Origin of the sequence: Candidatus Nitronereus thalassa (genome assembly GCF_032191465.1) — a bacterium.
GTDB lineage: Bacteria > Nitrospirota > Nitrospiria > Nitrospirales > UBA8639 > Nitronereus > Nitronereus thalassa.
Map to the genome: position 1 here is coordinate 1,722,090 of NZ_JAQOUE010000001.1, position 230,686 is coordinate 1,952,775.

At 49.2% G+C, this 230,686-nt stretch carries 198 protein-coding genes, 2 tRNA genes and 1 pseudogene (1 of these 201 running past the window's edge); 54 read left to right on the top strand and 147 right to left on the bottom strand.

The window, feature by feature from the left end; translation table 11 throughout:
- Positions 1-140 precede the first annotated feature (140 nt).
- The 4 genes from folE to nuoF are packed head-to-tail and all read right to left on the bottom strand — an operon-like array spanning position 141 to position 2,940.
- Positions 141-806 carry a GTP cyclohydrolase I FolE gene (folE, locus tag PPG34_RS07705; protein ID WP_313832607.1) on the bottom strand — a complete coding sequence of 222 codons (666 nt, stop codon included), beginning with the start codon at positions 804-806 and terminating at the stop codon, positions 141-143.
- A 54-nt stretch (positions 807-860) separates the two neighbouring features.
- Positions 861-1,274: a 6-carboxytetrahydropterin synthase gene (locus PPG34_RS07710; protein WP_313832608.1), complete on the bottom strand. Its 414-nt coding sequence runs from the start codon at positions 1,272-1,274 to the stop codon at positions 861-863.
- 4 nt (positions 1,275-1,278) lie between these two features.
- The gene (locus PPG34_RS07715) at positions 1,279-1,623 is read right to left on the bottom strand and encodes a 2Fe-2S iron-sulfur cluster-binding protein (RefSeq protein ID WP_313832609.1); all 345 of its coding nucleotides are present in this window, start codon (positions 1,621-1,623) and stop codon (positions 1,279-1,281) included.
- A 30-nt stretch (positions 1,624-1,653) separates the two neighbouring features.
- A complete protein-coding gene (nuoF, locus tag PPG34_RS07720; protein WP_313832610.1) occupies positions 1,654-2,940 on the bottom strand; it encodes an NADH-quinone oxidoreductase subunit NuoF in 1,287 nt (428 codons plus the stop codon).
- A gap of 411 nt (positions 2,941-3,351) precedes the next feature.
- Here nuoF and purE point away from each other — a divergent pair, with 411 nt between their 5' ends.
- A complete protein-coding gene (gene purE / locus PPG34_RS07725; RefSeq protein ID WP_420888089.1) occupies positions 3,352-3,816 on the top strand; it encodes a 5-(carboxyamino)imidazole ribonucleotide mutase in 465 nt (154 codons plus the stop codon).
- Positions 3,817-4,012: 196 nt separating this feature from the next.
- On the opposite strand, the gene PPG34_RS07730 is transcribed toward purE, so the two are convergent.
- The 5 genes from PPG34_RS07730 to PPG34_RS07750 all read right to left on the bottom strand — a co-directional run bounded on the left by PPG34_RS07730 (position 4,013) and on the right by PPG34_RS07750 (position 11,081).
- The gene (locus PPG34_RS07730) at positions 4,013-5,638 is read right to left on the bottom strand and encodes a di-heme oxidoredictase family protein (protein WP_313832613.1); all 1,626 of its coding nucleotides are present in this window, start codon (positions 5,636-5,638) and stop codon (positions 4,013-4,015) included.
- A 491-nt stretch (positions 5,639-6,129) separates the two neighbouring features.
- Complete coding sequence (gene mdh, locus PPG34_RS07735) at positions 6,130-7,074, bottom strand: malate dehydrogenase (protein ID WP_313832614.1); 945 nt, start codon at positions 7,072-7,074, stop codon at positions 6,130-6,132.
- Between the two features lie 33 nt (positions 7,075-7,107).
- The gene (locus PPG34_RS07740; protein WP_313832615.1) at positions 7,108-7,521 is read right to left on the bottom strand and encodes a hypothetical protein; all 414 of its coding nucleotides are present in this window, start codon (positions 7,519-7,521) and stop codon (positions 7,108-7,110) included.
- Between the two features lie 134 nt (positions 7,522-7,655).
- A complete protein-coding gene (locus tag PPG34_RS07745; RefSeq protein ID WP_313832617.1) occupies positions 7,656-10,712 on the bottom strand; it encodes a nitric oxide reductase activation protein NorD in 3,057 nt (1,018 codons plus the stop codon).
- A 78-nt stretch (positions 10,713-10,790) separates the two neighbouring features.
- A complete protein-coding gene (locus PPG34_RS07750; RefSeq protein ID WP_313832618.1) occupies positions 10,791-11,081 on the bottom strand; it encodes a DUF167 domain-containing protein in 291 nt (96 codons plus the stop codon).
- Between the two features lie 155 nt (positions 11,082-11,236).
- On the opposite strand from PPG34_RS07750, the gene PPG34_RS07755 reads away from it, so the two are divergent.
- Together PPG34_RS07755 and PPG34_RS07760 are read left to right on the top strand one after the other, a co-directional pair.
- Complete coding sequence (locus tag PPG34_RS07755) at positions 11,237-11,443, top strand: hypothetical protein (RefSeq protein ID WP_313832619.1); 207 nt, start codon at positions 11,237-11,239, stop codon at positions 11,441-11,443.
- A 98-nt stretch (positions 11,444-11,541) separates the two neighbouring features.
- Positions 11,542-13,479, top strand: coding sequence for a S9 family peptidase (locus PPG34_RS07760; RefSeq protein ID WP_313832620.1), 1,938 nt, complete (start codon positions 11,542-11,544; stop codon positions 13,477-13,479).
- Positions 13,480-13,487: 8 nt separating this feature from the next.
- On the opposite strand, the gene PPG34_RS07765 is transcribed toward PPG34_RS07760, so the two are convergent.
- From PPG34_RS07765 to PPG34_RS07790, 6 genes are all read right to left on the bottom strand, one after another.
- Entirely contained in the window at positions 13,488-14,249 is a 762-nt protein-coding gene (locus tag PPG34_RS07765) for a response regulator (protein ID WP_313832621.1), read from the bottom strand.
- A gap of 15 nt (positions 14,250-14,264) precedes the next feature.
- Positions 14,265-17,006, bottom strand: coding sequence for a PAS domain S-box protein (locus tag PPG34_RS07770; RefSeq protein ID WP_313832622.1), 2,742 nt, complete (start codon positions 17,004-17,006; stop codon positions 14,265-14,267).
- A 518-nt stretch (positions 17,007-17,524) separates the two neighbouring features.
- Positions 17,525-18,472: a hypothetical protein gene (locus PPG34_RS07775; RefSeq protein ID WP_313832624.1), complete on the bottom strand. Its 948-nt coding sequence runs from the start codon at positions 18,470-18,472 to the stop codon at positions 17,525-17,527.
- A gap of 75 nt (positions 18,473-18,547) precedes the next feature.
- Positions 18,548-19,327: an energy-coupling factor transporter transmembrane component T family protein gene (locus PPG34_RS07780; RefSeq protein ID WP_313832625.1), complete on the bottom strand. Its 780-nt coding sequence runs from the start codon at positions 19,325-19,327 to the stop codon at positions 18,548-18,550.
- On the bottom strand, positions 19,324-21,720 hold the full coding sequence (locus tag PPG34_RS07785; RefSeq protein ID WP_313832626.1) for an energy-coupling factor transporter ATPase: 2,397 nt from the start codon (positions 21,718-21,720) through the stop codon (positions 19,324-19,326). The genes PPG34_RS07780 and PPG34_RS07785 overlap by 4 nt, the downstream gene beginning before the upstream one ends.
- A gap of 39 nt (positions 21,721-21,759) precedes the next feature.
- Positions 21,760-22,968, bottom strand: a complete 1,209-nt coding sequence (locus tag PPG34_RS07790) for an SUMF1/EgtB/PvdO family nonheme iron enzyme (protein WP_313832627.1) — start codon at positions 22,966-22,968, stop codon at positions 21,760-21,762.
- Between the two features lie 149 nt (positions 22,969-23,117).
- Here PPG34_RS07790 and PPG34_RS07795 point away from each other — a divergent pair, with 149 nt between their 5' ends.
- The 4 genes from PPG34_RS07795 to PPG34_RS07810 all read left to right on the top strand — a co-directional run bounded on the left by PPG34_RS07795 (position 23,118) and on the right by PPG34_RS07810 (position 27,839).
- Positions 23,118-23,870, top strand: a complete 753-nt coding sequence (locus PPG34_RS07795) for an ABC transporter ATP-binding protein (protein ID WP_313832628.1) — start codon at positions 23,118-23,120, stop codon at positions 23,868-23,870.
- Entirely contained in the window at positions 23,867-25,450 is a 1,584-nt protein-coding gene (locus tag PPG34_RS07800; RefSeq protein ID WP_313832629.1) for a glycine betaine ABC transporter substrate-binding protein, read from the top strand. The genes PPG34_RS07795 and PPG34_RS07800 overlap by 4 nt, the downstream gene beginning before the upstream one ends.
- Positions 25,451-25,660: 210 nt before the next feature.
- Positions 25,661-26,635, top strand: coding sequence for an L-histidine N(alpha)-methyltransferase (egtD, locus tag PPG34_RS07805; protein ID WP_313832630.1), 975 nt, complete (start codon positions 25,661-25,663; stop codon positions 26,633-26,635).
- Positions 26,636-26,702: 67 nt separating this feature from the next.
- Positions 26,703-27,839, top strand: a complete 1,137-nt coding sequence (locus PPG34_RS07810) for an aminotransferase class V-fold PLP-dependent enzyme (protein ID WP_313832631.1) — start codon at positions 26,703-26,705, stop codon at positions 27,837-27,839.
- An 8-nt stretch (positions 27,840-27,847) separates the two neighbouring features.
- Here PPG34_RS07810 and PPG34_RS07815 read toward each other — a convergent pair whose 3' ends face one another.
- Positions 27,848-28,267 (bottom strand): CBS domain-containing protein, encoded by a 420-nt coding sequence (locus PPG34_RS07815; RefSeq protein WP_313832632.1) that lies wholly within the window; start codon positions 28,265-28,267, stop codon positions 27,848-27,850.
- 171 nt (positions 28,268-28,438) lie between these two features.
- Positions 28,439-29,350: a glutamate formimidoyltransferase gene (gene ftcD / locus PPG34_RS07820; protein WP_313832633.1), complete on the bottom strand. Its 912-nt coding sequence runs from the start codon at positions 29,348-29,350 to the stop codon at positions 28,439-28,441.
- A 223-nt stretch (positions 29,351-29,573) separates the two neighbouring features.
- On the opposite strand from ftcD, the gene PPG34_RS07825 reads away from it, so the two are divergent.
- Together PPG34_RS07825 and PPG34_RS07830 are read left to right on the top strand one after the other, a co-directional pair.
- Complete coding sequence (locus tag PPG34_RS07825; protein ID WP_313832634.1) at positions 29,574-30,104, top strand: DsrE/DsrF/DrsH-like family protein; 531 nt, start codon at positions 29,574-29,576, stop codon at positions 30,102-30,104.
- A gap of 53 nt (positions 30,105-30,157) precedes the next feature.
- Positions 30,158-30,403: a sulfurtransferase TusA family protein gene (locus PPG34_RS07830; protein ID WP_313832635.1), complete on the top strand. Its 246-nt coding sequence runs from the start codon at positions 30,158-30,160 to the stop codon at positions 30,401-30,403.
- A gap of 204 nt (positions 30,404-30,607) precedes the next feature.
- Here the strand turns inward: PPG34_RS07830 and PPG34_RS07835 are convergent, their stop codons facing one another.
- The 16 genes from PPG34_RS07835 to mutM form a co-directional block, all read right to left on the bottom strand.
- Positions 30,608-31,027: a hypothetical protein gene (locus PPG34_RS07835; RefSeq protein WP_313832636.1), complete on the bottom strand. Its 420-nt coding sequence runs from the start codon at positions 31,025-31,027 to the stop codon at positions 30,608-30,610.
- 25 nt (positions 31,028-31,052) lie between these two features.
- Positions 31,053-31,445 carry a hypothetical protein gene (locus PPG34_RS07840; RefSeq protein WP_313832637.1) on the bottom strand — a complete coding sequence of 131 codons (393 nt, stop codon included), beginning with the start codon at positions 31,443-31,445 and terminating at the stop codon, positions 31,053-31,055.
- 1,328 nt (positions 31,446-32,773) lie between these two features.
- Positions 32,774-34,273 carry an NADH-quinone oxidoreductase subunit N gene (locus PPG34_RS07845; protein ID WP_313832638.1) on the bottom strand — a complete coding sequence of 500 codons (1,500 nt, stop codon included), beginning with the start codon at positions 34,271-34,273 and terminating at the stop codon, positions 32,774-32,776.
- A 3-nt stretch (positions 34,274-34,276) separates the two neighbouring features.
- Positions 34,277-35,872, bottom strand: a complete 1,596-nt coding sequence (locus PPG34_RS07850) for a complex I subunit 4 family protein (protein WP_313832639.1) — start codon at positions 35,870-35,872, stop codon at positions 34,277-34,279.
- A gap of 5 nt (positions 35,873-35,877) precedes the next feature.
- Positions 35,878-37,449 carry a complex I subunit 4 family protein gene (locus PPG34_RS07855; RefSeq protein WP_313832640.1) on the bottom strand — a complete coding sequence of 524 codons (1,572 nt, stop codon included), beginning with the start codon at positions 37,447-37,449 and terminating at the stop codon, positions 35,878-35,880.
- A gap of 20 nt (positions 37,450-37,469) precedes the next feature.
- The gene (gene nuoL / locus PPG34_RS07860) at positions 37,470-39,452 is read right to left on the bottom strand and encodes an NADH-quinone oxidoreductase subunit L (protein ID WP_313832641.1); all 1,983 of its coding nucleotides are present in this window, start codon (positions 39,450-39,452) and stop codon (positions 37,470-37,472) included.
- A gap of 1 nt (position 39,453) precedes the next feature.
- Complete coding sequence (nuoK, locus tag PPG34_RS07865) at positions 39,454-39,756, bottom strand: NADH-quinone oxidoreductase subunit NuoK (RefSeq protein WP_313832642.1); 303 nt, start codon at positions 39,754-39,756, stop codon at positions 39,454-39,456.
- A 146-nt stretch (positions 39,757-39,902) separates the two neighbouring features.
- Positions 39,903-40,433: an NADH-quinone oxidoreductase subunit J family protein gene (locus PPG34_RS07870; protein WP_313832643.1), complete on the bottom strand. Its 531-nt coding sequence runs from the start codon at positions 40,431-40,433 to the stop codon at positions 39,903-39,905.
- Positions 40,434-40,442: 9 nt separating this feature from the next.
- A complete protein-coding gene (gene nuoI / locus PPG34_RS07875; protein WP_313832644.1) occupies positions 40,443-41,012 on the bottom strand; it encodes an NADH-quinone oxidoreductase subunit NuoI in 570 nt (189 codons plus the stop codon).
- A 20-nt stretch (positions 41,013-41,032) separates the two neighbouring features.
- A complete protein-coding gene (locus tag PPG34_RS07880) occupies positions 41,033-43,726 on the bottom strand; it encodes a molybdopterin-dependent oxidoreductase (RefSeq protein WP_313832645.1) in 2,694 nt (897 codons plus the stop codon).
- 117 nt (positions 43,727-43,843) lie between these two features.
- On the bottom strand, positions 43,844-44,989 hold the full coding sequence (gene nuoD, locus PPG34_RS07885) for an NADH dehydrogenase (quinone) subunit D (RefSeq protein WP_420888090.1): 1,146 nt from the start codon (positions 44,987-44,989) through the stop codon (positions 43,844-43,846).
- Positions 44,990-45,126: 137 nt separating this feature from the next.
- Positions 45,127-45,624: an NADH-quinone oxidoreductase subunit C gene (locus PPG34_RS07890; protein ID WP_313832647.1), complete on the bottom strand. Its 498-nt coding sequence runs from the start codon at positions 45,622-45,624 to the stop codon at positions 45,127-45,129.
- Positions 45,624-46,163: an NADH-quinone oxidoreductase subunit B gene (locus PPG34_RS07895; RefSeq protein ID WP_313832648.1), complete on the bottom strand. Its 540-nt coding sequence runs from the start codon at positions 46,161-46,163 to the stop codon at positions 45,624-45,626. Before PPG34_RS07895 ends, PPG34_RS07890 begins: the two co-directional genes overlap by 1 nt.
- A gap of 46 nt (positions 46,164-46,209) precedes the next feature.
- Entirely contained in the window at positions 46,210-46,593 is a 384-nt protein-coding gene (locus PPG34_RS07900) for an NADH-quinone oxidoreductase subunit A (RefSeq protein ID WP_313832649.1), read from the bottom strand.
- A gap of 237 nt (positions 46,594-46,830) precedes the next feature.
- A complete protein-coding gene (locus PPG34_RS07905) occupies positions 46,831-47,139 on the bottom strand; it encodes a hypothetical protein (protein WP_313832650.1) in 309 nt (102 codons plus the stop codon).
- A 4-nt stretch (positions 47,140-47,143) separates the two neighbouring features.
- The gene (gene mutM / locus PPG34_RS07910; RefSeq protein ID WP_313832651.1) at positions 47,144-47,968 is read right to left on the bottom strand and encodes a bifunctional DNA-formamidopyrimidine glycosylase/DNA-(apurinic or apyrimidinic site) lyase; all 825 of its coding nucleotides are present in this window, start codon (positions 47,966-47,968) and stop codon (positions 47,144-47,146) included.
- Between the two features lie 148 nt (positions 47,969-48,116).
- On the opposite strand from mutM, the gene PPG34_RS07915 reads away from it, so the two are divergent.
- Both PPG34_RS07915 and PPG34_RS07920 read left to right on the top strand, forming a co-directional pair.
- A complete protein-coding gene (locus tag PPG34_RS07915; RefSeq protein WP_313832652.1) occupies positions 48,117-48,476 on the top strand; it encodes a hypothetical protein in 360 nt (119 codons plus the stop codon).
- Between the two features lie 27 nt (positions 48,477-48,503).
- Entirely contained in the window at positions 48,504-48,701 is a 198-nt protein-coding gene (locus PPG34_RS07920; RefSeq protein ID WP_313832653.1) for a hypothetical protein, read from the top strand.
- Between the two features lie 34 nt (positions 48,702-48,735).
- Here the strand turns inward: PPG34_RS07920 and PPG34_RS07925 are convergent, their stop codons facing one another.
- Together PPG34_RS07925 and PPG34_RS07930 are read right to left on the bottom strand one after the other, a co-directional pair.
- Positions 48,736-49,341, bottom strand: coding sequence for a hypothetical protein (locus PPG34_RS07925; RefSeq protein ID WP_313832654.1), 606 nt, complete (start codon positions 49,339-49,341; stop codon positions 48,736-48,738).
- 15 nt (positions 49,342-49,356) lie between these two features.
- Complete coding sequence (locus tag PPG34_RS07930; protein WP_313832655.1) at positions 49,357-50,085, bottom strand: DUF4197 domain-containing protein; 729 nt, start codon at positions 50,083-50,085, stop codon at positions 49,357-49,359.
- 217 nt (positions 50,086-50,302) lie between these two features.
- Between PPG34_RS07930 and PPG34_RS07935 the strand changes: the two genes are divergently transcribed.
- The 5 genes from PPG34_RS07935 (at position 50,303) to PPG34_RS07955 (ending at position 58,420) form a co-directional block, all read left to right on the top strand.
- Positions 50,303-51,361 (top strand): DUF481 domain-containing protein, encoded by a 1,059-nt coding sequence (locus tag PPG34_RS07935; RefSeq protein ID WP_313832656.1) that lies wholly within the window; start codon positions 50,303-50,305, stop codon positions 51,359-51,361.
- Between the two features lie 154 nt (positions 51,362-51,515).
- Entirely contained in the window at positions 51,516-53,732 is a 2,217-nt protein-coding gene (locus tag PPG34_RS07940) for a hypothetical protein (protein WP_313832657.1), read from the top strand.
- 171 nt (positions 53,733-53,903) lie between these two features.
- Complete coding sequence (locus tag PPG34_RS07945; protein WP_313832658.1) at positions 53,904-56,207, top strand: LTA synthase family protein; 2,304 nt, start codon at positions 53,904-53,906, stop codon at positions 56,205-56,207.
- 30 nt (positions 56,208-56,237) lie between these two features.
- On the top strand, positions 56,238-57,065 hold the full coding sequence (locus PPG34_RS07950; RefSeq protein ID WP_313832659.1) for a mechanosensitive ion channel family protein: 828 nt from the start codon (positions 56,238-56,240) through the stop codon (positions 57,063-57,065).
- A gap of 770 nt (positions 57,066-57,835) precedes the next feature.
- Positions 57,836-58,420, top strand: coding sequence for a hypothetical protein (locus PPG34_RS07955; protein ID WP_313832660.1), 585 nt, complete (start codon positions 57,836-57,838; stop codon positions 58,418-58,420).
- Between the two features lie 346 nt (positions 58,421-58,766).
- Here the strand turns inward: PPG34_RS07955 and PPG34_RS07960 are convergent, their stop codons facing one another.
- From PPG34_RS07960 to PPG34_RS07995, 8 genes are all read right to left on the bottom strand, one after another.
- Positions 58,767-59,711: a M48 family metalloprotease gene (locus PPG34_RS07960; protein ID WP_313832661.1), complete on the bottom strand. Its 945-nt coding sequence runs from the start codon at positions 59,709-59,711 to the stop codon at positions 58,767-58,769.
- Positions 59,708-60,223 (bottom strand): SH3 domain-containing protein, encoded by a 516-nt coding sequence (locus PPG34_RS07965; RefSeq protein WP_313832662.1) that lies wholly within the window; start codon positions 60,221-60,223, stop codon positions 59,708-59,710. The genes PPG34_RS07960 and PPG34_RS07965 overlap by 4 nt, the downstream gene beginning before the upstream one ends.
- A gap of 120 nt (positions 60,224-60,343) precedes the next feature.
- Positions 60,344-68,131, bottom strand: a complete 7,788-nt coding sequence (locus PPG34_RS07970; protein WP_313832663.1) for a CHAT domain-containing protein — start codon at positions 68,129-68,131, stop codon at positions 60,344-60,346.
- An 8-nt stretch (positions 68,132-68,139) separates the two neighbouring features.
- Positions 68,140-68,736 (bottom strand): DUF1318 domain-containing protein, encoded by a 597-nt coding sequence (locus PPG34_RS07975; RefSeq protein WP_313832664.1) that lies wholly within the window; start codon positions 68,734-68,736, stop codon positions 68,140-68,142.
- A 47-nt stretch (positions 68,737-68,783) separates the two neighbouring features.
- Entirely contained in the window at positions 68,784-72,371 is a 3,588-nt protein-coding gene (locus PPG34_RS07980) for an AsmA family protein (RefSeq protein ID WP_313832665.1), read from the bottom strand.
- Between the two features lie 520 nt (positions 72,372-72,891).
- Entirely contained in the window at positions 72,892-73,281 is a 390-nt protein-coding gene (locus PPG34_RS07985) for a carboxymuconolactone decarboxylase family protein (RefSeq protein WP_313832666.1), read from the bottom strand.
- A gap of 219 nt (positions 73,282-73,500) precedes the next feature.
- Positions 73,501-74,145, bottom strand: a complete 645-nt coding sequence (locus tag PPG34_RS07990) for a hypothetical protein (protein WP_313832667.1) — start codon at positions 74,143-74,145, stop codon at positions 73,501-73,503.
- Complete coding sequence (locus PPG34_RS07995; protein WP_313832668.1) at positions 74,142-74,936, bottom strand: DUF1295 domain-containing protein; 795 nt, start codon at positions 74,934-74,936, stop codon at positions 74,142-74,144. The genes PPG34_RS07990 and PPG34_RS07995 overlap by 4 nt, the downstream gene beginning before the upstream one ends.
- A 181-nt stretch (positions 74,937-75,117) precedes the next feature.
- On the opposite strand from PPG34_RS07995, the gene PPG34_RS08000 reads away from it, so the two are divergent.
- Positions 75,118-75,372: a hypothetical protein gene (locus tag PPG34_RS08000; RefSeq protein ID WP_313832669.1), complete on the top strand. Its 255-nt coding sequence runs from the start codon at positions 75,118-75,120 to the stop codon at positions 75,370-75,372.
- A gap of 205 nt (positions 75,373-75,577) precedes the next feature.
- On the opposite strand, the gene PPG34_RS08005 is transcribed toward PPG34_RS08000, so the two are convergent.
- The 9 genes from PPG34_RS08005 to PPG34_RS08045 form a co-directional block, all read right to left on the bottom strand.
- Positions 75,578-75,654: transfer RNA gene (locus PPG34_RS08005), tRNA-Pro, on the bottom strand.
- A gap of 48 nt (positions 75,655-75,702) precedes the next feature.
- Positions 75,703-76,074, bottom strand: a complete 372-nt coding sequence (locus PPG34_RS08010) for a MerR family transcriptional regulator (RefSeq protein WP_313832670.1) — start codon at positions 76,072-76,074, stop codon at positions 75,703-75,705.
- Positions 76,075-76,120: 46 nt separating this feature from the next.
- Positions 76,121-76,396 carry an integration host factor subunit alpha gene (locus tag PPG34_RS08015; protein WP_313832671.1) on the bottom strand — a complete coding sequence of 92 codons (276 nt, stop codon included), beginning with the start codon at positions 76,394-76,396 and terminating at the stop codon, positions 76,121-76,123.
- A gap of 119 nt (positions 76,397-76,515) precedes the next feature.
- Positions 76,516-78,105, bottom strand: a complete 1,590-nt coding sequence (cimA, locus tag PPG34_RS08020) for a citramalate synthase (protein WP_420888091.1) — start codon at positions 78,103-78,105, stop codon at positions 76,516-76,518.
- Positions 78,106-78,357: 252 nt separating this feature from the next.
- Positions 78,358-79,584 (bottom strand): aspartate kinase, encoded by a 1,227-nt coding sequence (locus PPG34_RS08025; protein WP_313832673.1) that lies wholly within the window; start codon positions 79,582-79,584, stop codon positions 78,358-78,360.
- Positions 79,584-80,819, bottom strand: coding sequence for a hypothetical protein (locus PPG34_RS08030; RefSeq protein WP_313832674.1), 1,236 nt, complete (start codon positions 80,817-80,819; stop codon positions 79,584-79,586). The genes PPG34_RS08025 and PPG34_RS08030 overlap by 1 nt, the downstream gene beginning before the upstream one ends.
- 72 nt (positions 80,820-80,891) lie before the next feature.
- Positions 80,892-81,950, bottom strand: coding sequence for a threonine synthase (gene thrC / locus PPG34_RS08035; protein WP_313832676.1), 1,059 nt, complete (start codon positions 81,948-81,950; stop codon positions 80,892-80,894).
- Positions 81,951-82,034: 84 nt separating this feature from the next.
- Positions 82,035-83,351: a homoserine dehydrogenase gene (locus PPG34_RS08040; RefSeq protein ID WP_313832677.1), complete on the bottom strand. Its 1,317-nt coding sequence runs from the start codon at positions 83,349-83,351 to the stop codon at positions 82,035-82,037.
- A complete protein-coding gene (locus PPG34_RS08045) occupies positions 83,348-84,532 on the bottom strand; it encodes an aminotransferase class I/II-fold pyridoxal phosphate-dependent enzyme (RefSeq protein ID WP_313832678.1) in 1,185 nt (394 codons plus the stop codon). The genes PPG34_RS08040 and PPG34_RS08045 overlap by 4 nt, the downstream gene beginning before the upstream one ends.
- A 265-nt stretch (positions 84,533-84,797) precedes the next feature.
- Between PPG34_RS08045 and PPG34_RS08050 the strand changes: the two genes are divergently transcribed.
- The 4 genes from PPG34_RS08050 (at position 84,798) to mutS (ending at position 90,538) form a co-directional block, all read left to right on the top strand.
- Positions 84,798-85,529: a pyridoxine 5'-phosphate synthase gene (locus PPG34_RS08050; protein ID WP_313832680.1), complete on the top strand. Its 732-nt coding sequence runs from the start codon at positions 84,798-84,800 to the stop codon at positions 85,527-85,529.
- 144 nt (positions 85,530-85,673) lie between these two features.
- Positions 85,674-87,230, top strand: coding sequence for an NAD(P)H-hydrate dehydratase (locus tag PPG34_RS08055; protein WP_313832682.1), 1,557 nt, complete (start codon positions 85,674-85,676; stop codon positions 87,228-87,230).
- Between the two features lie 76 nt (positions 87,231-87,306).
- Entirely contained in the window at positions 87,307-87,849 is a 543-nt protein-coding gene (gene tsaE / locus PPG34_RS08060) for a tRNA (adenosine(37)-N6)-threonylcarbamoyltransferase complex ATPase subunit type 1 TsaE (RefSeq protein ID WP_313832683.1), read from the top strand.
- A gap of 55 nt (positions 87,850-87,904) precedes the next feature.
- The gene (gene mutS / locus PPG34_RS08065; protein ID WP_313832684.1) at positions 87,905-90,538 is read left to right on the top strand and encodes a DNA mismatch repair protein MutS; all 2,634 of its coding nucleotides are present in this window, start codon (positions 87,905-87,907) and stop codon (positions 90,536-90,538) included.
- A gap of 71 nt (positions 90,539-90,609) precedes the next feature.
- Here the strand turns inward: mutS and PPG34_RS08070 are convergent, their stop codons facing one another.
- The 11 genes from PPG34_RS08070 to PPG34_RS08120 form a co-directional block, all read right to left on the bottom strand.
- Entirely contained in the window at positions 90,610-91,263 is a 654-nt protein-coding gene (locus PPG34_RS08070; protein WP_313832685.1) for a hypothetical protein, read from the bottom strand.
- A 68-nt stretch (positions 91,264-91,331) separates the two neighbouring features.
- Positions 91,332-91,880, bottom strand: a complete 549-nt coding sequence (locus tag PPG34_RS08075) for a hypothetical protein (RefSeq protein WP_313832686.1) — start codon at positions 91,878-91,880, stop codon at positions 91,332-91,334.
- 293 nt (positions 91,881-92,173) lie between these two features.
- On the bottom strand, positions 92,174-93,424 hold the full coding sequence (locus PPG34_RS08080; RefSeq protein WP_313832687.1) for a M16 family metallopeptidase: 1,251 nt from the start codon (positions 93,422-93,424) through the stop codon (positions 92,174-92,176).
- A gap of 247 nt (positions 93,425-93,671) precedes the next feature.
- On the bottom strand, positions 93,672-95,774 hold the full coding sequence (pnp, locus tag PPG34_RS08085) for a polyribonucleotide nucleotidyltransferase (protein ID WP_313832689.1): 2,103 nt from the start codon (positions 95,772-95,774) through the stop codon (positions 93,672-93,674).
- A 45-nt stretch (positions 95,775-95,819) separates the two neighbouring features.
- Complete coding sequence (gene rpsO / locus PPG34_RS08090) at positions 95,820-96,089, bottom strand: 30S ribosomal protein S15 (protein ID WP_313832690.1); 270 nt, start codon at positions 96,087-96,089, stop codon at positions 95,820-95,822.
- A 64-nt stretch (positions 96,090-96,153) separates the two neighbouring features.
- Entirely contained in the window at positions 96,154-97,125 is a 972-nt protein-coding gene (gene truB / locus PPG34_RS08095) for a tRNA pseudouridine(55) synthase TruB (protein WP_313832691.1), read from the bottom strand.
- Between the two features lie 3 nt (positions 97,126-97,128).
- The gene (gene rbfA, locus PPG34_RS08100; RefSeq protein ID WP_313832693.1) at positions 97,129-97,563 is read right to left on the bottom strand and encodes a 30S ribosome-binding factor RbfA; all 435 of its coding nucleotides are present in this window, start codon (positions 97,561-97,563) and stop codon (positions 97,129-97,131) included.
- A gap of 10 nt (positions 97,564-97,573) precedes the next feature.
- Positions 97,574-97,855: a DUF503 domain-containing protein gene (locus PPG34_RS08105; protein ID WP_313832694.1), complete on the bottom strand. Its 282-nt coding sequence runs from the start codon at positions 97,853-97,855 to the stop codon at positions 97,574-97,576.
- Between the two features lie 39 nt (positions 97,856-97,894).
- Complete coding sequence (gene infB / locus PPG34_RS08110) at positions 97,895-100,402, bottom strand: translation initiation factor IF-2 (protein ID WP_313832695.1); 2,508 nt, start codon at positions 100,400-100,402, stop codon at positions 97,895-97,897.
- A gap of 15 nt (positions 100,403-100,417) precedes the next feature.
- Positions 100,418-101,650, bottom strand: a complete 1,233-nt coding sequence (gene nusA / locus PPG34_RS08115; RefSeq protein ID WP_313832696.1) for a transcription termination factor NusA — start codon at positions 101,648-101,650, stop codon at positions 100,418-100,420.
- Between the two features lie 66 nt (positions 101,651-101,716).
- Positions 101,717-102,328, bottom strand: coding sequence for a ribosome maturation factor RimP (locus tag PPG34_RS08120; protein ID WP_313832698.1), 612 nt, complete (start codon positions 102,326-102,328; stop codon positions 101,717-101,719).
- Positions 102,329-102,620: 292 nt separating this feature from the next.
- On the opposite strand from PPG34_RS08120, the gene PPG34_RS08125 reads away from it, so the two are divergent.
- Positions 102,621-103,526, top strand: coding sequence for a nucleotide-binding protein (locus tag PPG34_RS08125; protein WP_313832699.1), 906 nt, complete (start codon positions 102,621-102,623; stop codon positions 103,524-103,526).
- 116 nt (positions 103,527-103,642) lie between these two features.
- On the opposite strand, the gene PPG34_RS08130 is transcribed toward PPG34_RS08125, so the two are convergent.
- Positions 103,643-104,533, bottom strand: coding sequence for an SWIM zinc finger family protein (locus tag PPG34_RS08130; protein ID WP_313832700.1), 891 nt, complete (start codon positions 104,531-104,533; stop codon positions 103,643-103,645).
- A 303-nt stretch (positions 104,534-104,836) separates the two neighbouring features.
- Between PPG34_RS08130 and PPG34_RS08135 the strand changes: the two genes are divergently transcribed.
- A complete protein-coding gene (locus PPG34_RS08135) occupies positions 104,837-105,274 on the top strand; it encodes a thermonuclease family protein (RefSeq protein WP_313832701.1) in 438 nt (145 codons plus the stop codon).
- 109 nt (positions 105,275-105,383) lie between these two features.
- Here the strand turns inward: PPG34_RS08135 and PPG34_RS08140 are convergent.
- The 5 genes from PPG34_RS08140 to folD form a co-directional block, all read right to left on the bottom strand.
- A tRNA-Lys gene (locus PPG34_RS08140) sits at positions 105,384-105,459 on the bottom strand.
- Positions 105,460-105,515: 56 nt separating this feature from the next.
- Positions 105,516-106,844 (bottom strand): adenylosuccinate synthase, encoded by a 1,329-nt coding sequence (locus PPG34_RS08145; RefSeq protein ID WP_313832702.1) that lies wholly within the window; start codon positions 106,842-106,844, stop codon positions 105,516-105,518.
- 259 nt (positions 106,845-107,103) lie between these two features.
- Positions 107,104-107,892 carry a 3-methyl-2-oxobutanoate hydroxymethyltransferase gene (gene panB, locus PPG34_RS08150; RefSeq protein ID WP_313832703.1) on the bottom strand — a complete coding sequence of 263 codons (789 nt, stop codon included), beginning with the start codon at positions 107,890-107,892 and terminating at the stop codon, positions 107,104-107,106.
- The gene (locus PPG34_RS08155) at positions 107,892-108,782 is read right to left on the bottom strand and encodes a methylenetetrahydrofolate reductase (protein ID WP_313832704.1); all 891 of its coding nucleotides are present in this window, start codon (positions 108,780-108,782) and stop codon (positions 107,892-107,894) included. Before PPG34_RS08155 ends, panB begins: the two co-directional genes overlap by 1 nt.
- Positions 108,783-108,821: 39 nt before the next feature.
- Entirely contained in the window at positions 108,822-109,679 is an 858-nt protein-coding gene (folD, locus tag PPG34_RS08160) for a bifunctional methylenetetrahydrofolate dehydrogenase/methenyltetrahydrofolate cyclohydrolase FolD (RefSeq protein ID WP_313832705.1), read from the bottom strand.
- A 347-nt stretch (positions 109,680-110,026) separates the two neighbouring features.
- Between folD and PPG34_RS08165 the strand changes: the two genes are divergently transcribed.
- Positions 110,027-110,914, top strand: coding sequence for an NHL repeat-containing protein (locus tag PPG34_RS08165; RefSeq protein WP_313832707.1), 888 nt, complete (start codon positions 110,027-110,029; stop codon positions 110,912-110,914).
- On the top strand, positions 110,911-111,567 hold the full coding sequence (locus tag PPG34_RS08170; RefSeq protein ID WP_313832708.1) for a hypothetical protein: 657 nt from the start codon (positions 110,911-110,913) through the stop codon (positions 111,565-111,567). The genes PPG34_RS08165 and PPG34_RS08170 overlap by 4 nt, the downstream gene beginning before the upstream one ends.
- A gap of 71 nt (positions 111,568-111,638) precedes the next feature.
- On the opposite strand, the gene PPG34_RS08175 is transcribed toward PPG34_RS08170, so the two are convergent.
- The 25 genes from PPG34_RS08175 to PPG34_RS08295 all read right to left on the bottom strand — a co-directional run bounded on the left by PPG34_RS08175 (position 111,639) and on the right by PPG34_RS08295 (position 134,384).
- Positions 111,639-112,250 (bottom strand): peptidylprolyl isomerase, encoded by a 612-nt coding sequence (locus PPG34_RS08175; protein ID WP_313832709.1) that lies wholly within the window; start codon positions 112,248-112,250, stop codon positions 111,639-111,641.
- Between the two features lie 52 nt (positions 112,251-112,302).
- Positions 112,303-113,034, bottom strand: coding sequence for a ribonuclease III (rnc, locus tag PPG34_RS08180; protein WP_313832710.1), 732 nt, complete (start codon positions 113,032-113,034; stop codon positions 112,303-112,305).
- Between the two features lie 109 nt (positions 113,035-113,143).
- Positions 113,144-114,388: a beta-ketoacyl-ACP synthase II gene (gene fabF, locus PPG34_RS08185; protein ID WP_313832711.1), complete on the bottom strand. Its 1,245-nt coding sequence runs from the start codon at positions 114,386-114,388 to the stop codon at positions 113,144-113,146.
- Positions 114,389-114,404: 16 nt separating this feature from the next.
- Complete coding sequence (gene acpP, locus PPG34_RS08190) at positions 114,405-114,635, bottom strand: acyl carrier protein (RefSeq protein WP_313832712.1); 231 nt, start codon at positions 114,633-114,635, stop codon at positions 114,405-114,407.
- An 89-nt stretch (positions 114,636-114,724) separates the two neighbouring features.
- Positions 114,725-115,465 carry a 3-oxoacyl-[acyl-carrier-protein] reductase gene (gene fabG / locus PPG34_RS08195; protein ID WP_313832713.1) on the bottom strand — a complete coding sequence of 247 codons (741 nt, stop codon included), beginning with the start codon at positions 115,463-115,465 and terminating at the stop codon, positions 114,725-114,727.
- A 53-nt stretch (positions 115,466-115,518) separates the two neighbouring features.
- The gene (gene fabD / locus PPG34_RS08200; RefSeq protein WP_313832714.1) at positions 115,519-116,460 is read right to left on the bottom strand and encodes an ACP S-malonyltransferase; all 942 of its coding nucleotides are present in this window, start codon (positions 116,458-116,460) and stop codon (positions 115,519-115,521) included.
- A 201-nt stretch (positions 116,461-116,661) separates the two neighbouring features.
- A complete protein-coding gene (locus PPG34_RS08205; RefSeq protein WP_313832715.1) occupies positions 116,662-117,474 on the bottom strand; it encodes an enoyl-ACP reductase FabI in 813 nt (270 codons plus the stop codon).
- Between the two features lie 71 nt (positions 117,475-117,545).
- Positions 117,546-118,523, bottom strand: a complete 978-nt coding sequence (locus PPG34_RS08210) for a beta-ketoacyl-ACP synthase III (protein WP_313832716.1) — start codon at positions 118,521-118,523, stop codon at positions 117,546-117,548.
- Positions 118,524-118,525: 2 nt separating this feature from the next.
- Positions 118,526-119,545, bottom strand: coding sequence for a phosphate acyltransferase PlsX (gene plsX, locus PPG34_RS08215; RefSeq protein WP_313832717.1), 1,020 nt, complete (start codon positions 119,543-119,545; stop codon positions 118,526-118,528).
- 42 nt (positions 119,546-119,587) lie between these two features.
- A complete protein-coding gene (rpmF, locus tag PPG34_RS08220) occupies positions 119,588-119,770 on the bottom strand; it encodes a 50S ribosomal protein L32 (protein ID WP_313832718.1) in 183 nt (60 codons plus the stop codon).
- Positions 119,771-119,830: 60 nt separating this feature from the next.
- Positions 119,831-120,400 (bottom strand): YceD family protein, encoded by a 570-nt coding sequence (locus PPG34_RS08225; RefSeq protein WP_313832719.1) that lies wholly within the window; start codon positions 120,398-120,400, stop codon positions 119,831-119,833.
- Between the two features lie 116 nt (positions 120,401-120,516).
- Positions 120,517-120,765 (bottom strand): 30S ribosomal protein S18, encoded by a 249-nt coding sequence (gene rpsR / locus PPG34_RS08230; RefSeq protein ID WP_313832720.1) that lies wholly within the window; start codon positions 120,763-120,765, stop codon positions 120,517-120,519.
- Between the two features lie 26 nt (positions 120,766-120,791).
- Positions 120,792-121,199 (bottom strand): single-stranded DNA-binding protein, encoded by a 408-nt coding sequence (locus PPG34_RS08235; protein ID WP_313832721.1) that lies wholly within the window; start codon positions 121,197-121,199, stop codon positions 120,792-120,794.
- Positions 121,186-121,533 carry a 30S ribosomal protein S6 gene (rpsF, locus tag PPG34_RS08240; protein WP_313832722.1) on the bottom strand — a complete coding sequence of 116 codons (348 nt, stop codon included), beginning with the start codon at positions 121,531-121,533 and terminating at the stop codon, positions 121,186-121,188. The genes PPG34_RS08235 and rpsF overlap by 14 nt, the downstream gene beginning before the upstream one ends.
- A 222-nt stretch (positions 121,534-121,755) precedes the next feature.
- Entirely contained in the window at positions 121,756-122,319 is a 564-nt protein-coding gene (gene pth, locus PPG34_RS08245) for an aminoacyl-tRNA hydrolase (protein WP_313834277.1), read from the bottom strand.
- Between the two features lie 9 nt (positions 122,320-122,328).
- Complete coding sequence (locus tag PPG34_RS08250) at positions 122,329-123,033, bottom strand: 50S ribosomal protein L25 (RefSeq protein ID WP_313832723.1); 705 nt, start codon at positions 123,031-123,033, stop codon at positions 122,329-122,331.
- Between the two features lie 139 nt (positions 123,034-123,172).
- Entirely contained in the window at positions 123,173-124,114 is a 942-nt protein-coding gene (locus PPG34_RS08255; protein WP_313832725.1) for a ribose-phosphate diphosphokinase, read from the bottom strand.
- Between the two features lie 219 nt (positions 124,115-124,333).
- Positions 124,334-125,242, bottom strand: coding sequence for a 4-(cytidine 5'-diphospho)-2-C-methyl-D-erythritol kinase (gene ispE, locus PPG34_RS08260; RefSeq protein WP_313832726.1), 909 nt, complete (start codon positions 125,240-125,242; stop codon positions 124,334-124,336).
- Positions 125,243-125,298: 56 nt separating this feature from the next.
- Complete coding sequence (locus PPG34_RS08265) at positions 125,299-126,510, bottom strand: type II secretion system F family protein (RefSeq protein ID WP_313832727.1); 1,212 nt, start codon at positions 126,508-126,510, stop codon at positions 125,299-125,301.
- A 115-nt stretch (positions 126,511-126,625) separates the two neighbouring features.
- On the bottom strand, positions 126,626-127,717 hold the full coding sequence (locus tag PPG34_RS08270; RefSeq protein ID WP_313832729.1) for a type IV pilus twitching motility protein PilT: 1,092 nt from the start codon (positions 127,715-127,717) through the stop codon (positions 126,626-126,628).
- Positions 127,718-127,753: 36 nt separating this feature from the next.
- A complete protein-coding gene (locus PPG34_RS08275) occupies positions 127,754-129,568 on the bottom strand; it encodes a GspE/PulE family protein (protein ID WP_313832730.1) in 1,815 nt (604 codons plus the stop codon).
- A gap of 24 nt (positions 129,569-129,592) precedes the next feature.
- The gene (locus PPG34_RS08280; RefSeq protein WP_313832731.1) at positions 129,593-130,207 is read right to left on the bottom strand and encodes a CDP-alcohol phosphatidyltransferase family protein; all 615 of its coding nucleotides are present in this window, start codon (positions 130,205-130,207) and stop codon (positions 129,593-129,595) included.
- Positions 130,208-130,318: 111 nt separating this feature from the next.
- The gene (nhaD, locus tag PPG34_RS08285) at positions 130,319-131,713 is read right to left on the bottom strand and encodes a sodium:proton antiporter NhaD (RefSeq protein WP_420888092.1); all 1,395 of its coding nucleotides are present in this window, start codon (positions 131,711-131,713) and stop codon (positions 130,319-130,321) included.
- Positions 131,714-131,908: 195 nt separating this feature from the next.
- Complete coding sequence (locus PPG34_RS08290) at positions 131,909-132,484, bottom strand: Tll0287-like domain-containing protein (protein WP_313832733.1); 576 nt, start codon at positions 132,482-132,484, stop codon at positions 131,909-131,911.
- Positions 132,485-132,608: 124 nt separating this feature from the next.
- Positions 132,609-134,384, bottom strand: a complete 1,776-nt coding sequence (locus PPG34_RS08295) for a SulP family inorganic anion transporter (RefSeq protein ID WP_313832734.1) — start codon at positions 134,382-134,384, stop codon at positions 132,609-132,611.
- 565 nt (positions 134,385-134,949) lie between these two features.
- Here PPG34_RS08295 and PPG34_RS08300 point away from each other — a divergent pair.
- A complete protein-coding gene (locus PPG34_RS08300; RefSeq protein WP_313832736.1) occupies positions 134,950-136,878 on the top strand; it encodes an ATP-binding protein in 1,929 nt (642 codons plus the stop codon).
- A 1-nt stretch (position 136,879) separates the two neighbouring features.
- Positions 136,880-138,277, top strand: a complete 1,398-nt coding sequence (locus PPG34_RS08305; RefSeq protein WP_313832737.1) for a sigma-54-dependent transcriptional regulator — start codon at positions 136,880-136,882, stop codon at positions 138,275-138,277.
- Positions 138,278-138,298: 21 nt separating this feature from the next.
- Here the strand turns inward: PPG34_RS08305 and PPG34_RS08310 are convergent, their stop codons facing one another.
- On the bottom strand, positions 138,299-139,960 hold the full coding sequence (locus PPG34_RS08310) for a SulP family inorganic anion transporter (protein WP_313832738.1): 1,662 nt from the start codon (positions 139,958-139,960) through the stop codon (positions 138,299-138,301).
- A gap of 187 nt (positions 139,961-140,147) precedes the next feature.
- Here PPG34_RS08310 and PPG34_RS08315 point away from each other — a divergent pair, with 187 nt between their 5' ends.
- Positions 140,148-140,507: a hypothetical protein gene (locus PPG34_RS08315; RefSeq protein ID WP_313832740.1), complete on the top strand. Its 360-nt coding sequence runs from the start codon at positions 140,148-140,150 to the stop codon at positions 140,505-140,507.
- 6 nt (positions 140,508-140,513) lie between these two features.
- Here PPG34_RS08315 and PPG34_RS08320 read toward each other — a convergent pair whose 3' ends face one another.
- The 8 genes from PPG34_RS08320 to PPG34_RS08355 all read right to left on the bottom strand — a co-directional run bounded on the left by PPG34_RS08320 (position 140,514) and on the right by PPG34_RS08355 (position 155,560).
- Positions 140,514-143,933 carry a response regulator gene (locus PPG34_RS08320; RefSeq protein ID WP_313832741.1) on the bottom strand — a complete coding sequence of 1,140 codons (3,420 nt, stop codon included), beginning with the start codon at positions 143,931-143,933 and terminating at the stop codon, positions 140,514-140,516.
- 175 nt (positions 143,934-144,108) lie between these two features.
- The gene (locus PPG34_RS08325) at positions 144,109-148,866 is read right to left on the bottom strand and encodes a PAS domain S-box protein (protein WP_313832742.1); all 4,758 of its coding nucleotides are present in this window, start codon (positions 148,864-148,866) and stop codon (positions 144,109-144,111) included.
- Between the two features lie 243 nt (positions 148,867-149,109).
- Entirely contained in the window at positions 149,110-150,294 is a 1,185-nt protein-coding gene (locus PPG34_RS08330; RefSeq protein ID WP_313832743.1) for a tetratricopeptide repeat protein, read from the bottom strand.
- A 115-nt stretch (positions 150,295-150,409) separates the two neighbouring features.
- A complete protein-coding gene (locus PPG34_RS08335; RefSeq protein WP_313832745.1) occupies positions 150,410-151,237 on the bottom strand; it encodes an ExeA family protein in 828 nt (275 codons plus the stop codon).
- A gap of 2 nt (positions 151,238-151,239) precedes the next feature.
- Entirely contained in the window at positions 151,240-152,820 is a 1,581-nt protein-coding gene (locus PPG34_RS08340) for a hypothetical protein (RefSeq protein WP_313832746.1), read from the bottom strand.
- Between the two features lie 19 nt (positions 152,821-152,839).
- The gene (locus PPG34_RS08345) at positions 152,840-153,400 is read right to left on the bottom strand and encodes a hypothetical protein (protein ID WP_313832748.1); all 561 of its coding nucleotides are present in this window, start codon (positions 153,398-153,400) and stop codon (positions 152,840-152,842) included.
- Positions 153,397-154,152: a hypothetical protein gene (locus tag PPG34_RS08350; protein WP_313832750.1), complete on the bottom strand. Its 756-nt coding sequence runs from the start codon at positions 154,150-154,152 to the stop codon at positions 153,397-153,399. Before PPG34_RS08350 ends, PPG34_RS08345 begins: the two co-directional genes overlap by 4 nt.
- Entirely contained in the window at positions 154,145-155,560 is a 1,416-nt protein-coding gene (locus PPG34_RS08355; protein WP_313832751.1) for a type IV pilus biogenesis protein PilM, read from the bottom strand. The genes PPG34_RS08350 and PPG34_RS08355 overlap by 8 nt, the downstream gene beginning before the upstream one ends.
- Positions 155,561-155,810: 250 nt before the next feature.
- On the opposite strand from PPG34_RS08355, the gene PPG34_RS08360 reads away from it, so the two are divergent.
- The gene (locus tag PPG34_RS08360; protein ID WP_313832752.1) at positions 155,811-156,254 is read left to right on the top strand and encodes a PilZ domain-containing protein; all 444 of its coding nucleotides are present in this window, start codon (positions 155,811-155,813) and stop codon (positions 156,252-156,254) included.
- A gap of 292 nt (positions 156,255-156,546) precedes the next feature.
- On the opposite strand, the gene PPG34_RS08365 is transcribed toward PPG34_RS08360, so the two are convergent.
- The 9 genes from PPG34_RS08365 to PPG34_RS08405 all read right to left on the bottom strand — a co-directional run bounded on the left by PPG34_RS08365 (position 156,547) and on the right by PPG34_RS08405 (position 167,991).
- Positions 156,547-158,058 carry a sensor domain-containing diguanylate cyclase gene (locus PPG34_RS08365; RefSeq protein ID WP_313832753.1) on the bottom strand — a complete coding sequence of 504 codons (1,512 nt, stop codon included), beginning with the start codon at positions 158,056-158,058 and terminating at the stop codon, positions 156,547-156,549.
- A gap of 184 nt (positions 158,059-158,242) precedes the next feature.
- Entirely contained in the window at positions 158,243-160,162 is a 1,920-nt protein-coding gene (locus PPG34_RS08370; protein WP_313832754.1) for a type II secretion system protein, read from the bottom strand.
- A 103-nt stretch (positions 160,163-160,265) separates the two neighbouring features.
- Positions 160,266-162,182, bottom strand: coding sequence for a type II secretion system protein (locus PPG34_RS08375; protein WP_313832755.1), 1,917 nt, complete (start codon positions 162,180-162,182; stop codon positions 160,266-160,268).
- Positions 162,152-163,072, bottom strand: a complete 921-nt coding sequence (locus tag PPG34_RS08380) for a type II secretion system protein (RefSeq protein ID WP_313832756.1) — start codon at positions 163,070-163,072, stop codon at positions 162,152-162,154. Before PPG34_RS08380 ends, PPG34_RS08375 begins: the two co-directional genes overlap by 31 nt.
- Positions 163,073-163,095: 23 nt before the next feature.
- Positions 163,096-163,467, bottom strand: coding sequence for a four helix bundle protein (locus tag PPG34_RS08385; RefSeq protein WP_313832757.1), 372 nt, complete (start codon positions 163,465-163,467; stop codon positions 163,096-163,098).
- Between the two features lie 61 nt (positions 163,468-163,528).
- Positions 163,529-164,737 carry a type II secretion system F family protein gene (locus PPG34_RS08390; RefSeq protein WP_313832758.1) on the bottom strand — a complete coding sequence of 403 codons (1,209 nt, stop codon included), beginning with the start codon at positions 164,735-164,737 and terminating at the stop codon, positions 163,529-163,531.
- Positions 164,730-166,415: a GspE/PulE family protein gene (locus tag PPG34_RS08395; protein WP_313832759.1), complete on the bottom strand. Its 1,686-nt coding sequence runs from the start codon at positions 166,413-166,415 to the stop codon at positions 164,730-164,732. Before PPG34_RS08395 ends, PPG34_RS08390 begins: the two co-directional genes overlap by 8 nt.
- A 38-nt stretch (positions 166,416-166,453) precedes the next feature.
- Positions 166,454-167,155, bottom strand: a complete 702-nt coding sequence (locus PPG34_RS08400) for a prepilin-type N-terminal cleavage/methylation domain-containing protein (RefSeq protein WP_313832760.1) — start codon at positions 167,153-167,155, stop codon at positions 166,454-166,456.
- A gap of 152 nt (positions 167,156-167,307) precedes the next feature.
- The gene (locus tag PPG34_RS08405; RefSeq protein WP_313832761.1) at positions 167,308-167,991 is read right to left on the bottom strand and encodes a type II secretion system protein; all 684 of its coding nucleotides are present in this window, start codon (positions 167,989-167,991) and stop codon (positions 167,308-167,310) included.
- 420 nt (positions 167,992-168,411) lie between these two features.
- On the opposite strand from PPG34_RS08405, the gene PPG34_RS08410 reads away from it, so the two are divergent.
- Both PPG34_RS08410 and PPG34_RS08415 read left to right on the top strand, forming a co-directional pair.
- Complete coding sequence (locus PPG34_RS08410) at positions 168,412-171,603, top strand: sensor histidine kinase, YfiR-like protein-associated (RefSeq protein WP_313832763.1); 3,192 nt, start codon at positions 168,412-168,414, stop codon at positions 171,601-171,603.
- Positions 171,600-174,677, top strand: a complete 3,078-nt coding sequence (locus PPG34_RS08415; protein WP_313832765.1) for an EAL domain-containing protein — start codon at positions 171,600-171,602, stop codon at positions 174,675-174,677. The genes PPG34_RS08410 and PPG34_RS08415 overlap by 4 nt, the downstream gene beginning before the upstream one ends.
- A 173-nt stretch (positions 174,678-174,850) precedes the next feature.
- On the opposite strand, the gene PPG34_RS08420 is transcribed toward PPG34_RS08415, so the two are convergent.
- The 7 genes from PPG34_RS08420 to PPG34_RS08450 all read right to left on the bottom strand — a co-directional run bounded on the left by PPG34_RS08420 (position 174,851) and on the right by PPG34_RS08450 (position 183,165).
- A complete protein-coding gene (locus PPG34_RS08420; protein ID WP_313832766.1) occupies positions 174,851-175,525 on the bottom strand; it encodes a type II secretion system protein in 675 nt (224 codons plus the stop codon).
- 274 nt (positions 175,526-175,799) lie between these two features.
- Entirely contained in the window at positions 175,800-176,585 is a 786-nt protein-coding gene (locus tag PPG34_RS08425; protein ID WP_313832768.1) for a sulfite exporter TauE/SafE family protein, read from the bottom strand.
- Between the two features lie 49 nt (positions 176,586-176,634).
- Entirely contained in the window at positions 176,635-177,771 is a 1,137-nt protein-coding gene (locus PPG34_RS08430; protein ID WP_313832770.1) for a hypothetical protein, read from the bottom strand.
- 53 nt (positions 177,772-177,824) lie between these two features.
- Complete coding sequence (locus PPG34_RS08435) at positions 177,825-178,478, bottom strand: c-type cytochrome (protein WP_313832772.1); 654 nt, start codon at positions 178,476-178,478, stop codon at positions 177,825-177,827.
- A 19-nt stretch (positions 178,479-178,497) separates the two neighbouring features.
- On the bottom strand, positions 178,498-179,730 hold the full coding sequence (locus PPG34_RS08440) for a molybdopterin-dependent oxidoreductase (RefSeq protein ID WP_313832773.1): 1,233 nt from the start codon (positions 179,728-179,730) through the stop codon (positions 178,498-178,500).
- A gap of 27 nt (positions 179,731-179,757) precedes the next feature.
- Positions 179,758-181,188, bottom strand: a complete 1,431-nt coding sequence (locus PPG34_RS08445) for a c-type cytochrome (RefSeq protein ID WP_313832774.1) — start codon at positions 181,186-181,188, stop codon at positions 179,758-179,760.
- 315 nt (positions 181,189-181,503) lie between these two features.
- On the bottom strand, positions 181,504-183,165 hold the full coding sequence (locus PPG34_RS08450) for an FAD-dependent oxidoreductase (protein WP_313832775.1): 1,662 nt from the start codon (positions 183,163-183,165) through the stop codon (positions 181,504-181,506).
- A 916-nt stretch (positions 183,166-184,081) separates the two neighbouring features.
- On the opposite strand from PPG34_RS08450, the gene PPG34_RS08455 reads away from it, so the two are divergent.
- From PPG34_RS08455 to PPG34_RS08510, 13 genes are all read left to right on the top strand, one after another.
- On the top strand, positions 184,082-184,513 hold the full coding sequence (locus PPG34_RS08455) for a CBS domain-containing protein (protein WP_313832776.1): 432 nt from the start codon (positions 184,082-184,084) through the stop codon (positions 184,511-184,513).
- A gap of 87 nt (positions 184,514-184,600) precedes the next feature.
- Positions 184,601-185,038, top strand: coding sequence for a CBS domain-containing protein (locus tag PPG34_RS08460; RefSeq protein ID WP_313832777.1), 438 nt, complete (start codon positions 184,601-184,603; stop codon positions 185,036-185,038).
- A gap of 46 nt (positions 185,039-185,084) precedes the next feature.
- A complete protein-coding gene (locus tag PPG34_RS08465) occupies positions 185,085-185,540 on the top strand; it encodes a c-type cytochrome (protein WP_313832778.1) in 456 nt (151 codons plus the stop codon).
- 29 nt (positions 185,541-185,569) lie between these two features.
- The gene (locus PPG34_RS08470; RefSeq protein WP_313832779.1) at positions 185,570-186,175 is read left to right on the top strand and encodes a c-type cytochrome; all 606 of its coding nucleotides are present in this window, start codon (positions 185,570-185,572) and stop codon (positions 186,173-186,175) included.
- Positions 186,176-186,184: 9 nt separating this feature from the next.
- Positions 186,185-186,472 carry a hypothetical protein gene (locus PPG34_RS08475; RefSeq protein ID WP_313832780.1) on the top strand — a complete coding sequence of 96 codons (288 nt, stop codon included), beginning with the start codon at positions 186,185-186,187 and terminating at the stop codon, positions 186,470-186,472.
- A 66-nt stretch (positions 186,473-186,538) separates the two neighbouring features.
- Complete coding sequence (locus PPG34_RS08480; protein WP_313832781.1) at positions 186,539-187,012, top strand: PH domain-containing protein; 474 nt, start codon at positions 186,539-186,541, stop codon at positions 187,010-187,012.
- Between the two features lie 137 nt (positions 187,013-187,149).
- Positions 187,150-187,533 (top strand): c-type cytochrome, encoded by a 384-nt coding sequence (locus tag PPG34_RS18345; protein ID WP_420888066.1) that lies wholly within the window; start codon positions 187,150-187,152, stop codon positions 187,531-187,533.
- A gap of 170 nt (positions 187,534-187,703) precedes the next feature.
- Entirely contained in the window at positions 187,704-188,288 is a 585-nt protein-coding gene (locus tag PPG34_RS08485) for a hypothetical protein (protein ID WP_313832783.1), read from the top strand.
- 1 nt (position 188,289) lies between these two features.
- The gene (locus PPG34_RS08490) at positions 188,290-188,865 is read left to right on the top strand and encodes a cytochrome c3 family protein (protein ID WP_313832784.1); all 576 of its coding nucleotides are present in this window, start codon (positions 188,290-188,292) and stop codon (positions 188,863-188,865) included.
- A gap of 177 nt (positions 188,866-189,042) precedes the next feature.
- Positions 189,043-189,768 carry a ZIP family metal transporter gene (locus tag PPG34_RS08495; protein ID WP_313832786.1) on the top strand — a complete coding sequence of 242 codons (726 nt, stop codon included), beginning with the start codon at positions 189,043-189,045 and terminating at the stop codon, positions 189,766-189,768.
- Positions 189,769-189,898: 130 nt separating this feature from the next.
- A complete protein-coding gene (gene glgP / locus PPG34_RS08500; protein WP_313832787.1) occupies positions 189,899-192,436 on the top strand; it encodes an alpha-glucan family phosphorylase in 2,538 nt (845 codons plus the stop codon).
- A 104-nt stretch (positions 192,437-192,540) separates the two neighbouring features.
- Entirely contained in the window at positions 192,541-193,065 is a 525-nt protein-coding gene (locus PPG34_RS08505; protein WP_313832788.1) for a response regulator, read from the top strand.
- A 185-nt stretch (positions 193,066-193,250) separates the two neighbouring features.
- Entirely contained in the window at positions 193,251-194,756 is a 1,506-nt protein-coding gene (locus tag PPG34_RS08510) for an alpha-amylase family glycosyl hydrolase (RefSeq protein ID WP_313832789.1), read from the top strand.
- Between the two features lie 35 nt (positions 194,757-194,791).
- On the opposite strand, the gene PPG34_RS08515 is transcribed toward PPG34_RS08510, so the two are convergent.
- The 6 genes from PPG34_RS08515 to PPG34_RS08540 form a co-directional block, all read right to left on the bottom strand.
- The gene (locus tag PPG34_RS08515; RefSeq protein ID WP_313832791.1) at positions 194,792-195,238 is read right to left on the bottom strand and encodes a c-type cytochrome; all 447 of its coding nucleotides are present in this window, start codon (positions 195,236-195,238) and stop codon (positions 194,792-194,794) included.
- Positions 195,239-195,303: 65 nt separating this feature from the next.
- Complete coding sequence (locus tag PPG34_RS08520; RefSeq protein WP_313832792.1) at positions 195,304-195,900, bottom strand: DUF1264 domain-containing protein; 597 nt, start codon at positions 195,898-195,900, stop codon at positions 195,304-195,306.
- 122 nt (positions 195,901-196,022) lie between these two features.
- A complete protein-coding gene (locus tag PPG34_RS08525) occupies positions 196,023-196,568 on the bottom strand; it encodes a rhodanese-like domain-containing protein (protein ID WP_313832793.1) in 546 nt (181 codons plus the stop codon).
- 21 nt (positions 196,569-196,589) lie between these two features.
- On the bottom strand, positions 196,590-198,008 hold the full coding sequence (locus PPG34_RS08530) for an MBL fold metallo-hydrolase (protein WP_313832794.1): 1,419 nt from the start codon (positions 198,006-198,008) through the stop codon (positions 196,590-196,592).
- A 79-nt stretch (positions 198,009-198,087) separates the two neighbouring features.
- Positions 198,088-198,300 carry a YgaP family membrane protein gene (locus PPG34_RS08535; protein ID WP_313832795.1) on the bottom strand — a complete coding sequence of 71 codons (213 nt, stop codon included), beginning with the start codon at positions 198,298-198,300 and terminating at the stop codon, positions 198,088-198,090.
- A 214-nt stretch (positions 198,301-198,514) separates the two neighbouring features.
- Complete coding sequence (locus PPG34_RS08540) at positions 198,515-199,891, bottom strand: sigma-54 interaction domain-containing protein (protein WP_313832796.1); 1,377 nt, start codon at positions 199,889-199,891, stop codon at positions 198,515-198,517.
- A 175-nt stretch (positions 199,892-200,066) separates the two neighbouring features.
- On the opposite strand from PPG34_RS08540, the gene PPG34_RS08545 reads away from it, so the two are divergent.
- Positions 200,067-200,483, top strand: coding sequence for a PilZ domain-containing protein (locus tag PPG34_RS08545; RefSeq protein WP_313832797.1), 417 nt, complete (start codon positions 200,067-200,069; stop codon positions 200,481-200,483).
- Positions 200,484-200,778: 295 nt separating this feature from the next.
- Here the strand turns inward: PPG34_RS08545 and PPG34_RS08550 are convergent, their stop codons facing one another.
- On the bottom strand, positions 200,779-202,524 hold the full coding sequence (locus PPG34_RS08550; RefSeq protein ID WP_313832798.1) for a hypothetical protein: 1,746 nt from the start codon (positions 202,522-202,524) through the stop codon (positions 200,779-200,781).
- Positions 202,525-202,593: 69 nt separating this feature from the next.
- Positions 202,594-203,061 carry a cupredoxin domain-containing protein gene (locus PPG34_RS08555; protein WP_313832800.1) on the bottom strand — a complete coding sequence of 156 codons (468 nt, stop codon included), beginning with the start codon at positions 203,059-203,061 and terminating at the stop codon, positions 202,594-202,596.
- 182 nt (positions 203,062-203,243) lie between these two features.
- On the opposite strand from PPG34_RS08555, the gene PPG34_RS08560 reads away from it, so the two are divergent.
- Entirely contained in the window at positions 203,244-203,378 is a 135-nt protein-coding gene (locus PPG34_RS08560; RefSeq protein ID WP_313832802.1) for a hypothetical protein, read from the top strand.
- A gap of 179 nt (positions 203,379-203,557) precedes the next feature.
- The gene (locus tag PPG34_RS08565) at positions 203,558-204,268 is read left to right on the top strand and encodes a SurA N-terminal domain-containing protein (protein WP_313832804.1); all 711 of its coding nucleotides are present in this window, start codon (positions 203,558-203,560) and stop codon (positions 204,266-204,268) included.
- Between the two features lie 10 nt (positions 204,269-204,278).
- On the opposite strand, the gene PPG34_RS08570 is transcribed toward PPG34_RS08565, so the two are convergent.
- The 16 genes and pseudogenes from PPG34_RS08570 to ilvB form a co-directional block, all read right to left on the bottom strand.
- Entirely contained in the window at positions 204,279-205,664 is a 1,386-nt protein-coding gene (locus tag PPG34_RS08570) for a sulfatase family protein (RefSeq protein WP_313832806.1), read from the bottom strand.
- A 254-nt stretch (positions 205,665-205,918) separates the two neighbouring features.
- Positions 205,919-206,140 (bottom strand): annotated as a pseudogene (locus PPG34_RS18350) (type II toxin-antitoxin system HicA family toxin); the annotation flags it as partial.
- Positions 206,141-206,150: 10 nt separating this feature from the next.
- Positions 206,151-206,357: a type II toxin-antitoxin system HicB family antitoxin gene (locus PPG34_RS08575; protein WP_313832808.1), complete on the bottom strand. Its 207-nt coding sequence runs from the start codon at positions 206,355-206,357 to the stop codon at positions 206,151-206,153.
- A 342-nt stretch (positions 206,358-206,699) separates the two neighbouring features.
- Positions 206,700-207,476, bottom strand: a complete 777-nt coding sequence (locus PPG34_RS08580; RefSeq protein WP_313832810.1) for a hypothetical protein — start codon at positions 207,474-207,476, stop codon at positions 206,700-206,702.
- 94 nt (positions 207,477-207,570) lie between these two features.
- A complete protein-coding gene (gene queA / locus PPG34_RS08585; RefSeq protein ID WP_313832811.1) occupies positions 207,571-208,587 on the bottom strand; it encodes a tRNA preQ1(34) S-adenosylmethionine ribosyltransferase-isomerase QueA in 1,017 nt (338 codons plus the stop codon).
- A 42-nt stretch (positions 208,588-208,629) separates the two neighbouring features.
- Positions 208,630-209,634, bottom strand: coding sequence for a SpoIID/LytB domain-containing protein (locus PPG34_RS08590; RefSeq protein ID WP_313832812.1), 1,005 nt, complete (start codon positions 209,632-209,634; stop codon positions 208,630-208,632).
- A 189-nt stretch (positions 209,635-209,823) separates the two neighbouring features.
- Positions 209,824-210,069 carry a DUF2905 domain-containing protein gene (locus tag PPG34_RS08595; protein ID WP_313832813.1) on the bottom strand — a complete coding sequence of 82 codons (246 nt, stop codon included), beginning with the start codon at positions 210,067-210,069 and terminating at the stop codon, positions 209,824-209,826.
- 3 nt (positions 210,070-210,072) lie between these two features.
- The gene (locus tag PPG34_RS08600) at positions 210,073-211,083 is read right to left on the bottom strand and encodes an aspartate-semialdehyde dehydrogenase (protein WP_313832815.1); all 1,011 of its coding nucleotides are present in this window, start codon (positions 211,081-211,083) and stop codon (positions 210,073-210,075) included.
- A gap of 61 nt (positions 211,084-211,144) precedes the next feature.
- On the bottom strand, positions 211,145-212,353 hold the full coding sequence (locus PPG34_RS08605) for an NHL domain-containing protein (RefSeq protein WP_313832816.1): 1,209 nt from the start codon (positions 212,351-212,353) through the stop codon (positions 211,145-211,147).
- Between the two features lies 1 nt (position 212,354).
- Positions 212,355-213,431, bottom strand: a complete 1,077-nt coding sequence (gene leuB, locus PPG34_RS08610; protein WP_313832817.1) for a 3-isopropylmalate dehydrogenase — start codon at positions 213,429-213,431, stop codon at positions 212,355-212,357.
- A 34-nt stretch (positions 213,432-213,465) separates the two neighbouring features.
- On the bottom strand, positions 213,466-215,013 hold the full coding sequence (locus PPG34_RS08615) for a 2-isopropylmalate synthase (RefSeq protein WP_313832818.1): 1,548 nt from the start codon (positions 215,011-215,013) through the stop codon (positions 213,466-213,468).
- Between the two features lie 257 nt (positions 215,014-215,270).
- Positions 215,271-216,065 carry a CDP-diacylglycerol--serine O-phosphatidyltransferase gene (gene pssA / locus PPG34_RS08620; protein WP_313832820.1) on the bottom strand — a complete coding sequence of 265 codons (795 nt, stop codon included), beginning with the start codon at positions 216,063-216,065 and terminating at the stop codon, positions 215,271-215,273.
- On the bottom strand, positions 216,062-216,712 hold the full coding sequence (locus tag PPG34_RS08625; protein ID WP_313832821.1) for a phosphatidylserine decarboxylase family protein: 651 nt from the start codon (positions 216,710-216,712) through the stop codon (positions 216,062-216,064). Before PPG34_RS08625 ends, pssA begins: the two co-directional genes overlap by 4 nt.
- Before the next feature lie 35 nt (positions 216,713-216,747).
- The gene (gene ilvC / locus PPG34_RS08630) at positions 216,748-217,761 is read right to left on the bottom strand and encodes a ketol-acid reductoisomerase (protein ID WP_313832822.1); all 1,014 of its coding nucleotides are present in this window, start codon (positions 217,759-217,761) and stop codon (positions 216,748-216,750) included.
- Between the two features lie 199 nt (positions 217,762-217,960).
- Positions 217,961-218,482: an acetolactate synthase small subunit gene (gene ilvN, locus PPG34_RS08635; protein ID WP_313832823.1), complete on the bottom strand. Its 522-nt coding sequence runs from the start codon at positions 218,480-218,482 to the stop codon at positions 217,961-217,963.
- Positions 218,483-218,494: 12 nt separating this feature from the next.
- The gene (gene ilvB / locus PPG34_RS08640) at positions 218,495-220,273 is read right to left on the bottom strand and encodes a biosynthetic-type acetolactate synthase large subunit (protein WP_313832824.1); all 1,779 of its coding nucleotides are present in this window, start codon (positions 220,271-220,273) and stop codon (positions 218,495-218,497) included.
- 303 nt (positions 220,274-220,576) lie between these two features.
- Between ilvB and bioF the strand changes: the two genes are divergently transcribed.
- Both bioF and PPG34_RS08650 read left to right on the top strand, forming a co-directional pair.
- Positions 220,577-221,746: an 8-amino-7-oxononanoate synthase gene (gene bioF / locus PPG34_RS08645; RefSeq protein ID WP_313832825.1), complete on the top strand. Its 1,170-nt coding sequence runs from the start codon at positions 220,577-220,579 to the stop codon at positions 221,744-221,746.
- 175 nt (positions 221,747-221,921) lie between these two features.
- Positions 221,922-222,329, top strand: a complete 408-nt coding sequence (locus PPG34_RS08650) for a PilZ domain-containing protein (protein ID WP_313832826.1) — start codon at positions 221,922-221,924, stop codon at positions 222,327-222,329.
- Between the two features lie 44 nt (positions 222,330-222,373).
- Here the strand turns inward: PPG34_RS08650 and PPG34_RS08655 are convergent, their stop codons facing one another.
- Complete coding sequence (locus PPG34_RS08655; protein ID WP_313832827.1) at positions 222,374-222,901, bottom strand: c-type cytochrome; 528 nt, start codon at positions 222,899-222,901, stop codon at positions 222,374-222,376.
- Between the two features lie 142 nt (positions 222,902-223,043).
- Between PPG34_RS08655 and PPG34_RS08660 the strand changes: the two genes are divergently transcribed.
- On the top strand, positions 223,044-224,033 hold the full coding sequence (locus tag PPG34_RS08660) for a YheT family hydrolase (RefSeq protein WP_313832829.1): 990 nt from the start codon (positions 223,044-223,046) through the stop codon (positions 224,031-224,033).
- Positions 224,034-224,109: 76 nt separating this feature from the next.
- Here the strand turns inward: PPG34_RS08660 and PPG34_RS08665 are convergent, their stop codons facing one another.
- Positions 224,110-225,015 (bottom strand): phosphoribosylaminoimidazolesuccinocarboxamide synthase, encoded by a 906-nt coding sequence (locus tag PPG34_RS08665; RefSeq protein ID WP_313832830.1) that lies wholly within the window; start codon positions 225,013-225,015, stop codon positions 224,110-224,112.
- 180 nt (positions 225,016-225,195) lie between these two features.
- Between PPG34_RS08665 and PPG34_RS08670 the strand changes: the two genes are divergently transcribed.
- Both PPG34_RS08670 and PPG34_RS08675 read left to right on the top strand, forming a co-directional pair.
- Complete coding sequence (locus tag PPG34_RS08670) at positions 225,196-226,608, top strand: DUF3422 family protein (RefSeq protein WP_313832831.1); 1,413 nt, start codon at positions 225,196-225,198, stop codon at positions 226,606-226,608.
- Between the two features lie 199 nt (positions 226,609-226,807).
- Positions 226,808-227,785, top strand: coding sequence for an HDOD domain-containing protein (locus PPG34_RS08675; RefSeq protein WP_313832832.1), 978 nt, complete (start codon positions 226,808-226,810; stop codon positions 227,783-227,785).
- 71 nt (positions 227,786-227,856) lie between these two features.
- Here the strand turns inward: PPG34_RS08675 and PPG34_RS08680 are convergent, their stop codons facing one another.
- Positions 227,857-228,234: a pyrophosphohydrolase domain-containing protein gene (locus PPG34_RS08680; RefSeq protein WP_313832834.1), complete on the bottom strand. Its 378-nt coding sequence runs from the start codon at positions 228,232-228,234 to the stop codon at positions 227,857-227,859.
- Between the two features lie 74 nt (positions 228,235-228,308).
- Positions 228,309-229,652 (bottom strand): glycerate kinase type-2 family protein, encoded by a 1,344-nt coding sequence (locus PPG34_RS08685; protein ID WP_313832835.1) that lies wholly within the window; start codon positions 229,650-229,652, stop codon positions 228,309-228,311.
- A gap of 92 nt (positions 229,653-229,744) precedes the next feature.
- Here PPG34_RS08685 and PPG34_RS08690 point away from each other — a divergent pair, with 92 nt between their 5' ends.
- Together PPG34_RS08690 and PPG34_RS08695 are read left to right on the top strand one after the other, a co-directional pair.
- Complete coding sequence (locus tag PPG34_RS08690) at positions 229,745-230,428, top strand: uracil-DNA glycosylase (protein ID WP_313832836.1); 684 nt, start codon at positions 229,745-229,747, stop codon at positions 230,426-230,428.
- A gap of 109 nt (positions 230,429-230,537) precedes the next feature.
- A protein-coding gene (locus PPG34_RS08695) for a hypothetical protein (RefSeq protein ID WP_313832837.1) crosses the window boundary here: on the top strand, positions 230,538-230,686 show its 5' portion. The gene runs 163 nt beyond the window's last position; 149 of the gene's 312 nt are visible here — the first part of the coding sequence; the start codon lies at positions 230,538-230,540; its stop codon lies off the right edge, out of view.

Here is a 230,686-nt window from a genome sequence, read left to right on the forward strand (position 1 = left end):
GGAAAAGGAAGAGATTAGCTTGGGTAAATGAAAAGAAATCCACTATGCGGCAGGGTTTTAACTTAGGAAATGCTATGGGGAACTGATTTGTTGAGTTTATAGGTAGAGGGGGGACAAGACCGAGGAATAGCTCAATATTTCTAATTTGGACTAGGGCCAATGAGTTTAAGAAATTCCTCACGGGTTTGTTGCTGTTTACGAAAAGCTCCGAGCATATGGCTGGTCACCGCCAAGGTATTTTGTTTTTCGACACCTCGCATCATCATGCATAAATGACGCGCCTCAACGACCACTCCCACACCAACAGGTTTTAATTTTGCCTGCAAGGTTTCTGCAATTTGGACCGTGAGCCGTTCTTGAACTTGAAGGCGACGGCTAAAGACATCCACGATCCGAGGAATTTTACTTAACCCCACGACCTTTTTATCGGGAATATAACCGACATGGCATTTCCCAAAAAACGGTAAGAGATGATGTTCACACAAACTGAAAAAATCAATGTTACGCACGATCACCATTTCATCGTAATCAATCGGGAACAGCGCCCCATTGACCAGATCATCCACATTTTCCTGATAGCCCTTGGTAAAAAAGGAAAAGGCTTTGGCAACCCGTTTTGGGGTTTCTTCCAACCCACTACGCTTAGGATCTTCGCCTAGCACCGTGAGAAGTTGCGTGATAAGCCCTTCCAGGTTCGTGGATTGCCCCGTCTCGGAAACTCTGGCCACTCGACCAAGCTTTCCTTTGACCTGTTTCGATGCAGCATTGCGGGCAGAGGATTGATGAGTGGAGGATTTACGATTCATGGTTATTTAGTAGTGGAAAAAAGAAGTGTATCTGCGGAACAACATCTACGAAGGTTAATCGCTTTGATATTCAAAATAGTTATCCCGAGTTTCGATTAATCCAATTTTGGCTAATTGTCCCACCGGAATCTCTTCAACAAGTTCATCCCATATAAATTTCGCGAGATTTTCCCCAGTCGTGACCACATCTTGAAAGGCCCGGTCATGATTGAGATGCCGATGGTCAAACCGCTCAACAATTTTCGTGTTCACCAAGTCATCCAAACGAGTGATATCCGTCACTTCGCCGGTCTGAGGATCGATATCGCCCTTCACCGTTACCAGAACCGTGTAATTATGTCCATGCCCATGGAGATTATTGCATTTCCCAAACACCTTTCGATTGACATCATCGGACAGTTCTTGGGCGTGGAGCCGGTGGGCCGCGCAAAAACGATATCTACGAGTCACACGTGCTTGGACATTCATGAGTTTACGACTGAGACGTTTCGCTTTCTTCTTTGACGGATTCCGTCGTTCCCCATTTTTCTTCGGGAACTTGGACCATCACATCGCCATGAATTTTGGCCTGGCAACTTAATCGGTGATACGGCTCCGTGAGCGCTTCCCGATCCAATAAGTCTTGTTCTTCAAAGTCGATTTCTGATAAATGCTCGCCACCCACCATGACCTCTACCCGACAGGTGGAACACGAGGCATTACCCCCACAATCATGTTCCATGGGAAAGCCCAACATTTCGGCGGCTTCGAGAACGGTGAGGTTTTCCGGCACCTCTCCGCTTTTTCCCTGCGAGTGAATAAAGGTGATACGCGGCATGACGAATGAATTATTTTTTAAAAAACATAGTTATACGGGTGCTGGCGCAAAGGGACAAGCATGGTTGGCCACATGCGCATCGAATTCTGATCGAAAAAGGCGAAGACTATTCTGCACCAGAACTGAAGCCCCGGTCACTAATGTGCAAAACCCCGTGCCCTTAATATAGCCGGATATTTGCATGATACGATCAAGATCTTGCTGAGTCCCTTGTCCTTCTTCAATTTTTTTGACCAATTCTTCCAAATTTTCAGTTCCAATATAACATGGCGGACATTGTCCACAGCTTTCTTCACGAAAAAAACTCGAGAGCTTCAAGGTTTGTCTCACCATGCACGTCGCATCATCCACCACTATGACGCCCGCTGATCCGAGCCCGGTTCCGGCTTTCTTTAACGAATCAAAATCCATATGAAGATCCAATTGATCCGGTCCGATCATGGCAAACGATGGACCTCCAGGGAACACGGCTTTGACTTTTTTCCCATTGGGGACACCGCCGCCACATTCTTCAATGAGGTGACGAAGAGATGTTCCCAGAGGTAATTCATAAACACCAGGCCGATTCACGGCTCCGCTCAAGGAAAAGAGCATCGTACCCGGGCTTTGTTCTGGCCCAACTTGGGTAAACCATTCCGGTCCATTTCGAAGAATATGAGGAACATGCGACAGGGTTTCGACATTATTGACAAGTGTGGGTTTCCCATGAAGCCCAAAATCCGTAGGATAAAACGGTGGTTTTTGTTTAGGTTGCGCAGGCCGGCCCTGCATCGATTCCAGCATGGCGGTTTCCTCTCCTGCGACATAACTGCCATGCCCATCATAAATTTCAATCTCCAGGTTCACCCCGGAACCGAGAATATTTTTTCCCAGAAATCCTCGTTCCCTGGCCTCACCCATGGCTTTTTCTAGATTGGCCCGAGCCTCGGTAAATTCCGCATTCAAGTATATAAAGGATTCTTTGGCCCCCACAGTAAATGAAGCGATTAGGCATCCCTCGATCAACTGATGAGGGCTGTGGGTAATCAGATGCCGATCTTTAAAAGTTCCCGGCTCGTGCTCTCCAGCATTACAGACAAAGTACCGTTCAGCACTTCGATGATGAAACACCTTTTCCCATTTCAAACCAGTGGGAAATCCGGCGCCACCCCGTCCTCGCAAAGATGCCCGCTTGAGTGTGGAAATAACACTATCCGGGTTATTTTCTCGCAGACATCGTTGCCAGGCCTCATAGCCACCCTTCTGGCAATAGGCCTCGATATTCCAAGGATTTCCTTCCAATGGCTGAAGCAGACGTAGGTGATTATTATTGGTCATTTAGTGATCCGTATTGGAAAAAACTTCTTTATTTATAATGCGAGTCTCAGAACCGCTGACTATACGGGTGAGTACATATTTTCGTCAAGCATTGGGGCTGGACAATTGGCCAAAAAACACAATACTCTCATATGGTTATGAAGCCACTACCGTAGGCCATACCACCAAAATCTAAAACTAAGTATAAACCCTTTTTCTTAAAAAATTCCCTCAGGGTTTTCTTGCTATCATGAACCAAATGGATTCAGTGGGATAGGTTTGTAAATAGATGAATGACTTTGTAAAATCTCGAACTTTTCGTGGATGCCCCGTGAGTAAAAGCCGACGGCATTTCAATCATGTTAACGAAAACCAATTAAAGGAGATTCACACGTGGGCACGGAGAACGCAACACCATTGGTCGGCATTCTTATGGGAAGTAAAAGTGACTGGGACGTCATGCGTCTCGCCAGCGAAACACTCACACAACTGGGCATTTCCAATGAATGCCGGGTCATTTCCGCGCATCGTGCACCTGATGCGCTGTTTGAATACGTCACCCAAGCAGAATCACGGGGTCTGAAAGTCATCATTGCGGGGGCCGGCGGTGCAGCCCATTTACCGGGAGTCATTGCCGCTAAAACGACGCTGCCAGTCCTGGGGTGCCCCTTGCAATCCAAAGCACTCCAGGGGATGGATTCCCTTTTGTCGATTGTCCAAATGCCCAAGGGCATTCCCGTCGCGACATTGGCAATTGGCGAAGCAGGCGCGGCCAATGCAGGACTGTTTGCCGCGGCCATTTTGGCGTTATCCGATTCTGCAATTAAACAACGGCTGGAAAACTATCGAAAGAAACAAACGGAGAAGGTGTTAGCGGATACCCACTTAAAATTGTAAGGCTGCTGAAGAGTAAATTTCCGTCTTGGGCCTGCCTTAGCCTTAGCGAAGGCTGACGGCTCATTAACACTGGCAAGCCGAGTTTGCACCTCCGGCTTAGCCGCGACCTCCGCAAAGCTATTAACAGAACCAAGGTCATGCAAGAGGTGGGAGTGAGACCCCACCTCTTGCCCTCACCAGATACATCTGGACTGCGTTATTCGGGGTCAGTCGGGTCGTTAAAAAGAACCGACAACTTAATGCTCCCGTGGCCCGACTGTGGGAACCCAGGGTCATCGGGATTTCCAGGATCTAGGTTGGATGCCGTATCCGGTGGCCCAAACAGTACGAGAGATTCCAAAAATTCCAGTACCGCACCTTGCTGTCCACTGTTCAATCGGGCAAATCGATCTCTCGATTTTTTGGCTTCTCCGCCATGACGAAGGATGACTTCGCGTAAATTGATGCTTCTGCCGTCATGTCCATAAGTTGGGGTCGAGCCCACGCCCCAGAGTGGTTCTGTAACAAATTCCTTCGTCACACTCCCGTCGAATTGTCTTTCATAAAAATTGGGGCCGAGGTCATGTCGCTTCAGGTCACTGTAAAAATTTTCCACGACAAATGGTTGCCCCCCCGGAGACTTCAGCGAGGGCAATCCTAAGCCATCCTGGTTTTCGGTGAACAGCGGAATGGCCGTCGCAAAGAGTTGATTAAACACCCCGCGACGATCATAGACCGTTTTCACATCCGCGACACGGCGATCCTTTTCAATGGTGAGATTCGGGATATGACAGGACGTGCATTTGATGTTCTCCAGGAGCCGCTGCCCTTTCCTGATCGAAGATGGTTCGAGTCTATCCGAACGCGTGCGCCTAGACGAAGCAGGTTGATAGGTGCCAGGTTTAAAATAATTCAACAGGTAGAATTCCAAATGATCGACCAGACTGACTGGGATCTCATTTGCAACGCCATCAAGATCCGCATCATCTGACTCACTGAAAACCGGCGGTGCTTCAATCGCATCAAGGCTCCCGTCAAGCACCATACCGGAAGGCGTCACAACCCGTTGCCCGGCAGCCGCATTGGCTAAATCCGGGTCGAACGCCTCTAGTCCCATCTCTGCATTCAAGGCGCCGACCACAAATTCGCGAATCGAGATTGTCCCGCCATGATGAAAAAATGGCCGAACCCGAAGATCCGGATTCACCCCTTCGACTTCCGACGTATCGACCGTTCCATCGGGATGCCCGATAATTTTTCCAAAACTTATGCCTTTACTCTTCAAACGCAGGGTCTTTGGCGCACCTTGCTCTTGCGCACGTTGAATGGCTAAGGAGCGAATGTTTCGGAGATCGGTCGTGATTTCATCACCAAGCATCTCGACGAGGCCCAAGCCAAACAAATGCGGGGCATCACGGCTGTCCGGCCTGGTAAAGACATTGCCGCCAAAGCCGGCCGACCCACGGGGACGCCCATGGCATCCTGCACAACTATCAACCAAACCAGCCCCGATCGATAATTCCGTCTCGATATCACCGACACCATCTCCGGTGCGTGGGCCAAAACCTTGGCTGACTGTAAACTTTCGCTGAAAGAGATTGCGCCCGCGCGCAATGGATCGAAAGGGATCGCGTTGGATAAGATAGAGGGAACTTCCCGGAATGCTGTTGTCTCCGCGTCCCTCTCCGATTTCGTCTTCCAAAGACTTCTTGATTCCCGCATTCGCGGCATTCGGGGTTTGAGTCACATCTGTTTCTTGCGCCAATATAGGATCGGCAACAAGCGTCACCAGCGCACAGACAAAAACAGCTGACTTCCACGGTGTGGAGGTTGCAGGTGCCATGAGTATCTCCTCTCCAATGAAGAATCGGACTTGTAATTGTTTTGGATAACTCTGTTTTCGGCAACTGACTGCATTCCTTGCCTAGCCATTATTTAAGCTCATCGAGCAATCATGACGGGGATGCCTCGTTTTGAATTCGATGACTGGAGGAAAATGCTAGCGACTGATCAAAGGGAGTAGATTTAATCCGACGAAAGTAAGGATAAAACATAAGGGAAAAGAATTGGAGTCACAGACGGGGCAAATTTCAGAAGGGGCCGTGGTCACCGAGGCAGTCGAAGGAAAGTGGGTATTTCATTTTCTATTGCAGAGCAAAACATAATTTCTGGAAACATGGGAATGCACCGAGAAGAAACAAACGGAAAAGGAGTTGGCGGATACAGTATTAAAACCGTGAAGCGTAATGCATTTCGTATGTTGCGGAGAAAAATTAAAGAAGCTTCGCCTGCCTTAGGCTTGGCGCATAGGGGGCCACCTATCTATGGTTTTCATCAACCCGCATCCAAAATTCCATCCACCTCGTCACATAGTTCTTGGACGCCTTTGGCCGATGTGTCAAAGGCGGACTTTTCTTCCGCCGTTAACTCATATTCTAAAATTTCTTCCACCCCATTTTTTCCAAGACGAACGGGGACTCCCATATAGGTACCCTTTAAGCCGTACTCACCTTCGCATCGTGCCGCACAAGGAAGGACCTTGTGCTCATCCTTAATGATTGCCTCGACCATTTCCACAGCAGCGGCCGCAGGCGCATAGAAAGCACTTCCGGTCTTCAGAAGGTTCACAATTTCGGCTCCGCCGCTACGCGTCCGTGTCACGATTTCCTCAAGCTTTTCTTTGGACATCCATTGGTCCACAGGCCGGCCACTGACGGTGGTGTAGCGAACCAAGGGCACCATGGCATCCCCATGACCGCCAAGTACCATCGCATGAACGTTCAGAACCGACACGTTTAATTCTTGAGCAATAAACGTACTAAAGCGAGCTGAATCCAGCACCCCGGCCATCCCAACCACGCGCTCTTTTGGAAAGCCACTCACTCGATGAGCCACATGGGTCATCGCATCCAGTGGGTTGGAAACAATGACTAATACGGCCGACGGAGAACGGGGCACGATTTCCTGCACTACCGAACGAACGATCTTCGTATTCTTTTCAAGCAACTCGGACCGGCTCATGCCTGGCTTTCGTGCCATGCCCGAAGTAATCACCACAACATCTGAATTGGCGGTCGCGTCATAATTGTTAGTTCCTACAATTTCAGAGTCATACCCACACACGGCCCCGGCTTGTGCCAAGTCGAGGGCCTTCCCTTGGGGCAACCCTTCCACGATATCGACCAAAGCGATGGCGTACCCTTCCCTTTCAGCCAGCCGTTGCGCGGCCGACCCACCCACATTTCCTGCTCCGACGATGGTGATTTTCTGTCGACTCATGACTCACCTTTTCTTTAGAATGCGAATACCCACCTAGTCGTCATCGTGACTTTCCCATCCACCTACTTTGAAATTTATTGTGCAGACGAAATTATCTCCATCATAAAAATTTACTTTGATCTTTTTTCGACCATATTCCCGAGCCAAAAAATCCTCGGGAGCATCCACCAGGCCTTGATAGCCGCCCGCTGGATAGGCTCCTAAATCATTGAATCCCACGATCATACCCTGCTTCACTTCCTGCAAAATCCTCGCGGTACACCGAGGATACACTTCCCAAAACTTCGTATCAATTTCATCGCGCGTGGGCTCAGAGCTTGCGTCACCGATTTTTCGATCTTTTTTATCAAACTTGGCTAACCGCCGAACATAGGGATATTGGTGACCGGTAAACAATTTATACAGCCATGGGGGCACATTAGGTCTTTGGGATTCCTCTACCATCATTTAACTCAAGGGGCGTGCAAAATTCGTGAGGGACCCGTAGGATCTCGTCGCTTGTCGCTCGTCGCTCGTAAAAAAATCACGCCGGTTGCATTTCCTTTTCTTTTTTTTTCGAGATACAAAATACGAACGACACTTCACGTTCTTCCAGTTAGTCGTTGATACACCCGCGGCAACCGTTCCGGCAAGTCCACGACATTATCCAGGACCAAATATTGCACATCTCCATACATCCGCTTGAGATACCCTGTCGTCTCCTGATCAATCGTCAGGCAAAATGGATTAATGCCACGTTGACGGGCCTCGTGCAAGGCCATCTTCGTATCCTCGAGGGCATATTCTTCGGCGTAACCTCCATCCAAGGGCTTCCCGTCACTCAGCAAAATAAGCAATCGATGGCGCGCGGGACAGTGAAGCAATTTTTTTGTTGCGTGACGAATCGCGGCCCCGTCCCGATTTTGTTGCAACGGAGTCATGGCTTCAATGCGCTGGCCAACTTGACAACGCGCTGTCTCCTCGAAATCTTTGAGCACTAAGAAATCCACCTGTTCCCGCCCTTGCCCGGAAAACCCATACAAGGCATATTGATCGCCGATAGCATCCAACGCTTCCGCTAGTAGAACCAACCCTTCTTTTTCAATATCAATCACTCGCCCCGCACCAGATTCAATTTGCCGACCGGTCGATCCACTCATGTCTACTAAAAAGGCGACGGCTACTTGCCGTTCGCGTTTATCTCGCCGAGAATAAATTCGGTCTGATGGTTCGGCACCTGCCCGTCTTGCCACGACTCGACTAATAGCAGCATCAAGGTCGAGTTCTTCTCCATGTTCATATCCATGGACTCGACGTAGAGCCGTTGGCCTGATCGTTTCAAAATATCGTCTCAATATCCGGATCGACGATCCATGTTTTTCAAGAATCTCTTGGGCAAAGTCTGTGCTGCCTTCCGTTCCAGCGCGTTCAATCACCCGACACCACTTAAGACGATAATCTTGAATCTTCCCATCCCACTCAGGATACAGAAAGGTCCGCTCCTCACTTTTTTGAATCGGCAACTCACCCTGGCCTGAGTCCTTGACGGCCCAATGGTCCTCTAGCACCCGATCCTGACCAGGGGAACCATCGCTGAGTTTTTGCGGCTGCTCGTCCAACAATTTCTTCTTGCCCGATCTATCGGCCCGTGAGGAAGATGACTCACTCGCGCCCCCAAACTCTTTGAGGTCTGGACCTTTCTCTCCGGATGGAGCGATCCCCTCTTCTGATTCCGTGTCACCCTGAACCAACTCCGGGCTCATGTCTCCTCGATAAGCGAAGTTCGTAATTGGGCGATACGCGCCAGCAGTCTCTTCAGCCGCCCGCGGGCCAGCACCGATATCGGTTTCATCCTCTTGAGATTCCGGTGGCGGTTCCGTCGTAGGCAACTCATAAGTCCCAATCATGTCTTCCATGACTTGATAAATCTGATCCGCGACTTTTAGGACGTCCCCCGTCTTCGCATCAGGGTGTAATACCGATTGCGCCAGGGTCCAACACGATTCGATCACCGGCTTGAGCTCATCTTGGAAATGCACGGCTTCCGCCCCATCAGTCAAATGTAGCAACAACGCATCCAGAACCATTTCGCGGGCCGTCATCCCATGAAGAAATGAACGCATGCTGACTGAAGCCTTCGCCAATGCCGCAAGATCTTCACGAAGCCCTGGATATTCTTGCTGCAGAAGAAATTCCACGCGCGCATCTTCGAGGATGGTCCATAGGTCCTTTATCACTCCCTTTTGAGGAAACAAGGAGAAAAGTTCATCCAAAGTATGGATGGAGGCTAAAGGTTTTTGTTCATCCAGATACCGAGCCGCAACTGTTTGGCCCATCTCTTGTAAAAGTTGAGAGCTTATTTGATAAGTCCCAAATTCCAGGTGGCCCACTTCATGAGCGACCATCACGGTGTAACATCGAAGATTCACTTCACGCGTCGGGTATTGATTCATTACCATAGGCAATCGCACTCGCAGACCTTGGGCCGTTGTTTCAGTGTGGACCTGATTGCCGCCTTCAGGTAATGATTCAATAAGTACCGACTCCCCACAAATCATCTGTGCAAAGAGCTTCAAGGAACGTGCCACCTGCCGAAGCGTCACGCCATTCATCGCCTGTTCAATTGAACGTAACGCCTTATCCGTTTCCAGCGCGAAATACGCACGAGCGCCATCGACGCTATAATCCAGGACCTCCATTCCTCCTCGAAACCATGTTTCAAACGCCTTATGTTTCTCATCCGACCCCACTGCTACATTCACTACTTCTGGACACCGACGGAGATAGTCCAAGGTGACGTTCGCATCACGTTCGGCCACCAGCAATCCATATTGCAGGACGAGAGTTTGCCATTCTGGTGAGGGCAAGGCTTTCATCAATACAGGGGCTTCGACCAAAAAAGTTAAGGCGGTTTCCGGGGACCGATCGGCGAGGGTCGAACCAAGAATCACCACTCGTGGTCGAAGTTCCTTCGAGTCTATTTCTTTGAGGAGGGAGGGACTGGTCCGAAAAAATTCCAAAATGCCTACATAGTCAGGTTTCCCAAGACTATTTTGCGTGATGAGCTTGGTACCAAAAGCCACCCAGGAGCGAACCTCATCGAGCGGGAGCACTTGGGCCACATTCACACATTCTCGAAAAAACTCAATGCCGAGGACCTGGTTCCACTCCGTCAGCTCCTGCCCGACCTCGGCCCAGCCGGCCAAGTCGATGGAAGGGTCCGCAAACAATAGTTCCGGGGTTTTTCGAAAAAACTCAAACGCGCAATTCGCGGCATACTCCGAATCGCTATCCACGATTTCCAACACCGTTGATAACACCTGGTGTCGTTGGACCGGAGACTCCAAGATTCCGAGAGTCGGTGGGCTTTCCCGAAAATATTTCAGCGTGACAGCACCAGAGTGAGATGCCAATCCAATAGTCAGGTCTAACCAAGGGATCACGGTTTGCGGGTCACATCGACGAAGCACTTCTGGTAAAGCCTCAATGGCACCACCCGCAAGTTTGGCGGAATTGTCCTGCAACTCAGTCAACAGTTCCAAAGCCTGAGGTGCCACATTGGCTTCGACTAATTGCCGGGAAACCTCGTCAGCCGACTCTTGAGTCAGCCTGTTTTCAAAAATGGCTAGGAGTTGTTCTTTGTAGGATGAATGTGTCATCGCCAGTGCGTAAACCTAAAGGTCGAGAATTATAGGAAGGCCCCCATGTGGTTGCAAACTTTTTTGGCATGCCGCCGACTAGACTTTTGGGAGATTGAATGTGGTTCGGAGGAAACCTTCAGTGACTCCAATAAGTTGGATCCGCTTGTTTCGACTAGCTGGCCCTGCATAAACTGACACCGCACCTTGAGGAAGCGCAAACAATTTAGCCAAATACTGGCATAACGCTAGATTCGCCTTCCCCTCCACTGGCGGTGCAGCGACTCGAAACTTAAGGGCGTCTCCGTGAACCCCGACAAACTCCGTTTTGGAAGCCCTGGGTTGCAGGTACACCGAAAGAATTACCCCGGTGGATGTCGCCTCAATCATAACTCTTTCAATGACTTACGAAATTTTTCCTATTTTTTACGAAATCCACACACCATAAATTTTTTTCAAAAATCGTATTGACAAGGAGGAGGGTTCGGGCATAGAATTAACTTAAATGATAACGGTAATCAATATCGTATTCGTTGGAGGCCATCATGTTTCTCTGTGTATGTAAAGGCATCAAAGAGTCAGACGTCCAAAAACTTGGACAAGCCGGGATGACCTGCCCCAAAGCCTTAGCTTGCACGCTAGGAATTGATGACGAAGACAATTGCTGCGGACGTTGCATCAATAACATCGATGATTTTGTGAATCTTGCCACGAGCGAACTCATTCAACTCCGTTCTTCTGTGGAAGTGTAATTTCAGCCCCCTCCCTTTCCTTTTCAGCGGTAAAAGCCTTATCCTCCAAGAACTACACTTTCCAACCCTAGTCACTGTCCCTTATTGAGGAATCGATAATGCCCTCTCGTGTTGCGCCGTACGGATCGTGGGAATCTCCCCTCACGTCAGATCGGATTGTCTCAGAATCCATCAAACTGGGACAAATGACCGTCGATCAAGATCAGGTCTATTGGATTGAGAGTCGGCCCTCCGAGGGCGGACGAAGCGCCATCGTTCGGCAGAATCGTGATGGCCGACAAGAGATCCTTACCCCTCCGCCATTTAATGTTCGAACACGAGTCCATGAATATGGTGGAGCCCCTTACCTTGTGTCCAACGGCATCATGTATTTCTCCAACTTTTCCGATCAACGGCTGTTTCGGCAATTGCCGGGACAGCCCCCTACCCCTTTGACCCCAGAAGCTTCTATTTTTTACGCCGATGGCATTTATGACCAAACACACAATCGGTTGATTTATATTCAAGAAGATCACACCGCCTCAGATCAAGAGCCCATCAATACCATTTCCAGCATTCCGCTTCACCCTGAGGATAAACCTCACCTTGGGACCACGCTTGTCAGCGGCAACGATTTTTATGCGTCACCACGCCTGAGCCCCAATGGGCGCCAACTGGCCTGGCTCACATGGAATCATCCCAACATGCCTTGGGATGGTACCGAATTGTGGATCGCGGATATTCAATCGGACGGCACTCTTACCCAGGCACGCCGTATTGCCGGAGGCCCCAACGAATCGATTTTCCAACCGGAATGGTCGCGGGAGGGATTTCTGTATTTTGTCTCGGACAAAAGTGGTTGGTGGAATCTGTATCGATGGCAAGACGAACAGGCCTCTTCGTTATGCCCCATGGAGGCTGAATTCGGGCTGCCCCAATGGGTCTTTGGCCAGAGACTCTATGGGTTTGAATCCCCCTCCCGCATTATTTGTGCCTATACACGGAAAGGCATCTGGTATTTAGCTCGTTTAGACCTAAGCACGGAACACCTGGAAACATTTGATCTTCCCTACACCGATTTTGACCAGATCCTTGTTCGAGGATCTCAAGTTTTCTGCACGGCAAGTTCCCCCGTTCATCCAAATTCAATTATTCGATTCGACCTGAATACCCAACAAATTACCACCCTTCGACAATCCACGGATTTCACGATTGATGAAACATTCGTATCAATCCCCACAGCCATTGAGTATCCAGCTCAGGATGGCTCCATTGCCCATGCGTTTTACTACCCTCCGCACAATGCCAACTTTCAGGCTCCGACGAGTGAACGTCCGCCCCTTCTGGTCAAAAGTCATGGCGGCCCTACAAGCGCAGCCTCAACCTCCTTCAACCTGATGATTCAATTCTGGACGAGCCGAGGATTTGCCGTACTTGACGTCAACTATGGTGGAAGCACGGGATATGGACGCGCCTACCGAGAACGTCTGAATGGACAATGGGGAATTGTGGATGTGGATGATTGTGTGGGGGCAGTGCAATACCTCATTAACCAGGAAAAAGTCGACCCCTCACGAGTCACGATTACCGGCGGTAGCGCAGGCGGATATACCACGCTCTGTGCGCTAACCTTTCGAGATTGTTTTACAGCGGGATCGAGCTACTATGGCGTGTCAGATCTTGAAGCCTTGGTTCGCGATACACACAAATTTGAATCACGTTACTTAGACGGGCTCATAGGACCGTTCCCGGAACGCAAAGATCTATACGATCAACGCTCACCGATTTATTTCACCGACCGTCTTTCGTGCCCACTCATTTTGTTCCAGGGGTTAGAGGATAGAGTCGTCCCGCCCAACCAAGCCGAAAAAATGTTCGAGGCAGTGAAAGCCAAAGGGCTCCCGGTAGCCTATATTGCGTTTGAAGGAGAACAGCATGGGTTTCGTAAATCAGAGAATATCAAACGAGTCCTAGACAATGAATTATTTTTTTATGCCAAGATTTTTGCCTTTGAACCTGCCGACACACTCGCACCCTTCGCAATTGAAAACTTGTAAGCAGGGCCTTACTTGTTTTTATCACCTGTCCACGTATCTTTCAGAAGATTTTGGATGAAATTCCGAAGCCGGGCCAATTCCTTGGAATGAAAAGACCCTTTGGTCTTTTGGAGGACTTGTATCGTTTCGTACAGACCATCGCGCAATCTGAGATAATCCACCAGTAAAGAAGACGTGTCACCCGTCGGCTGCAAAAGTTGATCCTGTTTTTCCAATGAATGCAAAATCTCTTCAATTTGCTCCTGCAATTTCTTAAGTTGAGGGTTGGCGCCCAGAGGCTCCTGAGAACTCCCCTCCAATTCCAAGCCCCGATATGCGACAAGGGTATCCTCTAATTCCGCCAACTGTTTTACCCGTAGAGCCGTTTCCTGTTTAGCTTTCTGCACGGACCGCCAAACCTTTTTATGGTGCACTCCGCGTTTGGTGGCATCCAATAATTTGGGAAAGTCCACGGGTTTAATCATATACTCCAAGACATTCAGACGAACCGACTCTACCGCGGTTGGAATCGATGGATAACCCGTCACCACAATCACAGGAAGCGCGAAGGCACTCCCATGAATCTCATCGACCAGTTCCAGAACACGATTCCCGGGCATATTCAAATCCGTGATCAATAAATCAAAGTCCGTCGACTTTAAAGCACAAGACATTTCTTCAGCGTTTTTCACAGTGCGGCAATCAAAGCCCTCTTCCTTTAGAAGATCTTCCGTTGCCTCCAAAAATGTATCTTCGTCGTCGGCTAATAAGATAGTGCCTAGTCCTAGCATACAAACCACTCCTTCTTACGATGCAGCCTTATGTAAAGGAATCGTGATACGAAAAGTTGTTCCGTATTCCAATTCTGTTGAAAAGTCAATGGATCCGCCACACGATTCCATGAGACGATGGGAGACCGCTAGCCCCAATCCCAATCCACCTTCTGTGGACGTCCCTTCTTTTGTGGTAAAAAATGGGTCAAAAATACGGGGAGCCACCTCTGGGGAAATGCCTGGTCCTTGATCAGAAACCAAGACAACCACGGAATCAGCATGCTCCTCGATGCCGATATGGATCACCCTATTTCGATGTGACACATCCAGGGCGTTTTGAATAATATTACACAGGACTTGAGTCATACTCGTTCGAGAAATTTTGGCGAAAGGCAAACTATTCGGGATGTTCTCAAGCAGACTGACGCCATGCCTCTTCGCGGAATCTTTCATGATCTCTATCGCCGACTGAAGAATTTCATGTATCGGGACGGGTTCAAGGGAAGGCGAGTCGGGACGATACAATTGATACAGCTGCCGAACAATATGGGCCATCCGGTCAACGGAATCGTGAATTTTCCCTATATACTTATATCGAGGGTGCGTCACAGGAAGCGCGCGTTTGAGCACTTCCAAGGATTGACCAATGCTGGCAAGGGGATTATTGATCTCATGGGCCACACCCGCTGCAATTTCCCCTAAAGCTGCGAGTTTTTCTACCTGCATTCGACGCTGCTCCAATTCTTTGATGCGCTCGGTTCGTCGTTTGACTTCCTCTTCTAGCTTTTGGTTATGACGCTGATTTGCCTCTTCCAAGATTTTTCGATCGGTAATGTCTTGAGCATATCCTCCAATTCTGTAGGGATTTCCCTGTTGGTCACGAATGGGAAACCCCCGATCCCGAATCCATCGAATAGATCCATCGGCACGAATTATGCGATATTCCTGATCAAAATGACCCGTAGCCAAAATATTCATAAAGCTATCGACAACCTTGGGTCGATCTTCCAGATGGATGAGATTCACCCATTCCATAGGATTCTGGTAGAGGGCTTGCGCCGAACATCCCCACAATTTTTCGTAGGCGGGATTGACATAGAGGACTTGATGATTCACCCAATCGGTCAGCCAAATCACATCTTCGGCATTGTCGGCAAACTGTCGAAACCGTTCCTCACTATCCCGAAGAGCCTTTTCTGCTTGCTTAAGCTCGGACATGTCAATGACATTGGCCACCCGATACAGCACTCGTCCCAAAAGATCCGTGATGGCCGAGACCGTCACAAGCGCAGGGAATGTTGAGCCATCCTTGCGATGATGATTGCATTCAAAGGAATATGATCCGCGTTTATGTATTTCTTGAATAATTTTCGGAAGCTGTTCTTTCCATTCCAGCGCGTAGACTTTAGCAATGGGCTGTCCAATTAATTCCTTAATCGCATACCCGTGCATACGAGCGAACGCTTCATTGACTAACTCGAAATGATAACTGTCCCCTGGACTCACGGCTACGCCCCATTGCGTATGTTGAAAAATCGTCGCCCATTTATTCACCATTTCCTGGGATTGCTTGGTGGCCGTGATGTCCTCAATAATGGCGATGGCATATTCAAATTCCCCGGCAGCGTACCGAATGGGAGTGACCGTCAAGTTCCCCCAGACCACGTGGCCATCTTTTCTGAGATACCGTTTTTGCATGGTGTACGAGTCTCGCATACCTGCCTTTAGCTCTTGAAAATAGCCCAAGTTGATCTGAAGATCTTCCTCATGGGTAAATTCCATAAACGACATATTCTGCAACTCATGAGAGGAATATCCGAGAAATGTTTGCAAGGAGCCATTGGACTCAATCACATATCCATGGCTATCAACGACAACGATCCCTATTCCCGCATTCTCAAAGGTTGCCCGAAAACGCTCCCGGCTTTCTTCTAACGCTTTTTCGGCCTTTTTTTGTTCCGATACATCAACCATCACACCACGTATTTTGACGGGCCGATCATCTTCCACTACCACAGTCACAAAATCCCGCAACCAGATCACTTGTCCGTCCTCTCCAATCATTCGATACTCAAGCTCATGCGCCCTCTTGGCTACCGTTTCTTGAAGACAGTAGGACAAAGCTGAATCCCGGTCCTCCGGATGGAGATGAGTTGCAAAAAATTCAGGTTCATTTAGCCATTGAGTTATGGAGTAGCCCAAAAGCCGTTCCGCCTGTTGACTTACAAATGTAAAGCGGTACGACGGAAACTCGCATTCCCAGACAATCCCATCGATTGAATTCACAAGATCCTCATACGCTCGCTGAGATTTCATCAATTCCTGTTCAGCTAATTTTCGGGAGGTGATGTCTTCAGAAATTCCCAACAGATATTGAGGACGGCCTTGTTGGTCGTATAAGGGAATCTTTTTGGTATGGAGAATCCGTATACCCTTCCTGCGGGTATGGATTTTCTCTTCAGGAATATCTAGAAGCGTTCCATCCTGGAGAACAGCACGGTCTTTGGCCGTAAAAAAATCGGCTTCTTCTTCTGGGAAAAAATCATAATCATTCTTTCCAATAAGGTCTTCCCGGTCATAACCAAGAAGAGATTCGCCCGCCTGGTTTATTCGAACAAACCGAAGATCCTTGGCATCTTTAAGAAACACCATATTCGGTAAATTCTCAATAATGGAATCCGTCAAGTTCTGCTCATCGTGCAGAGGGATTTCCTCTCTAGGGTTGGTCACATTCCCTGCTTGATTGACTGATTCTTGCGCACAGTTTCCATCCATTTTTATTCCTTGCTCTGTCTCCCGTCGTCTGATTTGCGTTTACAATCTGACTCCCAGCATTTCGCACAGAGACCATTTACGGCGTGAAATTCGTCATTGAAACGAAAAGCCAACCCTTCCGCTCCATGATGAACAAGTTTTTATTTATGTGGATCAAAAACATTACGGCCAAAAGGCCTAAGCCAACGCCATAATAAAATTGGTTTGTACAGGCATGGGTTGTCGCGAACAACGTGATGAGGGAATCACGATGCAACTTCCAGGTCTGACCTCGAAAATCATTACATTTAGTCACAGCCAGAAGGCCCCATGTTAGCGTGAACCGCACAAAGAATTCTAGGCTTTCACGAAAAAAACCTCGCCACGCGCGCCGAAAGCGATGACGGGGATAGAAGACTAGAGTATTTTTTTAAAGGTCTAGGAAGTTTTGTTTTTAGGGAAAGTACCTAAAAAAAGCGGTCATGTAGAAAGGAGGCATTAAGTGGGGCAGAAGCCCAGCCTTTAATTGAATAGGATACTTATTGACCTCGCTCAATTATCAGAGCTTGGTCATTGGGTTTGACCGTGGCTTTAATAAAGTCCCCGAATTTGAATTCTTCGGTCACCTTGGTTTTGGGAGTACGTTCGACTCGGATCTCACCATACTCTCCACGCAAGACATAGAAATCGCCATCGATCATCAAAATTTGTCCCTTAACAATTCTAGTATCGGTGGGAAGTGTGCGTGGACCAGGGGAAGTAGGTTGGGATTCCTTCTTTCCGGGCTGTTGCGTAGACTGAGGCTTCGTTTTTTCCGGTAATGGGTTCACCAGGGCTTGCTTTGTCGTCACGCCTGACATCTCATTGACTCCGGCGCGCTCGATCTTCAAGGCTTTATTATTGTCTATGAGGACCGCAGCTTTAATCCGATCCCCATATTTAAACTTTTCCGTAATTTCCGTTTTAGGAGTTGCTTCGATTTGGATCTCCCCTCGTTCACCGCGCACGATATACAGATCCCGATCAATCATCAGAAGGTCGCCAATAATGATTTTCTGATCCGGTTGCTTCGGTTGGGTTGATGGCATTGCAGCCGGAGCAGGGACCTTGGCCTTTTCGGATTCTGCTTTAGCTGTGGAGGGTGCTTTGGCAACCACTGGTCGATTCTCCACGACTCCCGATATATCATTCGGACCCGCACGCTCGATCTTCAAGGCTTTATTATTATCCATGAGAACAATAGCCTTGATCCGATCCCCAAATTTAAACTCTTCCGTAATCACCGTTTTATAGGTCGCTTCGATTTGAATCTCCCCTCGTTCACCACGCACGATATAAAGATCACGATCGATCATCAGCAGGTCACCAATAATCGTTTTCGTTTCTGTGGGTTGGGCTCCCTGCCCTAAGGCATTCCCCATGTACAGAATCAACACGCCACATAGAGCACAGGCAATTTGAGCATTCAATTTCAGGGTTAGTCTCATGATGTTACGGCCCTCCGTCCACACTCACGGTCAAGGTTAAGCATTCAAAAGTGAAATCTACACAGCGTGTATTGGTCATATGGTACCATACCCGTTCATCCTCATCCATAGACTTCCCAGCACCACACCAGACATAATTACAAGGGCGCAATAATCCTGAATGGTCAGGTGTGACTCAAAAAGAGGACGCCGTGGTTCACCTGGGCCAAAACCCTTAGATTCAAGCGCCATGGCCAAAAGGTTGGTTTGGCGAAGCGTATGGCCAATTAAGGGCACGACCAACGCGGGGTATTGCCGAATTTTTCCTGTCAAAGATGTTGATTTCAAATCTAACCCACGGGATCGCTGAGCTTGAATCACGGCACCGATCGAACTCAACAAATTGGGCACCCATCGGAAGGCCAACGCCACGGCAAATCCAAGGGAACGCGGTACACCTAGCCGATGTGAAGACTCGGCGAATTCCTCGATGGCAGTAGTCGATAATAGAATAATGCCACTGATAAGCATGGCATTCAAACGCAGCCCCATTCCCATCCCATGGAAAATCCCTTCACGCATCACCGTCATTCCGGCGATGGTCCATAGGGGGGTCGTCCCTTCCACGAAAAATGGCCAGAGCACGACGTTGTACACGAACAACAAGGCAAGCAAAATCCAAATTTTTTTAAGATTGGTGATACACCGTGCACAAAGGACCAAGCCAAAGATTCCCAGGGTCAGACCGAACAAGTACACAGGATCGGAAAAGACCAGCGAGAGGCAAAACAGTCCTAGAAGGCAAAGGATTTTGGTCCGGCCATCCAACCGGTGCACCCATGTCTGTTCATCCTGGAATAATGAAAGGTTCGTCACGTGCGCAAAGCCTTAGTCACTTCATCAACGGTGAGAAGTGTTGAGCCCCACCGTTGGGAAAACCGAGTCAGAGCAGGCCATTCCAAGGTGGCAGCGCACATGAGCTCTTGATTGGAAAATATGTTTCGGGTCGGCCCATCTCCCAACACAGCTCCATGCCCAAGAAGGACACATCGCTTCGCATATTTAGCGACTAACTCCATGTCATGGGTAATCATGATAATAGTGTGTCCCTGTTGATTCAGGCTACGAATCATGGTCATCATCCGTACCGACTCCTCCGCGTCAAGACCGGTCGTCGGTTCATCGACGATGATGACTTGAGGTTTTGTGGCCAAAATCGAGGCCACAGCCACCCGCTGCCGTTCCCCCTTCGTCAGAGAAAAAGGATCCAGTCCCTCAGCCCCGGTTAACCCCACGGCCTGAAGCGTATCTTCCACTCGTTGGTCGCATTCCTCCGAGGGGCACCCGGCATTTCTCGCGCCAAACGCAATTTCCTTTCTTACAGTTTCTGCAAAAATTTGATGGTCCGGATTTTGAAACACATGTCCTACGATGGATGCTAACCGGCCTACTCCGGCTTCCGCCGTATCTTGTCCCTGCACCAGAACGCGGCCTTGGGATGGCACAAGCAGGCCATTGAATAATTTGGCCAAGGTACTTTTTCCCGAGCCATTTTGCCCAATGATCGCTACGAACTCACCGGCCTGAACGGACAGTGAAACTTGAGAAAGTGCCAGAACTCCAGGTTGGTACTCCACAGACACCTGCTGGACTTCGATGATGTTGGAGGAAGAAAGAGGACTTGCCAAACTTGCCCCCGATTCATGTGATTCAAGAGACTTCAGCTGTAACCCTAGATTCTCCGCAATATGCCAAGCTTCTTCCACGGTTGCCGGTAACGTTGGTACACCAATGTCCTGAAAACATTTCGCCAGCGGAAACAGACTCACTCCATGTTGAATGGCAAGCTCGGGATGACTTAGCAAATCCCTGGGCGTTCCCTGCCAACGCACTTCCCCTTGATCAAGCACTACCACCCGATCTGCTGCAATCAAGTCCTCTATACAATGCTCCGCCAGGATCACTGTCACACCCTTGGCTTTGAGTTGTGCCAAGAGTTGAATAAACACCCGCCGCCCCTCTGGGTCCAGATCAGTCAGTGGCTGATCCATGACCAACACTTGGGGTTCACGCACCAACACGGAGGCCACTACCAAGCGTTGTCGTTGTCCTCCTGAGAGGCAAAAAGGATTACGCCGAGCGAGGCCGGATAATCCGACCAGCTTCAAGGTATCGTGAATTCGTTGATGCAACGCGGCCTTGTTCCACCCATTTCGCGGTCCATTTTGGGACTCCAGAGCATATCGAAGTTCTGTTTCAACATTCGTGGATACAAGTTGTGTTTCAAAATCCTGAAACACCATCCCAACTCGATTGGCCTGTTCCCAGACCGGAGTATGTGTGGTCTGATGCCCCATTACCGTCACCGTCCCTTGAAAATCACCCTGGACAAACTGAGGAACGAGGCCGTTCAATGCATAACAGAGCGTGGATTTTCCGGAACCGGTTCTGCCCATCACCACCACCAATTCTCCACGCTTCACGGCTAAAGAAAGCTTTGAAAGAACAGGACGCGGAGCATGAGTCGGATGAAAAGTCAGATCCTGAATGGAAACCGCCAACGCCTCAGGGTGAAGCCCTATGGATGCTGGCTCTCTAATCGTTTCAGTTTTTGACTGGGCTCCCGACCCCGAACCCACCAGAGTGCCTCGATCGAAATCGCGATAGAATAAATTCCATTGCTTCACACGAGGATAAAGAAACAGAAGTAGCGGAGGCCCGAGGAGCAACCCCATGACCAAGTTATTAAAAAAGATTGCCGGCGTCAGTAGCCAAAACGGCAGAAGGCCCAACAGTTCCACACCCCACCCGATAGTAACGGCGCAGACCATGGATGCTAGAATGCCAATGATGAGGTACTCTAGGCCTTGCCTCCATGATCGCACGACGGGTTCCCGCCCAGAGGATAACCAGCCCAAATTCCCCCATAATACATACGGCACAAAGCCATAGAGAAAATTGCCTAAAAACCCAAACAAGCTGGCAGGCCCCAATGTGCCAAAACAATCCCCAATGATATTACCAATTCCCGATCCCCAGGCAGCCGCCGGACCAAAAAGTAGTGAGCTGACAATGGGAATGACATTTGCGGGACGGAGCTCTACAAACCCAGGAATAATCGGAATGCCGACTTTAAAGGGAATGAGCACTGCTGCATAAATCGCTGCGATTTGCGCGGTTAAGACTAACAGGCGAGTATCCTCCCAGACATGTCGGAGCTCTCGATACCATCGACGCGGACTCCAAGGGGAGAGGGAAGGAAGATTCATGGTTTTTGGCGAAAGGAGAAAAGAAAATAGAATGAGTTGTTAGGTATTGCGAACACACCGAAATCCAACATGGGCATGAGGATAGCCTTGACGAAACCAATTTCGAAAGGAACGCCGTAATAAACTGGAGGCAGTAGTTGGCGATCCACCTTTTACAATGAAATGATCGTCATCAAAGAAACGGCTCGAATAACCGGGATACGTGGCATAGGGCTGGAACCCTTCAAATGGACGAAAGGGTGTGATGGTCCATTCCCATCCATTGCCCACCAGTTGAGAGATGCCAAAGGCACTGTTGCCTTGCGAATATGCGGTCACGGAAACCGGGTCCCAATGTTGGAAATTAAAATTTCCTTGGACCCCATTTGGCGACGCCTGGCCCCATGGATAGACTTGTTCACTCCCTGCCAGCTTGCCATACGCCGCACGATGAAATTGCGCTTCTGTCGGAAGGGAAAGCCCGGCCCAGTCGGCATACGCACGGGCATCGATGAGCGACACATACACTGGCCAATGATTGGGAAGGGGAATTTCATCAAACATCGTTTTCAACCACCACTGCTCATCCCGTTTCACCCAAAATGGTGGAATAGCCCCACCCTCCTCCACAAATTGTCGATACTGCTGATTGGTGACTTTATATTGGCTCATGGCAAAGGCGGGAACGTCCACTTGATGTTCCCCAAATTCATTATCCCAACCAAATCCCTCGCGCCGGCCAAGGGTCACTCTGCCTTGGGGAATATCAATGAACCGATGTTGGGGAGAACGACCTTCGGTAGCTTGAGAACCCGAGGGCTGTTTTTTTCCGGCACGTGGCGCATGGTGCAGAATATAGGCCGTGGTTTCCGCATGCATCCAGCGATGCTCAATCGCCATTCTAACGATTGGTTCGGGAGCCTCTTCCAACGCGCGGTCCACTGCTTCCCGTGCCTTGAGATTATAGCGCCGGACCTCCGTCATTGACGGCCAATCTGAGGGGGTATCGGCTTGCTGTGATCCCACCTCAGGGTCAATGCCCGCCTCAAACAAGGTATCAAAGGTGGAATGAAATGAGGACTGCCCTAACGTCCACCGACAAATCTGATTCCAATCAAAGGCCTCCACATGTCCGACATAAAAAATCACCCGATGACGTTCAGGAATGGGACGCTCATAAAGAGTTTCCTGCGTAAAAAGAGAAAAGATTTGATCCATGCGGGCTCGCGCCTCGGATAATTCCTTTCGAATTTCAGCCAAACTCTGCATAATCCCTCACTCATCGTTGTGTTGAAAAGTGGTATTTCATGAATATTCCAGCCATTATAGTCACTTTTTGCTGAAATTCATGTGTGAGCGCATTTTTGATTGAACCTTTGTAATATATCACCCGCCAGGGTTGTCAAGAACTAAAGACCATGAAATCACCGGTTCTCAGCCTTCACGATGTGTGCAAAACATTTGGACCCCACGTCCAAGCCCTTCAAGATCTCAATCTGAACATATTTCACGGTGAAACCGTCGTACTTATCGGAGAAAGTGGGTCTGGGAAAACCACCCTTCTCCGAATGTTGAATGGATTGGAACATCCAACCTCCGGCGCCGTACGCATTCATGGAGAATCAATTCATGGCCGAGACCCCATTGAGATTCGTCGCCATATTGGTTATGTCCAACAAGATGGAGGATTACTGCCCCATTGGACTGTAGAGGAAAATATTGGGCTGGTGCCGCTTTTACTCGGATGGGATGTAGACACACGAGCCGCCCGAGTCGAGGCTTTGCTGGAACTCATTCATCTTGACCCCAGCCAATTTCGCACACGCTATCCAATCCAACTCTCCGGTGGACAACGTCAACGGGTCGCATTTGCCCGAGCACTTGCCGCCGACCCCGACATCATCTTGTTTGATGAACCCTTTGGCGCGTTAGACGCCATCACTCGTCACCAGCTCCAAGAAGAATTTTTGGAACTCAAGCAACGCCTCAACAAAACCTTAACGATGGTCACGCATGATATTGATGAGGCCTTCCTCCTGGGAGACCGCATCGCGGTGTTGAAAGACGGCCATCTCCTGCAATTTGGAAGCCCTGAAGAACTTCTCTACGCACCTGCTCATGAGTACATTTCACATTTGCTCCAACATCGGTCTCGTGGGAGGGACTCATGAACCCGCCACTCTCATTTCTGGGACGACGAATGGGCGCCGTGATTTTTTTAGTCTTCTCTTTCCTCTTACCGTTCGCCCCACCCGCATTTTCCGAAGACAATCGGATTGTGATTGGATCAAAAAATTTCATGGAGAACAAACTTCTCGCAGAAGTGTTCGCCCAACTCATTGAAGCCCGCACCGACTTGCAGGTCGAACGGCGTTTCGGATTGGCTGGCACCCAAGTTTGCTTTGAGGCATTGCTGAATGGCGCCATCGATCTCTACCCGGAATACACCGGTACCGGGTTGGTGAGTATTCTCCAATTCCCCCCAACAGGAGATTCCCGAACAGCTCTGAACACCGTCCGGGCAGAGTTCTTGAAACGTTGGGACCTGTGGTGGTTGAACCCCTTGGGCTTTGAAAATTCTTATGCGCTGGCCGTCACCCGCTCTGCGATATCCGACCCAACGTTACGAACCATTTCTGATCTTGCCAAGATCTCCTCCTCCCTTCGGGCAGGACTGGGATACGAATTCATTAAACGACCTGATGGGTTGCCGGGACTTGAACGACGATATGGCCTCTCGTTCCAACATGTCCAGGCCATGCAACAGTCGTTAAAATACCAAGCGGCTGCTAATGGGAACATTGATGTTCTCGATGTGTATACGACCGATGGACGGTTGTCTGTTTATGACTTCGTGGTGCTGGAAGATGATCAACATTTTTTTCCGCCCTATGAGGCGTCCGGAGTTATCAGAGGTTTAACCCTTGAACACCATCCGCAGTTGGGCGCGGTATTAGGGTTATTAAGCAACGCCTTCGATGCTAAGGCCATGCAGCAGTTGAATTTTCGTCTACAGGAAGGTGGGGAACCACTGGAGATCGTCGCACGTGATGCTTTGTCATCAATCGGATTACTCGGGACGGACGCCGCCACACCTGACGCCGGCTCCCGTCAAGACGCTCTCTTGCCCTATTTGTGGGAGAACTGGAAAACCCTGATGGACCGTACCTTCGAACATCTTACTCTAGCGGGCTTAGCGCTCGGATTGGGAATATTTCTCGCTGTCCCCTTAGGATTATTGCTCGAACGCCGCCCATCGATGGCTGAACACATCATTCGCGGTATCGGACTCACTCAAACGATTCCCTCTATTGCATTACTGGCCTTCATGATCCCCGTCTTTGGCATTGGCATGGTGCCTGCCGTGATGGCGTTATGGATTTATTCGCTGTTTCCTATTGTCCGAAACACCTATTCCGGTCTTCGTGATGCCGCTCCCCAGGCAGTCGAATCGTCTCGGGCACTTGGAATGACGGAATGGCAAATTCTCAAATGGGTTCGGCTACCGTTAGCAGCTCCCGTCATCATGGCCGGCATTCGAACCGCTGGTGTTATCACCGTAGGGACAACGACCTTGGCCGCCTTTATAGGGGCCGGAGGCTTAGGGGTACCCATTGTCGCGGGATTGCAAATGGCCAATACCACCATCATTCTCTCGGGAGCTTTACCCGCCGCTGTGCTCGCCCTGGTGATCGATGGGTCATTGAGCAAAGTGGAACACTGGGTCAGACCACGAGGGCTTCACCTATGATGGGCTCGATCACAGAAAACGGTTTTGCCCTTCCACTACAAAGCAAATTGATCTCGAATGGAATGAGTCGGAGTGTTTCTCAATCACCGAAAATTTTTCATTGACCTTGCACATCTCCCGGCAAACCATTAAAGTCCGCATCCTTCAGGATCTCACTGTTTCCTTGCATCAACTCTCCCCCTTACATATTTGTCTAAAGGGGTTATCAGCATGCTTGATCAATCCAATATTCTCATTGATGTCCATGTCCATACTGACCCCGACAGGGTGAAACAAGAAATTCGTAATGGACTGCTTTCCTCACCAAAAAAACTGCCGACCAAATATTTTTATGATGATCGAGGATCGGCTCTCTTTGAACAAATCTGCGAATTGCCGGAATACTACCCCGCACGAACTGAATTCCAATTACTGAAAAACACAGCCGATGATGTGGTCGCCCAGACGGGGGCTGACACTTTAGTAGAACTCGGATCAGGCGCGGCCACGAAAACCCGCGTATTGTTCGATGCTATGTCGCGGGCCAAACAGCTCCGGCTCTACGTCCCATTTGATGTCAGCGAAGGCATCGTGCGACGTGTGGCCCAAGAACTCGTAGAGGAATACCAAGGGTTGCAGGTTCATGGAATAGTCGGGGATTTTCTCGCGCATTTGGAACACATTCCGGAAGGTGGTAAACGATTGGTCGCCTTTTTGGGCGGAACCATCGGCAACTTGGGCCCTGAAGAGGCTCTAGCTTTTCTTTCCTCAATTTATGAGGAAATGGGCCATGGAGATTTCTTTCTCTTGGGCGTGCAACTCACCACCGATGTGAACCGTTTGGAAGCGGCCTATAATGATTCAGCAGGCATCACGGAGACTTTCAATAAAAATATTTTATCCGTTTTGCAATCCGTGATCGGAGCCGAATTTGACCTTGATGCGTTTGAGCATATCGCTCGCTTCAACCATGAACAACACCGTATTGAAATATACCTACGATCCCGACGTGATCAAGCTATTCCCATTCCAGAATTGGACTTACATCTTCGATTGCACGAAGGGGAAGAAATTCTTACTGAAATCAGCACGAAATATACTCGGCCTCAAGTGGAGACGCTACTGACCGGGGCGGGCTTCAGTCCTGTGGAATGGTACACCGATCCCGATCACCTCCATGGTTTGGCCCTAGCCAAAAAACGGTAACTCCCTTTCTTTCCCGTTTTCTCCGAAAACTCGATTTTCCTTTTTTTCATCACTCTTTGCTATGATCGTGGGCGAAGAGCGATATCCCATTGCCAAAATATCTGAACACTGGCCAGTCATGATCTATCTTAATTATGCCGCGCTTTCTCCGACTCGTCCTGAGGCCGAACAAGCGGTTACCAATACACTCGCCGAATTCAAGCACTATTTGTATTCCGACGCGGGGATTCAATGGTATCTCGGCAAAGTCCTGGAATGCCGCCAGCAAGTAAGCAAGCTATTGAATGTCACTGATCCATCCACCATTGCCTTTGTCTCCAATGCTTCAACCGCTCATTATATTGCCACCCGCTCACTTCAATGGAACCCAGGTGACGCCATTCTGACTTCCACCCATGAAAATCCTTCCATTACGCGCCAATTTAAGGCTTTGGCCCATCGAGGAGTTCGCATCCAGGAGGTGAATCCCTCGTCGCCTGATGAATTGCTATGCTCCATGTCTCAGGCACTCGACCAACACCCGTTTAAAGCTATTATCCTGAGCCATGTCTCTCATGTGGATGGAAGGATTTTTCCCATTCAGGCAATTTCGAGTCTCGCCAGAAAGCATGGCGTGAGGTTGTTCATCGATGGGGCGCAAGCCGTCGGACATATCCCCATTGATTTGAGTCAATTAGAGTATGATGTGTATTTTTTTACCGGCCACAAGTGGTGTGCAGGCCCCTTAGGTACGGGCGCAATGATTGTAAATCCTCGCTTCTTGCAAGGTCACTCGACTTTGCCTGTTCAGGTCAACGTAGGAGAAACGCCGCAGGTCAATCAATTTGAAATTGGGACACAAAACATTGGGCTCATTGCCGGACTAGCGAAGGCCTGTGATAGTAAATATCAAGAAGGGGTGGGAACGGAAAGACTTAAAAAATTTCGCCAACAAGCCAAGGATCTCTTGGGGAAACGACCAGGGAACAAAGTTATTGAATGGAGCGGCCCCCAGGCTCCTGGCATTCTGACCATCCAGGGCCAACCGGGATTGGACCATCAACGGTTGGTGGCACAGTTAGCGGCTAAGGCCGGAATTATCGTGAAGCCGTTTGTGGGATATCCGCCAGACATCATGCCTGCCATCAGGCTTTCGTGGGCTGCCATGATGAATGCCCAAGATTTTCACAGAGGAATCGAAGGGTTTGCGAAAAGCCTTGGTTGAATACAACGTTAGCTCCCTGACTGAAGATAACCGCGGAGGACATCTCGGCGCGCGATGATGCCAATTAACTTTCCACTCCCATCGACAACTGGGACACGAATCAAATGGTTGTTTTGCAGAATATCAATGACCGCTGGGACATCCATACCCTGAAAGGCTGAGATGGGATTCGGCGTCATAACATCGCTGGCCAAGACTTCGGATAATTTACTGCCTTTTCTGAGCGCCTTCAAGAGATCGAATTCAGACACGATGCCGACTAATTTTTCTGAGCCGTCGATAATCGGCACCGACCCATATCCCTCCATCATATAGTTCGCCAGCATTTCCGCCTTGGAGTCTTTGTTGGCGGACTGAACGTTTGTTTCCATTAACTGACCGACGGTCATTTTCCCAAACTTAGTCTCTCGAATATTCGATCCTGACATATGGTTCTCCTTTAGAGGAACATGAATAGATAATCTCTCAATAAATGGAATTGTTTCCCTGAAACCCTTAGGTGTATTGCATCGCACAATAGCACGAAATCCAAGCCGATTCCATATGAAGACCCTTTCAGTAAGTAGCCCCTGGATGCCTCTTTACTGTAACGCCGATTATTAACTCTGACAACGCCTCAGGCGTGTTTCCAGTATGCGATCTGAAGCTAGGGATTCGCATTTCAAATAATTTGCGACAGCTTGAGTTACCGCCTCTTGCGGGATCAAGCCCACAAGTTCACTGTTTGCAATCGAGACCCCGCGTCGCTCCGCTTCAGTCCTTACAGCTTCAAATACGACATGAAGCGGCGTCATATGAAAATTCGTGAGATTCATCGACACCTGAACCAAACCCCTGCTTTTCAGCTCCAAGCCCAATGCCTTGACTGCGGGCAAACCGCCTCCCGAGGTACGAATGGTTTTGGCAATGGCTTGGGCAAGAGTTAGATCGTTGGTATCCAGAACAATGTTAAAGGCAATCAAGAGATGCCGAGCACCAACCGCGATGGCACCGGCTGAGGGATGCAGCTTGGCAGGACCGAAGTCAGGTGACCAGGCAGGATCAGACTTCATTCGTGCCGCTAGACTAGATAAGCCACCACGCCGAATAACTTCTAACGGTTTACGGAAAGGCTGATTACAAGCTTCCTCATAGAGAAACACCGGAATTCTCAACTCATCGCCAATTCGTTTTCCAACCTTTTTAGCCAACTCCACACACTGATACATCGTTTCCCCATCAAGCGGAATAAATGGGAGGACATCAGTTGCGCCAATTCGCGGATGTTGCCCCGCATGTTGACGTAAATCAATCAATTCGGTCGAGGTTTTCACCAGGGCAAAGGCAGCCTGAGCTACCGCATCAGGAATGCCCACAAAGGTGAAGACACACCGATGGTGGTCATTATCATGATGCCGATCCAAAAGGCTCACGCCTTTAACGGAATTGATAGCATCGGCAAGCGCCTGAATCGTCTCAGCCTTGCGGCCCTCACTACAGTTCGCCACACATTCAATGATAGATTCAGCCATTTTTTAAGGATTCTCTCAATAAACTATCTTCGTATTGGACTCCGGCTTCATACCCCAAACCCTCTTTCTTGACAACCCGAAAGAGGCCCTATTATAGTAAAAACTACTAACTTTTCTTTCTTCTTTCCCACCCATTCAACGTGTATGTTTCTCTAGACAATCACAAGGTGGGACAGGGTAAGAAGACAACTACTTACTCCCAAATAATACGACAGGTGATTCCATGAGCATAACGCAAGTTGAACCCGCCACGACCCTCGCACAACTCCAGGAATCTAAATCTGACAAGGTTACAATTGTTCTCCTGAGTGGAGATATGGATAAGGCCATGGCCGCCTTTATTATTGCCACCGGGGCTGCCGCCATGGGGATGCAGGTCACCATGTTTTTTACCTTCTGGGGATTGAATGTGATTCGCAAGCCCGGAGCCTCCAGCACGGCCAAGGACTTCCTACGTAAAGCCTTTGGCTTTCTCAACAAAGGCGGTGCGGACAGCCTTCCCCTGTCCAAGTTTAATTTTGGCGGCATGGGAACCACCATGATGAAAAAAGTCATGAAAGACAATCGCATGCCTGGCGTACCCGAACTCATCCAGACGGCCTTGGACCTCGAGGTGAAAATGATTGCCTGCACCACAACTTTAGGCCTCCTTGGAATTTCCAAGGACACACTGATCGACGGCGTGGACCAACTTGCAGGCGTTTCCACCTATTTGGCTGAAGCCAAAAACGGTTCCGTGAATTTGTTTATTTGAGAAAGAGACTTTGGAGTGGGTGCCCCCCCTCACCAATATGTAAGGAGCTACCAATGATTGAATCCGATGTTAAACTCGATACCTTGGGCTACTTCTGCCCTATGCCAATCATTCTCACTTCCAAAAAAATCAAAGAACTCACCATGGGGCAAGTTCTGGAAGTTCTTTCAGACGACGAGGGGATTAAAAAGGACATGCCAGCTTGGTGCCAAACAACCGGACATGAAATGGTAGGATTAGAGGAAGAAGATTCTGATCCAAAGCGAGTCTATAAAGCCTACGTCAAAAAAGCTAAATAAAAGAGCATTTGCAAAAAATAGCCAATTTTCTAAATGTCCAACTTTTCCCCTTTAATATCATATACTTAAGTTTTGCTATCTATTCCATCTTCCTTCCTCTTTAAAATACGATAAAAATTTACCCCCATCTAGAAAAGCACCAGGATCAACACTAACAAAAACGTTTATCTTCACAACTCAAAATCTTAAAAATTCTATATTCCCCTATTGCCCTTCTGACAAGGCCGTCGAGTTTTGCAACTCCATTATGAAATCTTGATCGTTTTGAATTTGTCGCGCAGCATGGCCTGTAGCTAATAGCTGATCAATTTTTGTTTTTCCAAGAATATGATGTTCCAATCCAAAAAAGGCAAGTACGGAATAGGCATCTTCCTGAGAACTGCCCCCACTAAACTCGGGGGTACTTTCGGATTTTGATTTTATTGGGACCAATGCAGTCTCAACTCTTCGATAACCAAAACTCACGTTAGGCGCTTGAGCCAGATTAGGATCACCTGGGCTGGCCTCTATACCTAACAAGGTCCCCGTCCCGATATAAACTTTACTCCTTCCACAACCGGCAAGAACGAAAAGGCTTAAAAACAGAAAAACAGCGAGTAGTCTGAACTGTCGATGAGAATGCATGGTTTTCCTCCTTATCAAAGTCATATTATTTACAATTCTTAGCAGCTTCTTTAAAAACATTTCGTAAATTTTTGTCTTGGGACGCATCACGAGCTGCCCAACCCGTGGCAAAGACTGAACGAATTTGGATAGGATCAAATGGTTTATCTATTCCTGGCGCTTGTATACAGACATTCCCAAGAACGGAATAGGTATCACTATCCGCGGTAGCATCCATTTTTTCTGCTGGAATACTAGCAACTTCTGCCCGTTTGTACCCTATAAGCAATTTTGGAGGCTGGTCACCTTCTTGGGAAATATCCAATCCAAATTTTGTCCCTGTTGAGAAAACCAGATAGTCCTGACAACCTCCAAAAATAAACGCCGCAACGACGACAACAATTACTTGGATAGAGTTTTTCCTTGAGATACTATTCATAGTCCCTCCTTTCCTATGTTCGAAATGTTCTCAAAATCATCAACCCATATTTCATATCGTGTTTCGTTTGGACGATCACTATTATACTCTAAAAAATAGAGTCCCTCGTGAATTGGGTAAATCTCGACTTTTTTAGTTATTCCCAAAGAAATGTTCCGAGCCTCCTCTCCAATACCAACCGAACCTCCAAATTGCGATCGGGAGAATAGGCTTGAACCTTTCAGCCCATCCCCACGCAAATAGATCAAACTAAAGTTCCACTCATTACCCGATGAATCTGAAAAGAAGCTCAACGGTTTGGTCCATTTCCATAGCGACAAATCCGATTCTCTTTTTCCGCTTTTCTTGATCATATTTGGTGAGGCAACAAGACGACGGCTCAAACCAATTGCTACCCCCCATTGATCACCACCCTCTAAAAGAAAAGGAAAGTGAATTTGTTCCCCGAGATAGGCTTTTCCACTTTGCGGATCAGAATGGCGATACATTACGGGCCCAAAATAATGTTCGGCCTCCTGAGACCGCCACGCACAACCTGGCTGTAAGCACAACGCACTCAGTAACAAATATCCGACCAAAAGGAATCTCAAATGCTTAAAACTCATGGGTACCCGGATAAGGTATCAAATATTGGCTCCTGGCATATGATTGTTTTTTGGTCACTTGACCATCATAACTAACAATCGTTATCCACACTGAGGCATGGCCTAGATGTTTAAAGACAGGCCTTCCTGGAAGTTGAAGTAAACAAACACCTGCATCATGCTTAAAAAAAGGCCGAAATGAAAATTTTATCCTTCTGATAACAAAGAAAAGGATTTCACCCGAAGTCCCTAAGTGTTGATAAATCATTCCTTCATCTTGCCTTGCATTCAATTTGTTATGTACTCTAAATTTATTGTCAAGGAAAAATTTTTAACATTGTTTGTCTCCGTTAATGATCAGTGCAACGACATCCATGGGAAAGGCTCCATTCGCCTTACCTTAACGGGGAAAAACAATCCTTGAAAATGGTCGACATCAATATCGTTTCCAATTTATTTCCCTACAAGTTCTATGCCAGACCCTCTCTTCATCTAACATTCCCTCAAGGACAAAATTTTCAATTAATTGAGGGTACTTCAAAGACCTTTCGCAAAATTAGACTCTTGAAAAGATTGCTGAAGATCTTGTTTGTATCCAATCAGATACACAAATGTATCCAATGGGATAAACAAAACATAAATCTCCGGGAGAATAAAAGATCCCCGTAGCAAGCTACCGGGGGAATTACAAGTTAAAAATATTAATTGGTAAGCGGAGATACTTAAAAAAACCAGAAGGAATACTTATCCCCCGATTATTGTGCTAATGGCGGGCGCAGAAGCGGTAGGATTCACAATGTTTGCAAACATCAAGGTAGCCGAGACTGCCCAGTCGATGAAGGGTTTTGGGTAGATCCCTAGGAGAAGGGTGCCGGCAATGCCGACGTAGACGGCGGTTTTCAATGGCAAGGAGACGGTAAGTGGAGTGGGGTCGGTAGGTTCGTTGATGTACATCTTTTTGACAACGATAAGGTAGTAGTACATCGAGATGACGATGTTAATGAGGCCCACGATTAAGAGTGTGTAGAGTTCTTGTTCCATGGCTGCGACAAAGATATAGAGCTTGCCGATGAACCCTGCCAGTGGCGGCACACCGGCTAACGACAATAAAAAGAGCAGCATCGCCGCTGCCAGGAATGGCGACCGACGGTTGAGTCCATTGTAATCTTCAATTTCATCACTCTTGATCAAATTGCTGACGCCGATCACCACGGCAAACGCCCCAAGGTTCGCAAATAGGTAGGTGAGTAAATAAAAAAGAATGGCATCGCTGCCCCGCTTTGTTCCTGCAGCCAGCCCAATCATGATATTCCCAATTTGCGCGATTCCTGAATACGCCAAAAGCCGCTTAATATTTGTCTGTGCAATGGCCACAATATTGCCGTACGTCATCGAGACAATGGAGGCCACCACAAAGAGCAAGACCCATGTCGGTTTAAAACTGGCCAGCGCCACATAGAACATTCGAATCAAGATGGCCAAGGCTGCGCCCTTGGGGGCAATGGAGAGAAACGCGGTGACGGGCGTCGGTGCCCCTTGATAGGTATCCGGAATCCAGGAATGAAAAGGGACCGCGCCGATTTTAAATCCAAGGGCGGCAAAGATTAGAAGGAATCCTATGGCCAACCCATAGCTTCCTGGCGTCGAGGTCATTTCCGAAAACACAAGGGTTCCAGTTTCTCCGTAAACCAGGCTGATTCCGTAGGCCAACAATCCTGCTGCAAACACCCCCAGGATAAAAAACTTGAGTCCGGCTTCACTGGACCGTTCGTCTTCGCGGAGGTACGCCACCAGCACATAAAATCCGAAGGTCGAAAATTCAAGGGTCACAAAGACAGAGAGAAGATCTTGCGCTGAGGCCATAAACATCATGCCTAACGCAGACATCATCACCAGAAAGTAATACTCGCCTTTGAAGAATCTAAAATGTTTGACGGAATCGATAGAAATCAACAAGACAAGCGCGGTTGCGAGAAGGATGATGATTTTAAAGAAGATCGCCACCCCATCCAACACAAACATATCCTTAAATAACGTGCCATGGACTCCGACATAATCAAACCAAATGAGATTAAGGAGGGTCGCCAGAATTCCGCCGATGGAGAGATACGCAAGATTCTCATGATCAATATTCTTGATCGAAAAATCAACGATCAACACTACGCATAACCAAATAGTCAGAAAGATCTCTGGCGCGAGTAGGAGAAGATCGGATCCGGATAGGGTGAGATCAAACGTCATCATGGTTTAAGGCAAAATCCCCTGTGCGTTCTGCGCAATCACCGGTGCAACCTGATTGATTCGGTCAAGCATGGGCTCCACCGTTGATCGTACAACGTGATAAAAGTGCATAGGGAATATCCCAAAGAAAATACTGGTCGTAATCATAATCAACAACGGCAAACGATCGACCCAATTCCTGGTATCACTCACATGCTCATATTCAGGAGATAATTTTCCGTAAAACAATCCACGCATCATCTTGAACAAGTACGCCAGAGTCAGCACAATTCCCAAGACTGCCACAATTACTTGGAAAGGATATTTATCCCAACTCCCCACAATGATCATCACCTCGGCGATAAAGTTCACGGTCCCAGGCATACCAATGGATGCCATACAACCAATCACAAACGCCCCGGCAAGAAAGGGCATCTTTTTTGCCAACCCTCCGAGCGACGGAATGTCGCGTGTATGCGTTTGTTCATAGACCCATCCCACCATGGCAAAGAGCATCCCTGTGGCCATGGCATGGGCAAACATATAAATAACCGCACCGGTTAAACTGATATAGTCCAACGCCGCCATTCCTAAAAAGATGTAGCCCATGTGGCTGGAACTGGAATATCCAATGACATATTTGGTGTCTCTCGCAAAATAAGAGACAAAGCCTCCGTAGACGATACTGAACACACAGAGCACCGCCGCGATGGGCATGAGTTCACGAGTGATCTCCGGCATGATTTCAAACGCCACGCGGATAATTGAGAAATGCCCAAGCTTCATCAGTACCCCAGCATGCAACATACTGGTAGCCGCAGGCGCGGCCGCGTGCCCCACCGGTGACCAGGAATGCAAGGGCCAAATAGGCGCGATCGAAGCAAATCCAAAAAAGATCAGCAGCCAAATAATGTTACCCAACCAACCATCAAATTTAGCCTGTTCTCGGAGAACGAGTATGTCGAAGGTATGCACCGGTGAAAAATGGTAAATCAGCAGAATTCCCATAAGGGCAACCACCGCACCCGCTGACAAGAACAATGTCAATTTCATGGCTGCATATTCTTTGCTGTTTGACCCAAAGTTGAGGAAAAAACGAACCGAATCCCTGAGTTTCAACCCGGCATCGTCAGTCATACTCAAATAGCCCTTGGTATGACTGCCCCATACTCCCAAAAGCAAATACATGGGTAACACGGACATTTCATAGAAGAAGTAGAGGAAGAACAGATCCAGTGACATGAACACGCCGATCGTTGCTGCCGCCAGAATCAACAAAAAGATATAAAATTCCTTGGTCCGATCCTTGATATGCCATGAAATAAAAATACCCGCAAAGAGTAAGATGGCCGAGGCAAAGACCAACGGCGCACCAATCCCATCCACGCCAATATAAAAGGCGATGCCTAATTCTTCTGACCACGGCCAACGGGTCATCATTTGAAAACCACCTACATCCGGATCGTAGGCCATGAACACATACAACGAGGCAAGAAGCGCGATGCCTGCCGAAACTGCCGCCACCATGCGCACCATGAGGGCTTCCCGATTCGGAACGAAAATTAAGGCAATCGCGCCAAAAAATGGTGCAAACAAGACTGTGAGTAAGGCGAATGAACCCATAAAGTCTATTCTTCCACTACGATGCGTTGACTCGCTGCATCCATTGCTAATCGTTTATCAAACTCAATACTCGCTACCGACCCACGCTCTAACCGATCGACGACCGCCTGCACAGACCCATTAATCATGTTCAGGAAGGGTGACGGGTACAACCCAATCCAAAAAATCATCACGCAGAGCGACACGGCAATGATCGATTCACGTTGGGTTAAATCGTGCAACACCTTCGGAACTTTTTCTCCCAATGGGCCAAAAATCGCGCGCTCGTAGTACCACAGAAAATACGAGGCCGCGAAAATGACACCGGAGACTGCCACCAGCCCATAGAACCAATGCGCTTGAAAGGCTCCAAGCAGAATCAAAAATTCTCCGATAAACCCATTCGTGCCAGGCAATCCAATCGACGCCATACCGATGATTAAAAAGAACGTTGCAAACAGCGGCATTTTTGACGCCAGTCCTCCAGCTTGATCCACGAGTGTATTTCCCGTCCGGTCATACAAAAAACCTGCCAAGAAAAAAAGCCCGGCTGTGGTAAATCCCAAATTGATCATCTGCAACAGACTTCCTTGAATGCCTTGAAAATTCAGCGCAAACAGGCCAATCACCACAAAACCTAAATGGCTAATGCTGCTAAACACCAGAAGTCGACGGAAGTCCGCCTGAATAATCGCAATAATCGCTCCATACACAATCGCTATTAGGCCAAGGGCCATCACAATCATGACCACGGTTTCATCCTTGGACGCTTCAGGGAGTAAGGGGAAACTAAAACGCAAGAATCCATAAGTGCCCAGCTTGACCCCAGCCAATACCACGGACATACCAATAGGGCCTTGAACCAGCGCATCAGGCAGCCAGGTGTGAAAGGGAAACACCGGAGCTTTAAAGGCAAGCCCCATAAAGATAAACCAGAAAATAAGAATCTGTTGGCTCACTGGAACCGGAACAGTCAGCAATTCTAGGAAATCGAAACTATACGCATTGGTGGCATCATGATAATTCAAACACAGCAGCGCGAAACCCACTAACATAAAAACGCTGCCGAGAAGCGTATACAGCACATATTTTAATGCAGCATATTCCTTCTCTTCCCCCACCCCCCAAATCTTGATGAGGAAGTAGCTGGGGATCAGCATCAATTCCCAGAACACGAAAAAGAGAATAAGATCGATAGACACGAAAATGCCCATGATCGTCATTTCTAACGCCAAGACACTCATGAGATAGAGCTTGAGATTTTCTCCCACCGAATCCCATGAATAAAGTACTATCATGACGGTGAGAAACGCGGTCAGGCCAACAAACAAAATACTAATACCGTCAACCGCCAGGTGGTAGGAGATTCCCAATGGAGGAATCCAACTGAGCCGTTCACTAAATTGCATTGCCGCGGAATCGGGGACGAACCGTAGCAAGAGCAGCGAGGCAAGAATTAGCTCAAGCACGGCTATCCCAAGGGCGGACTTCTTGAGGAGATCTGGATCTTTTTGCGGCCAAAGTAATATGGCGCCAATCAAAGGCAAAAAGATCAAGACCGACAAAAGGGGAAAACCAAATTGTAATTCTTCAAGCATAATAAATTAATCAGTCCAAACTATAGAACCGATGTTCCGGTCAACCACACAAACAGGAAATGCACAAGAATAAAAAGACCTATCACAATGACCGCCGCATAATGGTTCACCAAACCGGTTTGCAACTTCCGCCAAGACCAGGCCGCCAAATGATTGGCATAGCCAATCACATTGAGCCCCGCATAGATCACATGTTTCTCAGTCCATGTGATTCCGGCACCACTGGCGTCGGCACCATGACCAATTCCACGAATGAATCGATCGATGATATTTTGATCGAACCAATCCCATATTTGCCCAAGGCGTTTACATGGCTCGACGATAACCGAATCATAGAGCTCATCAACCCAATATTTGTTCAAGAAGGTGCGATAGGCTCCAGAAAATCGTTCCGCCCATTCATCCGCCATGCCCGGACTCACAGAATACATATAATGCGCCAACCCCCAACCACCCAATCCAATGCTGATAGCGACCGCCATCAGTCCGGCCAACGTACCAAAACTGACTTCATGAGGAACGGCCGCGATAGGTGTCGCCACCGACGACAAAAATCCATGGAGCCAGCCATGCTCGGGCGGCACGCCCATAAAGCCACCAATCACAGATAGTCCAGCCAAAACCATGAGGGGAACAGTCATCACCGGCGGAGATTCATGGATGTGATGATCCACTTCAGGATCAACGCGCGAGGGCCCATAAAACGTCAGGTAGGTCAGGCGGAACATGTAAAAGGACGTAAGAAACGCGCCAACGGCCGCAAAGAGATACAACACATAATGGTGATTCACGAAGGCATGCGCCATGATCTCATCTTTGCTCCAAAAACCAGCCAGAGGGGGAATCCCCGCAATGGCCAATGTCCCAATAAGAAACACCTTATATGTAATCGGAATTCGCTTCGAAAGCCCGCCCATCTTCCGAATATCTTGTTCACCTTGGAGAGAATGAATCACGGCACCCGCTGACAGAAAGAGGAGCGCTTTAAAAAACGCATGGGTAACCAGATGAAAGATCGCCGCCACATAGGCCCCCACGCCGCAGGCCAAAAACATATACCCCAATTGGCTGACCGTGGAGTAGGCCAACACACGCTTAATATCGTTCTGAACCAATCCTATCGTAGCGGCGAATAATGCCGTCGCGCCTCCGATAACTCCAACCGTGGCCATCGCCACCGGGGCCATATCGAAGAGCACATGATTTCGAACCACCATATACACACCCGCCGTCACCATGGTAGCCGCATGAATTAATGCACTGACCGGTGTGGGACCCTCCATAGCATCCGGCAACCAGGTATACAACGGAATTTGCGCAGATTTCCCGATGGCTCCAACTAATAAGCACAAAGCAATGGCCGTGGCCATTTCTGTGGAGAGTTGCCCTACATTGGCCAGCGCTTTCGTATAATCAAGGGTTTTAAAATTCGAGAAAATTAAAAAGATGGCCAACAAAAATCCCGCATCGCCAATGCGGTTCACGACAAAGGCTTTGGTCGCGGCTTTGGCGGCCGAGATCTTATGGAAGTAGTATCCAATCAACAGATACGAACATAATCCGACGCCTTCCCACCCTATAAAGAGCACCAAATAGTTGTTCCCCATCACGAGCAGGAGCATCGAGACCATGAACAAATTCATATACACGAAGAAGCGTGTGAAACCTTCTTCGCCATGCATATACCCAACCGAGTACACGTGAATCAGGAAACCAACCCCTGTTACCACCATCAACATCACCGCCGACAATGGATCAATCAAAAAGGCCAGGTCCACATGAAAGTCCCCGCCAAAGATCCATGAATACGCAATGACATCACGAGGAGTTGGATCGGCCATAACCCCCATAAACACCGTAAGGGCGCAGAGGAAGGAGAGTCCCACCGATCCAAAGGCAATGCGACCAGCGAGATCATGCGAATATCGATGACCAACTAACCCATTGACCAAGACGGCCAGAAGAGGAAAGACTGGGATAAGAATGACGAGGAGTTCTGCCACGTTACCACTTCAACAAATTGACTTGGTCTACATTGGTCGCAATTTTTCCACGGAACACCACAATGATAATCGCCAACCCTACGGCGGCTTCTCCTGCCGCGATGGCAATCACAAATAAGGCCGACAGTTGTCCGGCCATGGAATCCAAATAATGGGAAAACGCGACAAGGTTGATATTCGCGGCATTGAGCATGATTTCCACTGACATCAGGACAATGATGAAGTTACGGCGAATCAGCACGCCAATAAGTCCCGTCATAAACAAGATGGCACTCAACGCCACGTATGCGGAAAGAGGAATCATGGTTTCCCTAAGCTAGTTTTTCAATAAACGAAAATGTTGATTGCCTGCCATAGATTGAGTTGCTTCGCAAAAAGTATTTCGTATTTCGTCGTTCGTATTTCGATTTTTACGAGATCCCCTTCACGAGGTACGAAATACGTTTTTATTCAGCTCGACCCATCTGCCTTTGCCACTGGCGAGGTTGGGGTTTTCGCCAACACAATCGCGCCAATAATCGCCCCCAACAAAAATACACCGACGATTTCAAACAACAACAAATAATCGCTAAACATCGTAATCCCAATCGCATGACTAGGACCGGTAGTTAACAGGACCTCGGTCGTAGCCTTCCCTTTGATCCCACCATAAGGTGTTTGAAAAATCAGAAGAAGCAGTTCACCAAGGATGGCCACACCGGCAAATAAAGCGAAGGGATATTTATTGTGAAGAAATTGTTCTTCCGTCTTGAGGTTCAGCAGCATGAGAACAAACAGGTACAAAATCAAAATTGCCCCGGCATAGACAATGATCTGCACCGCAAACAAGAATTCCGCATTGAGCAGGACAAACAAACCCGCCACGTGCAGAAGCAACGCCAAGAGGCTCATGCCGCAATGGACAGGATTTTTCAGGGCAATCGTGAAAACCCCGGCAAGGATACTCACGGTCGCAAAGTACCCGAACAATAGATAGATCATTGTAAATGGCTAGGAGTCGGTTTCCTTCCCCACCGGCTGCGGAAAATGATAGCGGTAGGCACGGCTCTCCTCATCGTTCTTTTCTTGGTTATGGGCATATAAATATTTTTTGGCATCTTCTATATGGAGTTCGCCAATCTCATAGAGCCGTTTTTTGTCGAACAGGAGTGTCCGCTTATCATGGGTGGAAAACTCATACATTTTGGTCATGGCGAGCGCATTGACCGGGCAGGCTTCAACACAGTATCCACAAAACACGCATTTGGTGATATCGATATAAAATTCGGTCGCTTTCCGCTGGAGCGGCATGGATTTATCTTCTTCACTAATTACCTTGATACAGCGAGAAGGACAGGCAGCCTCACACAAATCACAGCCCACACACCGTTCCACGCCATTGTCATAGCGCAGGAGCCCCAATGCCCCACGATGGGCATCGGGTATCGTTCGTTTTTCCCGGGGATATTGAAAGGTGATAGGGCGATGAAACATATGCTTGAAGGTCACCTTCATCGCAGTCCAGATTTCACGGAACAAGACGGCGTCAAAGAATCTTTTACTCGATTGCCTTGAATCCATATTTACATACAGCCCCTTCCTTACACCTTCTCAATGGTTACCTGACCCAATTTGTAATACGGCACCCTGGTCACCGGATCAATCTCAACCGCAATCAAATCTTTCACTGGCGGATCGGTAAAATGCTCAGGAAACACGCAGGTTCCAGGCAACACCGCGATATCAGATTCAACACCCATGTTGAGGTGGCCGTGGTCGGAAGTTACTCGAACACGCCCCCCCTCCGTCAACCCCAACCGCTCGATCTCCCCAGGAGCCAAACGCAGACATTGGGTGTTAGGAGAAATCTCCATTAATCCCGAGGCTTTGGTCGACAGTTTTCCAGAATGATAAATCAATTGGATCAATTTTAACCCGACAGGCCGTGCAGTCGTCTCCAGCTTTTTCACATTCGCATACCGGCTCGAAACTTCCTGAGCAAATCCATTGTTCAAATACGCGGAGGGATTCGCTTCGACTTTCTTGGGTTGTCCAAGATTGTAATATCCAGGTAGCAGCTTACGAATTTCTTCCTGAACATCTTGTGTCGATTCGTAGGGCAGAGTCTGGCCCATGCTATTGGCAATGCCGACAAAGATATGCCAGTCCAAGGCGCTCTCACCCAGCGGTTCCATCGCAGGTCGGACAAACTGCACTTTGCCCTCTTGATTGGTCACCGTGCCGTCCTTTTCTGCAAAAGTACAGGCAGGGAACACCATATGCGCGCGTTGAGCCGTCTCGGTCAGGAACGGATCTTGGCAAATCAACAACTCCAATTTTTCTAGGGCTTCATCCACCCCAAAAGACTTCGGAAGTGTGGATAATGGATTTTCACCGACCAGATATAAGGCTTTAATTTTCCCATCCCGACATCCTTGCAAAATTTCCATGAGCGTTGAGCCATCATGGGCAACAGGCAACCCGGAACCCCAGGCTTGTGAAAATTTCTCCTTTGCCGTGGCGTCATCAAACGACACCGGTCCAGGAAGAAATTCCGGGGCCACCCCCATATCCAGCGCGCCCTGCTCATTGCTCTCTTCCACGACGGTATTGATGCCTGAGCCTTTCGCATTCAGCTTCCCAGTAATCCAGGCCAAATCCACAAGATTTAAGACATTGTGATAACCGCGAGACTGACGAACAATGCCTTCACCGCAGACAATGATTGAGCGAGATGCTTCGGCAAAGATCTTTGCAATCTCGTTGATGTGATCAATGGAAACCCCTGTCTGAGTGGCCACGTCATCGAGAGAGACCGCATTCGCAGCCTGCTTGAGGGCTTCGAAGGCTTGCGGGGCCTGTCCTGTCACATCCGAATCCACGAGGTCTTGATCCAAGACCGATTTCACCAACCCCTGCACTAGCAGGCCTTCGGTCCCTGGCTTCACCATGGTTGGATGAGAGGCGAGCTTGGCTAAATTCGTCTGCATCGAATCCACGACCATAAGCGAGGCCTTATAGGTGCTCATGGCGGCTTTGATTCGCAAACTCGCGACCGGATTGGTTTCGGTAATATTCGATCCCACAACCAAGATCGCCTTGGCTTTTGAGATATCGGCCGAAGTGTTCATCATCCGATGAATGCCCAAGGCATGATGCACCGCACGGACAAAATTCACATGGCCATACCTGGCGCTGCTATCCACATTGTTTGTCCCGATCACCGTACGCATAAACTTTTGAAAGACATACAGCTCTTCGTTGGTACAGCGCGCAGTGATCAACCCAGCAATGGCATCAGGGCCATATTTGGCTTTCACGTCATTCAATCGCTCAGCGGCCGTATCTAATGCCTCGATCCATGGCGCATCTACCAAGGCATTGTCTTTTCGTATCAGCGGTTGCTTGAGCCGTTCTTTACTATCGATAAATTGGAATCCGAACCGCCCACGCACGCACAGGCCATTATGCCCATTCACGGTATCAGCACGATCGCCCCACTTGTTTTTCCATGAGAGCGGCGACGTCACACGCACGACTTCCGTATCTTTGGTTTCCACATACATTTGGCAACCATCGCCACAATAATTGCAGGTGGTGGTGGTCTTTTTCAGCTGCCAGGGCTTATAGACATATTTGGAAAATTTATTGGTAATCGCGCCGACCGGACAGACGGCCAAGCAATCCCCGCAAAATTCGCAGTCGAGCGCCTGGTCCCCTTTGGCAACCACCTGGGTAAAGCCACCCTTTTTCATGAATTGCAGGGCATCGATCCGTTGCACGTCTTTGCAAATATTGATGCACTCGCCACAAGCAATGCAGCGATTCATATTAAAGTCGAGAACGAGGCTTCGCGTATCTTCTGGAATATTTTTTTGTTTGGCATTGGCTAGATCCGTCACTTGATGTTGAAAAGCCATGTCTTGTAATTCGCAATGTCCATCGGCATCACAGACTGGACAGTCCAAGGGATGGACCGATAAATGCTTTTCGACCCCCTTCTTTCTCGCGGCAAAAAGATCGTCGCCTTCTGTTGTAATCACCATGCCCTCAGCAGCCTTGGCAGTACAGGACCGCACGGGGGCTTTCTTTCCTTCTTGCCACACCAAACACATGCCACATGACCCAAAGGGATCGAAGGTATAGTGATAGCACATGGCCGGAACGATCTTGCCCATGCTCGAAATCACGTCATACAACGACACGCCTTCGTTGGCGGTCACCGTTTCCCCATCAATAGTCAGCTGAATTTTAACGGCTTCAGCATCCGGAGTTGTCACTGGCTTCAGTCCCATATATCTCTCCGTTTTCTCTCGTATCTAGTATCTCGTCGTTCGTATCTTGTGAAGAGCATGACACCTGGCGCATCTCTATTTTTCGAGATACGAAATCCTAGATACGAGCCACGTTTGTTATCTGTCGCATTCTCCCATCACAATGTCATACGATCCAAAAATCGTGACGGCATCGGCAATCATATAGCCTCGAGCCATGTGGTCAAAGGCCCCCATGTGTATAAATGACGGAGAGCGAATTTTTAGTCGATAGGGGTTCCCTCCGCCCGTACTCACAATATAAAAACCAAGTTCACCTTTATGCGCCTCGGTCCCGCAGTAAATTTCCCCTGCCGGCGCATCAAACCCTTGTGAAAATAATTTGAACTGCTGAATCATGGATTCAAGATTTGTAAAAACCCGATCTTTCGGCGGCAACGTGACACTCGGCACGTCGGCCATCACAGCACCTTCCTTGGGCATTTGATCCATACATTGCTGAATAATTTTCACGCTCTCCCGCATTTCTTCAATGCGAATCCAATATCGATCGTAAGTATCGCCATTTTTACCAACCGGCACGCTAAACTCGCACTTGGGATAAGCCCCATACGATTCATATTTCCGCAAATCGTAATCCACGCCAGATCCGCGCAACGTTGGACCGCTTAACCCAAAACTCAACGCATCTTCCGCAGATATCACGGCCACACCAACGGTACGGGCCAACCAAATGCGATTCTTCTCCAAGAACACGACATATTCATCGATCTTTGGAGGAAAGTAATCCAAAAACCCTCGAACTTTAGCTTCCAGGGAATCGGTGAAATCACGCTCCACCCCACCGATGCGATACCAGCTAGTGGTCAGACGGGCTCCGCATAATTCATCGAACCAATCCAACAGAATTTCTCGATCGCGAAACGTGTAAAAGAACACGGTCATCGCGCCGATATCGAGCGCCTGAGTACCCAACCAAAATAAATGGCCGATGATACGCTGAATCTCCGCCACAATGGTGCGAAGATATTCCGCACGTTCCGGCACAGTGATATTCATGAGTTTTTCCACGGCCCGGCAATACGCGAAGTTGTTGTACATCGCGCAGACATAATCGAGCCGGTCAGTGTGCGGAATAAACTGATGATAGGTACCATGCTCCGCAAGCTTTTCCACGCCCCGATGGAGAAAGCCCATTACTACCGTGGACTTGGTAATCCGTTCTCCCTCCAGATCAAGGATGACTTTGAGCACCCCATGCGTCGCCGGATGCTGGGGCCCCATGTTGAGCAACAGCTCTTCGCTTCGCAGGACCGGAAGATCCTTGGTCTCTGGATGTTCCGGATCGACCTTATAAATCGTTTCGCGTTGATCTTCTAAATGCGCCATCTCAATCTAACGAATGCCCAAACTCCAAAGAGCTAGGAAGTTCCCTCTTTCAAAAAATCAAACGTATCACGCCAGCCTTTACCTTGCAGGGGGAAATCCTTTCGCAAGGGCCAACCTTCATCATATTCATCCGGCATTAAAATCCGTCGTAAGTCCGGATGATTCTTGAAGCGAATACCCATCATGTCGAACACTTCGCGTTCCATAAATTCCGCCCCACGCCAAATATCCACCATGGAATCTACATAACAATCTTGTTCCGGCACCCGCGTTTTAATCCGAATTCGATGCCGATGCCGAATCGAGTACACTTCCCACACCACTTCAAAGCGCTCCTCGTCATCCGGCCAGTCCACGGAACTCACATGGACCATGTAATCGAAATCCATCTTGGAATCATCGCGCAAATAGCGGCATACCTCATGGACCTGGGCACGCGCGATGGTCAAGGCTACATCTCCCCGCCATTCGTACACGGAAACGACAGCTTGGGGAAATTTCGCTTGAACAGATTCTGCTAACGGGTGCATTAGGCCGTCGTACTCCTTACCACAGGCTTCACTTCATCAGGCTGTTTGGTAAAGACCCGTTTCTGCATAATTTGGTCTTGAAGTTTCAAAATGGCATCGAACAGAGCTTCTGGCGTTGGGGGGCACCCAGGTACGTAGATGTCCACTGGCACAAACCGATCGACTCCCTGCACCACCGAATAACTATCATAGATATTGCCCGAAGTTGCACAAGACCCCATGGAAATCACATATTTTGGTTCAGGCATTTGATCGTAGATTTTGCGAATCACCGGCGCCATCCGACGGCAGACCGTCCCAGCCACAATCATCACATCCGATTGTCGAGGGGAACCACGAAACACCCCAGCCCCGAACCGGTCAATATCATAACGAGAAGACACCGCTGCAATCATTTCAATAGCACAGCAGGCCAATCCAAAGGTCATCGGCCATAAGGACCCTTTGCGTGCCCAGTTTACCGCCTTCTCTAGCGAAAGGGTCATGATCCCAAGGTCGCCATCCCTCTCGTGCTTTTTCCCTATTTGAATTAACCCCATATGTTCCTTGTTTTGCGTAAAGCGAAATAATAATCGACTTCGGTCATCAATCCCACTCGAGGGCGCCTTTGCGCCAAGCGTAGACGTATGCAACCACAAACAAGCCAATAAAAATCATCATTTCAATCAGGCCAATCACACCAAGGTCATGGAAAGTAATGGCCCACGGGTAAAGAAAAATGACCTCGATATCAAAAATCACAAACAACATCGCAATCACATAATATCGAACAGGAAACGGCATGCGGGAATCCGAGAAGGGTTCGGACCCGCATTCATATACACTTAATTTTTCAAATTCGGGGTATTTGGGTTGGACGAGGTAACTGAGGGCTAGTGTGACCAAACCAAAGCCCAAGGCCAAGACGATAAAAATCAGAATGGGAGAATATTTATCTAAATAGGCGAGTAGAAGTTCATACCCATCCATAGTGATTCCCCTAAAAAATCAAAAAACTTCAAATTTTCCGCAGAATTTGCAATGGTAACACCCCGTTTTTTAACGAATCAAGAGAACAAAAGACCTACCACGGCTTCAACCAAAAGGCCCAACCCAATAAGGCATATAGGGAAACGGTGCCTTGTCGATCTTTTATCGAATACCGAAGGAACAAGGAAATGATACGCAAAGGCTAGGAAAGGGCTTCTAAAAAGTCCGAAAGGGGGCCTAGGACTTCGGCATATCCTCAGGAGGCCGCTTGAGACCTTTTGGAGGAGACTCCTGGGAATTTTCCCATTCATCGGTCAAAGGGTACACCGCTTTGGCCTTATTCCGCCGATGAATCTGGGTTTGAATGCGGCGAGGTGGTGGGTCTTTTGACTTGTCTAGTCGGGATTTTGGGGGAGGGTTGTGCATATATTGATGGTAGCCTATGGCTAGGCCAAGCAACAACCCAATGTGGTCATTCCCGACATTTTTAATCGGGAATCCAGGTTTATTTTTATGCGGGGTATCGCCTCCGTACAAAGCCGGCATAAAATCATCGCTTTTGACAGGAAGCACAAACAAACGAACTTCGCTCACTGACGAGCCGACAAATGGGAGTAGCGCATGCAGGGCAAGGTTGCCCGGTTTTTTGATAAACCTGGTGATAGTGTTGAAATTGCCCTCGCGAACCATTAGGAGACAGATAGTCCCGAATAGACGACCCGCCCTTGTCAATCGACTCATTCAGCACTTTTTGCATATTTAGAAACAATTGTTGGATTCTCTTTTTTGACAATCGGTGCCCCCGGGCATCTGGATGAATACCGGATCGGAAGAGCATTTCATTGGCATAAATATTTCCGATGCCCGCGATACGTTGTTGATTGAGCAATACAGACTTCACCCGCCCGCGACAGCCTTTGATTAACGAGAAAAATTCATTCTCAGAAACCTGCAACGGATCTAACCCAAATCGCCGTTCGCGATACGCCTCCCACTCCTGCTCATTGAGCAAAGAGAGTCGCCCAAATCGACGCGCATTCCAGTAATACAGCTCCGGGTTTTTACAACTGGCTAAATGAATGATGACATGCAGGTGCTTCTCGCTCGGCATGGACTGGCGATCAAAGAGAAGAAGTCCCGTCATCCCCAACTCAGCAACGAGGTAGCGACGGGTTCTTTCTTGCTCGCACACCAACGCGACACTTTTACCAAAGCGTTGGATCTCGACAATTCGCGACTTGGTATACCACGGCAAATCTGTTAACCCCTGGCGAACAATATCGTTGCGCCCAATCCAGATGTGCTGAATGGTGGCTCCCACGAGGTGTAATTCGAGCTGTCTTCGAATAACTTCGACTTCTGGCAATTCTGGCATGATCGATTATCCGGATGTTGGAATTCCTAGTATAACCTTGGATATCGAGCTCTATCCAAGTTGCGGCACCCTGGCTAAGCTTCTATACTTCTAACTATCTATACTTCTAACTAATTGAATAGGTAGGTATTCTTACAGGAGTTAATCCATGACCATGATGGCTGTCAAAGATATAGAAGCGCGGCTCACACAGGCCAAATGTGCCATTTGCAAAAAAAGCCGATTTGGCATTGATAGTCGCAGTGTGAAAGAAGATGGGGACTGGAAGGCCATCTGCATCGATTGCCACTACACCTTTCCTGTCTATGCTGATATGGAATTTTATTTGCAAACACAACCGGACGTGAAGTATCGCCTTCGAGATATCGCCTGTCCTAATTGCATGAAACGGGACCACAGTTTAAATTTTCGTATTGTGATGTCTGTGCGTGAATCGATTTATTTTCTCACCTGCAATTCATGCCAACATCAATTCACAGAACAATCGTCGCTCGAATCCTTCGAGTAGACGCACCAACCAGATTGGAACCTGCCCATGGACCAACCCTCCACACAACCAGACGCCGAATCTTCAGACGATCCCAATCCTCCGAAAAAGCCCAAGACGAAAAAAGAAATCCACGTGGTGTCGTTACCCCATGACGACGACATGATCGCCGATGAAATGGCAGAGCTGTTCGAAGAGGATCAAGTCACTCATAAACACGGGAGCGCGGAACCTGAGGGTGATTAACGTTTGGGAGACTAACCCAAAGAGGCTAGAAAAACTATTCTAACAAATGCCGCTGGTCTTTCATCGCTTCAAGGCGAAAAACCAGATCTTTGACAGGACATTCAGAACAAGGTTGCGTGGGATTGTCAGACCAAGGAATAGCAGAAAACACTTTCACGGCTTTCAACCGACCATCCTTGAGAAGTTCAATAAACGTCATCGCATCATCTAGCGACTTGGCCTTCCAGGTCACGGACCGAATGGCCTGATGGGGTCGCTTGAGCGGCACCTGAATCAGAAACTGGCTGGGTGCGATTTCATGTGCGGGAGGTTCGAGTTTTTTGGCCAACCCCTCCATCATTCCGCACAACTTCTTAATGGTCTCTTGGATATCTTCACCCTCGATCTGAAGCTTCCTTACAAACTCCGAATCGCATATGCCGAGCAAAGAATCCACCGATGATTGTGGATCATCCAGAACTGACACCGTCGCCACAGCTTCTTGCACATCCAATGATTCCAGAGGGATAGAGACCAACCCCGCGGTTTCCTTTTGACCTTCTGCAGCCCAGGAGATCATGGGAACTGCCAAGCAAAGCATCAGACTGGCACTCCAAACGTTCAAGCGTCCAAGTGTGAACACATGTCGTAAACGTTCCATCAATACGCACCCCTTTTACTTCTTTGCACCAAACACCTCTTTCAAGAGTTCTGTGACTCGTGCGCCAGGATCGGTGCGAATCTTCCGTTCTTCTTCGGCCAAAACATGAAAGAGGCCTTTCAGGCTTTTGTCGACAACATATTGATCAGGGTCAAAGGCCAATGAATCCACAAAAGGTAGGGAATTGTATCGACCTACTAGTTCGCGATATTGCTTGGTCACGCCGACCTGATTCAGTGCCGTTTCCACTTGAGGACGAAACATTGCACTAAGCTTATCCGTGGTTTTTCCTTGAAAATACTCCGTGGCCGCCGTATCGCTTCCCTTAAGAATACCTTGGGCATCTTCAAACGACATATCCTTAATGGCGTCCATAAACACCGGCTTAGCCAACGCCGTGGCTTGCTCGGCCCCTCGATTCATACTCACCACGAATTCATCCAATTGCGGACCATATCCGACAAGCCTCAGCGCCTGATCAAATTTTTGAAGCTGAGTTGGCATTGGAATCTTGATAGCCTCGTTTTGCAAAAACCCATTTTTAGCACCGGTTAGTTGCACGGCATTGGCACTACCGACCTCCAGCGCTTCCTTTAAGCCGGCAATAATTTTATCTTCACTGAGCTCAGCCGATGTACCCAAACCAAGAGATTTAAATCCCTCCATCACATCATCAAAAAATCCAAAGCTTTGAGCCGGCATCAAAAGGACTATTCCTGCGAGAAGGACCATAGCAATCCGCATATGTCGAAAACTCCTTTCACAACACCCAATAAGAACTTGCACTTACATTGAACCCTACAACACCAGGTTTTGCAAACAACTACCGTGACTCAGATCCCCGCAGATCTGCTCTATCTAAACAATGTTTGCGCCTTCCCATCCTCCCTTGTTAGGTTCCACAAAATTTACAACATCCCCTCCTCTTTGTCTGTGTGATATTCAAGGAAATTTTTGAGTCATGAGAGCAAAATTCTTTGCCTGCATTTCCCTCCTAATCGCCATGGTATGCGTGACGGTTCCCGCTGCCGCGACGTCAGGCCTTATTCAATTGAGAGATGGGAGCCAATTGCATGGGGAGATCATATCCATGGTCAAGGGAACTCTGAAAGCCAAAGCGTCCTTTAGCCAAGGCGATCCCATACCCATTACTTGGAGCGAAGTGACGGGACTCACCACCACAAGCTCCATCACCCTCGTGCTGAAAAATGGCGTCACCTTACAGGGCATCGCTCAACCAGGAGAACCTGGCACTATTCAACTCGCCACAGACCTCATTCAGGTTACCATTCCCGTCCTGGTGGAAACCGTCGTCGCCATTAATCCACCGGAAAAGAAACCTGTGACCTACAAGGGCAATATTAACTTTGGGGGTTCAATCACGTCCGGCAATAGCGACCTCAAGCAGGGCAACTTTTTTGGCGAACTGGTCATCCGCGGGGACATTCTTCGATTATCTTTCATTGGACGGTGGAATTATTCGGAAGACTCAGGGTCCATCATTACTCGGAACACCTTTGGCAACGTCAAACTCGACTTTTTTGTCACAAAGCGTTTTTACCTGTTTACTAGTGCCTTATTCGAACAAGATACGTTTCAAGACATTCAACTTCGAACCTCCATTAGCGGTGGGCCAGGCTATCAATTCATCATGCCAGGTGACCTTTCCAGCCCCTATCTCCACGATATGGAGCTAGACGGGGAAATTGGTCTTGGGTTTTTTAACGAAGATTTTAAGGTAGCCGCAGATCAACAAAATTTCACTGGCCGCTGGGCTGCAAATCTGGATTGGCCCGTGACCTCGGAAGTCACCATTTTTCATCAACACCAAGGCTTTCCCTCTCTTGAAGATTTCACCGATTTTTACATTACCTCCCAACAAGGCATCCGAATCAAAATCATGGGCAATTTCACCACAGGTTTCCAATTAAATTGGCGGTACGACAATACTCCCTCGACTGGGAAAAAAGCTTCAGACTTCCAATACCTTTTGAATCTAGGGTATAGCTTTAAATCCTAAACGGACTGTAGGCCGTCCAGAAGGCAGTGGGAGACCCACAAATATTGGCTGACTGTCATTCCCCAAGAAATTTGGTATAGTCATGGCCCTCATTTGGTCGAGAGGACGTAAAGTCATCTGTTATGTTCGTTGAGTTGTTTTCTAGGAGGACATCATGAATCGGGGTCACTGGCTGGGCTTTTGTTCCGTACAAAATTGGCTCGTGTGCATTATCTTTATTTTTTTAATTCAGGGATGTACTGGCCTTCAGTACGGTGACCACGTTAGCAAATTTGGCAGACCCCTCTCGGAGCCAACCTCTCCTCCCGCAAGCATCACGATCGAACCTGAACAACACACTCGCCCTATCAAAACCCAATCCACCTTCACGGCCATAGTGAAAGACGCGCAAGGAAAACCCCTTAACGGAGCCATTGTGGAATGGACCCTTGCCAGAGCCAAAGGCGCAGTCGGTGATATTATCGACATAGGACAAGATCCCTTAAAACAAGCCCTCAGGGTCAACAACACGTATGCTATCGGTGGCACTAATCGCCAAGGGGAATCAACGATCACTTTGACCTCTGTGCAGGAAGGCAGTACCCATCTCATTGCAATCGTTTCCAACCTGAAGGAACAACGCCACCATCAAGCCTTTGCAGTCATGCATTGGTTGGATGCGGAATGGGACTTTCCACTTGACGCCGCACAAAAGGTGGGAACGACCCGAAACATGGCCGTCACAGTCATGAAAGCCTCAAACGGCGCTCCCTTGGAGGGTTATCAGGTGAAATGGAATGTCACTTCAGGGCCAGAAGCGTATTTTGAGGAAAGCCGCCAATCTGAAGCCATTGCGGAAACCGATGCACAAGGTGTCGCCCGAGTAACCTTGGCCCAACAAACCCCAGGACCAGGCGAAAACACCGTGCAAATCACCGTCGTGAAACCTGAAACCCCCGATCGAGACTGTTGTCCGGCCGTTAGCGGGATCATAGCCAAAGGACTGTCAAAGACAACCTGGATGGCCCCTTCCATCACGTTAGAACAACAATGCCCCTCGGCTTTGATATTGGGTGACACGGCTGAATTTCCCATCACGCTGACCAATAGCTCACAAGTGAATGCCAGTAATGTTGTCCTGCGTCATACCATTCCTGCTGGCATGGAATTTGTTGGGTCAAATCCGCAAGCTCAACAAGTAGGAAATTCCCTCACATGGAATTTAACCGACCTGGCGGCCCAAACTAGTCGACAAGTCATTCTCCACATGAAAGCGAAAGCCAGTGGCACGTATGTGAATGAAGTAGTCGTGGAAGCCAACGACGGCGTGCACAGTCAATCCATGTGTTCCGCCACCGTCGGCGAACCTATCCTGTCTCTCACGCAAACCTGCCCTTCCACTGTGCTAGTCGGAGAAAGGTCTGAATTTCATGTCACCATTACGAACACCGGAACCGGTGTCGCCAAGGACCTTCAACTCACAGACCGTGTTCCGAATGGCATGAGTCACGCATCCGGCCAACCCGAGGTGACGCGAAAAATCGATTCCTTGGCAGCGGGATCGACCGTTACCGAAGTGTTTACGTTCACAGCGAACCAACCCGGCGCCGCATCCAATGTCGTGCAGGTGACTGGTAGTAGAAATTTACAGGAACAAGTCAGTTGCGATTTGACCATTGAGCAGCCCAGTATGAGCCTGAAGATGACGGGCCCAGAGAATCGATTCTTAGGAACCACCGCAACCTATTCCTTGGAAGTCACCAACACCGGGACGGCACCAACCACCGGAGTAGTGGTACACGATACCTTACCCAGCGGGTTCACATTTGAAAGCGCGAATCCTCCGGGGAACCATCTTCCGAATACCAACAACGTTTCGTGGAATCTCGGCACCATGGCCCCAGGGGAAACAAAAACATTTCAGGTGACCGGTCGAGCCAATACCAGCGGACGACAATGCAATATCGCCACGGTCCAAACGGAACGAGGCCTGAAAGAACGGGCCGAAGTCTGCACCTCGGTGGAAGGCGTGGCCGCCCTCCTGTTGGAAGTCACAGATAGTCCCGACCCAGTGGAAATCGGAACACAGACGAGCTATTCGATTCTTGTGACCAACCAGGGAACCGCTAATGCAACTAACATCAAAATTGCCGCGACAATTCCGGACGGTATGGAGTATGTCTCTTCTAGTGGATCAACCGCCAGGTTAGTCGTTCTGGGAAAACTCGTAGACTTTGACCCGATTCCTACCTTAAGACCAAAGGAAAACCTCGTATTTACCGTCACGGTGAAAGGAGTCCAACCGGGCGATCTCCGCTTCCGGGTGGAAATGAATGCAGACCAACTCACCAGCCCAGTCCTGGAAGAGGAAAGCACCAAACTATACCAATAGGAATGGGACGACAGTACTGAAGAGGGGGACAGGTTGACCGACAAGGTCGTGAGGTTCAATCTTTCCCCCTTCGCTCTCTCTTTTCTCCTTTGAACTTCGGCGTTCACGAATGAAGAGTGGGGATTCGGTGGCGATTTCAAGGACTCTTCTTCTCTTAGGCCCATACCCACCATGAACTTTTCTGATTCTCATTACCCCTCCCGGTCTTTCTGGCATCTCTTTTTCTTTGTCTTAATTCTGTTCTTACTCCTTCAGCAAGGACAACGATTATTTCTGTTTTCCGAAGCCTTGAAGATTGAAGTGCCGGAGCAAGAAATCCTCATTAAGACTGCGATTACCGGATTTCGAGCCGACGTGATTGTTTCGACACTGGCTGCGGGGTTTGCCGCCATGCTCGCCTGGGGATATCTCATGCTACGCTTCGGCTGGGGCAACGCCAAAATTGCCTTGCGCACGCCCAATCGATTTACCGATGTATTTCGTACTTTCAGTTGGTTAGTGGGGAGCGCCTTAATGCTCATCCTCATGGTGGATATGGGGTACTATCATTATGCACATACCCATTTGGACTTCGTCTTTTTCGAGTTTATCGAAGACCTGCTGTTCCCACGCGAACAAGCAGGGACCGTCACGGAAAATACCGCGGCGCCTAACCAAGCCCTTCAGCAAACCGGGGCGGAACTTCAGGAAATCACCAAGTGGTCCTGGATCGTGGGTGGATTTTTTGGCGTGGAAATATTGATCACCCTTGGGTGGTGGGTCACCTTTCGCACGGTCATTGCTCCGCTGTTCACCTGGTGGCATACCCATTCTCCCAGCATGGCCAAATACTTTCTGGTCTTTTGCCTCACCGGCGGACTTATGGGATTCAACTGGTATGGACCCTGGGGTATTCAACGCGCCAACATTACCAACTCGGTCTATTACATGTTGGCTCAAAATCCTTTGTGGCATGCAGGAGAGGTTGGCATCGGCTCAGTCTTCTATCGATTGAGCGGGGCCACATCAGGGATTGTGAGTACCATGCCCCTGGAAGAAGCGGTCGAGGTAAGCCAACGCATTCTCGGCACCCCAGACCAATTCACTTTCGCTCAATACCCCTTGCTCAAAAACACCAGACCACACGAACAGGGTCTCCAATTTACCAAACCAGTCAATGTGTTGTTGATCTTTGTCGAAGGTCTGGACCGGCGATACCTGGGACAATCCATTAACGTCAACGAACCCAATGATATGCGGAAGACGTTTTTTAATAAGAAACCTACGCCACCTGAGAACGAAACCAGTACCCCTTCATCATCCACACATATTCAGTTGACTCCATTCTTGGATCGTCTCGGCAGAGAGAGTATTTATTTCGACCGCTTTTTTTCCAATGGAGACATGACCGCTCGAGCGTTATTCTCCACCCTCTGTTCTTATTATCCCCGTCGAGGCTGGGCAGTGATGCGGGCTCGCTATACCCACGAATTTTTGTGCTTCCCGGAAGTGTTGCGCCAAGCTGGATATTGGACGGAAATGGTGGTAGGACAAAATCGTGATCGCAATTACGACCACATTGCTTTGTTCCTGGCGAGAAATGGCATTCACCAATTCTTAGACGAAAATAGTTTCCCTGCCGATGCACAAAAACTCGGGTTAGGCCTCACCGATGAATCACTGTTTCATTTCGTCTATGAGCGCGTAAAAGAGTTACGAAAAGAATCCCGCCCCTACTTTCTTTCAACGCTTACGGTAGGCACGCATCATCCCTATCAATTTCCGATGGCCCATCCTGATCTTGAAATCTTACAGAAACATCCAGACCAATATGTCCCCGCCTTGCGATATTTAGATTTCGCGCTGGAGGGTTTCTTTGAAAAAATGCAACAAGAGGATTTGTTTAAAGACACCATCGTCTTAGTCCTAGGAGATCATGGCCGGCATGAAGGTATCGGTGGAAGTGACCCCGCGGCACGCGGCAGCCACTTTTTAGTCCCATTCTATCTTTGGATCGATCCATCGCTCGAATCAGAAATGCCCACTCGGGCTAAAACCATTTCCCACATCGCCAGCCAAGTGGATATAGGCCCCACCATTTTAGCCATGAACAACCTGACTCCACCCGTAGCACCTTTTTTTGGACAAGATCTGAGCTGTGCGTTCCACACCGAATGCTTAGCAGGAAATATCGCCTATCTCAGTGGTGCACATGACGATTCAATTGGCATCGTCAATGAAGACTTCATGTGGCTGTATCGGTTTAAAATCAAAACCTTCTTCCGCACACGACTCGATGGGCAATATCCAGAACAAGACCAAACGTTTTCTGAATTTGGACCAGAATTTTCTAACAAGAATTCCCTCTACTATAAAATTCGACAACAGATCTTTGGGCTCTATGTCAGTTCGAATGTGGCACTCGAAGAAGGCCAAATTTGGTCCAAGGCAGTGTTTGGCAAAAACCTAACAACGGGACAAGTTTCCTCCAAATAATTTTAACCATAGATCCGCAAAGAGGTGGCCATGGATTCATCATTGGAGCAAATAACAGAACAAGGCGTCGGCCTGTTGATTTATTACGGGATGAGTCTTCTCGGCGCCATTGTCATTTTTATTCTTGGGCGCATGCTCGCGGGATGGGCCCAGAACACCACGAAAAAATTCTTGGAACGCACGGGAAAGATCGACCAAACAATTTGTGACTTTCTGTCCAACTGCGCCCGTTATGTGATCCTGATCTTTACCTTTATCATGGTGCTATCGCAATTTGGCGTTGAAACAACCAGCCTGATTGCCATTTTTGGCGCGGCAGGCTTGGCCATAGGCTTAGCCCTCCAGGGCACTTTAAGCAATGTGGCGGCGGGAGTCATGCTGTTGATTTTTCGTCCTTTCAAAGTTGGGGACTATGTCGAAGCGGCGGGAGTAGCCGGAACCGTGAAATCCATTACGCTCTTTGTCACGGAACTTGCCACGCCTGATAATGTTCAGATTTTATCGCCCAATGCCTCCGTCTGGGGAGCCACCGTTAAAAATTATAGCCATCATTCCACGCGCCGGGTAGACTTTGTGGTGGGTATCGACTACAGCGACAACATTGATAAGGCCATGGAAACGCTTCATGCCGCCATCAATGCCGATGCTCGCGTATTGAAAGACCCGGCCCCAATGGTAGTTGTGGGTAACCTTGGAGACAATTCTGTAGATCTTACTGTCCGAGTGTGGTGCAACGCCGGAGATTATTGGGGATTAAAATTTGATCTCACTAAAGCCTTTAAGGAAAAACTCGATGCGGCAGGCATTTCGATTCCGTTTCCGCAACGAACGGTGCATTTGGTTAAGGCTGAAGGGTAGGACATGATATCGCCTCGGGCTCGAAAGTTTTTAATTCATTGAAGCCTTTTGGGGAAGCGGTATTCGGTGGAACCTCTAATCCATTCGTCATCCCCGACATGCTTTATCGGGGATTCAGGTTTTCTGTAGTTTAGAATTTTGTGAGTGAGATTGGAATTTGTAGTTTTGATTAAGATTTATTTATAGCGGGGTTTCGCCCCCGCCGACGAGTCCCTTTTGTTTCGGCAAAAGGGACCAAAACCATGTCTGCCCGTGCGCGGCCCTTCGGTTCCCTGAGGTGCCGTTCCGAATAAAAATGGCTCAGGAACTCGCTCCGAGGTAAAAAGGCACCTCTACGCTCAAACAGCCTTCGCCGAAAAGCCGATTCGGAACAGCACCTCAGCCGCGCCCAACGCAGGGGATAGGAACCTTTGATGTTCTTATCTATCCTAAAATTTCAACAAAAATTTTGATCCCCTGCTCCCTATTAAATGAGGTATTACGAAATTTTGGCAATTTGCATACGTATTCGCCAGCTTTTGATCATGATAAACTCTAACTATGACCAAAATTCAATACCTTAAGACTTGGGCCATGCGAGTGGTTGAGAAGCCATGGGGAATTGCCGGCGCAGTAACTACAGGGCTTTTCTTTATAAACCCAATCCTGACGATCCTTTTCCCAAAGGTAGGACCACTGCCCCCTGATTTAGCTTGGCAAATACCTTTATCCATTTTGCTTGTTTTTTTAGGACCAAGGTTTTTCTAGTCCCATATTGGATGCACCAGGAATTGGAAAAACAGGTTGTGGAAACAAGCACGTCCTCTTTGTCTCTAAAAGCCATTGATATAAGACGGACCTACACAGCAGAAAACGATACCCCTTCAGGATTACATAAGGTTCTTTTGATTATTAAGAATGACTCCAAATTGGCAAAAACCATCCATGGGATAAAAGCCACGGTGCCTGGAGAAAAATTTGGTATTTCCTCAATTAATGGGGCATATTTAAAGCCTGAAGGATTTTTCACGTTCCAAGAAGTTACTCTTCATCCAATGGAGCACGCGGCATTTGAGTTATGCTCTCTACATGAAAGAAAAACCGTAGGCACAAGACTATCGTTTGGGTGTCAAACCAACGAGGGAGGAAAAGCTAGTTGGAGGGAAATAGAACAACCAGAAAAGCAAACATTTCCTCTTTCTATTACTGCCAAAGATTACCCAGGACAAGAATGGACCATTGAATTAAAAATTTCTGAGACCGAAATTTCTTGTGAGACGGTCTTTGTTGGTGAGCGCCGCAAAGACCAAAACCCTCCTCTTCGCAATTCCTCTGAGTTATATTTCCCAAATAACTTCATTAAATCCCACGGTTGATCATCCCTTTTTTTCGTTTGGTGAAGTAGGATTAGTGGTCAAATCTTTTGTTGGGAGTTTTGCTGAATATATGACGCCAAAAGTTCAGTTCTACTCGCGTTGGGTGTGGCGGAGGTGGAGGCCCGAATCGGCCTCTTGGCGAAGGCTGTTTGAGTGGAGAGGTGGCTTTGCACCTCGGAGCGAGTTCCGGAGCCATCTTATTCGGGCCGGAATCGGAGGGACCCCAGAGATCCTGCAGCCTTTAGCAGGATCTCTGGGGCCGCGCACAGGCGAGAATGGTTTTGGGCACTTTTGCCGAAACAAAAGTGCCTCGTCGCGCGGGGCGAAACCCCGCATAATGAACTTGTTACGCTCCCATATAACTCTGAAACCGTTTGGTCAATACCGGGAAACTCATTCCATCCCCATACTGCCCTAGCAACCCTTCAATTTTGCTAATCCGAGTTCCGGTCGATGGATGCGTGGTAAAAAATCTCGAATTGGCATGGCCCTCTTGGCCTTGTAATGTCTTCAAATAATCACGCAGGCCACCGGGGTGATACCCGGCGCGATACGCAAACTCGACTCCATAGACATCGGCTTCATATTCTTTGTCTTTGTCCATGCCTTTGGTAAAGAGTTTATCCGTGATTTCGTCAATCACATTGGAAAACATTTTTGGGTCCTTGTTCATCGCGGCCATGGTGACCTCGGAAACATTGGACAACAGTGCTCCCCGACGTATGGTCTCGAGCATATGCTTCTGCGTAATATGCGCGATTTCATGCGCCAACACCCCAGCGAGTTCGGCTTCATTCTTTAAAGTCTTCAATAAGCCAATCGTGACAAAGATATAGCCACCTGGCGCTGCAAAGGCATTTTGATCTTGGCTGTTTAAAATCGCGAAGTGAAATTTGAGATTTGGTCGATCCGACACATCCGCAATGGTCTTGCCCACTAGATTAATATAGCGAGTCAACCGTTCATCTCGGTATTCTCCACCAAATCGGGCGAATGCTTCCACTGCCACCGCTTCACCCATGGTTATTTCTTCTTCCTCGCCAATGGGCTGTAAGGCTTGTACTACCCCCACGCCCTTTTTCAGCAGATCAACATCTTTCTTTTTGACACCAAAGGCTCCCAACGCATCGAGCAGTCCAGGTTGTTCTTGTTGTTCTCCCTGGCTCTTTTCCTGTTGGGTTTCTTGTTTCTTTGGCTGTGGTTTGAGAATTTGATCAAAAAACCCAAAGCCTTCATAAGTAAAAACGGTGAGGCCAATAATCATGATAATTGCAACGGTAATGTGTTTCATTGGCCACCTCCTGAATAATCACCCACGCTACCGGCTCGTTGAAATTCTGCTAATTCCGCATCCGACACGCCAAACGCCACCATCGCATCGACCGACCGTCGATGAGCGGGATCAATATTTTTCCCCTGCGCATATTGTTCGGTCGTCTCCTTAAGCCCACGGATACTCCCTCCCGAACGGGATTCCCGTGCCGCAATTGTCGTCTTTCCGGTTAATCCCGAGAGTGAGCTCCCGCTCGATTTTCCCGCAGGTTTGTCATCAGACAACTTAAATTTAAACACCCATCCGGACTGCCCATTGGGCAGTTTGACCTGATACTGCCGGCCATCTTTCTTGACGACTTGCACTTGATCTCCGACACCAAGCGTGCCCACAACTTTTGAAGTCGGGGACTTTTCGGCGGTGACTTTCACCCCGCTTTTCTTGGCATACATCGTTTCAGCCTGAGATAGGCTCGGTAGGAGCACAAATGCCAACAGGATAAAGGATAATTTCAAAATGATTGGTTTCATACATGCCTCATTGGTAATTTCCAGGATTGCCAATTTATCAAACTTGCTCGTCTGAGATGAGAATAAATACAAATAATTCTTCACTCGATCCGTCTGACGCATGACGGCTTACATGTTCCTTCACTGATAATCTCCGACCAAATTGAATCCCGCCCAATAGGATGGGTGTGGAAAATCACGTTTGACCATGAGCTGGGCCTGCCGCAAGCTCTTTGCTTTATTCATTGTGACATAATTGCGGTAAAAATGCTTCATAAGGACAGAGGTCGAAAGATCGTCCACTCGCCACAGAGCGGAGACTAAGGCATGCGTACCCGCATAGATAAAGGCACGATTGAGGCCGATCAACTCGCCTGCATTGAGTTTGCCCAATCCTGTTTGGCACGCGCTCAGGGTCACCAGGTCCGCATTGATTTCCAATCCAAACACTTCATTCACCGTCAGCTTTCGATTCTTTGGATCGGACGACGATAGCCACAATGAGGAGAACAATGGATTCACTTCGTCAAACTCGCCATGAGACGCCAAATGAATGATTCCGTATTTGGAAATGTTCTCGACAAACCATTCTTTGGTTGCTTTGGCCCCGGTGAGAATATCCATATCGGGATAATTCCACTTGATGCTCTGGGCCTCTAACTCCGCAAGAGGGAGATCATAATTGTAATTGCCCAAGTCTGGATTTCCGATGGCCAATACCTTCGTACGTTTTTTGTCTTTCCGTTTGGCAAAGGTATATTCCAACACCGACGCCGACGGAGAGTAAAATATCGGATACCGATCAACGAGATATCCTTGATCACTCTTTAACGCTGAAAATGAGAGGAAATGGAGGGCGCCATCTGGAATAATGCCAAGATGTTCCACGCCTGCAAGATGCTTTTCCCAAGGTTTGATCAGCCCTGCATAGAGAGCACGCAATTCGGTGTCGACCGGCTCGGAGTTTTGGACAAAAGCCCGATATTGTCTGACCAGGGGCTCTATCGTGGATTCACCACCAGCCAACTTGAAAAATATCGTTTCGCTTTTTTTGATGAACCACACATAGGTTGTTTCTTCTCCTAATAGATACGACACAAGTGCCGTGTCTGACTCAAGCATTTCTTTCACTCCTGAAAGCTTGAGAGGATCGACGGACACAAAACTGCTTAAGCCGGGATTACGTTGTTTAAGTTCAAGGAGCGCCTCTTCATGGGTTGCCTTGGCTTCACGAAGTTTTTCTTGCAACTCGGCAGGCGCTTCATCATAGCTGCCAACCTCTTTGGTCAAGGCTTCAACTCGCAACGCGAGTTGCCCAATTTGGTCAAGGGCTCTCTGATCTACGGCATTCTTTAAGGTCATTTTCTGATTGCCGAGAAGATCAATAAAACTCCGTGACCGTGAACGCTCCAGATAATTAAACGCATCATCCGTTCGTCCCATTTCCACCAACAGCGAAATCGTCTCTCGGTAAAGATCTTGCTTGTTGGCCTGGAAGCTATTGCGCAATTCATCGATCTTCAAGGCGGCACGCATCCCCTCGACGACATTCACGGCATCGTCATATCGACGAAAGGCCTCTTCGGCTTTGCCGGCTTCTCGAAGAAGGCCAGCCTGGCCTGCGGCCGCGCGCCAAAGCACTTCTTTGATCCCGTATTTTTTCGAAAGGTCATAGGCCTGTTGATAGTATTCCCCTGATTTTTCAGGTTGGTTCAATTGACGATGCACGTTCCCTAGTTCGAGCAATGCCTTGACCCAATTGATGGAATTTTTGATTTCCGCGCTGGTGTCAGCCGCCTGGGTAAAATGAGAAAGCGCCTCTTGTAAACGATCAAGCTTCAGAAGGGCCATGCCAATATTGCGGTAGTCATAACCCAGCCCCCAACGGCTGTTCAGACTTTCGTCAATGGCTTTTGCTTTCTCAAAGTATTCGAGCGACGTCGTATAGTCGCCTTGTTGCCGATAAATAAGCCCCAGATTATTCAGTGAAGAGGCTAACTCAGTTTTGATATCCGATTTCTTGGCTAACTCCACCGCTTGCTTTAGATGAACTAACCCCTTGTCCAAATCATTCAAGGTCCAATAGATCAGCCCACGAGTATTTTTTACCATGATCGTGAGTTGTGCATCTTGAGCCGCTTCGGCCTGCTTGCCGGCTTGTGAAAGATGCTGAAACGCCTCTTGATAATTGCCACGAAACCAGGCGGTGTTGGCCAAATACAAGTGGCCCGTGGCTAACAGATAGGGTGACTCTAGGGTTTTTCCTATTTTCATCCCCGCGAGGTAGTGGGTATCGGCCTCATCAAATAACCCCATCTTTTCATAAGTCAGGCCGATTTCAAAAACGGTTTCAGCTTCGCCATTGAGGTCTTCTAAGTTACGGTACAGAGTGAGCGCCGATTGAAACTGTTCTCGGGCTTTTTCATATCGCCCCAAACGCAAATAATAAATTCGCCCGATGCGACGATGCTGAGTGGCGACATCCCCTATTTCGCCAAGCTCTTCATACAGCGCAAATGACCGACCAAAATCCGTTAGCGCGGCAGAATAGGCCCCCATGTTTTCTCGCACAACACCAAGTTGGGCAATCCCTTCCGCCAAGCGATCTAACTCCTCGGCTTTCGTCCACCATTGAATCGCCTGCTCCAAATAGCCGATGGACGCATCAAACTGTTCTAATCGTGAGTAAAGAATGCCTAAACGATAAAGGGCTTCTGAACGCCCCTCCGCTTGAGTGGATTCATCGAGCGAAGCCAGCAACCGCTCCTGATGAAACACCGCATTTTGATAATTCCCGACTTTGTATGACGCATCAACGGCCAGTTTGGTGAGATCAGCAAAATCAGAAGATTTATCCGCATAATGAATCACAGACAGCGCATGTTCCATTTTTTGAAGGGCCGATCCATATTGCTCTTCTTGATACAGGTTGACCGCAGCAGATACCTCCCCATCATAAATAGCCGAGGCAAACTCCGCCCGTGCCTCCTCATTCATACCCGCATAGCCAAACAATTCCACAGGATGAGCACCAGTTTTGTCGCCCCACACTTCTTGGCTGGCAAAGGATACAGCCTCATCGGGAGGCAAATCATTGAGATAGGCCAAATAGAGTGAGACAAACGATTTCGCCTGTGCGTCATCTTTTCGAATAAGCAGCACATGGGGAAAACCAGATCGCACCAAGGCCGAAACCAAAGCGGACTCCGAAGCATCCGTAGAAGACTGAGGTTGAAACACCACGGCGGTATGATGAGGTCGCCCCGCCAAACGCGTCAATGGCAAGAGTTCTCGAACCTGTAATTCTTCGGCCAACGTAAAATGATAGGCTTGGGGTGGCTTGGTCGAAATGAGCACTTCTAAACGATCGACGATTGGATGATCGTGTGCAGGCACCCCTGTTAAGGGTTCGGCGGAAAGCGGCACGTCTCCGGCTGTCAGCCCAGCATCTAATGCCAACTCTCCAATAATCCCAACCTTCGAATAAAAGACGCTGCGCTGATGGTATCCATTCACGATGTCATACAAGCCGGATACCTGGGTGATCGGTTTGGCAGGAGGAAAGGCCACTTGAACGCTTCTCGCGTATTCCCTGGGAATAGACAGATACATCGGAGCTTCACTCGAGAGCCGCGCTCCTAGAATTTCGCCAATAGTCACTCGAGAACCCTGGGCTTCGAGTGGGAGATATTGGACTTCTTGTCCATCATGGATAAACGCATGAAGCCGGTTCATACCCTCAACTACTTTGAGATACAGACGTTCGGGATTCAGAACCTCCGACAACAAATCTTCGGGCGAGGGATATTGCCAGAAATAACTGGTCGCCACCGGATATTCTTCATACAACCCAAACAATAGATCTTCTAATTCAGCGCGCAACACCTCGGTCTCGTCAGGTTCCCCAGTGCTCGGTATCTTCCGAATTTCTGCAAGCACCTGCCGAAGTTCATCCTCATACTCACCCACGCCAGCATAGAAAAAATCTTCCCCAAGGGATTTTTGCAATTGAATTGCCATGGTTCGCATGCCGAGTCGCTCGGCGACTTCGAATGCCAGCGCATAGGCTTTCGCATCCACGAGTTGATCCACATACAAACGGGACAAGGTATGTAGGCTTGCCAACACCGCTGTGGCACTCTGAGGAGAATATGAAGCCTGTGACGGCAAGCCCAGCACCGCGTCATAGGCCCGTGCAAGCAAAGCCTGCTGCTCTGCTGCATCCTTGGCATACTCGGCTTGCGCCACCAACCCTATCCATCCCGTTAGGGCAGGTTGACGTTCGAGTAAAACTGATAATTCCTTTTGGAGGGAGAGAAAGGAATCTTCTTCGCCAATTTCCCGCGCAAGTTCCATTTTATTCAGTTTGAGAATCACCTGCATCGGCAACACCTGTTCCTCAGGAACCACCTCCCCACGTCCCAACAAAGCCTCCGCTTTGGCGTAATAAGACCAGACCTTCCCCTTCACATCATAAAACGTATGCATGGCCTGGATAGCTCCATCCGTGTTCGAAGAACCTAAAAGCGTCGGTTCAGTCAAATGATATATCAGAAAGGCTGTATTGGTGAGCGCATAAAAGGTGGCCGCATCGGCTTGTTCTTCCGCGAGGTGCGTATCAAGGCCCTCAACTAACGCCGTGATCATCGTCCAATTAACGGGCTGGCCTTTCATGACATCCTCAGCCGCCAATCGAGACAGATTGTACAGATTGACGCCCGTTCCAAAAGACAATCCCAAGGTCGTGGTGTAACCGAGAGACTGCCGCATGAAGTCCATCGCTTGAGCATTCTCTCCCAACTGATGCGACAACAACCCGACACGATTAAGCACGACTGCTTTTTCCGTGAGCTGCCCCACGTTGCCATCGGCAGAATCGGCCTCTGAAAGAAGCGCCAGTTTTTTCAGGTAATTGTCACGCGCTGGACCAGGTTCATCAAGTCGTTCATACGTGCCGGCGATATAGCTAAACATCAATTTCCGTTCGCCCTTTTGGTCAAATCCTTCGGCCGCCTGGGACCCACCCGCATCCAAGGTCACATCGACATTGAATAACCCCGTTCCCTCTTTTTTTTGTTTTCCCCCAAATTCACTAAGGGTATCCAGGCTGGTGAAATAACTTTTCAACGCCTGCTTTAGGGCCTTACGTCTTCCGCCCTCGCCCGAGGCACTTAAATTGTACAAACTCACTCCGATGTTCCGTTGAAGCAGCGCCAGATTTTTTGTATTGCCGGATTCGAGATTCAATTCCAAGGCCTGCGAAAACGCATCCACTGCCTGAGCATGGTTCCCTAAATCTTGGTGGGACAACGCGATGCGTTCCAACAATTCGGCTTTCAGCGTATTCTGGTCCGCAGGTATACGATGATACGCCAATTGGTATTGCACCAAGGCTTCTTGCGTCCGGCCACTTTTGAAACAAGCTTCCCCGTAGTTTTTTCGATAGAGAAGTTCGGTAATAGAATCCCCGGCGGGCTTATAGGAGGATTCTCGCTTATGATAGGCCCGGTATGCCTCATGAAAATTACCCAACGTCCGGTAGGTATTGCCAAGGTTGAGGAGGAGATTCGATTCTACTTCTGGGAATTGAAATTCATCGTTCAACTCAAGGGCAATGCGATATTCTTGCTCGGCTTTTTCTAGAAAGCCCTGGTTTCCCTCAATCTGTTCCTGTTGCTCATGCGCCCATCCCAATGTCTGATGGTAAAACGAGACGCCCGGATCCAAACGAATGGCGGCTTCCAGCGGTTCAACCACCTTGGGTAACTCCAAAGGCTGCGCATACGAATGCGCCAAGGCCTTACTATATTGATAGATCGGAGAATCGGGATTCTTGGCCACCAACTCTTGATACCTGGTTTGGACCTCAGCCAATTCCTTCAGCATGACTTTGGTTTCAATATACCCACGATGTGCTTCAACCGAATCTGGATAATCCTGAGTGATCTTGTAAAACGCTTTAGCCGCGATGCGGACTTCACCAAGGGTTCGCTCCTTCTTGGCCTTATTGACCAACTGCAGAACCATCAATCGTTTGGCTCGGGCTAACAGCGCCTGATCTTCCTCGGTTCGAGCGACCAAAATGGCATACACCTCTGCGGCTTCTTCATACCGTTCCGCCGAAGCCAAAATTTCTCCCTTTTGTCGATAGGCCTGTGTGACAAGAGCCTCGGAAGGAGGAGGGTCCTGTAGCAACTGATCAAGGGCTTGAATGGCTTTCAGTTGCTCCCCAGCTTCTTCATATAAATCCGCGATACGTAAACGGGTCGCCCCAACCAACATCAGCAATGTCTCGTGCTGCGTAATCAGGTCACGAAGAGAGGCCACCTTTTTATGAACATCTTCCCCTTGCTCGGACACGGTAATCGCCTGCGCTATCGCGCGTTTTCCCCACGAATTATCTTCTCCAAACATATTGATGACGTCGACGAACACCTTGACCAAGCTTTTTTGGTCGCCCAAAGCCCGATAGACGGTCCCCCTAGTGAACAACGCCTTTGCTCTGATTTCTTTGCTCGTCAAGTCATCCACACGCACTAAATAATCCAATGCCGAAAGGGAATCATCCACCAACAATTGTAAACGTCCGGCTTCAATCAGCGCCTGGCCATAGACTTGTTGCTGTTCCCGGTGCGCCTCTCCAATCTTCAATATGTCCTGCGCCCCGGTCTGTACCGCACGTTTTAATTCTTCCTCGCTCATCGAAGATTTGTTTTGGTACAACGGGAGTGCAATATCATGAATGTTGGCCAAGGCACCAAACTCGCCGGGAGTGTCGGCATAGGGGGTCATGACCTGTTGAGCCCGAGAAAATTCGCCGGCCTCGATTAATTTTTCCGCATACGCAAAATCGAACCCAGCCCGGGTTTTTTCATCAAAGGCTTGGGTTAAATTGTGTGAAATATTGGCCAGAACAACCAGGCCTTCCTGAAAATCGCCTCCATCCATCAATCGATCAGCCAGTGTTTTCGCCTTTTCAAACGAAGAATAATCGTTGAGAAATTCCTGTATTTTAATTCGAAAAATATTCCCCTGCTCCAGATCCGTAAAATACACATCCCCTTGAGCCATCGCCGGATACAGGTGAAAATGACCGATGGGCGTCATTTGAAACAGACTGCTCTGTGCATCCTCTTGAAAATCCCACTGGCTCAACCAGATAGAAGACTCATCGTTGGCATCGACCACTCCATCCTCATTGGTGTCCTGGGCATAATGGGTAAATGCCATCACACCGTTGTCGCTAATCGCAGACCACATGTTCAGACCAGGGGTTGTGGGTACGGTACGACCATTATCGAGTGACTGTTCTTGAACGAATGTCAACGCGCCGCCTTGGGAAACCAAGATCCAGCCGTTCTCATTGAGGGAATAGGCCAATACGTCGGCCACAAGTATGGATTCCTGATCATCAACCAACGATCGTTTCTTTAAGGATTGGACACCCGTCGTGACATTCTGTGAGAGATAATACACGGAAGCCCCATCCGATCCCCATGCCGGCAATGAATCTGCAGTTCTTAAATCTGTGAGTCGCCGTTCTTCACCCGTGGTCAGATTCATCAAGTATACGTCTCCACGAGGATCGGACTTGTGGGAGACATATAGCAACCGACTCCCTTCAGCGTTGAGGGCAGGATCTCGATCAATGGAAGGATGAGTGGTAAGCTGGCGCGGCAACGACACCACACCAAGCTTCAAGGACTTCAACCATATATCGGCATTCCCGGAGCGCTCGGACACGAATGCCAAAAACCTTCCATCGCGCGACGGGGCTGGAAAATAATCCAGTGCGGGATGGGTGGTCACTTGGCGCACCTCGGCCGCATAGCCAGGCAAGCCACTCGCCAAGACTAGACTACTCACAAAAAGACAGGAGGCAAAATATTGAAACAATCGCCAGGAAGTATCCAAGCATGTACTACTCATAGTCGTCACTACTTTTCCTTTTTGGTCCAATTCCCGTCGTCTAATTGAATCATATGGCCCAAGGAGGCTTTGTCACGGTTGAGTGACGCGAACATCTTTTTAACCCTAGGAAAATCTTTTTCCGAAAGCTTCTCGTTCGTCTCAATAACTCGACGCATCACAATTTCTCGATCAGCATTTTCTTCCTGGACCAAATTTTTCACAAAGGGCAGTTTGTCAGGGGCAACATTATCCGGTGCTAAGAGCGTAATCCCACCTTGGCTATTTTCCCCAAGAACTCCCTGGGACTTGTATTGGTCGATATCATCTTTATTAAACGACGTCCGCTGAAGGGCGCGGATCACGGTTTTTTTGCCTTGGGGAATTTCCGGAGCCTTTTGCAGCTGACCTTTTGGATCAATGTAACGCACGGAGGCGACTAGGAGTACCTCCTGGTTCAACTCTTCATAGGTTCCCAACACTTGATTTTCCAATGCGGTTCGTTCATCCACTACCGTGACGCCAACCAATGGACCGCCACACCCAGCCATCAACGGAAGGATTAGTCCAAGAAAGAGTTGGAATGTATAGTGATTGTCATCGCGCGTGATTCTCCGAAACCCCATTGTTCCTATCTCCTCTTGGAATACCGTGACTGAAAATAATTCCGGTCTTACTGGAGTATCAGGTTCCCCTGACTATCCAAACCATAAAATCTGGCGCCCACCATAATCATAAGGTCTCTCACACTTTCCCAGTCTGGGATACCTTTGGTCACCGCCTTGAATGGTTTCATTTTGCTGATGGGAATTCGATTGAGTTGAAATGGCGGCAGGAGGCCCTCACTAAACAAAATCTCCAAGCTCATCATTCCCCGAACCAGCTGCAATGACACTTTTGAGGGATTGGCCAGTTTGATTTGGGAACGTGCAGTCACCAAGGTAGGATTACTCCCTTCCGGGTCTAAAAATACCAACAGTCGATCCACAGCTTCCCGTCCAATATGCGTGATAAACAATTGCAATTCGGTCTGGCTCAGATCCAGGGAGCCAGTCTCTTCTTCAAAAAAGACCGATAACCCAATGGTGGCATCTACCAAACTATCCCCGGAAATTTTCTGCTTATCCTCGAGCAATTGATTGAGATCGAGGTGCGCAGCTTCGAATCGTCCGGCCACGCCAAACGCTTTGCCTCCGGTCACCATGAGATTCCCGCCCAATCCGCCATCCAGAAGGTTCATGGCTAGGTTTTGAATCTGAAAGGTATCCTGTTCAAAAAGAATGTTCGCGGAAAAATCCGAGAGCGTCAAAAAGCCCAGGTCCAGACGCTCAATGGAGAAACTCTTTTCTTTGCCGTTGATTGCTCGCAGTTGAGACAGCACATCGCTGGGACGAAACACTCCTGAGCGAGGCTTTTTCCTCTCCTGGTCAATCCAATCCAAACGCTTTCGAATATGGATCCGCCCATCCATATTCTTTATGTGGGTTCCATCAAGGTTTAATGCCACATCACGGCTTCCTAATTTCAGAGACACCGCAAGAGGCCCGCGTTCTTTTTTCAAGAGGTCCAGCCCCACCTTGGCTTCACCTGTGCCACTGAGGCCACTCGTTTCCAACACCTTGTGAAACAAATCAAGACTTATTTGAATGTTGGTCGAGACCTGGGAAAACAGATCAGGCAACGCCGTTATGACATCGCTCCTGCCTTCCACGACTTTCCGAAGACCACCGATCGTTCCTGCCATGGAAACGTCTGCTCCGTCCATGCCAACATGAAATGTCTTGACGGCCACTTCATCAAAATTTTTCACCACTAGATTAACCTTTGCAAAAGTCCCGGACAGCCGCTCAAGGGGTAATCCCGGTGCCAGTAAGACCTCGGATAACGAAAAATCGGTTTCAACCCGCGCCACAGGACTTTTCCCAGGTGTGAAAGAAATTGACACCGTACCTTCGGCGCCATTCACCTGATAGTCAGCCAATCCGCCATGCACATCGTTCAAGGAGATCGTGGTCGTAAGCGCGACGGGAATTTCCAAAGTTTGGATATCTTTTTCCTGAGGCACTCGACCAGAAGCCTTAAGGGTAAGGGCAATATCCCCACGCGGATGTAATGCTTGCAGACTTTGAACCGCTTCACCTGAAAGTCTCCGCTGTAACTCTCCAATATTCACATAGGGAACCTCGACCGACACATCAAAGTCCTGCGACACTTGCTGAAAATCGGCCGCGAGGTTTACATCCATCAAGGCTTCGCTAGTGACCCGAAGCGCATCAACCGTAAAATGTTGGTCATCGATCAATTCATGGAGCTTAGCGGACAGCGTCACTTCATCCAATCCCATTCTCAGCGCCGGAGAGCGATATTGAATGTTCTTCATGAACAGGTTGACCGTTTGCTCGGACTTCAACTGGCTGAGTTCGTAGGAAGAAGAAAGCCGTCCACTGAAGGAGGTATCCATGGCCAAATCCATTTGGCCCACCGTTGCCATACCCTCGTATTGAAGACTTTCAAGATTCACGGTTCCTGTGACGGTTCCTCGAATCCCTTCCCTCTTGGCATTATACTCTGTTGCCATAGATATATTCATTTTGCTCAACATTCCTTCCGCGGATAGCCCTTTCTCCTGAACATTCATGTTGGCAATACTCACCTTCGTAAAAATATCTACATCAAGCGGGCGATACTCGGCATCTAGTTTTCCTTCCACGTCTACGGTAAAAAAGTCCGGAGCAGGAAGTTTTTCAATAACAAGATCCTTCAGCAAATGTTGAGGGATGAGAGGCAAGAGATTTTCAAGTTGCGGCTCGATCCGCGTTTTGAGGGCAATACTCACAACCTGGGACGGGCCTGGATCTGGAATCGCTGCCCCTTCGATATGCACCTTCATCAGGTCCCCCAACTCTACGACTAACTGTTTAATGGTTCCCTCTTTTGTACGATGATTCCCCAACCCGTCAAACCGTACGGCGAAGGGAAGGGTCAATGCCTCAAGCGGCTCTTGCGGTGGCACATGGGCGGTTCCTGACATGTTCAAATTCCCGGACACAGGCCCCAAGGCAAAGTAATCTCCAGAAAGCCGAACATCCAAATCTTCCACCCCATAATTTTGGAACGAGGCGTGTTTTGATTGAACGTGAACCTCCAGGCTTCCAGCCTCAGGCTCATTGTCCTTGATCCCGACATCCTTGAGATGTATCTCTGCATTCGTTGGAGTAAGAATCGTTTCAAATTTCGCAAGATCTGCTTTCAATCCTCTAATGATCAGACGGGTATTCACCATTCCGGTCAATCCCTGTTCCCCAAGGTCCCCCTTTACGAACAACGCGGGCAGGAGCAAGCCTGAGATTTTTTGATTGCGGAATTCCGAGGGCACAAAATCATTCACCAAGGCCAATATTCGTTCAAGGTCAAATTGTGCCTCGTCCAATGAAAGATCGACTGATGGGGCACCAAGAAAATGATCGATGGTTCCAGCCAGGGTAACAGCCAGTGCAGGCTCGGAGGAAAGGGTCACATGATCAAGCCCTAAGTGTTGGGAACCCAAGTCGGCCGTCACATCGAAGGATACACTCAGCGGAACACGAAGTTGTTGGTCTTCAAGGTCGACACCAATTTGCGCGACCGACACTTCACCCTTCAGCCGAGCAAGGTCTTTTTCCAAGCCGCCAGAAACCTCTACATTGAGGTCCCGGAGCCGAACGGCAAGATCAGGCGAGACTTCCACTGCAATATTGGTCCGACTTATCACCAAGGTTTCGAGTTCCAAGGCCAAAGGGATGGGAGGTAATTTTTTAGGGTCGGAGGTGGCCGGAGCAGGCCCTGCTTCGGATTCAGGTGTATTCGCTTTCAGCTCAGCAAGATTCAGGGCAAGATCCGCGCCGTCAATTCGCACTTCGTTGATGTTCAATTTCTGTTGCAGCAATCCGAATAAGCTGTAATCTAACACTAAGCGATCGAGCTTAAGTATCGGTGGCTCACCTTCCACTTGCTGAAACACCACCTCCTCAAGACTCAGCCCACTTAACAGGTTGAACGAGAGCTCCCGAATCCGCACCGTCCCATCTAACATGTCGGATAGCCGAACTTCTAATTCTTCACGCACCAGTTCCGAAGGAAACCAAAAGGTTAATAACAGGGCAACGCCAACTAATAAAACCAACACAAAACCGACGAAGATCGTCAGCCATGTGAAGACTCGTTGAAATCCCGATCGTTTCGGTGCTTTGGTCAAGCTGGGTTCAAGATCTGGAAAAGTCATACCACCGGAAGAACACAGTCATTTGGTAATGATGAAGCTTACACGTGAGTGTTGAAATACAAAGGGGGACTAGATCTTAGTCTAGCTTTAGCAATTTACCACGTAGAGAAAAAAAGAGAAAATATGGACGGTTTTCATTCACCGGGATGCGGGTGAAGAGCTTATCTTGATTTTCTGTTACCATTCCCCTGCGTTGGGCGCGGCGGAATCGGAGTATCGAATTCGACTTTTCTGGCAAGCATTCTCTGAGCGTAGCGAGTAGCCCAGCCATATAACTCGATACGGAGGTGGAGGCACCCGAACGGACGCGCACGGTCGGAAATGGTTTTGAGCCCTTTTACCGAAACAAAAGGGACTCGTCGCGGGGGGGAGGGAGACTCCGAATAATAATCCTTATATTAAAAATTTCTGAATCCCCGATTACAGATGTTGGGGATGACGGAAATGGGAAAAGGAGATGCTCTCCTTCGCTTTATCTCCAAAGAGGCCAGACTCCCCACCTTACCACTGCACTCCTAGATTAGGGTTTTAAATCAGACTCTACCCGCAACCCGTCTAAGAACTTATTAAACCCGTTAAACATATCCACCACCGCCATCAACTCGGTCAGTGCGGCATCATCATAGCCCATCTGCTTTAACGCGGCAGAATGCGCGTTCACGCAGTATTCGCAATTATTGGTGGCGGATACGGCAAGCGCAATCACTTGCTTGGTTTTTGGATCTAACTTCCCAGGTCCCATAATCACTTTGAATCGCGACCAGGTAACTTCTAAATATCCAGGATGATTCGCCATGGCCTTAAAAATATTTGGGACAAATGGGACCCCAAAGGTCTTCTTCACTTCCTCATACACGTGTTGAATTTCCGGAGCTGCCTCCGCCTCTTCCACTAATTTAACGGTTGCCATGCTCGAACCTCCTTTATCACCAAGTCGCTATTGAAAATTTCCCTTATTCTATACCTCAGTTGCCAAGCCCTCGGTTAAGGGTACCTCTAAAAACCAGGAATTTTTTGGGAGGGCAAGGAAGCTGCGCGCGGAAAACCGGAGTGTATGGGCGAATACATGAGGATTTGAGCACGCGGCTGACGCCGCCCTCGCGGAAAAGGACGGTTTTCAGAGGTGCCCTTAAGGAATTTCGCCCCACACCGCAAGGCCCGAACGAAACACCAATTTTCTCGCAGAGGTAAACAGGACAATAATGTTATCATTGCCATCCACCTGCTCTATGGCTTCATCGCTGGATAAGGTTTCGGCAAAGAATCCACCCGTAAAGGCCGAGAAGCCTAAAACCCGCCGGTCCGTCACCACTACCGCCAGATGATCTTGTACCAGTGTTCGTCTATGTTCTTCTTGAACGCCTAGCTCCTGAATCTTCCACCGACCAGCAGCGCCCTGGAAACCCAACAGACGTTTATCGGTCCTGACAAATATAAGCCGCGGAGTCACCTGAATCGTCTGAACATTCTCAGAAATATCTAAACGCTGCACGCTCCATCTCTGGGAGGGTCCGGAAAACGCCAACAACCGACCTGGAGTTTGAGCCACGGCATTAAGTCCTTTGGATGCTGAAAACACCACAGGCTCTCCCGCGTGCAATCGTACCCCAATAAATCCACTCCCACTGCCCAGACCTATCACCTGACCGTGGGTAACCACTACGGACACTTCGTCGGCAATTTTGTTTTGTCCTTGGGCCCAAGCCGATCCAAAAGTGAGTGGGATGCTGATGAACGTCGCACCTACCAGCCTCCAACCAACACGACCCTTCAACGTTTCACCTCTTTAGGAAACCACGGGATAAATGCATTCGTAGTCCGTTGATACTCTCGATAATCGTCGCCCCGGCTTACCAGCGCTTGGGCTTCGGCAAATGGAATTCCACTTACTTTCAGCAACGCCCCAATCATCAGAATGGGGCCCACCAGGGTCAGCCATGCATTCGGCAGGCCCACGCTCATGATAACGTAAGAACACCAATGGACCCCTTCAAAAAAGTAATTGGGGTGTCGGGAATATCGCCATAATCCCTCACGACAAGTCTTCCCTTGGTTGTAGGCATGCCTGCGAAAACGCATTAATTGATAATCTGAAATAGTCTCTCCACCAACCCCAATGAACCACACACAGACACCTGCCAGTTCCCACCAATTCCAGGTTGACTCGGGATTGGCCATGAGCACCAGCAGTGGCACAGAAAATACCGCAATGGCCAGGGCCTGCCCCATGAAATACATAAACATCCACCACTCAGCTTTGGGGCCTATTTTGTCACGAATCAATTGATAACGGGGATCTTCCGTGGCATTCAGAATGCGTGCATAAAAAATGTAGAGCCCCAGTCTAAACCCATACCCAGCCCCCAAGCACGCAATGACGATCCGGTGGGTCACCTCACCACCAGCCAACAAACCTAAGCCAAGGGAGACCAATCCGAATCCGATACAAAATCCCACATCTGCCAACCCTGCATTTCGATGATACCAATGATAGGCACACCAGAGCCCTCCCATCATGGGCGTCGTCACCAACCCTCCCCAGAGAAATAATCCCCAATCCATCATGATCTCTTCCTAGACCTCTTCTAATCCCAAAAACATTTTTTCCACTTTATCACTCTACACCAGTCATGAGTATTTTTCTGTATGGCAGCACACAATCCCCGAGGGGCTCCCCCATTTCGGTTGACCGTCCCAAGGGGCTTGTGTATGGTGATTTTCTGATTGCGAAAAGGAGTGAAATACTATGAAAGATCAGATAATGCAGGCCTATTTGGATGTCGAAAAGTCGATGCAACGTTATAACGACATCTTGAATGAATACCTTGTCAGTCTTCAGTCAGGAGAGGAGAGCGATGCCACCAAATTCCAGCGCATGAAGGCTGGAACGAAAGCCATGCGGGACAGCAGCACCATTTACCTCTCCTATGCCAAGTTTGTGGCCTATGGCATGCCCGAAAGCGAAGACCTCATCGAAGACGAGGATGATCTTCAAGCATAATCCGGATCTCGGATCTCGCATCTCGTCGTTCGTATCTCGTGAAAGAGGAAAAACCAAGCGACGCGACGCCCATTGCCCTCTGTTTTACGAACTACAAGATACGAACGGCGAGATACAACTCAACAACCAGGTGAAGGCAACATTCGCCACCCCCTGTTCAGATGCCATATTAGTGGATGACTTATTGGGGAAGGGGGGAAAGACGTGGTCGGGGCGAGCCGATTTGAACGGCCGACCTCTCGCACCCCAAGCGAGTGCGCTACCGGGCTGCGCTACGCCCCGACACCATGGTACTGGCGGTGTCTCTATCAGGATTTCAGGTCGGCGCAATTACTGAACGCTCATTTGGCCTGATTTCGTGCTGTAGGAATTGAGAATTCCTAGGATATCCTGAAGTTCGTTTCGAACTTGCTCTACACGATCTGGGGAAACTTCGGTGGATGGCTGTCTTCGGCGACGGCGCCAATAGCGTTTCAGCCCCATAATGGTATACCCTTCTTCGTAGAGCATTCTCTTTATCTCCAACACCGTTTCAATTGTTTGACGATCATAGACACGGTGTCGCCCTTGGCTTTTTCGGGGTCTCAAGAAACTAAACTCAGACTCCCAAAATCGCAAAACCGAGGCAGGCAACTTGGTAATGGCACTGACCTCGCCTATCTTAAAAAATGATTTTTCTCCGAAATCCAGCCCCATATTCATTCCCAAAGACTCCCACGTCAGTCCCTGACATTGGCCGGGAGTGCCGTTAGGAGTTTACGTATTTTTTGAAAATCTGGCTGGCGCGAAAGGTCACTACACGCCTAGGGGTTATGGCAATTTCCTCCCCAGTCCGCGGATTTCTCCCCTTTCGCTCACCCTTACTTCGAACCATGAAGTTTCCAAACCCAGCCACTTTCACAGGTTCACCGTTTTTCAACACCCCTTTAATCGAATCCAGGACATATTCAACAAGATCCATGGCTTCGGTCTTTGACACTCCCACCTTTTCACAAATCTCGTTGGCGATATCCGCTTTTCGCATCAGGGTTCCTCACACAATGCTGGTTTCCAGTCAAACACACGCCTGGTAGAAAATTATCAAAAATTTCTACCGCAAATTATCGATAGAAGCGCGGATTGTCAAGGAAAATACGTTTAAAATCAACCATCATTGGGTTCTTTGGCCTCTTGATCACGGTTGAGGAGTTTGTATTCAATGCTGTCGGCCAAGGCCTGCCAGCTTGCTTCAATGATATTTTCCGAGACTCCGACCGTACCCCATTTGGCCTTATGGTCCCCTGATTCAATCAGTACCCGCACTTTGGACTCGGTCCCGTGATTACCTGCAAGGACCCGCACTTTATAATCCAACAAGTCAACTTCTCGTAATTCCGGATAAAATTTTTCCAGGGCCTTTCTGAGCGCGTTATCGATGGCATTGACAGGACCATCCCCTACCGCGGCGGTATGCTCAATAACATCGCCAACTTGCACCTTAATGGTTGCTTCAGTTCGGGGAACCTCCTCGGCATCACGTTTTTCGACTATCACTCGCAACCCAAGGAGAGAGAAGGCAGGCCGATGAGTTCCCAAGGCTTCTCGCACCATGATTTCGAATGAACCTTCCGCGCCCTCAAATTGGAATCCATCCCGCTCACGATCCTTCAATTGAGCCAACAATTGCTGAACTCGCGGATGATCTCTGGGAAGTGTCACTCCATATTCTTCCAGCTTATGAGCCACGCCACTCCGGCCCGTATTGTCCGATACCAACACTCGTTGACGATTCCCTACGGATTCTGGGGGAACATGTTCATACGTCAACGGATTTTTCTGAACCGCGTGAATATGAACCCCACCTTTATGCGCAAAGGCCGCATCTCCAATATAGGCCTGCCGCTTATTCGGCAACAGATTCGCAATCTCCGACACAAAGAGCGAGGCATTCCGAAGGTGCTGCAACCGCCCTTCACCCAAAACCGGGTGATTCATTTTCAATTCAAGATTGGCCAAAACCGAACACAGGTTGACATTCCCACATCGCTCTCCAATCCCATTCATAGTCCCCTGAACCTGACGGGCTCCCAGTTGCACCGCAACAAGGGTGTTCGCCACAGCCAATTCTGCATCATTATGCGCATGAATACCCAACGGCACCTGACAGATCGCTTGGACTTTTGGCCAAATAGCTTCAATCTCCCAGGGCATGGTTCCGCCATTCGTATCGCACAGAATGATGCGTTCGGCTCCGCCTTCAACCGCCCGTCGCACGGTTTCCAAGGCATATTCAGAATCCGCTTTATATCCATCAAAGAAATGTTCTGCATCATAGAACACTGACTTTCCGCAGGAACGAAGATAGGCAATGGAGTCCTGGATTAATTCGAGATTATTTTCCAATGTCGTCCCCAAAGCTTCGGTCACATGCAACGGCCAACTTTTGCCAAAAATTGTAATGATGCGGGTATCCGCTGCCAAAAGAGCTTGAAGCGTTGGATCGTTCTCTGCCACATTCCCGGCTTTTCGAGTCGAACCAAAGGCAACGATCTTGGCCTGTTGTAAGGGAATCGCTTTGATCATCTGGAAAAATTCGATATCACGCGGGTTGGCCCCCGGCCATCCTCCTTCGATAAAATGTATGCCAAGTTCATCCAACTTTTGAGCAATGCGAATCTTATCATCTACGGAAAAGCTCACATCCTCAGCCTGGGCACCATCCCGAAGGGTCGTATCGTAGATTTCTAGTTTCATTGATTCGCTATTCACGGTGCTATGTCCTGATTCTTAGCTGAAATTCTTGGTCTCATGGCCTGTTGGATTACCATGGGAAAATTTCGGCCTGCCTATTGTTTCTAAGTTTTAGGTAATTCGTCAACATTATAAGAAACGGCCCCAAGATCCCAGGCAAGGCCGAAAAACAGCAATAATGCAAGATCTTATGAGCGATTTAACCAAATGGAGAGGAAGATGAAACCCTGCCACGAATAACCACAAGCATTTTACTTACGCGTCAACCGGCTGCCCTAAACCAAACTCTTGATGCAATGCTCGAATGGCAGAATTCAAATCTTTTTCATGGAGCACACAACTTATTTTAATTTCTGAGGTACTAATCATCATGATGTTAATGCCTTCACGGGAGAGTGTCTGGAACATTCGCGAGGCCACACCCGAATGGGAGCGCATTCCCACCCCCACGATAGACACTTTGGCGATTTCATCTTTGACCTCAATTGTTTGAGCACCTAGTTCGTCTTTTGCCTTCTCCATTAAGGGCAACGCCCGTGCAATATCGCTTCGAGGCATGGTAAACGAAATATCGGCCAGCGATCCTTGGCTCACATTTTGAATAATCATATCCACGGATATTGAGGCCCCCGCCACAGCAGTAAAAAGATCCGCAGCAATCCCCGGTCGATCAGGGACACCAATGACGGTGACCTTGGCTTGATTGCGATCACCAGTCACGCCCGACACCACCGCCCGTTCCATATCCGCATCTTCATGTGTCACGAGTGTGCCTTCTCCCTCTTGAAAGCTTGATTTCACTTCTACCGGAACGCCATATTTCGCGGCAAATTCTACCGAACGGGCTTGAAGTACTTTCGCCCCAAGACTCGCTAACTCTAACATTTCTTCATACGATAATTTGTGAATCCTTCGAGCATCCGGCACAATATTGGGATCAGCCGTATAAACCCCATCCACATCGGTAAAAATAACGCACCGATCGGCCTTTAACGAGGCCGCCAGTGCCACGGCAGTTAAATCAGATCCTCCACGACCGAGTGTCGTCACTTCAGATCGTTCATTCACCCCCTGGAATCCAGCCACCACAGGCACCACCCCTTCGGCAAGGGCTTGCTGAACCGGGGACGCCATGATTTTTTCAATTCGGGCTCGCGTATGCGAGCTATTGGTGACAATCCCTACCTGGCGACCCGTAAAGGAGCGCGCATTAACGCCTCGGCCACGAAGCTCCATCGCTAATAGCGCAATGGTGACTCGTTCCCCCGAAGAGAGCAACACATCGAGTTCACGATCATCGGGTCGCGTGGTCACTTCATGAGCCAATCGCATTAATCGATCGGTCTCTCCGCTCATCGCCGACAACACTACCAATACCTGGTGGCCAGCTCGCACGGTTTCCTCTACCCGTTCGGCCACCCGATGAATCCGATCAAGGCTTCCGACAGACGTCCCTCCAAATTTTTGAACTAAGAGCGCCATTACTTTGGAGACTTACCCAAGAACCCATTCATGAATCGTGTGGCATCCTTGGCCCCAATCGGCGAATGTTGAGCCTCGACTTCATTGAAGTGAACGTCAGAATTTTTCCCATGAGACTTTTCACTTTCCAATAACGCAAAGGGAGTGGAGGGTGCTCCTTCCTGTTCTTTTTGGCTGCCGCCCCATCGATTACACACGACAAGAATGCGACAATCTCCGGATTCTTGCGCATATTTCACCAGGGGGCCAACTAATTCCTGATCAAATTGCTCCAGCCGACTGGCCTTTTCTTTGCGATATCCCTCGCGAAGATCAGGTTGTTCTTGCACATGAAGATAGACCACAGGCACTTGGGCCGACAGCTTTATCGCACTTTCCGCATAATTCTTAAAAAGGCTAGAGGGTGAATCCCCGTCGCCATCAACATTTAGACCTTTCATTCCCGCACAACGGCTGATACCGATATGTAAATCGGAATTGGAAAGCGTGACACCGATCACTCCAAACTTTTCTTTGAAAGAGGGCAACTCAATGGGTTTACCAGGACCCCACAACCATAGACCATTTCCAGGTTTGAGCCCGGCATCTATCCGCTCTTGATTCACCGGGTGGTTTCGTAATACGACGCGTGAGGCCTCCATGAGTTCTTTGAGTACATCCGCCTTTTCCCCTTGAGGTAGAAAGGCACTCACCAGTTGCCCTATCACAAAATGTGGATCATTGCAGGTCATCCGCCCAACGCCACCAACCCATACCATCAAATGTCGGGAACCCGTGCCTGTATAAAATTGAATGGATTCTCCACCAAGCTGCTCATTGGCTGCCTCAACGAGTTCACGCGCCTCTTCCGTACTGATTCCACCGGCCGTATCATCCTCCAATATCACATGCGCATCCAGCTTGCTCCCCTCAACTTGTCCCGGCTCAGTGGCCAAGGTGACAATGTTACATATAAACGCGACATCCTGTTGATCCAACATGACCTCCAGGCCAGCACCAGCCAATGGACCAGGTCCTGAATAGTACTTGTGCGGATCATACCCCAGAAGAGCCAGGTGCGTGACGTCTCCCGTGAGGGGCAATCCTGCTCCCGACAACTTTAACGATCCAAATTCGCCGTGAGAAGCCAAGAAATCCAGTGAGGGTGTTGATGCGACTTGCAACGGAGTTCGCCCCCCAAGCTCTGGGCTTGGAAAATCAGCGATGCCATCGCCTTGAAGAATGATGGTTTTCATGTTGAGCTTTCGGATAAAGGGCCGTAGGTACGAATGTGGTCTCTGAAGAAGTTAGTGAATCCTTGGTTGAATTTATGCTCGTAACAAGGCTAGCACATCTTCACGTGTCGCTTTGACTGTCCTGGGGCGAGTCGAGGTTTCAACAGCAATATCCGGATCTTTTAACCCATGGCCGGTTAAAGTACACACGACCGTGGCCCCTTCAGGCAACAGTCCGGCTTGACTACACTTTGTCACTCCAGCCACGGAAGCCGCAGAGGCTGGCTCACAAAATACGCCTTCCTCGGCTGCCAATGCTCGATAGGCGCTTAGAATTTCTTCATCCGTCACAATGGCAATTTTTCCCGAAGACTCGTCAACCGCTTGCAAGGCCAATTTCCAGCTCGCAGGGTTTCCAATACGGATCGCCGTAGCCACGGTTTGTGGATTTTCTATCACATGTCCGTGAACTATGGGCGCAGAACCCTCGGCCTGGAATCCCATCATTTTTGGCAAATAATGAATTTGTCCGGCGGTGTGGTATTCACGATAGCCTTTCCAATAGGCGGAAATATTTCCCGCATTCCCAACCGGGAGGAAATGAAAGGTTGGAGCTGTTCCTAATTGATCACAGACTTCCATGGCTGCGGTTTTTTGTCCTTCCAATCGGAATGGATTCAGAGAATTCACGAGTTCATATTCATCTTCAGCGCAAAGTTCACGGACGATCCTCAACGCTTGATCAAAGTTTCCTTCAATTTGAAACACAATAGCTCCATGTACCATAGCTTGGGCCAATTTCCCAAGCGCAATCTTTCCAGCAGGAACTAGTACATATACCGGCAACCCAGCTTTCGCGCCGTAGGCAGCGGCAGCGGCAGAAGTATTTCCCGTCGAAGCACACATAATTGCCCGCACTTGCTTTTCCATGGCCTTGGACACGGCAAGTGTCATGCCTCGGTCTTTAAAGGACCCCGTCGGATTGGCCCCTTCGACTTTCAAATACAATTCGACTTGGGGACATATTTTTTTGGCGAGCCGGTCGGCACGAATCAGCGGGGTATTACCTTCGGACAAACTGATCACGGGTGTCTGCTCCGAAACCGGAAGAAATTTGCGAAATTCCTCAATTATCCCCCGCCATAGAATCATCGCACCACTCCATGCCCAAACCAAGGCGACCAGACCGCAAAGAAACGTATTCTCATGTTTTGGTTACTCACGAAATTGGTAGTATTATCGACCATCATCCTCCACTCGTATCAGAGTGGTGGGTTGAGAAACGACAGAAGACATTTGATTAATTTCTTGTAGCGCCGTTTGCACCGACCGCTCGGATGCCCGGTGGGTCATAATAATCAACGGAACGGTTTGCCCCTTTTGACGACCTTGCTGAATGACCGACATGATGCTGATGCCATGGTGGCCCAACACTCCGGCGATTTTGGAAAGCACGCCCGGCTGGTCCAAAACCATGCAGCGCAAATAATACCGCGTGGTTAATTCCTCCATGGGTCGAATACGAATAGGTGTTCGCTGATCCAAGGGAAATGAGGTCGGGGGCACACGTCCACTCGCCTGACGTTGAATATTACGGGCGATATCAATCACATCACTGACCACAGCACTCCCGGTCGGTAATGCACCAGCTCCTTGCCCGTACAACATCACATCTCCGACGGCATCTCCCACCACATGAATCGCGTTATAGACACCATTGACTTGGGCTAAGGGGGAATGGTTATCAATCAAGGTAGGATGAACTCGAGCTTCGACTGCCCCCTCATGGAGTCTGGCAATCCCCAATAATTTCACCACCATGCCGAACTCAGACGCATATTGAATATCCAAGGACGTAACCTTCTGAATACCCTCCGTAAACACATCCTTGACATTCACCGGTGTACCATACGCCAAACTCACCATGATGGCCAATTTGTGGAGAGAATCAATGCCTTGAATATCAAACGTGGGATCCGCTTCGGCATAACCCGCAGCCTGTGCTTGAGCCAGGGATTCTTCGAATTCCTGGTTTTCTTTGAGCATTTGCGTGAGGATATAATTCGCCGTGCCATTCATGATCCCGACTATGGACACACACCGATTGGCGGCCAACCCCTCCGTTAAGGAACGAATGATTGGAATGCCCCCGCCCACGCTAGCTTCAAACCCTACATCAACCCCTGCACGTGCCGCCGCGGCGAATACATCTTCGCCATGAACCGCGAGCAACGCTTTGTTGGCCGTCACGATATGCTTCCCTTGCGCCATGGCATCCAGCATGACGCGTTTGGCTGTATCATACCCGCCGATGAGTTCAATGATGATGTCGATGCTGGGATCATTCAGAAGACCGGGAAGATCTGAACTCAGCACCCCAGAAGGCAGAGTCAGACCTCGATCCGTGGTCACATCTAAATCCACGATCCGTTTGAGTTCAAGAGGCACGCCGACCCTACGAGCGATAACGTCGCGATTCTCAAGCAAAATCTTGGCTGTGCCTGTGCCCACAGTGCCAAGTCCGACTAATCCAATATTGATTTGGGATTTCATAAAGATACTGGATTTTTCAGCGCGGCCTTGATCCCACTGACCGCTTGACGAATACGATGTTCATTTTCCACGAGGGCAAAGCGCACGTAATCATCCCCTCCATCCCCGAAGCCAATACCTGGCGACACGGCAACTTTTCCTTCGCGGAGTAAAAATTTGGAAAACTCTAAAGAGCCCATACCCGCGAAGGCCGGCGGGATGCGAGCCCACACGAACATCGTGGCTCGCGGATAATCGACTGCCCATCCCGCACGATTGAGACCAGAGACCAAAACATTCCGCCGACGTTCATATCCACTGACGATGGTTTTCACGCAATCCTGCGGCCCATTCAACGCGATGATACTCGCAATTTGTACGGGCTGAAACATACCATAATCGAGGTAGCTTTTGATCTTGGTTAGAATGCCGATGATTTCTTTATTCCCGACACAAAAACCCACACGCCACCCTGGCATGTTGTAACTCTTGGACAAGGAATAAAACTCCACGCCAATTTCTTTGGCCTCTGGAATCTGTAACAAACTTGGCGCCCGATACCCATCAAAGGTCAGGTCCGCATAGGCTAAATCATGAATGACATACACGTTATGTTCGCGAGCAAAATCCACCACCTTTTTGAAAAATTCAAGATCTACCACGCTAGTGGTCGGATTATGTGGAAAACTCATAATCAAAATCCGAGGGCGCGGTTGAGTCTGCATATACGCCCTCGTCAAGTTCTCGAAAAAATCCTCTTGAGGTCCCAGAGGAACACCACGGACTTCTCCTCCTGCGATAATAACTCCATACATGTGAATCGGATAGGTAGGCGTTGGAGTGAGCACGACATCCCCAGGTCCTACCATGGCCAACAACAAGTGAGAAAGCCCCTCTTTCACCCCAAGCGTGACAATGGCTTCGGTTTCGGGATCTAAATCTACATCGTATTGCCGGCCATACCAGGCACATATCGCATGACGTAATTTCGTAATTCCACGAGAGGCCGAATACCGATGATTTTTCCCCTTTCGGGCGGCTTCAATCAATTTATCGACAATGTGGGGCGGAGTGGCATGATCGGGATTCCCCATTCCTAAATCAATGATATCCTCACCCTGTTGACGAGCGGCAATCTTCAGTGACTGAACCTGGCTAAACACGTAGGGTGGAAGCCGCTGAATTCGAAAGAAATTCTCCATAGGGATGCGCACAACCTTTCTTAGGAATTTTGTGTCCTTGACCTACACACAGGCCATTTTCACGCAATCCGATTATTGTAGTAGAGGGGGTAAAACCAGTCAATCAAAGTCTGTCGTTTATCCACGGGGTTTGACTTTCTGTCAATCCTTATCATATCGGCATTTTGGGTTACAGCAAGCCTTGATTGCGACCCCCAGGGCAATTTGCCATAATGACATTCTCATCGATTTCTAGGCGACCACGTACTTCCAATCATAGGATTTCATGGCAAAATTAGGCGTCAACGTCGATCATGTAGCCACGTTGCGACAGGCACGGGGGGGTCGTGAACCCGATCCCATTGCCGCCGCGATTTTAGCCGACCTGGGCGGCGCAGATGGCATTGTCGTCCATCTCCGGGAGGATCGTCGGCACATCCAAGAGCGCGACCTAAAACTTCTTCGAGACACCGTCCCCAACACCTTAAATTTGGAAATGGCGGTAGAAGAATCCGTGGCCAAAATTGCCATTCAGGTTCGTCCCGATAAGGTCACGCTGGTGCCGGAACGTCGCCAGGAACTCACCACAGAAGGCGGCCTAGCCGTCACCGAGCATCGCGAGAGGATAAAAGCCCTGATCCGGGCCATGCACAACGCGCAAATTCCAGTCAGTCTCTTCATTGACCCAGACCTCAGTCAAATTCGCGCGGCGCAAAAGGTCGGAGCCGATGCCATCGAATTACACACGGGACGCTATGCCAATAGCCGAGAATCCGAAGAAATAGAAAAGGAATTTCAGGCCCTGCTTGAAGGTGCAAAATTAGCCCATAAACTCGGTCTGGAAGTGAATGCGGGACATGGACTCACGTACCACAACACTCAACCCCTCACGGAAATTCACGAAATCGTAGAGTTTAATATTGGTCACAGCATCATCTCCCGAGCCGTGCTGGTCGGAATGGAGCGAGCCGTTCGAGAAATGAAAGCCCTCGTGTCGCCTCTGTCATCGAAAATATGATTCAAGGATTTCACAACCTACCAGTTAAATAAATTCGAATGTCGAGATTCGAAAAAGGTCAAAGCCTCCAAGTTTTCTTATTCCACATTGGGATTTCGGATTTGTTTCGAGATTCGAGATTCGAGATTCGGATTTAACATCATCATGACCATCGTCACTGCCAGCCAAATGCAAGAGCTCGATGGTCGCACCATCCATGAGGCTGGTGTGCCAGGAACCATCTTGATGGAACGCGCGGGAACTGGGGTCGTTGAGGCTTTGGAAACGACCTTCGGCTCACTTCGGGATAAAACGTTCACGATCTTTTGCGGAAAAGGCAATAATGGAGGAGATGGTTTTGTCGTGGCTCGCTTGCTTCGACGCAAACGCGCCAAGGTTCATGTCTGCCTTCTGGCAAATCCCCGTGATCTTAAAGGGGACGCCAAGACCATGTATCAACGATTTGCCAAATTAACCGGTACCTCAAGACCTCTGACCAACCCCACCGAAGAAAAAATGCGTCAGTTATGCAACCGCAGCGATTTCCTGATTGATGCTCTACTAGGAACGGGCATTACATCTCCAATTCAAGGTCAGTATCAGACCGCCGTGGATGTCATGAATGCCTCGGAACACCCCACGATTGCGGTTGATATCCCTTCTGGCATCCACACCGACACCGGGGCTATTTTAGGATCTGCCGTTCAGGCTTGCCTCACGGTTACATTTGGCTGCCCAAAACTCGGTTTGTACTTGGGGTCAGCCGTTGACAATGTCGGAATAATTCATTGCGTGGATATCGGCATTCCTCCAGAGTACATTACCAACCTAAATGTTTCTGCCACCCTCATGACCGTATCTTCCATTAAAGAGGTTCTTCCTGTGCGGAAGCCTTCTTCTCACAAAGGTACCTTTGGCCATGTTGGAATCATTGCAGGATCCCCGGGGAAAACCGGGGCCGCAGCCCTTTCCGCTCTAGGCGCTCTACGGGTGGGAACCGGGCTGGTCACAGTTGCGACACCTCAGAGTGCGAATTCAGGGCTTGAAGCGAAAACTTTGGAAGCCATGACCATACCCATGCCTGAAACTCCTGAGCATACCCTGGCACGAGCATCCATGCCGGCCCTCCAAGAATTTGCCCACATACGCGATGCCATAGGCATTGGGCCTGGACTCACCACTCAATCCGAAACAGTGCAATTGATTCGGGAATTACTGCCTGAAATAGATCGTCCTTGCGTCATTGATGCCGATGCGCTAAACGCTCTTGCAGGGCAACCGCAGGCCCTGCAAGCCTGTCGATCGACCCCGGTTCTTACTCCCCACCCTGGCGAGATGGCACGTCTCATGGGCCATACCAACACCTTGGATATCAATGCCAACCGTTTAATGGTTTCACAGAATTTTTCTCAAACTCACGCATGCGTTCTCGTACTCAAAGGAGCTCGAACCATCGTGGCAGGACCAGACGGCCAGGCAGCAATCTGTCCCACGGGAAATCCCGGGATGGCCACGGCGGGAATGGGTGATGTATTGACAGGCATGATTTCAGGATTCTTAGCGCAAGGACTTACGCCCTGGCAGGCAGCAAGAGCTGGAGTTTTTCTCCACGGACTCGCTGGAGACCTAGCGGCGAAAAAACTGGGTGAAGCTGGCCTTATTGCCCGTGACCTATTGGATCAGATCCCCCAGGCTATCCAAACGGTTCAACACGGGGAGTGATCTGTACACGATTCCCTTAGCATCTCCATAAGATATCAACTTTATTTACGAGATTGATGAAACTTTAAAAATTTTCATGGGTCAACAGACAACTAGCATGGACAATCTCAGACCGTTAAAATTGTCCTTTTCAGCTTCTGGAGCGGGGCAATGGACCACCGCGTTGCGGTCTGCTGTCGCCACGCAAGAATTAGGAACGGCCATCGGGCATGAATTACGCGGAGGTGAAGTCATCACGTTAATCGGTGAATTAGGCGCTGGAAAAACCTGCTTGGTTCGTGGAATCGCCACAGGCATTGGACTATCCACTGAAGAAGTTACCAGTCCTACCTTTACGGTAATCCAAGAATACGAAAGCGCGCCTCCGATTGCCCATGTCGATTTGTATCGGCTAGAACATTCTATGGCCATTGAAGACATTGGACTCTCCTCCTATTTCGACACTGACCATGTCGTAATTATCGAATGGGCCGATCGGATTTCATCTTCGCAAATTCCAGAGGATCGGTTAGCCCTTCATTTGAATCACAGGAGCCGAAATTCTCGACATTGTACGCTCCAAGCTTTTGGGAAAAAGAGCCAGGCATTGTTACAGGCCCTGATTAGCCAAGGAAGTTAAGACCCCATGTATTCAGGGTCCCCTGTTTTGCTTACAACAAGTACACCGCACCACAATGAGCACGTCTGATCTCACGCCCTTAATGCGGCAATACAAAGAGGTGAAGGAGGCCTACCGGGATGCTATTGTCTTCTTCCGGGTGGGAGATTTTTATGAAATGTTTTTTGAGGATGCGAAGGAGGCGTCCAGCATTCTCAATATTACCCTCACCTCCCGGGATAAAAACAGTCCAAACCCAGTGCCTTTGTGCGGGATTCCTCATCACGCCTCTTCCAATTACGTTTCCAAACTTCTGAAGTCTGGAAAAACCGTCGCGCTCTGCGAGCAGGTGGAAGACCCGAAATTTGCCAAGGGATTGGTCAAACGTGAAGTCGTAAGGCTCTATACTCCGGGTACTCTATTCGACGCCGAACTACTTGACTCCAAAGAATCCAACTTTTTGTCGGCCGTGTCATGGACGACCCAAATTAATAAAGAAGAATTTTTTCGATGTGGGATGGCTGCCGCGGATCTTTCCACGGGAGAATTTATCCTTGCTGAGTTTTTCGGACCTCATGCTCAGGACGATTTGCTTGACGAACTTCTTCGAACCGGACCCCAGGAATTGATACTTCCAGATAACTCCTCCCAAGGTCACCCCTCACTCCAAAGGTTGCTGGCAGCCATTTCCACCCTGCGAATTCCTTGCGTTCAAGACGACAACCCTGGCGATTCTCATATGGATGCCGCGCATCGGCTTCTCCTCGACCAGTTTGAGGTGGCAGGATTAGAGAATTTGAACCTTGATCCCTCGATGGTATCTGTTCAAGCAGCCGTCATGATTCTCAAATATCTGCATCGCACCCAACCCTTGTTACGCCATGGGCACCTTCAACGTCCTCAGGTTCGGCATACTACCCAAGAAATGCATGTAGATGCCATGACCTTACGAAACTTAGAAATCCTTTTTCCCCTGAATCCCGAACAAAAAAACGCCACCTTGCTTTCGGTTTTGGATCACACGGTAACGGCTATGGGAAGCCGCTTGCTTCGACACTGGCTAGTTCGCCCCCTCCTCAATGTACGCGCCATCAATGAGCGACTGGATGCCGTCGCTGAGATGGTCAAAGAAATCAAAGGTCGAATGGAACTTCGCGAAACCTTAAAAGGTATTCCCGACCTTGAGCGAATCAGCAGCCGGATCGCTCTGGAAACCGGGACACCTCGGGACCTTCTCAATTTACGGGAAGCGCTTTCCTCTATCCCAACAGTTCGGCAACGACTAATTCCTTTTCAGAGTCCGTTAATCAAGGGGCTTCTTCAAGGCTGGGACGATCTTCAAGACCTTGCGATGTTTATTCAAAGGGCGATCTCACCCGAAGCACCGATCAATGCCAAAGAGGGTGGGATCATTCAAGATGGCTATAACGAGGAAGTCGACGATCTTCGAAGAATTACACGCGAAGGAAGCCGATGGATTACTGATCTTGAACAGCAGGAACGCCATACCACTGGCATTGATTCCCTGAAAGTCAAGTATAACCAGGTTTTTGGATACTATTTCGAGGTCACCAAACCAAACCTTTCTCGTGTTCCGGGACACTTCATTCGGAAACAGACCATGGCCAATGCGGAACGGTTCACCTCCGATAAGTTGCGTAGCCTGGAAGAAAAGATCACCGGAGCCAGCCTTACCTTACGGGACTTAGAAAATGAGCTGTTTCAAGCCGTTCGCCAAAAAGTTGGGCAGGAAACCTTACGGGTTCAGGGCATGGCGAAACGCTTTGGCATTCTCGACCTCATTCTCACTTTTTCAGAAATCTCCGCCAAATATCGATACTCCCGTCCGGAACTTCATGAGGGAGGAGGGATTCATATTAAGGAAGGACGACACCCAGTCATTGAAAAGCTTTTGGCCTCCGAAGGATTTATCGCTAATGATACCTGTTTGGACCTTGACGAAAACCGTCTCCTGCTCATCACCGGACCTAACATGGCCGGCAAAAGCACCTTTTTACGACAAACTGGTCTCATTGTTTTGCTCGCCCATATTGGGTGTTTTGTGCCTGCGTCTGAAGCAAAAATCGGCCTGGTCGATAGAATATTTACAAGAGTGGGAGCTTCGGATAACCTCGCTGGAGGGCAAAGTACCTTCATGGTGGAAATGTCCGAGACAGCCAGAATTCTTGGGGCTTCTACGTCAAAAAGTCTTATTCTTCTGGATGAAATAGGAAGGGGAACCAGTACTTATGATGGGTTAAGCCTGGCCTGGTCCATTGCGGAATACATTCAGGACCGCAACCATTTGGGAGCCAGAACTCTTTTTGCGACCCATTACCATGAAATGACGGAATTGGAAAACCACCGAAGCGGGATAAAAAATTACACCATTGCCGTGAAGGAATTGGAAGACAATATAGTTTTTTTAAGAAAAATTATTCCAGGAAAGGCCGACAGGAGTTACGGAATTCATGTCGCTCAAATGGCCGGCATACCAAAACAAGTGATCAGCCGTGCAGAAGAAGTTCTCTCTCAACTCGAACAATCAGAAAGTTCCCAAAAAACAGACAGCGAACAAACCCCTAATGATAGAAACGACCTGCCTACACCCCATCCCATCCTTGAAGAAGTAAAACAAATGGATCTGTTTACCATGACACCATTAGAGGCAATGAATCGATTAGCTGAGTTAAAAAAACAAATCGGTTAAAAAAGAAAAGGCGAAGTCTTCGAGAAGACTTCGCCTTTTCTTAATTTACGCTAACGAACGGAAAAACTGGTTTATTGGAGGGATGCTCCAAATTCACCCGTTGCCGTACCTTTTGATTTATTAGGATTTTGATTGGAGTTTGGGATCACTCCAACAATAGTTTCTCCACCTGGAATCATCACATCATAACGCATCTTGCGATTTTGTTGCCAGGAGTTATTGTCCATCGACTGAACAATACCGATGCTCCGAAGGCTATGAATGCTTCGTGGCTTGTCAGGTGATCCAGCAATTTCAGGGATTTCTTTAATCGCCGACACCACACGGTGATTTTGTTCTGTCTCTTGGACAGTCAATTCCACGAGGGTGTATTTCGAAGCCTGGGTTCCAGTCATGACGGCTTGACTGTGAGAATCTTTACCCAGAGATTGCAATTTTGACCACACGGCATCATTTCCCGCATACACCTTGAGGTTTTTTCCAGGGAAATACTTTTGCCAGTAATATCCGCTTTCGGCATTACCACCGAAGACAGCCACATTTACCCAGGCTGCTTTGTCGTAAGGATCGACGACCGCCACTCGAGCATGAAGGGTCGTTGGCTTGCTGAGATCGCCCCATTCAAACCTTTCTTGGAATGCTTCAATGGCAAAAGCACTGGAGGCCATTCCGCCTACCAAGGCAATGGCAGCTAAGACTGCCAACCCGGTTGTACGAACTTTCATAATCCCATCCTCCTCTGTAAATGATAAAGACTTTTTGATTTCAAAAAATAATTATTATTTTTCTAAATTTAGTTTCCTAATACTTTAAAACCCGTGACGGTATTTCCACCAGAAAGTTGGACTTCCATGGCGACGAATTTTTGCGCAGCTTCGGTAAGTTGCTTCATTAATGAGGAATCTTTGACATGAAGTCTCACGGTCGTTTGAGGATTGTACCAGCCAGCGTAAGAGGCATTCTTTTCCTCACCGCCCTGGTAACCCCATGAGCAGCACACAAACAAAGGATCTGGAATTGCGACATTCCGATCGTCAGAAGCCCGGCCAAGAGGATCCCCAGCTTCGCCAGGTCCACTGGTGTTCCAGTACTGAATGCCAAAAAGAATTTCCCCATCGGGATTGTCCGCCCAATGAGCATACACGCGACCCTTTAAACTGCTGGCAACTTTCCCTTCGAGCTTCATCCCACCTAATGTGGCAATGTCATTGGGATCACCAGCACATTTTTTGTTTGAACTGCACGGCCCCTTTTGGGCTTCTGCAAAGCCTACGAACCCAACGGTCATTAGGCCCACAGCGAAGAGAGCAACCAAAGCACCACGGAAAAATGACTTCTTCATTTCCCCCTCCTTTACATAGGATGACATAATGAAAATGAAAAGACCAACAGTTAACTTTTAACGAACGACTTCTCTAATTGCAACATTGATGTTCTTTTGATGTTCTTTTTTGAGAATTTAGGGAGCCTACCTCCTTTCCGAACACAGCACCCTTCAATTTTCAATATCTTGGCAAACATTTCTCCTTATATTCCCATATAATTTCAAGGGGCACATGCTACTAATCTGGCTCCAGGAAGTCAAGAGGCATTTTGTTAAAAAAAGGCCTAATAAATCTTTAAAAAACTGACAATTTACTGAAGAAATGACGTTTTTGATATGGGCCCCAGGGCCGTGACAGTCATTTCTTCTTCCCTTAACAAATCCCTCGCCACACTTTGAATTTGTTTGATTGAAATTTTATCGATTTCCGAAAGCATTTCCCTAAGAGAGACATATCGGCCCTGAGAAATTTCATCCTTAGCTAATTTATTCATTCGCCCATAGGTCCCTTCCAGTCCCAGCATGAGGGTTCCTTTGAGCTGATTTTTTGTTCTGCTCACATCGGATGGGGCTGGACCTCGATTTCGAAGTTTCCGAACTTCCCGACGCACAACATCCACTAACTCCGGCGCGTCTTTTGCTCCCGTTGCGGCATAAATGGTCAGGGTGCCGACATCGGAAAAACAGGATAATTGCGAATAAATCGTATACGCTAATCCCCGCTTTTCCCTGACCTCTTGAAATAACCGTGAACTCACCCCCCCTCCAAATAAGGCATTCAAGGTATGCGCCGCATAACGGGTTGGGTGATTGGCGGGAATTCCCGGCAACCCAAAACAGACATGGGTTTGTTCCAATTGTTTAGGATGCACAAAGATCCCGGTGCGAAGGTCCGGGGGTTTGCGGAGTTGTACGGAATTGGATTTCCTTCGAGATGGCGTCCATTTTCCAAAAGCCCGGTCCAACATCGGCACCAACACCTTGGGTTGGAAATTTCCGGCCACCGAAATGATCAATTTTTCAGGACGATATTGCTCTTGAACATACTCCAAAATATCTTTTCGTCCAATTCGCCCCATGGTGGTTGGACTCCCCAAAATTGGCCGTCCCAAGGGATGACCTCGCATCACATGATGCGCATGCAGTTCTTGGACAAAATCTTCAGGGTCATCGCGAACCATTCGGATTTCCTCAAGCACCACCTGCTTTTCTCGAGCAATTTCTTTGGGTGGATAACGCGAATGATGGAATAAGTCAGCTAATAAATCGACTGCTTGGCCAATCTGCTGGTCCAGGACCTTGACATAAAAGGCCGTGGACTCATGACTGGTAAATGCGTTCATTTCACCACCAAGGCTATCAATCTCATTGGAAATTTGAGATGCCGATCGCCGCTTCGTGCCTTTAAACATCATATGTTCTAAAAAGTGGGACAGGCCTTCCTGCCCCTTGGCTTCATCCCGAGTCCCCACGTTGATCCAAAGCCCAATAGCAACAGACTTTAAGGCGGACATCCGTTCCATGACCACCCGAACGCCATTATTGAGGACTACTTTACGCACGTCGACAAGTTCCTTTATGAAAAGGTCAACAGATTTTTTCTATGAGGAGAAAATGGAAGTCTTCGCCCCCGAGGGCAAGAGAGGAATTCTTGGACGAAATCATCGCAAAGCTGTTTCATGGGGAACCCCTTTGGCATTGCGATGGAAACCCGAAATCAAAAAAAGGTGACCGCATCTGACGCAGCAACCTGAACATATCAATCTATGCACAGGAACCCCTGTGAGATTTTCCTTACCCTCACCACAATTAGGTTTGGGTAGAAGGAGCTTCCGATTCGGCTAAGGCTTCTTTCCGGCTCAGGCGAATTTTTCCTTGGCGATCAATTTCCATTACCTTCACCATAATTTGCTCGCCTTCGGACACTTCATCGGATACGGAATTCACACGGTGATGGGCCAATTGGGAAATATGCACAAGGCCATCGACATTGGGAATAATTTCTACAAAGGCACCGAAGTCTACGATTTTTCGAACGGTCCCTAGATACAACTTCCCAACCTCGACCTCTTCCGTCAATTGCTCCACCATTTTAATGGCCTTTTCTGCAGAAGGTCCATCAACCGAGGCAATCGTCACCAGCCCGGAATCATCGACGTTCATCTTCACTCCACATTCAGCAATGATTCCGCGAATGACCTTACCACCTGGCCCAATGATATCTCTGATTTTGTCCTGCTTGATTTGAATAGTGAAAATTCTTGGAGCATAGGTGGCAAGGTCAGGACGGGGAGCCGCCAGGGAAGATTCCATTCGTTCTAAAATATGCAAGCGACCAGCACGTGCTTGTTCTAGAGCCTGACGCATTAACTCGGTAGTAATGCCGCCAATCTTGATGTCCATTTGCAGCGCGGTCACGCCATTTTTGGTACCCGTCACTTTGAAATCCATATCCCCAAGATGATCTTCTAACCCCAAAATGTCGGAAAGGATCACCACCCGATCGCCTTCTTTAATGAGTCCCATGGCAATTCCGGCAACCGGCTCCTTAATAGGCACTCCCGCATCCATCAAGGCCAAAGCCCCACCACAAACCGTGGCCATCGACGAAGATCCGTTCGATTCCAAAATATCCGAGACCAGTCGAATGGTATATGGAAAGGCTTCTTTGGTGGGCATCACGGATAGCAATGCACGCCAGGCAAGCTTTCCATGACCAATTTCCCGACGACCAGGAGATCGCATGGGTCTCGCCTCTCCCACACTGAAAGGCGGGAAATTATAATGAAGCATGAATGTTCGAAAATGTTCGCCTTCCAATGCATCGATGCGCTGCTCATCATCGGACGTACCCAGAGTCACCACTGCCAGCGCCTGGGTTTCCCCTCGCGTAAACAATGCCGATCCATGAGTCCGAGGCAACAATCCAGTCTCACAGGTAATTGGGCGAATATCCGCAGGCCCTCGACCATCGGCTCGGACTTTTTTCTCCAAAATCATATCCCTAACTTCATCGTACTCTAGGTCGTGATAGATTTCCTTAATTTGCCGATGCCGGGCCGCATCTTCCCCGCCCAGCTTTTCGATGGCCTCTCTCAAAATCTCATCCAATCGTTCCTGACGGGCCGTTTTATTGGGAATAAATACCGCTTCTCGAATGGGTGCAGAGGCCATTTCCTTAACTTGAGCACGGAGGTCTTCACTCACCGGTTCGACCTGCAGCACTCGTTTTGGACGACCCGCCTTTTCTCTCAGCTCGTTGACCTTCGCCACAATTTTTTTGATTTCCGCATGTGCGAGTTCCAAAGACTCTAGCATCACGGCCTCGGACAATCCTTCAGCGCCAGCCTCGACCATCATAATGGCATCGGCAGTCCCGGCGACGACTAAGTCTAAATCGCTCTTCCCTAATAGGTGCATGTCGGGATTGACTACCAGAGTTCCATCGACTCGGCCAATGCGGATACCAGCCAGCGGCCCATCAAAGGGAATATCGGAAATCGCCAAGGCTGCCGAACCAGCTGTAATGCCAATGGTATCCGAGGACATAGTTTGATCCACGGATAAGACCGACACCACTACCTGCGTTTCGTAATAATACCCTTTGGGAAACAAGGGGCGAATCGGGCGATCAATGAGTCGGCTCGTCAGAGTTTCTTTTTCCGATGGAGCCCCTTCCCGCTTAAAAAACCCTCCAGGAATCTTCCCAGCGGCATAGGCTTTTTCCTGATAATTAACGGTCAAGGGGAGAAAATCCGTGTCAGGTTTTAACGTCTTTGAAGCCACCGCTGTCGCTAACACCACCGTATCACCATAAGTGGCAAGGATGGATCCATCTGCTTGCTTGGCCATATGGCCAGTTTCCAGCCTTAACGTACGTCCGGCGACTTCTAATTCAACTGAATGCACCATGAAATTCTCTCCTTCCTGACCCCTTCAACTTTTCCATTCCATCATTTATTTTCTTAAGCTTAATTTGCCTAACAGAGACCGATAGCCTTCGGCATTCACTCGGTGAAGATAATCCAACAAGCGTCGACGCCGACTAACCATTCTCAACAATCCATGTCGAGAATGGTGGTCCTTCTTATGAGTCCGAAAATGTTCGGTCAATTCGTTGATACGTTGAGTCAACAAGGCAATTTGCACCTCAGAAGATCCTGTATCACGATCATGATGTTGATGCTGTCTCACGATATCCGTTTTCGATGAACCGGCAAGTGCCATGCCTCGCTCCTCCTTACCTAAAATTATTGGAATTCCAAAATATTCGATTCCCTATTTGGTGTGTTTATCCGAACACTTTCACTAATACTAATGAGGGATCCCATCCTGACAAATGTGTAGCGCTCTGCTCAAACTTTCCCAACCCAAGCAACTGTCCATCAGAGTCCTTGACCCGGACAATCCCCTCAGTCGATCCAGGGCCTTGGGAGAATAGAGATTCACTGGAAACTGATGATGGAGGAATCGGCGCTCCATTTAAGGCTCGAACCCTCATGGAAAAATCAATTTTGACCTCAGGTAAATGACCTAAGACTGCGTCGAGCCCCCAAAAAACCCTGTCATCTTCTTGCAACAAATATTCAGGATTAACATCCAACGGAGATACGGAGTCTTCAAAATGGATAGGCCCAACTCGCGTACGGCATAATTGCCGTAAATGGGCGCCTACACCCAAGGCTTCCCCAATATCGGCACACAATGTCCGCACATATGTGCCTTTTGAACATGCCACACGAAACGACACTTCTGGAATATCCACGGACAACACGTCCAATTGATGAATGGTCACAGGCCGAGGTTGCCGATCTACGGTTTTTCCAGCTCTGGCCATTTTGTACAAAGGCTGGCCCTCCACCTTCAAAGCGGAATACATGGGCGGTACCTGTTGGAGATTGCCGACAAATTTTGCCGCGGCTTCACGGATGGCTTCTTCAGTGATCCCAGCCACCGGCCGTTCTTGAATCACCACACCTGTTGCATCCTGCGTATCCGTATCCTGTCCTAACCGGAGGATCGCTTCATATTCTTTATCCCATTCCATTAAATATTCTGAAACCCGCGTCGCCTTTCCCAATAAAATTGGTAGCACTCCCGTGGCCATTGGATCTAAAGTCCCGGCATGTCCCACCTTGCGAATTCCGAGTGATCGTCGCAATTTTCCAACCACATCATGGGAGGTCCATTCGGCTGGCTTGGAAATATTCAATACCCCGTCAATCGCTGAAGTCGCCACCATCGCCCCAAGTCCTTTGACCACAGCCTACTGACCCTCCGACACATTGGGAGAAAGTTCATGAACCGAATCCATGTCCTCCTTAGTTGGGGAAGGCAAGGTGTCAAGAATTTTCAGGATTCGCTCGGCGCGGGGCCCACTCGAATCTCGCCAAAATTTGATTTCCGGCGTGTAACGCAATTCCAAACGACGGCCAATTTCTGAACGAACAAATCCTGCCGCGCTTTTTAAGGCCTTCATGATACCTGGCTCATCATCCTGTGGCCCTAATAACGTGACATACACCCGCGCCAACCGAAGATCACTGGTGACTTCCACATTGGTGACAGTCACGCATTGAAGCCGAGGATCCTTTGATTTTTTGGCAAGGATATCCGCCACCTCAATACGAAGTTGATCCGCCACCCGATCAGCTCGTTTATATGCCGATTTAGACATTTCAAGCACATCCACTGGAATCATGGTGATATCATTACAACAACTCTATGCGAGACTCTAACAATTCCAAATTGGGATTCGAGCGGATGGCATTCAATGCCTGATCTAAAACCCGATTCACATGACGGGTTTCGTTCGCCACGCAAGCCATCCCTAATATGGCTCGCTGCCAAAGATCATGGTCTCCCACTTCCGCCACCGACAAATTGAAGTCTCGGCCCAATTTTGACTTAAGGCTTGAGAGGATCTGGCGCTTCGCCTTAAGTGAATGTCCCTCAGGGAAATGCAACTCAACCTGACAGACTCCAATTACCATACCGGCGACTCAGAAATTTTTGGACACGAGTCCTGCCCGTTATAACTTCGCCGCTTCTTTATCAAACACATAGGCTTCAATGATATCGCCGACCTTGATATCATTAAAGTTTTCAACGGCAATACCGCACTCATAGCCTTGCTGCACTTCCCGGACATCGTCTTTAAACCGTCGCAAGGACCCAAGCTTGCCATCGTACACCACGACGTGATCTCGGAGGACACGAACTCCCTCACTTGCTCTCGCCATATGCCCGTCGTTCACATAGCAACCGGCAATGGTCCCAATTTTGGGAATCGTGAAGACCTCTCGTACTTCGGCACGTCCAAGCACACGCTCGACCAGGGTAGGCTCCAGCATCCCCTCGGCAGCGGCCCTGACATCGGCTATGGCATTATAGATAATGGTGTGCAATCGGATTTCCACGCCTTCGCGTTCGGCTAAGGCAGAGGCCTTTGGTTCAGGCCTCACATGGAACCCAACAATCATGGCTTTTGATGCCGAGGCTAAAAGGACATCCGACTCCGTGATGCCCCCAACCCCACTATGAAGGACTTGAAGGTTCACCAAATCGGACTGAATTTTTTGGATAGATTCGCATAACGCACCGAGTGAACCCTGCGCATCGGCTTTGACCAATACCGACAAATCCTTTTTTCCCAAATCAGCGCCTTTCGAATACAAATCATCCAAGGTCATCCGCGTGGTTCCGGTTCCTAATTCAGCTGTCCGTTGCTTGTGCTTCCGATCTTCCGCCACCTCCCTGGCCATCCGCTCATCTTTTACCACGACAAATTGATCACCGGCGGCAGGTAAAGCTAACAAACCAATCACTTCCACAGGCGTCGAAGGTCGGGCTTCTTTGAGTTTTTTTCCATCGTGGGAAAGCATGGCTCGGACGCGGCCACTGGTAGTCCCCACCACATAGGGAGCTCCAACTTTCAAAATTCCACTCTGGACCAACACGGTCGCAACCGGGCCCCGACCACGATCCAATTTGGCTTCGAGCACCACGCCCTTTGGAAATTGGGCAATATCAGCCTTTAACTCCATCACTTCCGCTTGTAATAAGATCATCTCGAGTAAGGTATCGAGACCTTGTTTTTCTTTGGCCGACACTTCGACGAAAATCGTCTGTCCACCCCAGGCTTCAGGAATTAACCCTTGATCCGAAAGCCCCTGCTTGACGCGATCAGGATTCGCCCCTGGTTTATCTATTTTATTTACGGCCACAATAATTGGCACATTCGCAGCCTGGGCATGGTGGGCCGCTTCAAGGGTTTGGGGCATGACCCCGTCATCAGCGGCCACAACCAATACCACAATATCAGTGGCTTGAGCCCCTCGGGCCCTCATGGCGGTAAAGGCTTCATGACCTGGAGTATCAAGGAAGGTGACCTTCTTCTCACCGACCGACACTGAATAGGCGCCAATATGCTGAGTGATGCCTCCGGATTCCTGGTCCGTCACATTGCTTTGGCGGATGGCATCCAGAAGCGAGGTTTTTCCGTGATCAACATGCCCCATGATCGTCACCACAGGTGCACGCGGGACCAGCTCTACATCGCCTGTGGATTCCAGCACCTCCTCCAGAAGAGCTTCGCCCTCTTTTTCCACTGAGACTTCTACGTGGATACCAAAACCCTCGGCAATCAATACGCCGGCATCAAGATCCATGGGTTGATTTAAATTCAAGACTACCCCCATTTCCATCAACTTTTTAATGATGTCTCCTGAACGTTGGCCAAGCTGTTCCGCATACTCTTTGACCGTAATACCAGAGTGAAGTTTGATGGTTTTTTTTCTGGGCTTGGTGATCTCGGCCGTTGTCGAGGATGGTACATGCCGGGAACGCTCTTCTCGTCTTAGCGTGGGAAGAGGACGTAAATCTTGCCACCGGGCGGCATCTTCATATTTGGCGGCAAACAAGGCTTCATCTCGAACCTTCCCAGATTTTTTTGATTTCTTGGGCTTTTCATCTTCACTCAACTTCTCTTCGGTTGATGCTTCGTGTTTTTTTGATGCAACACTTGATTCCTGATCCGGACTGGCTGCCGGAATTTGAACATCCTGGAGGGAATCTTCTGGGGTTGGATGCGGCGAGTCTAAAGCCTCAGTGACTGCAGCAAGTTCTGGGGGAAGCGGAGTCTCTATACTACTGTCAGTTTCGCCAACGGGGGCAAGGGTATCTCGCTCCTCTTCTTCCGGAGTCTCGGGTTCAGGTGTTTCATCCTCATCACGTTTTCGCTTAATGAGAATATGCTTTCGCTCAGGCTTAGCCGGCGCCTCTTCCTCTACCGATTCTTGGCGACTTTTTCCGGTACGTGAAGATGACTTTTTGACTCGTTTCGTCGCCCTCTCAGATTTGCCACTCGAAGGGATCACACTGCTGACTTGGGTGCTGCCAAAAGCAGTCAAGGCCTTCTGCACATCTTCGTCGCTCAGCGTATTACTATGGGAACTCGCTGCAATATCGAGCCGGTTAAGTTCTGGAATCAGAACTTTGCTCTCAATTCCCAATTGTTTGGCTAATTCATAGACTCTCATAGCACCCACATTGCGTTAGGAGGAAGTTGGTGGCGACTCTGATGGCTCTTCACCAGCGCCTTGAACCGAGACGGCCTCCGCTTCCCCGGTGTCCGTCGGAGCTGGATCCGCATCCTCTGGAGGAGTTGAAGGTTCTCCGCCTACTAATTCCCGTTGGGCGTCGGCCTCTTCAGCCAATGCCGCTTTAATCTCTTTTTCTCGTTCGAGCTTTTCCTTTTCATACTCACTGGCACTGATAATATCAATTTTCCACCCGGTAAGTTTGGCGGCTAGACGGACGTTTTGTCCATTTTTTCCTATGGCCAACGATAATTGAGAATCAGCCACCACAACCAATGCGGCTTTTTTCTGCTCATCAATCCCGACTTTTTCAATCGATGCCGGATTCAAGGCTTCGCCAATAAACACTCGAGGGTCAGTCGTCCAAGGAACAATATCGATCTTCTCTCCTTTGAGCTCTCGGACGATGGCCTGAACTCGCGACCCTTTAATCCCGACACAGGCACCAACCGGGTCAACAGCCTTATCACGGGATGCCACGGCAATCTTGGTCCGATCACCCGGCTCACGCACCACACCTTTGATCTCGACGATCTTTTCCATCACCTCAGGCACTTCTAATTGGAATAACTTCACAACAAACTGAGGATGGGCTCGAGTTAAGATCACCTGAACATCTTTTGGGGTCCGTCGAACTTCTAACAACATGGCTCGTAAACGATCCCCTCGGCGATGGGCTTCACGAGGGATTTGTTCATGAACGGGGAGTAGGGCCTCGGTTTTGCCAATTTCCACCAAATAGTTCCGACGCTCCTGCCCTAAAATCACCCCATGTACGAGATCACCTTCCTTTTTGGAATATTCTCGCTCCACAGCCTCCCATTCAGCTTCACGCACCTTCTGACAAATCACTTGCTTGGCCGCTTGCGCCGCGATACGACCAAATTCCTCCATTTCCAAGAGTGATCCCATTTCGTCACCCACCTCGGCCTCAGCATCAATTTCCCTGGCTTCTTTTAAAGAAATTTGAGTTTTGGCATCCGTGACGGGATCCGCAATCGTTTTTAAGGAGACTATTGAAATATCACCGGTTTCAGAATCCACTTGGACCTGAATATTTTCGTTATTGCCGAATCGCTTTTTGGCCGCAGTCAGAAGGGCTGATTCCACAGCAGCAAGGACTCGATCCTTATCAATTCCCTTTTCACGGCCAACCTGCTCAATCACGGCCATAATTTCACGCTTCATAACGATTCCCCTTCTTTCACTCCCTGCCTATTTTTCTGGGCGGGCCCCCATGAAAATCCTTGCAACCTAAAACTCGACTTGTTGTTTTCCTTCTAGAATAGAATTCCAAAAGATTTCCACTTCTTGTGATTGTCGTTGCTTTCCAGTCTGCACAGTCAATGTTAAACCAGTCTCTGTAATGGCAACCAAACGCCCTATCACCTGTTGGGGCTCAGCGCCCGGATCTTGGAATTTCACCTTCAATAGCTTTCCCATGACCCGTTGAAAATCTTGTGGATTCTTTAGCGGACGATCCACCCCGGGCGATGAGACTTCAAGCCCAAAATCAAACGGAATCGGATCTGCAACAGCCAGAGCTCGGCTTAGAGACTGATGAAATTGCTCGCAGTCCCGAATACCAACGCCCCCTTCTTTATCAAGAGTAATTCGAATGGCCGAACCGGCTCCCCTGCCGTGGCATATTACTTCCAGCACTTCCAGATCCAAGGCCCGTGCAATAGGTTCAGCAATAAGCTGCACCTGTTTCCCCAAATCTTTGGTTCCCAATTCCAGACCTAATAAAGTGGAGCCACGGGGGTGACGACAAAGCAAAAAAAAGTGGGCTCTCGCCCACTTCCCTGAATCGGGACAGTACCATTTCCCCCGTTCAAAGGCAAGGGCCCCGATCGAAGCCGGCATTTCCCTCAGGTGGGAGGAAACACAAAATACCACCCGCCAGCCACACCCAAAATTCTAGGCATCTCACTTTTGGAAAACAAGACCTCTTGCATTTGGTTAAAAAAGTAAACTTTCCCAAAATAATTTCGCTTCCTCTCAAATTATCCATAGGCCCTTCCCGGGGGATATGCTACAGTTAGCAGGTTGTTAATCTATGTTTTGGTCACATCCCTCACAATCTCAAAATTCATATGAACCAGGATATCATAAAGTCTTTGCTTCCCTTTGAGTTGAAAGATTGCCCGGTCATTCCATGGCAGTAATTTTATCGATAGCTTCCGGTAAGGGCGGCGCTGGGAAAAGCATGGTTTCCAGTAATTTAGGCCTGTTACTGGCTAAACGTGGCTACCGGGTCACTTTGGTGGACTTAGATACCGGTGGGGCCAATCTTCATGTTTTATTTGGACATTTTCATCCCAAAGCGACTCTCACGGATTTCTTAAACCGCAAAGCCAAAACACTGCAAGGAGTAGCAGAGCCTTTACCCGTACACCAAAACCTTTCCTTAATTTCGGGAACTGGAGAGACCCTTCTCACTTCGAATCTGCCCCACCCCAAGAAAAAACGGCTGCTCAATCATTTACGAAAATTGGATAGTGATCTCGTCTTGGTGGACGTGGGAGCCGGAACACATTTCCATACCTTGGATTTCTTTTTATTCGCGAATGGATATCTCACCGTGGCCACGCCGGACCCGACCTCGGTCCTAGATTTGTATCGCTTTATTAAACTTGCGGCAATTCGCCGAGTACTCTCTGCCTTTTTAGCTCGCGACCCTGTGGCCACCGCATTATCCAACCAAGAATTTCAAAGCATCCAGGATGTATTGAATGCAGTGGGACAAACCAACGAAGCTGGAACGGCCATCGCTCGAACAGCCTTGGAATCTTTTCACCCCTGCCTAATCTTAAATCGCATGGGAATGGCCTCAAAAGTCAATACACTCCACCTTCAGCAGATGGTCCAACAGTATATTGGCACAGAGCTCCATGTATTAGGCCAAATTCCTCAGGATGAAGCAGTAGAACGGTCAATCCGAAAATACCTTCCGGTGGTAGACCATAACCCCACGTCCCCAGCGGCCAGAGCCTTTGAATCAATCACTGATAGTCTTGAAGTATGGATGGAGTCGAATTTATCCGTGGTGGAGGAATGGTAAAGATATTATGTACAGTGTTTGACCACCGGAACTTCTTGAAGGAATCTGGGAGAGGGGACTAATGCTAGACCCTTTGAAAGTTGAAGACGCTTCACATACTTAGGAAGCTTTAGACCCTATCGCGGAGGGGGAGTGGCGGCTTGCAAAGCACTCGAAACCTTTTTAAGCGAGTCGGCCAAACTATCGAGTTCCGCTCCCTTTCTTAACAGTTCTCCTCGCAAACCATTCATCTGATCAGCAAATCGATCGCGCTCTTTCACAATAACGGCATGTTCTTCCAGCATTGCCTGACATTGGTCAAGTTCATTTCGAATTTCCGCATATTTCACTTTATAATCTTTGGCCTCACCAGTAGATTTTTCCAAATCTTGGGTCAGGGTCGCAATATGGTTTTTGCAGTCGTGCAACTCTGATTGAAATTCCTTCCGTTCCTTTTCACTCGCCTGATACTGAAGGCGAAGATCCTGAATGGCTTCAGTCCAACTACGAACAGCGCCTGGGGGCAAATCCGGCAGATTAGGAAGAGGCTTGTCCTTGGCTATAGCCTCCATGGCTCCTTGAATCCAATCAACGAAGGCACCGATTTCATGAAATTTGAAGTCAACGCTGCTGCTCGATGCAGCTTTGGATTCTTCCTCAGGAGCATGCTTGATGATTTCCTTGGCAGGTTCGGGCACAGGTTCCACCACCACTTCCTCCGGAGCTCGGGATTGAAAGTTCTTCAGTAACACCGCCACACAATGCCGGCAAAAGGGTTGTTCGCTGGCAGGGCAGGAACATTTAGTGGTCAATGTGCCACTTTTTAATCGAATCGTCTGTGAATACACTCCATAAGTTCCATCAACCTCAGAATTGATTTGCCCCTCATGCGCATCGAGAATCCGTACGCGGTTTTCGGTCATATACTGATGGCCCAGTTTAAACACATGACCACCAACCACGGACTCCACCATTTCCGGTTCAAGTTGACTTAATTTTTGGGCAGAGCACGAAATCCGGTTGCGCATAAGTCCCTCTTAGGGAAAGAAGTGGGTAAGATCAAGATCTTCAGTGCATCTCTATCAAAGAATTACTCTGAAACCTTCCCAACCGTAGAACGGTCAAGAGCTTCCCTCTTCTCGGTGAGAATTCGTGTAAACTTGACCCTAAATAAGCCAAATATTTGATTGATTTCCACCAAAAAAGAACGTGAATTCCACAAAATATGCCCCGTGAATTTTATTTTTTGCCTGCCTCCCTTTATGCTACACTCCTCGACCTAATCTATGAGCATTCGGTAAAGTCTCCAAACCTTATCAACGGCATTACCCATGAAACTCTATCGTCTTCTTTTTTTTCTTGGCTTTTTTTTGGCAACGGCCCTACCTGCCATAGCCACCGATCTCCATTTTCACAATGTGACATTTCACCGGTGCTATCATGCTCATTCTTGCTTCGTTTCCATTCCGAATCTTCCCAAGATTTTTGGCGATGTGATTTTAATTAGGATTGCCGGAATCGAAACCCCTGAAATTCTGGGGAAATGTGACAAAGAAAAAGAGCTGGCAAACAAAGCCAGAAATTTTGTGAATACCGTGTTGGAAAATGCGAGGGAAATCGAGCTGTACGATTTAGAGCGGGGAGAGCACTTCAACCTCATTGCACGAATTATGGCCAATGGGGAAAATGTTTCAAAACTGCTTATCGACAAAAAATTTGCCTTGCCAGCAAATGAGAAAACAGGAAAGCCTAATTGGTGTTCCTCCTAGTCCCTTCACGAATTCTCTTCACAAAAAGAGATCCCTCTAAACTTTGTGCAAGAAGGCCCCCCGGTAATTTCTTTTGTGATGGTTTTTAGAAAAACGGCAGGAAACACAATGGTGAGCCGCGTGCGGCTCGAACGCACGACCCTCGCCTTAAAAGGGCGATGCTCTACCAACTGAGCTAGCGGCTCACCGAATCGCGATGCTAACAACCAGCATACGCCTTGTCAAACAGCTATGGAATTTTTCAAGCGCTGACTTTGGGAATTTTTGTCCGAGGACGGACATAGGTCATAGGGTTTTTCAGAATGATGGTATGCTCACGATGAGAACCCGTCGACACAATATCAATGGGACAGCCAGTCAGTTCCTCAATTCGCCCTAAATAACGTTTGGCTTCCAAAGGAAGGGCCTTAAATGTCGTGACTCCTGAAGTAGAACCGGTCCAAGCCGGCATCACCTCATAGACTGGTTCGCATTTTGAGAGAATGTCAAGGTCAGCGGGCATATCTCGATATAATTTTCCCTGATACCGATAACCAACAGCAATTTTTAATTGACGGGATCCATCCAAAACATCCAATTTAGTAACTGCCAAAGATGTACAACCATTCACACGGACGGCATAACGCAACACGACAATATCTAACCACCCGCACCGACGGGCGCGCCCTGTAGTCGCTCCAAATTCCTGACCGCGCTCCTGCAATCCGTCGCCTATTGCATCGGATAATTCAGTGGGGAAGGGACCACTTCCCACGCGCGTGGTATAGGCTTTGGTGACGCCAAGTACTGCATCAATTTTTGTTGGACCAACACCCGTTCCAATGCACGCGCCCCCAGCGCAAGAGCTCGAAGAGGTCACGAACGGATACGTCCCAAAATCAATGTCCAAATGCGTGCCTTGCGCCCCTTCAAACAACACACGCCTCCCATTTTCCATGGCTTTGTGAAGTACCAGGGAATCATCGGCAACATGAGGACGTAATCTCTCAGCATAATGTTGGTATTCTTCAACTATGCGATCCGCCGAAAATCCCCGCACTTTATACATATGGCGAAGAAAGCTATTAATTTCGACCAAGTTGTCTTCGACTTTACGTCGAAAAATTTCTGGTTTGAGCAGATCGCCGATCCGTATGCCGATACGGGCCATTTTATCGACATAGGCCGGACCAATACCCTTTCCCGTTGTCCCAATACGTCGTGCCCCTTTGGCTTTTTCAGCTGCTTTATCGATCGCCTTATGATAGGGCATAATGACGTGAGCCCGTTGGCTAATCATAAAATTTTTGCCGACTTTTATTCCGTGCTTTTGGAGCTGATCCAACTCTCCAATCAGGGCCCCTGGGTCGATCACGACTCCGCTCCCCAGTACACATAATTTCCCTCTTGATAATATCCCGGAAGGAATCAAATGGAAAATATAGGTGCCCTTTCGGGTCACCACCGTATGGCCGGCATTGGATCCGCCTTGATATCGGACTACAAGGTCGGCGTCGCGGGAAAGGATATCAACAATCTTCCCCTTTCCTTCATCACCCCACTGCGACCCAATCACGACTAAATTTGCCATATCCACACTTTAGCTTTCCGAATCAGCGCCAAAAAGTCCCTGTGTCGGATAAAAAGTCTCATCCTCGGTTTGTGCCCAGTGGGCCAGGAAACTTATAGCGAAAAAAGTCACAAAAAAGGCCCCGACTCACACAAAGTCAGAGCCAACCGGGGACGGATGTTAGGCTGCGATCAAGGATTTGTCAATAGAAGGACACAATAAACTACTACCACCGAAAGCGCCGAGAACCACCAAATATACCCAATAGAGAATAATAATTTTAATGATAGCTTTCAAGGTCTGAGGGAAATTTTTGGCATTCGACCTCTTCTTTGAAGCGGCGGAGTGCTTGAAGAGCATCGGCTTTGAGATGGGCATAGGGCTTCACGAATTTTGGAGAAAACTCATCGAATAAACCAAGAAGGTCGTACAGCACTAACACCTGCCCATCACAATTTGGTCCAGCGCCGATGCCTATGGTCGGAATGGAAACCGCCTCCGTGATGGATTTCGCCAAATCAACGGGAATGGCTTCAAGGACCAACGAAAACGCTCCAGCGGATTCCAATGCCCGGGCATCAGCCAACAAGGCCTCGGCGTGCACGTCTTCCCGACCTTGCACCTTGTAGCCGCCATATTGATTAACCGATTGAGGCGTCATCCCAATATGCCCCATGACCGGAATGCCCACTTGAGTGAGGGCTTGCACACGATCAATCATGGAGATTCCGCCTTCCAACTTGACGGCCCCGGCCCCAGCTTGAATTAGCCTCCCGGCATTGCGTACCGCCTCTTCCACACTTACCTGGTAAGACATAAATGGCATGTCCGCAATCACCAGTGCATTTTCCCTCACACTGGCGACAAGCATCGTGTGGTAGATCATCTCATCCATGGTGACGGAGAGCGTGTTCGATTTTCCTTGAACAACAACACCCAGGGAATCACCCACCAAAATGGCTTCAATCCCAGCTTGTTCCAGGATTCGTGTAAACAAAGCATCGTAGGCGGTCACCACCACGAGTTTCCTGCCTTTAGATTTTTGTCGTTGGAATTCAGGAACCGTCATCAATTTAATTCCGCCTTTCGAATAATCTCCGCCACCCGATCACCGAGTCGCCCCGGCATGATATGGACACCATCACAATAGGGACGCACCGCCTTGATAGTTCGCACCGCGATTCCAATGCCAACCTCAGCTTCATGGGCCTCTCCGGCTTCCTTCATTTCCGCAATAATGGCTTCGGAAACTTCAATGCCTGGAATATTGGCATTCAAATATTCTGCCATTTTGGCCGACCGGAGCACCAGTATACCAGCCAGGACCTTACATGGGTAGCGACGCATGACCGACATGAAGGTCCGAAAGATATCTACACCATAGACGGCCTGTGTTTGAAAAAATCGTGCGCCCGCTTCTATTTTCGCATTCAGTTTCTGATGCATGATCTCATCGGAATCTGACCCCGGCGCCGCGGCAGCCCCAATAAAAAAGTCGGTGGCTCCGTCCAACGATTTATCCGCAAGGTCGCGACCATGATTTAACAACCCAATCGTTCGCATCACCTGAACCGAATCCATATCGTACACCGGTTTCGCCTCTTTGTGATCTCCAACTTTTGGGCTATCCCCGGTCAGGCATAATACATTGCGAATTCCCAAAAGGTAGGCGCCCAAAAGGTCCGACTGAATCCCAATTCGATTCCGATCCCGACAGGTCACTTGCAAAATCGGGTCATGCCCCTGCTCGACCAACAATCTCGACACCGCCACCGAACTTGCCTGCATCACGGCAGCGGTGTTATCCGTCACGTTGACCCCATGTACCTTCCCAATCAAGGCTTTGGTCACCTCGAGTAAGTTCGAGACATTCGTGCCTTTGGGAGGATTCACTTCGACTGTCGTGGCAAATTCACCTTGCTCCAATGTTCGTTGCAATCTTTGCCGTTCGTCTTTCATAATCGATTGAATTGACAGCCGTCTTTGGAAAATGTAGGGTTACCTTTGGGCGACACGTTGGGCAGCCTCAACCGTATTGGCCAGCAACATGGCAATGGTCATAGGACCTACGCCACCGGGAACAGGGGACAGCCAACCCGCCCGCTCTTTAACCTGATCAAAATCCACATCCCCGACTAACCGGCCATCATCCAGGCGATTAATGCCAACATCAATGACAATGGCTCCAGACTTCACCATGTCGCCTTTGACAAATTGCGCCTTACCAATCGCGGCCACGAGGATATCGGCTTCTCGGCACATGCCAGGTAAATCTTTTGTGCGTGAATGGCAAATGGTTACCGTCGCATGCCGATGCATTAACAACATCGCCACTGGCTTCCCGACAATATTACTTCGCCCCAACACCACCGCTCGTTTTCCCTCAATGGCTTGCCCGGTGGACTCAATCATCCGGATGACCCCTTTGGGAGTACATGGGACAAACAACGGATTTCCCTCCACGAGTCTGCCGATATTATAAGGATGAAACCCGTCGGCATCCTTCTCTGGGGACACTGCATTCAACACTTCTTGGCTATCAATGTGTGAAGGAAGGGGAAGCTGAACCAAAATCCCATGTATTTTCGGATCGGTATTTAATTGGGTTATTAGGTGCAGAAGATCCTCTTGCTTGGTCGTGGAAGCTAAGGCATAGTCAGCGACGTGAAGCCCGGCCGTGTCACAGGCCTTCTTTTTATTTCGAACATAGACCGCAGAGGCCGGATCATCACCCACGAGCACCACAGCCAAGCCCGGGCGAACCCCAGTTTTTTCGACTAGTGCTTCAACATCCTTGCCAATTCCATTACGAATCTCTTGCGCTAACGCTTTCCCATCTATGAGTTGAGCCGACACGGAAACCTCCTTAATAAGTTCCTAGTCGCTGGTTGCAAGAAAAAAAGCCAATCCAGTTGTTTCTTCACCCGCAACAAACACTAAATTTCGAGCGACGATAACAGGGGTGAGAAATTTAAGTCAATGCGAGAGCATTCCTCAGCATTTCCTTGACAGTGCTGAAAATGCTCTCGTACGATGCATACGTGTTACACATCCTCAAGCTTCCCGATTTTCTCCTCAATGGACACACCCATTCCGTGGTAAGAGACACCTGTATTTTCCTACGCAGGCCTGTCCAATTTTTGGGAATCCTCTTTCTTTCTTGCCTGTCCTTGTGCATACCCTATGTCCAAGGACATCCAATTGTGGATTTGCAAAGCCCACAATCTTTTATTGCCTCCCCTTCAGGGGAATTTTATTTCATTGCTAACGCCAATGGAGAACCAGGTAAACGGGATAATAATGGATTTATTTCGAAATTAAACATCGACGGAGAACCTATTGACCTCCACTTTATTCATGGAGGAAGCCGAGGCACCGAACTTCATTCCCCCAATGGCATGGCCATGGTAGGGAAAATGCTCTATGTTGCGGACCTTGATACCATTCGCGGATTCGACAGCGAGACCGGACAATCTATCCTGGCTTTATCGTTGAGCCATTTTCATGTCACGGAATTGACCGACCTCATCGCGGACGGAGCCGGACAACTGTTCGCCTTGGACACCGAAGGCAATGCCATTTACCAAATCGACACCACACAGGATCATGTGGTGTCCCTCTATTTACAGAGCGACAAACTCGGTTCCCCTCGTGGGTTAGCGATTCAACCAAAATCGGGACGTCTTGTCGTAGTTAGCCTTGATGAGGGCACGGTGTTGGACATTGCTCAAGACCATTCGATCAGCGAAATCATTTCTAATTCATTTTTTACCGGCAGGTTTCAACATCTCAGTGGGGTAGACTTCGACCGATTTGGCAACATGTACCTCTCTGATTTAACCGCGGGAAAAATTTGGCGCGTGCAGCCCAATAAGAAAATGCAAGTGATTGCCGAATTCCTCATCTCTCCCACTAGCGTAAGAATTGATCGAAAGAAACACATGATCCTCGTGCCCTATCTTTATGCCAATGGGGCAGAGATGAACGGACTCGAACGCCCTAGCAATGCCGAAGGCGGCACGAAAAAGAAAAAGCGAACGCTGTCAGATTATGGCCTTGGCCTGTTGGGAGGAGATACCCCCAAAAAATGAGCAAATGCATTTACTGTCATGAGCGGAAAGGGAAACGGCCCTGTCCCGCGCTGAACGGTTCGATTTGCAGCCAATGCTGTGGAACCCACCGAATGAGCAGTATCCAATGTCATACAGATTGCGTCTATCTGGATGCCAATGTCGAATATCAACAAAAACGGGTTGGAGATTTTTTCGATCAGGGCCGTCGGGCACTCTATCGGGAATTACTTGAGAAATGGGGTGATAAGGCTGCAGAAGTATTTTATTTTTTGGAGGCTGTCACCTTTAAACATTTTCATTCTCGACGCGATGGACAGGACGGGGAAGTGATTGCTGCCATTCAATCTTTGCGACGCACCTTTAGCCCGATTCAAATTCCCGAAGGTATGGCTCCGGCATTCACGGAAGCCCTCAAGAAAGAATACGAGGCCTTTATGAAAGGTGAAAAAATCGATAATGACCTTGTTGGAGAAGTGTTGGACCGTGGGCTGATCTTTATTACCGAGTTTTCAGGCCCAGGCCTCCGGTCAAATCGATTCTTAAACGGATTGACCGGCTATCTCAAAAGTTACTATCCAGAAGTCGCGGAACAACTCATTAAACTCAGCGAAACCGGCGGCGGGATTATCATCCCCAGTGGCGCCAATATGGGGGATTTTTCCAAACAATGATGCGTAAGGCGTAATCCGTAAAATAGGAGCTTCCACGGATCACACCTTAACTCTCACACATCTCAAACCTTCTATTCCATCACTTCGACTGTAATTTCAATCCGCTCTAACGGCATATCGCGGCGATCCCGTGGCTGGCTGACGATTTTATCCGCCACTTCAATCCCTTTGACCACTTCACCAAACACGGTGTACTGGCCATCTAAGTGAGGCGATTTGGCTACCATGATAAAAAATTGTGAACCAGCGCTATTAGGATCAGCTGTCCGGGCTGCTGATAAAATCCCTCGCTCGTGCGGAATTTTATTAAACTCCGCAGGAACCGTGTATCCCGGCCCGCCAGTCCCATACTCATTTCGTCTACCAGGATCTTTGGTATTCGGATCGCCTCCCTGAATCATAAAACCTGGAATAACCCGATGAAATATCGTGCCATTATAAAATCCTTTTTTTGCCAAGGTCAGAAAACTCTCCACATGTTTCGGAGCGAGTTCTGGGAAAAAGACGATTTCCATTTCACCAAATTTTGTTTTGAGCAGAACACGAGGGGCCTTCCCTTTTTCTTCAGCGACAGGCAACACCTTTGGCCCGTTCGCCCATGCTTGTCCGCTCCCGAGAAGTACCAAAATTCCTAATACTAGGATCGATAAAATCACTCGAACCACTGAACCAGACTTCCGCATTCTTAACCCTCCTTGCCTATGTTTGCCAATTGGCGATGTTCCCAACAGTCGATTATACCATGAGAAAGGGCCCCTCTTCAGCGCCCCCCTGGTTCTTCTGAGCATAGGCAGACTTCGCTGCCTCTTGCTCTGCCACCTTCTTGCTATGCCCAATACCCCGCCCTTGTATCTTACCTTGAATGCTCACTTCAACTTCAAAGACCTTTTGATGATCAGGCCCCGATTCCCGAATAAGCCGATATTCAGGAATCACCGAAAATTTTCTTTGGCACCATTCTTGAAGCTGGCTTTTATAATCCTGTCGACTTGCGGAAAGATTGGTCACATCCAAGGCCTGCAGATGTTCCTCTAACGCCATCAGCACAAACCCACGAGCAGGATCCAAACCTCCATCCAAATAGATGGCAGCAAGCACGGCTTCAAACGCATTGGCTAACAGTGAACTTTTGGTACGACCTTGTGTTTGCTCCTCCCCTCGTCCCACACGAAGCAAGGAACCAAGTTGCAGACGACGCGCGGCTTGCGCCAATGAGGATTGACGAACCAAATGCGCCCGAGTCTGTGAAAGATCTCCTTCCGATAGTTCGGGATACGTTCGAGCCAAATATTCACTAATGATCAAGTCCAGCACGGCATCGCCAAGAAATTCCAGCCGTTCATTATCCTTTAAAGATTCATTCGGTTTTCCCTGAATATGCGATTTATGAGTCAGCGCTTCTTCGAGCAATTCCGGTTGCGTAAAGAAATATTGAATAGTCTGTTGCGCCTCTTTAATCATGGACATGGCCGGAATGAACCTAAAGATTATCGACGAGGAAAGCCAACAGGCCGAATCGACCACCTGCGAGTATTACTGTGGAAGGTGACATAGGCACTGGGAAGAAGAGGGCGAATTACAATTGTTTCATCACAAGACATGCATTGACGCCCCCAAAACCAAAGGCATTGGAAATGGCGGCCTTGATGGCGACAGGCCTGGGCTTGGCAGGAATATAATCGAGGTCGCATTCGGGATCGGAATGTTCTAAATTGATGGTCGGTGGGAGCATTCCATGGTGCAAGGCCAAGGTCGTAAACACCGCTTCAATCCCTCCGGCCGCGCCCAGTAAATGTCCAGTCATCGATTTCGTTGAACTCACTGGAACCTGGTATGCGTGCGTACCAAACACGGTTTTAATGACCTGGGTTTCAATTTTATCGGCAAAGGTAGAAGTCGCATGGGCGTTAATATAGCCAATGTCCGACTTGTCCACCCCTGCATCCACAATAGCTTTTTCCATACATTTTACGGCACCCGCACCATCATCTGGAGGGGCGGTGATATGATACGCATCGCTCGTCATGGCATATCCGGCCAACTCACCATAAATTCGAACACCTCGACGCTGCGCATGTTCGAGTTCTTCAAGCACCAACACGCCAGCACCTTCACCGATGACGAATCCATCACGTTCACGATCAAATGGCCGACTCGCTCGTTGAGGATCATCATTGCGGCGAGACAATGCCTTTGCAGCGGCAAATCCTGCAAGCGCGAGCGGACTAATCGTCGATTCTGCGCCTCCGGCAAGCATCACATCCGCTTCACCTCGCTGGATAATTCGAAAGGCGTCCCCCAAACAATGATTGCCCGTCGCGCAAGCCGTCACCGCACAAGAGTTGGGACCCTGGGCCCCAAATCGAATAGCCACTTGCCCCGAAGCTAAATTAATAATGACCATCGGGATAAAAAAAGGAGACACCCGGCTGGGCCCCTTTTCTTTCAGGACTTCGTGATAATGCTCAATAGCTGGAAGGCCACCGATTCCGGCCCCGATATACACGCCCACTCGGTCAGCATTATCTGGCGTGATTTTCAATTCCGCATCATCCACCGCTTCCTGGCTGGCCGCCACGGCATAGTGGATGAAGGTATCCATTTTTTTGATTTCTTTTTTGTCGATATAGTCGCCAGGGTTAAAGTCTTTCACTTCCCCAGCGATTTGGCAGGCATAGTCCGAAGCGTCAAATCGCGTAATGTTTGTAATGCCCGATTTCCCAGCAACCAGGCTCTCCCAGGTTTTTTCCACACCAATCCCCAGTGGCGTCACCACGCCCACACCCGTGATCACCACTCGGCGTCGGTTTTGATCAACCATGACTTACACTGCGCGTTTAAGTTTTTTCTTTGATATAGTCAATGGCTTGTGAAACTTTTTGGATTTTTTCCGCATCCTCATCCGGAATTTCCACATCAAATTCTTCTTCGAGCGCCATCACCAGCTCTACCGTATCTAACGAATCCGCGCCAAGATCTTCGACAAATGAGGCTTCAGGCACGACTTCATCTTCTTCCACGCCCAACTGTTCTGCAATGATTTTTTTTACCTTGTCTTCTACCGCCATCGAAATTGATACCTCCTGTTTTAGTTTCATCATCCGTAAGGCGTGAATACGTCTTTCAATTTTTCATGTCCCGAGTCACGGTTCACGGATTACGCCATATGCATCCCGCCATTGACATGCAACACTTGTCCCGTGATATACCCCGCCGCATCTGATGCCAAAAATTTCACGGCTTCGGCAATGTCACGGGCCTCTCCCAAACGACCCAAAGGAATTTGTTTAGACAACATCTCTCTGACATCTTGCCCCAAGGCTTGCGTCATTGCAGTATCAATAAACCCTGGAGCCACAGCATTCACGGTAATATTCCGACTCGCATACTCCCGGGCAATGGTCTTTGTCAACCCAATAACCGCAGCTTTTGAGGCCGCATAATTGGCTTGCCCAGCATTTCCCATCACCCCAACGACTGAAGCCATGTTAATAATTCGACCATACCGCTGTTTGGACATGGGACCGAGAGCGGCTTTCGTACAATAAAACGTCCCCGTCAAGTTGACTTGTATTACCGCGTTCCAATCCTCATCCTTCATGCGCACCACGAGTCCATCACGAGTGATACCGGCATTATTCACAAATATATCAATGCGGCCCCACTCCTTGACCACTTGATCCACCAACGCCTTCACATCATCCCATTGCCCGACATTGGTCGATACCGCCATGGCCTGTCGATGATGCTTCTTTACCTGATCGACGGTTTCCTGACAACGCTCAGCATCGAGATCCGCCACCACCACATCAGCGCCCGCTTGAGCCAACAATTCTGCAATGGCCTGTCCAATGCCTTGAGCAGCTCCCGTCACCACGGCTTTTTTCCCTTCAAGCACATTCGCCTCGCATTGTTCTGTTCAAATTAAAAAAGATATCAACCTAACGTGAGCTATGCGACTTTCTTAAGGATAGACAATGTCGTTTCTAGGGATTCGGGATCATGCACGTTACACAATGTGGCTTCCGGTAAAATCCTTTTCACCAGACCGGTTAAAACCGTGCCTGGCCCAATCTCGACGAATATAGTAACGCCCATTTCCCCCATGACGCGAATGGATTGCTCCCAAAGCACGGACGAAGGCAACTGACGAATCAGCGACTCTCGAATTTCCCCGGCCGAAGTTAATGCCTTCGCATCGGCATTATTAATCAGTGGAACCTGTAAATCGGATATGGCCGCCGATTCAACAAAGGAGGATAATCGATCAGCCGCAGGCTTCATCAATGCCGTATGCACCGGCACACTCACCGGCAGCGGCATAGCCCGGCGACATCCCTTTGCCTTGGCGATTTCGATGGCCCGCTCCACCGCGGCTTTTTCTCCCGCAATGACCACCTGACCTGGGGCATTAAAATTCGCAGCAGACACGACTCCTGCCGTTTGCGCCTCTCGACAGGCTTCCTTCACCACTTCGGGTGTAAGCCCCAACACCGCCGCCACAAGCCCACTGCCTGGAGACACGGCTTCCGCCATAAACGTCGCCCGCTTATGAACAAGTTGCACCGCTTCCTCAAATTCAAGGCCACCAGCCGCCACCACGGCCGAATATTCTCCTAAGCTATGACCGGCAACCGCCACTGGGGTGAGACTCATATCCAGCGCTCGTAGAGCCACGACACTGGTCACCAATAAAGCCGGTTGAGTGAATTCGGTTTTATTCAGCTGTTCTGCGGGGCCTTCAAAACACAAGCCCGCGAGATCAAAACCCAAAATCTTACTGGCGTCATCATACAGCTGTCGAAGATCAGGACGACCCTCAACCAACGCCTGCCCCATACCGACCGATTGCGATCCCTGACCCGGAAAAATGAAACCAACGTTGTCAGACATAGGGGCTAAGGTATGAGTGAATCTGTTGTCAAAGTCAACGGGAAATTAAACAATGATCTGAAAAACTTTTTTATCTCAAACAGGTAGTCAAAATGGTTATCCAGACCTGTCCTGAGTGAGCCGAAGGAAAGGCCGACCTGCCTGCGAGAAGCCCCTACGGCAGAGGTAGGGAACACTGCTGGCAAGTATTTTGCTCACCTGTTAATCAACGATAAATTCTCCACCATCCACACACAAGACATTTCCTGTCACCCACTGCGCTTTGGGGTGACTCAGCAGCCCAATGGCTTCCGCCACATCTTTTGTGGTGGTTAAACGTCCTGCAGGATTCTTGCGCTGAGCCCAAGCCAACATTTCATCCGACCCTGGGATTTTTCGTAATGCGGGCGTATCGGTCACACCAGCCATGATCGCATTGGCAGTAATCCCCAATGGCCCCAGTTCGAGTGTCAGTTGCCGGATATGAGATTCTAACGCAGCTTTGGCCGCAGATACCGCGCCATAGGTCTTCCACACTCTGGCGCCACCTGCACTCGTCATAGCAAAAATGCGTCCGCCTTGTCCCAAGAGACCGGCTGCCACAAGATCTTGCGTCCAATACACTAAACTATTGGCCATCACATCCAAGGTCATGTCAATCTGGGCCTTGTTCACCGCATTGGCACTCGCTTGGGCAATATAGGGCTTTAAGGTGCCAAACGCTAACGAATGGAGGAGCACTCGAACGGTTTTGATCTTCCCACTCTTGAGATGAGCTTGAATGGCATCTACCACTTCTTTTCTTTTTTCAGCATCGGCGGCATTCACATTCCAGAAGATGGCCTCTCGACCGAGTTTCTTAATCTCCCCGGCAATTCGTTCTGCATTGGGAAGCGTGGTTTTTCGATCGAGGTGAACGCCAAAAATATTCATCCCCAACCCCGCCAACTCTAGGGCAACGGCCTCGCCAAATCCGCTGGAGGCACCTAAGATGACGGCCCATTCACCCTCTAATGGTCGATCCTGTGTTCCCATCTTCTATCCTTTCTTCACTCTTTGAGGACGTTTGTGCGTGCTGTTTGCTGTGAGGTGGCCAGATTCAGAGCTTACCAGCGAATGACTCCGGAAGCCCATGTAAGTCCTGCTCCAAACGCGGCAAGAACTATTAAACATCCGGGTCGTATTTGTCCAGCCCTGACCGCCTCATCTAATGCCAGTGGAATCGAAGCCGCTGAGGTATTGCCAAACCGATCCAAATTCAGAATGACCTGCTCCATAGATAAACCCAGCCGTTGAGCCACGGCTTTGAGAATGCGAATGTTGGCCTGGTGAGGTAGTAAGAAATCAACATCCGACACCTTCATATTTTGAGCATCTAAGGCCTCTCGCACCGCATCTTCCATGGTTTTCACGGCGATTTTAAATGTTTCATTGCCCCGCATTTTGACATATTGTAGTCGCTCAGCCAGCATGGATTCCGAAACAGGATAGGTAGAGCCCCCGCCTGGCACACATATGAGATCGGATAACCGGCCATCGGCATGCAAGTGAACCGAGAGTAGGCCTCGATCCTCCTCCGTCGGGCCCAAGACTGCGGCTCCAGCGCCATCTCCAAACAGCACACAGGTATTTCGATCCGTCCAGTCCGTAATCGAGGACATCACCTCAGAACCAATCACCAGGACATGGCGATACACACCTGACCGAATGTACGCATCGGCTACAGATAAGGCATACACAAACCCGCAACATGCAGCCGAAATATCCAAGGCAGCTGCGGAAGTGGCGCCTAGACGGTATTGGATCAAAGATGCAGTGGAAGGGAGAGGAGAATCTCCGGTACAGGTGGCAAGAACTATCAGGTCGAGATCGTCAGCTTGAAGATGGGCAGCCTGTAAGGCTAACTGGGCGGCTTGGATGCCTAGGTCTGAACAGGCTTCACCAGGTGCGGCTTTCCGACGCTCACGGATCCCTGTGCGTTCAACGATCCAGGAATCCGACGTTTCTACCAACCCCTCAAGATCAACATTCGTCAGGACCTGTTTCGGAACATAGGCACCTGTTCCTAGAATGTGACTTCGCATTCTTAAGCCATCTGCGGGTCCGTAGGGGTCATTAAACTCTCCGCAATGTCTCGCTGAATGAGGTCGATCAGCCTTCCTTTGGCTAACGCCTCCGCACGAAGGATCGCATTCTTGATCGCCTTTGCCGATGATCGGCCATGGCAAATCATACTAATGCCATTCACCCCCAACAATGGTGCGCCACCGAACTCCGCGTAATCGGTTCGACGACGCAACCGCATGAGGGGTCCAGTAATAAAGAGGAAGGACAGTCTTCCCAGGCGAGAAGCCATCACTTCACGCATAAGCATTTTTTTCATGGCATCAGCGAGACCCTCAGATATTTTTAATGAGACATTGCCAAGAAACCCATCACAAACAATGACATCGGCATTTCCACTATACACTTCGCGTCCCTCAAGATTCCCGATAAAATTCAGGGGACTTTCTCGAAGCAGACGAAACGCTTCCTTTGTCATGTCATTGCCTTTGGTATCTTCTTCTCCAATACTTAGTAACCCAACACGAGGGTTGGCCTTCCCAAGCAGATGCTTGCCATATTCATGGCCCATGATTCCAAACTGATAGAGTTGCCTAGCGGTGCAATCCACGGTTGCCCCCACATCCAACATGACAGCAGTACCTTGAAGAGTAGGTAACATGGCACAGATGGCTGGACGTTCTACGCCTTTGATCATGCCAAGTTGAAAAAAAGCCGAAACCATCGTGGCTCCGGTATTTCCCGCACTGACCACCCCATCGGCGGCCCCATCTTTGACCATTTTCGTGGCTACCCAAATCGAGGAATCCCGTTTTTTCCTTGCCACTTGAGCTGGCGATTCATGCATTTCCACCGTTTGAGAAGCGTGCTGGATGGTCAAACGCGAATCCGTCCACTTTAGGCGATCCAATTCTGCACGAATCGGATCTTCCTGCCCGACCAGGATCAACTCGGCATCGAGTTCTTTTAAGGCCTGCATGGAACCTTCGACGATGGGAGAAAGACCGTGATCTCCGCCCATCGCATCGATTGCAATTTTCATGGATCTAACGTGGTGACCCTATGAGGGTTGAGGAAGGGGGTCTTAGCCCTCTTCAACGGCAATGATGGCTACTTTTTTGTAGTAACCACAAGAGAGGCAGGTACGATGGGGCAACATACGTTCATGGCACTGGGCACAGATTGAAAAACTCGGTGGCACCAGTTTTTTATGAGTCCGCCGTTTATCCCGTCGCGCCTTGGAATGTTTGTGTTTCGGATTCGCCATAATATTCCCTCAAAGGTTCGTCTGCTAAGTACTGATGAAGGTTGCTAAGAAAGCACGAAACTAATTTTGTATTTTTTTTGAAAACTCCAGTTTATCGCGCAATATGGCAAAGGGTGATGCAGGTTTCACATCTTCACATTCGCAAGGTTGCTGGTTACGATTCTGACCGCAAACCTGACAAAGCCCCAGACAGCTATCTTTACATAATGGCTGAATAGGAATCGATAAGATTACCTGCTCCCTCAGCATCTCGGCTAAATTGAAAGAATGATCCAGGATAGGGAAATAATCAGCCTCTTCCCCTTTGTCTTCTGAGTCTTCTTGCCTCGACCGTGAATGTTTATCCTTAGTCGAAGAAGCGTCTTTCCCACGATAATAGGCTGAGATGGGAATACGAAATTTCCGATCAAAAATCCCTAAACACCTGACGCATTCTAAAATCAATACCCCCTTGAGATCACCTGTCACCCACGCTTCATGTTCCTCGGCGTGGATGTGGCCGGTAAATTCCAGATCCCCCTGAAACTTGGGATCTCCCTCTTCAAAGTCCAGATCTATGCGCGAGATATCTCGGACATAGTCAAGCCCTTCAGGGGGAATATCATGAAGACGAATATCAAGCGAGGTCATCGTCTCTTTCTCCTCGCTACCCGATACAGATTTCTTCACCCTAACGTGCCACTTGGTAAAGAAGAATCCCAGAAAGACCGAAGTCCCCAGGGGCCCCACCAAATTTCCTGAGAACGTTAACGCTCTTCAGCAAATGCTAAAAGGGCGATACTTCTGGCACGTTTAATGGCAATGGTCAGCTTCCGTTGATGGCGCATACAATTTCCTGATGTCCGTCTTGGAATGATTCGACCCCGCTCCGTCAGAAAATTTCTCAGTAACGGCACATCTTTAAAATCAAGAGGGGTTTTCTCAATACAAAATCGGCACACACGACGCCGTTGAAACAACCTCCCACCACGTTCTGCGTTTTGTTCTCCAACCATGTTAAAAAGATATCTCCTCAGGAAGGTTACGCATAATCTCCACCGTCATAGGAATGATCGGCGGTATAATCTTCTTCTGCTCCGCCCATATCAGCACTCGTTCCTGGTCGCTTGGGCAGAAAGGTCACTGACTGCGCCACGACTTCATGCTTACTCCGTCGCTGCCCATCATCGGTTTCCCATCGGCGCTGCTGAAGCCGCCCATCGATAATCGCCCCATCTCCCTTACTCAAATATTGGCCGCAATGTTCGGCTTGCTTTCCAAAGACGACAATATCGACGTAACAGACTTCTTCTTTTTGATCATCCGCCTGCTTGAAACGCCGATTGACGGCTAAACCGAAATTCGCAACGGGAGTACCACTTGGTGTGTATCGGAGTTCAGGGTTTCGAGTTAGATTTCCAATCAGGATAACTTTGTTAAACCCCACCACTGTCAGACTCCACGGTTTTTACCGCTTCTTCCTTGGGTTTCAGGTCTTCTTCCTCGACCCTCACGGTCAAAAATTTCATCACAGAATCTTCTAAGCGATACAGCCGTTCTAATTCGCCCACGACATTTCCACTTGCCTCAAATTGAAAAAGGGAATAGGTACCTCGCCGGTCATGGCCAACTTCATAGGCTAATTTTTTCTTTCCCCAATTGTCTGCCTTGATAATTGAAGCCCCCAGCTTTTCCAAGGCCCCTTTCAATTTTTCCTGAATGGCCACCGCTTCGGCTTCCGCAAGCGACGATCTCAAAATGAAAATTGACTCATAAAACGCCATGTATCACCCTCATTTCCTAACAAAGACCTACAGTTGTCCCCTCACCGAATACGGTTTGTCCACAAGGGAACGGAAACTAGCATAGGCCAGAAAGGCCTGTCAAACAATAGAAAATTGCAAAATTGGCGTTGGTATTGGCTTCCCTGGGCCACCACAAGAACGTGAATAGGAAAGGGGTCCTTTCAAGCTCCACGTCACTTTCTTTGGATCCAAGGATTCGAATTATTCCGGCTCTCGTTGATTAAATCGATTCATGGTTGCGGCTCCACCGTCCACCACTAAACTGTGCAGAGCTTGAATGGACCGATTAATGAGGGTGTCCATAGTGGGCAACTCTGAATCCTTAAAAGGCGCGAGAACAAAATCGGCAGTCTCTTGCCCAGGTTCGGGACGACCGATTCCCACTTTTAAACGAAAAAAATTTTCAGTTTGTAAATGCATGATGATGGACTTTAGTCCCCTGTGGCCGCCTGTTCCACCACCAAATTTTACACGCAATCGCCCGAATGGCAAATCTAAATCATCATGCACAACGATCAAATGGTCGCTATCGATTTCAAACGTTCTCACTAGCGGCTCAACAATTTCTCCGCTAAGATTCATCCAGGTCAAGGGCAAAGCGAGGACCACTGGCTGCCCCTCTAAACGACCTTGTCCGAGGTAGGCAGTAGATGAGGGAGAGAGGTCAAGAGACCATTGCGAAGCGGCCATGGCAACCACATTCCAACCGATATTATGCCTTGTATCGGCATAGGTGGAACCTTGGTTCCCAAGGCCAACGATCACATGCAAGGGTTACTTTTTCGGTTCACCGGCCTTGGCTGCAGCCGGTGCAGCTTCAGCCTTGGCTTTATCTCCAGGAGCAGCCTCAGTTGGCGCAGCCGCAGGAGCTTCACTTGGCTCACCAGCCAACATCGCCGCCAATTTTTCATCGGAAATCTGAGCGGCCACGTTCACCACCATATCACCAGGATCATCGAGAATTTTTATCCCGGGTCCAGGCTGCACGTCCCGCACGTGAATCCCATCGCCGAGCCCCAATTCCGATGCGTCAATATCGATCTGGTCGGGAAGGGCATTAGGCAAACATTCGATATGAAATTCGCGCATATGCTGGTGCAACACACCTTTGTCGACTTTGACTCCAACGGGCACACTTCCCGTGATATGAACTTGAACTTTGACCCGCACGGTCTTCTTCATATCGACTTCAAACAAATCCACATGGAGCACCAAGCCGGTGATAGGATCGACCTGATGATCCTGAATTACAACGGTTTTCTCGGTCTCTCCTGTACCATCAGAGATGCGGAGCGAAACCAAGCCCGTACTACCTGCTTGGGCCATGAGAATTTTAGCCACGGCAGATGGGTCCATTTCCAGTAATTGTGATTTCCCTCGACCATATACGACGGCCGGGATTTTCCCGTTCCGCCGAATTTGACGGGCGACTCCCTTCCCAGATTCTTTTCGCGCGGTTGCTTCAGCAGAAAACTTCATACGATTCCCTCACCCTAAAATATGAATGCTTCAATCTTTGAGAGGCAGTACTCTCCACAATCACTATTTGACCCTGTCTTTATAAAGACAACGAAGAACCGCTTACTTTACATGTCTCTGATCTGAAAGAAAAGGGGGGCTAGTCAAATAATGAGGTAACGGATTGTTCTTCGTGGATTCGCTTAATGGCCTCCCCTAGAAGCGGAGCCACAGAAAGGACCTTGATTTTTGAACATAATTCGTCTTTGCCCTGCAAAGGAATAGAATTCGTGGCGACGACTTGTGTTAAGCAGGACTTCTCGATTCGTTCGAGGGCGGGCCCGGATAGGACCGCATGAGTACAAACCGCCCACACTTTCGAGGCCCCATTGTCGGCACAGGCCTTCGCTGTTTCAACTATAGTACCGGCCGTGTCAATCATGTCATCTAGAAGCAGGACATGACGACCCTTAACATCACCAATAATATTCATCACTTTCGCCTGGTTGGGACCTTCTCGCCGCTTATCGATAATCGCCAGATTGGCATCCAAACGTTTGGCGAATCCGCGAGCCCGCTCTACCCCGCCTGCATCGGGAGAGACCACAACTATGTCTCCAAAATCACATTTTTTGACATAATCCAACAACACCGGTCTTGCGTATAAATGATCCACAGGAATATTAAAAAATCCCTGAATTGGACCTGCATGCAAATCCATGGTTAGGACACGATGGGCCCCGGCTGTGGTAATCAAATCCGCCATTAACTTGGCGCTGATGGGTACCCGTGGCTGATCTTTCCGATCCTGTCTGGCATAGCCGAAATACGGAATCACCGCCGTAATGCGATAAGCCGAGGACCGTTTTAGGGCATCTAAGATAATCAGCAACTCCATGATGGAGTTGTTTACAGGCTGACAACACGACTGAATCACAAACAAGTCCCCACCTCGGACGTTTTCCTCAACTTTCACCCGGATTTCACCATCACTGAAGGTCGACACCACCGCACGGGACAGAGGGACTCCCAAAAACTTACTAATTTCTTCCACAAGGGCAGGATTCGAGTTTCCGGAAAACAGTTTCAGGTCGCCAGCCATGAGAAATATTCCATTATATATATAAGGTGAAAAGAGAGGAGAAACACACAAGAAAACTGCAGAGCTTTTTATGCCATCCACATAAGGTTGTCAACAATTGCTGACGTGAAGCGAAGCTCGTCAAGCGGGAGGCGTAAGAAAACTGGCGTTATGTATTCCCACTTATGGGCGCCACAATACGCATCACATTTTACGAACAAACCATTATAAGAACTTCATTCATTGCTGTTTTTCTCCCAGCAACCCCTGTTCCATTGTAGGCCCGAGCAGCACTCGATACCCTGAGCTCTTTACAAGGACCTCTTTGGCTTGTATGGCACGAGCCTCATCCTGAAACACACCAAACATCGTCGCGCCACTGCCGGAAAGCAAGGCGCTTTCCGCTCCCAACTCCACCAGATTTTTTTTGATGTCGGCGAGGACCGGATAGTCGCGAAATAGAACAGCTTCAAAATCGTTTTCTAACTGTGCTGACAGGTGCTCCCAGGAAAGAGACGAGGCCTGTTCGAACTCAATAAGATGATCCGATAACAATGGAACCTCCGACCTTCCCTCATCCAACCGTTTGTAGGCTTGCCCCGTATTGATAGGAAATCCGGGATTGACCAACAGTATCCACCGGGCATTATGAAAAGTCTTCGGGATAATTTGTTCGCCCCACCCGCGAATGATCGCCGTCGGCCCTTCGATAAAAAATGGCACATCACTGCCCAATGTTTGCCCTAGTTTGGCCATATCGCTCCGTGACCAACCTAACGCCAAAAGATGATTGAGACCCATAATCGTCGCCGCTGCATCGCTGCTCCCACCACCAAGTCCTGCCGCCACTGGAATGTGCTTCTTCAAAGTCATTGACACGCCCACCCTAGCGCTCGATTGCCGCAACACCACATCAGCAGCGCGATACACAAGATTATCCGTAATTTCCGAAACGGAACGATCAGAGCACTCCAATCGAATACCCACAAAAGAATCGTCAACGTGAATCGTCAACTCATCCGTCACTCCAATTGTTTGCATCAAAGACCATAACCCGTGATACCCCTTAGGTAGCAGATCAAAGATTTTCAGGATAAGATTCACTTTGGCAGGTGGGTACAACACCAGGCGACGAGAGAGATTCTTCATGAAGGATTCCTACTCACACACATCATTAGGTATAAAAAGGACTGATCCCCAAGAAACTAGCCAATGACCGAGGCCATATTAAAAATCGGAAGATACATCGCCATCACAATAAACCCAATGCCGATTCCTAACACGACGATAATGAGTGGTTCAATGAGTGCGGTTAGCGACACAATATCCCGATTGACCTCTTGTTCATACAAATCCGCAACTTTTTCCAAAGTTGAGTCCAGGGATCCTGTCGACTCTCCAACACGCACCATTTCGGTGACAAACGGAGGAAATACCCCGCTCGCCAACAGAGGATCGGCCAAGGAATGTCCTTCGCCCACACTTCGTTGAGCTTCGCCTAGCGCATGCTCCAACCGACGCAATCCAGAAGTTCGTCCGGCAAGGGTCAGACCTTCTAATATGGGCACGCCACTTTTCAACAGTCCGCTTAACGTGCGAGCGAAATGCACCACTGAGGTTTTTAACCACACCGTCCCCATCAACGGGATCTTCAACAACAGACGTTCTCGAAAAGTTTGGCCCCATTCTGAACGCAACAGTCTTTTCATCAAAAACCCCACGCCCACCCCCAATGAAAGGAGAAATAAAATATACGAATTCATAAATGCACTCACTTGAAGGACCCACTTGGTTGGCCAAGGCAACGCATCTCCCAAATCCGTGAAAAGGGGGCCGAACATTGGGATGACCCACATTACCAAAACGGCGAGCACAGAAAGTGCCACCACCAACACGACGCAGGGATAAGCCAAGGCGGCTCGGACCTGATGGGTCAGCTTCAATCGTTTTTCTAAAGAGTCGGCCAATCGCTGCAGGGTCACATCGAGCATTCCACTGGCCTCCCCGGCCTCCACCATGCCGACATACCAAGGAGAAAACACTTGAGGATGCGCTCGCAATGATGCCCCCAATGAATTGCCGGATTGTACTTGCTGCGCTACATGATTGAGAGTCTCTTGCAACGTCTGGTCAGTGCTATGCCGAGCCACGGTCTGCAACCCTTGCAAAAGGGGAACACCAGCTTTCACCATGGTCGCTAATTGCAAGGTCAACACCACCAAGGCACGGGGCTTTACTCGCAGGCTCGTTAACGAAAAAAGGGACAACGAAATGGGTGCAGGTTTCTCGCGAATCGAAGTCGCGAGAATTTCCTGTTTTCGCAAGAGGCGAGAAGCCTCCCGCGAATCCTTTGCAGTAATTTCTCCACGGCGGCGGCGCCCTTGTCGAGATTGTCCATGATAGAGGAAGACAGGCATAGCTCCTAAAGAAAAAACGTTGTTCGTATCTGGTAAAGCGTATCTCGTAAAAAAACGAGATGCGAGAGGCAACCAACGAAATACAGGGTTTTTAGCACGAAATACGAGCGACGCATTATCCTCGCATTCTCTGATCCGTTCGATGAATCATCTGCCGCAATTCATCGGGCGTACCCGATTGCACCAGAGCAGAAGTGCCGGAAATCATCCGTCGCCGATACAGATCCGCCAAAGCCTGATTCATCGTTTGCATGCCATGCTTGGCCTGCCCGGTCTGCATAATGGAATAGATTTGTCGAATCTTATCTTCGCGAATCATGCCTCGAATCGCGGGAGTCGGCATGAGCAATTCCAGCGCGAGGACACGCCCAGGTGCTTTCACCTTAGGAACAAGGGCCTGCGCCACCATTCCCTCGAGCACCAAAGCGAGTCGATGCCGAATAAGCGCCTGTTGCTCTGCAGGAAACGCCTGCACCAAACATTGCAACCCCAATAAGCATGACGAAGTACACATGGATAGCAACACAAAAATCCCGGACTCCGCTAGACTGATGGCGGCCTCAATCGTTTCACGATTTCCCGCCTCGCCTACCAGGACGACGTCGGGATCTTCCCGCGACACCCCATCAAGGGCCGAGGAAATATCCGGAACATCACCGCCGATGTCGCACTGCGAGACAAAACCCTTTTTATCGGAGTGAACAAATTCGATGGGCTGCTCAAACGTCAGAATATGGGCTCGACGTTCATCATTGAGTTTGTCGATGAACGAAGCCAGGGTCGTTGTTTTTCCGCTTCCGGCAGGGCCCGCGACGATCACGAGACCTTGGCGTTTTTTTGTCAACTCGCCAAACACTGGAGGAAGCCCCAGAGCTTTTAACGAGGGGATGTGAAGTGGAATCAATCGAATGGCGAACGCGGGCATTCCACCCTGCGAATAGGCATGGCAGCGAAATCGACCCATGCCTTCGAGAGAAACCGTAAAATCTCCAAGCGGTTGCTTGCCCCTGGATCGATCCACTAATAAACCTGATAGAAGTTCGTTCCGTAATTGCCCAAGATTCTCGACGGACAAGGGTGGGGCATCGAGTGGGACCAGCTGACCATCCACCCGAATTCGGGGAATGCGATTCGCGACCAGATGCAAATCCGATCCGCCACGTTCCACCAGGATGGAGAGAAAGTTTTGGAGATAACTCAAGACCATGATCGTTCCTTTAAAAAATTGAAGAACAGATTCGCCTTACCCCAATACCGTCGCACTCACCACTTCATCCATCGTCGTCAACCCAGCCTTGATTTTTCGCAATCCGCTTTGGCGCAACGACGTGGCGCCTTCCTCTTGAGCCTGCTGACGTAGACGGTCGGATGACGCGCGTTGTAAAATGAGTGATTGAAGAGCATCCGAAACTGGAAGCACTTCGTACAATCCGATCCGCCCCCGATATCCAGTCCCATGACAGACGGCACATCCCTGCCCACGGACCGGCCTCACATCCCGCGCGGCGTTTGCTGAAAATCCAATCTTCACCAATTGTTCAACAGGAATCACCTCTGGTTGCTGACACGAGGCACAGACTCGACGCACCAGTCGCTGCGCGACAATCAATCGAAGCGACGCCGCCACCATAAACGGCTCGATCCCCATGTCCAATAAGCGAGTAACCGTCCGAACGGCATCGCCGGTATGCAGCGTGGATAAAACACGATGCCCGGTCAATGCGGCTTTTACTGCCATTTGTGCGGTTTCCCAATCTCGAATTTCCCCCACCATCATGATATCGGGATCTTGCCGCAGAAAGGCGCGAAGCACCGTGGCAAAGGTCAGCCCAATCTCTTCCTTTATCTGTACCTGAGTAATGCCGGTAAAATGGTATTCAATCGGGTCCTCCGCCGTGACGATGTTCACGTCCGGAGTGTTGAGCACTTGCAAGGCCGAATACAGCGTCGTGGTTTTGCCACTACCCGTAGGCCCGGTCACAACGACCATCCCATCCGGTTGCTCCAACGCAGCCAGAAACTTGGCCAAGTCGGCATCATCCATTCCCAGGGAAGGAAGATCCAACGTCAATCCTGTTCGATTCAGCAATCGCAAGACGGCTGTCTCGCCATGCAAACTCGGTAAAATCGACAGCCGCACATCCACCGGCTTCCGATCATCCAAAGACACACTCAACCGTCCATCTTGGGGAAGCCGGCGTTCCGTAATATCCAACTTCGCCAAAATTTTTAATCGCGAAATCACGGCGTTTCGAAGACGAATCGGATATGTCATCTGTGTCTGCAACACGCCATCCAGACGAAACCGCACGCGCACCGTCGTCTCAAGCGGTTCGAAATGAATGTCACTCGCACCCACTTGCGACGCGCTGCCAATCACCGTATGGACCAAATCCACAATGGGCGAATCATCTTGAACACCAGCGTCGCCGAGTAAAGCCGGCTGGCCATCCAGCAAACTGGATGTGGCACGCTCTAGCAAGCCCATTATGTGTGATTGATTCAATAAGGAATCCTGCCCCGACAGATCTTCGGAAGTGGATACCCCACCCGAAACGCTTTCTTGATGAAAGAATCCTTCTTCTCTGCCAACAGTGGAAAGCCCGCCTGGTGAGTCCTGTCCTTGGCTAGAGGGCCCATACAACGCGTGAAGGCATGCGCGCACATCAGCTTCACGCGCCACAATGGGAAGGATCGAACAGTCCGTACGAAATCGAAGATCATCCACCACACTGACCTGGCCTGGATTCACCATCGCGATCGTGAGACGATTCCCAATTTTTTTTAGAGGAACCAGGTCATGTGCCTGAGCCCATTCGCAAGAAATCAATTGGGCCAAAGCAGGGTCAGGAGGCGGAGGAGGATCATGAAGCACGGGCAAGCCGTATTGTTGCCCGAGGAAGGTTAAGAGGGTGTCTTCAGAAATCGCCCCTTGCTGAACGAGAATGGTACCGAGTCGGGCTTGGGTGTTGCGTTGGACCTGAAGAGCAGCTTCCAACTGGGCATCGGAAATGCATCCGGCCTCCAATAGCAACCTGCCCATCCGTTCGCGAACCATATCGTGACCATCGCGTCATTAGCATTAGGCTCCCCCACTGGGAGCATTCATCGTATTGACACTACGTACAATATAATGAAGGCCAGAGCCCACGGTCAAAATACTCATGGTATACAACAGCGGATCTAATAGAGCCGGATTAAGCTGGCGAGAAAAGAACTCGAGGACCAAAATGATATAGGCCAATTGAAACAGGGTGGTCGCCTTCCCTAACACCGAGGGCGCATAATCGATCGCGGTATCCGTCAAGCGGGCAAGCAGAGTCCCCGTCAGCAAGATTGCATCGCGGCTCACGACCAGAATCACGCTCCAGGCTGGCAGCAGATCCAGCAAAGAAAACGTGATAAACAGGGTCATGAGTAAGAGCTTATCGGCCAAGGGATCCAGATAGGCTCCAAATTCCGTTTTCTGATTCGCCAGGCGCGCAATGCTCCCATCCAGTGCATCGGTAATGGCCGCGAAGATCAACGTCCACAGCGCATAATCAACATGGCCGTACACTAAAAACCCAACAATTACCGGAATCAATAAAATCCGGAGAATCGTCAGGCTGTTAGGAATATTGAGGATAATCGAGAGAGAATACTCCCGATTGCCCGCCGCCGAGTCCCACACTCTGGTGTTTTTAGGTGTTGTCAACGCCCGCCCCCAGGGAAGATATTTCCACAGTAAGTATCGGGTCGTGGTATGTCAACTGAAGGCGGAAAAGTTCACAATGGTTGGACCTTGCAGAAAGCGGAGGAAATTTTCTTAAAACTGGCTGGAGTTAATCCACATATGGACGAGGATGCTGGCAGCATAACCGAGGGCGATTGCGGGAGTCCATTTGAGGTGACTAAAGAAAGTGTATTTGCCTCGGGCTTGCCCCATGAGCGCGACGCCGGCTGCTGATCCGATCGAAAGCATGCTTCCGCCGACACCAGCGGTGAGCGTCACGAGCAGCCATTGCCCTTGAGACATGTCCGGATTCATCGTGAGCACGGCAAACATGACAGGAATATTATCGACAATGGCTGAAAGGATTCCTACCATCGTATTGGCAAAGGTCGGCCCCACCTCGATGTACATCACCTGGGCCACGACTGCGAGATAGCCAAGAAATCCCAGCCCGCCCACGCACAAGACCACACCATAAAAAAAGAGTAGGGTATCCCATTCGGCCCTCGCGACTTCGCGAAACACGTCAAAGGCCACAACATCACCGAGTACTTGACGGTATTTCTCCTCACTAAATGTCGATGGATCCGCATAAAGATGATGGGTTTTTTGCAGGTAATACCCAAACATTTTGAGGTACCCTAATCCCGTCATCATTCCGAGCATGGGGGGAAGGTGCAAAAAATTATGAAAACTGACAGCGGTACAAATGGTCAGAAAAAACAGGACCATGATAAAAAAAGCCCCGCGCTTCATTTCCACCACTTCGTCTGAAGGGGGCGGAGAGACCTGAGGAACGGCAAAGTGCATGATCCCTGCCGGAATGACATAATTGACCACCGAGGGAATAAACAACAGAAAAAATGTGAAGAAGTCCACGATCCCCTTTTGCCAGACCATCAACGTCGTGATATCTCCAAAAGGGCTAAAGGCCCCGCCTGCATTGGCGGCCACCACAATATTGATACAAGCTAAGCTCACGAATCGAGGGTTGTCTGCACCCACCGCAAGCACGACCGCGCACATGAGCAAGGCTGTGGTGAGGTTATCTGCCACCGGGGAAATAAAAAATGCCAAGGTTCCCGTTATCCAAAACAATTGTCGATAGGTAAAACCTTTTCGGATGAGCCAGGACCGCAAGCTTTCAAACACCAGCCGCTCTTCCATCGCGTTGATATAGGTCATGGCGGCAAGCAGGAACAACATCAGTTCGGCATATTCCAAAATATTGTGACGCACCGCTTGTTCAACCGCGTGAGGATCATCGCCGGGATATGCGGCCGCGACCAACACCCAAATAATTCCCGCCGCTAAGATGACCGGTTTGGATTTGCGAAGGTGGGTAAATTCTTCGGCCATGACCAAGGCATAGGCCAAGACAAAAATTCCCAGCGCCAAATAACCAACGGTGGAATTGGTAAGGTCCAGATGCGGGGCAGCACCTTCCGAGGCTAAGAGCAGGCTGGGCCATCCCAAGAAGACCGCCAATGCGGCCAGGGCCCATGTTGTGGGAAACGCAAAACGGTTCACGACCGGCCTCCAAGATGAGCGATGCGGGGCAGACCATAACAAAGAGGCCAATACCCCCTCAACACCACGACAAGACTTTCCTTTGAGTTGACTCGTATCACATCAGGGGACAATGAGAGGAAAAGTTTCTATACGGCAGGGTTAGAGTTTGAGTTACTCCAGCGGCACTTCTATAACTAAGCCGCCCATCACATCATTTAATTTGAAATCCCGCTTGGGAGAATCGGCATGCGTGTTGTGACACGACACGCAGGCTCGGCTGACAGCGCGATCGGGATAGATGGCCTGAAAGTAGCGCCTGTCGTTAATCGTCACTTCGCTTTCCACCACTTCGCCAAACTTCACGACTTGATCCAACATCTGCCGTTCCTGGTTCGACACTGGTTTATTCCCCGCATTGAGTGGCCACGAACCGATGAGCCGGTAACGAATGGGGGCCTCCCGAAGGTCCAAGCTGCGGGAGGCCTCCCGAAGGAACTGCACGGGCAATGGGAGGGTTTTCTCCTGCACCCATTCCTCGGAAGCGGTGACGATAAGCATGGCCTCCATTCGCTCCACGATATGTTGCGTGTAAAAGGTTCGATCGGCTTCAATGACGGCATGGAGGTAATCCGCAGCCGTCCTGGCTGGAATATGATTCTCTGGAGAATCTTGCATACTGATTCCCCACCCAATCCCTATCCCTACTAAGAGGGCGAGAGCCGGAAGTACGGTTGTTTTCAGGTTCATTGTGGTTAGGCGCCCCTCCCAAAAAGATACCCAACCTGACAATCCAAAGGATCAAACAGGAAGGGTCGTAAACTATCATACCCGAAAGAGGACCACCCTACCAGGGTTTCATTCATTAACTTAATTAGCCTGCCTGGGCCGTTGAAATGGAACTATTCTGCACAATGGTGGATTGTACAATCTGCACCGCATGTTCCAGCGCTTCGGAAAACCGTTCATGCAAATGATCGGGTTTTATCCGATCCAGCTCTTTCAACTCCTCAAGCAATTGCCGCGACCGAGGAGACATCCCAGCCATCAACACTTCAACTCCCCGGGTATTGGCCGCTTCGATCAAATCGCCCAAGGCATACGCACCAGAAAGATCAAGTTCATCCAACCATTGCGCCCGAATCAACAGTACATCTTTATCGGCTAAATGCTCGACGGTTTCATTCAACCAGTCTATGGCTCCAAAAAAAAGTGGGCCATGAGGGCGAACAATTAAAATCCGTTCTCGCACCTGTTGCTCAATTCGCCCACTGGATTCTCCTAATCCCACCCCTTCGATACGATGTTGCTTGGCATACTCTCTGGCCATTGCAAACAACAGATCATCTTCTTCAAATTGCACATCAGCCGTGCGGCGATCTAAATCCACCTTGTATCGATCGGCCATATCTTTGACAAACCGAAAAAAGGCCACGGCCAGCCCCACCACGACAGCCGATAACAAATTCCAGAAAACGGTCATGACCACCACCAACGCGAATACAAGCAAATCGGACTTTGGAAGACGACGAACCACTGGCAACACGCGCATATCAAGAATGTCATACCCGGCTTTTAGAAGAATTCCTGCCAACGCCGCTAAGGGAATGGATTCCACCAGGGATCCTAACCCAAACACAAGAGACAGCATCACCAATCCCATCACGATGGCCGCCAACCGACTTTTTGCCCCGCTATGAATGTTCACCACACAGGGCATGGTGTTGGTCGCACTGCCCATTCCTCCCATGAGACCCGCAAAAATATTGGCCGTCCCTTGTCCAACCAATTCTTGATCACTGTCATGATGCGTACCTGTCAAGTTGTCCACAATCAAACACGTTAACAGGCTATCAAACATACAGAGTCCCGCCAGCGTGGCTGCAGGAACAAAAGCTGCTTCAACCAACGACACATCGGGAACGGAGAAATGGAAAGACCCTGCTGGGATTTCCCCAATTTTGGGAATCTCCCAACCAGACAGGTAAGCCGTCAGCGTGCCGACGAGCAGGCCCACTAAAGGCGCTGGCAACCATGTCACGAAGGACCATTTTTGCCAGGCAATCACGATTCCTAATGTCAGACTCCCTACCATCACCGCAAGAGGATCGGCCCGAGCCAAGAGTGTAGGAAACTCCAGTAGCGCATCAGAGATACTGCTGGCGCCGGGTAACCCCAAAAAGGGGTTGAGCTGAAGGAGCATATAGAGGACTCCCAATCCCGTCATGAACCCTGAAATCACGGAATAGGGTGTAAATTTAATAAACTGCCCCATTTTCCCAATCCCAAACACCATCAAGATTACTCCTGAGAGGCAAACCGTCGTCAGGATAAACCCCACGTCGGGAGCCCCATTCTCTAACCGATGTGTTTGGGTAATGGAGAGAACTTGCAAGGTAATGGGACCTGTTGGTCCCCCAACCGACCAGATCGACCCACTTAAGGGTCCAGCGACCAGTCCTGCCGCCACCGCAGACCAAATGCCCGCCAACGCACCCAACCCGGAGGCTACGCCAAAGGCAAGGGCCATTGGCAACACCACCATGGCCACGGTAATCCCTGCCAATACATCGCCTCGAACATTGATGGTCAATGATCGAAACCGATCTCCGGCTAGGCCGTTTTTAAACGGTAACTCCATCATGGACATTTAGTGCTCTGCACAAGAATCACTCGGCTTTATCTTTTGGACGAAACAAATCCTTCCACGTCACACACGTGGCCTAGAAAACCTATGGTTCCTCAGCCTTAATACGGCTGTCATTCTAAAGGAGAACTGCATGTAGGGAAGGATGGAGAGACGGGCGGGGCGAGTACAATGTACCGGAGCACGTCAATTCAAATACGTGAGAACACAGCCCAAATTCCTAAGATGAGAAGAGTAAACACTTCCATAATACTCAAAACCTCCGACCTCATTCCAATGCCTAATGCTACTCGAAATCATTCAGCAAATTCTGTGCCGACCTGCAGTAAATACGAAAAGCCTCTAGGAACAGGCTATCGAGAAATTCTTGCCGGAAATCTATTGAGAAGTTGAGCGGTTTCACACCATCACCAAAGTTCAAAATCGCTCACTTCTTTTCCTTTCTCCCTAAATCGCCATATCTAGGTTTTTCTTCTTTAGAACATGTATTTTCTAATTCATGACGCAAACCGCTCCTCCGGTTTGACACCCTTGTGATGCAGACTTAGGATACGCGCAAGGTTGGATCATGAAATTTTTTGGACGTTTCAATAATCTCCCCATTGAGAGAAAACTTCTTCTCGTATCGTGCATTCCCATTCTGGCTCTGGGTTTGCTCAGCGTAGTCACCTTCAATAGTGTGCAAACCTTTTCGCAAGATGAAGATCGCCTCAATAAGGTCTACCATGTGCAAACCACCGCGGCCGAATACATGCGGCTCATTGTCGATTTGGAAACGGGATTCCGCGGATTCGTCCTGACTCTCCAACCAAAATTTCTTAAGCCCTACAATGCCGCCAAGCAGCGAGTCCTTCAAGTCGGCCAAACCCTCGCCCAAATGGTGAAACCGGATTTAGACCAGCATCAAGAAATTCTCAAGGTTCAATCTCTCGTCCTCGCGCTGATGGAAGATAAAGACCGATTAATTGAACGAGCCAAAAATGGCCATCCCAAGGAAGCCGTTCAATATATTGAAACCGGAACCGGACGACAGGTCATGCTCGCCATTCGGGAAGAGATGGCCAACTTCGATCGTCGTGAAGTCGAGATACTTCGGGATACCCTGGAGAGGACCAGCAATGACCGCGCCTATCTCCTGAGCGTCATTATCGGGGGAGGCTCGCTGGCTCTGATTCCCATGGTGCTCGTCTTACGTCTGTTGGCCCAGTCGATCGCCGGCCCCTTGGTCACCCTAGCCAAAACCGTGGAAAACCGATCAGGTGGCACCATCCCCGAAGTTCAGGTATTGGACCGGGGTGATGAGATCGGCGATCTAACACGGGCCATGCATGAAATGAGTCAACAAATTCGCGAATACATAGCCCAAGTGCAAAAATCGGAGGCCGAACTTCGCTCCTTAAATATTGACCTTTCGACCTCAGAATCCAAGTATCGAGGTATTGTCGACCATGCTCCTTTTGGGATTTTTACCGCCAAGCAAGGGAAAATTATTTTTTCCAATCGCCACAATTGGGTATTAGCCGGTCGTCAGCCTGACGACACCCCCGATCCGGAGGAGATTTGGGACGCCATTCATCCCGAAGATCGAGAGCAGGTGTTTCAGAAGTTCTCTGAGGCGTCGGCCAACCATGTGCCATTTGAAAGCGTGTATCGGTTTCTTCATCCGAACGGCACCATTCATAGAATTTTAAGTCGGGCAATTCCTATTCAGGATTCCGAAGGGCATGAATTGCTTTACCAGGGCTTCAATGTAGACATCACCGCTTTGGAAAACATGCGAGAAAAACTCAATCGTTCAGAAAAGTTGGCCACCCTCGGGCAGGTCGCGGCTGGCATTGCGCATGAAATCCGGAATCCCCTGGTTGGCATTGGATCCACCACCTCGTTACTCATGGACGACTTCTCCCCGAAGGACCCCCAGTACGAAGATCTTTCAACTATACTCAAAGAAACACGACGGCTTGATCGGATCGTGAACCAAATTGTTGAATATGCCAGGCCCCGCGAACTCAATCCCACGGCTTTTGACATGCCAGCGTTGGTGAAAGAAACCATGGAATTGATCGACACTTCAATCGCACAAAAACAGATTCACACAACCTTTGCCTTTGGGGCAGAACTCCACGATCTTGAGGCAGATCGCGATCAAATCAAACAGATCTTGCTAAATGCCTTCCAAAATGCCATAGATGCGCTCCCTCTCGATGGTACACTCCATGTAGAGGTGAAGGAAAACACTCGGGGAGGCATGAAGGGAACGGTGACAAATATCCAAGATAATGGCAAAGGCATTCCTCCAGAGGATCTCATCAAAATTTTTGATCCTTTTTTTACCTCGGGAAAAGAACGCGGCACGGGCTTGGGCCTCGCCATCTGCCGAAATATTATTGAGGCCCATGGTGGACAGATCCGCGCCACCAGCGAACTCGGGGTAGGCACGGTCCTTTCCATATGGCTTCCCCTCACTATTCAACCCCAAACCCCCATGGTCTCCTAACATGCGCGCAACTATTTTTGTGACAGACGATGATGATGTCGTCCGAGCATCGATCACTCGACGGTTATCCAGAAGTTCTCACGAAATTCGAGGATTTGATTCAGGGGAAAGCCTGCTGGAAGCCCTGGATCATGATATTCCGGATATTATTCTCCTTGACTTGAAAATGACGGGAATGAGTGGACTCGAAACCCTCAAACATATTCGCCCTAAAGCGCCTGAGACCTTGGTGATTCTTCTGACCGCCTTTGGCACCGTGGAAGATGCGGTGGAAGCCATCAAACTCGGAGCCTACGATTTTCTCATCAAAAGCGTCGATCTGTCCGGCGTCATGCCGGTGATTCAACGCGCGGTGGACTATTTGACCTTGCGTCGCCGTGTCTCCTTTGAATCGCAAGACACCGCGAATCGCTTTGCACTGGACAACCTTATCGCCCACAGCACAAGCATGAAAGAATTGGTGGCCCAGATTCAGGAATTGGCATCCAACACGAAAACCACCGTCTTGCTTCAGGGAGAAACCGGAGCGGGGAAGGAATACATCGCCCGCATTCTGCATCACAATGGGCCCCGAAAGAATGCCCCTTTTGTGGGTGTCAATTGCACCGCCATTCCCCAGGAACTCTTTGAAAGCGAATTATTTGGATATGAGCGTGGCGCGTTTACCGGCGCAGCCCAACGCAAACCGGGCTTGTGTGAACAAGCCGAAGGCGGCACGTTGTTTCTCGATGAAATTGGGGACTTAAACCCCACGATGCAGGCGAAGCTCCTTCGCGTCCTGCAAGAACGGTCCTTCAAACGACTCGGTGGACAGGAAGAAATCGAAGTGGATTTTCGTTTGGTGGCAGCGACCAATCGGGATTTGCGGAAAGAAGTCAAGCAGGGCAATTTCCGGGAAGATCTATTTTTTCGTTTAAACGTGGTCTCGCTGGAACTGCCCCCTCTTCGCAATCGCGTCGAAGATATTTTCCCTTTAAGCCAACGCTTTTTATGTCAACACAGCACGGAAATCGGAAAAAACATCACGGACATTGACCAAGATGCCCGGCATCTTCTTGAACAGTATCAGTACCCAGGAAACATTCGAGAGTTAGAAAATATCATTGAACGGGCGGTCATTTTTTGTCATAGCAGCACCTTATCGATTGGAGATCTTCCAAGGGAACTTCATGAGGAACCAAAAAAAATCATATCCACCTCCACACAATCTGAAGAACAGGTCCTTAGACTCGAGATGGTACTAGGGAAGCAAACTCTGGCAGAGACGGAATATGCCATTATTGAAGAAGTCATGAAGCTATGCGGGCAAAACAAAAGTTTAGCCGCGCAAAAACTCGGCTTGACTCGGTTTGCACTCGATCGTCGACTCAAAAAAATTATAGATGAGTCGGACGATTAACAAAACGTTTCCTGCCCCGAATTAATCCTGAGGCATATCGTCGGGATGGGTGGACCCCGTCTCATGGGCCGCATGCTGCAAGGCATCAAGACGGAACGCATATCGATGGCCAGGCCGAATCAAGTTCAATACGCCCAACCCATCCAGTACCTCCGCAACCTTGGGGTGCATTCCGGAAAAAAATAAGTGTTGCTTATTGAATTGGATCATTCGCAACATGTCTTCAATAGCTAACGCCGCTGTTCCGTCAATCATGGGGACATCGGAGAGATCCAACACCACGCTTTTAAACGTACGCAGTTCCGGAATGCGCTCCAACCGCCGCACCATATTTTTCGCCGATCCAAAACTCATTGGGCCATCGACATGAATCAACACGATCTTTCCCTTATTGCGATCGAGGACCGCCTGCTCTGCCCTGGAAAGTGGCGCTTCTTCCGACGTCCCGGTAATGACTCGGAGATTTGCTAATTCTAAGTCCGCCATTTCTTTGACGAACAGCACACTCGCCATCACGATTCCCACCCCCACCGCGGTAACCAGATCCACGAGCACCGTGACGAGAAACACCACGGCCATGATCAAGACATCCGCACGAGGCGCCTGAAACACATGACGCAAAAATCGCCAGTCAATAATATCGAGGCCGACTTTGAACAACAGCCCTGCCAACACGGCGAGAGGGATTTGTTCGGCCATCGGACCCAGGCCTAATAACACCGCCAATAACACCAGAGCCATGGTCATTCCGGAAATCGGCGTCCGGCCTCCCGTTTGTATATTCGCGACGGTTCGCATGGTAGCACCAGCGCCGGGCAACCCGCCGAAGAGCCCACAGACCATATTGCCAATTCCCTGTCCGATGAGTTCTCGATTCGAATCATGATGGGTCCGGGTCATGTTGTCAGCGACTAATGAAGTCAACAGACTATCGATACTTCCCAGCAGCGCCAACACCATCGCACCTTCAATCACGAACACGAGACCATCCATATGCAGCGTCGGAATGATAGGAAACGGAAAACCGCCTGGCACATGACCAATGAGGGGTGCGGAAGGAAAGAAATAAAAGGTCGCCAGCGACCCTGCCAGGAGGGCCAATAAGGTCGGAGGCACAATGTTTCCAATGAAAGACGGAGTGAAGTACACGATGGCAAGCGTGATCAACCCAGCAAACAGGGCTTGAACATTGGGGTCACTCACAAATTCAGGAATCGCCATTAAATTCGGCAGGACTCCACCCCTCATGGCGGCATGCCCCATGAGCGGACCCACCTGTAATATTAGAATGATTCCCCCGATCCCACTCATGAATCCTGAAATCACCGGATAAGGAACCAGCGCAATAAATCGTCCCACTCCGAAGAACCCCAACAGGATTTGAAGACCTCCGCCCAATATGATGATGGTAAATACCAAAGCCGGCTCTTCCCCCAATTGTGAGAAGAGGCCCGCCACAACCACAGTCATCGGTCCGGTGGGGCCTGAAGCTTGGGCAGGAGTTCCCCCAAACAACGCCGCAAAAAATCCCAAAAATATCGCCCCGTACAACCCCGCGATGGCGCCCACCCCGGAGGCCACCCCAAACGCCAAGGCCAGCGGCAATGCCACGACCGCGGCCACCACACCACCATAGATGTCGCCTCGAAGGTTATTGAAATGAAGACCGTGAATGAACGTCATGATTGATTCTGCGTAGACATGGTTATTCTCCAAAAAGGCAATGAGGCCAGGTAAAAAAATTATCCGCTTCAGGGAAATATTGTACCATGTTGGGCGCTTTCGAGAATTTCTTCCCGCATGATACAATCGGCCTTTCTTTGAACACGGCGCAAATCTCTATCGGAAGATACAAGACAATTGTTCCCCCATGGAATCACACATTCCACCCAATAAATATCAACTAGCGGGCGTCGACGACCTTGACCGGGGCTTTAATCGACAAGCGGAAATTCGATGGATCGAAGGGCAATGTCACGCCATTTTTCAGTACGAAAAATTTTTCTTGGAAAGCCCACCACAAACTTCTGAACAGGAAGCCCTCACCATGCTCATTGCTCAGCTCCACGAGCGAGGCTATACGCAGCTACGCACGCGCTTACAATTTCGGGGAGAGGAATACTTAGGCAATCAAGAAATTTGGGAGGAACATCGGGATCCTCAAGCAGGCAATGTGTTGTTACGTTTGTTCGGTTATATTCGTCAGTTCTGGCAGAATGCCCGAACGTGACGCCCTTCACAACAGGCGAGAAGGCAACCCCACTAACTCTTCCTTCAATGCCGCCTCCGCCTCGGTAAACTCTTGACGCACAAGGGCGAGTTGATCCGGAATAGATTCGATTTGCGCTTCGCGTCCCATTTTTTCTAATTCAGAACAGGCTTCTCCCAAACGCATGGTTCCGATATTTTTTCCGCTTCCTTTTAGCGTATGAGCCGCCCCGGCAAGCGCTTCGAAATTTCCTTCACTCAGGGCCTGTTGGATGTTATCAAGAAGCACACTCGATCGCTCCAAAAATTGATGGATCAAATCGGCAAGGAAACCCGAATCGTCAAGAGACAGATCTCGTAATTCACCGATCGTTGCTTCATCAAGCACCGACATCTCATCCAAAACTGGATCACGACGGGATGCCCGAGGGGACGCTGTGATACGAGGGACACCAGAGACTTCAGGCGGAGTCGTCATCTTCACAGGAATCCAAAGCTGTAACACTCGACTTAACTCTTCCAATGCGACCGGCTTGGAAATAAAATCATCCATTCCTGCCTTTAAACATTTTTCACGATCTCCTTTCATCGCATTCGCAGTCATGGCGATGATGGGCACGTGAAGCCTTGCTCGTCGCTCGTCGCTCGTCGCTCGTATCTCTTCAGACGCACCAGATATCTCTTGGTTTCCGAGCGACGATCCTCGAGCAACAAGCGACAATTCTTTTGTTCTTATCTGCCTCGTCGCTTCAAATCCATCCATTTCCGGCATTTGGCAATCCATTAACACCAAGTCATAAGAAGTCTGCAGTAATGCTTGAACGGCTTGTTCTCCGTTGTCCACCACATCTGCGGAGCATCCCAGTTTTTCTAACATCAGGACCGCCACTTTTTGATTGACCAGATTATCTTCCGCCAATAGAATTTTCATTTGCGACCGTCTCTCAACCTCATCCACACTGTACTGGGTAATCAGGGGTGAGTGTGGTGCCATACCTGGCGTTCCATCCGCACCGTCCTTTCCCATTACCAAACACAGGGCTTTATAGAGCCGATCTTCATGCATGGGTTTTGTCAGGTAGGCAGCAAAGCCCATTTCTTGGATGGTATGCGCATCTCCCCGTTGACCAAATGCCGTAAGCAACACCAGCTGGGGTGAGGGGCCTCCACATGCATCCTTTACCTGTTGCGCCAGATCCATATCCTGTATTTCTGTGCCATGAAGATCACAGATCACAATATCGAATGGTTTGTGCTTGACGACGGCCAAACGAATTTTCGTCAAGGCCGAATCCATGGATTCGGCAACGACCACCTGCATGCCCCACGCTTCCAGGTAATGAACCAACGCTTGTCGACTGGCGGCATGCTCACTCATACAACACACAGACAGCCCGGCTAAACTTTCTCGGACAATCCTAAGGTCAGAAGATCGCTCCTTGGACATTTGCAAAGGGAGGAAAAACCAAAATTGACTTCCGACCCCAGGCTCGCTCGAAAAATGAATGTCTCCTCCCATTAATTCCACAAGCTGTCTTGAAATCGCCAACCCTAATCCGGTCCCCCCAAACTTTCGAGAGGTAGAACCATCGGCTTGGGTAAATGATTGGAATAAACGGCCATGAGCTTCAGGTGGAATCCCCACACCAGTGTCCGTGACATCAAATCGAACCACAACCCGCTCTTCCGATATCGAAGTCCCCTTCACTTGAATGACCACTTCCCCGTGATCCGTAAACTTCACGGCATTTCCGACGATATTCGTTAATACTTGCCGAATTCGACCGGGATCTCCCTTCAGGATTGTTGGAATATCGGGGGACACCAGTCCTACCAATTCCACTCCTTTCTCGTGGGCTTTTTCAGCCAGCAAATCCAGCACGTGGTTCATCGTCGACCGAACATCAAAGTCAATGACTTCAATATCGAGTTTTCCCGCCTCGATTTTGGAGAAATCAAGAATGTCATTAATAATTGTCAACAACGCCCTCCCAGAAAATTGGACCGTTTCAGCCAATTCTCGCTGTCGAGCATCCAAGTTTGTATCCAAGAGCAACCCGTTCATGCCCATGACGCCATTCATGGGTGTCCGAATTTCATGACTCATGGTGGCCAAGAATTCAGATTTCAGCCTGGCGGCCTCCAATGCCTGGTCACGAGCTTTTCCTAACTCAACATTCCGCAACTGAAGATGTCGAGCTGCTTCAGCCACTCGTTTTTGCGCTTGCCGTTTTTGCGCAAATTGCCCAATCTGTAGACCCCAAACCTCCATGATCTCCAGTAACTTCTCATCAGGCTCCTCGACAGACTGACTATAAAATTCGATCACCCCGTACACTCTTCCCTCCGTATGAAAGGGAAAGGCAAATGCGCCGTGGAGATCCACGGCATGGGCCAATTGTGATCGAGGAAAATTGGAATCCTCCACCACATCCTGAACCCAGGTAGGCTGGTTGTTCGCCCAGACCCTTCCGGGCAACCCCACACCGAGCGCAAACGTGGTAATCCGGGTTCGCTGAGAAAATTCAGTTAATGCGGCATCCCCTCCATCCCAGACCTCCACGCAATACAACACATTTTCTTCCTCATCGACTCGCCACATCGCGCCAAATTTCCATCCCAAAGTTTTACACACCATCTCCATCATTTGTGGTGCGGCCTCCCGAAGAGAGGGCGCTCCGGCCAACGCAATGGTAACCCCCCGTTGAATATTTAACCGTCGTTCAATCGCTGCACGCTCTTCCAGTTCAGGACCAAATCCGCGAGCCACAGCCACGTATTCCCAGGCCAACCCACAGAACGGTACAAAATACGCCAGCACCTTGAATCCATAGGCCAGACCCACTTGAGGTTCAAGGTCTGAAATGGAACCAAGAACCAAACCCTGCGCGGTCAGGTGAAAACCCATGCCAATAAAAAAGGCTTGGGCAAAGGGTCCCGATTTGATTGCACAACTTTTGAACCACCACATCACAACTCCAAGCACAAAGCCACACAATGGGATTAGTGCATAAGGACGAGTCAGCACCGCATTGGGGAAGATGAGCTCAGGCCGTGGATCGCCTGATGCCATCCATCCATACACTCCATACCCAATCAGGCCCAACACCGCACTCGAACCAAGCAAGGCGAGGATTTTTTCGGAAAACGTATTCAGAAATGGTGTGACGAGAACACCCACCCCGATCAACAACACCAGTGCCTCCACACCACGAGAAATCGTCCATGCCACTTGAGTCGCCCATTCAGGGTCCAAGCGGGCATCAATCCAAGATGCACCGACAAACGCAAGAAAAACGCTCCAAGTGGCAGCCACACACAAAGTGGCACTAAGAAGAGGTGCGGCTGGTTCGCGTGTAATTGTGAAATGCAGCACAGAAAACGCCACAGTAAAAAACGCGATAACAAAAATCGCCCAATCAAAAAGCATCAACCAGGTATTGGTCATGACCATTTCAGAAAGTGTAAGAGGAAGGACAAAAGCGTCTTGCGCGAACACGTTTACTATTTCCGGTCATCAGAATATAAAAGTGCTGATCGTTCGATAGGGATATCGAGTGTATGAATGAAATCTTAAGCGACGACAGAAGGTATCACAGTCATGAAGGAACCGGGACATGCGGTTAAGTCGAAGAGATGGAAATTTTAGCTAATTCGGCCTCGAGCGCAATTTTCACACGCGCATATTCTTTCGATAATTCAGAGAAAGTTCCCTCTAATTGAACCGCATCGCCTCCACGACCTTTTTCTTCCAATTCCGAGCACAGTTTTCCCAACGTCAGTGCGCCCATATTGCGGCAACTTCCTTTGAAACCATGGGCGGCCTTCATCAGCGCATCGGCATTACTCTGTTCCGCAGCTTGCTCGATGGCCGAAATATGTTCAGGGCCATCAACCAGGAACTGTTGGATGACCTCTGCGAGAAACGTCGGATCATCACCAGACAACTCCCGTAACCCGTCAAGTGTTTCGGCATCCAGGGAAGATGAGACCGATTGGTCATCAGGTTGGACAGTCATAGTTCTGTTTTCTCCATGTTGAAGGTTGTGTTCAGCATTATCTTGGGTTGAAAGCTCTTTTGGTTTGACCCATTCCATCAGAACGGCTTCTAAGGCTTCGATTTTCACGGGCTTTGACACAAAATCATCCATCCCGGCTTTGAGACAATTTTCTCGATCTCCTGGCATCGCATTCGCGGTCATGGCGATGATGGGGACCCGCCGCTGGTCGCTGGTTGCTCGTCTCTCGTCAGACGCACCAGATATCTCTTGGTCTCCGAGCGACGAGTCACGAGCGACGAGCAACGACTCTCGTTTTCTAATCTCCTGTGTGGCTTCGAAGCCATCCATCTCCGGCATTTGACAGTCCATGAGCACCGCATCATAGGTAATGCGGGAGACCGCTTCCACGGCTTCGCTTCCATTGGCCACCACATCAACTCGATAGCCCAATTTCTCTAACATGCGCACGGCGACCTTTTGATTCACAATATTATCATCGGCAACCAAGAGCCGGCCCTCTTGCCGTCGCTGGGCCTCACGCAGGGTATACTTCGTAATCAAATCTTTCCCCCCTCCCACCGGACCTTTTATCACCTGCTCTAAACAGTCACGGAGCTGATCGTGGTGCAGTGGCTTGGTGAGATACGCGGCAATCCCCGCCTCTTTCGCCGCTGCAGCATCTCCCCGCCTTCCCAGAGAAGTGACCAAAACGATCTTAATGTCGTTGAGCGCCGGATCGGCTTTCACTTGTCTAGCCAATTCCAACCCGCTCATTTCCGGCATTTGATAAGCCAGCACCAACAGATCACAGGGCTGCCCTTGAGCCTTCGCGTCTCTCAAAAATGTCAGCGCCTCGAACCCAGATTCGGCGCTGAGGCAGGTCATCCCCCAGGCCTGCGCGTAATGATGCATGAGGAGCCGATTGGTATCGTTATCATCCACCACGCACACCCGCCGCCCTTTGAGGCTTGTGCTCATCGTGATCTTGTTATTTTTCTGGTTGACTTGCTTTTCAAGTTGAATGGTAAACCAAAACCGACTGCCATGGCCGGGGGTGCTCTCCACGCCAATCTGACCATGCATGAGTTCGGTTAATTGCTTGCAAATCGCCAAGCCCAGCCCGGTGCCACCAAACTTTCGAGTGGTTGAGCTATCCGCTTGGGTAAACGGTTGAAAAAGGCGTTGCTGCGCTTCAGCGGTCAATCCAATCCCCGTATCCATCACCTCGATTCGAATCGTCACCATTTCCGGAGTTTCGTTTTCAGGAACGACTTGGATGACGATTTCTCCCTGTTCCGTGAATTTGATGGCATTGCCCACGAGGTTCAGCAAAATTTGCCGAACTCGTCCTGGATCGCCACGAACCGCCGTCGGCACTGAGGCATATACCAACCCCACCAACTCCAACCCTTTCTCCTGGGCCTTGGCCCCTACAAGGTCGAGCACATCTTCAATGGCAATCCGCAAATCAAAATCGAGCGTTTCAATGTCCAGTTTGCCAGACTCTATCTTGGAAAAATCAAGAACATCATTGATGATACTCAACAAGGCATCCGCCGAATGCTGGACGGTCTCGGCACATTCCCGCTGATCCTTGGTCAAATTGCTTTCCAATAACATGCCCGTCATGCCTAACACGCCATTCATGGGCGTCCGAATTTCATGGCTGACCATCGCCAAAAATGCCGATTTCAGGCGGACGGCCTCAAAAGCCTGATCACGGGCTTCCACCAAATGGGCTTCAAACTGTTTTCGTTCCGTGATGTCACGGACAATCCCAGCGAACACTCGTCGTGAATCCATGTGTACGACGCTAAGGGAAAGATCCAACGGGAAGACAGACCCATCCTTCCGCCGGCCCTCAACTTCTCTTCCTTTTCCAATAATTTTCCCTTCCCCTGCTTCTTCATAACGTGTCCAATATCCATCATGCTCTTCATGATGGGGTGATGGCATCAGCATAGACACATTGTGACCCAAGACCTCATTTGGTTCATATCCAAATATATCCTGCGCCGCTTTGTTAAAGGATTCGATAGCACCGGCTTCGTCAATGGTAATGATCCCATCCCCTGCCGTATCCACAATGCCCTGTGTTAAGCTCATGGCATCGAGTAATTCAGCTTCCACTTTCTTTCGTTGGGTGACGTCTCGAAAGGTCACGACCGCGCCCACCATTTCTCCGAGAGAATTTCGTTGAGGAGTGCTGGCATATTCCACAGGGAAACTGGTCCCATTTTTTCGCCACAATACCTCATCGTCCACATAATGAACCGAGCCTTCATTGAAGGCCGCATACATCGGGCAGTCTTCACGAGGATATGGGGTGCCATCCGCATGAGTATGGTGCACCGTGGCATGCATAGGCATACCAATGAGTTCATCGGGATCATAGCCCAACATCCGCGCAGCAGCGGGATTGACAAATGTGGTCACTCCATTCAGATCAAGGCCATAAATCCCTTCAGCCGCAGAATCGAGAATGATGGCATTTCGTGCCCACAGCTCTTTGTTTTCTTCTAGAATATGCCCTAATTGTGTGGCATTGGTTTGAGCCACCTCCAAGGCCTCTATCGTGGCCTTTTTCGACCTTTCGAGACGGCGAACCATGATCAACAACGTTCCAAACAGGGGGAGAATCATGGCGACGCCGGCCAGACCTAACTTCATCTCGATCTCTTGAATCGCTGCGAGAATACTCGCTTTATCTCGGCGAATGAGCACCCCCCAATGAAACCCCGGCACCTCTGGAATGGCTCGCACTTTCGCATACCCCGTCAACACAGGAGTGTTTCGACGGGTATGGAACTCTTCCACAAACCCCGCCCGATTGGAAGTCACGGCCCAAGCAGAAGGCACAAATTTATCGCGTAAATTGACTATCCCTTCCTGAGATAACACATTTTCCAAGAGCACCATGCCCGTCTGGCTCAAAAGCTGCCATTCCAGTTGGGAAGAAGTGTTTCTGCGGTCAAACATCGAGTCAGCCGCAATACGAAAAATGTGGCGCATATGATCGATATTAATATAGGCAACCACGATTCCGATAACATTTCCCCCTGGATCCATCACAGCATTGACCAACGTCAGGACCAACGAATTGCCGAGCCAGGGATTGGGTTGAACATCTTGCAGGTCCAAGTTCGGATGGACCTCTCCCAAGTACCATGCGAGATCCTCACCGAGATTCTGTCCCACCATCTGAGGAAGATTGGACGCGACCACCTCACCATCAGGATTGATAAAACTCAATCCAGAAAACGATGGAGAGGAGTTGGCCACACGAGAGAGGTAGTCACCGATTACTGTAGGATCACGCTGTTGCAAAAAGGGGGATTTGGCAATGAAGTGCATATCCCCTCGGCGTTCCAACAAATTTTGGTGCAATTGGTCTGCGATGCTTTCCGACATCATGGCCAATCGCTCTCCTTCCCTGGCGACTAAAAACGCATGCACCTGGAACGTGGTGCCGGCACCAACCCCCACCACCACCAGCACCATGGCCACAATCACCATCGGCAGCCAGTTGGTCAGGGGCTGTTTGTCCGAATATCTTGGTGGCTGGGAAATACTCTCATTTGATGCGAAGGACCTCGATGCATCACCTCGTTGTGAAAGGCTCATCACGCATTGAAGACCAGTTCCATAGGCCGCCAACCTCAGAACATGCCACCACCACCATCCCGCATCCCACAATGTGGAGAGTTCGAACAAGATCCCAGCGGCGCCGAATAACAGACAATGAATGGAAAACAACCATTCGTCGATGTGACCGGACTCACGAAACTCCCGAATAAATCCTATGGCAGCCAAAAGAAATCCAAGCCCGCCAATGATATTGAGTCCTCTGGCCAGGGGGGTGAATTCTCTTCCTTCCACCATGATGGGAAGAAAGTCGGCCATGGCCAATGAGGCAAGGCTGAAGACGATCACACCACATCCAATACCGACGGGGAAGGCGAAGCGGTAGCAGGGTGAAACGCTTTTCCGAAGGTACGATCCCAACATAAACAATGTACCCCCGAAAAACACGGCCGTACTGTGGAACCAGACGAAGGTATTCCCAGGATTCATGAATGCATGAATGGCATCCAACACGCCCATACCAACCATTCCACAAGCCACCCAAAGATACAGACTCTTGGTCTTCGTCTGTTCATGACCCAACAAAATAATAGCCAGACACAAGGCCAAGAGCGCACCGATGCATTCAATAAATGTATGAAATGCATGATCCTTCCATCTCCAGTCCGGATACATCACGTCCGAAACCAGGCTTCCCATAATGGGCAAGCCCAATCCCAACAGCACAAGGAGTGCCAGCCCTGTGGAGAAGGGAAGGAACCTCATGTCACCGGAAACTGTCGATTGGTTAGTCATAATCAATAGATACGTGAGGACGAATGGTTTGGTGCCATCGTCTGCGTAACATTTTTATTCCTTTTGATTAAAAGAAATAGGGTCGTCTATCACTTACAGAGCTATGAAGAATATCTTCGGTTCTCAAGCAACATAAATTAATAAATATTGACCAGATTTTGGGATTCACACATGGAGCGGTGGTTCTGCCGTGACATTTGACAGGGAGAAGGTGACAGTAAAAGCGGAGGCGGGGTTTTTTGTTCAGGCCGCTTCTAATCGAATAATTCGTTCGAGCACCTTTTTTCGGGCAGCCTGGTAGGGTGGTTGGCCTTCAGTCATGTTGAGAAAATTCTGGTAATGTTGAACAGCCACCCCAACCTGGCCTTGCGCTTCAAGAGAATAGGCTAAATTTAACTGGACCTCCGGTAAATCAGGTGCAATCATTTCTGCTTGCCGTAGCGCTTCGACAGCCTCCCCATAGAGCCCGCGCTGCTGACTCACCAAGGCCCGTTGCACCCACAAATGTGGGATGGCGGCGTTTCGCGACAACCCTTCCAAAAAGGCTTCTTCCGCTTCTTCAAATTGTTCCAGCCCCAGATAGGCGGTTCCCAACCAAAACCATGGTTCCCACGTTTCCGGTGGCGTCACGAAGAGCGGTTTGAGGAGGGTCATGGCATGACCATACCGACGTTTTTGTATCAGATATTTAGCCTGAATCAATTTGGCTTCCGTCGGCGTGGACGTATGGATCCTTGGTTTGCCCGAGGCCTTCACAGATTTTGATGGTGTGACTTCAGAGGAAGGCTCAGACAACGGTGTCTCCCCAATGGAAGGGGGTTGCAAAACTTCTGACGATATCGCTTCCTTTTTCTGAGTTTCCTTGGGCAAAGACTTGGGCGTGCTCGCAATTTCTTTCTTCTCGCGCGGGGCCTCCTTGACGACCTCCATCGGTTTCGGTGGAAGGCTGGCTACTTCTTCGGACTCGATTGGTTGAGCCTCTTGCGTTGAGATCTCAGGGCTGGCTGTTTCGGAACTCGCTGCATCCCGCGACTCCGAATTCGCATCAGACACTTGCCCTTCTGTAGCTGTGACGTCAGCCTCCTTGGCTACTTGGGGAGAAGCAGCACTTTCCTCAAGAGGCGGCGGGCTTACCGGCTTCGGAATCACTTCTTGATCTGGACTGACTCTCGCCACCTCAGGCATGAGAGTCAGCCCCCAGAGATAGGCCCCTACGCCGACGGAGACCACCCCAACAATAATGAGGGACCATCGCAGAATATTTCGAATGGTTTTTGATGAGGTCTGGGGAGAAAAAAAATTGGGTTTGGAAGCATTGGAAGCAGGCGAGGAAGGATTTCCCTCGGTCTTGGTTGCGGGCTCAACACTCCCTGAAGGACGAGCCCGCTCAGCCTGTATTCGATTCAACGCATCGGTGACAATACTCATGATTTGTATTTCGTCGTTCGTATCTCGTCTTGCGTGAAGCAATTCACGTCGTGCGCATTCCGATTTATATGTTTTTACGAGATACGTTTCACGAAATACGAGATACGTTTTTTTCTTAATTCATTCCGGCAATTTCCCGTTTCGCCCGCCAGAGCATGAACGCATTCACGTCAAACCGATGATTGGCATAGGCCGCTAGTAGGGCGCGGTCACAGAGTTGGTTGATGCGGCGAGGCACGCCGCCGGTGATGTAATGCGCAAGCATCATGGCCCGATGCGGAAATTGAAACCGCGCATGTTTGCCGGCCCTATTGAGCCGATGCTGGATATACTGCATGGTGTCATGCCATTCAAAGGGCATCAGTCGAAACCGGACACTGATGCGCTGAGACAGGGGACGCAATACCCGATTCGCCAATGTGCGTTCCAATTCAGGCTGCCCCACAAACAACAAACACATCAGTTTTTCTTTTTCCGTATCCAAGTTTGACAACAACCGGAGTCCTTCCAAAACTTTGGGGCTTAATCGGTGCGCCTCATCTACCAAGACGGCCACCCGCTCTCCACTTTCGGCGAGCTTGAGCAACACTTCCGGCAACACTCGCTGCAACCCCCCAATGCTGCGATCTTCCGGCACCAGGCCGGTGAGGTCTTGGTAGATGGAGGTTAACAAATCCGCATAGGATTGGTCGGGATTCAACAGATAGGCAAACCGCACGCCTTCCGGCGGATGACGCAACAGGTACCGACAGAGCAAGGTTTTGCCAACACCGACTTCCCCCGTCAGCATGGTCAGCCCCCCACTGGCGACACCATATCGAAGGTGATCGAGGGCTTCTTTATGATGCTGACTCGGAAAGAAGTAATCGGTATCCGGCGTGATGCGAAACGGCGATTCTTCAAACCCTAATTGTTCGTAGCATAGTTGAAGGTCAGAAGTCATAGTTAGGTTACCTTCACGATTTTGGCTCTCAGGAAAATAACGAGTTCGCTTTTGCGTTTTGCTTGAAAACTACCCTTGAATAGCCGCCCCAACCCTGGAATATCTCCCAATATCGGGACCTTGCGCTCAGTATCGGAAAGCTGATCTTGAATCAACCCGCCAATGATCACCATTTCTCCATCCCGCACCCGAACTAATCCTCCCGATTGTTTGACATCGATGGTCGGAGCAGTAGACCCATTCGGCGACACCACCGGAGTCCCCAAGGTCGTAATGATGGGAGACACATCCATCATGATCCATCCATCTTGCGAAATCTGTGGCGTCACCGATAAGACAAGACCGGAAGTCACCGTTCGCACTTGTTCAGTAATGATATTGCCCGATCCACCCACACCCTGCGTGGTGGTCGAGGAAAAAAAGGATTGATCGGTTCCAACCTTAATCAACGCCGGTTGATTATTGAGGGTCAGGATTCTGGGTTGGGAGACAATTTTGACTTGCCCCTGTTCATGCAACGCTTGCAAGACCACATCGAAACTCCCATCGGCAAACGAGATCGCCGCGGTCGCGGCTGGGATCGCGAATCCACCAGCCGCCGCCGTCACAATATTGGTCAAGTCGATGGTGCCATTGGTGCTTCCATTTGTTTGGTTAAATTCAATCTGATTCCAATTGATCCCCAAACTATAATCATCGCTGAGTGAAACCTCATAAATGCGAGCTTCGATTTCGACTTGCCGGTAGAGCGACTGGCGGACATTCACCAAAAATTGGCTGACTTCTTCAATACGTTTATGCAGGTCCGTCACTTGAATCGTGCCCGAAAGGCGATTGACGACGAGTCGCCCATCCTGGGACAGCAAGGCTTTCACCTGGGTCTCGAGTTCTTCCCAAAATTTGATTTGGTCTGATTGGCTCAAGGACACCTCACCGGCATCTTGGCCGCCGCCGGAACCTGAGGTCACTTGGGCTTTATTCCGTCCTGACCCTCCACGCTCTAAACGAATATAATCTAATGTGAAAGTCCGGGTTTCCAATCGGCGGACCACAATCAGATCGTCTTGCTTTTCCCAATAGAATCCATGTGTCTCCAACAATGCAGCCATGGCCCGATCTAATGACAGCCCCTGGAAATCCACAGTGACTTCACCCTCCACATCAGGGCCCACCACAAGATTCAATTCATTCACGCGTGAAAAAAGTCGCAACGCATCGGCAAGGGGCATGCCTTGTGCACGAAAACTAAAAATTTGTTTTGTAGGTGCCGATTTGTTAAATCCCTCACCCGGTTTCCCCAACGGCATTCGATCTTCGAGAGAAAAGGGTTGGGGAGAAGCCACAGTTGATGACGCTTTCCCCTCACCATCACGTTGATCCTTGGCATTATTGCTCTCCAGGGCTTTCCCAACCTCCGAGGGAGGGAGGGGTTTCATTTCCGACATGGATGACGAGTCGGGAGAGGTGGCACAACTACCCAGAGCACCGACCAGCACCAACCCCGTCACCAAGGCCGTGAGGGAATTCCAGTGTTCCTGCCCACTCAACAATGTCTGAATACGAAATGATTCTTTTTTAACCATTCTGGGATTCCATCTTTTTCTAAGAAGCTTCCGGTGTCTCTTTCTGGACACCACCAAACTCCAGCCATCGGGGTTCATTCTTACCCAAGAGTCGAACTCCATCCCGTTGGATTCGATCAACAACATAACCGTGAATCTGTTCACCCTCTCTCACCAATTCCCGATTGATCATGGCGAGGCGGGTTGACCCATCGACGAACACCGCATGCAGATTGATGGCCGATGGAGTCACCGATCGAACCGTTCCACCTTCCTGATTCCCCACTTCCTGAAAAAATTCGCCTTGAAGGAGTGAATCCGTGGCAGCAGGCTGAAAGGGATCACCGCTAATTTCCTTGGGCCAGCCCACCGTAATGGGCTGAGACGGGACAGTATCCAAGGAGGCAACCTGGTTGACCGGTGACGCGGCCACCGGAGTCGGAGGAACAGGTGCGGGGGTCGGAGCAGGTGCAGGAACCTGCGCCACTTCCACCGCCAAAGGGGAGGGCGACTTCGAATCAAACACCCGGACGTAAACGGTAATGAGTGCCAACACACAAAGCGCGCCGACGACCCACGGATTGTTCAGAAGGTTTCTCATACCGGTTGCTGTAAAAACGTATGGAGTCGAAGTTCCATTTTCAGGGCACCTTGCCCCAACCCCAGGAGTTCGATGGATTCAAAGTTCATCTTCAAGGTCTCTTCGCTCAAGGTTCTGACAAATTGCATGAACTGGTGATAACCCTGCGCAGGACTTTTGGCTTGCAGCGTCATCTCCATAGCCACGCGTTGGACATCTGGCACACCCTGAACCGGACTTGAGGCTTCATCGATTCGGTAAGTGAGTTCCAGCCCCAGAGACTGGGCCTGGACATTCATCTGGGCCACCCAGTGGACCAATTCCGGGTAATGCTCAAAACTCCCTTTTTTCGCCGCCGCCCATTCATTCCTTACCGCCTCTGCCTCATCTTCCGACCATAATTCTTCCAATGAGGCCACCTGCCGACCCAGACTAAACGAGGTGTACATGTGAGATTGCGCCTCCGTCACCAAGGACAATCGAAAGGTGATAGACCAGAGGACAAGGAGGAGACAGCCAAAGATCAGGCTCCCGGCGCTCACACGTTTCACCAGTTCAGGCGACAACGATCCCTTTTTAAGAAAACTATTGAATGGTTGAACCATGTTCATCATCTCGTTCACCGTTGACGTGGCTCGAACTCGTTCGCTCGTCGCTGGTTGCTGGTCGCTCGGACAAGAAAAGGAAGTACGACAATTTTTTTCTCGAGTAGCGAGCAACGAGACCCGAGCGACGAGCGACATTGGTTGTTTGCGAGCGACTCCTTCATCCAATCACTCCCTTGATCGCGAAACTTCTCGTTTCCTGCTTATCCCCAAATCTCACTCCCCGGCGCAGGGCATCAACCCAATGCTCTCTCCAGCCCTTGGTCATCACCATATGAAAAGGACCGTCCGTGAATTCTTGTTCCAGGCGGGTCAGTTGTTCCGCATTTCGGGTAAAGTCTTCACTCCCTTTTCCTGTCATTTCCACCACCCAACGACCTTCGGTACGTCGAAGAGCCACTTTGGTGAGAATCAAATCTTTGGGAACAACCTGGCCCAGATAGGCCATAAACCATGCCGGAATAGGCGGCTCGTATTGGTCCTGCAAGACCTGAGTCTTTGTTCGGATGTCCGCCAATTCGGCGTATCGGGCTTGCCAGGCATCTCGCTCCTGGGCCAACTCCAGGGTTTTAGGTTCCACGGAAGCGGTTAATTTTTGCCCTTGCTCAATGAGCCCCTCGATGACGCCCGTCGTACTGATCGACAAACAGGCCAACCCGACCATGACCGCCGCACTCACCTTGCGCATGGCCCTTCGTTGAGGAGCTTTGCGCACTTCTGCGGGAATAAAATTACAAGGATGGTTTGCCGCCAACGTAAGACTCACCCAAATCCAGTAAGCCGGATCCGGCACAATCGGGCTGGGCATTACGGGAACTGTGACATGAGATTGAAGAGATTCCGCCGTCAGCCATTCATCTTCACCCATGAGCCATACTTGGCTGACTCGTTGCCCCAGTTGCTGTGTGGCAAAGAGCAAGGAGCGCGTGATTTCTCGGCCGATTCGTTCGGGTTGAATTCGACTGTGCTCGTTGGACATGAGGAAGCGATCAAACAACGGTTTGCCATCCCCAGTCGCCACCACGAACACCACCCTATCCCAGGCTTTGGTGATGAGAAGCACGACTTCCTCGGGCTCGGCACCTACCGTCAAAATTTGATCCATAAACGCGGCGGACAAGGGAAACATTTGTATAGGCTGTAACTGTTGTTCTTCGCAGGCCCGTATGAGTTGTTCCACATGATCTTTGGGCCAGACATCAAGTAAAAATCCCACACGACCGCGACCGGCTAAGGCTTTGCGATACCGCCAGACCGCCGGGCCCTCACAGGCCTTTTCCTGGTCGGACATCCGTTTGAGATACGTGTCCATGTCGGCGGGTTTCATGGGCGGCACCAAATGGTATTGATGCACACAGGCCAGATCTTCGACGAGAAAGCCGACTCGCTTCCCTTTGAAATTCGTCGCCTGCACTGCCTCGGCTAAGACTTCTCCTAAATGATCAAACGAATCCAGGGGACGTGGACATACCCAACTTCCGACAGTCTTGCCTTTCACCACAGCGAGGGCACGAAATTGTCCGTGGATCAAACTGACCCCTAACATGGTTTTTTTAAATGGTTTTCCACTGGCCATTTGTCAATCCTCGATTTTCAGGGTTCCGTGGACAGCCCACGAGTCTCCTCCAACAGGAACTAGTCCTTCATGTTCTGTTTCGGAAAGTCTGATGGATTTCTTGACCGTTAATAGTGATTAGCGCTCAAAAGAGGAGAAATTCAGGGTTCCGGCAGGTACGATTCGGAGAATTGTCCAAAATATTGCGGAAAATTTTAACTATTTGGACCTTGGGACCGAAAAGGACAGAGAACAAATTGATTAGTCCCACATGAAACACTTCATAAACTATCTGATCGGTTCTCAATCACCAAAAACCAGTCCGTCGATTTCGAGGGAAGGGACGGAGATTGCCGATCGCCGAAAATTTCCACGCTTGGAGGTACCACAAGGGGTGCCCCTTGAAGCAGAATTCATAACGCAGGACGAGATCTTGTGGGAGACTCGATGCATCGATATCAGCTCCGAGGGAGCCCAGATCGAATGTTCTGAAGACGGGTACCCGAAGGCGGAGGAAGGTGACAAGGCACTGCTTAAGCTCCAATTAGGCGGAGTGAAAGTCGATCTTCCTACTATTGTCATGAGTCGGGAAAAAAACCGGATCAACTTGTTCCTCCCTCTCGATATGATCTCCCAAAATCAAGAGCAAGAAGAAAAGTTCTTTCGCATTCTTCTGACCCTGGACCGGGCTATCCGGCGAAGAAAGTTTCAGTAATTTTCAATTCCGCTCCCTGCCAGTCATTCCCAATCAAATACCTTTCAATTTCTATCAAATACAAAAACGAGAACCGAAAAACCTACCGCCTTATTCCAGGAGAAAAATCATGAGACCAATACCCCAAGAGATGTTTGCACTCTTCGTGAACAATTTCGCGAGTTCAAGTTAGAGTGAGGAGTACATCAGAAGAACTTAAGGCAGATGGATGGACTTCTTCCGGAGAAAGGCAACGTAATCAGAAATGGTTGATTAATGAAGATAGAAAGATGAGGCCACTACGCTCGCGACTTCAATCAAAAGCCACGTATTGGTTTCTTCCATTCCCTTTGGCGACATACACCGCTTGATCAGCGGCATGGATAAGCTCATCTACGTTGGGGAAGGATTTTTCCTTAGAATGTGTGGCCACTCCGATAGAAGCCGTGACGGTAATATATTGTCCAGGAGAAATTTCATGAGAGAGTTGGCTCAACCTTTTCAAGAGACGCTGAAAGAGAATAAAAGCACCTTGCGAATTTGTGCCTGGCAGGACGACCAAAAATTCCTCTCCCCCATACCGCCCGACTACATCACTGGATCTGACTTGCTCCATTAAAAATTCTCCCACGCCCATAAGAACTTGGTCCCCAGCAGCATGGCCATGGGTGTCGTTCACCGACTTAAAATGATCAAGGTCCACAAAACCCACACTGAGTGGAGTCTCATCTCGTAAGGATTTATGAAACGCTTGCGTGAGAAATTCTTGGAGAAAGCCACGATTGAAGGTTTTTGTGAGCGGGTCCCTTCGGGATGAATGCTGTAAATGATGAAATTCGGATTCAAGATCGACCGTACTGCTTTTTAACTTTTCCACTTCCTGGCACATTTGCAAATTTTGAAACAATTGGCCTTCACGCGCCATGTCAATCAGGTCCGCAGGATTCACATCCTTCACGATATTCATATCAAACAGTTGGTCCACCTCAGTAATCGCCGGGAGCATCTGATCGAGCAGATCGGACAGGAAGTCCATAGGAAGTCCCAGCCACACCTCTAACTTGTTTCCCGTCTCCTGAAGAAGAGAGTCGGTGATTCCATTCATGAACAAGGTTGCCAGGGCACCGGCACCAGCGACACACCGCACAAACTTGGAACGCTCATCTTCAGGCGGCAATTGTAAGGGGTCCTCACTATAGGCCACGGCCAGATGCAAGCGTTCCGGGAGATTCCATTGCCCCAACAGCCATCCACCGACCGTGGCGTGATGAACCCCGAATATCTTTTGTTCATGGGACACCACTTGTCGGTGATCGTGCTGAGGCAGATCGGAGGCCCCATAAAAATCAGGACACACGTGGTTCAGCGCCAGCATCCCAATATCTTGAAGCAAACAAGCGATGAAGAGTTCTTCCCGGTCTCGCAATCCACAATACTGGCCTAATACCTGGCTTGCTGCGGCAGCAATACCCGACCGTTTCCAATAGAGGGAATAGTCAAGACCCCCTTCCTCGTTTTGACGCAATCCTTTGACCAGAGAAAAGGAAAGCGCCAGGGAGGTCGTCGCATTCAGCCCAAGCAATAAGGTCGCCAATTGAAGGCTTTCGACCTTTCGTACCATCGCGTACATCGGCGAGTTCGCCGTCCGAAGAATTTTACCGACAATCGCCGGATCGCGGGAAAACACCCTGATCGCTTTATCAATATCTACTTCCGGATCATTGGCCATTTCAATGACCTGTAAGGCATAGGCCGGGGGGCTGGGCAGATTTCGGCAAGTCTTCAGTTTGGTTTCCAAGTCTGCCGGTATGAGTTCGTACGTCATAGTTTCATTGCCCGAGTATGTGTGGGCTTTTGCCTTAATGAGTCAATTAGGGACAATCTATAACTTCGGTCTTGGAGACGGCTATCTTTAAGCGACAAGATAACCCAATAACCAAAATTTCTTAAAATCAACCAACAACCAACCCCAAACCACTATGGCAATTCCTGCGGAATTGTGATTGCGATCATTCCGCCAAGGTGACAGCAGCAATATTTTCCTGGGTGGTGTTTAAGCCAACATCATTACCCTCCAAGACGATAGAGGCTAAGGCCGTGGTGTTGCCCGTTATCCCCATGGTGGTGGTCACGGCATTCAAGGCAAAAATATCATGGTATTGCACAGAAATAGGAACCGTCCCGACTGTCGCATCATGCCAATCCAATGTAGCGAGGATCGTGCCCGGCAACAACACCCGTCCTCCCATTGTCGTGGTATCCTCTACCAGGTAAACACCGTAGACATATCGATTATTGTCAATATTAATATCCGACCCTTCTAGTAAAATAGCTGTGGTTCCCGAAGTGCTTCCAGCACCCACACTGGTCGGGACATAATGGTGAATATCATTCCTTCCGGTTTTGGAAGAAGCGTAAAGAAAAGTCCCGGCAGGCAATATTACATCTCCTACAAGCGTGTTTTTTTCCACGACGGAAATACCCGAAATTATCCCGTTAATGGGATTTTCCAATAACATATAAAAGGTACCTGAAGAATAGTCACCCGGTGTCGCTGGCCGGAAGACAAACACATCCTTCCACGTCACGCTCAAGGTATTGAGACTGGTCAAGGTGGCATTAAACTCTGTAGAGAGGAGAAGGTCTCCCGGTAATAAATCAAATGTGGTGGTGGTCCCTACAGTCACCCCAGTTTTTACATAATCAACGGCATCGATTTGTAGGCCCCCACTGGAAAATGTTCTAAAATTTTGCAATGAAGAAAACGTACCATTGGTAGTCCCTGGCTCCAATGCTAAATTCGGGTCGGAAAAACGAAGAACATCAGCATTCGTCCAAGAATCTAGCCCCGGAGCGCCGCTTGGGGAACCCACATCTCCGAAGGTCGCGAGCAGAATGCCGCCAAGACCGCTTCCGCATCCGCTGACTCCACCCGAACAGGCTTGAACTAAGATGGGGCCGCTTCGCCATTGCACTCCCGCCGGGCGGCAAGGGTTAAAATGATGAGTGGTATCTTCATTCGCAATGAATTGAATTTCCGGCACCGCATAAGGTATAGCTTCATCCACTCCAACTCGTGTGCCAATAAGATGATACCGGAGGTGACTGAGGGTAATGCCACAGCCGGAATTGGTGACGGTCCCGTCAATACTGTAACTCCCCCCTGTGGTATCGGCCAGCAAATTGACGAGCCGGAACAAATGGCCCACGCTGCCGCGTTCGATGAATAGATCCGGGGTCGAAGTTTCATTGGTATTCCACCATGCATCAAACTCCGTGGCGTTGGTAATGGTCGGGGCTGCATCCGCATTCAAATTTGAGATGAGGAGATATCGCGTATCCGGAATTTCGTTTTCCGCAATCCCTGCGGCATTGCTGAACGCCGCCATGGTGGGATGCAAGACGTAATACCGAGGAAAGCCTCGATCGTTTTGCAACAATCGCGTGTCCCCCATTTGCAGATATTTCGGACTCAATGCAGACAGATCTGCCGGCCAGGCATGGGTCTCCTGCAAAGACAATTCAATGGCTTGTGCAATAGCCTGAAGGTTGCTCTTCTCCGCAGTCCTTGTGGCGTCATCGAGTCGGTTGATGAAATTGGGAAGGATGATTGCAGCAAGAATGCCAACGACGGCTAATACGCCGACAACTTCGAGGAGGGAGAAACCGTGGGATGATCGTAGCTCGTATTTCGTATCTCGTATCTCGTGAAGAAACAGACGTCGCTCGTCGCTCGTCGCTGGTCGCTCGGGAGACGTATCTCGTATTTCGTCGCTCGTATTTCGTGAACATAAAGATATCGATGGTCCTCCGGAAAGAGTATTTCGTATCTCGTATTTCGTATTTCGTGAAGAAACAGACGTCGCTTGTCGCTCGTGAAGAGTATCTCGTATTTCGTATCTCGTATTTCGTGTCTTGGTGAGTCTCATTTCGTTGCTAGTCGCTGGTTATCGGTTGATGGGAATGCGTAAGGCGTACCCCCGCATAGCCACCTTCGTATTTCGTACCTTGCTGGTATGATGGCGACGTGTCCTATTCACTTAAATACATGCCAATGCCGTTTAGGTCGATCCCATCCAAACTCACATCCGACCCATCAAAGAACAAATAAGCGTTCGCTTCGGACTGAAAGCTCAGCAGGCCAAGTTCGGTCTTTGTCACATCCAAAATGAAAATATCTTCCCTCTCTGTTGCGATTGAATTATCACCAACCGACGAGTCATCAGCGTCTAAAGTGACGAGAATTTGTCCAGCCAAGAGAGTGGTGCCTCCAATGGTCCTCTCTGATTCAATGAGTTCGATGCCGGTAATGTCCTGACTCAAATTAAAATCACTGCCATCGAGGAGAAGTTGCGTCGTCCCGACCGTCAAGGTGCCCATCCTTAACGGGGTAAAGAGATAAAGATCCTCACTTGTTTCACTCAACAGCAATGTGCCGGCCTGCAGCGTGGTATCACCCACGAATGTATCCTGTTCGACCAGAGAAACTCCCTGAGTCGAACCAAACCCAACATCGCTCGCATCAAAAAACATGATAAACGTTCCCGACGAATAATCTCCCGGTTGATCCGGACGGAAAATAAATACATCGTTATCATCGACCGAGAGGCTATTCGTGCTGTTCAACGTTTCATCCCCTTGGGTAGAAAGCAGCAAATCCCCTCTATAGAGATCGAGTGTGATGAGGGAACCCACAGTCAGATTTCTTGACACATAATGAATTGCATCGATATCGGCCTGGCCCGTAAAATTTTCGAGTTTAAAGATGGCACCATATTGACCTGCCGTGGTGCCACCCGGCGGCGAGGTCTCAAAACTCAGATTCGGATTGTCAAAGGAAACAATTTCGTCCTCACCCCAGCTCCCGATTTCCGGTATCCCGCTCGTATCACTCGCAGTGGTCAGCCACAACACTTCACATGGCGCTGCTGGAAGCGGTGCAACAACCCATCGATCACCGATGGACCGGCACGGATCAAATTGATAGGACACATTGGTGGTGAGGGCGAACTCAATTTCCGGAGTGCCATAGGGAGTGTCTTCATCCAACGACACCACCGTTCCGGCCACATGGTACTGATTGTAATCCGTCAGCGTGCCTCCGCTTGAATCGGTCGTGGTTCCATCAATTTGGTAACTCGCGCCGGGACCAAGAAACGTCAAGTTCACCTGGTGAAAGAGGCTGGCCAGATTGCCGCGATAAATTTTAAGATCGGGCGTGGCGGTTTCATCAGTGGCCCACCAGGTTTCAAACTCGGTGGCGTTCGTGATGGTCGGCGCGGCATCTTGGCTTAAGTTTGAAACAAGCAAAAAGCGAAGCGCGATCAGATCACTTGCCGCGAGTCCCGCTCCGTTGTTAAAGGTGGCCGTGGTCGGATGAGCCGCATAATACCGGGGGAACCCGCGAGGATTCTGCAACAACTGGGCACTATCCAATGGCACATACTCCGGACTGTGCGCGGCCAGGGTTGGTGCCCATGCGCGATTGCGGCGTAAGTAAAGTTCGGTGCCCTCCGCGATGCCACTTAGACTCTGTAATTCCTGATCCGTGCTGAGGCGATCGTTGAGCGACACCAAATTCGGCGCAAACACCGCCGCCAAAATCGTCATCACCGCAAGAATACCGACCATCGCGAGGAGGGTGAAACCGGGGGAAGATCGTATCTCGTATTTCGTATCTCGTATTTCGTTATTTGGGAAGAAAGGACAACATTCGTGTTTCGTATTTCGTATTTCGTATTTCTTTAAAGGATAAAGATGAGGGACAAAAGACGAAAGAAGTATCTTCTTTGCGAGATACGAAATACGAGATACGAGATACGTCAGTTTCTTCACGAAATACGAGATACGAGATACGAACGACGTTCTTTTTATCGCGAGATACGAGCGACGAGCGACGAGCGACGTTTGTTCTCCCATCACGAACATTGCTGTCCTTGAACCAGCCATTTCGGGGTTCCCTGACAGTTAGGGTCAAACTGATACCCGGCGTCCATCGTCAAGTTCAACTCGACTTCCGGAGTGGAGTAGGAATCACTCGTATCCAGCTTTACCGGAGTGCCCACTACATGGTAGCGGTTGTGAAGCGCCAGGGTTTGATTGCCGGGAGTACCGGTCGAGGTTCCGTCGATCTGGTAACTTCCACCCGGGCCAACTGGGCTCAGGCTCACCAAATGAAACATATTGCCTAAATGCCCGCGATAAATTTTCAGATTCGGCGTGGAGGTTTCATCCGTATTCCACCAGGCATTAAATTGTGTGGCATTGGCAATCGTAGGACTGGCATTCGCACTGATATCTGAAATCAGCAAAAACCGCATATCCGGCAACGCACTTTCAGCGAGACCGGTGGCATTGGAAAAACCTGCGGTGGTGGGATGGGCAAAATAGTACCGGGAATACCCTCGGCTATTTTGAAGTAGCTGGGCCGAGCCAAAAGACACATATTTAGGACTGAGGGCCGCAAGGTTGGGAGGCCAGGTTCGGTTTTCCCGAAAATACACCTTCACCCCTTCGGCTATGGCCTGGAGGTTTTTGGTTTCCTCGGTTTGTTCGGCACGGTCAAAGACATCTATGACATTGGGAATCGCAATCGCCGCCAGCGTCGCCATAATCGCCAACACCCCGATGACTTCGATGAGGGTGAAACCGGCGGCGTTAAGCGCCGCGCATCTCGTATTGCGTATTTCGTATTTCGTATTTCGTGAAGAGAAAAACGTCTCTCGTATCTGGGGAGAAGTATCTTGTATCTTGTATCTCGTATCTCGTGAAGAAAAGAACGTATCTTGTATCTCGTATTTCGTATCTCGTTTTTTCAGAAAAGATGCTTGAAAAGTCATGGGTCACGTTAAAATCTATTTGATTAGGTAGATACGTTTATCTTCTTTATAAGGCTTTTGAGCATTCGGGATTCATGGTCCAATTTTTCCAAAAGGTTTCCTTTGCCCCTACTTGGTAAAAATCCTAAATCACAACTCAATTCCACTTGGGTTTCTAACTCGGCACAAGACCCAAGTGCCATGTACAAAAATTGCCGATATTCCTTGTTGTGAATTCGGATAAATCCTTCGGCGATATTCGACGGGATTGAAACCGCAGCGCGTCGCATTTGAGACACTAATCCATACATTTCTTCTTTGGGAAAACTCTTACTCGACTGATACACCTCCAAAGCAATTTCTTTTCCTAGTCTCCATACCTCAAGATCCCTAAAACTTTTTATCTTTGTTGCCATCAATCGTTTTTTTTACGAAATACTAAATACGAGATACGAAATACGTTCTTTTTTAACGTTTTTATCTGATCCCTCCCACCAGGCTCATCATGGGGAGGAAGATCGACACCGCGACGAAGCCGAGGAGCACGATGAGTCCAACCGTGACCAGAGGTTCGACTAACCCAAAGACGCGCTTCATGCGGCGGGGAATTTCTTCGTTGTAATAATCCGAGACATTGGCCATGGTTTGGCCCAATCGCCCGGATGACTCACCCACCGTGACCATCTGCAACACCATGGGAGGAAAGACCGAATATCGACTTAAGCAGGCACTCAACGTCTTGCCTTCGGAGACTCCCTTTTCAGTTTCAATGAGAGCTTTTTCCACGACCCGATTTCCCACCAACGACTGGCACAGCTTAAGGCAGCGTAAAATCGGCACCCCCGAGCGAAACAACACTCCGAAATTCTGGGCGAAGCGCGAAATGACTAACATGCGAACGACTTCTCCAAAAATGGGGAGTTTGAGCTTCAAGGCATCGAGTTGGTATCCGACTTCCGGAGAATTTCGACCTAATAACACCACAATGGGAATCAGCAGGAGGGCGGTTCCCCAATACATCCAGGTCGCCACTAGCAAGTCACTCGCATGCATGATCACGATGGTGGGAAGGGGTAACGGCACTTTGAGGCTGACCAAGACCGTTGAAAACCGAGGGATCACAAACGTAAACAGGAGGATCATAAACAGGAATAGGCCGCCCAATACTAACGAGGGATAGATGGTCGCCTGCCGGACATCACCAATCATCCGATCCACCCATTCCAAATACCGTCGAAGCTCCCCAAAGGTGTCGGCTAAGGTTCCGCTTTCTTCCCCGGCCTGCACCAAATGGGCCATTTCTTCAGGAAAATAGGATGGGTGTTCTTTGAGCGCTTCATGGAGGGGCACTCCCGTCTCGATCCGCTTCCATATCGCGAGCATGACTTTTTTGAATTGAGGATCGGTCGCCTGGTCCGCAAAGCCTTTAATCGCCGGAGAGACCTGCACGCCCGCGGAGAGAAGACTGTTCATATGAATGCCAAAGACAATCAGCAATTGCCGCTTGGCACGATTAAACCGTGTCTTTTTTTGTGCTCCCGCACCTGTCTTACTTTCCTTCGCCTCGACCAACCACAGTCCATTCCCTTCCAGTTGTGATTGCAGGGCTTCCATATTCGACGCCGACAAGAAGCCCTCCACCGGCTGGCCTTGGGCATCGACGGCGCGATAGGCGAATTTAACCATGAATCACCCGCAGCACTTCTTCCACCGTGGTGACTCCGTTCAAGGCCTTATCAATGCCATCCTCGATCATCGTGCGCATCCCGGCTTCCTTGGCCAATCGTGCAATTTCCTTGAGATCCGGTCCGTGGAGTATCGCTTCGTGATACCGTTCATCGAACGCCAAAATTTCAAAAATTCCAATTCTGCCTCGGTATCCGGATCCCCCACACAATTCACATCCCTTGCCCTCCCACAATCGTGGCGACATACCAGGGGGAACCTTTACTTCCGCAGCTTGGAGCACCAGCTCCGCATCGGGGCGCTCGCTTTTGCAATGGTCGCACAAACGCCGGATCAACCGTTGCCCGATAATGGCAATCAAGGAAGGTGGCAGAAGAAACGGCTCGACGCCCATATCCATGAGTCGTGGTAAGGCACCAATGGCATCGTTCGTATGCAGGGTGGAAAGCACCAAATGGCCGGTGAAGGCCGCGCGAATGGACAGCTCCGCCGTTTCGCGGTCACGGATTTCCCCGACCATGATGACATCGGGATCTTGACGAAGGAGAGCGCGCAATCCCACAGGAAAGGTCATCCCGATATCCGAATTGATTTGGGTTTGGCGAACCAGGGGCAGCTCATATTCGATAGGATCTTCGAGAGTAAAGACACTGCGTTCTTCGGTATTGATCGCTTGGAGTCCCGTATATAACGTGGTGTTCTTTCCGCTTCCCGTCGGTCCAGTCACGAGCACAATCCCATGCGTACGCTTCATCGCCTGCTCAAATATCGTCTGATTGCGTTCAGACAGACCCAGGGCGACCATCTCATGCTTGACGCTTGATTTATCCAAAATCCGCATCACCACACTCTCTCCGAAACTGGTGGGGAGTGAGGAAATACGAAGGTCCACCGGCCGATGCCCTGCGGTAAAGGTAATATGTCCATCTTGCGGCAAGCGTTTTTCCGTGACATTGAGATTCGCCATGAGCTTGAACCGGGCAATCACCGGAGCTTGCAACTGCTTGGGCATAAGAACTTCTTGCCGCAGCACACCATCGACGCGTAATCGCACACGAAGAATTTTTTCGTCCGGCTCGATATGAATATCCGTGGCCCGATCTTTAATCGCGAGGGAAATAATCTGATTGCACAGACGAATCATCGGGGCTTCAATCCCCGATCCCTCTTCCAATTGTTCGAGCCCCTGACGGAGAAGTTGGTCTACGGTTTCGTCGATGGTTCCGCTTTGTGCATAAAATTGGTCCACCGCATCTAACAAAGTCGTCAGTGGCGCTGATACCACATTGACGACCAGCCCGGTCTTCCGCTCCAGGGTATCCACGGCCACGACGTCCATGGTGTTCACCAGGGCCACGGTCAGAACATCCCCTACCCGTTTAATGGGAAGCGTGGGTAGGCGTTTCGCCAATTCATAGGGCACGAGATCCAACACCTCACGCTCAACATAGACGTTGGCCAAATCGATGACGGCCGAGGCTGTTTGCTGGGCCAGAAAAGCGCTGAGTACATCCTGGGTAATAAACCCAAGATTGATCAGGGTTTCTCCAAGATGGCCCCCTAACCGCTGAAGTTCCCGGAGCGCGAGGCTGAGTTGATCCTCGGTGAGAAATCCGGCCTCTAATAGCCGTTGGCCTAGGGGTTTCGTTTTAGTTGGGGATGCTGTGTCGGTCGTCACGGGGAGAACTCCCGCGAAGGAATTAAGAAAAATACCAACTATCGATGTGCAAGATAGAGATACAGGGTACTGGTCGCCGTGTCGTACTTCGCCCGACCCCTGAGTTGTTTCGTGGCCGTCGTCGTGCCGATATCCCGATCCACAATAGAATCGAGACGATCAAAGTCTTCCGTACTGATACCCACCAACCGGTAATAGGCCACATTGGCTCCAGTGGGGATATCGCTATTGCCATCATCACCTTTGAGGTCCCACCCCACGTTGGTCGCCGTGACGGCCGTTCCATAAGCCACGCCCGCGGCACAAGGCAGGTACATGGTCGTTCCCAATGCGGCTGGACTCGTGGTATCAAATTTTTCTAAATATGGCCCTCGAAATTTCGGCCACATGCCGGCGGCGGTGACCAGGGCATCGGACCGGGACAACGTCAATCGTGCAGCCAAAGAGGTGACTGTCGCACTATCTCCTGTGGCTTCAACAGTGGGCACCCCGGAAGCATCGAGCGGCAGCAGGGACCCGATGTCCCCATAATATTTCATCACGGCGGTCTCATAGGCTTTCACAGAAGCCGCCAAGGCATTCACTCTGGATTCCGCGATTACATCGAAAACCTTGGGTAAAACCAGCGCCGCGAGCACCGCCACCACGGCGAGCACCCCGATCATTTCGATCAGCGTGAACCCGCGCGAGTCATGCCCCATCAGACTCGGACTTCTCTCATCTATTTGAATTTTTTTCATGCGCACCAGTCACCGTCCTTGGCTTTGGTATCATTCTCGTTTCGGTTCACATTTGTTCGACCTTTAGCCATTCGGTTTTTATGCATGGCCAAGCCGAAAGTTGGAAATCATTCAATTCTTTATGGTGCTTGAAAAACGGTGACTCCTTGAATCTATCGATGCGCGAGATACAGATACAAAGTCCCACCGGACCCTGAATGCCATTTGGCCCTTCCGCGTACTTCCTTTTCCGCATCAGTGCCTCCCACATCGGCATCCAACATCCGATCCAGTTCAAGGAAATCTTCCTCACCTAATCCTGTCAATCGAAAATATACGACATTGGCGCCCGTATTCAGATCGCTATTCCCATCGTCTCCCTTTAAATCCCACCCAAGGTTATTGCCGGTCACGGACGTGCCGTAGGACACCGCCGTCCTGGCAGGTATATACATGGCTGTACCAAGGCCAGGCGGGGAGGTCGTATCAAATTTTTCCAGATAGGGTCCATTGAACTTTGCCCAAAGATTGGCGCCCGTGTTGAGAGAATCGGAACTGGACAGAGTCAACCGGGCCGCCAGAGAACGCACGGTGGCACTGTCGCCGCTATTTTCCGTCTGCGGAACTCCGGATGCATTCAAGGGCAACACCGACCCAATATCCGTATAATATTTCGTGACCGCCGTTTCATAGGTTTTCACAGCCGCGCCCAACGCATCAATTTTTGACGATGCAATAATGTCGAACACCTTCGGAATAATCATCGCAGCCAGGACGGCGACCACCGCCAACACCCCGATCATTTCAATCAAAGTAAAGCCCTGATCTTTTTGGGATTGCCGCTTATTCAAATTCATAACGTTCTGACCCTTTTCAATATTGACCCACAATGAGACTCGATGTACTTCATCCCTGGCTACTTCGGTCACCTGAGGAAAAATATTAATAGTTCTATAGATTTTTGTTCCGTTTATTGCTTGCACTCAACCCCTTTTCCCCTTTGGCCTTTTCCCCGTGGATTTGGGGACTTACGTTCCCGGACTTGTCCGACCAGACTCCTGGCCCTCTTCCTGCCGTCAATAAAGAAACCTTTAAAAAATCCCGACAACACACCAGAAATATATTTATTCATACAATCCATGGAACAAACGAACGATGGTGGCTTCCCCTAGCTCCACAGGGACACCTACGGAGGGAATTCTTACGCGTATTTATTCAGTACTGGCGGCAAGCTACGTGAATGCTCATTATGAAAAAGTGGTGGAATATCTCTGCCCATGATCACACCATTCAAAAATTTCTCTCTCCGTCACAAACTTCTCAGCATTATCATGGTGACATGCAGCGGGGCATTAATCCTGGCCTGTGCTGTGATTGTCCTGTATGACCTTTTGCTCTATCGAGAGGATCTGTCACAGCAGCTCTCGGTTGAAGCTGACATCATTGGTGCCAACAGCACCTCGGCCCTACAACAGCAGGACACCGATGCCGCTTCCAAAACGTTACAGACTCTTCGATATCAACCCAGCATCATTAAGGCCGCCATGTATGCCCAAGATGGATCTTTGGTCGCCACCTATTATCCTACACTCCACGATTCCTCAATTTCCCTCTTATCCACTGAGGTAAAAGATTTTCAATTTCTGACCCTGGATCTTGTTCGAGAAATTATTCACGAGGGAGAACGCGTCGGAACGATTTATCTTCAGGCAAGTTTAGAACCTGCCTTTGAACGTTGGATCGCGTTTGGCACGATTGTCATGGGCATTATCTTTGCCTCCTGTCTCTTTGCCTTTCTCCTTTCCAATCGGTTACAGGCACTGATCTCCGCCCCCATCCTGCGACTCACCAAGTTAGCCCACCAAATCTCCACGGAAAAAAACTATTCCCTTCGTGAGCAAAAGGACAGCCAAGACGAAATTGGCACGTTGATTGATGGCGTGAATGACATGTTGGACCAAATCCAACATCGAGACCGGCAATTACAGGATCACCAAGAGGCTCTGGAAGACCTCGTGGCTCAACGCACCTCGGAACTCGAACGTTTACACCGACAAGTAGAATTGATTTTGAAAACGGCAGGAGAGGGCATTATTGGGCTGAACAACCAGGGGGAAATCACGTTTGCGAATCCCGCAGCTTCGTACATGTTGCAATGGCCACCCGAAGAATTACAGGGCCAAGACCTCCACCACATCGTCCATGAACACTCTGCCAACGATACACCTTGCGCTCAACCGGATTGTCAACTCCATCAAGTCACCAAGGAAACGACCCTGTCATCTGAAGGACATGACGTCTTTTGGCGAAAAGATGGCACTCCGTTTCCCGTGGAATATCTGAGTGCGCCTATTCGTGATTCCGACAGTCTCGTCATCGGCATGGTGATGACCATCCGGGACATCACAGAACAAAAGCGATTTGAGGCGGCACTCTTTGAGGCTATGCAAAAGGCCGAACAAGCCAATCATGCCAAATCGCGATTTCTCGCCAACATGAGCCACGAAATTCGTACACCAATGAACGGCCTCTTGGGCATGTCTGAACTTTTACTCCAATCCACCCAAACGCCAAAGCAGCGGCAATTTACCGAATCCCTGCATCGGTCAGGACAGCATTTACTCGGCATCATTAATGATATCTTGGACTTTTCCAAAATCGAGGCTCAAAAACTTGAATTGGAAACCATCGACTTTTCTCTTCATCAAACCATTGAAGATACCGTACAATTGTTTGCAGAACCCGCTCAAAAAAAAGAGCTTGAACTCATTTGCCATATTGAGCCAACGGTTCCCAATGCCGTGCAGGGCGACCCTGGGCGAATTCGACAAATTCTCACCAACCTCGTTGGCAACGCCATCAAATTCACCGCTTCTGGAGAAATATACGTACATGCTTCGCTTCACCACACCGAAGGAGAGACTCTGGAAATTCAATTTGAAGTCGAGGATACCGGCATGGGCATTCCCGATGAAGCCCAATCCCGAATCTTTGACTCTTTCTCCCAGGCCGACGGTTCAACCACCCGAAAGTTTGGCGGAACTGGCCTGGGCCTGACAATTGCGAAACAACTCGTGGAACTCATGGGCGGCCACATCTCTGTTATGAGCCATGAAGGGAGAGGCACCACTTTTCTATTTACGATCACTCTATACCAGGGAACCTCTCAAACTTTGGCAGATCAGAGTTCTTGCTCGCTCGAAGGCCTCAGAGTACTTTTAATTGAAGACAACCATCGGGCCCAATTGGCTTTTCAGGATATGGCCTCTTTATGGGGTGTTCATGCAGAATCAGCCTCAAGTGGCGAACGAGTCCTCGACCGTTTGCACCAGTCCCCAACTCTGCCCCACTTATTTGCCGGGATTTTCATTGACGACACTCTTCCGGATCTTGACAGTATTGCTTTGGCGAAACAGATCAAATCTCTTCCCTCCCTTTCAGACATCCCACTCGTCCTTCTGACTCCTTGGCACACATCGGAGGAATACCTTCACCAAGCTTCACTCGCTGGCCTCCACCGACAAATGCTCAAACCTATTCGTCAGCAGGATCTGTATGAACAGTTTCGAGCATTGAGAGAACACTCACCCTCCTTGGTCGACTCAGCTATAAATTTCACTCCTCCTGAGAATCACACCTCATTGTCTTCAGCTTCTATCCTGTTGGCGGAAGATCATGAGGTCAACCAAGAAATCGTTAAAGCCATGGCTGACCGTTTGGGCTGTCAACTGGAGATTGTCAATAACGGCGTGGAGGCCGTGAAAGCCCTCTCCCGCAAAGCGTTCGACCTCGTCCTCATGGACTGGCAAATGCCAGAACTCGATGGGCTTGCTGCGACGTTGGAAATCCGGGAACAAGGCGTCGAGGCACGACACCAATCCCATTTACCTATTATTGCCATCACGGCCCATACCTCTGCACAAGATCGACAGACCTGCTTGGAGGCCGGTACGGATGATGTCCTGCCCAAACCCTTTTCCCTTGACCAACTACAAAACAAATTACGTCAATGGTTACCGCCATCACTAGCAAACGGAAATTCGTTTCAGCAGGAACAGAATAGGCCTCCTTCATCTGGTCACTCGTCGCAGGCTTCGCCGATGGAGGGAGAGGTATTAGATGAATCAGCACTTGCTCGAATTCGAAACCTACAACAGCCCAACACCCCAAATCTTGTCGGGAAAGTACTCACACAATTTTTGACACATTCGCCGAAACTTTTAGCCGATCTCCAGGACGGCCTTCAGACCGCAGACTCGTCCTTGCTCCTTCAGGCCTCCCACGCTCTAAAATCCAGCAGCGCCAATATCGGAGCCCTGCGATTGTCGGGAAAATGCAAAGCCTTAGAGCAACTTGTCCGGTCCTCTCACACCATCATGGAAACAGAATCGATGCTCAAAGAGATTCGGCTGGAATTCGAAACCGTACAACCGATCTTGGCTGCCCGGGTCACAAAGGAAACTGTATGAACATTTCATCTTCCCAGTTTGCACGCTCCGTGATTCTCGTTGCGGATGATGATCCCACGATTCGTCTTCTTGTCAGTGAAGCCTTGGGTGGAGTGGGCTACCAAGTCGAAGAAGCGGAGGATGGCAACCAAGCCCTGGCCATCTTGGGTGTAATGAAAGCCGACCTCATCCTTCTGGATGTGACCATGCCCGGTAAGTCAGGATTTGAAGTCTGCGAGGCCTTACGCCGCATTCCAGGGTATGAACAAATACCGGTGCTCATGGCAACAGGGCATGATGATGTTGAGTCCATCAGAAAAGCATTTGAAGTCGGCGCCTCAGATTTTCTCACCAAACCTATTAACTGGGAACTCCTTCCCCATCGAATTAACTTCTTGATTCGGGCTCACCGGGATGAAAAAGAGCGCAAGCGCGCTCAAGAAGAAATCCTCCGCCTGAATCACCAAACACAGTTGCTTCTAAACTCGGCTGGGGAAGGCATTTGTGGCTTAGACACCTCTGGACGAATCACATTCATGAATACATCGGCTTCCCAATTGCTCGGGTATGAGCAGGGCGAACTTCTGAGTGAACCCATCCATAAGCTGTTGTCCCAGACCATGGAGCTTTCCCACCCTCATGACCTTTCCACCATACCCATCTATCTTCCTCTGGTGGACCAAAGAATCCACCGAAGCTCAGAGGAAATCTTTTTCAGGAAAGATCATACTCCATTGATGGTCGAATACGTCTGCACGCCCACGAAACTCGGCGATCAGATTACCGGAGCCGTTGTGGTCTTTCGAGATATCAGCGCCAAAAGCGCCATGGAGCGCCGGGAACGGGCCCATTATACGATCACCAGAATTCTGGCCGAATGCCCGAATGCTGATGAAGCGCTTCCTCGCATTGTGGAATCCATTTGTCACATTTTGAACTGGGATTTGGGCATTATCTGGAAAGCCAGCCAGGACAAATCGTTTTTAACGTTTTTGGATGCTCGGTCGCCTTCGTCACCACAATTCGTCTCGTTCATTGACCACTGCCAACACACCTCCATTCCCCTCGGCATGGGTTTAGCCGGACAGGTGTGGGCCTCGGGAAATCCAGAGTGGGTTGAAGAACTCCACGCCGCGAAGGGTTTCCTCGAATGGGAATCCTTCGACCATTCAGAACTCACTAGTGCGTTTGGTTTTCCGATCATGGCGGGAAAATCCATCGTGGCCATCATGGAGTTTTTTAGTCGAACCCCTCAAAAAATTGATGAGGATTTATTGGCCTTATTTCAAGCCGTGGGCAGTCAAGTCGGCCACTTGCTAGATAGGAAACAAGCCGTCGATGCCCTTCGAGAAAGTCAAAATCAACTGATTCAAGCCCAAAAGATTGCCCAACTTGGTTACTGGCAATGGGATTTAAGCTCCTCCACCTTCCATATTTCAGAGGAAACCCGCCGATTACTTGGCGAAACCTTTACCAGCTTCACCGGCACCCATGAAGAATTTGTCCAAGCCATTCACCCCAATGATCGTGAAGACCGCAACCAAACCATTCAACAGGCCCTGAATGCCCGAACATCCTATAGCCTGGAGTACCGACTCGTGGGTGAAGAGGGCCAAGAACGAATCATTTCCGAATTAGGCGAACTGATTCTCGATGATCTCGGGAGACCCATTCAAATCACCGGTGTCATTCAAGACATTACCGAACGCAAATACAAAGAATATCAAATTCACACCCTCGCGCATTACGACACGCTCACGAATCTTCCGAATCGGCTGATGTTTCACACGTTACTGGAGCAATCTCTCGCCACCAGCCAGCGACAGAATCAACCCCTGGCTATCTTGCTGCTGAACATCGATCGGTTTACGCGCATTAATGAAACCCTGGGATATCGCACCGGAGACCTGCTCCTCCAGGAAATTGGGAAACGATTACTTCGATCAATTCGCCGGACTGATGCGGTAGCCCGACATAACGAAACCGACTCCTCGACGACGATTTCCCGATTTGGGGGTGATGAGTTTACTATTCTGCTCACCAGTTTCAAATCGGTGGAAAACGCCGCCAAGGTTGCCCGACGTGTGATTGCCCGACTGGCCCAACCCTTTCACATTGGAAGCCAAGAGATCTTTATCACCACTAGCATTGGGATCAGCCTTTATCCCAACGATGGCAACAACGAGGAAACGCTCCTCCAAAATGCCCAAGTCGCGCTCCAACATGCCAAAGACAATGGTCGCAATATCAGCCATTATTTTTCACCAAACATGAATGCGTCTTCCTCCGCCAAGCTCACCATGGAAAGTAATTTACATAAGGCCATCGAACGGTCGGAGTTTCTCCTCTACTATCAACCGCAAATTGATATTCAAGAAAGACAGATCGTGGGAGTGGAAGCCCTGATTCGTTGGCAGCATCCGGAACTCGGCATCGTATCGCCGGGAGATTTTATTCCGTTGGCCGAAGAATCTGGACTGATTAAATCCATCGGAGAATGGGCCTTACACACCGCCTGCCAGCAACACCAACGATGGCAGGAACAAGGCCTTCCTCCCATCCGTATCGGGGTCAACCTCTCCAGTTTGCAATTTCGAGATCAGGATTGGGTCATGACCATTGACAAGGTTCTGAAAGAAGGTCTGCTCGACCCACGCTATCTTGAACTTGAGCTGACCGAAGGAATTGTCATGCGAGACGTGGAAGAAACCATGAACACCCTCCACTACCTGAAAAAGTTGGGCATCAAATTAGCCATTGATGATTTTGGCACCGGATATTCTTCGCTGAGTTATCTTAAACGCTTGCCACTCGATACGATTAAAATTGACCAGGCCTTCATTAAAGACCTCACCACCAACGAACAGGATGCGTCGATCACCAAAGCCATTATCGCCTTAGGCCACAGCCTGGATCTTCGGGTCATCGCCGAAGGCGTCGAAACCGAGGGACAGTTTCGCCATCTCGAAGAACAGGGCTGTGACGAAATTCAGGGGTACTTTTTTAGCCCCGCGGTTCCTGCCAATGCCATCGTGCAATTGTTCGAATCACAATTCGCCGCTCTCCTTCCACACCCAGACTTGATACTGGCGTAGAAAAATTGTCGCTCGTTGCTGGTCGCTGGCAAAAAAGACGTGTCTCTAGGCTTGCGTCTGTTTCTCTCAGGAATATTTCTGGATTGTGGTTTGCGTAAACGGGAGAAGGAAAGACGGGTGAGATTGTCTGGTTACCAGCAACGAGCGACTAGCAACCAGCAACTGAATTTTTACTATCGATGAGCTATATACAGAAGGAGAGTACCCTCGTTGGCTACGTCCCATTTGGCCCGGCCTCGGAGTTTCCGCTCGGCATCGGTCGTTCCAATTAACGGATCAATCACTTTGTCCAGTTTCAGAAAATCCTCTTCTCCAATGCCCTGAAGTTTGAAAAAGGCCACATGAGCATCCGTGGGGATATCGCTGTTTCCATCATTCCCTTTGAGATCCCAGCCGATATTGCTGGGCGTGACGGGAGTCAGGAGAGGGACGGGAATGCTTGTAGGAAGAAACATTTTCGTCCCGATCTCGGGGGGCAGAGAGGAATTGAATTTCTCCAAATAGGGACCTTGAAATTTTGGCCACAGGTTGGTGCCTAATACAAGTGGATCGGTCGAACTCAAGGTCAACCGTGACGCCAAGGAGGTCTCGATCGTTGAATCTCCCGTGCCCTCTACCTGCGGGACACCAACCGAATCGAGCGGAAGCAGCGAACCGACATCCCCATAATATTTCGTCACACCGATTTCATAGGTGTGTGTGGCCGTCGCCAACGCATCAATCTTCGAATCGGTAATGACATCAAAGACACGGGGAATTATCATGGCCGCTAACACCGCAATCACGCCAAGGACACCGATCATTTCGATCATCGTCATTCCGTGAGGATTTCGAATCTTCCACATCATATCCATTACGACCTTTCCCAAAATTTTTGATTTACCCCTTGTGCGTGAAATGAATGAGGGTACACTTGTATGCCATCCCATCGGATTATTCCTTCCTATTCTTAAGGAGACAGACTGAGAAAATCTTCAATTTATTCAGGCGAGTCAGGACCCAACCATCAACAAGTCCCGCCCACACCTGTGGCTTGGGAACCGAAAAAAGTCTTTCTGTAGACGGAAGAAAGGAGTGTAAAGAATGATGGCAAGAGGTGGGGAGTTCTAAAAATTATCGACCCTACCACACAACATGATGGAGGGTTTCTAGAATCATTCCGGTTCCAATGATGCCGGTCATCATACCGAATACCGTGGCAAAGCGTCGCTGATCAATTTTCTTACTCAACGAGATTCCTGCAAAAATCCCTAAAACGCTTCCCGCGACCACAATGGCCGTCAGTCCCAATTCCATCGAAGCAATTTCCAAGTGACCAAGAATGCCACCCACCGTCGTGAGCGCAATGATCATCAATGACGTTCCAACCGCGTAATGAGCCGGGAAGCCCAATACCCCGATCAACGCCGGGACGATGAGAAACCCTCCTCCAATGCCAAAAAATCCAGTGAGGATTCCCACCCCAAAACCAATACTCAACGCCCGGCCCACACACATCAGAGAAAATTCCCGGGCACATCCCTCCACTTGTTCGGGTACGGGAAAATTTCTCCGCACCAACGACCAGACACTCACCCCAACCATCAAGACACCGAACAAAAGCAGGATCGTGTTTTCCTGAATCCATGTATGCCCAAAGGCACCAACCCAGGCTCCTAACAATCCCGTTGAACTAAAGACCAAGGCGGCTCTTCCTTTCACGTGATGATCACGATTTTTCCTTAACACCCCTAATAAGGAGGAACACCCGACCACCACAAGGGAAGTCAGTGTCGCTTCTTGAACAGGGACCCCTACCAGATACACCAACAGGGGAATCGCCAGAATCGAACCGCCAGCGCCGGTGGCCCCAAGGATTATGCCGACCACCCCACCGGTTAGTAGAGCCAGGAAAGTTTGCAGATCCATTAAAGAACCTTGTTCATTCCAACAACGTATGCGGGCATGTCACCAAACATCATTCCACGCGCACTCTCTTCTGATATGCTTTTACCATGATGATCGTCAGGCCGACTCCTAGAAGCATCATGATGGCCACAATGAAAAAAACCGTCCATTGGTCTTTGGCCCCAAGGGCAGCGGTTTCATACTGCTGAGACAACCACGTCACCCGCACGGCATGGCGCACAATCATCATCAAACACATCGTCACGACCAAACTCAGCATTCCACCAATAGCCAACCCTCGGGCTTGTGGGACCATCAATGCCGCATTGAGTAACACCAGACTCAATAACGCCGCTGTCAAGGCGAGAAAAAATGCGAGGGACCCGAAACTTTGCCCACTCACCAAATCTCCACGAACAAATGAAGGAAGGGACAAAAGGAGCCAAGGTCCTACCACAATCTGCGGAATGGCCCCGGTCAACGTCCAAGCCACGCCATATTGCCTTACCCACGTCGCATATCGATCTTTTGGATCTTCGTCCCTGAAAGCTTGACCACTCGGGGATAAAAAGAGCCCATAACACACTAGAAAGATTCCCATGCCTGCCATTGCAGCCAACATTAAATGTCCATATCTGGGAAGGAGAGAAGGAAGGCTCAACACAGCTGAGAACCCCTGCGATCGTACGTTTTCCCATTGTTCAGGATGAAGCATAAGCACGCTGGCCGAGACGAACACCAACGCCACCCCAAGGAACATCACTGAAATACCAACTCCCAGTGCCAATTGAAGACTCGGTCGTTGTTCAAGAAATCCACGCCAATGACTATATCCATACAACCCGGCATACCCCACCATGGCTGCGAGAAACGCCACGATCCAATGGTCTCCGAGAATACTCACCGTGGGAGCAAATAATGGGCCGTAGAGAACCTGAACGAAGACCAATGGCATGACTCCCAACACGACCGCCACCCCTAAAAATCCAGGAAGCCAATTAGCCAAGGTGCTAGCCAATTGCCGGTAGTCACCACGTGCGGTGACCACCCCAATCGCCTCAGTGATCACCATGACGAAGGTTCCACCCACAACCAAATTCATAAATATGGCATGCACGAAAAACGCCAGGATGACAAATCCATGAACGAGGGGATCGGATTCCGGGAGAGTAAGTGATGGGGTTGCAGGAAGGGAGCCAAAGGCCATACCTACACGATAAAGCGATTTGGCGTTTAGCTCAAGGCGGGAAATTTTTCTTTTTACAATGCAAGCGTTCGTATATAGGCAAGGACGTCAAGAATGTCTTGAGTGGAGAGATCATTTTTCCACGAAGGCATAGCAGTCCCTGGCCGCCCCTTTCGAATGGCATCCAGGATTTCATTATCTGATTTTTTCCCAAGCAGCGTCAGGTTTGCTGCTGGAGGGACGAGTGATTGTCCAATGGGTCCATCCCCTTTTCCCAATTGTCCGTGGCAATTCACACAATACGTGCCAAATACTCTTTTTCCACTGCTTGCATTACCAGAGGAAGATGGGCTCTCCTGAACAGCTTCCAAGGCGGGTTCGGCTTTCACTTTTTTCAATTCGACCCGAGGCTGAATCTTATTTTGACTGACCAAATACGTCGAAAGGGCTGGAATGTCAGATTCAGGAATGGGACAGCCAAACACCTGTTTCATTTTGAGAACGATTTCCTCCCACCTTTCGCGTGGATGGGGCGGCTGCATGTATACATATTCCGCAGAATGGCAAATCAGACAATATGAGGTGGCTATTTGACTCCCAGGCGCAGATTGAAACGTGATGGGATCTAAAGGAAAGGTAATCGTGGATTGACGTTCTTTCTTATTGAAAGCGTCAACGCTCACCGAGAACCCCAACACCATCAACGCGATGATCACGAATATTTGCATTCGATTTATCATTCCTTTCTTAGGCGCCTCTGACCGTCAGCGTTTCCACAGCATTACGAAGATATCCGCTTGGGTTCCATCGTGCGCTGAACCGTTGAGATTCACCTATCCGATTCACCGCAAGCGACTGCAAGGTATAGGTTTGGCCTCTCACAGGGGTAAACTGCGCTTCCCATGGACGGAAACTATAGTCGCCATAATCCTGACCCAATCGAGCGGTCTGCCAATGCACCCCGCCATCTAATGAGAAGAGGACTCGATCAATACCATATCCTTCATCAAATGCGATACCTTTGATAGTCGTAGAGACTCCACTTGGCACCGTTCCTCCTTGCGTCACATTCGTGATAAACGAGCGTACTGTCATTTTTCCAATCGGAACCGAACGCGTAAGGGAATCTCCAGGTTGAATACACCCGCAGGGATCGGCTGGCAATCGATAGGCTTTTCCCATCCAAAAATTATGATCAGGTTCATTGAGCACTTCGATATCACTGAGCATCTTGATCCAATAGGTTGCATACCATCCCGGCACAACCAGTCGAAGAGGAAAGCCATTTAACAATGGCAATGGCTCACCATTCATCGTATGCGCCACCAACACATCAGGGTGCATCGCAACATCAAGATCCAATGACTTTTTAAAATCCGGAGTCACGTCCGCGACAGGCTGATCGAGTCCGTCAAACCGGACGTGCATGGCATCTTCAGGAATGCCAGCTCTTTCCAGTACATCTCGAAGTCGAACGCCTACCCATTTGGCGTTTCCCATTGCCCCGTTTCCCCATTGTCCACCAGGCACACGCGGCTCAAAAAATCCACGACTATTGCCTCCACATTGACACACGGCCGCGACTTCGACTTGCTCAAATTTGTTCTTGAGATCTTCTAGGCTGAGCGACAAGGTCTGATTCACTCGTCCTCGTACCGCAAGACGAAATGTCTGAACATCAACCGAGGCCGGGATGTTTGCCAAATGCCACCGAACAAAAAACGCATCGTTTGGTGTAAAGATATGTTCGTTAAAAATATGAAACGGCGTTTCTAATTGTGGAGGTCTGGTGGTCATGACCATTAAAGGTCGCTTTTGTGGAAATGCCACGAGCGGACGACGGCCCCGAGCAAACGGCAAATCTACATAAGGCGCTTCGCTGGCCATCAGACTCTTCGGGTTGATGAGTCCGACAGCCCCAAGAGCCACCCCTGTCCTCAAAAATCTCCGACGGCTGATTCCGACAGGCCATTCATCCATTTGGGTTCCCTCGGATTTCATGAAACTTTATTTCGCCAAGGTCCTAATGTAATGAATTAACTGCCAGATTTGGTTATCCGGCATCATAGGAAAGGCCATCATGCCTGTACCCTTGGACCCGTTTTTAATAATCCAAAACATCTGTCCATCGGAAATATCTTTCATGGTTTCGCCACAAGTGAAATTTCGTGGATGCGGATTCAAAGCCCCCCCCATGGGTCCCTTCCCATCGCCTTTCACCCCATGACAATTCATGCAGGCCAATGGTTGAGCGGTTTGCTGAAAGAGGGTTTCCCCGGCTTTGATATTGGTTGAATCCGCTGGTAACGGGTTGGTCATGTTTCGAATGTTACCTGGGGCGTTTTTTGTTTTACGTGGTTGTGGACACACGCCCGACGGCCCCTCTCCGGTGGTCGCTGCGGCCATTTCCGGTGAGCCCTTAAAAGTCACCTTCAGGTAGGCAATGACATCAGCCACCCCTTGCTGGTGAATGGTGAGACTCCAATAGGGCATGCTGGTAGATTTCCCTACGCTGCGTCCACCGTGATAGATCACATTGTAGAGATACTCCATGGGCAATTTATCAAAGGCCATGTTCGCATGAATCGCCGGCTTGGGACTTAATCCGGAAGCGCCTGGACCGTCTCCTTTTCCGGTCGCGCCATGACATTGTGAGCAATATTCTTTGTAGATGACTTTTCCTCGATCCACACTTGCCATCTGAAACTCTGGGCTCTTCCATGGTTCATAAAATTTAAAATCGGGGACGCCCAGCGTCATTAAATATCCGATAACGCTTCGGAGCTGAGGTTCCGTGGCATCTGCCAGAAATTCTCCGCTGTGCGGGGTGAAATCTTGCGGATTAATCCCAAACCGAAATAGCCAATCCTGGTTATATCGCCTTCCCGATTCAGATAAATCCACGCTCTGGGGTCCTCCCACCAGCTGACCATTTTCTTCAATCGTGTGGCATCCGATGCACGCATGTTCCTTATAAATGAACGCCCCATCCTGAAAATCTTTTTTCGTCACCTTGGTGAGATCAAAGGCGCCAACTTTCACTCGTGGATCAATGTAATGTTTTTCCAAATAGGCGGCGATCGCTTCGGCTTGGTCCTCAGGAAGCTTGATATGCACATCCGGCTCCCAGCCCTGATCCCACCGATAGCTCTTGACATAGAGCATTTTTTCCTTGCCCATCAGAAAGTCGACCAACCATTTATGCTGGTATTTACTTCCTCCCCACATGAGGTCGGGGGCTTTCAAATTAAACCGGCTTTCCGGATCACCCTGGAATTTATGGCACGTCGCGCAGACATTCTTGACCATCATTTCAGCCTGTTGTTCGTCAGCTGCCCACAGATTGGTGCTACAACCCAACATAAGAACGAGACTTCCCATCAATGCCAATCTCATGTTTGTCCAACCTTTACCGGCCCGATGCGAGAATACCTTCATGATTGTTTCCTCCATACTTCCCTATCCATCATTGTGTATAAGTTCCCCACTAGGTTTCACTTCAATGTGTTGCGATTTTCATCACTTTCAGGTGAATATTTGCTCTATACCTTTCATACAGCAAAAATGAAGCCAGGAAATTTTTATTTAACCTACAAAATTTTTTCTTTAAATTTTGGGAGGATACTATGGGAGACGAAAGGAATAAGAGTAGAAAAACAGAAACGTTAACCCTTAACTGTTCAGTGTTAACTTAACAATTGAGGAAGGGAAAGGGCACCTGAAATTGAGACAAAGGGGGAAAAAATCGCTAAATTACTTTTTTCCATTAAAGCTCAATATCCCGCCCGTGAGATTGTAAACTTTCTGAAACCCATGCTGCAGTAAGATTCTGCATGCCTGGTATCCTCGCAACCCAACCCGACAATACACGATAGTTTCCTTCGTCTGGTCGAGATCATCCAGATGATCTCGCAACTCATCTACCGGAATAAGCCATGCTTGAGGAATATGTGTCTCATGAAATTCAGCCTGCGTACGAACATCGAGCAACTGAAGAGGCTCCTTGGCCGCAAGTTTCTTCTGCAATTCCTCGCCAGTCATGGTTTGGACCTCTCCCCGCAAAATATTGGCCGCCACAAACCCCGCCATAATTACCGGCCCTTTGGCAGAACTAAATTGCGGGGCGTAAGCCAAATCTAAGTGTTCCAGACCTTCGACCGTCATTCGTGCGCTAATCGCGGTGGCTAAGACATCGATTCGCTTGTCCACACCCTGCTCTCCGATGATTTGCGCGCCGAGAAGTCGCCCCGTCGTCTTTTCCACAATGAGTTTCATATGGAGAGCTTCGGCTCCCGGGTAGTAATCCGCATGGTCAAGCGGATGCGTCACGGATACGAAAAAGTTAAACCCCTGCGATTGCGCTTCGCGTTCCGATAGGCCAGTCTTGGCCGCCATCATACCCAGAGATTCCACAATCGCAGTTCCAATGGCACCTGGAAATTTCAAATGGCCACCGGCCGCGTTTGCCCCAGCAACTCGCCCCTGCTTATTGGCAGGTCCAGCGAGAGGAATGCGTGCGGGTTTGCCAGTCACCAAGTGCACAATTTCCACCGCATCACCCGCCGCGTAGATATTGGGGTCTATGGTCTGTTGATATTCATTCACCACTATGCCGCCGGATTCGCCAATCGCGAGCCCAGCGTCTTTCGCTAATTTCAATTCGGGACGTACGCCTATGGAAAGAATAGCCAGATCACAGGGCAATCGCGTACCACTTTCCAATTCGGCTTCCTCAGCCAGCCCATCTTTTGTGTGAAAGACCGTCACGGCATCTCCGACAATGATGTTCACGCCTTGTTCCTGGAGATGTACCGCCATTAACATAGCCATATCTTTGTCAAAGGGAGGCAAAATCTGTGGCGCTAATTCCACTAATGTCACCGTCATGCCTAGATTCATTAAGGCCTCAGCCGTTTCCAGGCCAATGAAGCCTCCACCGACTACCAGCGCGCGTTTCGCGCGATGGTTCGCAAGGAATTGTTTAATGGCATCGGAATCCGGAACCGTTTTAACGGTAAAGATATTGCGGGCATGAATTCCTGGAATCTCCGGGACAACCGCGCCTGCCCCGGGAGCAAGAATGAGTTTGTCATAGGTCACGTCAAACGTTTCACCCGACTCAAGATTCTTCACGGCTACCGTTCGCTCCGGACGATGAATCGACAACACTTCATGGCGAATTTTTACGGTGATCCGAAACCGTTTCCAAAACTTTTCCGGTGTCTGCAACAACAAATCATTGCGGTCCACTATCGTGTTGCCGACATAATACGGCAGTCCACAATTGGCAAACGACACATAGGGCCCACGTTCAAACATGGTTATTTCAGCCGATTCATTCACACGTCGGGCTTTGGCTGCGGCACTTGCACCTCCCGCGACCCCTCCGACTATGACAATTTTCAAGGAACTCATAGTCTTATGGATTATCAATCAACCGGTGAATAAACCCATACCTCTTTCAGACCCCCAAAACCACCACCTGCCACAGATCACAACCCGTGAATCTCTTCTTCGATTGGGAGACCAAACTGTCCTGAACCTTTCCCCATCACCTAACCCTTCTTATAAGCAACTAAAGTACCACTATTACTACTCGAACTTTTCAATAAATAAATTGGCGAGTTAAAGGCCATCCTTTTAAAACCAAGGCTGTAACCTTGCCCCCCTTTGCCGCACATACCTTCTCAATCGGAACCCAAAATTCCTCAACCTCTCTAAATTCATCATTATAAAAATTTCTTCATGATCTCGAATACAGCAAAACTCATTAATAATTGATTGGGATTTGCCAAACATCCACTGGGCATCAATCTTGCTCACTATTTAAGATAAAGGCCTGGAGTAGAAACATGATTGAGAAAAGAAAGTAACAAGACACACCAAAAAAGTGGGGAGGGAGGAGCTATTATCCCCAGCTTTTATGCCAAAGATACTTCATTGGGAACTAAATTTCTAACTCATTACTGGAGGGATTTATTGAAGGCCAACCTATTTTTAAAAATTTTTCTATCATCTTGGGAGTTCTGATCGCAGAGTTGAGTGTTGGCTATGCGCATATAGGACACCACGGAATTTCAAAGGAAGGCAAAGCGAATTCAAAGGAAATCAAAATAGGATAAGACTTTTGTTCATTTGAGCCGCCTGAACAGAAACACTTGTCAGCAAAAAGGCATAAACAATGATTAACAAGGGGCAAGAATTTCCGGATGAAATAGTGAACTTCCCATAAGCAATGAATGTGCAATCTCCACAACCAAACTAAGAACGATATATGGAATAGGCCCCTAAAGAGGCATCACGTTTCAATGGAAAATAAAAGGAGGCCATCATGCCTACTCAAGGGATTTCAGTGGCACTTGCCAAAACTGTCGGTCAAATTGTGCCAACCAATCTAGTGAAGTTTCGAGAAGACCAAAGTGGAATGGCGATTGCCACTGAACTCTTGACGCACTATATGCCAGGAGGAGTAGTGGTCAATGAGTCCGATGAACTGATGGGGTTTATTAGTGAATTTGATCTGATAAAAGCCCTCGACGAAGGAAAGGATTTACACACCTTGACTGCGAAGAATCTTATGGTGACAGACCGTATCAGCATTGAAGATTCCGCCTCCATACAGGAGGCCATCAACGTCATGAAACATCACCGGTTGCTGAACTTGCCGGTCGAACACAACGGCAAAGTGGTCTACACCATTACCAGACATGACCTGCTACGGGCATGGATTGGTGCTGGGAATAGGAAAAAAGGCGGTACATAATCAAATCAACTGAAGCCTATCCCTTCTACTGGAAAAAAGAAAGTATGGGTTAGCGTACAGGATTCACATTTTACTAAGGAGGCAAGCATGACTGTTCAAGGGATTCCAGCAGGTGGATATAAAACCGTAGGTCAAATTGTGCCAACCAATGAAGTGAAATTTCGAGAGAACCAAAACGGGATGGCCGTCGCGGTTGAGCTCCTCTCCGAACATACACCAGGAGGAGCGGTAGTGGATGAGAAAAACCATTTTGTCGGATTTATTAGTGAATATGATGTCCTTCGCGCATTGGAAGCGGGGAAAAATTTAAATACGCTCACCGCCAAGGACATCATGGTTAAAGACCGGATTAGCATCACAGACTCCACCTCCATCAAAGAGGCCGTAAAAATCATGGAAGATAAACGGTTGTTAAATCTGCCGGTCGAGCGGGATGGCGAAGTGGCCTATACCATCACCAGACATGATCTGTTACGGGCCTGGGTTGGTTTGGGATTAGGTGGCGAGTTTAAGGGCGAAGATTAAGTTTGAAAGTGAGCCCTGTTTTTTTTTGAAAGAAGGAGCGAATCTCATGTCCATGAAATTGGTGATATTCATTGCGGTGTCTTGGCTACAGGTCTCTACACTCGGATGGGCTCAGGAAAATATGTATCCTCCTATTGTCCCACCGGATGAACTCATGGCAGCTAGGTCGCTGAAGAACCCTTTCACGACAAGCCAAGAGGCTATTGATCAAGGAAAAACGCTCTACGAGGGTCGTGTATTTTGCGCTGCCTGCCACGGGAAGGATGGCACGGGTCTACCTTCTGACGTGGATCCTACAACAGCAAGATACCCCTTTCCACGAGATTTTACCGACCCTAAGTGGCAAACCGCTCGGACAGATGGGGAATTATTTTGGGTGCTCACCGAAGGCAGTCATGGCACGGATATGGCTTCATTCCTTCCCATGTATCTTGCGGAAAAAGATGCATGGCAAATCATCATGTACATCAGAACTTTTGTGAAATTTAGTGAAAAGTTGTGACTAACAACCTTAAAAAAGTGGGGGATCACATGGGTTTGATAAAAATTGTGTTGCTGAGCATGACGAGTGTGTTTCTCATAATGCTTCCGGCTTTCGGAGCTGGTCAACATATGATGCAACCTCGGGTACCTGCCGATAAACTTGACGAGGCACGCGCCTTGACTAATCCCCTTAAAGCAACACCAGAAATACTTGCAAAAGGAAAGACCTTGTATGAGGGAAAGGGCACCTGTTTCAATTGCCACGGCATGAGTGGACGGGGTGATGGCCCTGGCGCTGCCACCCTTAATCCTCCACCCCGCGTCTTTAAATCTCATGGTTTTTGGAAGCACCGCACAGAAGGGGAAATATTTTGGGTGATTAAGCATGGCTCACCGGGCACGGCCATGATTTCGTTTAGTGGACTTCTCTCTGATGAAGAAATTTGGTCAGTCATGCTCTACGAACGTAGCTTTGCAGGAGGGCGAGGGCACGGTGGTGGTCGGCATGGCGCCTCAGGAATGAAAGGAGGTCAAGGACGACATCAAGGGTCGGACTGTAAAGGAGAACAAGAAATGATGCAGGGCCGCGGCATGCAAGGGCATCAGGATGGTGACTGCCAATCTCAGGGTATGGGTCACCATAAGGAACGCTAGGGGCAGGCGATGAATGCTAAATCACAAAAGTGTGTGAAAATCAGAGTGCATGAAGGACGTGATCCGTGTGAGTGGGAACTTTTTGCACCAGATGGAACGTTGATTGATGGATGGCATCTCATGTCCGTGGGACGTGATCATTCGGGAAGGCACTCGCTGCAAATCACATTTGGGCAATTTGAATGTGTAAATGCGGAAGGCCAACCAATGGAAGTGCATCTGAGCTGTCCCACAGCCAAGCTCCATGAAGAGTTGGCTCCTCTCCCCAGCGCCCGGACCCATAAGCATCGCCCTTAATAGAGGGAACCAGATGAAAACTTTTATAGATACTTGGAGATCTCAAATCAAAAGGAAATTGACTCAGTGCTAGATAGTACTACAAAAGGTGAACGCATTCTTTGGAAAGCATATCCCTCCTGGAAGCACTTCACGTGGCTTTACCTGTTCAGTGCCCTTTCGGCCTTACGTGCGGGTTTGTTTTTATATTTTGGAATCCCGACTTGGGAAATGTGGATTGCCGGGGCAATTTTTCTGCTGAGTTGTGTCTTCGTGATTCGCCACTGGGCTCGCTATTTCGTCACTTCAGCGAAGGTTGAAATTAAAAATGGTTACACAGGGAAAGAAATTGATGCCATCAATCTCGAACAGATCCGAGATATTTCCATCCAACAAGGCTTTATCGCTGGAAAACTTGGCATTGGAACCCTTGTCATTCAGGATTCTGGGGGAGACCGTCGGCTACAATTTCGCGGGGTTCGGGATCCTGAAGTAATCAAAGCACGAATTGACGCGTTAAGGCCACCGCTTGACGAAGAGAAAGAGGGTCTGTCTCCGTAATCTAAAATATCAAAGACAGAAGAAACTGCGTCGAAGAAAGGAAAAATAGGAAAGATGAAATTCTAAAATGGAAGCCTGCGGTGATGATACCATTCTTAAGCGCATAGTTTGAAAAAGTCTCGCAAGGTAAGGAATTCATGAAAAATGCCTTCAACGTGGCAGCCCTAATTATTGTTACGACTTTAGCTTTCTCTCTAACTGAAATTGGACGGGCAGAAACACCACTGAGTGTTGATGGACAATCTCCTAGGCCGCAGAGCGGGTCTTCAGAACCTCCTACTTCAAGGGAACAAATAACCCAAGGAAAGGCCCTTTATGAGGGTCGAGCCAGGTGTGTCCATTGCCATGGACGCAATGCCATGAGACGTCCCATTACTAAACAAGAACTTTTTTCAATCATTAAATTCGGTGTGCCGGGCACTTCCCATATTCCTTTTACGCACCTGCTTTCAGATGAGGAAATTTGGTCAATTGTGTATTTTCAACTCAACGACAATTGTATGAATCCTTGTGAAGAATAAGGGCGCAAGCCGCTCAAATTTCCGACATAGAGACTTTTGAAATTCATTCTATGCGACCAATAAACGATTCGTGTTTTGGGCATTGGATAGCTAGAGTTGTGAAAGTGAAAAATGTGCAATTCCACTCATTTTGATTTTTTTCTTACTCGGCTCGGATCGTGAGCATACCTATGACCTCTCTTTCCCAAAGGGCCAAGCTCATTGTGGGGCTCACAATTGCTGCAGTCATGATCGCACTAGGGCTTGAGATTCTTCTGAGTGTCAATCCCTATCGAGCCTTCGGGCATACCCAAACAGGTCACATTGTTGGTTGGATTGGTTTCGGGATGATTTTGCTCGCATGTGGGTACCCACTGAAACGATGGCTGTACCCGAATCACGTGTGGTCCAAGACATGGTTCCAGATACATCAAGTCACGGGCATTGGCGGGCCCCTACTCATTTTTGTCCACTCAGGCGCTCACTTTCACGCCTTGGTACCGGTCCTAGCCCTCATCATGATGGTCCTCGTGGTACTCAGCGGCATTGCTGGCCAAGCACTTCATCATCTGGCTTCTCAAACATTATACGAGCAGCGTCACGAACTTGCTCGACAAGGAGTTTCCAAAGACATTATTGAGGCCAAATTGTATGAACTCGCCCGAGACGAGAAAGCCTTACGATGGTGGCGATGCATTCATGTTCCTTTGACATGGACCTTCTTCGCTCTCGCGTTACTGCATATCGTTGGAGCCCTATATTTAGGAGGCCTGTAACTTGCCCTGTATCCATCCATGGATCTCAAGACTGATATATACCATTACGTTTTTGTTGATTGGATATATTGGATGGGCGTCACTGGATGATCCTGCCACCTTTTGGGCGCCAGGACATTTAAGTCGCCATCATACGGATATTGCGCAGTGTACCCAATGCCACGAACCATTTGTCGGCCCAACACCTCAAAAATGCCTTGCCTGCCATAGCCTTCAACAATTTATGGCAAGCTCCAGAGTCGAGGTGAGCCACTTTCATGAGGGTGTCATCAAGCAAAACCAATCCTGTGTTATCTGCCACTCTGACCATCAAGGATTGGTCGCTCCGATTACCGTTGGATTGATGGAAAATCCTCATGGGGAATTTATTTTTCGTGTGACTGGCGCGAGATCCTGCTCGGATTGTCATGCAGTAGAGATTCGGGACAATGTCACGAATTTCACGCTATTGGAAAATTCACTCGTTCAGGATCTGATCCGTGAAGGGGAAAGTGCTCATCGCGCTGGTCGCTTTGCACATTGCCTGAGATGTCATATCGGCGGACAGGCCGACACAGAGGAAGAGGATGACGATTAAATCATTCAAGAATAGCATTAGTCGGGTCTGCCTTCTACTAGGGAGACAAGACGACCTTTGGCAATCAGAGGTTTTTGTTCAAGATTCATACTTTCTCTCCAGGAATCAAACTAAAAATAATTTAAGACAGGGATTTTATTGCCATTATCACTTTTCATAGAATTTTCTTAAGGCCCTATGAACACTCACTTTTTAACAGCCTTTCTCGCCAGCATTTTAGCAGCACTGGTGACTTCAATTGGAATTTTCGTCATTCGGAGGTTTGAAGTCTGGGGTCGGAAAAACACAACATACTTTTCGTGTTTTGCCGCCGGGGTGCTGATCTCGGTTTCCTTCCTTCATATCATTCCAAAATCTTTTCAAATGAATGAGCAAGCTCCGTTATACCTGCTTGGTGGGTATTTGGCATTGCATTTTTTCAATCGTTTTATCACCGCCTATGTCTGCGATAAAAATCCAGAAACTGCCATCGGTATTATTCCCATGCTCGGCATTGGGTTTCATTCTTTTATCGATGGGGTCGTTTACTCCATCACCTTTAGTGTGAGCATCTTTACTGGCACCTTGGCTGCCATAGGAATGGTGCTTCACGAGTTCCCAGAAGGCATTGTCACGTATGTGATGTTAATCCGAGGTGGATTTAGCCAAAAAAGTTCCATGGTGCTGGCCTTTGTGGCGGCCGCTCTCACCACACCCCTGGGGACCCTTCTTTCTTTTCCCATGATCAGCCAGATCGATAAATCATTTCTCGGAGCCTTATTGTCACTCTCCGCAGGAGCTTTGGTCTATGTGGGCGCTACGCATCTCCTCCCACAAGCCGAGCGAGAACATAAAAAATTCAGCTTGGTAGCGATGCTGGGAGGCATCCTAGTTGCGGTGGGTATTATTGTGAGCAAAACGTAACTCGTAAGCCTATTTTAGGAATAGAAATACTATGACTGAAATGCAGGAGCAGAAATGTCATTCCCCATTAAGACTATGTCGTGCAAAGTGCCAAACTTTACTATTATTTGGAAAATAAAGGACTACTGGTATGAATAACCATGGAGCATTGCCGACTTCATCATATTTCTTTCATCGTCCCATGCCAGAAGGGCTAGAGGGATTGAATGATCTGGCACTTGACCTCCGGTGGACATGGAGCCATTTCAGCGATCGGCTCTGGGAACGATTGGATCATGAAACTTGGGAACGGACGGGCAACCCTTACTTTATTCTACAGAGTGTATCACAAGCCCGTCTGGAAGAAGCCGCACAAGATCTAGAATTACGACGTGACCTTCAATCATGGCTCAAAGAACGCAAGGACTATCTGAAAGAACCCGGATGGTTTGGCGCCACCCATGCCACGGAACTGCTTCAAAAAGTGGCGTACTTTAGTATGGAATTTGGCCTGAGCGAGGCCCTCCCAATTTATTCCGGAGGCCTGGGCATTTTGGCAGGGGATCATCTCAAAACCGCGAGTGACCTTGGGGTCCCAATCGTCGGAATCGGCCTTTTATATCAGCAGGGCTATTTTCGGCAAATTTTGAGTCCCGAGTCCTGGCAGGCAGAAGCGTTTCCTTACAACGACCCCATCAGTCTTCCGGTCATGCCGGTTCCTAATCTGGAAGGCGGGTGGTTACGAGTGAAACTCCAATTACCCGGTCGAACCCTCCTGGTCAGGGTGTGGCAAGCCAATGTGGGAAAAGTACGATTGTTTCTTCTTGATTCCAACGATCCGCTCAATGCTCCACGTGATCGGAGCATCACCGCAAACCTATACCCTGGAGGTCAAGAACAACGCCTGATACAGGAAATGGTATTGGGAATTGGAGGATGGCATGTCTTAGAAGACTTGGGATATCAAATAGACATCTGTCACCTCAACGAAGGACATGCAGCCTTTGTCGTTTTCGCACGGGCGAGGAGTTGCATGATGAACACGGGACTCTCCTTTTACGAAGCGTTGTGGACCACCAGAGCCGGAAATGTCTTTACCACCCATACTCCGGTTGAGGCGGCGTTCGATCGCTACGAGCCAACTCTTATTCGGCCTTATGCGGACTATCTTGCGGACTTACTGAAAATTTCCAGGGACCAACTGTTGGCGATGGGACGACAGAATCCAAACAATGCCCACGAACCGTTTAATATGGCCTACCTGGCAATGCGGGGAAGTGGAGCCGTCAACGGAGTGAGTCAACTCCATGGACAGGTCAGTCGGAAAATTTTTCAAACCCTCTATGCCCGATGGCCAGAAGCTGAAATTCCGGTTGGGCATATCACCAATGGGGTGCACGTCCCCTCCTGGGATTCCCCGGCTGCCGACGCTCTCTGGACCAAGCACTGTAGAAAGGGTCGGTGGATTGGAACCTTGGACAACCTTTGTTCCAACATGTCCCAAGTCACCGACGAGGAGTTGTGGAACTTTCGAGTATCACAACGGCTGGAACTCATTCACTATGTCCGTCGCCGCCTGGAACGTCAATTGCGGGAACATGGAGCGCATTCCGATCTCATTCAACAGGCACACCATGTGTTAGACCCCAATGTACTAACCTTAGGTTTTGCCAGGCGATTTACCGCATACAAACGGCCGACCTTGCTTCTATGGCAACGAGAGCGATTACTTCGCCTCCTAAGCGACCCACACCATCCGGTTCAATTGATTGTGGCGGGAAAGGCTCACCCTCATGATGATGAAGGCAAACGACTGATTCAAACCTGGGCCCAATTCGCCACTCACGCAGATATTAGGGATCGGGTCGTATTTTTAGAGGATTACGAAATGGCGTTGGCACAGGAACTGGTGGCTGGTGTGGACGTGTGGCTGAATACACCACGGCGACCATTGGAAGCCTCGGGAACCAGTGGCATGAAAGTGCTCGTGAATGGAGGATTAAATCTTTCAGAACTCGATGGATGGTGGGCCGAAGCTTATACCCCCGAAGTGGGGTGGGAGATCGGCGGGGAAGGAATTGACGTTCACCCTGAGCGAGATGCTTCCGAAGCTGAACGCTTATATCAATGTCTGGAAGACCACATCGTTCCGGAATTCTACGACCGAGATCAGGAAGGTATCCCCAGGACATGGGTTCATCGTGTGCGCACCAGCATGTCGAAACTCACCCCGCAGTTTAGTAGTAATCGAATGATACGGGAATATGTCGAGCGCGTGTATCTGCCCGCAGCAGCGGCCTATCGTCATCGAAGTGGCGATGAAGGGAAACGGGCAAAGGACATCCAACAGTGGAAACATCAATTAGACGAACACTGGCCCTTAATCCGTTTTGGCGAAATTCAGATGGCTCCAGCCGAAGGTGGGTTTTTCCTGGAAGTTCAGGTGTATTGTGGTGAATGGAATCCCCAATTCCTTTGTGTCGAACTCTATGCTGACGGTCTTGATCGAGCGGAACCGGAAGTGCATGTCATGGCACAAAGGGGATCTTTACCGGGCATGGTGAACACATATGTTTATGCCTTACACCTTTCGACGCAGCGCCCATTCGACCATTACACTCCAAGAATTATACCTTTCCACCCTGATATTTCTGTTCCTTTGGAGATAGACTATATTATCTGGAAATAGCCACAGGATAAGGAAGTTGATCTCCTCCACTTGAGATGAACATCCTTCTCCTTGTCATGAATAATGTTAGAGCATGTGGGACGCCATGAGGGAGGTGGCCACGTATGAAGATTCTGGTGATTACCTTTCAGGAAGACTTTCGAGCGCAATTGGTTCCCTTTTTAGAAAAGCAGGGGTTCGAGGTATGCGTACCTCCACATCGTGGAGATGTCCTCCCAATGGCCAAGGACACACAACCGTTGGTGGTGGTCTTAGATATGTATGTGAGTAGCCCCAACGGAATTGAAGTGCTTCAACAATTGCGGACACTAGGGTACAAGGGGCAAGTTGTCTTGCTAGGAGGCAGTTCCGTCTCTTCTCTCATTTCACAGGCATTTCGCTTTGGAGTCGACCAAGTCGTTGGAGGACCCCAAAGGGTGGGAGATCCCATAAACCTCGGGCAAGTGGAGTCTGCCATTCGCGCTTCTTTGCATTCCCTTATTGCCACACGAGCACTCGAATTGTACGAGTCACGAGGCAGAATTGATGGACATGATTTGGATGATTGGTTGAAGGCAGAGTGTGAAGTTTTGAAAAGCCCTACCTCGCCTCAAAAGCAAAATCGCTCGCGGCACGAAAGCGCCTCATAGAAGTCGTGGATTGAGGAAGATGAGAAAAAGATGAAGGCGTGAAGGGTATTGATGGATACCAACCCTATCCCCAAAGAATTTTCTTCTCTGCCACTTCGAAGAACTATACAGCCTGGTGAGTGGGTATTCTATTCAAGATTTCATTCCGCTTGGAAATCATCATCGACTCGGAAAGTCTCACCCTCATGAACACTTCTTCTCCTCGCCCATCTCTTCGCACACACCCTCACCTGTATGAGATTCCAACCTGGGTGTGGCTCGGCGAACTTTCTAGAAAATATGGCCGCCTTATTCGCTTGGGGAATGTCCCGGACCAAGAATGGGATACCCTTGCGGCCAAGGGATTTGACTGTATCTGGCTCATGGGTATGTGGCAAAGAAGCCAAGCCAGCCGCTCCATAGCAACGGCTGATGCCGAATTGCGGAAAGATTACGATCGCACGTTACCGGATTGGAAACCTACAGATGTCGTAGGCTCGCCCTATGCGATTCATGCCTACCGCCCGGATTCTTCATTCGGCACATGGGCCGATCTTGATCACGTTTTAGACCAACTTCATCACCGCGGCATGAAATTGATTTTGGACTTTGTTCCGAACCATACCGGGCTCGATCATGACTGGGTGAGTTCCCATCCTGAGTTTTATATTCAAGGAACTGCGAGAGATTATGAAAATTCGCCCTCAGACTTTCTTCCCATAGAACGGCAACCCCACACTCAATATTTGGCCCATGGGAAAGATCCTTACTTTCCCCCATGGACCGATACCCTTCAGTTGAACTATGCTCACGAACCCACCCGCCAAGCCCTTCTGCAAAAACTCCAACACATTGCCCAACATTGCGATGGGGTTCGCTGTGACATGGCCATGTTAGTCTTGAACAACGTATTCAAGAATACCTGGGCGCATGTGTTGCCTGAATATCCAACTCCAGCACAGGAGTTCTGGGCCGAGGCCACACACATGCTTCCAGAATTTATTTGGATCGCAGAAGTCTATTGGGATCTTGAATGGGAATTGCAGCAGCTAGGTTTTGATTTTACGTATGACAAACGATTGTATGATCGCTTCAGACATTCGCCACCTCAAGACATTGCGCTCCATCTCACGGCAGATGTCGCCTATCAGAATCGACTGGTAAGATTTTTAGAAAATCATGATGAACCGCGAAGTGCGAAGACCTTTGGAATAGAACGCCTTCCAGCCTTTGTCACACTGGCCGGGACTTTGCCAGGCATGCGCATGTACTTCCAGGGTCAACTCGAAGGGGCGAAAATTCGAACTCCAGTCCAACTGGGCAGACGTCGGGACGAGTCTATTAATCAGGACATTATGACCCTCTATGAGCGTCTCTTACTCATAACCAATGAGGAGGTTTTTCACAACCGAGAATGGCGTCTTCTCTCCACAAGACCGGCAGGAAACGAAACATTTCAAAACCTCATCGCGTATCAATGGCAATCCTCCACGGCATGGAAGATCGTCATTGTGAATGTGAGTGATGTCCTCTCACAAGGACATGTTGAATTATCAGAGGTATTACCTTCTTCATACCGAGGGTATTGCTTTGTGGACCAGTTAACCCGAAAACGGTTTACTTATGCCTACGGCTTGCTCGCAAAACAAGGGCTCCCCATTTTGCTAGATCCATTTTCAGCCCACATATTCGATGTATCCATAGAAACATAAACTTCGAGGCTTTTCCTTTTATCTAGGATCTGTCCTTATTGTCCAAACGAGCGCACATACAGCAGGACGTGCCAGGCTTCTTCTTCCGTCAACACTAATGGGACAAACGAGGCCATGTCTGTCCCCGGACTCCCGTTTTTCAAAATCCAAAACAATTCGCCATCCGTTCGGGTGGCTTGCCAGGCTTTATCTGTAAAGTTTCTAGGCAACTTACCTCGAAGGCCTGGGATGTTGCCCAAGCCCGTTCCATCTTTTCCATGGCACGTTACGCAGAAAGCTTTTCCATGAAAGATGTTTTTGCCAATTTCAATATTCTCCGGTGTATTGGGGAACGGGTTCTGCCAGGTTTTTGCTTCATCGATTTGATCTGCTGGGACCCGGGGTTTTAAGACATTCGGGTCTCCTGCAACCACCAGATTCGCCGTTCCAACAAGGACCCATCCCAACGCTGTAATACACGCACCCCTCCTGACGAATTCCATACCCACTTCCTTTCTAGGTGAATAGAGAGGGCCCCAGACCGGGGCCCCCTTAACAAAATGAACGATTACTGAGGTTGCGGAAAACTGTGGCCTAAGGATTGCGGAAACGAAACAGAGCCATCCGGGAAAGCGAGACCTTTTTTCCAAAGATGGTAAATCACACCATCGGTGGCTGAAGCCGCTTCCGCGATCGCTTTGACTTTGGCTGGATCGTCAATGTCTAAAATCTGCACGCGACCGGTCGCGATTTCTACTTTATGATCGTGGAAATAGCGATGCCATTGAATCACCGGAAGAGTTCGTGCCAAATCCTTGGCAACAAAATATTCAACGGCCACGAGTGGCGCATTAGCAGCGGTGGATTCAAACAACAAACATTGCAGAATTTTGTCTGAGATACCTTTACAGTAGTGATGGTATGGGCCACCGGGGGTGCCGTCCTCCATCATATGCGGGGCTTGAACATGAATATCATATCCAACCGCCGGACTTCCGCCCCCCATATCGTGGCTTGAGCTAGAGGCACTTTTACTTTCCATATCAGCCGTAGGAGCAGAAGCTCCGCCAGGGGTAAAATACTGCAGCTCCCCAAACGCCTGACCTCCGAATAACAGAAATACCAAAGCACTTGCTGCAGTGAATAATCGAACCGTGTGTATCATGGCAACCTCCATTGAAGAAGAATAAAAAAACAGGTGACCTTCTGTTCAAGCAATTATACGCTTAGTGGTGCCGGTTACAAAACTACGGATGTTTTCAAAAACAATCGCCGATTCAATAGGCCTTATTTTCTATTGAACGGTAATTTTGCCAACACCATTCCCATTAGGCAGGAATCCGTATATCCCGCATGAAATAACCCGAGACCCACACCAGCCGGTAGGAGTAAGAACCAAGGATTGACCGCCACCCCAAGGAGTGTCCCAACCACGATCAAGACCCCCGCCGCCATTCTGACCTGACCTTCCAAGGAAATGGCACGCTGGCCTTGGACCACCGGATGCCCAGCAGTCTTCCATGCGGTGATCCCGCCTTCCAGCAAATGACAATGATTCGGTTGTGGTAATTGGTCATAGGCCAGTTTGATCCGATTTTGGGTTCGGCACATGAACACAATGGGCTTCTCTTCGCTCTTCGCTTTAAGTTCGGAAAGATGAGCGGGAATATCGGCCAAGGGAATATTGACCGCGCCAGGAACATGGGCCTCCTGAAATTCAGCAGGCGTTCGAACATCAACAACTTGAAAATCCGCTCGAACTTTTCCCTCGTGTAAAATGTCTTGCGCACGAACCCAGGGATAAACTTTCTCTTGCACGGCAGTTTCCATCATAGCTCTCTCCTTATCACAGGCCTACACATGACATTCCACTTTCGAGGATTTACCCGGCCTTCCCCAAATTTTCTCCCATGCCTCATAGCCGCCAATCAAATCAATCGCCTGCACCTTTTTTGTATTCTCCAAGAGACTTGCGGCAATCGAGGAACGGTATCCACTCGCACAATGCACGACCAGGGGTTGTTCCTTCGGAACTTCCTGCCAACGCTGCATTAAATGGGGAAGAGGAATATTGAGACTATGATCAATATGTCCTTCTTCCCACTCTTTTTCCGTCCGCACATCCAACACCGTCGGAGGATGAGTGGTGCAAAGTTCAGCAGCCAAAGCCGCCGCGGTAATCCTCAGGGTTTCTTGGACCAGTTCAGGGCGAGCTGCCAAGGCTTGCATCCCTCCTTCTAAATAACCCACTACACGATCAAACCCGATTCGCCCCAGTCTTGTGATCGCCTCTTCTTCACGGCCTTGTTCGGTTATCAGGATAATAGGATCTTCCGGATTCAGAATAATGCCCGCCCATGTGGCAAACTTACCGTTCAACCCTATATTGAAACTCCCATGCAGGTGTCCTCCAGCAAATTCTAAAGGATCGCGAACATCCACCACCTGAGCCCCGCCCTCTTGAAGTTCAAGCAATGTCTCAAGAGTGATGGGCTTAAGACTTTTGTGAAGGGTTTCGGTTAACGAGACATGCTCTTCTTTATTCAGTTGCGCATCATATCCAAAATAGGCAGGCGCCTCAGGTTGGCCTTTGGTCATCAAGCCAATAAATTCTTCTTTGGCCATGGGTTGGAGTGCATAATTTTCTGACCGTTGCTGGCCAATGGTGGACACCGTTTCCTTGCTCAAATTCCGTCCACACATGGACCCCGCTCCATGAGCTGGATACACCAAGGTGTTGTCGGGCAATTTTAAGAGTTTGCGGTGAAGAGAATCGTACAGCTTACCGGCCAATTCCACATCACTGAATCCAGCCGACGCCATGAGGTCGGGACGCCCAACATCTCCGATAAACAAGGTATCTCCGGTCAGCACCGCATGGGGGGTTGTATCACATTTGGTCAGATCATAGACTGCCAGTGATATTCCTTCCGGAGTGTGGCCTGGTGTCTCAATAATCGTTATTCGAACATCCCCAAATTCAACAGCGTCCCCTTCTTTCAAGGCAGTGAAAGGATAAGTCGCCTTGGCTTCGGCCCCTAAGCAAATTTGAGCTCCTGTGCGTTGGTGCATTTCCAGATGTCCGGCCACAAAGTCCGCGTGAAAATGGGTCAGAAACACATACTTGATTTTTAACCCTTGACTATCGGCGTCTTTGAGGTATTGCTGAATGTCACGTTGAGGGTCGACGACAGCGGCGATTTTTGTGCTTTCATCCGCAATCATATATGACGCATGGGCTAAGCATCCCAGATAATATTGTTTGAAAATCATGGTGATCGCTCCTTTTTCCTTGGAAATTCTCGCTCCTCAACCAGCCATCGTGACTATCCGTGAGTGTGGCCCACCCATGTTAGGTTTTTCGTTGTATTGAACAGGTGTTGATGCCGAATATCGTCCACAATGGGCAATAGCCGGTGCTCCCCGTGACTAAGGCAATAACCCCTACGGCCCCCAGAACCACGGCACCCCATGTGGGAAGTTCAGCCAATGCTGCAATTCCTAAGGCCAGGAGCCCCAGCAATAACCGTCCCTTTTGATCCACTCCACCAACATTTTTATTCATGGTGACACCTCCTTTTGTGTTTAATTCCATTGTATACCTTTATACAAGGCAAACATGGTGCCACATTTTCCAAAATATAATTCATGACTATATTGTAAGTATTTCAATGAGTTATATTTTAAACTACAAAAGAATTGATGAATGGGGGCATTAACCGTTAATCATGTCGCGTTAATACGTTAAGTTAACACGTTAACTGGTCAAAGGGTAGGCGTTAGGAATGGAGGTCGAGTTTGTTCAGCTTTTTCCAGAGGGTGACCCGGCTCATCCCCAACAATTTTGCGGCTTGTGTTTTGCTTCCGTTGGCTTGATCCAAGGCCTCGAGAATTTCACGACGTTCTTCTTTCTGTTCCGGGGTCAGGTTTGGCATTGGAGAACCCGAGCTTCCGGTCGGTGGGTGGGTCCGAAGCTCAGGAGGCAAATCATGGATGGTCAGCACATCGCCCGCCACTACCACAAAAGCATGCTCTATCGAGTTTTTTAATTCCCGAATATTTCCGGGCCAAGGATAATTCATTAAATGTTGCATGGCATCTTTCGCAATATCCGTCACCGGGTGCCGATGGGTCTTCGAGCCTTCGGCAATAAAGTGATGCACCAGGAGAGGAATATCTTCTCGACGTTCTCTCAGGGAAGGCAGGGTAATTTCAAAGACTCGAATCCGATAATAAAAATCTTCTCGCATAGCTCCGGTGGCCAACAGGTGTTTTAAATCCCTATTCGTCGCCGTGATGAGTCGCACATTCACCTTCAGGCCTTTGTCATCTCCAACCCGGCGAATTTCCCCTTCTTGCAACACACGAAGCAGTTTTAATTGCAGAAGCTGGCTGGTATCCCCAATTTCGTCAAGAAACAATGTTCCGCCATCGGAAGCTTGAAACACCCCGACTTTGTCACGAACTGCCCCAGTGAATGCCCCCTTCACATGTCCAAATAACTCGCTCTCCAGTAAGGTTTCGGGAATGGCAGAACAATTGATGGCAAAAAACGGACGATCGCTTCGGCCGCTTAACGCATGAATGGCGCGTGCGGCTAGCTCTTTTCCCGTCCCCGATTCCCCGGTTAATAATACCGTCACATCACCCTGGGCAGCCAAACGCAACCGACGAAAGACCTCTTGCATAACCGGGCTTTTTCCCACCATCTGTTGAAACGCATCGCGCGACCGGGTCTGTTCTTCGAGGACTTGAATTTTTTCATTGGCCAGCACGAACGAGGTTAAATCGGTAAAGGTTCCCACCGCACCCGCCACCTCGCCATGTTCATCTCTCAAGATGGCCACGTTGCCGAACAAATACAGCTCTCGACCATCTTTTCCCAGCACCTTGCATTCCTGATTACAGATACCCCACGGATAGGGAGATGGATTCTCCAAAAATTCGGTGAGTTTGCTGAACCCTTTACAATTTTGCCCTTCAAGAATGTGGCAGGATTTTCCCACGGTATCTTCGCTCGAATAACCTGTAATCCGCGAGGCCCCCACACTCCAAGCCACGATCGTCCCTTTGGCATCGACAGTAAACACACCGTCTGCCATAGCATCGATCATAGTACTCAGCAAGTTGGGATTTTTTCGAAAATCTAATTCCATATTGAGACCTTGGTCATTCGTATGGATATTTGAACGGCTTTTTTCCTCAAAAATATTTTACATGACTTGGCCCTGATCTTCCCTTCAAAAAGTGGGTTAAGATCCCCCAAGGATCGCCCGAAAACAAAAACATCGGCCGAACACATGCCACTCACCATTCTAAAGAGGCCCTCCCATGCCCTCAACTAAGAATCGGTTCCAACAACAGGACACTCCCACATGGATGGACGCAAGTTCAGCCGTACGCCTCTGGATCAGCTTCTGGCCTCAGCATGAACCAGCAGTCCACCATCTGAAACTGACCAATGTAAAAATTCATCCCTTTGGCCTTCAGTTTGAGACCCACCGCGAACTACCCTCAGGCACTCCGCTGGAAATTCGCCTCCTGTTGCCTCCCAAGACCGCCATGGCGTTGAAAGGCACGGTGACCCATACCCAGGCGGGAGCCCCCTCGCCACATAAATTTCTTACCTCGATTCGGTTTACCATGATTCGTGAAACCGATCGAAAGAGACTTGACGATTTCGCCGTCAACCGCAGTATCACTCGTTTGCGAGCCCGCTGTTCACCTTCCCAAACTGTTTCTTCTTAACCCTCTTCAGGAAAACGTTAAAGTCCCGCCGGCAAAACGCTCTTCCTAACAATTAGTGTATTAAGTAAAAAAAGAGGCACCCCAGGAAGTCCTTCTTGCCTGATTTTTTTCAGGAAAGAAAAATTTTCTGTGGCCAATTTGTGAAGTGAATTTAGGGCGTTTTTAAAGACAAGGTTTTTTGTGAGGGGCAAGAAAGCCAGGTGCGCAAACCCAGAGTGTATTGGCAAATACATGAGGATTTGCACGCCTGGCTGACACCGCCATTAGGGAAAAGGTCGGTTTCTGGATAAGCCCTTTAGGAATTGGACGTCAATAAGGACCGAAACGCAGGGTCGGTTTCTACCAAACCTTTCAAAGTATCATTTTGCAACATATAGGCCCATGATTGATTACTGGACCCAGGAATTTTTTCATACCATTGTTTGGCTTCGGTTAACAGTTCCAACATCGCGGCATTATCGCGTTCTGGACGAAAGGCAAGGCTATAGGCCTTGGCATAGCTTGCGGAAAATTTCACCAAGGGTTCATTCGTGGTGTGAAAGGCTTCATCTGCTTCTTCATAACCACGGATAATATCAGGATCATCAAAATGACGATTCCAAGCAACTTTACTTATTCGAGACCATGCAATCGCCAATAGGGTTTTGGCTCGAAGTTGTTTGTAGTCTTGAGGCACTTCCGACAGCAACTGCTGAGGAGCCATAATGGACGTCACTTGGTCATTAGTCCACCGATACGCCGAGATCAGCCGTAACCGTGTTTCAAAATCTCCCGGTCGCAAGTCCACCAAGGTTTCCATCGCTGGAATCATGCGATACAAATAATCTGCGGGTGTGGGTTCAGATTTTCCTCCCATTTCCATATGCGTCGAAAGGTCGAACCGATCGGTTCCTGACTGAACGGTCCAGTACAATTCATTGAACTCTTCATAGAGAGACTCACCCGAGACTTCCACTCCATGGGTCCGCGCGGCGAAAGCCAAGAGGCCCTCATACAATTCGTGGGTAATCGCTTCCAAGCCAGCGACATGGTGTGGATCCACCGCGAGCACTCGATTGAGCATAGCAATACGCTCTCGTGAGGTGGGAAGGGCTTTCGCTTGCTCAACCCCTTCGCTCAACAGGGCGCCTGCCTCTTGAGCCTTCCAGTACTCCGTCGTGTTTTGCACGAAACCTCCAGATTCCACGACAAACGGAATAGGTGTCCCCATGGGCGACACCAGGGGCATGTTCAATACGGCTGCATCGGTGGGAAACCCATGCTGTTTCAATCCTGTCAACACCACCCATTTGACAGTCACAGCCTTGATCGGATGCAGTGGTTTTTTATAGGGAACGTTCCAATCCATTTCACCTGGACCGTTGGCCACAGGAGAGGTCATGGGATTGGGATACGCAATTCGCGTGCGCACGAACACAGTGGGAACGGCCACGGCATGATCGCCATTCTTGATTTGAAATGAGGCATGCGGCAAAGGTCCGGCACCCAGGATTTCCATGGAAAAACCAGGGGAACCGGCAATAGCACCAATTTGTGGTATCACAAAAAATGAAGGGGCGCGCTGGTCAGTATTCGTTTCAGCTATAAGGAATCGTTTAAAGTCCGAAAAATTCACCAATTTGCCGACACCTGGCCAAAGCTCGTCTAGCGCTCGATCTCGCTGTTCGATAACTTCCTCATGGGCTTGCACCAAACGGTCCCAACACCAAGAATAAATCTGATCAGAATCCGCCGGGAATTTGTCCTCCGCCAATGAGCCAGCTTCCATCATTTTGAGCAAACACACAAAATCGTTTTGAGCCACGGCAATAGGATCACTCGCCGCCACGGCTTGGCTATACCGCTGCACAACTTGTGATGCGGCTTGGGTCACCTCTCCAGGGACACCCGGATCAGCCAGAGCCTCCCCCCGTAGATTGAGGATCATGAAGGCGGTCAGGAACAACCCTATTCCTACGCCAACGACCCACCACCACAAAGGCGATGTTTTATAGGGAACGGCCCTACTTTGATATCGAAAATTTTCTACAGTGTACTTCATAACCACTTCTCCTCCACTAATTCTATGGGCTATTACTTCTCTTTCTCCACTCCACTTTAGCATACCTTTTTAATCCTCCACTACGATGGTTCCATTCATAACATGCCCCGGAAGATCACAAAAAAATGGGTAAGACCCGGCATGTTTTGCGGAAAAGGTCAGCTCCGCATGTCCCTGAGAAGGAATCAGCACCCGTTGGAACCCTTGTCCATTAAATTGAGGGGCTCCATTCCCGCTAACTTGCACATGCGTCTGGGCCAACAGGTCCGCAGGCACAAAGGCATGCAATTCCACATCGTCATTCTTTAATACCAGCCGAGTCTGTTCTCCCACACGAAGATGAATTACATGTGGCAGAAACCGGCGATTCTCAATGTGCACGGTGACCACGCGCACATTTTCCACAGCTGAATGGCTGTTCGAATGCGGAGCGGCTTCTAGCGGGGAAATCAGGACTCCCAGCCCCCCGACCAGCCCCCAACCTAAGACCAGGGTCAGAATGCCTTTACTCAGGGGCGTTCTAGAGATTCTACGCAAATTTTTACCACCTTAGAAAGGTCCCAAGCAACGATCACCGAATTCAAGTTCTCGAAATCTCCCAGAGAGGTCATCTTTGCCTCACAAGCATAAAATCTCCCTAAAGTTTGCTGCCAATTATCCGACAGAAGCTGTTGAGACAATTTGTTGGAAATTTTATTGAATTTAGTGAAGGACCAGCTATGTTAATGAATTACCTTCTGTTAGGAGTCGTCTTAGGAGCCATCGTGGTTTTTGCGTGGTTTGAAGTCTCGCGGAGCGGATCAGTCGACTCCAATTTCGGCATGAACATGCTGAAGCGGCGTCTTCGGGATTAGCTTCCCTGCCTGCCACGACGATTCCCCATATCCCGTTTCCTTATTTTTTGGTCATCCAGCCGAACGTTCAGCGGTATCGCATCCAACACTTTCACCTTACCTATATCTGGCAGCTTGCTTCAAGGAAGCCCCCTGCGTAAAATGCCCGAACGTTTGCCTAAGTTCCACTGGAGACCCGTATGATTAAACTTATTCGCGAAGGCTCGAAAAACCACCCTTGGCTCCTCAAACTCATCATCATCCTCATTGCCGTCACCTTTGTGATTGGAATGGGATGGTTTGGCTATGAAAGCTCGCAACAACCCAATGCCGTCGCCATGGTCGGTCCTTATAATATAAGCCTGGAAGAATTTCGTCGGTCCTACAACCGCATGTACCGATTTTATAAGGATGAGCTAAAGCAAGAAATCGTGGACGAAGCAGACCTGAAACAACAAGTTATTCAGTCCATGGTCGATCAGAAAGTCTGGCTCCTTACCGCTGATGAGTGGGATCTCGACGTTTCTCCGGAATTGCTCCGCGACGAAATCATGAAAAAAAAGGAATTTCAAAAAGACGGAAAATTTGATGCAGATCTTTACCACCGTCTCCTTGCGGCCAATCGCTACACTCCAAAACAATTCGAGGCACAACTCATTAAAGATTTACGCACGCAACAGGCACAAGTGATTGTTCAGGATGTGGCCACCCTGAATCCTTCAGAAATTCAGGAAGCTGAAGAATTGGCTGCCCGGCAAACGGCAGGGATGGAAGATGAGGCAGAAAAGGAACGGGTTCGTCAACGCATTCGATTGCAAATTTTATTTCAAAAGAAGCAGCGGGCTTTGCAGGCTTTTCAAAATGCCAAGCGTTTAAGGGCTGATGTCGAAATTCGGGAGGAGTTTCTCTAGGCTTCCGGTCTCATTCCACACATAGGTTCTGACAACGACCCGGAACACTCCACATTCGTTTTGGAATTGTCGGTGACAATCCCTCTTCTCCCCGTTGAAGAAACTCATTCAAACGCTTCACAATATCAGGGTATTCCCTTGTAAAACTGTAGTTTTCAGACGGATCCTTCTCCATATCAAACAATAAGCCCTTTCCATAGTACGAGTTCTTGTGATTGAGCCGAACCAGCGCATTGCCATACTTCGACTCGATGACTAACTTCCAACGACCACTACGAACGGCTGCAAGACGATCACCGTCAAAAAGGTACAGGACTTCATGAGGAGATCCTGCACCGTCTCGAAGCATCAGAAAAATGTCCTGGCCATCGATTTTCCGATCACTGGGAACCTGTCCCCCGGCAGCGCTGACGAAAGTTGGAAACAGGTCAATGTTCATTGCCGGTTCATCAGAAGTCGTACCAGCCGGTAAGACCCCTGGCCACCAGGCAATGAAAGGCACACGGAGGCCACCCTCCCAAGCCGTCGACTTTCGGTCACGAAGATTTCCTGAACTGCCTTCCCACCATGGCCCATTATCACTCAAAAACACTACCATTGTGTGTTCCTGAAGACCAAGCCGATGTAGCGTGTGCAGAATCTCACCCACGCTCCAGTCCAATTCCTCAACGACATCACCATAAAGCCCCGCATGTGAACTACCCGAGAATCGGTCTGACACATGTAACGGCACGTGAGGAAAGGTATGCGACAGATACAAAAAGAAGGGCTTCTCCCTGTTTGCCTCAATAAACCTGACCGACTCGGCCGTATAACCTTGTGTTAATGTCCGCTGGTCAACCGGCTCTTCAATCGATTCTCTTCCCCGGTAAAGCGCCAAAGGCAACATATCATTGCTGTGCAATAGTCCGAAAAACTCGTCAAACCCTTGTAAAATTGGAGACTGTTCCGGCTTATCCCCCAAGTGCCATTTTCCAACCAAACCCGTGTGATAACCCTGGGATTTTAAGACCTCAGCCAGAGTAATCTCATCAGACGCAAGACCCACATCATTGCTCGGTCGCGCGACATCATGAACCAAATCAAGCCGAATCGGATACCGGCCCGTGAGCAATCCCCCTCGAGCTGCGGTACAGACATTGGCACTGGAATAAAAGCTGGTAAGCCGGACCCCCTCAGCGGCCATGCGGTCCAGGTTTGGTGTTTGGATAAGCGTGGACCCGTAGACCCCAAGATCACCATAGCCAAGGTCGTCGGCAAGAATAATAATGAAATTTGGCGGCCGATCTGAGTCAGTCGCTTGTGAACTTTGTATTGAGCTACAAGCGTTGCCCAAGACCAGTAGGGGAACGATAAAGATGAGACTGGGAGTTGAAGGTCTAGTCTGTATTTTCATTACGATTTTAAAATATCATCTTGCGGGATTTCACGTCAGCCTCCGCACCGAATAAGATTGCTCAGAAACTCACGGAGTTTATCCTGGGTTTTTTCGAAGAACTAAACAGTCTTCGCCAAAGAAGGCGATTCGGTGCTGCGACTTCCTGCGGGGAGGCACTCTAGGAACATATCACATTCTCAAATTGAGGGGAGGGAAGAAAAACCAAGTCCTATTAAACCCAAATCTCTATATTCGAACCCTAGGACCATCTATTAAGCCTTTCGACTAGCGGTCACAAATTCATCAACCGTTAACCGCACCAAACGGATCAAGGAGCGAAGCGTACCCTTGGCCACTTCCTTATGGTCAGGGATAGAAAGTGTGGCTATCTGGCCTTCCTTGACCAGAATAATATGACTGCCACGCTGGCGAGCTATTTTCCAACCAAGCTTTTCGAATACCGCAACAACCTCCTGACCGCATAACGTTGGGAGTTGATGCCATTTATACGGTCACCTCAATTTCTCTTGTTTCTACGGTTACAGGGAGTCCTTTTTCGGCGCGCACTTCAAGGCAGAGCTGGATAGCTTCTTTAATATTTTCCAAAGCCTCCTCTTCATTTTTCCCCTGACTCACGCAACCCGGAATTGTGGGGCACTCTACCACCCACATTCCATCCTCATCGCGATCGAGTGTAACCGTGTACTTCAAACGATCCCTCCTCACAAAACCTTTCTTCTCACATTCGGTGGCATTTTAAACAAATATGGAACTACCTGCACGTATAACCTTTGCGGGCTTTCACCCACGCCGACGAGGTTCCTTCGGCGTTGGCTCAGGACAAGCACTTTTGTTTCGGTAAAAGGGCCCAAAACCATTCTTGCCCGTGCACGGCCCTCCGCCTCTGTACCGAATATAATGGCTCAGAAACTAGCTGGGCTCAAACACTCTTCGCCAAAGAAGTCGATTCGGTACTGCGGCTCCGCCGCGCCCAACGCGCTAAAAAAGGGAAAAGGCGTTCTCTCCTCAAGAATTTGACGTACTTTATCCAACCTAACTTTCATTGTCTTCCTTTTCTTTAGCTTTCTGGAGACTTATAGCCATTCTATCGTGAGAAACAGAAATCCGATCTGAAGCAATTTTTGTAACGCCTACCGCCTCTACATCGTCTTTAAAAGAAGTCGGCGGATAAAAAAGCTTTCCACCCTGAAGCTGCTGCCGCACAGGGGCCAAACGATAGCGCCCAAATTGCGACGGAATCATTGTTTCAAATTCATCCAGAACGGTCATTGTGGCAACTCTAGAGAATACTCCCGAGACAAATACTACGCTGTATTCATTGGTTGAATCCACTCCCATTGGAAAGTCATCCGATTCAGGATGAAGCTCTTTTATCAAAGCGACCCCAAGAATCAACCGACCCCGGATATCATCGATTGGAAAAAGTACACGTTCGCGCAATGTATACTTTTCGGAATAAAGGACATCTGGATGGTTTGCAATCCATGCCAAGCCTTCAATCTTCCACATCCACCGAATCAACAACTCGGCTTCAAAGTCTGTTATTCCTCGACCTTGCTCAATCTCTTCGAAGAGCATAGATACAGGCCCTTCAAGCTCTTTCCCAAAAGCTGTATTACAATCTTCACAGAGGGGAAAAGTACAAGCCAGCGCGGGAACATCGTGTTTTCCTCCCCAGCGAATACCGCTTTGATTTGTTCTGGTTCTGAGGATAAGCCATTTGGGAAAGATGTGCTCTTTGTTCATTGGAACACCTTGCCTGTTACAATCAGCGCAACGCTCCTTGAGGTGTTTAAGATCCTCTGTCATTTAGGACTCCAGAGCTTATAAACAATTGTTTATTCAACGGCATACCCCGTACGCTATTTTCCGTAAGAGGGGGAGAAATTATGTCCCATATTTTTCATTCTATCAGCATGGCGTCGCCGTAGCTGTAGAAACGATATTTTTCTTTGACGGCTTCTTGGTAGGCAGCACGGATTTGGTTTTGTCCGGCTAGGGCGGATACTAGCATGATGAGTGTGGTACGGGGGAAGTGGAAATTAGTAAGCATGGCATCGACGATTTTAAATTGATAGCCGGGGAAAATGAATAACTTCGTGCCTCCGCTTCCTGGATATACGAGACCATCATTGACCGCCGAGGCCTCTAGTGTTCTGACAGCAGTGGTTCCGACGGCCACGATGCGACGGCCATCGGCTTTGGCTGTATTAATGGATTCGGCAGCTTGATCGGAAACTTCGTACCATTCGGCATCCATACGATGATCTTCAACATTTTTGGCAATCACTGGCTTGAAGGTACCCGGGCCTACATGGAGAGTCACGTTGATAATATGAATGTGTTGTTTCCTCAAATTCGCGAGAAGTTCTTCGGTGAAATGGAGACCGGCGGTAGGTGCGGCAACGGCACCTTCATTTCTCGCAAAGACCGTTTGATATGTTTCGGCATCTGATTTTTCCACTTGGCGTTTGATGTAGGGAGGCAAGGGAATTTCGCCACTACGTTGCAGTAGATCATGCATCGTCCCCGTCAGAGTAAATTTCACTACCGTTCGTTCTCCCCGCTCTCTGACGATGGCGGAGGCACCCTCAGAAAACTGGAGGACTTGCCCTTCTTTCACATGGCCTTTGAGCAATACCTCCCACATGGTGTCTCCGAGAGATCGCACCAACAACAATTCTACTTTGCCACCACTAGGCAATTTAATCCCACGCAGTCGTGCAGGAATAACTTTGGTGTCATTGAGAACCAGCACATCGCCTGGGACAAGAAAGGATGGAAGATCTCGCACTTGTTTGTGGAGGAAGGCTCCATTGTTCTTCGGCACCACTAATAATCGCGCCTGATCCCTGGGAGACACGGGATATTCGGCGATGAGAGTTTCATCGAACGGAACATCGAAATCAGAAAGGAGCATGTTGTTGATAGTTAGGAATATGAAAACAATATTGACGAGAATTTACGAGGATGGCATTGGGCTCATATCCACACGATTGTAGGGCAGAAGGTCAGTGCCGGGATAGTAATATTGTAGAATCGATTCGTATCGATACCCTAATTCTGCCATCTCCTTGGCACCCCATTGACACAGCCCCACGGCATGCCCTGCGCCCTTACCGGTAAAAACCACTTCCTGCCCAATACCGGCAATATGAAATTGCGTACTGCGAATCTTGGAATAGCCAAGTATGCGACGCAAGTCTTGTCCCCTCACGATCAATTCACCTTTGGAATGCAATATGCGCACTTCATTGACACGGCCAGCCCGCGTAAAGGTATAGGGCGCTAAGGTGGCCATCGCCCCTACGACCAGACCTTCGTTGCGAAGGCTTTGTTCAAAGACCTCGAAGGGAATGGCGGTTTCCCATTGGTACCTCGGAGAGCCTTCATCAAAGGGACAATCCACGCCTTTTAAATACGGGAGATCTTTCGCCCATACGTTGAACGCATCTTCGGTGGGGCCAGCAGCCGTGGAGGAATACGCCGCGAAAATGGGGCGTTGTTCATAGGTCAGCACTTGCCCGCGTGTATCATCCACCGCTTGCTGCACCGATCCGTTGACTTGTTTGGCTCCGGTATAGACCTGATCTTGGACACTTGCAACCACATCATACAAGGCCTGTTCATTCAGGAGTTGTTTATACAACACGTAGGTTCGTGCCGCCACAGCTTGTGCCTTAAGCACTTCTTCATGCCAGTCTGGGCTTATTTCTGAACTCACGACTCCGGCCACGTATTTTTCTATATTCACGTGATTCACGACGAGTAAATATTTGCCCTGTAGACTGAGGATAACATCCCCCCTCACCTCCCATTGACGAGGAGGGCCTCCTGCCAAACCATCATGAACGGTAAGTTTTAGGTTTTGCCCATGGTCATTAAGAAGAACCCATCGAGTCTCTATTCGTTGCCTGTTAATCAAAAGACCGTTTTCTGTGGGGAATACCGTAGCTGCGTTTGGCAAGGAAAAGCGTTTTCCTCCTGGCAAGGAAATCGATAGGCTTCTCGAGGAGGAAAAAACGACCTGTCCGGAATTGAGTGAAAGCGCTACTTTGACGACGGGTTCGCCCCCAGCCCGACTTTCCCCAGAAAACAGGAGGAGACCTAGACTGAAGATGAATATACTGACGCGAAAAAATATGTTCATTGGAAATTACCGCTTCATAAACAGATACAACAGCAGGCTGCCGACAATGCTGATAAGGATACTGGTGCCGAGGGGAAAGTAGAATGTGAAGTTATCACGCTTAATGGTGAAATCGCCGGGCAACTTGCCGAACCACCCAAGCCCATTCCCTTCACTCGGGAACTTTCCGATGAGCGAAATCACAATCCCGATAGCCACAATCCCAAGGCCCATGAAGATGAGCATTTTCCCCAGACCGCTGAACTCCGGCATGCCTCACCTCACCAATTCCTCAGCAATCTGCACAGCATTCAAGGCCGCGCCTTTGCGCAAATTATCCGCCACCACCCAAAGGTTTAAGCCTTTGGGAATAGAATCATCTTCACGAATCCGTCCCACAAAAACGGCATCGGTTCCCACGGCATCCAACTGAAGCGGATAGATTCCGCGTGAGGGATCATCAAACAATTGCACCCCAGGGGCAGTTGAAAGAATTGCTCGCGCCTCCTCAACCGATAATTTTTTCTCGGTTTCGATATTGATGGATTCGGCATGGCTGACAAACACCGGTACGCGTACCGTCGTCGCCGAAACGCCGATGGTCGGTTCCCCCATGATCTTTCGCGTTTCGTTCACCATCTTCATTTCTTCTTTCGTATATCCGCTGGGCAGAAAATCATCGATATGCGGCAAGCAATTAAACGCAATTTGATGCGGATAGACTTTCGGGTTGATGTCTCCAAACGTCAACAGCTGCCGGCATTGTTCTGCCAATTCATCCATCGCCTCTTTTCCCGTCCCCGATACCGATTGATAGGTGGACACGACGATCCGCGTAATCTTAGCATGATCATGCAATGGCTTGAGGGCCACCACCATCTGGATGGTCGAACAATTGGGGTTGGCAATTATACCTTGATGTTTGGAAATATCCTGAGGATTGACTTCCGGCACGACAAGGGGCACTTGCGGATCCATACGCCAAGCGGAACTATTGTCAATCACCACCGCGCCGGCTTTGGCTGCAATGGGAGCATATTCTTTACTCACATCGCCGCCCGCAGAAAACAAGGCAATATCCACACCTTGGAAGGAATCCTTGGTCAGCAATTTCACCACGAGATCCTTACCTTGAAACGTCACTTCTTCACCGGCAGATTTTGAGGAGGCCAAGGGAAGGATATGATCGACGGGAAACTTCCGTTCCTCCAACACGGACAACATCTCCGTGCCTACAGCCCCCGTAGCTCCGACCACCGCAACCGTATAGGCCGATTTTTTATTCATAATTCTTGGTTAACCCTTTAATTATCTCTGAAAATTTCAATGCGAGGGCTTTGATGTTCTTTTAGGGGACAATAACTCGAATTCGATGGCTAAAGGTGTCTGCAATAAACACATGGCCTTGAGCATCCAGCGCAACTCCAAATGGGTAATTCAAACTGGTTTCTGTCGGGCTCCCGCCATCACCAGAAAATTCCGCTTTGCCATTTCCAGCTAACAACGACATTTCTTTTTTCTGAAGATCCCAGACACGAATTAAATGGTTATCACTATCCGTGATGAACAATCGGTTTTGGGAGTCGATGGCAATGGCATAGGGCCGTGAAAGACTCGAGGATGATTCATTGTCTCCCTCGACAAATTGATAGGCACCAATGCCGCCGACCACGGTCTCGACCGTGCCGGTTTGCTGATCCAGTTTCCGAATACGACTGCTAAAAGTATCGGCAATGTACAAATTTCCTTCTCGATCAAAAGCTAGACCACTTGGACCTGCAATAGCCGTATCCTTCCCCGCGGCTTCATCCCCATTATATCCCGACTCCCCAGTCCCAACGATGGTCGAAATGATGCCGGAAGCAAGGTCGATTTTGCGAATACGATTATTGCTTTGGTCGGCAATATAGAGGCTCCCTTTTCCATCCAGAGCCAATGCGACCGGTTCATTGAGGGCCGCTTTTTCCGCAGGCCCATGATCCCCGTAAAATTTGGCTTGGCCTGTGCCGGCGATGGTGGAGATCACTCCGGTTTGTGGATCTACTTGCCGAATCCGATGGTTCCAGGTGTCGGCAATATACACCGCTCCGTCCTCTCCCACCGCTACCGCAGAAGGAAAATTGAGAGCAGCTTTCGTTGCCGGACCGCCATCCCCGAAAAACCGTTCATCCCCCGATTTGGTACCTCCGACATATCGGACCATTCCACTGAGATCCGACTTTTGTACATACGCATCACCGGGCTTGGATACGGGGTCTGCCAGCGGATCGTCATCTTCTTCTTGAAACGGGCTAGCCAAAGCCTCGGAAGCACCAGTTGCAACCGTACCATCCATGAACATTCCTGCCACGGTGGTAATCACTCCTGTCTTCACCTCAACTTTTCGAATGAGATGATTTTCCGCATCAGCGATATAGAGATTCCCCACGGCATCGATCGCGATATTTTTTGGTTCGTTTAATAGAGCCTCAATTGCCAGCCCCCCATCTCCCGCACATCCCGGCTCTCCGGCTCCAGCGATAGTGCCTATGGTTCCAGCCCGAATCGATTTTAGCATCTTACGATTGTCCCAACTGTTTGAGTATAAGCTCGCCCATGTCTTTGGTACCAACGAGTTTGGTACCAGGAGCTTCAATATCCTTTGTTCGGTAGCCTTGCGCCAAGATCTTCTGGATCGCATTCTCAATGAGATCGGCTTCTTTTCCCAAGTCAAACGAGTATCGCAACATCATCGCGCCAGAAGCAATCATGCCAATGGGGTTCGCCATATCCTTCCCCGCAATATCCGGCGCGCTGCCGTGGATCGGCTCATACATCCCTACTTTGGCTCCAACACTCGCCGAGGGCAGCATGCCGATAGATCCCGTGAGCATAGCCGCTTCGTCGCTGAGGATATCGCCAAACAGATTGGTCGTGACGATTACATCGAATTGCTTTGGATTTCGAATGAGTTGCATAGCACAATTGTCAACATACATATGCCGCAGCTCGACGTCCGGATAGCCCTTGTGTACCTCAATGACCACTTTTCTCCACAACTCCGATGATTCCAACACATTGGCTTTGTCGATAGAATGAACAAGCTTTCTCCGTTTGCGGGCTGCTTCAAATGCGATCTTGGCTATGCGGGTAATTTCTTCCGTAGTATAAACTTCAGTATTAAACCCTCGATGACCGGTCGCCGTAGCTTCCACCCCCTTGGGCTTCCCAAAATAAATGCCGCCTGTCAGCTCACGAACCACCAACACATCAATTCCATCGATGACCTCACGTTTGAGCGTCGAGGCATCGGCTAGTTCGGAATAGAGTTTTGCCGGGCGAAGATTGGCAAAGAGCCCAAGCATTTCCCGCAAGCCGAGTAAGGCTCGCTCCGGTCGTCGTTCATAATCCAGACCTTCCCATTTGGGGCCTCCCACCGCACCCAATAACACGGCGTCACTCGTTTTCGCTAAGTTCAATGTGTCGTCCGGCAATGGCCAACCCGTGTCGTCAATAGCCTGGCCGCCTACAGCAGCTGACACAAAATCAAAAGAATGGCCGCACTTCGTTCCCACGGCCTCCAACACCTTGATGGCCGCCGGCACAATCTCCGGGCCAATCCCATCTCCCGCCAACACGGCAATACGTTTCTTCATAACGATGTGAATCCTTTTTCTGTGGTAATATTGATTAACACAACCCGATTTTCTTCCCCGTATCCTTGCGCCGCTCCAATTGACTCGCCAGCTTATTCAATGCATTAAGATAGGCATGCGCTGAGGCCACGATAATATCCGTATCCGCTCCATTCCCGGTCACGGTTTCTCCGTCTTGCTCCAGGCGCACGGACACCTCCCCTTGCGCATCCGTGCCTCCCGTTATGGCTTTCACCACATAGGATAATAATTTACTTTTTGTTTGAGTAATTTGCGCAATCGTCCGATACACGGCATCTACCGGCCCATCACCCGTTCCAGTTTCTTTTAATATTTCTCCCTCAATATCCAATTCAACTGTCGCGGTGGGGACTTGGTTCATGCCGCTCTGGGTACTCAACGCTTTCAACGAATATCGCTCAGGAACTTTGGTCGCCGTCTCCGACACAATCGCTTCCAAATCTTCTTCGAATAATTCCCGTTTCTGATCTGCCAAACGTTTGAAACGCTCGAACGCCGCATTGATTTCTTCATCCGTTAATGAATATCCAAGTTTATTCAGTTCTTCACGAAAAGCATGGCGACCAGATAATTTCCCCATTACCAACCGGCTTTGTGTCAGTCCAATCGAATCTGGCTGCATAATTTCATAGGTGCTTTTATCTTTTAGTAGTCCGTCTTGATGAATGCCCGAAGTATGAGCGAAGGCGTTGGCTCCGACAATGGCCTTATTGGGCTGCACGACCATCCCCGTAATTTTGCTCACCAATCGACTGGTCTTGGAAATTTCTTCAGTATGAATCTGGGTACCCGCCTGATAAAAATCTTCACGGGTCCGCAATCCCATGACAACTTCCTCCAAAGATGCATTCCCTGCCCGTTCCCCAATCCCATTGATCGTGCATTCGACTTGCCGCGCTCCGGCATAGATGGCTGCCATAGAATTGGCAACGGCCAACCCCAAATCATTATGGCAATGGACAGAGATAAACGCCCGATCACAATCACGTACCCGTGTTCGAAGCGTACGAATAATTTCTCCGAACTCTTGGGGTGTCGTATACCCCACGGTGTCTGGAATGTTTACCGTTTTCGCGCCAGCATCGATCACCGCCTCCACCACCTCGCACAAATAGGAGATATCCGCTCGGGTCGCATCCATGGGAGAGAATTCCACATCGTCCACATAGCCCCGCGCATGCTTCACCATATCCACCGCACGGGCCAACGCTTCTTCTCGGGTCATACGAAACTGGTGTTTTAAATGAATATCCGAGGCTGACAAAAAGGTATGGATACGTGGTTTGGGCGTTCCCTTTAAGGCTTTCCATGCGGCATCAATATCTTCAGGCTTCGCACGGGCCAAACTACAGACCGTCGGGCCTTCGACCTCCTGTCCAATTCGGTGCACCGCCTCAAAATCGCCAGGCGAGCTAAAGGCAAACCCGGCTTCGATGATATCCACATTCAACCGGGCCAATTGCTTCGCCACCAAAACTTTTTCTTCCACATTCATGCTAGCGCCGGGAGATTGCTCCCCATCTCGCAACGTCGTATCAAATATTCGAATATGTGTAGTCATAGGTAAGTCCTCCAAATCAGAGGGAATTCACAATGGTCCATCCAAAATGGTTGCGGCCAACAAAAAGAACAGTGCCGGCCAAATTCAACTCCCTCCCAAAATAAAAAAAGCCTTCACCCCGTCGAGGTGAAGGCTGCCACCCGATACGAGGTAATTTTCAGAATCCGATTAATAGGGTAAGCACCCCTAGCAGAACGAGAGATTTATCCCATAGGAGGAGGGTAGCGCGTCCTTTTCCTTGCCATTTATTCATGCGTTTACTCCTTTGAATCAGAATACTTCGTTGGCGTATGGACCATCGTTTCGCGTTTTCCAGAAACTCGCACCATACTCCAGCCCTTCTCCAATAAACCTGAAGCAGCATAGCCAAGGCAAATCATAAACAACATCAGTTGGGGATACGCCATGACCGACACTAAAATCAAAACAGCCCAGACCAAATACATGAAATGATGTTGCCCCTGAAATTGCAACTGTTTCACACTTCGATACTTCACCGTACTAACCATCAGAAACGACATCAATAAACTGAGGGCAATCACAACGTACGGCAAGGCGATTTCGGATAAGTGCCCAATGTGATTATCAAAAATATAAAATGTCGAGATAAAACCCGCAGCTGCAGGAATGGGCAATCCCGTAAAAAACCGATTATCCCCGCTACTGCCCATCACATTGAACCTGGCCAATCGAAGCGCGCCACAAGCCACATAGGCAAACATCACGGCGGCTCCTAACATTCCTGGAGATTTCAAGGCCCAAACGTACACCAAAAATCCTGGGGCCAAACCAAACGAAATCAAATCCGAGAGGGAATCATACTCCACCCCAAACTCACTCGTGCTATCGGTCAAGCGCGCGGAGGTTCCATCAAGCACATCAAATATCATCGCAATTAAGATTGCAATCGCCGCCGCTTCAAAACGCCCATGAAACACAAAAACCACAGATGCCAATCCGCTAAACAAATTCCCGGTCGTCAAAATATTGGGGATCAGGTGCACCCCACGACGACGCTTGCCTTCTTTATTTTTAAAGAGACGTCCTTTCATACCAACTCCGCCAGAATGCTTTCTCCGCCTTTTACTCGATCTCCCATCTTTACTCGTATTCGGCTATTTACTGGGAAAAAAGTATCCATTCTCGAACCAAATCGGATCAATCCAAACCGTTCGCCGGGAACAGCCGTCTCTCCAGGCTGCACCCAGCACACAATCCGTCGGGCAATGAGCCCCGCGACCTGAACACATAGCACCTTCTGCTTCGACGGAGTTTCAATCATCAGCGCATTTTGTTCATTGTGAACCGTCGCATCGGGATCACTCGCATTGATGAACTGACCGGGCTGGTAGGCCACGTCTACCACTGTCCCCGCACAGGGCATCCGATTAATATGCACATCGAAAATATTCAGAAAAATGCTGATACGGATGCACTGTTCCTTTAGATACCTCGGTTCAAATTCCTCCTGGATAGCGATGATCTGGCCATCTCCTGACGCCAAAATGAAATCGTCTCCCAAAGGAATGGTACGCGCCGGGTTTCGGAAAAACCAACCGGTAAAACACGCGATTGCCCCTAAAGCAAAAGAAACCTTCTTGCACCCCAGAAACCCGGCCAAAACCGCTGGAACCGCAGCCCCCATAACAAAGGGCACACCTTCCTTGGCAATAGGAATTCCTTGGGCACGATCAGCCATGCTGATTCATTTCTCTACCAAAGCTTCCCATGCCGTTAATTCTTGCTTTGATCCACAAGTTTGTCTTTCTGTAACCAGGGCATCATCCCCCGCAACTTTTTTCCGACCTCTTCGATGGGATGTTCTTCGCCTCGCTTGAGCAACGCGTTATACACCGGGCGGTTGGCTTGATTTTCCAATACCCATTCTCTTGCAAACCGACCACTTTGAATTTCTCCAAGAATTTTTCTCATCGTGCGCTTGGTTTCGGCTGTAACCACCCGTGGGCCCCGAGTGATGTCGCCATATTTAGCGGTAGTACTAATCGAATACCGCATATTGGCAATCCCACCCTGGTGGATTAAGTCTACAATAAGTTTGACTTCATGCAAGCATTCAAAATAGGCCATTTCCGGCGAATAGCCCGCTTCAACCAGGGTTTCATAGCCCGCTTGGATTAAAGATGTCAGGCCGCCGCACAAGACTGCCTGTTCGCCAAAGAGATCGGTCTCGGTTTCTTCACGAAAATTGGTTTCAATAACCCCGGCGCGTCCGCCGCCAATGGCAGAAGCATAGGCCAAACCTACTTGGGTCGTATCTTTACTTGGGTCCTGATGGACAGCCAATAAACACGGAACCCCGCTGCCTTTGGTGTATTCGGAACGCACCAAATGCCCAGGCCCTTTGGGCGCCACCATAAACACATTGACTCCTGCTGGAGGCTGAATCTGGCCAAAATGAATATTAAACCCATGGCCAAAGGCGAGATATTTTCCATCTTTCAAATTCGGCGCAATGTCTTTGTTATAAATGGCAGCTTGCACTTCATCCGGAGCCAAAATCATGATGACGTCCGATTGCTTTACCGCATCTGCGACAGGCATGACTTTAAGCCCAGTGGCCTCGGCTTTATTCCATGACGAACCTTCTCTCAGACCCACAACCACATTGCCGCCGCTCTCTTTTAGATTCAGAGCATGAGCATGCCCTTGACTGCCAAACCCAATGACGGCCACTTTCTTTTTAAGAATCTTTTGTAAATCAGCATCTTTGTCATACGAAATTTTCATAACCGACTCCTTAAGCATTAAGACGGCCAACAACGTAAGCGTTGTTGGGAAGGTCCTGCGTTCTTAGCAACATAATTCAAAATGAGTCCTGAAATTATCAACTGTAGTGAATCGTAATCCGGGAACCGTCAAGCGTTGAGTGAAATGGAGAATCGGTGCTTTTGCCCGCCTCACCCATGACGCGTTAGGCATCAACTGGTTAATTTGCTTTGGCCAGCGGTCTTGGTTGACTTACCAACGCACGAAGAGATTCCCGAGCAATGGCGATTCGTCCTGTCCGGACGATTTCTTTGATACCTAGAGGTTGGAGTAGTTGGATAATGGCCTGGACTTTTGGCACATCCCCGGTAATTTCGATCGTATAAGATGTTGGGGATGAATCAATGACATTGGCCCGGAATATATCCGCAATACGTAACGCCTCCGCTCGATCCTCAGCTCGAGTATGTACCTTAATCAAGGCTGTTTCACGGGTCACCGAATCGGTTTCATTAAGATCTACCACCTTGATGACATCAATGATCTTATTCAATTGTTTCAAGATTTGCTCAATGATACGCTCATCACCTGAGGTCACGATCGTCATCATAGATACCGTCGGATCAAGCGTGGGAGCCACGGACAGGCTTTCAATATTAAACCCTCTCCCACTAAACAGTCCGGCCACACGAGACAACGACCCTGCCTTATTTTCCAATGTCACTGAAATGATATGTTCCACATCCAACTCTTTTTATGCCGTTAAAATGGTATCTTTACTTTCTTTCTTCCCTTTGGCTCCCGTGGTTATCCGTTTCTGCAATTCCGGGGGATCTTCCAAAATCATTTCATGGTTGCATCCACCAGCAGGAATCATGGGATAGCAATTTTCGAATTGATAGGTCGGCACATCAATAAACACCGGTTTATCAATCGCCAGAGCCTCTTTAATCCCGTCATCGACTTCGCCGGGAGTCGATATCCGAAGACCGGCCGCTCCGTAAGCTTCTGCCAATTTCACAAAGTCAGGAGTTTGATCCAAATAGCTGGATGCATAACGCCCTTCATAGAACAGGTCTTGCCATTGTCGCACCATCCCGTGGAACCGATTATTAATAACAAACACTTTTACCGGTAATTTGGAAACCACGGCTGTCGCAAGCTCCTGAGTATTCATTTGAATGCTACCGTCACCGGCAATACAAAGGACCAATCGGTCACGATAGGCAGCCTGCGCCCCAAGAGCCGCGGGGAACCCAAACCCCATGGTTCCTAACCCACCAGATGTCAGCCAAGTATTCGGATTGGCTAAATGGAAATATTGCGCTGCCCACATTTGATGCTGCCCCACATCGGTCGAAACCACGGGGTCACGATCCTTCGTGAGTTGATACACACGATCAATCAAGTATTGCGGTTTAATCAATTGATTGGGATCTTGTTCATATTTGAGCGGATGGGCGGTCTTCCACTCATTCAGCTGATCCCACCACGGTTTCCGCAGTTCTTTTTGATCCCCATTCACTGTCGCTCGTAACACATTGTTCAATTCTTGCAACACGCATTTGCAATCTCCCACGATGGGAATATCCACATGAATATTTTTTCGAATCGACGTGGGATCAATATCAATATGAATGATTTTGGCGTTGGGACAAAACTCCGAGACTTTCCCCGTCACTCGATCGTCAAACCGCGCGCCAACCGCAATGACAAGATCAGAATAATGCATGGCCATGTTCGCCACATATGTGCCGTGCATCCCAAGCATGCCTAAAGACAGCGGATGGTTACCGGGGAATGCTCCTAACGCCATCAATGTCGCATCCACAGGAATCTGTGTCATCTCAGCTAATTCCCGAACTTCCTTGGAAGCCCCAGACAACTGCACTCCGCCGCCAATATAGAGAATTGGCCGACGTGATTTCATAATGGCGTCAGCCGCTTGTTTGATTTTCCACTTGCTGCCTTCGTAGGTCGGGTTGTACCCGCGAATAGATACCGAATCCGGATATTTGAAATCTGCTTTATCCATGGAGATATCCTTGGGAATATCAACCAGCACCGGACCTGGCCTTCCAGTCGAGGCAATATAAAACGCTTCCTTAATCGTCTGCGCTAAATCATTTACATCCTTAACAAGGAAGTTATACTTTGTGCATGGCCGACTCAGGCCAATATTGTCGGCTTCTTGGAACGCGTCATTGCCAATGAGCGCCGTCGGTACCTGTCCCGAAAAACACACCATGGGGACGGAATCCATATACGCATCAGCTAAGGCGGTGATGACATTGGTCATCCCAGGACCAGAAGTAATCAAACACACCCCGGGCTTACCTGTAGCCTTGGCATATCCTTCCGCCATATGCCCGGCGGCTTGTTCATGCCGTGTTAAAATCACTTCGACATCTTTTTGTTGATGGAGAACATCAAAAATTTTGAGTACAACCCCTCCCGGAAGAGCAAAAATCGTTTTGACTCCTTCACGTTTTAAGGCTTCCACAAAAATTTCGGCTCCGGTAATCTGTGCCATGATGTCCCTCACCTGTTTGAACCAGGTATGGTTCGGTTAAAAAAATTTTCCGCCGATCTACGTACCCAACATAGATGGATGAACAAGAAACCTAATTGTTTCCATGGGTTGTGCCATGAAACCAGCCATGATAAACCTGCGTTATCCCCAAGTCAACTGACAATGCCAGAATGCGAAATTGGAGATTTTCCTTAAAAATACTCAAAATTTTAAAATTTAAGGTCACTTACCGCCCACTCCCCAATAAGCCCTATCCAAATCAGGGCCTTAGCAGACTAGAGGGATCTGCTGGCACAACTACCCATGCTACCCAATTTTGAACAAGCGCTAAAAGAACTAGAGTTTCAACATCTCCGACGGCAATTGAGAATTGTGGAGTCGTCTTCCGAGACCACAATTACCATAGAAGGCCGCAAACTCATTTCCATGGCCTCGAATAATTACCTGGGATTGGCCAATCATTCGGCCCTCAAGCAAGCCGCCATCAAAGCCATTAATGAATGGGGTGTTGGGGCTGGAGCCGCCCGCCTTATTTCCGGAACGATGAGGCCTCACCAACAACTTGAGGAGGATCTTGCTCATTTTAAACAAGTCGAAGGGGCGTTAACTTTTGGGACAGGATATACCACCAACCTCGGACTTATCCCTTCTCTCATCGACAAAGGCGGTCTCATCCTTGCCGATCGGTACTGCCATGCCAGCCTCATCGAGGCCTGCCGACTGGCGAAAGCTACGCTCCGCGTGTTTCACCACAACGGTCAGGATCACCTAGAAAAACTACTTAAAAAAAGAACTAAGAATACCCAAACACTTGTGGTCACCGAAGGGGTCTTCAGTATGGACGGCGATTTGGCTCCGCTCCCGGACCTCTTGCAACTTTGCCAGAATCATGGTGCGACGTTGGTGATTGATGACGCCCATGGTACTGGAGTCATGGGACCCAATGGACGAGGAACCATTGAACATTTTGGATTAAATCCCGCTGATGTGGTTCAGATGGGAACCTTGAGTAAAGCCATAGGAACCAGCGGAGGATACGTGGCTGGAACAACGTTCTTAAAAGAATTCCTGATCAATGCTTCAAAAGCCTTCATTTACACGACCGCTCCTCCCCCAGCTATCGCCGCCGCAGCTTCAACGGCCCTTCAAGTCATTCAACAGGAACCCGGACGCCGACAACGCCTGTGGGACAATCGAAATTATTTATACTCTGAGCTTAGGGTCATGGGGTTTCAACTCACGAATACCCAAAGCCCAATCCTGCCCATCATCGTTAAATCGTCGGAGACAGCTCTTAAGATGGCCCAAGCACTCGACAAAGCCGGCATCTACATCCCTGCCATCCGTCCGCCCACCGTTCCCAAAAACAGCAGCCGACTAAGATTGACCATTAGTTCAGAACATCGTAAGGAACAGTTAATGTTCGTTGTCAAAACCATTCAGAAAATCCAAAAAGAGTTAAAACTGGCCTGATATGCAGGCGGTGATCAGTTAAAGAAGTGAGAAGAAATAGTCCAGAAGCCTGTCCCACCCTTTGGGAATTCATTGGCTTTGCCGATACTAAATAACAGTAACAGTCATGAATCTAATTTGTGAGGAATTTTCCCAAGTTTAACAAAGTTTTCAATGCCAAAAGCGGACAAACACCATGTCTGAACGAAGAAACTCACCACGATTTCAGGATGCCAAATTATTTCCTTTGGTTGAAGGAATACTGGAATTGAAGGAAGGGACCCATTGGACGGTCAATTTCGATAATTTAAGCTTGGAAGGCGCGCTCCTGGTCATGCCGGAGTGGCGAGCACGCTCTTTAGCTGCAGGGATGGAAATTCATGTGAAACTCATGCTAGAGGATAAAATCATTTGGGGACGGGGAACCATCCAACACGTTCAGAGTGAATCCATGGAAGATTCCAAAACCAGCAGGGCCGGGGTGCTCTTTGATGAAATTAAAACCAAAGACGGCAAAAATTCCAAGCATATCTTGGGTGAAATGGTTCGGGCCTTAGATCGATATCAGCTTCGGCAGCGTGCCGCATTGTCTTGGTCAGAGTAGGCCTAACCCCCAAATATTCAATTCATCCTTCGAAAAAAATTCCTCTAGACTTCTTCAATTTTCAATAAATATTGAATGATTTTATCCAAGGCCTCCGCGCTGAGTTTTTGGCCGTACCAGCGGGGCATGACATGATCACGATACCCTTTCACGATATAGACACCTGGATTGAGAATTGATTCCTGCACATATTCCCAATCCGTATTGGCACGTCCCTGATAGTTGGGGTCGGCTAACCGTTTTCGAGCATTGGTACCTAATTCCAACTTAGGCCCCTCGCGACCTCGGGCCGCTACGATACCAGGAATTGTATGACAAGCCGCGCAACCGGATTGAATAAAAATTTTATCGATTGGTTCTTTGCCCGTGGCTAACGGCACATTGGCTTTCTCAACCTTTTTCGGTTCCTCTCTTATTTCCATGCGTTCAGCATTGGGCTTCCCTGGTTCCTCTTCCTTGGGACCTTTGGCCGAAAAAATACGGTCAACTGTCCAAAGAAAAACCAGGCACGCCACCCCGATAATCACTAAGGTCTCTTTATCCAACTGAAACGGTTTCTTATTTTCCGCCATAATCGAAGTTCAATCCCTCGGGTTTGCTATTCGTGCTAACCTGGATACCTCTAGCACAATCCTAGGGGCTTCACCAACCAAGGAAGCATTGCCTGGAGGTTTTTGTTAGGCTATAGAAAAATTATACCGAGAACCATCGTCCATGACTAAAAATCAAATTTCCCTTCCTTTTCAACCGCATCCCTGGATAGCCAACCCGCATATGCAAACGTTGGTGCCACGGTATCGGCGTCGGTCCCATTTGCTCACCGATGTACCATTGGAAGAACGTCTGTTCCAAGTTGACACTCACTCTCACATCAAAAGTCTGTGTAGTTGGCAAGCCCCTCGAAACCCGGCCCCTGCGCTCATTGTCGTCCATGGCCTCGAGGGCTGCCACGATTCCCACTACATGCGAGGGCTCGCGCATAAAGCCTGGCATGCGGGCTTCAACGTGATCCGATTCAATCAACGCAATTGTGCGGACACCGAGCACCTGACGCCAACACTCTATAACGGTGGCTTGAGCCACGATATCCGCTCGGTTGCGAATGAACTGGTCCATAAAGAAAAAATTCAGGCACTCTGGGTTGCTGGGTATTCCATGGGCGGGAACTTAGTCTTAAAAATGGCAGGGGAAGCTAAGGATGATTTTCCGGCTTTAAAGGGCGTGGCGGCAGTATGCCCCAACATCCATCCGGCAGCCTGCGTGGCCGCCCTCGAACAGCGTCGCAATTGGATCTACCATGAACATTTTATGGTGAAGCTCAAGGCTCGGCTACAACGAAAAACTAAACTGTTTCCGGGAAAGTGGGATCTCTCGTTGTACAAACACATTCGAACGATGTCCCAATTCGACGATGCGTATACCGCTCCGGATGGGGGATACCGCGATGCAGCGGACTATTATGAACAATCTGGATCCCGTCATGTATTAGCGCACATACGGGTCCCGACCCTCATTATCACCTCGCAAGATGATCCCTTTATTCCCATTGGTACATTTCAAATTCCATCCATTCAATCCAATCCCTACATTCAATTGGTGACCCCAGCTCACGGTGGCCACTGCGGATTTATTCAAAAGTCACAGGAGTATGAGGACGGGCATTGGGCGGAAAATCGAATCGTTGAATTTATTCGAAGGGAGTAAAGCGTAATGTAAAGAATCCGTCTCCTCCTGATTCCCTCATCACGCTTCACAAATTACGCTTAAACGAATTTCCGAACTACACAAATCGTTCCAGCGCTTCACGATACTTGGCGCTTGTCTGTTTCACTACGTCCTCGGGGAGATGGGGCGGGGGGGGATTATGATCCCAGCCAATAGAATCTAAATAATCTCGAACATATTGCTTATCAAAACTCGGTTGGGATTTACCGGCCTCATATTGATCCTTGGGCCAAAAACGGGAAGAGTCCGGCGTGAGCAACTCATCAATCACCAAGAGTTTCTTGGTTTCCCGATGCAGCCCGAATTCGAATTTTGTATCGGCAATGATAATGCCCCGTTGCTCAGCTAACGCAGCGGCCCTTTGATAAATTAGGATACTGGCGTTTTTGACCTGTTCTGCTAACTCTTCGCCAATCATCGCGCACATTTTTTGGTAAGAAATATTTTCATCATGCCCTTTGGTGGCCTTGGTCGAGGGAGTAAATAGGGGATCAGGAAATTTATCGGATTCTCTCAACCCCTTGGGAAGCGGCTGTTCGCAAACCGTCCCCTGGCTTTTGTATTCTTTCCAGGCAGACCCGGAAAGATACCCGCGCACGATACATTCCACCGGCAACGGATCGGCCTTTTCCACGACCATGCTACGCCCAGCCAATAGGTCTTTATATGGTTGGCACGAAACCGGAAACTCCTCAGGATTCATCGTGCGCAAATGATGGGGAACAAGCCCCCCCTCTTGCCATAAGCGCTCAAACCAAAACTTTGAGAGTTGGGTCAGGACATAGCCTTTCCCTGGAATTCCTTCCGGCAACACCACATCAAAGGCCGAAATCCGATCGCTGGCAATCAATAACAAACAATCGCCTAAGTCATACATATCCCGAACTTTGCCCTGCCGTTTGGCGCCTAGGCTAGTGAGATTCGTCTCAAACACCCCTGGAGCTGTCCATACTTGGGTCATGGGTCACGTTCCTTGTTGAAATCAGGACCACTTTTGAAAAGCAGACTTTAGTCAGGCGAATGCCCCGAGTCAAGGTTTGGGAGGTACCCAGACGTTCGGGAGGCGGGACAAATTCGACAACTCAGATGGCAGGATACCGTTTTCCCCTTGATCCCTTGGAAGGGATTGGGTAGAACCTCTATGAGCAATTCACATCCTTCATTGCGAGAAAAACAAGCAACCATGGCAACAAAACAACCGGCATCCACACACGGGTTTCTTCGACACCTCCACGAGCCCTCCAAGAAATATTTGGAGGAATGGTTTGATGTACCCGCCCATATTCACCATGTCGCTCATCGCATGGCCAACCCCCCTTTAGACCGCCCGCAAAGCCGGCAAGAATTTCAATACTTACTTCAATGCCTGGAGGTTCCGGAGGAACACACGGTCATCTATGAAAAATTTGGGCATGGGGCTAAGATCGCACCTAACGGGGATCGACTCCTCGTCACATGGGAAGCCCATACGGAGTATTATAGCTACCAGGTCTGGCATATCCCCGATGACAAATTGAAACCCCTGGAATTCGGACCGCTCCGATTTCCAGATTTCGCTATGCCTCTTTCGCCCTTGGGCATTCAAGTCAATGCCTTGGATATCTTGGTGCTCCCACACATCAGCCTGGCCGTCGAAGAAGTCAAACACACCATGCCCGGGCCACAGATCTATGGCAGCAAAATTTTTGGACATGATATTTCTGTGATGACCACCTATACGCCGGACGAGCATCAACGCGAACGCTACCTCATCATGTCCCCCTCGTTTGATGTACTCCTGAATCAATTAGCCCGGACCATCGATACGCTCGTGGCCATTGAGAACTACACCCACTTGATTCTCCTTCCGCTGCAAGCCTTTGCCCAATCCGTGGATCAAGTGCATCAGTTTGAACAACGCCACTTATATCAACGGGGATTGATCACCACGGAAATAGATGCTTCCAACCCTGAAAAACTCCAACGCTGGCTCACGGTTCTGACTCAGGACTTCATGAAAGTCAGTCGACTCGCTGAATCCATGCGATTTAAACTTAGCGCTGCCGTGCCTTACGATCGCATCATTCGATCGAATCTATCCTCGCTCCAAGAAAAAGGCATTGACGGTTGTCGTCAAATTTCTGAATACGTGGATGGTAAAACGATTGGCGTAGCCGATGGATATCTGCAATTAGTCAAACGGATCGATGCGCTGGTGAATGATTTTCAGGGAACCATTGCAGTTATCCGCACCAAAGTCGAACTCCTGCTCCAAGATCAAAACTTGGCGCTTCAGGATCAGAACCTCAAACTCCTTCGGAGTGTGGACAAAACCACCCGAAGCCAAGCCATGCTCCAACATACCGTGGAAGGATTATCCGTCATCGTGATTTCGTATTATCTCAGCGGACTTGGAAGCTATGTGTTCAAAGCCATGGAAGAGGTCGGGTGGATCTCAAGTGCCTCCGTGGCCTCTGGCGTGTTTGTCCCAATCACTCTGGGATTATCCTTTCTTCTTATTTTTCTTGGACGGAAGGTTATTTACAAAAAATTCTCTGAAAAATCCCCAACCTAACCCTCATCCTTCATGTTCTTGCCCCCAATTGTGTGATGCCGCCTAGGTATCTGGGTCTCCAATTCCCATACAGCCTCCCTTGGAACTTCTAACGCCCTTTCAGAAAAACGCTAATATTTTACTTGGCATCCTCCGATAACATTCATTGGGCAGTATTTCTACCCGTCTTTTGTCAATAAATGGAGTCTGTTAGAAGCCAATGGAACCGCTGAATATTCCCCCGGAATGTATCGCTAAATTGGATTCGTGCACCTCTCTCCCCAGTCCGCCAAAGGTGGCGTTGCAAATCATTGAATTAGTTAAAAATCCAGAAATTGATATCGATGATGTGGTACGGGTGCTCTCGTTGGATCCGGCCCTATCCGTGAAAATCTTGCGTATGGCCAATTCACCCTTATATTCCTATGAGAAGAAAGTTGCGACCCTGCAAAAGGCTGTGATGTTGATAGGTCTCAATGGCATCCTTTCGCTTGCTCTGTCTTTTTCTTTGGTGAAATCGCTTCGGCGCGGCCAAGGGGAAGGATTAGACCATAACCAATTTTGGCGTCGAGCCTTAATTTCCGGATCAGCAGGGTTGGCTCTGGCGCAAATGTGCAATCGCTCTGATCAGGAAGAATTGTTTATGGCCTCATTCACGCAGGACATTGGCATGTTGGTGTTGGATCAAGTCGAGCCTCCCTTATATGCCCATCCGGATTTTCCGCAAATGACACATCAACAGGGGATTGCCCACGAACGAGAGCACTTTTTTGGGGTGGATCACGCGACAGTGGGAAGTTGGTTGCTCCAACGATGGAATTTGCCGGATGGCCTGATTACAGCGGTGCGATATAGCGATGAACCTGATCAAGCCCCACAAGAAATCGAGGACCGCCAATATCTCCAATGTGTGGCCTTCAGCGGAATGTTCGCCGATCTGTCGGTATCGCAGGTAGACGACGATACGCTCTTCGAAATTTCCGATTCGATTGAAACTTCCTTGAAGTTACCCTCGTTGGGTTTTGTGGAAGTCTTTAAAAAAGTGAAACAATTGGTTCAAGAATCTGGCCCGTTGTTTGAAATCGATTACCAGGAAGGATTTGATCCAGATACTACCATGGAGCGCGCACGCGAACTCCGCGCCCTACGGACCATCGCTCTAGACCAAAAAATGCATACCCTTACCACACAAATATAGTTGTTCTTCTCCCCCCTAACCTTGTCTTATTTTCTGCTGTTGTCTCCCAAAGAAATACACCATCGCCCGTCTTACGTTGTCGATTGTGCCTGAAGAATGGGCCCGATATCCGCTTTCGAATAGGTCGCGGGTTTTACCCATTTACCATCGTCGCGCTTATATCCCCCGACCTTACTCATATTCGATCGCTGCACCTCACGAAACACCGGTTCCATATCAATGCCATACGACACGGCCGTGCCATAGACCACGTACAAAAGGTCAGCAAGTTCCTTGGCAATATCGGGTAAATTTTTTTCTTCCAGCGCACCTTTGAGTTCATCAAATTCTTCCTGGATGAGTCTAATACGTAGGGCCTTGGTTTTTTCATCAGGCACGGTCGGAATGTCCGATATATGAATCTCAAATTCTTTGTGAAACTCAAGAACCATTTGTTGTGCCTCGTACACGTTCGCCTCCTTCACAGTAATTCAGAAATTCAGTATTTGGGAAATTAATGGCATTTTCTTCGTGCTCAAAGATTCTATAATGCAAGCAATATATACACATCATTAACATTCGTTCCTGTGGCACCAGTATGAATACGACCGCCAACCTTTTCAAAGAAACCATAACTGTCATTGTTCGTCAGTGCCTGTATCGGATTTAAAGATCTTTTTTGGGCACGTTCTACTGTCTGCCCGTCAACCAGAGCCCCAGCCATTTCCGTTGGGCCATCACTGCCATCTGTTCCGAAACCAACCACATACATCTTGGGCAAGCCGACAATCTGCATCGCCCCGGATAAGGCCAATTCCTGAGCTCGGCCCCCTTTTCCATTTCCTCGTACCGTGACCGTCAACTCGCCCCCCCACACAACACAAGCCGGCCTAAACACGGGCCTTCCCGAAGCATGTATTTCTCGGGCAATGGCCCCAATCATCTTTCCTGCCTCTCGAGCCTCGCCTTCTAGAGTCGTGGTCATGACGAGTGGATTAAGGCCCTCCAATTTGGCTTGAGTGGCGATAGCTTCTACCGTCAGACGATTATTTCCGATAATTTCATGATGAATTCGAGCCGATTTCTTGGCTTTACGTTTAGTTGTATCGGCCATATGAGCTTTGATTCCCTTCTCAAGATGAAGACGCACCGCTGAAGACACGCGATTCCATATCTGATAGTGCTGGAGGATCTCTCGTGCCTCCAGACAGGTGCTAGGGTTGGGGACAGTTGGTCCAGACCCGATGGTCGCCAGATCATCCCCCAAAACATCCGAGAGAACGAGAGAAACAATCGTGGCTGACGTCGCGGATGCCAACTGTCCGCCTTTTATCGAAGAAAGATGTTTCCGTACGACATTGATTTCATGAATGGTAGCCCCACAGCGAAGCAACATACTCGTAGTACGCTTTTTATCCTGTAAGGTCAGACCCGGAGCTGGAGCGGCAAGAAGACTCGATGCTCCGCCGGAAATGAGCACAAACAATAAATCTCGTCGGGTCAAGGAATGAACAAAGGTGAGGATTTCCCTGGCAGCTTGTACGCTTCGTGTGTCAGGGACTGGATGACTGGCTTCGTGTAGACGAATCGTTTGGGTTGGGCATCCGGATCGGTCTTTGACCGAGACCAGCCCCCCATCCAAGCGAGGACCTAAGTGTTGCTCCAAGGCCAGAGCCATGGAGCCTGATGCTTTCCCAGCCCCCACACACACGACTCGATCAAATTTTTTTAGATCATATTGACGCCCTCCGACCACGAGTCTCGATCCGTTTACGGACAAGGCTTTTTTCATGGCCATGATTGGATCGGCAGCTTGCAACCCTGCAAGCAATAACTTCCTAATAATGGTGCAAGCCTTTCGGTCGTATGAATCGATATGAATTTTCATAGTTGGGTGTACACGAATTATTCGTTAGTGCTGACCACTAACCGACTCGCCCCTGTGTTTTCCCCTGCAAAGGCTGTGGTACTATTCTGCGTATGTCAGGCTTGCAGGTTTTACACCAGACGATTACGGATTGCACCCTTTGCCCTCGATTAACCACCTACCGTCGAAGGATTGCCCAAACCAAGGTCAAACGGTTTCAAGAGTGGGAATATTGGGGCCGACCGATTCCAGGGTTTGGCGATCCCAAAGCCCAACTATTTGTTCTCGGATTGGCTCCAGCCGCCCATGGCGGCAATCGTACTGGGCGCGTATTCACTGGAGACCGAAGTGGGGATTGGCTCTACGAAGCCCTTCACCAATTTGGATTTTCGACTCAAGCCGAAGCCACTCATCGAGGCGATGGCCTCAAGCTCCACAATTGCTATGTCGGGGTGGCCCTACGCTGCGCCCCACCGGATAATAAACCCACGAAAGAAGAATTCAACACATGTCGTCCCTATTTGCAGGAAGAGCTTCGACTGTTACCAAACATTACGGTTGTGGTAGCGTTGGGGAAAATTGCCTTCGATGAATATCTGAAAGCATCCCAGGCACTAGGGCATTCACTCCGCAAGCCCTTGCCAAAGTTTGGACATGGATCGGTGCATTCCACCCCCTGGGGAGTGACACTCCTGGGATCCTATCATCCAAGTCAACAAAATACCTTCACGGGGCGACTGACTCGCCCGATGTTTCACGGGGTATTTCATCATGCAAAGAAGTTGATCGACCCATAATCGTACTCACCGATTTGACTGCGCTGAAGGCCAGGGTTAGAATTTTTCAACAAGGTCGCCAGGATTCGACGTTGCAAACTGAAACCATTCCTGTTTAAAGGGGGCCAAAATGTCCATCCCTCACATCGTTTTTCTGAGTGCCATTCTCTTTTTGGCAGGATGCGGAGGCAACCCCTACCTGGACGCCTCATTAAATCCCGCAGAGCTTCAAGGGAAACCGCAATCTTGGTTTGAAGAAAATTGGGGGAAACCTAGCGC

Coding starts and splice junctions, on each gene's coding strand:
- rbfA (WP_313832693.1), bottom strand. CDS start 97,563: ATGATTCCAGTGGATGTGCTTGAAATGTCTAAATCGGCATATAAACGA.
- PPG34_RS08515 (WP_313832791.1), bottom strand. CDS start 195,238: ATGGAATTCGTCAGGAGGGGTGCGTGTATTACAGCGTTGGGATGGGTC.
- mdh (WP_313832614.1), bottom strand. CDS start 7,074: ATGAGTCGACAGAAAATCACCATCGTCGGAGCAGGAAATGTGGGTGGG.
- PPG34_RS07740 (WP_313832615.1), bottom strand. CDS start 7,521: ATGATGGTAGAGGAATCCCAAAGACCTAATGTGCCCCCATGGCTGTAT.
- PPG34_RS08375 (WP_313832755.1), bottom strand. CDS start 162,182: ATGGCTGGTTCAAGGACAGCAATGTTCGTGATGGGAGAACAAACGTCG.
- PPG34_RS08305 (WP_313832737.1), top strand. CDS start 136,880: ATGCGCGCAACTATTTTTGTGACAGACGATGATGATGTCGTCCGAGCA.
- PPG34_RS07840 (WP_313832637.1), bottom strand. CDS start 31,445: ATGAATAGTATCTCAAGGAAAAACTCTATCCAAGTAATTGTTGTCGTC.
- PPG34_RS08290 (WP_313832733.1), bottom strand. CDS start 132,484: ATGAACCTGAAAACAACCGTACTTCCGGCTCTCGCCCTCTTAGTAGGG.
- PPG34_RS08370 (WP_313832754.1), bottom strand. CDS start 160,162: ATGAGACTCACCAAGACACGAAATACGAGATACGAAATACGAGATACT.
- PPG34_RS08050 (WP_313832680.1), top strand. CDS start 84,798: ATGGCAAAATTAGGCGTCAACGTCGATCATGTAGCCACGTTGCGACAG.
- nuoD (WP_420888090.1), bottom strand. CDS start 44,989: ATGGGGCCCCAGCATCCGGCGACGCATGGGGTGCTCAAAGTCATCCTT.
- nuoI (WP_313832644.1), bottom strand. CDS start 41,012: ATGGATTCAAGGCAATCGAGTAAAAGATTCTTTGACGCCGTCTTGTTC.
- PPG34_RS08030 (WP_313832674.1), bottom strand. CDS start 80,819: ATGAAAACCATCATTCTTCAAGGCGATGGCATCGCTGATTTTCCAAGC.
- PPG34_RS08550 (WP_313832798.1), bottom strand. CDS start 202,524: ATGAAGTACACTGTAGAAAATTTTCGATATCAAAGTAGGGCCGTTCCC.
- ispE (WP_313832726.1), bottom strand. CDS start 125,242: ATGAAGAATCTCTCTCGTCGCCTGGTGTTGTACCCACCTGCCAAAGTG.
- PPG34_RS08135 (WP_313832701.1), top strand. CDS start 104,837: ATGAAACTCTATCGTCTTCTTTTTTTTCTTGGCTTTTTTTTGGCAACG.
- PPG34_RS07920 (WP_313832653.1), top strand. CDS start 48,504: ATGGACCAACCCTCCACACAACCAGACGCCGAATCTTCAGACGATCCC.
- PPG34_RS08505 (WP_313832788.1), top strand. CDS start 192,541: ATGAAGATTCTGGTGATTACCTTTCAGGAAGACTTTCGAGCGCAATTG.
- rpmF (WP_313832718.1), bottom strand. CDS start 119,770: ATGGCGAATCCGAAACACAAACATTCCAAGGCGCGACGGGATAAACGG.
- PPG34_RS07755 (WP_313832619.1), top strand. CDS start 11,237: ATGTTTCTCTGTGTATGTAAAGGCATCAAAGAGTCAGACGTCCAAAAA.
- PPG34_RS08325 (WP_313832742.1), bottom strand. CDS start 148,866: ATGACTAACCAATCGACAGTTTCCGGTGACATGAGGTTCCTTCCCTTC.
- PPG34_RS08055 (WP_313832682.1), top strand. CDS start 85,674: ATGACCATCGTCACTGCCAGCCAAATGCAAGAGCTCGATGGTCGCACC.
- PPG34_RS07785 (WP_313832626.1), bottom strand. CDS start 21,720: ATGAATCTTCCTTCCCTCTCCCCTTGGAGTCCGCGTCGATGGTATCGA.
- PPG34_RS08390 (WP_313832758.1), bottom strand. CDS start 164,737: ATGGTTAAATTCGCCTATCGCGCCGTCGATGCCCAAGGCCAGCCGGTG.
- PPG34_RS08615 (WP_313832818.1), bottom strand. CDS start 215,013: ATGACTACACATATTCGAATATTTGATACGACGTTGCGAGATGGGGAG.
- nuoK (WP_313832642.1), bottom strand. CDS start 39,756: ATGATTCCTCTTTCCGCATACGTGGCGTTGAGTGCCATCTTGTTTATG.
- PPG34_RS08400 (WP_313832760.1), bottom strand. CDS start 167,155: ATGAAAAAAATTCAAATAGATGAGAGAAGTCCGAGTCTGATGGGGCAT.
- rnc (WP_313832710.1), bottom strand. CDS start 113,034: ATGTCCATGATTAAAGAGGCGCAACAGACTATTCAATATTTCTTTACG.
- PPG34_RS08250 (WP_313832723.1), bottom strand. CDS start 123,033: ATGAAGTTTTCTGCTGAAGCAACCGCGCGAAAAGAATCTGGGAAGGGA.
- PPG34_RS08410 (WP_313832763.1), top strand. CDS start 168,412: ATGATCACACCATTCAAAAATTTCTCTCTCCGTCACAAACTTCTCAGC.
- PPG34_RS07845 (WP_313832638.1), bottom strand. CDS start 34,273: ATGATGACGTTTGATCTCACCCTATCCGGATCCGATCTTCTCCTACTC.
- PPG34_RS07995 (WP_313832668.1), bottom strand. CDS start 74,936: ATGATGGATTGGGGATTATTTCTCTGGGGAGGGTTGGTGACGACGCCC.
- PPG34_RS08475 (WP_313832780.1), top strand. CDS start 186,185: ATGAATGCTAAATCACAAAAGTGTGTGAAAATCAGAGTGCATGAAGGA.
- bioF (WP_313832825.1), top strand. CDS start 220,577: ATGCTACCCAATTTTGAACAAGCGCTAAAAGAACTAGAGTTTCAACAT.
- tsaE (WP_313832683.1), top strand. CDS start 87,307: ATGGGTCAACAGACAACTAGCATGGACAATCTCAGACCGTTAAAATTG.
- PPG34_RS07940 (WP_313832657.1), top strand. CDS start 51,516: ATGAATCGGGGTCACTGGCTGGGCTTTTGTTCCGTACAAAATTGGCTC.
- PPG34_RS07900 (WP_313832649.1), bottom strand. CDS start 46,593: ATGGATGGGTATGAACTTCTACTCGCCTATTTAGATAAATATTCTCCC.
- PPG34_RS08000 (WP_313832669.1), top strand. CDS start 75,118: ATGAAAGATCAGATAATGCAGGCCTATTTGGATGTCGAAAAGTCGATG.
- PPG34_RS08105 (WP_313832694.1), bottom strand. CDS start 97,855: ATGGTAATTGGAGTCTGTCAGGTTGAGTTGCATTTCCCTGAGGGACAT.
- PPG34_RS08545 (WP_313832797.1), top strand. CDS start 200,067: ATGCCCTCAACTAAGAATCGGTTCCAACAACAGGACACTCCCACATGG.
- panB (WP_313832703.1), bottom strand. CDS start 107,892: ATGACGGTTCCTGAATTCCAACGACAAAAATCTAAAGGCAGGAAACTC.
- glgP (WP_313832787.1), top strand. CDS start 189,899: ATGAATAACCATGGAGCATTGCCGACTTCATCATATTTCTTTCATCGT.
- PPG34_RS07835 (WP_313832636.1), bottom strand. CDS start 31,027: ATGCATTCTCATCGACAGTTCAGACTACTCGCTGTTTTTCTGTTTTTA.
- leuB (WP_313832817.1), bottom strand. CDS start 213,431: ATGAAGAAACGTATTGCCGTGTTGGCGGGAGATGGGATTGGCCCGGAG.
- PPG34_RS08535 (WP_313832795.1), bottom strand. CDS start 198,300: ATGAATAAAAATGTTGGTGGAGTGGATCAAAAGGGACGGTTATTGCTG.
- PPG34_RS08530 (WP_313832794.1), bottom strand. CDS start 198,008: ATGATTTTCAAACAATATTATCTGGGATGCTTAGCCCATGCGTCATAT.
- PPG34_RS08205 (WP_313832715.1), bottom strand. CDS start 117,474: ATGGGAACACAGGATCGACCATTAGAGGGTGAATGGGCCGTCATCTTA.
- rpsR (WP_313832720.1), bottom strand. CDS start 120,765: ATGGTTGGAGAACAAAACGCAGAACGTGGTGGGAGGTTGTTTCAACGG.
- PPG34_RS08015 (WP_313832671.1), bottom strand. CDS start 76,396: ATGCGAAAAGCGGATATCGCCAACGAGATTTGTGAAAAGGTGGGAGTG.
- PPG34_RS07950 (WP_313832659.1), top strand. CDS start 56,238: ATGGATTCATCATTGGAGCAAATAACAGAACAAGGCGTCGGCCTGTTG.
- PPG34_RS08445 (WP_313832774.1), bottom strand. CDS start 181,188: ATGAAGGTATTCTCGCATCGGGCCGGTAAAGGTTGGACAAACATGAGA.
- PPG34_RS08595 (WP_313832813.1), bottom strand. CDS start 210,069: ATGCCGGAGTTCAGCGGTCTGGGGAAAATGCTCATCTTCATGGGCCTT.
- PPG34_RS08450 (WP_313832775.1), bottom strand. CDS start 183,165: ATGAGTTCCTTGAAAATTGTCATAGTCGGAGGGGTCGCGGGAGGTGCA.
- PPG34_RS08605 (WP_313832816.1), bottom strand. CDS start 212,353: ATGCTAAAATCGATTCGGGCTGGAACCATAGGCACTATCGCTGGAGCC.
- PPG34_RS08440 (WP_313832773.1), bottom strand. CDS start 179,730: ATGGATGAATGGCCTGTCGGAATCAGCCGTCGGAGATTTTTGAGGACA.
- PPG34_RS08355 (WP_313832751.1), bottom strand. CDS start 155,560: ATGGCCAGTGGAAAACCATTTAAAAAAACCATGTTAGGGGTCAGTTTG.
- PPG34_RS08580 (WP_313832810.1), bottom strand. CDS start 207,476: ATGACAGAGGATCTTAAACACCTCAAGGAGCGTTGCGCTGATTGTAAC.
- PPG34_RS08130 (WP_313832700.1), bottom strand. CDS start 104,533: ATGCGCAACCGGATTTCGTGCTCTGCCCAAAAATTAAGTCAACTTGAA.
- PPG34_RS08040 (WP_313832677.1), bottom strand. CDS start 83,351: ATGAAATCCCAAATCAATATTGGATTAGTCGGACTTGGCACTGTGGGC.
- PPG34_RS18345 (WP_420888066.1), top strand. CDS start 187,150: ATGAAAAATGCCTTCAACGTGGCAGCCCTAATTATTGTTACGACTTTA.
- ftcD (WP_313832633.1), bottom strand. CDS start 29,350: ATGGCTGAATCTATCATTGAATGTGTGGCGAACTGTAGTGAGGGCCGC.
- PPG34_RS08175 (WP_313832709.1), bottom strand. CDS start 112,250: ATGCGGAAGTCTGGTTCAGTGGTTCGAGTGATTTTATCGATCCTAGTA.
- PPG34_RS07750 (WP_313832618.1), bottom strand. CDS start 11,081: ATGATTGAGGCGACATCCACCGGGGTAATTCTTTCGGTGTACCTGCAA.
- nusA (WP_313832696.1), bottom strand. CDS start 101,650: ATGAAGCGTGAAATTATGGCCGTGATTGAGCAGGTTGGCCGTGAAAAG.
- PPG34_RS08425 (WP_313832768.1), bottom strand. CDS start 176,585: ATGGATCTGCAAACTTTCCTGGCTCTACTAACCGGTGGGGTGGTCGGC.
- PPG34_RS08690 (WP_313832836.1), top strand. CDS start 229,745: ATGTCAGGCTTGCAGGTTTTACACCAGACGATTACGGATTGCACCCTT.
- fabD (WP_313832714.1), bottom strand. CDS start 116,460: ATGTCTGACAACGTTGGTTTCATTTTTCCGGGTCAGGGATCGCAATCG.
- PPG34_RS07745 (WP_313832617.1), bottom strand. CDS start 10,712: ATGACACATTCATCCTACAAAGAACAACTCCTAGCCATTTTTGAAAAC.
- PPG34_RS08225 (WP_313832719.1), bottom strand. CDS start 120,400: ATGACCTCGCTTGATATTCGTCTTCATGATATTCCCCCTGAAGGGCTT.
- PPG34_RS08335 (WP_313832745.1), bottom strand. CDS start 151,237: ATGACTTCTGACCTTCAACTATGCTACGAACAATTAGGGTTTGAAGAA.
- thrC (WP_313832676.1), bottom strand. CDS start 81,950: ATGATTCTATGGCGGGGGATAATTGAGGAATTTCGCAAATTTCTTCCG.
- PPG34_RS08045 (WP_313832678.1), bottom strand. CDS start 84,532: ATGGAGAATTTCTTTCGAATTCAGCGGCTTCCACCCTACGTGTTTAGC.
- nuoF (WP_313832610.1), bottom strand. CDS start 2,940: ATGACCAATAATAATCACCTACGTCTGCTTCAGCCATTGGAAGGAAAT.
- PPG34_RS08405 (WP_313832761.1), bottom strand. CDS start 167,991: ATGAATTTGAATAAGCGGCAATCCCAAAAAGATCAGGGCTTTACTTTG.
- PPG34_RS08315 (WP_313832740.1), top strand. CDS start 140,148: ATGGAATCACACATTCCACCCAATAAATATCAACTAGCGGGCGTCGAC.
- PPG34_RS07975 (WP_313832664.1), bottom strand. CDS start 68,736: ATGGGGTTTCGGAGAATCACGCGCGATGACAATCACTATACATTCCAA.
- PPG34_RS08170 (WP_313832708.1), top strand. CDS start 110,911: ATGAGCAAATGCATTTACTGTCATGAGCGGAAAGGGAAACGGCCCTGT.
- PPG34_RS08685 (WP_313832835.1), bottom strand. CDS start 229,652: ATGAAAATTCATATCGATTCATACGACCGAAAGGCTTGCACCATTATT.
- PPG34_RS08320 (WP_313832741.1), bottom strand. CDS start 143,933: ATGACCAATACCTGGTTGATGCTTTTTGATTGGGCGATTTTTGTTATC.
- PPG34_RS08525 (WP_313832793.1), bottom strand. CDS start 196,568: ATGATGGAAACTGCCGTGCAAGAGAAAGTTTATCCCTGGGTTCGTGCG.
- rpsO (WP_313832690.1), bottom strand. CDS start 96,089: ATGGCACTTGCCGGTTCATCGAAAACGGATATCGTGAGACAGCATCAA.
- PPG34_RS07730 (WP_313832613.1), bottom strand. CDS start 5,638: ATGGCACCTGCAACCTCCACACCGTGGAAGTCAGCTGTTTTTGTCTGT.
- PPG34_RS08360 (WP_313832752.1), top strand. CDS start 155,811: ATGAAACACTTCATAAACTATCTGATCGGTTCTCAATCACCAAAAACC.
- PPG34_RS07925 (WP_313832654.1), bottom strand. CDS start 49,341: ATGGAACGTTTACGACATGTGTTCACACTTGGACGCTTGAACGTTTGG.
- PPG34_RS07825 (WP_313832634.1), top strand. CDS start 29,574: ATGAGCATAACGCAAGTTGAACCCGCCACGACCCTCGCACAACTCCAG.
- PPG34_RS08010 (WP_313832670.1), bottom strand. CDS start 76,074: ATGAATATGGGGCTGGATTTCGGAGAAAAATCATTTTTTAAGATAGGC.
- PPG34_RS08560 (WP_313832802.1), top strand. CDS start 203,244: ATGTTAATGAATTACCTTCTGTTAGGAGTCGTCTTAGGAGCCATCGTG.
- PPG34_RS07960 (WP_313832661.1), bottom strand. CDS start 59,711: ATGAAACACATTACCGTTGCAATTATCATGATTATTGGCCTCACCGTT.
- cimA (WP_420888091.1), bottom strand. CDS start 78,105: ATGAAACTAGAAATCTACGATACGACCCTTCGGGATGGTGCCCAGGCT.
- mutS (WP_313832684.1), top strand. CDS start 87,905: ATGAGCACGTCTGATCTCACGCCCTTAATGCGGCAATACAAAGAGGTG.
- PPG34_RS08435 (WP_313832772.1), bottom strand. CDS start 178,478: ATGCAAATATTCGTGATCATCGCGTTGATGGTGTTGGGGTTCTCGGTG.
- PPG34_RS07895 (WP_313832648.1), bottom strand. CDS start 46,163: ATGGGGTTAATTCAAATAGGGAAAAAGCACGAGAGGGATGGCGACCTT.
- PPG34_RS07815 (WP_313832632.1), bottom strand. CDS start 28,267: ATGTCAGGATCGAATATTCGAGAGACTAAGTTTGGGAAAATGACCGTC.
- PPG34_RS07790 (WP_313832627.1), bottom strand. CDS start 22,968: ATGCAGAGTTTGGCTGAAATTCGAAAGGAATTATCCGAGGCGCGAGCC.
- PPG34_RS08255 (WP_313832725.1), bottom strand. CDS start 124,114: ATGGCTGGCGACCTGAAACTGTTTTCCGGAAACTCGAATCCTGCCCTT.
- PPG34_RS08465 (WP_313832778.1), top strand. CDS start 185,085: ATGTCCATGAAATTGGTGATATTCATTGCGGTGTCTTGGCTACAGGTC.
- PPG34_RS08210 (WP_313832716.1), bottom strand. CDS start 118,523: ATGCGAAGTCACATTCTAGGAACAGGTGCCTATGTTCCGAAACAGGTC.
- PPG34_RS07970 (WP_313832663.1), bottom strand. CDS start 68,131: ATGAGTAGTACATGCTTGGATACTTCCTGGCGATTGTTTCAATATTTT.
- PPG34_RS07985 (WP_313832666.1), bottom strand. CDS start 73,281: ATGGCAACCGTTAAATTAGTGGAAGAGGCGGAGGCAGCTCCGGAAATT.
- PPG34_RS08300 (WP_313832736.1), top strand. CDS start 134,950: ATGAAATTTTTTGGACGTTTCAATAATCTCCCCATTGAGAGAAAACTT.
- PPG34_RS07795 (WP_313832628.1), top strand. CDS start 23,118: ATGAAATCACCGGTTCTCAGCCTTCACGATGTGTGCAAAACATTTGGA.
- PPG34_RS08510 (WP_313832789.1), top strand. CDS start 193,251: ATGAACACTTCTTCTCCTCGCCCATCTCTTCGCACACACCCTCACCTG.
- PPG34_RS08565 (WP_313832804.1), top strand. CDS start 203,558: ATGATTAAACTTATTCGCGAAGGCTCGAAAAACCACCCTTGGCTCCTC.
- PPG34_RS07945 (WP_313832658.1), top strand. CDS start 53,904: ATGAACTTTTCTGATTCTCATTACCCCTCCCGGTCTTTCTGGCATCTC.
- folE (WP_313832607.1), bottom strand. CDS start 806: ATGAATCGTAAATCCTCCACTCATCAATCCTCTGCCCGCAATGCTGCA.
- PPG34_RS07870 (WP_313832643.1), bottom strand. CDS start 40,433: ATGATCTATCTATTGTTCGGGTACTTTGCGACCGTGAGTATCCTTGCC.
- PPG34_RS08265 (WP_313832727.1), bottom strand. CDS start 126,510: ATGCCTGTCTTCCTCTATCATGGACAATCTCGACAAGGGCGCCGCCGC.
- PPG34_RS07930 (WP_313832655.1), bottom strand. CDS start 50,085: ATGCGGATTGCTATGGTCCTTCTCGCAGGAATAGTCCTTTTGATGCCG.
- PPG34_RS08385 (WP_313832757.1), bottom strand. CDS start 163,467: ATGGCAACAAAGATAAAAAGTTTTAGGGATCTTGAGGTATGGAGACTA.
- PPG34_RS07765 (WP_313832621.1), bottom strand. CDS start 14,249: ATGCTAGGACTAGGCACTATCTTATTAGCCGACGACGAAGATACATTT.
- PPG34_RS08070 (WP_313832685.1), bottom strand. CDS start 91,263: ATGAAAGTTCGTACAACCGGGTTGGCAGTCTTAGCTGCCATTGCCTTG.
- PPG34_RS08570 (WP_313832806.1), bottom strand. CDS start 205,664: ATGAAAATACAGACTAGACCTTCAACTCCCAGTCTCATCTTTATCGTT.
- PPG34_RS07980 (WP_313832665.1), bottom strand. CDS start 72,371: ATGACTTTTCCAGATCTTGAACCCAGCTTGACCAAAGCACCGAAACGA.
- plsX (WP_313832717.1), bottom strand. CDS start 119,545: ATGAAAATTGCAATCGATGCGATGGGCGGAGATCACGGTCTTTCTCCC.
- PPG34_RS07905 (WP_313832650.1), bottom strand. CDS start 47,139: ATGCCGGCTTTGTACGGAGGCGATACCCCGCATAAAAATAAACCTGGA.
- acpP (WP_313832712.1), bottom strand. CDS start 114,635: ATGGCGGTAGAAGACAAGGTAAAAAAAATCATTGCAGAACAGTTGGGC.
- ilvC (WP_313832822.1), bottom strand. CDS start 217,761: ATGAAAATTTCGTATGACAAAGATGCTGATTTACAAAAGATTCTTAAA.
- PPG34_RS07855 (WP_313832640.1), bottom strand. CDS start 37,449: ATGCTTGAAGAATTACAATTTGGTTTTCCCCTTTTGTCGGTCTTGATC.
- fabF (WP_313832711.1), bottom strand. CDS start 114,388: ATGGTTGATCAAAACCGACGCCGAGTGGTGATCACGGGTGTGGGCGTG.
- PPG34_RS07770 (WP_313832622.1), bottom strand. CDS start 17,006: ATGGATGGAAACTGTGCGCAAGAATCAGTCAATCAAGCAGGGAATGTG.
- PPG34_RS08650 (WP_313832826.1), top strand. CDS start 221,922: ATGTCTGAACGAAGAAACTCACCACGATTTCAGGATGCCAAATTATTT.
- PPG34_RS08420 (WP_313832766.1), bottom strand. CDS start 175,525: ATGATGTGGAAGATTCGAAATCCTCACGGAATGACGATGATCGAAATG.
- PPG34_RS08270 (WP_313832729.1), bottom strand. CDS start 127,717: ATGGTCTTGAGTTATCTCCAAAACTTTCTCTCCATCCTGGTGGAACGT.
- PPG34_RS07890 (WP_313832647.1), bottom strand. CDS start 45,624: ATGCACCCGTTAGCAGAATCTGTTCAAGCGAAATTTCCCCAAGCTGTC.
- PPG34_RS08075 (WP_313832686.1), bottom strand. CDS start 91,880: ATGAAGAAGTCATTTTTCCGTGGTGCTTTGGTTGCTCTCTTCGCTGTG.
- PPG34_RS08120 (WP_313832698.1), bottom strand. CDS start 102,328: ATGCCGGCTTCGATCGGGGCCCTTGCCTTTGAACGGGGGAAATGGTAC.
- PPG34_RS08675 (WP_313832832.1), top strand. CDS start 226,808: ATGGAACCGCTGAATATTCCCCCGGAATGTATCGCTAAATTGGATTCG.
- ilvB (WP_313832824.1), bottom strand. CDS start 220,273: ATGGCACAGATTACCGGAGCCGAAATTTTTGTGGAAGCCTTAAAACGT.
- PPG34_RS08520 (WP_313832792.1), bottom strand. CDS start 195,900: ATGATACACACGGTTCGATTATTCACTGCAGCAAGTGCTTTGGTATTT.
- PPG34_RS08495 (WP_313832786.1), top strand. CDS start 189,043: ATGAACACTCACTTTTTAACAGCCTTTCTCGCCAGCATTTTAGCAGCA.
- pnp (WP_313832689.1), bottom strand. CDS start 95,774: ATGGTGCATTCAGTTGAATTAGAAGTCGCCGGACGTACGTTAAGGCTG.
- PPG34_RS07935 (WP_313832656.1), top strand. CDS start 50,303: ATGAGAGCAAAATTCTTTGCCTGCATTTCCCTCCTAATCGCCATGGTA.
- PPG34_RS08455 (WP_313832776.1), top strand. CDS start 184,082: ATGCCTACTCAAGGGATTTCAGTGGCACTTGCCAAAACTGTCGGTCAA.
- PPG34_RS08540 (WP_313832796.1), bottom strand. CDS start 199,891: ATGGAATTAGATTTTCGAAAAAATCCCAACTTGCTGAGTACTATGATC.
- PPG34_RS07710 (WP_313832608.1), bottom strand. CDS start 1,274: ATGAATGTCCAAGCACGTGTGACTCGTAGATATCGTTTTTGCGCGGCC.
- PPG34_RS08155 (WP_313832704.1), bottom strand. CDS start 108,782: ATGAAAGACGAACGGCAAAGATTGCAACGAACATTGGAGCAAGGTGAA.
- PPG34_RS08345 (WP_313832748.1), bottom strand. CDS start 153,400: ATGAGAAACCTTCTGAACAATCCGTGGGTCGTCGGCGCGCTTTGTGTG.
- PPG34_RS08310 (WP_313832738.1), bottom strand. CDS start 139,960: ATGACGTTCATTCACGGTCTTCATTTCAATAACCTTCGAGGCGACATC.
- queA (WP_313832811.1), bottom strand. CDS start 208,587: ATGCTCCTTTCTGATTTCGATGTTCCGTTCGATGAAACTCTCATCGCC.
- PPG34_RS07850 (WP_313832639.1), bottom strand. CDS start 35,872: ATGGGTTCATTCGCCTTACTCACAGTCTTGTTTGCACCATTTTTTGGC.
- PPG34_RS08415 (WP_313832765.1), top strand. CDS start 171,600: ATGAACATTTCATCTTCCCAGTTTGCACGCTCCGTGATTCTCGTTGCG.
- PPG34_RS07880 (WP_313832645.1), bottom strand. CDS start 43,726: ATGGGACTGAAGCCAGTGACAACTCCGGATGCTGAAGCCGTTAAAATT.
- PPG34_RS08380 (WP_313832756.1), bottom strand. CDS start 163,072: ATGACTTTTCAAGCATCTTTTCTGAAAAAACGAGATACGAAATACGAG.
- PPG34_RS08295 (WP_313832734.1), bottom strand. CDS start 134,384: ATGTCCATGATGGAGTTACCGTTTAAAAACGGCCTAGCCGGAGATCGG.
- PPG34_RS08275 (WP_313832730.1), bottom strand. CDS start 129,568: ATGGTTCGCGAACGGATGGGCAGGTTGCTATTGGAGGCCGGATGCATT.
- PPG34_RS07760 (WP_313832620.1), top strand. CDS start 11,542: ATGCCCTCTCGTGTTGCGCCGTACGGATCGTGGGAATCTCCCCTCACG.
- PPG34_RS07775 (WP_313832624.1), bottom strand. CDS start 18,472: ATGAGACTAACCCTGAAATTGAATGCTCAAATTGCCTGTGCTCTATGT.
- PPG34_RS08365 (WP_313832753.1), bottom strand. CDS start 158,058: ATGACGTACGAACTCATACCGGCAGACTTGGAAACCAAACTGAAGACT.
- PPG34_RS08665 (WP_313832830.1), bottom strand. CDS start 225,015: ATGACCCAAGTATGGACAGCTCCAGGGGTGTTTGAGACGAATCTCACT.
- PPG34_RS07830 (WP_313832635.1), top strand. CDS start 30,158: ATGATTGAATCCGATGTTAAACTCGATACCTTGGGCTACTTCTGCCCT.
- PPG34_RS08655 (WP_313832827.1), bottom strand. CDS start 222,901: ATGGCGGAAAATAAGAAACCGTTTCAGTTGGATAAAGAGACCTTAGTG.
- PPG34_RS08430 (WP_313832770.1), bottom strand. CDS start 177,771: ATGGCCTTTGGCTCCCTTCCTGCAACCCCATCACTTACTCTCCCGGAA.
- PPG34_RS08460 (WP_313832777.1), top strand. CDS start 184,601: ATGACTGTTCAAGGGATTCCAGCAGGTGGATATAAAACCGTAGGTCAA.
- PPG34_RS08625 (WP_313832821.1), bottom strand. CDS start 216,712: ATGGCTGATCGTGCCCAAGGAATTCCTATTGCCAAGGAAGGTGTGCCC.
- PPG34_RS07800 (WP_313832629.1), top strand. CDS start 23,867: ATGAACCCGCCACTCTCATTTCTGGGACGACGAATGGGCGCCGTGATT.
- PPG34_RS08485 (WP_313832783.1), top strand. CDS start 187,704: ATGACCTCTCTTTCCCAAAGGGCCAAGCTCATTGTGGGGCTCACAATT.
- rpsF (WP_313832722.1), bottom strand. CDS start 121,533: ATGGCGTTTTATGAGTCAATTTTCATTTTGAGATCGTCGCTTGCGGAA.
- PPG34_RS08145 (WP_313832702.1), bottom strand. CDS start 106,844: ATGGCAAATTTAGTCGTGATTGGGTCGCAGTGGGGTGATGAAGGAAAG.
- PPG34_RS08025 (WP_313832673.1), bottom strand. CDS start 79,584: ATGGCGCTCTTAGTTCAAAAATTTGGAGGGACGTCTGTCGGAAGCCTT.
- PPG34_RS08470 (WP_313832779.1), top strand. CDS start 185,570: ATGGGTTTGATAAAAATTGTGTTGCTGAGCATGACGAGTGTGTTTCTC.
- mutM (WP_313832651.1), bottom strand. CDS start 47,968: ATGCCAGAATTGCCAGAAGTCGAAGTTATTCGAAGACAGCTCGAATTA.
- PPG34_RS08660 (WP_313832829.1), top strand. CDS start 223,044: ATGACTAAAAATCAAATTTCCCTTCCTTTTCAACCGCATCCCTGGATA.
- purE (WP_420888089.1), top strand. CDS start 3,352: ATGGGAAGTAAAAGTGACTGGGACGTCATGCGTCTCGCCAGCGAAACA.
- PPG34_RS07965 (WP_313832662.1), bottom strand. CDS start 60,223: ATGAAACCAATCATTTTGAAATTATCCTTTATCCTGTTGGCATTTGTG.
- PPG34_RS08670 (WP_313832831.1), top strand. CDS start 225,196: ATGAGCAATTCACATCCTTCATTGCGAGAAAAACAAGCAACCATGGCA.
- egtD (WP_313832630.1), top strand. CDS start 25,661: ATGCTTGATCAATCCAATATTCTCATTGATGTCCATGTCCATACTGAC.
- PPG34_RS08125 (WP_313832699.1), top strand. CDS start 102,621: ATGGCAGTAATTTTATCGATAGCTTCCGGTAAGGGCGGCGCTGGGAAA.
- PPG34_RS08600 (WP_313832815.1), bottom strand. CDS start 211,083: ATGAATAAAAAATCGGCCTATACGGTTGCGGTGGTCGGAGCTACGGGG.
- PPG34_RS07715 (WP_313832609.1), bottom strand. CDS start 1,623: ATGCCGCGTATCACCTTTATTCACTCGCAGGGAAAAAGCGGAGAGGTG.
- PPG34_RS08330 (WP_313832743.1), bottom strand. CDS start 150,294: ATGAGTATTGTCACCGATGCGTTGAATCGAATACAGGCTGAGCGGGCT.
- pssA (WP_313832820.1), bottom strand. CDS start 216,065: ATGAAAGGACGTCTCTTTAAAAATAAAGAAGGCAAGCGTCGTCGTGGG.
- PPG34_RS07915 (WP_313832652.1), top strand. CDS start 48,117: ATGACCATGATGGCTGTCAAAGATATAGAAGCGCGGCTCACACAGGCC.
- PPG34_RS08340 (WP_313832746.1), bottom strand. CDS start 152,820: ATGGTTAAAAAAGAATCATTTCGTATTCAGACATTGTTGAGTGGGCAG.
- infB (WP_313832695.1), bottom strand. CDS start 100,402: ATGAGAGTCTATGAATTAGCCAAACAATTGGGAATTGAGAGCAAAGTT.